Source organism: Curtobacterium sp. MCLR17_055, assembly GCF_003234305.1.
Classification (GTDB): Bacteria; Actinomycetota; Actinomycetes; order Actinomycetales; family Microbacteriaceae; genus Curtobacterium; species Curtobacterium flaccumfaciens.
Window position 1 is genome coordinate 1 of record NZ_QKSX01000007.1, and the last position, 190,121, is coordinate 190,121.

Consider the following 190,121-nt stretch of genomic DNA (forward strand, 5'->3'; position numbering starts at 1 on the left):
CCGTAGGTCGGCAGGCTCACGTACGCGGGGGTGTCGAGCGCCATCAGGGCGAACCCGCTGACGACGACCACGACGGCGCGGATCGCGAGCCGTCGTGGTCGTCGTCATCGGGTTCGCCCTGATGGCGCTCGACACCCCCGTGTACGTGATCCTGCCGACCTACGGGGTGCTGTTCCTGCTCGTGGTCCCGGTGCTCCGCGTCCGCCCGGCGGCGCTGCTCGGCATCGCCGCGCTCTGCGCGGTGCTGTCGCCGCTCGCCGCGCTGACGATCGCGCCGGCCTACGCGGACGCCGGCATGATCGGCGTCCAGCTCGGCCTGGTCTACCCCGTGGTCACCTTCCTGGCGTACGTCCTGGTGGGGCTCGCGGTCGCCCGGGCCGGCCTGGAGGACCGTGGCCGGCAGATCCTGGTCCTGGCGTCCGGCACACTGGTCGCCGCCACCGCGTACGTCGCCGGGTCGGTCCTCGCCCCGCTGCCCGACGATGCGGCCCTGGCGTTCCCCGGGGTCCCGTACGCGGGCGAGGCCTCGACCCCCGGCCAGGCCTTCGCGCAGCTGTTCCTGTCCCCGCGCGACCACTCGTCGTCGGTCGTCGACGTGGTGGGGACGGCCGGGGTGGCGGTCGCGGTGATCGCCCTCTGCCTGCTCGTGTTCGACGACCGCGGGCGCGTCGCCGAGCGGATCGCGTTCCCTCTGGCGGCCGTGGGGTCGATGCCGCTGACGGTGTACTCGGGGCACCTCGTGGTCATCGCGATGCTGCCGACCTACCCCGAATCGGCCGAGGCCTGGGGCTGGTTCGCCCTCGGCTCGGTGGTGTTCGCGATGCTGTGGCGGCGGTTCCTCGGTCGCGGCCCGCTCGAGCGGGTGGTCGGGGCCCTGGCGTCCCTCGTCCCGATGCGCTGAGCGCACCTGGCGGACCCGCACCGGGCCTCCAGGCGGCTACTGCAGCGCCGCCGTGAGCCGCGGAACGCTCACCGCACGGTGCAGGGTTGTCGGTTCGCCGCGGGCTTGCTCGCCGGGTGCCCCGCTGTCGCGACGCACGGTGCGGCCAAGGTCGCACCGGATGGAGGACGACGCACCGTGCGCGACGGTGCGACGGTGCGACGGCGCGACGGCGCGACGGTGCGACGGTGCGACAGCGACGGCTACTGCAGCGCCGCCGTGAGCCGCGCGACGTTGTCGAGCACCTTGGAACGTCGCGGACGGTCGACCCACGCGTCGAGCGTGAGCTCGAAGCTGTGCTCCTTGTAGGAGTCCTGCACCTCGCGCAGGGCGTCGACGAAGCGGTGACCGCGCACCATCACGGAGACCTCGAGGTTCAGGCTGAACGAGCGCATGTCCATGTTGCTCGACCCGATCACCGACACCTCGTCGTCGATCGTGAAGTGCTTGGCGTGCAGGATCGTCGGCGCGCGGTACAGCCAGATCCGCACGCCGGCTCGCAGGAGTTCCTCGTAGTAGGAGCGCTGCGCGTGCCAGGTCATGGCGTGGTCGCCCATCTCGCCGACGAACAGCTCGACGTCGACCCCGCGTTGGGCGGTCGTGGTGATGGCGTAGAGCATCGAGTCGTCCGGCACGAAGTACGGCGACGTGATCGACACCTTCTGCTGCGCCGAGTAGAGCAGCGCGTTGAACAGGCGCAGGTTGTTCTCGCCGTCGAAGCCCGGGCCGGACGGCACCACCTGGCAGTCGAGCGCGTCGCCGCGGTCGGCCCGCTGGACGGGGTCGCTCTCACGCAGCAGCAGCTCGTCGGTCTCGCTGTACCAGTCGGTGACGAACAGGGCGTTGAGCCCGGCGACGACCGGTCCCTCGAACCGGGCGAACAGGTCCTTGTAGACCATGCCCTTCTCGATGTGGGACTTGATGTCGTACGACGCGTCGATCAGGTTCTGCGAGCCGGTGAACGCGACCGAGCCGTCGATCACCATGATCTTCCGGTGGTTGCGGAGGTCGGGGCGCTGGAACTTGCCCTGCAACGGCAGGAGGGGCAGCATCAGGTGCCACTCGATGCCCGCCTGGTCCATGAACGCCAGGGTGTCCTTGTAGCCCGGGTAGCCGCGGCTCGCCCAGTGGTCGAGCAGGAACCGCACGGTGACGCCACGTGCCTGCGCCCGCGCGAGCGCCTCGAAGAACGGGCGCGTGGTGTCGTCGAGCGTCGCGATGTAGAACTCGACGTGCACGAACCGGCGGGACTGGTCGATCGCCCGGGTCATCTCGGCGATGGACTCCTCGGAGTCGGGGTAGAGCTCCGCGGAGTTGCCACCGACCAACGGCATCGCACCGAGTTCGCGGTTCAGCCGCGTGACGCTCTCGAGCCACGCGGGCCAAGGGTGGTCACGGCGGACCCGCTCGATGCCCTCGGTCTGCTCGAGGATGTACGCGTTGATCTCGGTCTGCTTCTCGCGACGGGCGCGGGGGAGCTTCGTCGACCCGATGACCAGGAAGACGATGAAGCCGATGTAGGGGATGAGGAAGATCGCGAGCAGCCACGCCGTCGCGGTCTGCGGCTTCCGGTTGATCGGGACGTAGATGATCGAGAAGACGCGGATCGCCAGGTCCAGCAGGACGAGCAGGACGGTGATGACGACGCTGAGCCAGTGCTCCACGGGGTGCCGGTGTCGGGTGTCGTTCGCAGGGGCCGCTGGTCAGCGGAAGTTGATGAACTGCAACGGGACGTCGAACTCTTCACCCTTGAGGAGCTGGATCGTGTTCTGCAGGTCGTCACGGCTCTTCGACGAGACGCGGAGTTCGTCGCCCTGGATCTGGCTCTTCACCGTCTTCGGGGCGTTGGCCCGCAGGAACGCGCCGATCTTCTTCGCCACGTCCTGCTCGATGCCGTTCTTGAACTTCACCTCGATGCGGTACTCCTTGCCCGAGGGGTACGGGTCGCCGGCGTCGAGGCTCTTCAGGCTGATGTTCCGCTTGATCGCCTTGCTCTGCAGCACGTCGAGGACGGCCTTGGCGCGCTCTTCCGAGTTCGCCTTGATGAGGACGTCCTCGCCGCTGAACGCGACCGAGGCGTCGGCGCCCTTGAAGTCGTAGCGCTGCTCGATCTCCTTGGCCGCCTGGTTGAGGGCGTTCTCCGCCTCCATCTTGTCGACCTTGCTGACCACGTCGAAGGAACTGTCTGCCATACGGAACAGCCTAACGGCGGACGGGAGGCCCGGTTCCGGTCGCGCGGATCGGCTCCCGGTGGTCACGACCACCGTCAGCCATCCGCTATGCTTTTGTGCGCGCCTTCGGTTGGTGATCACACCGGCTGGGTGCGCATGGCAAGTTACCCAAGCGGCCAAAGGGATCTGACTGTAAATCAGCCGGCGTAGCCTTCGGGGGTTCGAATCCCTCACTTGCCACCATCTGATCGGCCCCGTCCACTGCGGACGGGGCCGATGGTGTTTCCGGGAGGATGGGTGCATGGCATCCGACCTCACCCCGTCCCAGTTCGCCGACCTCGCCGAGTCGATCGCCCGTGACGCAGCGGCGCTGGCCGCACGGCGCCGCGCCGAGGGGGTCGAGGTCGCGGACCGGAAGTCGAGCATCGTCGACGTGGTCACGGCCGCCGACCGTGAGGTCGAGGCACGCATCCGCGCCCGCATCGCCGAGGCCCGACCGGACGACGCCTTCCACGGCGAGGAGTCCGGGTCGGCCTCCGGCGCCTCGGGCATCACGTGGGTGGTGGACCCGATCGACGGCACGGTCAACTACCTGTACGGCAGCGCCGACTACGGCGTGAGCATCGGCGTCGTGCGCGGAGCACCCGACCCGATGACCTGGGAGCCGATCGCGGGCGTCGTCGTGGCGCCGGCGACGGGCACCGTCTTCCGGGCGGCGGTCGGCCAGGGTGCGACCCGTGACGGGGAACCGTTGTCCGTCGCCGCGCCCGGTTCGCTCGCCGAGACGCTCGTCGCCACCGGGTTCGGGTACACGGCCGACCGTCGCCGCGAGCAGGTCGCGGTGCTCGCCGGACTCATCGGCGAGGTGCGGGACATCCGCCGCGGGGGAGCGGCGTCGCTCGACTGCTGCGCCGTCGGGGCGGGCGTGGTGGACGCGTACTACGAGCGCGGGATCAACCCGTGGGACATGGCCGGTGGCGCCCTCGTCGCCCAGGAGGCCGGCGCGGCGATCCGCATCTGGGAGGCCGGGGGGACCCGCTCCTTCCTGTTCGCGAGCCCCGCCGTCGCCGACGAGCTCGAGGCCCTGGTGCGTGGGCTCGAGGCCGGTGCACTCGGAGCCGTGCGGGCCTGAGGACGCGCCGAACCCCAGGTCTGGGGGTGCCGTGAGGACATCACCACGACTGGCGACCTGCGACGTCTCCTGCTAGCGTGCTCAGGTCCCGTTACCTGCTCGTTACCAACGAGTGAGCCCTTCTCCGATCAGGATCGCCACCGCACGCATGCCCCGTACTCCTCTGTCGTCCGCTCCCACCGACGGTTCCGTCGACGCCGCCACCCCGGTCGTCCATCAGACCCGACGCGCTCGGATCGAGGCGGAACGAGCAGCGGCGAAGGGCACGGTCGTGGTGCAGGAGGCGCAGGGCTCGGCGGGTCCGAGCTTCGACGACGTGATCGGTGCGGTCACGCCGGGAACCCCCGCGGCCCCCGTGTCGCCGATCGACCTCGCACCGGCGTCACCCGTGCGTCCGGCCTCCCGCATCGTGACGCCGCCGGCCCCCACTTCGCCCGTCGTGCCCGCGCAGCCTGCTGCTCCCGCTCCTTCGGTGTCGCAGCCGCGTCGGGTCGCCGGGCAGATCCCCGCGTCGCGTCGTCGCACCAGCCGTCCGGCGCCGAAGGCCCCGGTCGACCGCGCGACCCGCCACATCCGGTCGAGCACCCCAGCCAGCGCACCGGCCCCGAAGCGTGGTGCGTCGTTCCGCCGGTCGGCCTCTCGTGTGACCGCGGTCGGCGCCCTGCTCTTCGCGGCCGGCCTGGTCGTGTCGACCTCGCTGCCGGCCCAGGCGCTCTGGGTGCCCGAGTCCGGCTCGACCGCGGCCCGTGCCAGCTCGGGTGCCACCCAGTCGATGCAGGTCGGTGCCGCTGCTGACGGGTCGACCGCCCGTGACCAGTTCACGGTCTCGGACGCCACGCAGTACGCGAACGTCGACTCCTCCAGCTTCACGAACGACCCGACCGGCACGATCCAGTGGCCGTTCCTGACCGGTGTCCCGATCACCTCGGGCTTCGGCGGACGCCAGGTCGCCGGGTGCTCGTTCTGCTCGACGAACCACATGGGCGTCGACTTCGCCCCGGGCGAGGGCACCCCGATCGGCGTCATCGCGGCCGGGACCGTCATCAAGGTGCAGGCGAACGACGGCGGCTTCGGCAACGACGTCTGGGTCGAGCACGACGTCGACGGCAAGCAGTTCGTCAGCGTCTACGGCCACATGGAGGACAACTCCTTCAAGGTGGTCACCGGCCAGCACGTCGAGGTCGGCGACATCCTCGGCCTCGTCGGCAGCACGGGCAACTCCACGGGCCCGCACCTGCACCTCGAGGTGCACGTCGACGGGGTCCCGGTGGACCCGCTGGCGTGGCTCAAGACCAACGCGAACTAGCGGCCCACGACGCGGCACGCCCGGGCGTCTCGCCCGGTTCCGGAGCAGCGTCGGAGGTCTGCTATCCTCGTGTGGTGCCGCTCGCGGTACATCGCCCCGATAGCTCAGTGGTAGAGCACCTCCATGGTAAGGAGGGGGTCGTCAGTTCAATCCTGACTCGGGGCTCCGACCCGGTGCGCGTGCCGCTCCGGATCTCTGGCGGGGTAGCTCAGTTGGTTAGAGCACACGACTCATAATCGTGGGGTCGCGGGTTCAAGTCCCGCCCTCGCTACACGCAAGGCCCTCTCGTCCAGGATGCCCTGGGTCAGGGGGCCTTCTCTGTTGCCGGCCCCACTTCGATTACTGGGGCCCACCCACCGCGCGTTCAGTCCGCCGCCGGCACGTCGGCCGCGACGTTCTCCTGCGCGGCGAACTGGGTGCGGTGCAGCTCCTCGTACCGGCCACCCGCGGCCAGCAGTTCGTCGTGCGTGCCCCGCTCCACGATCGAGCCGTCCTCGACGACCAGGATCACGTCCGCGCTGCGGATCGTGGAGAGCCGGTGCGCGATCACCATCGCCGTCCGTCCCTCGAGCGCCTCGCCGAGTGCTGCCTGCACCGCTGCCTCGGACGTCGAGTCGAGCGCCGCCGTCGCCTCGTCGAGGATGACGACGCGCGGCTGGGCGAGCAGGAGCCGGGCGATCGTCATCCGCTGGCGCTCGCCCCCGGAGAGCCGGTAGCCGCGTTCACCCACCATGGTGTCCAGCTGGTCGGGGAGGGACCGGATCAGCGGCTCGAGCCGTGCGCGGCGGACCGCGTCCCACACCTCGTCGTCGGACGCCTCGGGCCGGGCGAACCGCAGGTTGGAGCGGATGGTCTCGTGGAACAGGTGGCCGTCCTGCGTCACCATGCCGAGGGTGTGCCGCATCGAGGCGAACGTGACGTCGCGGACGTCCGTCCCGGCCAGACGCACGGCGCCGCTGTCGACGTCGTACAGGCGCGAGAGCAGCTGCGCGACCGTGGACTTGCCGGCTCCGGACGAGCCGACCAGGGCGACGGTCTGCCCCGGTTCGATCCGGAAGGACAGCCCGTGCAGCACCTCCTCGCCGCCGCGGGTGTCGAGCGTCGCGACCTCCTCGAGCGAGGCGAGGGACACCTTGTCGGCGGACGGGTAGGCGAACCGGACGTCGTCGAACTCGACGGAGACGGGGCCGTCGGCGATGGTGACCGCGTCCGGCTGCTCCTGGATGAGTGGTTCGAGGTCGAGCACCTCGAAGACGCGCTCGAAGCTGACCACGGCGCTCATGATCTCGACCCGGGCGTTCGCCAGGCTCGTCAGCGGGGCGTAGAGCCGGGTGAGCAGGAGCGCCAGGGTGACGACCTCGCCGGTGTCCAGCCGGCCGGCGAGCGCGAGGAAGCCGCCGAGCCCGTAGACCAGCGCGAGGGCGAGCGCGGAGACGAGCATGAGCGCGGTGAAGAAGACGAACTGGAGCATCGCGGTCCGGACACCGATGTCACGGACCCGGGCGGCGCGCACGCGGAACTCCTCGGCCTCTTCGTCGGGTCGGCCGAACAGCTTGACGAGGGTGGCGCCGGGTGCCGAGAAGCGCTCGGTCATCTGGGTGCTCATCGCGGAGTTGTGGTCGGCGGCCTCGCGACGCAGTGCGGCGAGGCGGCTGCCCATCCGGCGCGCGGGGACCAGGAACACCGGGAGCATGACGACGGCGAGCACCGTCACGAGCCACGAGGTGCTGAGCATGACGATCAGGGTGAGGACCAGCGCCACGAGGTTCGTGACCACGCCGGACAGCGTGCCGCTGAAGGCCTGCTGGGCGCCGATCACGTCGTTGTTGAGGCGGCTCACGAGCGCACCGGTCCGGGTGCGGGTGAAGAACGCGATGGGCATCTTCTGCACGTGGTCGAAGACGGCCGTCCGGAGGTCCAGGATCACGCCCTCGCCGATCCGCGCCGAGTACCACCGCGTCGTCAGCGACACGGCGGCGTCGGCCACGGCCACCAGGGCGATGACCACGGCCAACCGGACGATCGTCGCGACCTCACCGCGGGCGACGATGACGTCGACCACCTGACCGGCGAGGACCGGCGTCGCGACCGCGAGGAAGGCGCCGACGACGGACAGGCCGATGAAGACCAGCAGCTTCGCCCGGTACGGCACCGCGAACGTCAGGATCCGCCGGACGGACGCACGGGAGAACCCGTGCTTGCCGCCCTGCGCGGACGAGATCTTGTACAGCGAGCTCCAGGCTGCGCTCTCCATGCTCATGGCGGTTCCTTTCCGGGGCCCCGGGCCCAACCTAGATGGCTGGCCGGGTCCCCGGTGACCGCTCCCGTGGCGGTGCGCCGCGCGGCCACCCGCCGTAGGCCGTCCGGCGGCCTACTGCGTGCGGTGGGAGCCGGTGTCCGTCCGCGTCGCGAGCACCCCGGCCGCACGGAACGCGTCCTCGACCGCGGCGGTGACCTGCTGCCAGGCGGCCCGTCGCCGGTTCGCCCCGATGCTGCCGCCCGACACGGCCGTGCCGTGCCCGGCCCGGCGCAGGGTGATCGTGGTGGTGGCACCGTCCACGACGGTCGACAGCTCGTACCGGCGGTACTCCCGGGCTGGCTGCACGAGCGCACCGAGCAGGATCGTGAGCGTCCGGCTGCCCGCCGTCGCGGTCATCGTGCCACCCGTCGACTCGACGTGGTGGCCCGTGCGGCGCAGCGCAGCGGCCGCGACCTCCATGGCGGTGCACCGGTCTCCCGTGTGCACGGCGAACTCCGTCGTGGTGTCCATCGGCCCTCCCCGTCCCGAACGAACCCGTGCCGCACGGCACGCCCCGATTCCCCCGAATCGGTCTCAGACAGTCTAGCTGATGCGTTCTCATGGATCACAGGCCCCCGGACGGGCCTCGGTAGACTGCCGTGGTGTCAGTGAACCCCGAGCTCGTCGGCAGGACGTTCCCGCCGGCCCAGCCCTACCTGGTCGGCCGCGAGAAGGTGCGCGAGTTCTCGCATGCGGTCTTCGCGACCAACCCCGTCCACCACGATCCGGACGCCGCACGTGCCGCCGGGTACGCCGACGTGGTCGCACCCCCGACGTTCGCCGTCGTCGTGCAGGAGGCCACGCTCGCGCAGCTCCTGAACGAGCCCGACGCCGGCATCGACTTCTCCCGCGTCGTCCACGGCGAGCAGTCCTTCACCTACGACCGGCCGATCGTCGCCGGTGACGAGCTCACCGCCACCCTGACGGTCACCAGCGTGAAGACCCTCGGCGGCAACGCGATGGTCACCGCCCAGAGCACCATGAACGACGCCGAGGGGGAGCACGTCGTCACGGCGACCTCCACCCTCGTGGTCCGAGGAGACGACGCATGACCGCCGCACCCGCCACCGCGCTCGAGGTCGGCACCGTCGTCGCCGAGCGCGACGTGCACATCACGCGCGACTCGCTCGTCCGGTACGCCGGCGCCTCGGGCGACTTCAACCCGATCCACTACCGCGACGACGTCGCCGCCTCGGTCGGCCTGCCCGGTGTCCTCGCCCACGGCATGCTCACGATGGGCATCGCCGTGCAGCCGGTCGCCGAGTGGCTCGGCGACAGCGGCTGGGTCGCGGGCTACGGCGTCCGCTTCACGCGCCCCGTCGTCGTCGACCCGGAGCAGGGTGCCACCGTCGGCATCGTCGCGAAGGTCGGCACCGTCGACGAGGACGGCCGGCCGAAGCGCATCGACCTCACCGTGACCGCCGCCGGGCAGACCGTGCTCGGCAAGGCGCAGGTCACGGTGGTGTTCCGCTGACCGTGTCCGAGCCGGTGCTGGCCGACCTGACGACGCTCCGCGTCGGCGGGGCCGCCACCCGGCTGCTCACGGCCGAGACGACCGACGAGCTCGTCGCCCACGCACTCGACGCCTTCGACGACCACGAGTGGCTCGTCCTCGGCGGCGGCAGCAACCTGCTGGTCGCCGACCAGGGCTTCGACGGCACCGTCGTGCTGGTCCGGACGACGGGCGTCGACGCCGACCGCGACGCCGACGGCGTCACCGTCCGCGTCGCCGCGGGGGAACCGTGGGACCCGTTCGTCGCCACGACCGTCGCGAACGGCTGGACCGGCCTGGAGGCCCTCAGCGGCATCCCGGGCACCGTCGGTGCGTCCCCGGTGCAGAACATCGGCGCCTACGGGGTCGAACTCGCCGACGTGCTCACCCGCGTCGAGTTCCTCGATGCAGCCACGGGGGAGCGCGCGTGGCTCCCGGCAGCCGAGCTGGCGCTCGGCTACCGCACGTCGACCCTCAAGCACGGTCGGCGCGGTGTCGTGCTGACGGTCGAGTTCCGACTCGGGCTCGCGGGGGAGCGCGGTGTGCCCGTGCAGTACGCGCAGCTCGCCGGTTCCCTGGGGGTCGAGCTCGGTGCGCTCGTGCCGCCCACGACCGTCCGCGACGAGGTCCTGCGGTTGCGTGGCTCGAAGGGCATGGTGCTCGACGGGGACGACCACGACACCTGGAGCGCCGGGTCGTTCTTCACGAACCCCATCGTCTCGCCGGCGTTCGCCGAGACCCTGCCGGCGGACGCGCCCCGGTGGCCCGCGGGCGACGACGTCAAGCTCAGTGCGGCGTGGCTCATCGAGCACGCCGGCGTGCACCGCGGGTACGCGGTGCCGGGCTCCCGCGCGGCGATCTCGTCCAAGCACACCCTCGCGCTCACGAACCGCGGCGGTGCCACTGCGGCGCAGGTGGCCGAGCTCGCACGGTTCGTGCAGGTGACCGTCCTGAACCGCTTCGGTGTCTCGCTCGTCCCGGAACCCGTCGTGGTGGGGGACCTGCTCGGCTGATCGTCCGCACGACGGGACGGACGAGCACGACGCACCACGGGCCTCCCGGCACGCAGAACGGGCCACCTCGACGAGGCGGCCCGTTCTGCGTTCCGCGGGGTGTGGTGGGCGCAGCGTCTACGCGAAGAACTTCGCCAGTCGGGCGACGCCCTCGGCGATGTCGTCGTCGCCCAGCGCGTACGACAGGCGCAGGTAGCCGGAGGGGCCGAAGGCCTCACCCGGCACGACCGCGACCTCGGCGTGCTCGAGGATCAGGTCTGCCAGCTCGAGCGTGGTCGTCGGGGTGGTGCCGGCCCACTCGCGACCGAGCAGTGCGGTGACGTCCGGGTAGACGTAGAAGGCGCCCTGCGGGGTCGGCGTGCGGAAGCCCGGGATCGCGTTGAGGCCGTCGACGATGGCCTTCCGCCGGCGGTCGAAGGCCTCGCGCATGGCGGCGACGGGCTCCTGCGGACCGGTGAGGGCGGCGATCGCGGCGCGCTGCGACACGTTCGAGACGTTCGACGACAGGTGCGACTGCAGGTTCGACGCGGCCTTGACGGCGTCGGCCGGGCCGATGAACCACCCGACGCGCCAGCCGGTCATCGCGTAGGTCTTCGCGACGCCGTTCACCAGGATCGTGGTGTCGGCGAGGGCAGGGACCTCGGCCAGGATGCCGGCGAACCGGACGCCGTCGTAGACCAGGTCCTGGTAGATCTCGTCGCTGATCACCCAGATGCCGTGCTCGAGCGCCCACTCGCCGATGGCCCGGGTCTGCGCGGCGGAGTAGACGGCGCCCGTGGGGTTCGACGGCGAGCAGAACAGCAGCGCCTTGGTCGCCGGGGTGCGGGCGGCCTCGAGCTGCTCGACCGTCACCAGGTAGTCCTGGTCGCTGCCGGCGAAGACCTCGACGGGCTCGCCGCCGGCCAACCGGATGGCCTCGGGGTAGGTGGTCCAGTACGGCGCGGGCAACAGGACCTCGTCACCGGCGTCGACGATGGTCTGGAACGCCTGGTAGACCGCCTGCTTGCCACCGTTCGTGACGATGACCTGCGACGGCTCGACGGTGACGCCGGACACCCGGGCGGTCTTGTCGGCGATCGCCTGCTTGAGTTCGGGCAGGCCGGTCGCGGGCGTGTAGCGGTGGTTCTTCGGGTCCTGCGCGGCAGCGACGGCCGCGTCGACCACGTGCTGCGGGGTCGCGAAGTCGGGCTCGCCGGCGGCGAACGAGATCACCGGACGGCCGGTGGCCTTGAGTGCCTTGGCCTTCGCGTCGACCTTGAGCGTCGCGGACTCGGCGATGGCCGCGATGCGGGACGCGATGCGCGGACGATCGGCCGGCGCGGTGGCGAGGGTGTCGACGGACACGTGGGCGGTGGACTCGGGGCCTGGGGCTGCGGTGCTCACGGGCCCAGCCTACCGGCGCGGCACGCCGTGGAAGGGGCCAAGTGGACACCGTGTGACGGACTCCCGTAGACTCGTCCACCGGAACGCGGATCGGTGACGAACCGTGTCCGAAGGGCGGTGGCTCAATTGGTAGAGCAGCGGTCTCCAAAACCGCAGGTTGCAGGTTCGAGTCCTGTCCGCCCTGCAACTCTGGAAGGGTAGAAGTTGGCGAGCAAAGACATGGAGACGACGGCGGACGACGTCGTCGCCAAGGCGAAGCAGGACCGGGCCGAGCGCCGCGGGCCCATCGCTGCCATCGTGCTCTTCATCCGCCAGGTGATCGGCGAACTGCGCAAGGTCGTGACGCCGACCCGCAAGGAACTCTTCAGCTACACGGGCGTCGTGCTCGTGTTCGTCGTCGTCATGATGATCCTGGTGTCGATCCTCGACTTCGTGTTCGGTCTCGGCGTCGGGTACGTCTTCGGCAACGGGCCCACGGCCTGACCCCGACGTCGACTGCCGTGTGCGGTCGTTCCGAGGAGTACGGTCGCCCGAGACGGCGTCGATCGTGACGGCGTCGCTCGTGACCATGAACGAACGCCACCCCGACCCGAACCACCGAACGGAAAGAATCGACTGTGTCTGACAACTCCCGCGATGACATCGACCTCGCGACGGCTGCCGAGCAGTCCTCCGAGGTCGAGGAGAACCAGGAAGGCGACGTCGAGACCGGCGAAGGACGCTCCGTCGAGTCCGCTGAAGAGCGTGCGATCTCGATCGAGGGCGACGACGACGAGTCCCTCGGCCTCAGCTCCGAGCCCGACGACGGCACCGTCGACGCCGGCCTCGACGAAGCACTGACGGCCCTGCAGGAAGCCCGCGACCCCGAGGCTGACGCCGTCGTGGACGACGCCCTCGAGATCGACTCCACCGACGAGGCCGAGGCCGCCGTCGAGGCAGTCGAGGACGAGGAAGAAGTCGAACTCGAGTCCGAGACCGCCGCCGAGGCGAACGAGACGCTCGCAGCGGACGAGGCACTCGACGCCGAGGACGAGGACGAGGAGCCCGCCGAGGTCGACCCGTACGAGGCCTTCAAAGCCGAGCTGCGGATGAAGCCGGGCAAGTGGTACGTCATCCACTCCTACGCGGGCTTCGAGCGCCGCGTGAAGTCGAACATCGAGAACCGCATGGTCTCGATGTCGATGGAGGACTACATCTACCAGGTCGAGGTCCCGATGGAGGACGTCGTCGAGATCAAGAACGGGCAGCGCAAGCTGGTCACCCGCGTCCGGATCCCCTCGTACGTGCTCGTCCGCATGGACCTCAACGAGGACTCGTGGTCCGTCGTCCGGCACACCCCGGGCGTCACCGGCTTCGTCGGCAACGCGCACAACCCGACGCCGCTCCGTTTCGACGAGGCGTTCGGCATGCTCAAGTCCCTGGTCCAGGTCGCCGAGGCCGCCCCGACCAAGGGCGGCGCGAAGGGCAGCGGCCTGCAGGCACAGCCCGCAGCCGAGGTCGACTTCGAGATCGGCGAGACGATCACCATCAAGGAAGGCTCGTTCGCGGGCCTGCCGGGTTCGATCTCCGAGATCAAGCCGGAGAGCGGCAAGCTCACCGTCCTCGTCTCGCTGTTCGAGCGCGAGACCCCGGTCGAGCTCAGCTTCGACCAGGTCACCAAGCTCTAACGACCACCCAGCTGTAGCGATCACCGAGATCGACTACACTGAACGGGTTTGGGCCCGCGCGCCTCGTGCGAGCGGGCCTTCACCGCTGTCCGGAACGGCCGGACCAGCGGGAGAGTGCACGGATCCCCGTGTGTTCGATTCCAGGAGGAAGACAAGTCATGGCACCGAAGAAGAAGGTCACGGGCCTGATCAAGCTGCAGATCAACGCGGGAGCCGCCAACCCGGCCCCCCCGATCGGTCCGGCGCTCGGTCAGCACGGCGTCAACATCATGGAGTTCTGCAAGGCGTACAACGCGGCGACCGAGTCGCAGCGTGGCAACGTCGTGCCGGTCGAGATCACCGTCTACGAGGACCGTTCGTTCACGTTCGTCCTGAAGACCCCGCCGGCCGCTGAGCTCATCAAGAAGGCTGCTGGTGTGCAGAAGGGGTCCTCGACCCCGCACACGGTCAAGGTCGCGAAGATCTCGATGGACCAGGTCCGTCAGATCGCCGAGACCAAGCAGGCCGACCTGAACGCCAACGACATCGAGCAGGCCGCGAAGATCATCGCCGGCACCGCACGCTCGATGGGCATCACGGTCGAGGCCTAAGCACCGATCGGGCTCCGGCCCACCACCAGACACCTTTCCGTGGGAGAGCCTCGCCGGCTCGCCAACCACGTATCTCGCAAGGAGACCACCATGGCGAAGAAGTCCAAGGCCTACCAGGCCGCGGCCGCGAAGATCGAGGCCGACAAGTTCTACACCCCGACCGAGGCCGTCGCCCTGGCCAAGGAGACCGGTTCCTCGAAGACCGACTCCACGGTCGAGGTCGCGCTGAAGCTCGGCGTGGACCCCCGCAAGGCCGACCAGATGGTCCGCGGCACGGTCATCCTGCCGCACGGCACGGGCAAGACCGCCCGCGTCATCGTGTTCGCGACGGGTGCGGCTGCTGAGGCCGCCATCGCCGCCGGTGCCGACGAGGTCGGTGGCGACGAGCTCATCGCGAAGGTCGCCGAGGGCTACACCTCGTTCGACTCCGCCGTCTCGACCCCGGAGCTCATGGGCAAGGTCGGTCGTCTCGGTAAGGTGCTCGGCCCGCGTGGCCTCATGCCGAACCCGAAGACCGGCACCGTGACCCCGAACGTGGCGCAGGCCGTCAACGACATCAAGGGCGGCAAGATCGAATTCCGCGTCGACAAGCACGCCAACGTGCACTTCGTCGTCGGCAAGGCCTCGTTCACGCCGGAGCAGCTCGACGAGAACATCTCGACCGCGCTCGAGGAGATCAACCGCCTCAAGCCGTCGTCCTCGAAGGGCCGTTACGTCATGAAGGGCGCCGTCTCGACGACCTTCGGACCCGGCATCCCGCTGGACGTCAACAGCATCTGAGTCCACTGACTCGTGGAAGGACCCGCACCGGCAACGGTGCGGGTCCTTTCCGCATGTGGGGCGCGTGTCCCGATAACGTGGTGGGGTGCGCACCCTCGTGAACTCGCTCCGACTGATCGCCGTCATCGCCATCGTCGTCGCGGTCGTGGCGCAGTGGCTCGAGAGCTCGCAGACCCCGACCTACTCGTTCTGGAACTTCTTCGGCTACTTCACCATCCAGTCGAACCTGATCATCGCCGTGGCCCTCGCGGTGACGCTCGTCGCCGCGGCTCGTCGCAAGCGGGCGGACCTCGCCGTCTCGGTGCTCCGTGGCGCCGCGACGGTGTACATCGCGACGACGGGCATCGTCTACAACACGCTGCTCACGGGCGCGAACGTGTCGGCCTCGGTGCCGTGGTCGAACGACATCGTGCACAAGATCATCCCGGTGTACGCGGTGCTCGACTGGCTGCTGTTCTCGGACCGCGCACGGCTGCTGCTCCGCCACGTGTGGTGGTTCCTGCTCTACCCGGCGGTCTGGACCACCGTGGTGCTCGTCCGCGGCGCGACCGACGGGTGGGTGCCGTACCCGTTCCTCGATCCGGCGCAGGGCTACGGCGTCGTCGCGATCTACGTGGTCGGGATCGCGGTCTCGATCACGCTGCTCGGCATCCTCGTCGTCGGGATGAGCAGGCTGCGGCTGGTGAAGGTCTAGGAGCGGAAACCGCGGAGCTTGTCGAGCACCAGGTCGGCGAGCTGCACCAGCCCGCGGATCTGGTCGTCGTCGCGGTCGACCCAGCGGCACTCGGGTTCGTCGGCGACCGGCACGAACCCGTCGTGGCGTTCCCAGACGAACAGGGTGCGGTCGGCACCGAGCACGTACTGCTGCCACCAGATCTGCCGGAGGTAGTGCCGGGGGATGCTCCGCCAGGCCTTGCCGGTGGTCTTGATCTCGGCGAGCACCACGCGGGACGACTCGTCGACCCCGACGCCGTCCGGGGTGGCGAGGTGGGCGCGGTTCGCGGCGGCGTGGAACAGGTGCGCCGAGGGCTGGATGCCGTGGGTGGCGGCCACCCAGGCGGCGATGACCGGTTCGCGGTCCTTGCCGTGCTCGGTGAACGCGTTGCCGGAGAACCGGGAGCCGTAGCGCTTCTCGGTGACGACGGCCTCGACGGCGCGCAGTGAGGCGAGCCGGGCGACGTCGGTGGCGGTGATGCCCATGGCGCGGGCGCGGAGCCAGGCGACGCGGTCCGAGGAGTGCGCGACGATGCGCTCGGTGTGGCCGCGCAGGGCGGTGAACGCATCACGCGCAGCCGGGACCGGCGTACCGGGGGCGGGATCCGCCTCCAGACCGGGGTCCAGGTCGCCCCACAGGGTGGGCTGCACGATCGTCACCCGAAGATTGTCCCCCCGACCACCGGCAAGACCGAAACCGACGCGCTCACGCGACCGCGGGTGTGCGTCAGGAGACCAGTTCGCGGCCCTCGGCGAAGGCGACCAGTTCGTCGACCCCGGCGGGGGAGAGGGCGTAGCCGATGGCGAGGGCCGCGGCGCCCTGTAGCGCGGCGAGGGACCCGGCGCGGGACTGCACGATGACGAGGTGCTCACTGGCCAGGGGCATCGAGCGGGAGTAGACGACCTCGCGGACTCCGGCGAGCAGGTGCTCACCGGCCTGTGTGATCGATCCGCCGAGTGCGATGACGGACGGGTTGATGAGCGAGATGCACGTCGCCAGGACCTCGCCGATGTCCCGACCGGCCTGTCGCACGGCGTAGATCGCGTCGAGGTCGGACCGGTTCACCAGGTCGATCACGTCCGCACCCGTGTGCACGTCGTGCCCCTTCGCGCGGAGGGCGCGGGCGATCGCCGGACCGGAGGCCACGGCCTCCAGGCAGCCGGTGTTGCCGCAGTGGCAGGGGACGTCGCCGGCGCGGGAGACCCGCACGTGGCCGATGTCACCCGCGGTGCCCTGGGCGCCGCGCTGCAGCCGGCCCTCGGAGACGATGCCGGACCCGATGCCGGTGGCGACCTTCACGAACAGCAGGTGGTCGACGTCCGGCCAGCCGTGCTCCCGCTCGCCGAGGGCCGCGATGTTGACGTCGTTGTCGAGCAGGACGTGGGCGGCGATGTGCTGACGGAGCCACGAGGGCACGTCGAAGCCGTCCCAACCGGGCATGATCGGCGGGTTGGCCGGGCGGCCGGTGGAGAACTCGACCGGTCCGGGGACGCCGATGCCGATCGCGATGACGTCCTGCCGACTGCGCCCGACCTCGGCGAGCAGGTCGTCGATCGTCTCGACGAGCCAGGACAGCGTCGGTACCGGACCGGCGGCGATGTCGATCCGGGCCTCGCGGGTGGCGAGTGGTGCCGCGACCAGGTCGGTCACGGCGACGCGACCGTGCGAGGCGCCGAGGTCGGCGGCGATCACGAGGCGGGCGCGGGGCTTCAGCGCCACCTGGGCGGGCGGACGGCCGCCGGTGGAGACGGCGGTGTCCACCGCGCCGACCAGCCCGATGTCGATCAGGGAGTCGAGGCGCACGCCGATGGTGGAGCGTGCGAGTCCTGTCAGGGCGGCGAGCTCGGCCCTGGTGCGCGGCACGCCGTCGCGGAGGATCTGGAAGAGCTCGCTCGTCCCGACCGGAGGCGACGCTGCCGTCCGGTTCAAGTCGACCATGTGGGGAGTGAAGCACACATCGTTCGCGCCACGCAATGAAGTCCGTCGACATTCCTCGGACTTCTGCTTGACCGCCGACAAAAGTGCTCGTAGTGTGACGATCGGTCAGTGACGACCGCACCATCTCGACGAGGAGAACCCCTGGTGACCCAACCGCTCTCGGTCCAGCTCTACACGGTCCGCGATGCCCTCAGTGCCGATCTGCCCGGCACCCTGCAGCGCATCGCAGACATCGGCTACACGAACGTCGAGGCCTTCGGCTTCGTCGACAACGCCGACGAACTCGCCGCCGCCCTCCGCGACGCCGGCCTCGCCGCCCCGAGCGGCCACGCCCGTCTGCTGGACGCCGGCGAGCAGGACCTCGAGCGCATCTTCCACGCCTCCACCACCCTCGGCTTCGGGACCCTCATCGACCCGCACATCGACGAGTCCCGCTGGACCACCCGCGAGGACGTCGAGGCGATCGCCCGCGAACTCAGCGCCCTCGCCCCGCGCGCCGCCGACCACGGTCTGGTGCTCGGCTACCACAACCACGCGTTCGAGTTCTCGAACCGCATCGACGGCGTCAGCGCCTACGAGGTCTTCGCCGACGCCCTGTCCGACGACGTCGTGCTCGAGCTCGACACCTACTGGGTGCAGGTCGGCGGGGACGACCCGGTCGCGGTCATCGGCAAGTACGGCGACAAGGTCCAGTTCCTGCACGTCAAGGACGGCGACGGCTCGCACGACGACAAGCAGCAGGTCGCCGTCGGCAACGGCATCATGCCGATCCGCGACATCATCGCCGCGGCGCCCGACGCACTGCACGTCGTCGAGCTCGACGACCACGAGGGTGACGTCTTCCAGGCCGTCGCCGACTCCTACACGTTCCTCGAGGGGGCCCGCGCATGACCGACACCACGACCGCCGCTGCACCGGCCACCGACAGCACCACCCGCACCGGCCCGGTCGGCGTCGGCGTCATCGGCGCCGGGGTCATCTCGGACCAGTACCTGTCGAACCTCACCGTCTTCCCCGACGTGACCGTCCGCTTCATCGCCGACATCGACCTGCCGCGCGCCGCCGCCCAGGCCGAGAAGTGGGGCGTCCCCGGATCGGGCACCGTCGAGGAGCTCCTGGCCGACGACGACATCGAGATCGTCGTGAACCTGACGATCCCGGCCGCCCACGTCGAGGTCGCGCTGCAGGCCCTGGCCGCCGGCAAGCACGTCTGGGGCGAGAAGCCCTACGCCCTCGACCGTGCCAGCGCCGCGGAGCTCCGCGACGCCGCGGCCGCCGCGGGCAAGACCGTCAGCGTCGCCCCGGACACGTTCCTCGGCGCCGGCCTGCAGACTGCGCTCCGCACCATCCGCGACGGCCGCATCGGGACGCCCCTGAACGGCCTGACGCTCTTCCAGAGCCCCGGACCCGAGTCGTGGCACCCGAGCCCCGAGTTCCTCTTCGCGTACGGTGCCGGTCCGCTGTTCGACATCGGCCCGTACTACATCACCACCCTCGTCCAGACGTTCGGACCGGTGAAGAAGGTCACGGCGACGGCGTCGAAGTCCCGCGCCACGCGCACCATCGGCTCCGGGCCGAAGGCCGGCACCGAGTTCCCGGTGGACGTCCCGACGAACCACTCCGCGCTGATCGAGTTCGAGAACGGCGGGAGCGCGCAGAGCGTCTTCTCGTTCGAGTCCGACCGCGGCCGCACCGGCTTCGTGGAGATCGCTGGGGAGACCGGCACCGTCGTGTTCCCGGACCCGAACAACTTCGACGGCGACACCGAGCTGTACGCCCTCGGTTCCGAGGAGCCCGAGACGATCCCCGCGGTCGGCTCCACCTACTCGCGTGGCACCGGCGTGGTCGACCTGGCCCGCTCGCTGCGGGCCGGCGACGAGAACCGCGTCCCCGGTGCGCTCGCCTTCCACGTCCTCGACGTGATGGTCTCCATCGCCGAGGCGGCAGAACGTGGCGAGGCGGTGCTCGTCGAGAGCACCGTGTCGCCCTCCCCGACCCTCCCCGAGGGCTGGGACCCCGCGGAACGCACCCTGGCCTGACCGCCGGGGCGCTGCCCGCAACCCACAGCAGCACCCGACCAGCACCATCCGCAGCACCAGCTCCACCTCTGCACCATCCCCTGCACCATCTCAACGACGAGAAAGTAGAGAGTCATGCGCACTGCCATCCGCGCACTGGCCATCACCGCGGCCGCCGCACTCACCGTGTCCGGCCTCGCAGCCTGCTCCTCCGGATCGTCCGGCGACTCCGGCGACTCCAAGACGCTCACCTACTGGGCGTCCAACCAGGGCACGTCCCTGCAGAACGACAAGGAGGTGCTGACCCCCGTCCTCAAGAAGTTCACCAAGGAGACCGGGATCAAGGTCGACCTCCAGGTCATCGGCTGGAACGACCTGCAGAACAAGATCCAGACCGCCGTCACCTCGGGCCAGGGCCCGGACGTCGTCAACATCGGCAACACCTGGGCGACCTCGCTCCAGGCCACCGGCGCCTTCCAGGAGTTCGGTGACGCCGAGATGAAGGCGATCGGCGGCGAGGACAAGTTCGGCAAGGTCGCCCTGTCCACCGGTGGCGCGCCCGACAAGACGGTCACGAGCGTCCCGCTCTACGGCCTCGCGTACGGCCTGTACTACAACAAGAAGATGCTGTCGGACGCCGGCATCACCCCGCCCACCACGTGGGAGGAGATGGTCTCGGCCGCCGAGAAGCTGACCAAGGGTGACACCTACGGCTTCAGCCTCGCGGGCGGTTCGTACACCGAGAACTCGCACTTCGCGTTCATCAACTCGGCGCAGAACGGTGGCGAGTGGTTCGACAAGGACGGCAAGCCGACCTTCACCTCGAAGGCCAACGTCGACGGCATCAAGCGCTACCTCGACCTCATGCAGGACGCGAAGGTCGCCAACCCGTCGAACGCGCAGTACGACAACGCGACGCAGTCGACCACGGACTTCGCGAAGAAGAAGGCCGCGTTCATCCTCAACCAGAACAACGCGAACGCGACCATCGAATCGCTCGGCATGAAGTCGTCCGAGTACGGCGTCGTGGCGCTGCCCGCCCCGAGCGGTGGCGAGCAGATCGCGTCGTTCCCGGCCGGCATCAACCTGTCGGTGTTCAAGAACACGAAGAACAAGGACGGCGCGCTCAAGTTCGTCAAGTACATGACGAGCATGGACACGCAGACGACGCTGGACAAGCCGTACTCGGCCCTGCCGGTGCTCGCCGAGGCTGCTGACTCCGTCACGGACGAGCAGACGAAGACGTTCCTCGACATCTACAACAACAAGGCGAAGCCGCTCCCGCTGGTGCCCGCCGAGGACCAGTTCGAGTCCACGGTCGGCAAGGCGATGAACGACATGTTCGCCAAGATCGCGACCGGTTCCAAGGTCTCCGAGGCCGACATCAAGTCGGCCCTGCAGACCGCCCAGGACCAGGTGTCCCAGGCCGCCGGTTGATCCACCCTGGAGGCCCGGGTCGCGTCCGACGGACGCGCCCGGGCCTCCGCCCCTGACGTTCCAGGGCCGACCACCCGTCGGCCGTGAGGCACACGCCCCGGAGCCGACCACGCGTCGGCCGTGAGGCACACGCCCCACGCACCCCGCGCCTCCCGGCCGCTGCCACGGCCGCGCGGACCGCACCTGCACGCCCCTCCTGCCGAAAGGCCCCACCAGATGTCCACGACGGTCCTGCCCGACTCGGAGCGCATCGACCTGACGCACACGAAGGCCCCGACGATGTCGGGCCGTCCGCCAGGTCGCAAGCGCAAGACCCACTGGCTGCCCTACGCGCTCGTCGCGCCGGCCATCCTGTTCGAGCTGCTCATCCACATCGTCCCGATGCTCACCGGCATCTGGATCTCGTTCATCCAGCTCACCAAGTACTTCATCGCGAACTGGGGTGCCGCGCCCTTCGCCGGGTTCCGGAACTACCAGGTCGTCGTCGACTTCGACCAGGCGATCGGCCGCGGGGTCCTCAACTCGTTCCTCATCACGTGCGCCTTCACGGTCCTCGTGGTCGGGCTCTCCTGGACCTTCGGCATGGCCGCAGCCGTCGCGCTGCAGAAGCCGTTCGCCGGACGCGGGCTCTTCCGCACCCTGTTCCTCGTGCCCTACGCGCTGCCGATGTACGCCGGCGTCATCACCTGGAAGTTCATGTTCCAGCGGGACTCGGGGGCCCTGAACCACCTGCTCGTCGACCAACTCGGGCTGTTCGGCGGCAACGCCCCGTTCTGGCTCATCGGCAACAACGCCTTCGTGGCCGTCGTCGTCGTGGCGATCTGGAAGACCTGGCCGTTCGCGTTCCTGATGCTCATGGCCGGCCTGCAGTCGGTGCCGAACGACGTGTACGAGGCCGCCTCGGTCGACGGCGCCAAGCCGTTCCGCCAGTGGCGCTCGATCACCCTGCCGATGGTCCGCCCCGTCAACGTGACGCTCGTGCTCGTGATGTTCCTGTGGACGTTCAACGACTTCAACACGCCGTTCGTGCTGTTCGGCTCGACCGCGCAGCCACCCGCCGCGGACCTGCTGAGCTTCCACATCTACAACGCGTCGTTCATCACCTGGAACTTCGGTTCCGGTGCCGCGATGAGCGTCCTGCTCCTGCTCTTCCTGCTCGTCGTCACCGGCATCTACCTCGCCGTGACCAACCGGAGGTCCGTCCGTGCGTGAGACAACTGGCGCCAAGTCCTTCAAGATCATCACCCTGGTCGTCCTGACGCTGTTCACGGTCGTGCCGCTCTACGTGATGATCACCACGGCCATCAAGCCCCTCGGCGACGTGCAGGACAACTTCACGTGGATCCCGTCGCGGATCACCTTCCAGCCGTTCATCGACATGTGGTCGACGGTGCCGCTCGGTCGGTACTTCATCAACTCGCTCGTGGTCTGCACGGTGGCGACGGTGTTCTCGCTGATCATCGCGACGTTCGCCGCCTACGGTGTCTCGCGCTGGAACTTCAAGGGCAAGAGCACCTTCACCACCGCGGTGCTCTCCACGCAGATGTTCCCCGGCGTGCTGTTCCTGCTGCCGCTGTTCCTGATCTTCACGAACCTCGGCAACACCCTGGGCATCCAGCTCGTCGGGTCGTGGCTCGGTCTGATCATCACGTACCTGACGTTCACGCTCCCGTTCTCGATCTGGATGCTGGCCGGGTACTTCGAGACCATCCCGCGCGAACTCGACGAGGCCGCGATGGTCGACGGTTCGGGCCCGATGGGCGCGCTGTTCCGGGTCATCCTGCCGTCGGCCCGTCCGGGTCTGGTGGCGGTCGGGATCTACTCGTTCATGACGGCCTGGGGTGAGGTCCTCTTCGCCTCGGTCATGACGAACGGCCTCGGCTCGACCCTGGCGGTCGGTCTGCAGCAGTACTCGACGCAGACGAACGTGTACTGGAACCAGGTCATGGCGGCGTCCCTCGTCGTGTCGATCCCGGTCGTGGCCGCGTTCCTCGTGGTCCAGCGCCAGTTCGTCGCCGGCCTGACCGCGGGTGCCGTGAAGTAGGCGGAGGCCCCCTTCCGCAAGACCCCTTCCGCAAGACACCGGTGTTCACGCTCGACGCCCCCGCATGACGGGGTGTGCAGCGCGAACACCGGTGTTTTGCCGTTCCCCACCCGACGACCTACCGACCCGACCACCCGACCACCCGACGACCGACAGGATGGAACCATGAGCGACGAGACCCGCGGGCGGCAGCTGCTGCCCGGACAGACCAGCCGCGTGCACGTGTACGACGTCGAGTCCCGCACCTCGCGGCTCGTGTTCGAGTCGGCCACGGTGCTCGTCGAGGCGCCGAACGTCCTGGACGCCGAGACCCTGGTGCTCAACGGCGACGGCGACCTGTGGCTGCTGCGACTGCCGTCGGCCGACAGTGGCACCGGCACCGTGCTCGACGAGACGGCGCTCGTGCCGGTGCCGATGGACGGCGTCGACGAGATCAACAACGACCACGTGCTCGACCCGTCCGGCAGCTCCATCGTGGTGAGCGCCCGCGACGGCGAGCTCTACCGCGTCCCGCTGCCCGAGGGCGGCCCCGCGACCCGGATCACCGACGTCGCAGCGGCCCTGCCCACCAAGCGCAAGTTCTACCTGCACGGCATCGCCCCCGACGGCAGCGCGCTCGCCGCCATCGTGGGGGAACTGTCCGAGGACAGCGTCTGGACGACCGACGTCGCGATGGTCGACCCGGAGACCGGCGAGCCGACGTTCGTCACCCGGGACGAGCACCCCGACGACGGCTGCACCATCAGTCCGGCCGGCGGGATCCTGCTCTGGAACACCGAGCGGTTCACCCCCGGCACCGCGCAGCTGGCCGTGCGCTGGCCCGGGCACGACAGCCCCGTCCGCCTGACGAACGACGACCGGGTGAACTGGTTCCCGCACCTGTCCCCGGACGCCGCACACCTGCTCTACCTGTCGTACGAACCTGGCGTGCAGGGCCACCCGGCCGACCACCGCGTCGAGCTCCGGCTGCTGCCGGGGTCGCTCGTCCGCGGCGCTAGGATCGCGGTCCAGCCGGAGACCCTGGTGGCACTCGACGGCGGCCAGGGGACGGTCAACGTGCCGCCGTGGGCCCCGGACTCGACGTGGTTCGCGTACTGCGACTACCCGGTGGCGGGGTAGCGGGAGCGGCACCGGTCGCGGGGCCCGGCGGCGTCTTCACGCGCTGAGCGACAGTCCACGCTCCGCCGGAGGCGTGGACTGTCGCTCAGCGCGAAACGCGATCGGACGCCCCGCGCCTGCCCGCGCGCCTGCGCCTGCGCCCGCCCCGCTAGACCTCGCGGACCTGCCCCTGCTTGATGTGCAGGCGCCGCTCGGCACGCTTCGCGACCCACGAGTCGTGCGTGACGATGACGACGGTCAGGCCGCGCTCCCGCCACTGCTTCTCGATGAGCGCCATGATCTCGTCGCGGGTCGACTCGTCGAGCGCACCCGTCGGCTCGTCGGCGAGCAGCACGCTCGGGTTCTTCACCAGCGCCCGGGCGATCGCCACGCGCTGCTGCTGACCGCCGGACAGCTCGGCCGGCAGGTGCTCCATCCGCTCACCCAGACCGACCTCGCGGAGCGCGGCGACCGCACGCTCGCGGACCTCGCTCCGCGACCGGTTCGCGAGCGACCCCGCGAACGCCGTCTCGACGTTCTCGAGCGCCGTCAGCGTCGGGATCAGGTTGAAGCTCTGGAACACGAAGCCGATCTCGGTCGCCCGCAGGTCGGTCAGCGCGCCGTCGCCGAGCTTCGCCACGTCGCGGTCGCCACCGAGGTGGATCGACCCGGCACTCGGCCGGTCGAGCGCTCCGAGCATCTGCAGCAGGGTCGACTTCCCGCCGCCGGTCGGCCCCTGGACGGCCACGAGTTGCCCCTGCGGGATCGTCAGGTGGACGTTCGTCAGGGCGGTGACGGTCCGGTTCTTCTGCTTGTAGGTCTTGCTGACGTTCGTCAGCCGGTACATCGGACTGGAGGCACGGCTCGCCTCCGCCTCGCCGGTCGCGGTGTCGGTGCTGGTCACGGTTGCTCCTGTCGTCGGTTCGGTCGTGTCGGTGCGGCCGGGCATCAGGCCACGCTCCGGAGCGCCTCGGCCGGACGGAGCCGGCTCGCACGCCAGCCGCCGAGCGCGCCGGCGATGAGGCCGCCGAGGATCGCGAGGCCGATCGCCAGCAGGATGATCTCGACGGTCACCGGGGCGTGCAGGACCACGTCGGTCGTCGACGCGGTGCTCGCGCCGCCGCCGAAGCCCCTGGCCGGCGCACCGCCCGTCGTGCCGCTGCCCGCGGCCGCGGTCGCTGCGCCGCCGGGCATGCCACCACCGCCACCGGCACCCCCGCCGGTCGTGCTCGAGGCGCTCGCTGAGATCGTCGGACTGATGACGTTCACGACGAGGATGCCGATCAGGCCGGCCGCGGCGCCGAGCACGCCGCCGATCAGGCCCTGCACCAGGGACTCACCGGCCACCTGTCGGGTGATGCGGCCGTTCGACCAGCCGATCGCCTTGAGGGTCCCGAACTCGCGGGTGCGGCGGGTCACGCCGGAGATCGTGAAGAGGATCGCGATGAGGAACGCCGCGGCGAGCACCACGATCGACAGCCACTTGCCGAGGTTCGAGACCAGGCTCGACGCGGTGCTGAGCGACCCGGACACGCTCGAGGCCAGGTCGGCCTCGGTGGAGACGGTGGCGCTCGTCAGCTTCGCCTGCAGAGCGGACTTGATCGTGCTGACGTCGGACGAGGACTCGGCGGAGACGTAGATCGAGGTGACCTTGCCGTCGAGGTCGGCCAGCGCTTGCGCGGTGTCGAGCGGGATGTAGGTGTTCGAGCCCGTGGTCGAGGCCGAGCCGGTGGAGCTGACGATGCCGATGACGGTGAAGTCGGTGCCGCCGATGTCGACGGTGTCGCCGACCGCCTTGGACTCGCTCTTCGCGTACGACGCATCGAGCACGACGACGTCCTTGCCCGCGTCCTTCGCGGCGAAGGTGCGCCCCTTCGTGAGCTCGGTGCTCGTGAGCGGACCGACCGTCGCGCCGGACACCGGGATGCCGGTCACCGTGAACGAGTCGACGCTGAACGACCCACCGCCGAACCCGCCGCCACCGCCGGTGTCCCCGCTCGGCGGGCCCTGCTGGGTGGTGCTGTCGCTGCTGGAGTCGCTGCTGCTGTCCGTGCTGCTGTTGTCGGTCGACTGCTGCTGGACCTGGCCGGAGAACGTGCTGTTCTCGAGGGTCAGGACACCCGTAGCGGCCTTGACGCCGTCGGTGCTCGTGATCGTGGACAGGTTCGCGGCGTTCAGGGTGCTCGTGCCGCGCGCGACCGCGAGCCGCGACTGCGCCAGGTCGGTCGAACCGCTCTCGTCGTCGCTGTCGCCTTGGCTGCCGAAGTCGAAGCTCGGACGCCCGCCGTTCGTCGACGCCGTCGCGGTCTTGGTGACGGTGATGTCGGTGCCGACGCCGTACACGGACTGCAGGACGCTCGACTGCGCTGCCTGCACGCCAGCCGAGATCGACGACACGATCACCACGAGGGCGATGGCCAGGGCCATCCCGATCGCGATGATGACCGTCTGCTTCTTGCGGTTCGTGAGTTCGCGCCTGAGGTAGGTCAGGAACATGGTTCTCCTCGGTGGTGGCCGGCTGGGGTCACCGGCCGCGCAGAGCACGCGGCGGGGCCGACGGAGGAGAAGCTAGGCAGCGTTGTTGTGGCGAGCACTGTTGCTTCCGATGAACCGTGTAAGCGAATCGATGTCGTTTGCCGACACGTGATATTCTGCATATGTGACGATGGTTCGGAGTGGGGTGTTCAGCATCGCCGGAACCACGTTCCGGGCTTCCGTGCAGATCGTCTCGAACGTGGTCGTGGCCCGCGTGTTGGGGCCGGACGCCTACGGTCTCGCCGCAGCGGTCCTCGCGCTCGGTGTCGTCCTCGAGCTGGTACGGAACAGTGGGTTCGCCGCGGTCGTCCTCCGCTCCGGTGTCCATCCGGCGGACGTCCACGTCGCGCTCCACCGCGCCAGTGCCGCGACGGGGCTCCTGCTGGGGGGTCTCGTCGCCGTCGCTGGACTCCTGGTCCGCGGGGCGTTGCCGTCCTCGCCCTCCGGTGGGCTGCTCCTCGCGGTCGCGGTGGCCTTCCCACTCGCCGGCTTCGTCGCCGTCCCGATCGCTGCGATGGTGCGCGACCACGAGATGGGGCGGGTCGCACTCGTCGAGTCGATCGCCGTGGTGCTCGGTTCCGTCGTGTCGATCGGTCTCGCACTCGCCGGCGCCGGGCCCGTCGCGATGGTGGCGCAGGTGGTGGCCGTGTGGGCCGTCATCACGGTCGGCGTCGTCGTCCTGCGTCGGGTTCCCCGCGGCGTTGCGGCATCGTGGCGATCGGTCCGGACCATGGCCGCGCTCGCGCGGGACGTGTCGTTGGTCCAGGTGGTCTCGCTCGTCGCGCGGGCGGGTGACCGCGTGCTGGTGGCCGTGCTCTTCGGTCCGGCGGCATCCGGCCTGTACGTCCAGGCCATGCAGCTGATGACCCTGCCACTGGACCAGATCGGGGCGGCTGTCCAGCGCATCGCGATCCCGGCGATGGTCGGCGTCGACGCCGTCGTGCTCCGCAACCGGTTCCGACGACTCGTCGGCACGGTGACGCTCCTGGCCTGGCCGGTCCTCGCCGTACTCGGAGTGCTCGCCGACCCGATCGTCCGCCTGCTGTTCGGGGTCGAGTGGCTCGGCTCGGCCGCGCTCTTGCCGTTCCTCGTCGTCGCGGGCGGAGCGCAGGCGCTCGGGTTCGCTGCCGTCTGGTACTTCATCGCCAGCGGCCGTTCAGGGCGACAGGTCCGCTGGGCACTGGTCACCCAGCCGGCCGTCGTCGGTGCCCTCGTGCTCGGCACCGTCTGGGGGCCGACGGGCATGGCCGCGGCGTACGCGATCGCCTGTACCTGTCTCGTGGTGCCGGCCTTCCTGGTGGCGACGCGGGGCTCCGGACTGCGGGTGCGCGACCTCGGCCTCCCCGTCCTCCCCGCAGCTGCGGCCACGAGCGCCGCGGTCCTCGTCTCGGCCACGGGCCGGGGCAGCGTCGGTGCTGATCCCATCGGCTCCGTGCTCCTGCCCGGCCTCCTCGGAGCGCTGGCGGCGCTGCTCGTCGCCCTCGTGTTCCCCGACGTCCGGTCGGCCCTGCCCCGTCGGCGCCGTCGACCTCCCCGTTCCCGTCCCAGGAAGGCGCTCGCTCGTGGCCCAGTTCCCTGATCCCGTCACCCCGGTCCCACCCGTACGGACGGCCGTCATCCCCGCTGCCGGCCGGGGCGCCCGACTCGGTCGCCTGACGCGTGCGATCCCGAAGGAGCTGCTGCCACTCGGCGACCGGCCGACGCTGGACATCGTGGTCGACGAACTGATCGGCGCCGGGATCGACCGCATCGTCCTCGTCACGCGGCCGGACAAGACGGGGCTGAACGACTACGTCACGGACGTCCTCCGGCCGGAAGCCCGAGCTCGTGGCATCGAGCTGGAGACCTGTCTCCAGACCGCCGGGCCGGGCAACGGGGGAGCGATCCTGTCGGCTGCGACACGGGTGCACGACGAGTCCTTCCTCGTGCTCTGGGGTGACGAGGTCGTCTTCGGCGAGAACCGCAGCGCCGTCGTCCTCGACCGTCACCGCAGCACCGGACTCCCCGTCATCGCAGTCGTGCGGGCGCCTCGTGCGGCGCTCCGGCGCTGCGGTGTCGCCCGCGTGGACCCCGGCGGGAGGGTCGTGGAACTCGTCGAGAAGCCGGTCGACCCACCCGTCGACGGGCTCGCTTCGGTCGGCGGGTACGTGGTCACGCCCGCGGTGCTCGGTGCGCTCCGCGACGTCGCCCCCGCGGCCGACGGGGAGCTCTACCTCAGTGCTGCGCTCGGGGCGCTCGCACTCGGCGGCGGCGTGCGGGCCGCGGAGATCCACGGCGACTGGCACGAGACCGGGTCGATCGACGGCTACACGGCCGCGTTCGCCGCAGCGGTTGCCATCACACGTTGATATTTTGCATGTGCAATAGGTATGCTGGCTGTCGTCATCGAACGAAGGACAGCCATGCTCACCACCACAGCCCCTGACCTGCGGGCCGCCGCGCAGATCGTCGAGGCGTACTCCGTCCAGATCGACCGGTTCGCCCGTCGGTTCCCCGTCGACGAGATCGCGCGCATCGCGGCCGTGCTCGTCAACGCGCACCGCGACGGACGCTCGGTCTACGTCTTCGGCAACGGGGCCTGCGCGGCGTTGGCGAGCCACATGGCGGCCGACCTCGCGAAGAGCCTGGCTCCGACCCGGCAGGCCGACCCGCTCGCTCCGGTCGCCGAGCGGCTCCGGATCCTCGCACTGACCGACAACGCAGCCATGATGACCGCCGTCGGCAACGACTTCGACTACGACGACGTCTTCCTCGAGCAGCTGCGGGTCCTCATGCGCACCGGGGACGTCGTGTTCGGCCTCAGCGCCTCCGGGGGGTCCACCAACGTGCTGCGCGCGCTCGACTTCGCCCGCGACCGCGGTGCCGTCACACTCGCCTTCACCGGGGCGATGCAGGCACTCCCACCGATCCTCGACGTCGTCGACGTGGCCGCCGTGGTGCCGTCCTGCGACATCGACGTCATCGAGGACTTCCACGTCGCGTACCACCACGCGCTCACCAGGGCCTTCGTCGCCGGCGTCCAGGTCGCTCGCTCGTGATCATCGCTCGTTCACCGCTCCGCGTCTCCTTCTTCGGTGGGGGCAGCGACCTCCCCGCGTACTTCTCCGAGCAGCCCGGGTGTGTGGTCAGCACCACGATCGACCTCGCCGTCGAGACCGTCATCCGGCCCCGTGCACGTGGCGGGATCCGCGTCGCGACCGACGGTGTGCAGACGGTGGACACCCCGGCAGCCATCGAGCACGACTTCGTGCGCGAAGCCCTGCTGCACGACACCCCGGCGGTCCCGGTCGACGTCTCGATCCACTCCGACGTCCGGAGCTCCGGTACCGGCCTCGGGACATCGGGCGCGGTCGTCACCAGCCTGGTCGCGGGGCTGGCGGCACTCCGCGGTGTCGACCTCGAGCCGAGCGCGCTCGCCGCCACGGCCAGTGAGATCGAGATGATCCGGTGCGCGCGTCCGGTGGGGCTGCAGGACCAGACCGCGTCCGCCCACGGGGGACTCCGTCGGTACGACTTCGACACCGACGGTTCGACGATCGCGACGTCGATCGACATGCCGGCCAAGGCCCGACACGAACTCGAGTCGTCGCTCGTGCTGGTCGACACCCTCATCGGGCGGGATGCCGGGAAGCAACTCGGCCGCCAGGCCCGCACGATGTCGCAGCCGGGCGGAACGCGGGACCGCGTGACGCGGATGGTGGAGCTCGCCCGGGTGATGGGCGACGAGCTCGCCACCGGCCGCACGGACTCCTTCGGCCCCGCACTGCACGAGGCATGGATGCTCAAGGCCGAGGTGCTCGGAACGACAGCGAGCCCCGTCACCGACCTGTACGAGCACGGTCGCACGCTCGGGGCCACCGGCGGGAAGCTGCTCGGTGCCGGCGGTGGCGGACACATGCTGTTCGTCGTGCCCCCGTCCGAGCGTGCTGCGTTCGTCCGTGCCCTCGGTCCCGAACGGGTCGTCCCCTTCGCCTTCTCGGAGACCGGGACCCGTGTCCGTCTCGCGTGACCGCCACCGGTCGCTGGAACGGCACTCCGAACGGCCGCTCGACGGCGTCGACGCACTCTTCCTCGACCGGGACGGCGTGCTCGTCGTCGACCACGGGCACGTCGGGTCGCTCGATCGCACCGAGCTCGTCCCCGATGCGATCGAAGCGGCCGCGAGCGCCTGGCGCGACGGTGTCCCGGTGGTCGTCGTGACGAACCAGAGCGGCATCGCCCGAGGCTGGTACGACTGGTCCGGTTTCGACACCGTGAACGGGCACATCCGCCGAGCCATGCAGTCCCACGGCGCGGACGTCGACGTGATCGTCGGGAGTGCTCGGCTGCCCGGCGACCCGGACCCCTGGCGGAAGCCCGGACCCGGGATGGTCCTGGCAGCAGCAGCAGCGTTCGGCATCCGGCTCGCCGGATCGTGGATCGTCGGCGACCGGCCGTCCGACCTCGCCTGCGGTCGGGCCGCCGGGCTCGCCGGCGGTGTCCTCGTCGGTGACCTCCACGCCACGGGCGTGACCCCTGCCGCCGGGATCACCACGGCGGCCACGATGATCGGCGCGACGGCCGGTCGACGGGACCCCGCACGATGAGCGGCGTCGCACCGCAGCCCACGGTCGGCGTCGTCATCCCGGTCGGGCAGCGCACCACCGTCGAGCTCGGCCCGCAGTTCACGGCACTCGCCCGGCAGACGTGGACCGGACCCGTCGAGATCGTGGTCAGCTGCAACGGTGAACCCCGTCACCTGGTCGACGCGCGCATCGCGGCCGTGACGTGGCCGAGCGGCTGGACGGTCCGTTCCATCGACTCGTCCGCGATCCGAGGCGCTGCCCCGGCACGGAACGCCGGCTGGCGGTCGCTCCGTGCCGACCTCGTGCTGTTCTGCGACGCTGACGACGTCGTCGCTGACTCCTGGATCGAGGGGATGGTCCGGGGGTTGGCTGACGCCGGTGTCTGCACGGGGCCGCTGCTGCACGACGCACTGAACGATCCGTGGATGTGGGAAGCGCCCGAGCAGGCATGGCCGATCGTGCGGTTCGGGCACCTCCCGCACACGTCCGCTGCCAACCTCGGCATGCGGCGCACCGTCCTCGAGGCCACCGGTGGGTTCGACACGTCGCTCGGTGCCGCCGAGGACATCGACCTGGCATGGCGTGCGACGTACCTCGGGTTCCCGACGCACTTCGAGCCGTCCGCGTCGGTGCAGTACCGGCTCCGCCGAGGCACGCGGGAGCTGTTCCGGAACAACCGGCACTACGCGCGCTGGGACCGCGTCCTCGTCGACAAGCACCGAGCGCACGGTGCCGCCTGGCGCCCGCGCGAGGTCCTCCGTCACCTCCTCGCCACCGGGTGGGCGCTCGTCCGGGCTCCGTTCGGCCGGCGGCGACGACGTGCTGCGGCGATCCGCCTCGGGACGGTCGCCGGCTGGGTGGAGCGTTGGACCGGTCGGCGACCGACCTCCACCTAGGGCGGTCAGCCGACGTCGCCGTACCGCTGGCGCAGGTGCTCCGCGTAGCCGCCGGGCGTCCGGCCGGCGAAGCGCCCGCTCGTCACCACGGGCAGGTCGACGGTGGCGTCCACCCGGAAGCCGAGCGCCCGCGCCCGGGCCACCAGCCGCGCGTCCTCGTGCTCGGGCACGGGGTCGAACCCGCCGAGGCTGACGTACGCCGCGGCGAGCACGCCGAGGTTCGCGCCGTGCACGTGCCCGAGGGCAGCGCCGGGCGGGTGCGCCCGCGTCCAGCGGTCGAGCACCGCGGGCGCCAGGTCGTCCGGGTCGGGGACGACGGCACCGACGAGCACCTGCGCACCACCGGCGAGGGCGTCGGACTGCTGGACGAGCCACCGTTCGTGCACGCGCGAATCGGCGTCGGTGTGGGCGAGCCACCGGGCAGCCGGATCGCCGTCGTGGGCACGGAGCGCGTGCGTCGCCCCGATGGTCCGTGCCCGACCGACCCCGACACGCTCCGTGGTCAGGACGTCGACCGCGTACCGATCGACCACCGAAGCGGTGCCGTCCGTGCAGCCGTCGAGGACCACCGTGACGGCGGCTTCGACTCCGGGTCGCTCCGCGGCGAGCCGGTCGACGGCCACCAGGAGCGCGTCGAGGCACGCGGCGATCCGGTCCGCCTCGTCGTGCGCGGGGACGACGACGTCGATGCGTGCACGCGGTTCCGGTCCGGTCACCGGATGATCCCCTCGGCCCGGGCCACCGAGGTGACCGCCGGGCCGGGTAGGACGCTCAGGACGAAGTCCTCCTCCACGTGTCGGAGCAGAGCGGGACGCGGCCACCGTGCGGTCAGCCGCGCGTCCACCGCGTCACCGCTCGACACGGCCTCGTCGTCGGGGTGCCGCCAGTGGCAGGCCACGAGCACGCCGTCGTCGTCGAGCGACCCGAGCACACGATCGATCGTCGCGTCGAGGTCCGCTGGTGACAGGTAGTACCCGACCTCGGACATCACCACCAGGTCCCACCGCCCGTCCGGCCACTCCGCCGGCAGGGCAGCCTGCACGAACCGAGCGGTCGGGGCGCGGCGGGCAGCGCGCTCCAGCGGCGCCGCCGAGATGTCGGTGCCGAGGACGTCGTCCGCGCGGTCGGCGAGGGCAGCGGTCAGGACCCCGGTCGCGCAGCCGAGCTCGAGCGCCGACCGGTAGCGCGGGCGGGGGAGCGCCGCCAGCGTCACGGCCCGCTTGCGCTGCTCGTACCAGGACCCGTCGAAGTCCCACCCCTCGGGCTTCCGGTCGTAGTGGGCGTCGAACGACTCGCGCGACCGCGACGCGGCGGACCCCGGCGCGAAGAACCACTCCGTCGTCCGCAGGTGGTGGGCGGCGTGCCGGTCGTCGACGATCGCCTCGTCTCCCGGTGCGTCCGACAGGGGCCGGGTCTGCGACGGGTAGGCGTCGAGAGCGGCACGCTTCCGGGCGACGAGGTCGTCGGGCAGCGCGAGGGCCCGGACGTCGTCCCACGGGGCGAGGGAGTGGTCCGGGTCGTCCCAGTGCCAGGCCCAGATCGGGTACGCGAGCAGGTCGACGTCGGGGGCGCTCGCCGCAGTGGCCTGGGCGACCTCGCCCGCGATGCGGTGGTCGCGGTGCCCGTCCCCACGCCACGGCGCGACGAGCAGCACGGGGCGGGCGGCATCGGCGAGCACGGTGTCCAGGCTCTCGACGACACGGTCTCGGTGTTCACGGGTCGCGCCGTCCGGGATCCCCACCGAGGTCGACGTCACGTCGGGGTGCAGGGTGCGCAGGGCCGCCACGAACTCCGCGTCACGGGCGGTGGCGAGTGCCTCCGGGGTCGTCGTGGGGGAGTCCGGGTGGGAGCGCTCGCCGCGGGTGAGGAGCAGCACGTGCACGGGGACGCCGACCGCTGCAGCGGCCGCGATCAGCCCACCGGCGCCGAGGGTCTCGTCGTCGGGGTGGGGCGCGACGACCACCACCGACCCGGTACCGGCCAGGTCGATCGCCGGTGCGTCCAGGCCGTCGAGGAATCCCGTCCACGCCGCCGGGTCGGTGCCCGGCTCGCGGTGGTCGAAGCTCACCACGCGACACCGCCCCGCTCGAGCACCATCCGGCCGATGCGGGCGAGGTCCCGCGCGCCGTGGTCCTGCAGGACGTAGAGCTCGAGGTCGGCGACCCGCGCGGCGACTGCGGGGTCGGCGGTCAGTGGAGCCGGGCCGATCGTCGAGACCACCCGCTCGCGCACGGCGTCGACCGAACGGCGCACCCGCGACCGGACGGTCTGGGCGAGCAACCGCCAGTCGGTGTCGTCGGAGGCCGGGTCGGAGTCGTCGATCCGGGCGGCGGCGTCGGCGAGGGCGTCCTCCGCGTCGGCGAGGTCGGCCACGGTGGCGCCGAGGGCGGCCTGCAGCAGCTCGGACTCCGGGTGCGCCGACGCGGTGTCACGGAGCACCCGGGCGAGCCCGACTGCACCGCCCCACCAGCAGGCCGCGACGCCGATGCCGCCCCAGGCGAAGCCCGTGCGTCGCAGGTACCAGCCGGGCGCGCCGACGGGTCGTGCCCGGACGCCGTCGAAGTCGACCGGTCCGCTCGGCACGTCCGGCATCCCGCGTGCGACCCAGGAGTCGTCGTGCACGGTGACGCCGGGCTGTCGCAGGTCCACGGCGACGAGGACCCGCGCGTCACTCAGGTGCGCGGTGACCAGGGCGTGCGAGAGCGTCGAGGCGAGCGAGCACCACGGCTTCGTGCCGTGCAGCAGGACCGTGCCGTCCTGCTGTGGTGCGGCGTCGAGCCGGAGGCCCGGCCCCTCGGCCGCGAAGACGCCCCAGGTCGAGCCGTCCGGGGCGTCGACCCCGGCCTGCGTGAGGATCCCGAGCGCGTCCAGGTGCGGCTCGACGGTGCGGGCGGTGGCGACGTCCGCCGCGGCGACCGCGGCGAGCGTGCCGAAGAACCCGCCGGCCGTACCGGCGGACAGGGGTGGGGTGGTGGCGGCGACCGCCCGCGCGACCGTCAGGCGGTCCGTCGGTGGCGAGCCGGGCCTCCCGGTCGTCCGTTCGATCCGCGCGGTGTCCAGGTGCCGGGCCGACGGGGGCCAGGCTGCAGATCGCAACATGCTCCCAACGTACGGAGCGGCAGACGTGGACGTGTCCTCGATCCACAGAACGCACTGGGCCGCGCCACAGACGACTCATAGGAACTTCTCGATACTCGAAGACGTGACCATCTCCCAGCCCGCAGCAGCCCCGCGCCTCACGCGTGCCGACGGAACCCCGTTGCGCATCCTGGTCGTCGACGACGAAGCCAGCCTCACCGACCTGTTGTCCATGGCGCTCCGCTACGAGGGCTGGGACGTCAAGAGCGCGAACGGCGGGCAGGACGCCCTGACGACCGCGCGGGAGTTCAAGCCCGACGCGATGGTGCTCGACGTGATGATGCCGGACCTCGACGGGTTGCAGGTGCTGAGCCGGCTGCGGCAGAACAACGACGACACCCCGGTGCTGTTCCTCACCGCGAAGGACTCGGTCGAGGACCGCGTGACCGGGCTCACCGCGGGCGGCGACGACTACGTCACCAAGCCGTTCTCCCTCGAGGAGGTCGTGGCGCGGCTGCGTGGGCTCATCCGCCGCTCGCAGATCTCGATCTCCGAGGCCGGGGACTCCCGCATCGTCGTCGGCGACCTGGTGCTCGACGAGGAGTCGTACGAGGTGCACCGCGCCGGCCGCCCGATCGAACTGACCGCCACCGAGTTCGAGCTGCTCCGCTTCCTGATGCGGAACCCCCGTCGCGTGCTCTCGAAGGCGCAGATCCTGGACCGGGTGTGGTCGTACGACTTCGGCGGCAAGTCGTCGGTCGTCGAGATCTACATCTCCTACCTGCGCAAGAAGATCGACGCCGGTGAGACCCCGATGATCCACACGGTGCGCGGCGTCGGGTACGTCATCAAGCCGACCTCGTGACCCTGCGGCGCCGGCTCGTCCTGAGCATCGTCGCCCTTGTCGTCGCCGTCAGCGCGGTGATCGGCGGGGCGAGCCTCATCGCGCTCTTCTCGATCCAGACCAGCGCGATCGACAAGCAGATCACGAGCGCCACCCACCGGGCGCAGCGGTACCTGCAGCAGAACCAGTCGGGGCAGCCGAGCATCGACCTGTCCCGGCCGTCCGGGCAGGCCGCCGGCACCCTGACGGCGTACTTCGTCGACGGGCAGGTCGTCATCGCGAACGTGCTCGACGACTACGGCCGTCCGAGCGGGATCCCGCAGGCCAGCGCCGAGGCACTGGGGTCCGTCCGCGTGGACGCCGACCCGGAGACGATCGACCTCGGCTCGGACGTCGGGCGGTACCGCCTCGCCGCCGTCAACGTCGGCCCGGCCGTCCTGGTCGTGGGGCTCCCGATGGCCCCCGTCTACGACAGCGTCTGGAAGCTGTTCGCCGGGGTCCTCTCCGTCCTGGCAGCCGCACTGGTCGCCGGTTCGATCGTCGCGGCGTTCGTGGTCCGGCAGTCGCTCCGGCCGCTCGAGCGCGTCGCCGAGACCGCGTCCACCGTCGCGCGCATGCCCCTCGACCGCAGTGACGCCCTCGACGGTGTCCGCGTGCCCGACACCGACCCCCGCACCGAGGTCGGCCGGGTCGGCAGCGCGTTCAACCGCATGCTCGGGCACATCGGCAGTGCGATGCAGGCGCGGGAACGCTCGGAGCAGAAGGTGCGGCAATTCGTCGCCGACGCCTCGCACGAGCTCCGGACCCCGCTCGCCTCGGTGCGCGGGTACGCCGAACTCACCCGGCGCATGGGCGGCGACCTGCCGAAGGACGTCGTCTACGCCATGAGCCGCATCGAGTCCGAGTCCATCCGCATGACCTCGATGGTGGAGGACCTGCTGCTCCTCGCCCGGCTCGACGAAGGCCGCGAGATCCAGTTCGCCGAGGTCGACCTGACCGGACTGGTGCTCGACGCCGTGAACGACGCCCACGCCGCCTCGCCCGAACACCCCATCGAGGTCGACGTCCCGCCGGAGCCGGTCACCATCACGGGCGACGCCGCACGCCTGCACCAGGTCATCGTCAACCTCGTCACGAACGCCCGGACCCACACACCCGAGGGCACCCGCATCACGGTGGGCCTCGCCCCGGTCGACGGCGGCGTTGACCTGACCGTGCGCGACACCGGCCAGGGCATCGACCCGGAGTTCCTGCCGAAGCTGTTCGAGCGCTTCGCCCGGGCGGACAGTTCGCGGTCCCGCACGGTCGGGTCGACCGGCCTGGGGCTCGCCATCGTGGACGCGGTCGTGCAGGCGCACGGCGGCCGGGTCGAGGTCACGAGCGACCCGGGGGACACCGTGTTCACGGTGCACCTGCCCCGCGAGCCGGCTGCGGCTGCCGCCGGGGCCGGGGCCGGGGCCGGGGCCGTGGCTGTCGCGTCGTCGTCAGCTGACCCTGCCGGGTCCGCGGACTGGTCGGCGACACCCGCTGCGGTGGACCGGACCCACTGACGGTCGGGAGGCGCGGTGCGGGCCCGCCCCGCGCCTCCCGGCCGCTGTTTGGTGACGCCCATGGCGTCTGGTACAGTTCTCGAAGCCAAAGACCGCCGGATGTCGTGCTGCTCGCAACGTGTTTGTGAACATCGTGACCGAAGGTCCTCACTCGTGAGGCATCCCGCGCAGGTGTTCCGAACCACTCCCACCATCTGGTGAGAGCAGCTCCGAGCCTCTGCGCCGGAGCTTTTTTCGTTCGTGGACCTGGGGCTGCCGGCAAGACCCCCAAGGAGAACCATGGCGAACAAGGAAGCTGCGGTCGCCGAGCTCACGGAGTCCTTCCGTAGCTCGAACGCCGTTCTGCTCACCGAGTACCGCGGTCTCACGGTCGCGCAGCTCAAGGAGCTCCGCAACTCGATCCGTGAGCACGCCACGTACGCCGTGGTGAAGAACACGCTGACCAAGATCGCGGCGAACAACGCCGGCATCTCGTCGTTCGACGACGAACTCGCCGGTCCGTCCGCTCTCGCCTTCGTCCACGGTGACACCGTCGCCGTCGCGAAGTCGCTGCGTGCATTCGCCAAGGCGAACCCCGAGCTCGTGGTGAAGGGCGGTTACTTCGACGGTAACCCGCTCACCGCGACCGAGGTGGACAAGCTCGCCGACCTCGAGTCCCGTGAAGTGCTGCTCGGCAAGCTCGCCGGCGCACTCAAGGCCTCGCTGTTCGGTGCTGCGTACCTGTTCCAGGCACCCCTCTCGCAGGCCGTCCGCACCGTGGACGCCCTTCGCGAGAAGCAGGAGTCCGCGGCCTGATCAGGCTCGCGTTCATCAACCACACGTACTAGCTAGTAGTAGGAGAAAATCATGGCGAAGCTTTCGCAGGACGAGCTCATCGAGGCCTTCAAGGAGCTCACGCTCATCGAGCTCTCGGACTTCGTGAAGAAGTTCGAAGAGGTCTTCGAGGTCACCGCGGCCGCCCCGGTCGCCGCTGCCGCCCCCGCCGGCGCAGCTGCTCCGGCCGAGGCCGCTGAGGAGAAGACCGAGTTCGACGTCATCCTCAAGTCCGCTGGTGACAAGAAGATCCAGGTCATCAAGGAGGTCCGTGGCCTGACGTCGCTCGGCCTCGGTGAGGCCAAGGCGCTCGTCGAGACCGCCGACGCCAAGATCCTCGAGGGTGCGAACAAGGAGACCGCCGACAAGGCGAAGGCGACCCTCGAGGCCGCTGGCGCCACGATCGAGCTCGCGTAGTCTCGACCGTTCCGGTCACGAAGGCCGCTGCCCCTCGGGGTGGCGGCCTTCGTCGTGTGCGCGGCGCTGGTGGCGGCGGCTTGCGGCGACGTTTCGCGCTGACCGACACTTCACGCGCGCACCAGTCCGTGAAGTGTCGGCCAGCGCGTGAGCTCGTGCAGCTCAGAGGAAGACGCCATGCGAACGGAAGAGCGCAACGAGGCGGTCGGGCTCGACGAGGTGCCACCAGGTCACGCGGATGACGGCCCTGACTGCGGGGAGCGCACGAAGCCGGTCCTCACGACGTTTCTCGGCCCAGAGGACGTCCGCGGGATCGCGCCCCTGCAGCATCGACGGGTCGACGTACTTCTGCCGGCCGTCGAACTCGACGACGACGCCGAGCGACGGGAACCAGAAGTCGACGCGGTCGACGGTGCCGTCGCGGTGACGGAACTCGACCTGCGGCTCACACGAAGGGAGCCCGACCTGCACGAACCGGATCGCAGCGAACGATTCGCCGACGGACTCGTGCCGTGCATCGAGCGCCGAGAGGACCGTCTCTGCGTGCACGGAGCCGCGTGCAGGACGGACGGGGACCACGCCGCGGAGGTCGTCCAAGGTGAGCACCCCCAGACGGAGGCCGGCATCGACGGCCACGGCGGCGACGTGGCGCGACCCTGTCGTGATGAGCGCCGTCGCGGTGTCCAGGGCCGCCGTGACCGGTACGCCATCGAACGCCGTGGCAGCGGTCCGCGGCGTCGGACCGCTCGGATGACGGACGAGACCGGCTCGGTGCTGGATGACCGAGACTGCCGGGTCGACCACGTGGACCCGATCCGGTGCGTCCCCGACCAGTGGCCAGCCGTGGATCAGCGCGGCGGTGACGTGGGAGAACACCGAGCCAGGACGCAGCCGTGGCGCGATCGCCCGTGCTCGGGCGAGGTGCTGGCCGACGGAGCTCAGCGCGTTCCACTCGTCGGTCGCGATGTACACGCCCGCGAGGAGGCGGACCAGCGACCCCGAGGTGTGCCGGCGTTGCAGGAGTCTCGCGTTGGTCGGGTCCTGTGCCGTGGCACGGAGCAGGTGCGGGCGGTGGGTGCTCTCGTTCATGCCGTGATGTTCGTCGTCGTCCGCAGCCGACGGTGTCGCGACGGGACATCTGTGGACGACGCGGTCTCGACGTGGCAGCTGTGGACGAGGAACCGCGTCGCGAGTTCACGCGCTCAGCGACAACTCACGGGGGATGGCGCGCGTGAAGTGTCGGTGAGCGCGTGAGGTCGGGACGGGCGGCGCGGCGCGGCGCGCGCGTCAGCGCAGGGTGCTGTGGCGGCGTCCGTAGGCCAGGTAGAGCAGGGCGCCGGCGACCATCCAGATGCCGAAGGCGATCCAGGTGGTGGCGCCGAGGAACACCGCGAGCAGCACGCAGCTCAGGGTGCCGAGGATCGGCACGACGGGGAACAGCGGCACCCGGTACGACCGCTCCAGGTCGGGCTGCGAGCGGCGGAGCACGATGACGGACACGTTCACCAGGGCGAAGGCGACGAGGGTGCCGATGCTCGTGGCGTCGGCGAGTTCCCCGAGGGGCACGAGCGCGGCGACGATCGTCACGGCGATCCCGATGATGAGCGTGTTCGCGATCGGGGTGCCGGTGCGACGGGAGACCCGGCCGAAGACCTTCGGTACCAGGCCGTCGCGGGACATCGTGAGCAGGATGCGGGTCTGCCCGTACAGGACGGTGAGCACGACGCTGGCGATGGCGACGACCGCCCCGATCGAGAACACCAGGGCGACGAGCGGCTGCCCCGTGACGTCGACGACGATGCGGACGAGCGACGCTTCGGACGACGAGAACGCGGTCCACGAGCGGGCCCCGACGGCGGCGATCGCGACGAGGATGTACAGCGCGGTGATGAGCGCGATCGAGCCGATGATCGCCCGGGGCAGGTCGCGGCGGGGGTTCTTCGCCTCTTCACCGGCGGTCGATGCGGCGTCGAAGCCGATGTACGAGAAGAAGAGCCGCGACGCGGCGGCGGTGACCCCGGCGGCACCCATCGGGGCGAGCGGCTCGAAGTTCTGCGCCCGGAACGCCGTGAACGCCACGACGACGAAGAAGACCAGCAGGGCGATCTTCACGATCACCATGACCGTGTTCACCCAGGCGCTCTCGCGGGCACCGGGCAGCAGTACAGCGGTGGCGAGCAGGACCAGGACCGCCGCGGGCAGGTTGACCACGCCGCCGTCGACCGGGGGAGCGGCGAGTGCGGTGGGCAGGTGCAGTCCGAACACGCGCAGGGTCTCGTCGACGTACTCGCTGGCACCCACGGCGACCGCGGCCACCGAGACGGCGTACTCGAGCACGAGGCACCAGCCGCAGATCCAGGCGATGCCCTCGCCCATCGTGGCGTAGGTGTAGGAGTAGCTGGACCCCGAGGTCGGGACGGCGCCCGCCATCTCGGCGTACGACAGCGCAGACAGCAGCGCGGCGATCCCCGCGACGACGAACGAGATCCAGACGGCGGGACCGGCGAGCGGGACCGCGGTGCCGAGGACGACCAGGATGCCGGTGCCGAGCGTGGCCCCGACGCTGATCATCGTGAGCTGCCAGACCCCGAGCGAGCGACGGAGCGGTTCCCCGTTCACACCGCGGGAGGCTTCGGCCTGCAGCTGCTCGATCGGCTTGCGGCGGGCGAGCTGCGCCCCCAGGGACGTGGGACGTGACGGCGCGGACGACATGGGACCTCGGTGGTGCGGGGACGGGGACGGCACATGCTCGCACGCCCCCTGAACGGGGTCAAATACTGCGGTGCTGTGGACAGGGCGGTCGATGTCCGAGCGCGGGGCTACGGTGGCTCCATGAGCATGGGACACGGCGGGCGAGGCGGCGGTCCGCGCGGGGGCGGGCGCATCTCGAGCGGCGACTTCCGCGCGCAGAAGGCCGCCAACGCCGAGGCGCCGAGGATCCCGCACCTGGTCCGGCGCATCGCCGCGCTGTTCGAGCCGCACCGCCGGGCGATCATGCTCACGGTCGTCCTCGTGCTGATCGGTGCGGCCATCTCGGTCGTGCCGCCGCTGCTCACCCAGCAGGCGTTCGACCGCGGGCTGTTCCCGCCGTCGGGTCGCCCGGACGTGCCTGTGCTGATCGAGCTCGTGTCCGCGATGGTCCTGCTCTGGATCGCGAGCGCCGGGGTCGGCGTCTGGCAGACCTACCTGACCGCGACGGTCGGCAACAAGGTCATGGGTGCGATGCGGATGCGCCTGTTCGCGCACCTGCAGCGGATGGAGCTCGCGTTCTTCACCCGCACCAAGACCGGCGTCATCCAGTCGCGCCTGCAGAACGACGTCGGTGGCGTGGCGAGCGTGCTGAACAACACGATCTCGTCGGTGCTCGGCAACACCGTGACCGTGATCGCCGCCGTGGTCGCGATGCTCCTGCTGAGCTGGCAGATGACACTGGTCGCCGTGGTCCTGCTGCCGCTCCTCGTGATCGCGCAGCGCCGCGTCGGCCAGGTCCGGGCCCGCATCGCCGCGCAGACGCAGGAGTCGCTGTCCGACATGACGGCCATCACGCAAGAGGCGCTGAGCGTCTCGGGCATCCTGCTGGCGAAGAGCTTCAACCAGCAGGCCAGTGAGACCCGCCGCTACGGGGACGAGAACCGCAACCAGATCACCCTGCAGGTGCGCCAGCAGATGTCCGGGCAGTGGTTCTTCGCGATCGTGCAGATCTTCCTGTCGATCATCCCGGCGATCATCTACGTCGTCGCCGCGTACCTGATCATCGGGGACGTCCCGATCACGGCCGGCACGATCGTCGCGTTCACGACGGTGCAGTCCCGGCTGCTGTTCCCGACGGTCGGGCTGCTGCGCGTGGTCCTCGACCTGCAGACCTCCGGTGCGCTCTTCGCCCGCATCTTCGAGTACTTCGACCTCAAGCCGGCCATCACGGACTCGCCGACCGCCCGGCCCGTGGACGAGTCGAAGGTCGGCCACGTCGCCTTCGACGACGTCGTCTTCACCTACCCCGACGGCGAAGCCGACAAGCCGACCCTGCGCGGGGTGTCGTTCGAGCTGCGCCCCGGGCAGTTCGCGGCCTTCGTCGGCCCCTCCGGCGCGGGCAAGACGACGGTGTCCTACCTGGTGCCCCGGCTGTACGAGGCGACCGAGGGATCGGTGCGGTTCGCCGGGCAGGACGTCCGCGACCTGGTGCACGAGGACCTGATGCGGCACGTCGGCATCGTCAGCCAGGAGACGTACCTGTTCCACGCCACGATCGGCGAGAACCTGCGGTACGCCAAGCCCGACGCCACTGACGACGAGCTCGAGCGTGCGGCCCGTGCGGCGAACATCCACGACACGATCGCGTCGTTCCCGGACGGCTACGACACGGTCGTGGGGGAGCGCGGCTACCGCCTGTCCGGTGGCGAGAAGCAGCGCATCGCCATCGCGCGGGTCATGCTGAAGGACCCGCCGGTGCTCGTCCTCGACGAGGCCACCAGCGCACTCGACTCCATCTCGGAGCACGTCGTGCAGACGGCGCTCGACACGGCGGCGGCCGGCCGGACCACCATCTCGATCGCGCACCGGCTGTCGACGATCCGCGACGCCGACGTCATCTTCGTCCTGGACCACGGGCAGATCGTCGAGCAGGGCACGCACGACGAACTCCTCGCCCTCGACGGCACGTACGCCCAGCTGCACCGGCAGCAGAACACGTCGGCGGACGTCGTCCGGCCCTGACCGGTCGTGGTCGCGACCGAGCGCCGGACAGGAGGCCCGTGGTGGCGTCCGCACGGGCCTCCCGTCCGGCGCGCAGCGCGACCAGGGCACGTCGCCCGCCGCGGGATCACGGTGCGTTGTCCGCGCACGACACATCCCAGCGGGACGCGGGGACCGCGTCCTAGACTCGACGCCGTGCGTTACGCGAACTCCGTCGTCGACCTCGTCGGCGACACCCCGCTCGTCAAGCTCAACCGGGTGACCGAGGGGGTGCGGGCGACCATCCTCGTGAAGGTCGAGTACCTGAACCCCGGTGGGTCGTCCAAGGACCGCATCGCCACCCGGATCATCGACGCGGCCGAGGCCTCCGGTGACCTGCGCCCCGGCGGCACCATCGTCGAACCGACTTCTGGCAACACAGGCGTCGGTCTGGCCCTGGTCGCACAGCAGCGGGGCTACCGGTGCGTCTTCGTGCTGCCCGACAAGGTCGGCGAGGACAAGCGCAACGTGCTGACGGCGTACGGCGCCGAGATCGTCGTCACCCCGACCGCGGTCGCGCCGGAGCACCCCGAGTCCTACTACTCGGTGTCGGACCGGCTCGTGCAGGAGATCCCCGGCGCCTACAAGCCGAACCAGTACGCGAACCCGAACGGTCCCCGCAGCCACTACGAGACCACCGGTCCGGAGATCTGGCGCGACACCGAGGGGCAGATCACCCACTTCGTCGCGGGCGTCGGCACCGGCGGCACGATCTCGGGCACCGGACGGTACCTGAAGGAGGCGTCCGACGGCGGCGTCCGCATCGTCGGGGCCGACCCCGAGGGCTCCGTGTACTCCGGCGGCACCGGTCGCCCGTACCTGGTCGAGGGCGTCGGCGAGGACTTCTGGCCGAGCGCGTACGACGCCGGCGTGCCGGACGAGATCATCGCGGTGTCGGACGCCGACTCCTTCGCGATGACCCGGCGCCTGGCGCGCGAAGAGGGACTGCTCGTCGGCGGATCGAGCGGCATGGCCGTCGTCGCGGCGCTCCGCGCGGCCCGTGACCTGACCGAGGACGACGTCGTCGTCGTGCTGCTGCCGGACGGCGGCCGCGGGTACCTCGGCAAGATCTTCAACGACCGGTGGATGCGCTCCTACGGCTTCGCCGAGACCGACGACGAGCGCACCGTCGGCTCGCTCATCGCCGGCAAGGACGGCCGCCTGCCCGACCTCGTGCACGCGCACCCGGCGGACACCGTGCGCGACGTCGTCGACATCATGACCAAGTACGGCGTCTCGCAGATGCCCGTGCTCAGCGCGGAGCCGCCCGTCGTCATCGGCGAGGTCGTCGGCGCCGTCGAGGAGAAGGCGCTGCTCGAGCAGGTCTTCACCGGCACCGCGAAGATGTCGGACGCGCTCACCGGCTTCGTCGGCGACCCGCTGCCCCTCATCGGGGTCGGCGAGTCGGTCTCCGCGGCGCGTCGTGCGCTCGAGTCGGCCGACGCGCTCCTCGTCGTCGCGGACGGCAAGCCCGTCACCGTGCTGACCCGGCATGACCTCCTCACCTACCTCTCCGAGTAAGGAACCACCGAGCATGACCGAGTTCAGCACCCGGGCCGTCCACGCCGGCCAGGAGCCCGACGAGACCACCGGTGCCGTCATCCCGCCGATCCACCTGACGTCGACGTACGTGCAGGACGGCGTCGGCGGCATGCGCAACGGCTACGAGTACTCGCGCGCCGGCAACCCGACGCGTGACTCGCTGCAGGTGCTCCTGGCCGACCTCGACGGCGGCGTCGCGGCGTCGTCGTTCGCGTCCGGGCTCGCCGCCGAGGACGCCCTGCTCCGCGCTGCGCTGGTCCCCGGTGGCCGCGTCGTGATGGGCAACGACGTGTACGGCGGCACCCACCGCCTGGTGAGCCGGCTGCACGTGCCGTGGGGCGTCGAGCTCGTCGTCGTCGACATGAGCGACCTCGACCAGGTCCGTGCAGCCCTGCAGGGCGCACCGGCCACCACCGTGCTGTGGGTCGAGACGCCGACGAACCCGCTCATGAAGATCGCGGACATCGCCGCGCTCGCGACCCTCGGGCACGAGTCGGGCGCCCTGGTGGTCGTCGACAACACGTTCGCGTCGCCGTACCTGCAGCAGCCGCTGTCGCTCGGCGCCGACGTCGTCGTGTACTCGACCACGAAGTACCTCGGCGGACACTCCGACGTCGTCGGCGGAGCCGTCGTGCTGGCGGACGAGGAGCTCGCGGCGAAGGTGCAGTTCCTGCAGTTCGGCGCGGGCGCGATCTCGTCGCCGTTCGACGCCTACCTGACCACCCGTGGCATCAAGACGCTCGCGGTGCGCATGGAGCGGCACTCGCGGAACGCGCAGGCCGTCGCCGAGGCGCTCGTCGTCGCGCCCGGCGTCGAGCGCGTCTACTACCCGGGCCTGCCCGACCACCCGGGGCACGACGTCGCCGCACGCCAGATGCGCGGCTTCGGCGGGATGCTCTCGGTCGCGCTGTCCGGCGGCGCCGAGGCAGCGAAGCGCTTCGCGGAGTCGACGGAGCTGTTCGCCCTGGCCGAGTCGCTCGGTGGTGTGGAGTCGCTCATCGGGTACCCGAGCGAGATGACCCACGCGTCCGTGAAGGGCACCGAGCTGGCCGTGCCGGAGAACGTCGTGCGGCTGTCGGTGGGCATCGAGGACGCCGGCGACCTGGTGGCGGACCTGGAGCAGGCGCTGGCGCGCTGAAGCGGGCCCTGCTGCCGCGGTGACGCGGGCCCTGCTGACGCGGGACTCGGGACATGGGACGCGGGACGCGGGACGCGGGACGCGGGACGCGCCACCGTGTCGTCGGCGCCCGCCCCTACGATGATCGGGTGAGCACAACGGCGTCGCGGACCAGCCTGCTGAGCGGGCCGTACGCCCTCGCGACGATCGGCATGGTCGCGATCGTCGGCGTCGCGGCGTTCCAGAACCTGGCGATGACGACGATCATGCCGGTGATCAGCCGCGACCTCGACGGCGAGACCCTGTACGCGCTCGCCTTCGCCGCGCCACTCGCCGCCGGGGTGCCCGGCATGGTCCTCGCCGGCAACTGGGCAGACCGCGCTGGCGGACGGATCGTGGCCTGGGTGTCGGCGGTGTTCTTCGCCGTGGGGACCGCCGTGGTGATGCTCGCGCCGACCATGGAGGTGTTCCTGGCCGGGCGGCTCATCGAGGGGTTCGGCGCCGGGGCGATCGACGTGGTGCTGTACGTGCTCGTCGCCCGGATCTTCCCCGCCGAGCTGCACGGACCGGTGTTCGCCGGGTTCGCCGCAGCCTGGGTCGTCCCCGCGCTGATCGGGCCCGCGCTGGCCGGCATCGTCACCGACACCTGGAACTGGCACTGGGTCTTCGCCGGGGCCCTGGTGATCGCGCTGGCCGCGTTCGTCCTGCTCGTGCCGACCCTCGGCCGGTTGCACGCCCCGGCCGCGTCGCTCCGCCCGCCGTGGCAGCGGGTCCGGATCGGGTGGTCGGTGGCGGCGGCCGTGTCGATCCTGCTGCTCAACGTCGCGCCCGACCTGACCCCGTGGGGCATGGTCGCGGCCGTCGTCATCGGGCTGGTGGGCACCTGGTTCGCCCTGCGGCCGCTGCTGCCCACCGGGACGTTCCGTGCTGCGGCCGGGCTGCCGTCGGTCGTGCTGCTGCGCGGGCTCGTCGCCGCGTCGTTCTTCGGGAGCGAGGCGTACGTGCCGTTCCTGCTGCAGGCCGAACACGGGTTGTCGCCGTCGGCCGCCGGGCTCGCCCTGACGGTGGCGGCACTCAGCTGGGCCGCGTCGAGCTGGGCACACGGCCGCCTGGGGGAGCGGCGGCTCACTGCCCGGCGCACCTTCGGGGTGGGGCTCACGCTGGTGCTCGTCAGCCTGGTGACCGCGCTCGCGGTCGCGACGTTCGACCTGTCGTGGTGGGTGCTGGTCGCCGGCTGGTTCGTCGGCGGTGCGGGCATGGGCGCGATCTACCCGCGCGCCTCGATGCTGACGCTGCGGTTCTCCGGCGAGGGCGACGACGGGTTCGCGAGCTCGGCCCTGACGATCGCTGATGCCGCGGGCAGCGTGATCGGTCTGGCGGTGACCGGCCTGCTCTTCACCGCGACCGGTGGCGCCGACGGCACGGTGTCGTTCCCCCTGGTGTTCGCGGCGATGATCGGGTTCGCCGCACTGGCGATCGCTGCCGTCCGACGGCTCGGCCCCGTGCCCGCGCCTGCGACGACGGTGTCGGCAGGCCCGGGCGGAACAGTCCCGTCGCGGACTCCGTCGTCGCACGGCCCGACCGCCGGGTAGCGTGGCAGACCGGACCGAAGAGGAGACCACCGTGCTGCGCATCGTCGCCGTGACCGTCGCCCTGGCGGCGGCCCTGACCCTGGCCGGGTGCCAGGGCACGACGTCGGCCGCCCCCACACCCGTGCAGAGCACCGACCTGACGAGCTCCGACGGGGGTTTCGACCAGCAGGCCGTGATCGGTGTCGTCCTGGTCCACGACGACGCCGCCCTCGCCGACCGGCTCCGCACCGACCTGACGGACGCCGGGTTCCGGCCGGACGTCCGGGTCGCTCCGGCATCGGGTGCAGCGGCGTCCCAGCGCACCGCGGTCGCCCAGCTCGTGCGGAAGGGCGCCAAGGCCCTGCTCGTGCACGCCGCCCGACCGTCCGCACTGACCGGCGTGATCCAGACCGCCCACGACGCCGGGGTCGTCGTGGTGTCCCTCGGTGATCCGCTGCCCGCGACCGGCACCGGTGGCGACGGAGTGTCCGCCGACTACCGCGTGCCGTCGGAGGGCGACGACGCCGACACCGCGGCGACGGCGGTCGACGTCGTGCAGTCCCTGCAGCGTGGCGAGAAGCCGGAGGCCGACCCGACGGACGGCGACACGACCGACGCCGAGTAGAGCGGTCCTCTCAGCTCCACCACGCCGGGAACGACAGCGTGATCGTCTCGACCAGCGCCTTCCGCGACCGACGGGGCCCGGCGAGCCAGGCCTCGATCGCCCCGACGAAGCCCTGCGCCACGAACCCCGCGGCGACGTCGTCGAGCAGGTCGGGCCGGTGTGCGGGGTCGAGCTCCCGGATGTGCAGGGCGCTCGACACCGTGAAGTGCTCGACGAGCAGCCGGTGCAGCGAGGCGTCGTTCGGGTCCGGCAGCGCCTTGCCGTAGATGTCGCGATGCGTCGTCACGTGCTCGACGACGGCGTTGATGCCGTGCCGGGTGATGGCCACGAGCTCATCGGCTCCGGCGCCCCGGTCGGCGGCGGCCCGGCGCTCGTCGGCGTCGTCCTGCCGGATGCGGTCGAGTTCCGGCGTCAGGACGTCGGCGAGCAGCGACCCGGGGGAGACGGCGTGCGAGTAGAACGTGGCCCGGTTGATGCCGGCGGCACGCGTGACGTCGGCGACGGTGATCTCCGAGACCGGTCGGTCCGCGGCGAGTCGCAGGATCGCCTCGCGCAGCGCTGCAGTGGTGTGCAGGATCCGGGCATCCACCATGACGCCCACCCCCTTCTGATCCGCTTCACCCGGAAGGCCCCCGAGCAACCCGACGCTACCGCATGGTCCGCGCCGGGCCGAGGGGCAGCACCAGCCGCTTCACGCGGGCGGCCCGCACCGGCGGCGCCGAGCACGCACCGGCGACCGTAGGATGGTTCCGCGGACGAATCGATTCGATCGACCCGCGATCACCCCCCGCCCCCTCATCGTCGAAGGACTCCTGTCTCGTGACCGCGCCCGCCACCACCGGTTCGCTCCGGGTCGTCCTGCACCCGGGAGACTCGCTCTCCCGCGGGCAGCGGCTCGTCTACGTCTTCGTCCTGGGCGCCCTCACGGCGCTCGGTCCGTTCACGATCGACCTGTACCTGCCGGCGTTCCCGGCGATCAAGGACCAGTTCAGCGTCACCGACGGCGCGGTCCAGCTGACGCTCACCGCGACGACGCTCGGCTTCGCCATCGGGCAGCTCCTGGTCGGCCCGTGGAGCGACAAGGTGGGCCGTCGACTGCCGCTGATCATCGCGACGACGGTGCACATCGCCGCGTCGATCGGCGCCGCGAGCGCGCCGGACATCGAGCTGCTCGCGGTGTTCCGCGTGCTGCAGGGCATGGGCGCCGCCGCCGGCGGTGTCGTCGCGATGGCGACGGTGCGTGACCTGTTCGGCGGCAAGCCGCTGGTGCGCATGTTGTCCCGCCTGGCGATGGTGAACGGCCTCGCGCCGATCCTCGCGCCGCTCATCGGTTCGCAGATGCTGCAGTTCACCAGCTGGCGCGGCATCTTCGTCTTCCTCGCCTGCTACGGCCTGGCGGTGGTGATCGCGTCGATCCTGCTCATCGTCGAGACCCTGCCCCCGGCCCGTCGGCACGAGGCCGGGCACTCCACCATCGGCCAGCGTTACAAGGCGCTGTTCTCCGACCGGATCTTCGTCGGCGTCGCGCTCATCGGCGCCATGGTGTTCAGCGGACTGTTCTCGTACCTCAGCGCGTCACCGTTCCTGTTCCAGCAGGTCTACGGGCTCGACGCGCAGCAGTACGGGCTGCTCTTCGCCGTCAACTCGGTCGGGGTCGTCCTCGGCGTGCAGATCTCGTCGCGGCTCGCCCAGCGGGTCGGTCCGCAGTGGATCCTGGCGTGCTCGACCGCGACCCTGCTGCTGGCGTCGCTCGCGATCATCGTCCTCGACCAGCTCGGGGCCGGTCTGGTCGGCGTGCTCGTCCCGCTGTGGTTCTTCATCGCCGCGTGCGGGTTCTCGTTCCCGCTCGTGCAGGTCATCGGTCTCGCCGCCCACGGGAAAGAGGCGGGGACCGCCGCCTCGGTGCTCGGCGCCCTGAACTTCGGCGTCGCCGGGCTCATCTCGCCGGTGGTCGGCTGGCTCGGCATCACGACGGCCACCCCGATGGCGATGGTGATGGCGTCGACCGCCGCCGTCGCGATCCTGATGCTCTGGTTCGTGGTCCGCCCGCGGACGGTCCCCGCGCTGACGCACTGACGACCCGGGCCGCCGCGGGCTCCGGTCCCTAGGCTGTGCCCATGAGCGACGCGACGGAGCGGGCACGGGCGGCTGCCGAGGCAGCGAGACAGGCCGCCGACGAGGCACGTCGGCTTGCCGACGAAGCGGCGCGGCGAGCCGAGGAGCTCGCCGCCGCACTGGCGGCGGAGGAGCAGACGGGCCTCACCGCCGACGCGGAACCCGCGGTCGTCGGGTCCCCGCCACCCACCGGCCTGGAGGCGCGGCTCACGCCCGACGCGGAGCCCTCCCCTGCAGCCGCACCGGCTCCCACCACCCCTGCCGCGGCGGTCGACGCGACCGTCCCGGATCCGGTGGCGACGGCGGCGACCGGCACCGTGCCTCCCGTCCGTGCCGAAGCCGGCCCGCTCGGACCGGACGCGGTCGCAGCGATCCGTGACGGCTACGCCGTCGGCGGCGGCGCGATCGAACTCGGTGCCCTCGTCAACGGCGCAGCGGTGCCCGACGTGCAGGTCCGGATCCCGCTCGCGATGCTGAACCGGCACGGACTGGTGGCCGGGGCGACCGGCACCGGCAAGACCCGCACGCTGCAGGTGCTCGCCGAGCAGATCGCGGCGAACGGGGTGCCGGTGTTCGCCGCCGACATCAAGGGCGACCTGTCGGGTCTGGCCGTCGCGGGGCAGGCGAACGACAAGCTGCTCGACCGCACCGCGGGCATCGGCCAGCAGTGGCAGGGTGTCGCGAGCCAGGCCGAGCTGTTCTCGCTGGGCGGGCAGGGCACCGGCGTGCCGATCCGCGCCACCGTCTCCGGGTTCGGGCCGCTGCTGCTGTCGAAGGTGCTCGGCCTGAACGACACGCAGGAGTCCTCGCTCGGTCTGGTGTTCCACTACGCCACGCAGCAGGGCCTGGCGCTGGTGGACCTCGACGACCTGCGGAGCGTGCTGACGTTCCTGGTGAGCGAGCAGGGCAAGGGCGAACTCGCCGAGCTCGGGGGCCTGTCGAAGCAGACCGCCGGGGTGATCCTGCGGGAGCTCGTCACCTTCGCCGACCAGGGTGCCGACCAGTTCTTCGGCGAGCCCGAGATCGACACGCAGGTGTTCCTGCGGACGGCGGCGGACGGGCGCGGGATCGTCAGCCTGCTCGAGGTGCCCGGTGTGCAGGACCGGCCGGAGGTCTTCTCGACGTTCCTGATGTGGCTGCTGGCGGACCTGTTCAACGAGCTGCCGGAGGTCGGCGACCAGGACGAGCCCAAGCTCGTGTTCTTCCTGGACGAGGCGCACCTGCTGTTCACCGGGGCGTCGAAGGACTTCACCGAGCAGATCGTGCGGACCGTGCGGCTCATCCGGTCGAAGGGCGTCGGGGTCTTCTTCGTGACGCAGACCCCGAAGGACGTGCCGAACGACGTGCTGGCGCAGCTCGGGTCGCGCATCCAGCACCAGCTCCGCGCCCACACCCCGGACGACGCGAAGGCGCTCCGGGCGACGGTGTCGACCTACCCGACGAGCGACTACGACCTGGGCGAGGTGCTCACGTCGCTCGCGACCGGCGAGGCGATCGTCACGGTGATGAACGAGCGGGGCGCGCCGACCCCCGTCGCGTGGACCCGGCTGCGCGCACCCCAGGGGTCGATGGACCCGATGCCGGCCGACGAGATGGCCGCACGGGTGCAGGCCTCACCGCTCCTGTCGAGCTACGGCACCCGCGTCGACCCGGACTCGGCGCGCGAGGTGCTCGCGCGCCGGATGGAGGCGGCGGCCGCTGCGGCCGACGCCGCCGCTGCAGCCGACGAGGCCGCCGCTGCCGCGGCGGACGCGTCGGCGGATGCCCAGCGGGAGTACGAGCGGCAGCAGCGGGAGTTCGAGCGGGCCGAGCGAGCGTCGGAGGCGCGGCGTTCCGGTCGGTCCGGCGGCTCCGGTCGGTCGGGCGGGACGCAGCGGTCCGGGACGCAGCGGTCCGGGACACGGCGAACCGCGGGGGACCCGCTGTCGGACCTGCTCGGCTCCGGGCTGGGCGGGACCATCGCGAAGGAAGTGGTGCGCGGGATCTTCTCGACGCTGCGGCGTCGGCGCTGACCGGTGCCGCGTCGACGGGTGCCGTGCTGACGGGTGCCGTGCGGTGGCCGCTGACCGGTCCGCCGGTGGGTCAGCGGGCGTTGAGACCGGCGAACTCGACGGCGAGCAGCCCGCCGACGACCAGCACGACGAGGCCGCCGACGAGCAGGAATGCCGACCGCTGCTCGTACCAGGCGCGGCTCGTCGGGTAGCGCTTCGCGAAGGTGCGGGCGGAGACCGGTCGAGCATCCTCGACGACCTGCACGCCGAGCGCGTCGACGACCCGGTCGAGCCCGTCGTCGCCCCACACATCGGCGCGGAGCCGGAAGAGGTGGGTGCCGGTCCGGTCGAAGGCGACGAGTTCCCGGTCGGTCCGGTCCACCGACGAGCCGAAGGTCGTGGCGAGCACCAGGCTGTGCACGCGCTCGCGGGGGATCCGCCGGTGCGCCGTGAGGACCCCGCGGATCGTCAGGCCGTCGTCGTCGATCCCGATGAACGCGGTGTGCAGTCGGACGAACACGATGCCGACGGCCGCGGCCATCGCGACGACGATCCCGGCGAACACGGCCCACGTGCGGAACGGGAACGAGACCCAGACCAGGGCGACGGCGAGCGGCACTGCCGAGAAGGCGATGCTCAGCGCGGTGGAGCGGACGAGGGACCGGCGCGGACGGAGGACCGTGTCGAAGACGGCGGGCCGCACGGGTACTGCGGGCACGGTGGTGTCCCCCATGGCGCGTCTCCTCGTCCCCTCGGGTGTTCCGGGCACGCTGATCAGCACGCCCTCCGAGCGACGCCCCTGCCGCTCGATGCACCGCGGTCGGCTCGTCCCGGAGCCGTTCGCTCGGCCAGCATAGGCGACCGACGGGTACCGGGGACAGCCCGTTCCACCCCTGGTCAGCGTTTCCCGGCCAACCGAGGGGGAACAGGGCACGCGCTCGTCCGCAGGGTGGGGGACCACTGCGCCTTCATGAGCACGACGACGAAGGACCCACACCGATCGGTGCGGGTCCTTCGTGGGTGGTTCTGTGTTGCTCGCTGCGGAGAATGGGGGATTCGAACCCCCGAGGGCTTGCACCCAACACGCTTTCCAAGCGTGCGCCATAGGCCACTAGGCGAATTCTCCTGACACCGTCTCGCGACGGCGACACCCAATGGTACAGGTTCTGCGCGGTGCTCACGACCGCGTGTCGTCGGCGCCGGTGCTCCCAGATGTCGTGACATGTCGGGCGACTACCCTGGGCCTCGTGTCGACCCGCATCTACATCACGTCAGCAGAAGGGCACACGGGCAAGAGCACGGTCGCCCTCGGTGTCCTCGAGACCCTCGCCCGGTCCGTCGGCCGCGTCGGCGTGTTCCGGCCAGTCGCCAGATCGGTCGTCGAACCCGACTACGTGCTCGAGCTGCTGCTGCAGCACACGGCCGTCGGCATCTCTTACGACGACGCGGTCGGGGTCACCTACGACGACGTGCACGCCGACCCCGAGGCGGCCCTCGGCACCATCGTCACCCGGTTCGCCCAGGTCGAGCGGCAGTGCGACGCCGTCGTGGTGCTCGGGTCCGACTACACCGACGTGGGCAGCCCCACCGAGCTGTCCTTCAACGCGAAGGTCGCCGCGAACCTCGGTGCTCCGGTGCTCCTCGTGCTCGGTGGCCGCGACGCCGCCGAACGTGCGGCCCGCACCCCCGAAGGCATGGCGCAGGTGGCGGACGTCACGACCAGCGAGCTGCGGGCGGCACACGCGCAGCTGTTCGGCGTCGTGGTGAACCGTGCCGACCCGGACGCCCTCGCCGCCATCGTGACGAGCGTCGAGCAGGCTGTGCACGACGACCACCCCGACGTGCCGGTGTGGGCGATCCCCGAGGACCGCGTGCTCGTCGCCCCGACCGTCCGCGCCCTGCTGCAGGCCACCGGCGCCACCCTCGTCCGCGGTGACGACGCCCTGCTCGACCGCGAGGCCCTCGGCACCGTCGTCGCGGGCATGAGCATGGAGAACGTGCTGCCCCGGCTGATCGAGGGCGGCATCGTCGTCGTCCCCGGTGACCGGAGCGACGTCCTCATCGCCACGCTGCTCGCCAACCAGTCCGAGACGTTCCCGAGCCTGGCCGGCGTCATCCTGAACGGCGGGTTCGAGATCGCCCCGCAGGTGTCGCGGCTGCTCGAGGGCCTGTCGAGCTCGCTGCCGATCGCGCAGAACGACCTCGGCACGTACGACACCGCCCTCCGGATCACCCAGACCCGTGGCCGCCTGGCCGCCGACTCACCCCGGAAGGCCGACCTCGCGCTCGCCCTGTTCGAGCAGCACGTCGACGCCGAGGCCCTGCGCGACCGCCTGCAGCTCGCCCCGTCCGGGGTCGTCACCCCGCTCATGTTCGAGCACGGCCTGCTCGACCGGGCGCGCAGCTACGGCAAGCGCATCGTCCTGCCCGAGGGCGAGGACGACCGCATCCTCCGTGCCGCCTCCACCCTGCTGCAGCGCCAGGTCTGCGAGCTCACGATCCTCGGCGACCCCGCCGCCATCCGCACGCGGGCGACCGAGCTCGGCCTCGACCTCGAGGCCGCGCAGCTCGTCTCGCCGTTCGACCCCGAGCTGCGTGAGCGCTTCGCCGAGGAGTACACCCGGCTCCGCGCCCACAAGGGGATGTCGATCGAGCTCGCCCGCGACACCGTCACCGACGTCTCGTACTTCGGCACGATGATGGTGCAGCTCGGGCTCGCCGACGGCATGGTCTCCGGCGCGAAGCACACCACGGCCCACACCATCCGGCCGTCGTTCGAGATCATCAAGACCCGTCCGGACACCTCGATCGTGTCGAGCGTGTTCCTGATGGCGCTCGCCGACCGCGTGCTCGTCTACGGCGACTGCGCGGTGATCCCGGACCCGACGAGCGAGCAGCTCGCCGACATCGCGATCTCGTCCGCCGAGACCGCGACCCAGTTCGGCATCGACCCCCGCGTCGCGATGCTCAGCTACTCCACCGGCGACAGCGGCTCCGGCGCCGACGTCGACAAGGTGCGCGCCGGCACCGCGTTCGTGCGGGAACGCCGGCCCGACCTGCTCGTCGAGGGCCCGATCCAGTACGACGCCGCAGCCGACCCCACGGTCGCGTCGACGAAGATGCCGGACTCCCCGGTCGCGGGTCGGGCGACGGTGTTCATCTTCCCGGACCTCAACACCGGCAACAACACGTACAAGGCCGTGCAGCGCTCGGCCGGCGCCGTGGCGATCGGCCCGGTGCTGCAGGGCCTGCGCAAGCCGATCAACGACCTGTCGCGGGGCGCCCTGGTGGGCGACATCGTGAACACTGTCGCGATCACCGCGATCCAGGCCGGCACCGCGACCGACGCGGCCTGACCGCCCGACCCGCACCGCGCCTCCAGGCCCGACAGAAAGTGACCACCCCGTGACCGCAGCCCTCGTCGTCAACTCCGGCTCGAGTTCGTTCAAGTACCAGCTCATCGAGCTCGAGGACGAGCGCACGCTCGCCTCCGGGCTCGTGGAGCGCATCGGCGAGTCCGCCGGGGCCTGGAAGCACACCAACGCGCTGACGGGGGAGTCGTCGTCCAACGACGCCGCGTCGGTGCCCGACCACGCGGCCGGGTTCCAGGCGATGATCGACGCGTTCGCGAAGGTCGGGCCGTCGTTCGACGAGCACCCGCCCGCCGTCGTCGGCCACCGCGTCGTGCACGGCGGCACCACCTTCGACCGTGCAACGGTCGTCACGGACCAGGTCGAGCAGCAGATCGAGGACCTCAACAGCCTCGCGCCGCTGCACAACCCCGCGAACCTCGAGGGGATCCGCGCCGCGAAGCAGGTCTTCTCGGACGTCCCCCACGTCGCCGTGTTCGACACCGCGTTCCACCAGACGATGCCGCCGCACGCGTACACGTACGCGATCCCCGCCGACCTGGCCGCCGAGTACGGGATCCGCCGCTACGGCATGCACGGCACCAGCCACAAGTACGTCTCCGAGCAGGCCGCGGAGTTCCTCGACCGGCCACTCGCCGAGCTCAAGACGATCGTGCTGCACCTGGGCAACGGCGCCTCGGTCGCGGCGATCGACGGCGGGAAGTCCATCGAGACCTCGATGGGGCTCACCCCGCTCGAGGGGCTCGTCATGGGCACCCGCTCCGGCGACCTCGACCCCGCGGTGCTCATCCACCTGCACCGCGAGGCCGGGATGACCTTCGACGAGCTCGACACCATGCTCAACAAGCGGTCCGGCCTGCTCGGCCTGACCGGCAACGGTGACATGCGCGACGTGCAGGACGCCGCCACCAAGGGCGACGAGCAGGCGGAGGCGGCGCTCGCCGTGTACCGCCACCGCATCCGTCGCTACGTGGGCGCCTACACGGCGCAGCTCGGTGGGCTCGACGCGGTCGTGTTCACCGCGGGGGTCGGCGAGAACAACGCGCTGCTGCGGCGGCGTGTGCTCGCGGGGCTCGAGCACCTGGGCATCGAGATCGATCCGGACCGGAACGAGCTGGCGTCGCGGGACGCCCGCCGCATCTCCACCGACGGCTCACGGGTCGCGGTGCTCGTGATCCCGACGAACGAGGAGCTCGAGATCGCCCGGCAGTCTGCTGCGGTCGCGCTCTGACGCGTGGCGCGTGGCGGCGGCACGGTGCGGTGTTCGTGGGCTGGTGCGAGGTTGCCGGTTGGGTGCCCGCTTGTGGCGCGGCACGGGGCGCGGAAGTCCGCACGGGGTGCGCAGGTGCGCACGGTGCGGACGGGAGGCGCGGGGCGGGCTGGCGCTGCGCCTCCCGTCCGCCGGTGGGTCGCGTCCGGTGCACGGTGCGGTGTTCGTCGGCTGGCGCGGGGCTGACTGCTGGGTGCGCGCTTGCAGCGCGGCACGGGGCGTGGAAGTCCGCACGGGGTGCGCAGGTGCGCACGGTGCGGACGGGAGGCGCGGGGCGGGCTGGCTCCGTGCCTCCCGTCCGACCGTAGGTCGCGTCCGGTGCACGGTGCGGGGCTGCCTGTTGGGTGCGCGCTTGCAGCGCGGCACGGGGCGTGGAAGTCCGCACGGGGTGAGCAGGTGCGCACGGTGCGGACGGGAGGCGCGGGGCGGGCTGGTTCCGTGCCTGCCGTCCGTCCGTCGGCTGGCGCGGGGTTGCCTGGTGGGTGCGCGCTTGCGGCGCGGCACGGGGCGTGGAAGTGCGCACGGGGTGCGCAGGTGCGCACGGTGCGGACTGGAGGCGCGGGGCGGGCTGGTTCCGTGCATCCCGTCCGTCCGTGGTTCACGTCCGGTGCACGGTGCAGCATTCCTCAGTGGGTGCGGGGTTGCCTGGTGGGTGCGCGCTTGTGGCGCGGCACGGGGTGCGGAAGCTCGCACGGGGTGAGCAGGTGCGCACGGTGCGGACGGGAGGCGCGGGGCGGGCTGGTTCCGTGCCTCCCGTCCGTCCGTGGGTCACGTCCGGTGCACGGTGCAGCATTCGTCGGTTGGTGCGGGGTTGCCTGGTGGGTGCGCGCTTGCAGCGCGGCACGGGGCGCGGAAGTCCGCACGGGGTGCGCAGGTGCGCACGGTGCACGGCCCGGCACCTTCGGCGAGGAGCCCGCACGGGGTGGCGAAGCGCGCACGGTGCGGGCGGCACCGACCGGTCAGGTGAGCGCGTTCAGCGCCGCGGGGATCGGGGTGTCGCCGCTGGTGACCTCGAACTGCACGCCGACCGCGGCGTCGTCGAGCAGGGCGTGCAGGACGACGGTCGCGACGTCTGCCCGGGGGATCGAGCCGCGCGGGACCGTCCGGCCGACGTGGACGGTGCCCTGCGGCGGCGTGTCGAGCAGGCCGCCGGGGCGCACGATCGTCCAGCGGAGGCGTCGGGCCCGCAGGTTCGCGTCCGCCTCGGCCTTCGCCCGTAGGTAGACCTGGAACACCGCGGCGTCGTCCTGTGCGGGCACGACGGCGAGCTCGGGGTCGTAGGTGTCGGCCGCCATCGCGGAGATCATCACGTACCGCTCGATGCCGGCACGCTCGGCGGCGTCGGCGAGCAGGATCGCACCGTCGCGATCGACGGTGAGCTTCCGTTCGGCGCCGCTGTTCGGCCCGGCACCGGCGGCGAAGACCACGGCATCGACACCGCGCAGGCGGAGCGCCAGGTCGTCGTCGCCGAGCTGCTCCAGGTCGGCGACGATCGCACGCGCGCCCTGTTGCTCGACGTCGGCCACGTGCGCGGGGTTGCGGACGATCGCGACGGCATCGTGGCCGGCGTCGGTGATCTGGCGGGCGAGGAGCAGGGCGATCTGGCCGTGTCCTCCGGCGATGGCGATCTTCATGTGTTCGAGTCTGCCCGTTGCGTCCGGTAGACTTCTCGGCGGCTCCTCACGTGACGCCATCCAGGCCAACTCCCCCAGGGCGGAAACGCAGCAAGGGTAACCAGGCTCTGGCGGGTGCGTGAGGAGTCTTCTTCGTTCCGGGTCGAGTCGGCTCCCCGGTGTCCGCCCCCCGTTCGGGAGGTCTCGCGTCCTTTTTCGTCGATGCTTGCTGACAGCTTCCTGATCATGTGTAAAGATCTGCCTCAGGAATCCCCAACCAGGGTTCCGACACTCCACCGCCTCACCAGCGGAGGAGCCTCCGCCGCCTCACCAGCGGTGGATTCCGAGGATCAGGTGGCGGGCGCGCCCGCCAGGAAAAGAGACACGCATGCGCAGGCACGCGTCGCTGCCCGGTACCCCCGTACCCTCCGCAGCGGACGAACGGACACGACGGATCACCCGCGCCGACGGCCGAGCTCGAGGACGAGCGACGGACGGTCGGCGGTTCCTCCTGCGCGGCGGCGTCGTCGCCACGGTGACGGCGCTCATCGCCGCCACCGTGGCGATCCAACCCGCTGCGGCCGCCCAGAACGACGTCGCCGAGGCCGAGGGGCTGCTGCTCAGCGGCTCCGGCATCGTCGACGCCGACGCGGTCGCCCAGCTCGGCGGCGCGTACTCCGCGCGGGGTGCGACCTCGGGCGGCGGCACCACGAACCAGCCGCTCAACCTGACGGCGCTCAACGCCATCGGGGTGGACCTCGGCAACGACATCAACTTGCTCGGCCCGAACGGCATCCTGACCCTCGGCGTCGACGGCCAGTACGCCACGACCTCGGCCACGGGCGCGACGGCGTCGTCGGGGCTCCTGACGAACGACGGCGGCATCGGGGTCGGCACGGGGTCGGGCACCGGCGCCGCGACGGTCGACCTCAACCCGCTGTTCTCGCGCGTCGGCGCCGACACCACGGTGCTGTCGGACGCGCAGCTGGAGATCGGTGCCCTGGCCTCCCGGATCCAGGCGACGCGCGGCACCGCGGTCGAGACGACGACCGACTACCGCATCGCCGGTGCGGAGCTGGACCTGACGAGCCCGGCGGTCGCCGGACTCAGCACCGCGCTCCGGAACGACCTGCGCACCTTCTCGGGAACGGTGAACTCCGCGGTCGGCGCGGACGGGGCCCTCTCCGGCACCACGACCGCCCTGACCGCCGACATCCAGCGGCTGCTCCGTGGCACGAGCCTCGGCCTGGTGAACGTCAACGGCACGAACGTCACCGCGGCCGTGGACCTGAACCTCGACGACACCCTGACCCGGGTCCTGCAGGAACCCCTGACCGACGGCGCCGTGACGATCACACCGGCGACGGGCGCGATCACGGTCGACCTCGACCAGCTGACCACGCTGAACGGCCAGCCGGCGAACACGTCGGTGCTGACCGAGGCGGCGGTGAGCTCGATCAACCGGAGCATCACGACGATCCTCGGCACCCAGCTGCCGACCGCACTGCAGACGGCGGTCGTCAACACGATCAACTCGACCGCGGTCCGGGTGAACGTCACCGCGAACGTCAACCTCGCGGGCATCCCGCTCACCGCACTGGCCCTCCGCGCGGACACCACGCTCGGCGCCCTCGCCGGCACGTCTCCGGCCACCGCCACGGTGACGGCGACCGGTGGCCCCCTGGGGCTGAACGTGCTCGGCACCCTGCTCGCCCCGGCGGTCAACACCGTCGTCATCCCGGCACTGCAGACCATCGTGCGTCCCCTGGTGACGGGCACGGCCCTGACGAACCTCGGCACGACGCTCACGGCCACGACCTCGGCCGTCTCCACCCTGCTGAGCCCCGTCGTGCTGCTGCTCCGTCAGGTCGTCGACCTCACCGTGAACGCGCAGGACACCACCGGCTTCCGCGACCCCCGCGGGTACGACACCGGATCGCGAAGCGTGCACGCCCTGCGGCTCTCCGTGCTCCCCGGGGTGAACGTCGCCACCGTGGACCTCGCCACCTCGACCGTGCGCGCCACGGCGTTCGCGGCTCCGAGCATCACGGCGCCCACGGCCGGACAGCAGTTCACCGTGCCGTCGGCGAACTCGACCCGCAGCGTCGTCGTGAGCGGGGCCGGCGAGCCCGGCGCCGCCGTGGCCGTCAGCCTCGGCGGAGACCTGACCGGCACCGCGACCGTCGCTGCCGACGGGACCTGGACGACGACCATCGCCGACGTCCCCACCGGTGCGTACACCGCGACCGCGACCCAGACGGTCGGCGGCACCGCAGCAGGCACCGCGACGCAGGAGTTCTCCGTCGTCGCCCAGCGTGCACTGACGATCAGCACCCCCACGGCCGGTCAGGCCTTCACCACCACGGGGGAGACCGCCCCGGTCACCCTGACGGGCACCGCGACGGCGAATGCGCGCATCGACGTCGACCTCGGCGGCGGCGTGACCGCGACGGGCACGGCGGACGACGCCGGCGCCTGGAGCGTCACCGTCCCCGAGGTCCCGGTCGGCGAGCAGACGGCGAGCGTCACGCAGACCGTCGGCGACACGACCTCGGCACCCGTGACCCGGTCCTTCCGGGTCGTGGCCGCAGCCGGCCTGACCGTCGACACCCCCACGGCGGACCAGGACTTCCCGCTCGCCGGCGACACCCGGTCCGTCCCGTTCTCCGGCAGCGCACAGGCCGGTGCCCGCGTCGACGTCGACCTCGGTGACGGCCTGACCGCCACCACCCGCGCGAACGCCGACGGCACCTGGTCGACGAGCGTCACGGACGTCCCGGCCGGGGAGTACTCGGCCGAGGTCACCCAGACCGTCGGCGGCACCACGAGCGCCGCGGTCACCCGGGACTTCACCGTGACGGCGGCCCCCGCGCTCACCATCGACGAGCCGGCCGACGGCAGCACCATCACCGTCGCCGACGACAGCTCGACCACCCCGGTGACGGTGTCCGGCTCGGCCGCTCCGAACGCCCGGGTCACCGTCGGCATCGGTGGTTCCTTCACCGCCGCGGTCACCGCGGACGAGGACGGCGCCTGGACGACGACCTTCGCCGACGTCCCGGTCGGGGAGCGCACCGTCACGGCGCGTCAGAGCGTCGACGGCACCACGTCCGGCCCGGTGGAGACCACCTTCACCGTCGAGGCGGGCGACCCGCTCGCGATCACCGCGCCCGCGGACGGCGACGTGGTCACGGTCCTCGACGCCGACACCACCACCGACCTCGACCTGGCCGGCACGGCCGAGGCCGGCGCCGAGGTGCGGGTCTCGCTCGGCGACGGACTGACCGCCACCACGACGGCCGACGACGACGGCACCTGGACGCTGACCGTCACCGACGTCCCGGTCGGTCGGTACACGATCTCGGCGACGCAGACCGTCGGCGGGACCACCTCGCCGGCCGTCCGCCAGGTCGTCACGGTGCAGGCGGGCGCCCCGCTCGCCGTCACCGCTCCGGCGCAGGACGCCACCGTCACGGTCGCGACCGACGACTCCGTCGTCGACGTCACCGTGCGGGGCACCGCGCAGCCCGGTGCCCGCATCGAGGTCGTCCTGGACGACGGCGACGCGGTGTCCACCACCGCGAACCCGCAGGGCGCCTGGTCGGTGGTCCTCACCGACGTCGGCACCGGCGACCACACCGCGACGGTCACCCAGACCGTCGACGGCGCGACCTCGGCACCGGTCGACCGTGACTTCGCGGTCGAGGCCGGCGACGAGCTCGTCATCGTGGCACCGGGTGACGCCCAGCAGGTGCCCGCCGGCACCGGTGGGCAGGCCAACGTGGTCGTCCGCGGCACCGCGGAGCCCGGCGCGACCGTCGCCGTCACGATCGACGAGGGCGACCCCGTCGAGGTCGTCACGGACACGGCCGGCAACTGGGAGCTCCCGACCACGCAGCTCGGCATCGGTGAGCACACCGTCGAGGCCGTGCAGACCGTGAACGGCACCGACGGCCCGGTGGTCACGCGTGACTTCACCGTGGTCCCCGGCAACGCCATCGTCATCGACACCCCGGCGAGCGGCGCACGCTTCGTCGTGGTCGACGCCGACGCCACCGCGACCGTCCGGATCACCGGCACGGCCGAGCCCGGCGCCGCGGTGACCGTCTCGGTCGGCCCCGGCACCCGGTTCACCACCACGGCTGACGACGACGGACGCTGGGCGGTCGACGCCACCGGTCTCGCCCCGACCGGCGTGTACACGGCGTCCGCCAGCCAGGAGGTCGAGGACGTCGTGACGAGCGCCGTCCCGATCACCTTCGAGGTCGTCACGGCCAACGCGCTGACGATCACCGGTCCGGACACGGACCCGATCACGGTCGCCGGACCGGACGTCGTGCGCGACGTCACGGTCACCGGCACCGGCCAGCCCGGCGCCGCCGTCACGGCGACCCTCGCCGGCTCCGAGGACCAGGAGACGACGGTCGGTGCCGACGGCACGTGGTCGGTCACGTTCCCCGACCTCGGCGTCGACGAGCACCAGGTCGCGGTCACCCAGACCCTGCCCGGCACGGTCTCCGACCCGCGCACCTCCGACCCGGTCGAGCGCACGGTGACGATCGAGGCCGCCGACGCCGTCACGATCACCGCGCCGGGGACCGACGTGGTCCTCCTCGTGCCGGACGCCGATGCGACGCGCGACGTCGTCGTCACGGGTTCGGCGGAGCCGGGCGCGCCGGTGGCGGTGCGACTCGGCGACGACGAGGCGACCACCACCGCGGACGCGGACGGCGACTGGACGGTCACGTTCGGTGGGGTCGGTGTCGGCACGCCGACGCTCACCGCCAGCCAGACGGTCGGCGGGACCACCGCCTCCAGTCCGGACCAGACCGTCACGGTGCGGGCCGGAACCGCGCTCACCATCGTGACCCCGGAGGACGGCGACGTCCTGACGGTCGCCGACACCTCCGGCACCGCCGACGTCGAGGTCACCGGTCGGGCGCAGCCCGACGCCGAGGTGACGGTCCGCCTCTCGACCGGCGAGACCGAGACGGTGACCGCGGACGAGGACGGCCGGTGGGAGACCACCTTCCAGGACGTCCCGGTCGGTGACCACCGCGTCACCGCGACGCAGGTCGTCGGCGGGCAGACCTCGACGCCGGTGACTGCGGCGGTGTCGGTCCGTGCCGGAGCCCCGCTCGTCGTGTCCACCCCGCGCGGTGCCACCACCGTCACGGTGGCGGACGACGACGCCACCACCGGGGTCGACTTCGCGGGCACCGGTGAGCCGGGCGCGACCGTCACGGTCGACCTCGGCGACGGCGGGACCGCCACGGCGACCGTGGACGAGGACGGCCGCTGGACGACCACGGTCGAGGACGTGCCGACCGGTTCGTTCACGGCCTCGGTCACGCAGGCCCTGAACGGCACCACGAGCGCGGCGGTCGAACGACCGGTGTCCGTGGTCGCCGCCGCGGACCTCACCATCCGTGAGCCCGGCGACGACCCGATCACGGTGGCCGACGGCGACGCGACGACGACCGTGACGGTCGCCGGTGACGCCCAGCCCGGCGCCACGGTGACGGTCACCGTCGACGACCGCGACCCCGTCGAGGTCACCGCCGGTGACGACGGCTCGTGGAGCGTCGACGTGCCGGACCTCGGTGTCGGCGAGCACACCGTCGAGGTGACGCAGACCGTGGACGGCTCGACCTCGACCACCCCGGTCGGGACGACCTTCGAGATCGAGGCGGGCGCGCCCGTCGTCATCACCGAGCCGACGGCCGACCAGGAGTACACGGTCGCCGACGGGGACGGCACGACGACGGTCGACGTCGCCGGCACCGCCGAGCCGGGCGCGACCATCGTGGTCGACCTGGGCGACGGTCGCACCGAGTCGACCACCGCGGACGACGACGGTGCGTGGAGCGTCTCGGTCCCCGGTGTGCCGGCCGGCACGACGACCGTGAGCGTCACGCAGCGCATCGACGGCACCGAGTCCGCGCCGGTGACGGTGGACGTCCGCGTCCGCGTCCTCGTCGCCGACCCGATCACGATCGCCACCCCGGCGGACGGCACCACGATCCGGGTCGCCCAGCGTGACTCCGTCGCGACCCTCATCGCCGCGGGGGCTGCCGAGCCCGGTGCCGAGGTCCGTGTCACGATCGACGGCGGCGACGCCCGGACCGTGACCGCGACCGACGCCGGTACCTGGAGCGTCGACCTGCCGGACACCACCGTCGGCGAGCACACGATCCGGGCGACCCAGACGGTCGACGGCTCGACGTCCGCGGCGGTGCGCAGCACCTTCACCGTGGCACCCGGTGCCGCGCTGACGGTCACCGCACCGGCCGACGACACCAGGTTCACCGTGCCGAGCACCGACCCCACCGCGACCGTCCCGGTCGGCGGCGAGGGCCAGCCCGGCGCGTCGGTCCGCGTCGTCCTCGACGACGCCGACCCGGTCGTGGTCCGTGTCGGCACCGACGGACGGTGGGAGACCACGCTGGCCGACGTGCCGGCGGGGGACCACACGCTCGTCGTCACCCAGGTCGTGAACGGCACGACGTCCGATGCGATCGAGCGCGACGTGACCGTCGTGGTCGCCGCCGCGGACGCGATCGTCGTGACCAGCCCGGCCGACGGCACCGACCACCGGGTGCTCGGCGGTTCGACCGACGTGCGGGTGACCGGTACCTCCGCACCGAACGCCGCCGTCTCGGTCCGCATCGACGACGGCACCGCGGTCGCCACGACCGCGGACGACGACGGTACGTGGTCCGTGACGGTGCGGGACGTCGCCGAGGGATCCCACACGGTCGCCGCCAGCCAGACGGTCGACGGTGCCACCACCGACGCTCCGCAGGTCGGCTTCACCGTGACGGCCGCGACGCCGGTCGTCATCTCGAGCCCGACCGACGGCCAGGCGTTCCCGACCACGGGGTCGACGACCTCCGTCCCGGTGAGCGGCACCGCCGAGCCCGGCGCGACCGTCACGGTCGACGTGGACGGCCGGACCGCCACGACGACCGCCGGCGACGACGGTTCGTGGACGGTCACGATCGGTGGCGTCCCCCTCGGGGACCACACGGTGTCGGTGACGCAGACGGTCGGCGGTCGGACCTCCGACCCGGTGACCGCCGACGTCACGGTCGTGGCCGCGCAGGAGACGGGCATCGTCATCACGAGCCCCGACCCCGGGCAGCTGATCCCGGCGGACGGCTTCGGTGACACCGGCTCGTTCACGGTGACCGGTCAGGCCACCCCCGGCGCCGCGGTGACGGCGACCCTGTCCACCGGGCAGGTCCGCACCACCACCGCCGACGACGAGGGGGCGTGGAGCGTCGTGTTCGAGCGCGTCCCCGAGGGTGAGTGGACGATCAGCGCCACGCAGTCGGTGAACGGCACGACCTCGGCGGCGCCGCAGGTGCCGATCGTGGTCGACACCCTGGAGCCGCTCGCGGTCACCTCGCCGACACCGGGTTCGCAGTACATGGCCGACGAGGACGGTGACCACGACCTGATGGTCACGGGCACCGCCGAGCCCGGCGCGACCGTCACCGTGCAGCCGATGGGCCGTGATGCGGTCGCCACGACGGCTGACGAGGACGGCGAGTGGTGGGTCATGGTGGGGCTGCCGGTCGGCGGCCACATGCTGCGCGTCACCCAGTCGGTCGGCGGGTTCACCTCGCAGGCGCAGATGCTCCGCGTCATGGTCATGGACGATGCCGTCGACCCGGAGGAGCCGGGCACGCCGGGGACGCCGGGGACGCCCGGAACGCCCGGCACGCCGGGTGCACCCGGTCTGCCCGGGACGCCGGGGACCGGCAACGGCTCCGGCATCGGCGGTGGCTCCGGGAACGGCTCCGGCGCCGGGATCGGTGGCTCCGGCAACGGCAACGGCAACGGCACCGGTGCCCTCGCCTGGACCGGCGCGGACGTCGTCCCGATCGCCGGCGCCGCGGCGGGCCTGGTGGCCCTCGGGTTCCTGCTGCTGGGGCTGTCCCGCCTCGCCGGCAGGCTCCGTCGCCGCACCCGCGGCTGAGTCCGCACCAGCGTCACACACCGCGCCTCCCGCCCGTCGACCAGACGGACGGGAGGCGCGGTGCCGTCCGGGCGCTCGGCCCACCGCCGAAGGGTGGTCCGGCCCGGCAGGACGACCTGTGGGCGGGCACGCGGGTTGTCGGTCGTGACGGCTACCCTTGTCGCGTGGTCACCGCCCTGTATCGCCGTTACCGGCCCGAGAACTTCGCCGAGCTGATCGGGCAGTCGCAGGTCACCGACCCGCTCCGCACGGCGCTCCGCACGAACCGCGTCAACCACGCCTACCTGTTCAGCGGGCCCCGTGGCTGCGGCAAGACGACATCGGCCCGCATCCTGGCGCGCTGCCTGAACTGCGCCGAGGGCCCGACCGACACCCCGTGCGGCGTCTGCCCGAGCTGCGTGGAACTCGCCCGCGACGGCAGCGGTTCGCTCGACGTCATCGAGATCGACGCCGCGAGCCACAACGGTGTCGACGACGCGCGTGACCTGCGCGATCGTGCCGTGTTCGCGCCGGCTCGCGACCGCTACAAGATCTTCATCCTCGACGAAGCACACATGGTGACGCCGCAGGGCTTCAACGCGCTGCTCAAGCTGGTCGAGGAACCGCCGGAGCACGTCAAGTTCATCTTCGCGACGACCGAGCCCGAGAAGGTCATCGGCACCATCCGGTCGCGCACCCACCACTACCCGTTCCGGCTCGTCCCGCCCGCGGTGATGCTCGAGTACATCGAGCAGCTCTGCACGCAGGAGTCCGTGTCGGTGGCCCCCGGCGTCCTGCCCCTGGTGGTGCGTGCCGGCGGTGGATCCGTCCGTGACACCCTGTCGCTGCTCGACCAGCTGATGGCCGGCAGCGAAGACGGTGCGATCGCCTACGAGCGTGCCGTGGCCCTGCTCGGCTACACCGACGCCGCCCTGCTCGACGACGTCGTCGACGCCCTGGCCGTCGCCGACCCGGCGTCCGCGTTCGCCGCGATCGACCGCGTCGTGCAGACCGGACAGGACCCCCGCCGTTTCGTCGAGGACCTGCTCGAGCGCCTGCGTGACCTGATCGTCGTCGCGGCGACGAACGAGAGCGCCGCCGCCGTCCTGCGCGGGGTCTCACCGGAAGAACTCGACACCATGAGCCGCCAGGCCGGGGTCTTCGGCGCGACCGGGCTCTCCCGCTCCGCCGACATCGCGAACCGTGCCCTCACCGAGATGACCGGCGCGACCTCGCCCCGGTTGCACCTCGAACTCATGACGGCCCGCATGCTCGTGCCCGAGGCCGACGACACCCAGCGCGGAGCCCTCGCCCGGGTGGAGCGCCTGGAACGTCGCGTCGGGGTGGGTGACGTCGGTGGACACGACGCCGGTGGACACCAGGCCGGTGCCGGCGAGCAGTCCGCTCCCGCCGTCGCCGCTGCACCGCGTCGTGAGCAGCCGGCAGCCGCGGCTCCCGCAGCGCCTGCTCCCTCCCTCGCCCCGACGCCCGCTCCGGCAGCGGCTCGTGCGACGCCCGAGCGTCCCGTCGAGCAGCCCGCCGCGCCGCAGGCCGACTCCGGAGCCGTGGCCCGTGACGCCGCAGCGTCGTGGGCAGCGGTCGCTCCGAGCACTCCTGGAGCACCCGCGCAGACCTCGGCCGAGCCCGCGAAGTCCGAGCCCTCGAAGCCGGAGCCCTCGAAGCCCGCGGCCGAGCCGGTCAGCCCGTCGTCCACCGGTCAGGGCACGACGATCGGGGACGAGCCCGCCGTCCGGACCGTCGGTGCCGTCGGCTTCCAGCAGATGCGCGACTCCTGGCCGCAGATCGTCGAGCACGTGCAGCACGCCAAGCGTTCGGCGTGGTCGGTGGTCGTCACGGCGCAGGTCACCGCGCTCCGCGACGACGTGCTGACGCTGACGTTCCCGAGCCAGCAGGACGTCGCCTCGTTCAAGGAGATGTCCGACCCCTCGGCGAGCGTCAGCGAACTGCTCCGCGCCGCCATCGTGGACGTCCTCGGTCTGCGCGTGAAGTTCGTCGCCCGCGGGCCCGGACAGCAGCAGCGTCCCCAGCAGCAGCAGCAGCAGCAGCAGCAGTCGGCTCCGGCACAGCAGGCCGCACCGGCCCAGCGTCCGGCGCCCGCTGCCCAGGCGCCCGCCGCCGCGGCCCCGGCGCCGGCGCCCGCAGTACCGGAGTCCCCGGCGCCGGCTTCCGCTGGTGAGCCCACGTCGACGGCTGCCCCTGCCGCCGAGCCGAAGGCCGCGTCGGCAGCACCCGAGTCGACGGCACCTCCTGCGCCGACGGCAGCGCCCGCGCCGAAGTCCGCGGCGGCGCCGAAGTCCGCGCCGGAGCCGAAGGCAGCGCCGACCGCGTCCGCCCCGCAGCGCGACCAGGCACCGGCCGAACCGGCCCCCGCTCCATCCGGTGCGCCGGTGACGGACTGGGCGGTCGCGACGATCCCCGCCAGCGACCCCACCGCCGACGCCGTCCCGGAGTCCGTCGAGCCCAGCTGGGCAGCACCCTTCGGCACCGTGCCGGCGTCCGCGCCGGTCGCCCCCGCCGAGACGAGCACGCCCCAGCCGGCCGAGCCGACACCGTCGGCCGCACCCGCGCGACCGGGCGCTGCCACGGCCGGGCAGCCCGACGGCCCGACCACCCCGGGTCCGCAGGCGGCGTCCGGAGCGGGAGCCGTGCCTCCCGGCGGTCCCGTCGTGCCGGGCGTCCCGGTCGACGACTACCCGCTCGACGACGAACCGTACGACGACGGTGCCCCGTTCCCCGACCCGGGGATCGGACGCGGCGCAGCGCCCGCAGCCGCCGCGCCGGCAGCCCCGACGCAGCAGGCCGCCCCGCAGCGTGCGGCCCAGCCCGCCGCCGCTCCCGCCCGCACCGCACCGCCCGCACGCCGGGCGCCGGTCGCCGGTCGGTACGGCGAGGCCGTCGTGCGTGAGATCCTCAACGCCCAGTTCATCGAGGAGACCGCTCTCCACCAGGACGGTGCCTGATGTACGACGGGATCGTCCAGGACCTCATCGACGAGTTCGGCCGCCTGCCCGGCATCGGCCCGAAGTCGGCGCAGCGCATCGCCTTCCACATCCTGCAGACCGAGTCGTTCGACCCGAGTCGTCTGTCCGAGCTGCTGGCCGACGTCAAGGAGCGGGTCCGCTTCTGCGAGATCTGCGGCAACGTCACCGAGAACGTCCAGTGCAGCATCTGCCGCGACCCGCGCCGCTCGCCGGCGACGATCTGCGTGGTGGAAGAGGCGAAGGACGTCGCGGCGATCGAGCGCACACGAGAGTTCCGCGGGCTGTACCACGTGCTCGGCGGGGCGATCAGCCCGATCGACGGCATCGGACCGGACGACCTCCGCATCCAGCAGCTCATGACGCGTCTGGCCGACGGCACCGTGGCCGAGGTCATCATCGCGACCGACCCCAACCTCGAGGGCGAGGCGACGGCGACGTACCTCAGTCGGCTGCTCGTCCCGATGGGCATCCGCACCACCCGGCTCGCGTCGGGGCTGCCGGTCGGCGGCGACCTGGAGTACGCCGACGAGGTCACGCTCGGTCGTGCCTTCGAAGGGCGCCGCGTCGTCGGCGGCTGACCGCCACGCAGGATCCTTGCGTCGGGGCCCGCTCGCACGCAACATCCCCGAAACACCGACTACCATTGTGAGACCGCGAGACCTCGCGGTGTCGCCGTCTCCGGGAGTACCAGCCAGTGGCCTTGATCGTGCAGAAGTTCGGTGGTTCATCCGTCGCGGACGCCGAGAGCATCAAGCGCGTGGCGAAGCGGATCGTCGAGACGAAGAAGGCCGGCAACGACGTGGTCGTGGCGGTGTCGGCGATGGGCGACACCACCGACGAACTCGTCGACCTGGCGCACTCCGTCACGCCGATCCCCGCCGGCCGTGAGCTCGACATGCTCCTGACCGCGGGGGAGCGCATCTCGATGGCGCTGCTCGCGATGGCGATCAAGAGCCTCGGGGTCGAAGCGTCCTCCTACACCGGCAGCCAGGCCGGCATGCTCACCGACGCCCAGCACGGCAAGGCCCGCATCGTCGACGTCACCCCGAAGCGCGTGCGCGAGGCGCTCGACTCCGGTCACGTCGCGATCGTCGCCGGGTTCCAGGGCTTCAACCGCACCACGGGCGAGATCACCACGCTCGGCCGTGGCGGCTCGGACACCACGGCCGTCGCCCTCGCCGCAGCACTCGACGCCGACGTCTGCGAGATCTACACCGACGTCGACGGCATCTTCACCGCCGACCCCCGCGTCGTGCCGAAGGCCCGCAAGGTCGACCGCGTCACCAGCGAGGAGATGCTCGAGCTCGCAGCCTCGGGTGCCAAGGTCCTGTACATCCGCGCCGTCGAGTACGCCCGGCGGCACGGCGTCACCCTGCACGTCCGGTCCTCGTTCAACAACAACGAGGGCACCATCGTCTACAACCCTGCCGAGGGGGAAACCGTGGAAGAACCGATCATCACCGGGATCGCCGGAGACCTCTCCGAGGGCAAGATCACCGTCGTGGGGGTCCCGGACCAGCCGGGCAAGGCCGCCGAGATCTTCACCAACGTGGCACGCGCCGGGGCGAACATCGACATGATCGTCCAGAACGTGTCGGCAGCGTCGACCGGGCGGACGGACATCTCGTTCACCCTGCCGAAGGACCAGGGCCAGACCGTGCTGACGGCGCTCGAGGTCGCGAAGGCCGACATCGGCTACGAGAGCATCCAGTACGACGACCAGATCGGCAAGCTCGCCCTGGTCGGCGCCGGCATGCGCACGAACGCCGGCGTCTCGGCGCAGCTCTTCCGCGCCCTGCACGACGCGTCGATCAACATCGAGATGATCTCCACGTCCGAGATCCGCATCTCGGTCGTCACCCGCGCCGACACCCTGAACGAGGCGATGCGCGTCGTGCACAGCGCGTTCGGCCTCGACGCCGACGCCGAGGCCGTCGTCTACGCCGGCACCGGCCGCTGACGCCCGCCGACCCGTCGATCCGCTGAACCACCAGGAGCACCGCATGAGCACCCTCACCGTCGCCGTCGTCGGCGCCACCGGCCAGGTCGGCGCCGTGATGCGTCGCCTGCTCGAAGAGCGCGCGTTCCCGGCCGACCGGGTCCGCTTCTTCGCGAGCGCCCGTTCCGCCGGCACGACGCTGCCGTTCCGGGGCGAGCAGATCGTGGTCGAGGACTCCGAGCTCGCCGACCCGTCCGGCATCGACATCGCGCTGTTCTCCGCCGGGGCCACCGCCTCGCGGGCGCTCGCGCCGAAGTTCGCCGCCGCCGGGGCACTCGTCGTCGACAACTCGAGCGCCTGGCGCATGGACCCCGACGTCCCGCTCGTCGTGAGCGAGGTGAACCCGCACGCCATCGACCAGGCGCCGAAGGGGATCATCGCGAACCCGAACTGCACGACCATGGCGATCATGCCGGTGCTCAAGGTGCTCGACACCGAGTCCGGGCTCCGCCGACTCGTCGCCACGACCTACCAGGCGGTCTCGGGTTCCGGGCTCGCCGGGGTCGAGGAACTCCTGGGCCAGGCGAAGGCCGCGCTCGAGCAGGACACCGCTGCGCTGACGCACGACGGGTCCGCCGTGACGTTCCCCGAGCCCGTCAAGTACGTCCGCCCGATCGCCTTCGACGTCGTGCCGCTCGCCGGCAGCATCGTCGAGGACGGCCTGGGCGAGACCGACGAGGAGAAGAAGCTCCGGAACGAGAGTCGGAAGATCCTCGAGCTGCCCGACCTGCTCGTCGCCGGCACTTGCGTGCGCGTCCCCGTGTTCACCGGGCACTCCATCTCGGTGCACGCCGAGTTCGAGCGTCCGCTGTCGCCCGAACGTGCGACCGAGATCCTGTCGAGCGCACCCGGGGTCGAACTCTCCGACGTCCCGACCCCGCTGCAGGCCGCCGGCCAGGACCCGGCGTTCGTCGGCCGCATCCGCGCGGACCAGTCCGCGCCCGAGGGCCGCGGCCTCGTGCTGTTCGTCAGCAACGACAACCTGCGGAAGGGTGCCGCGCTCAACGCGGTGCAGATCGCCGAGACGATCGTCGCGCGCCGCTCCGTCGACGCGTAGTGCGCCCCGAGCGCGACCAGCAGACGGACAGGAGGCCCGTGGCGACACCGCCACGGGCCTCCTGTCCGTCTGTCGGATGCCGCCGGTAGGATCGACGGGTGGCAGAGCAGCAGGTGGACCCCATCGACGTCGTCCTGATCGGCGGAGGCATCATGAGTGCCACGCTCGGGGCCATCATCCACAAGCTCGAGCCGAGCTGGAAGATCCGCGTGTACGAGCGGCTCGGCACGGTGGCGCAGGAGTCCTCGAACCCGTGGAACAACGCGGGCACCGGCCACTCGGCACTGTGCGAGCTGAACTACACGCCGGAACTGCCGGACGGCCGCGTCGACATCGCGAAGGCCGTCACGGTCAACGAGCAGTTCCAGGTCTCGCGGCAGTTCTGGGCGCACCTGGTCGAGACCGGCGTGCTGCCGGAGCCCACGAACTTCATCAACCCCACGCCGCACATCTCCTTCGTGTGGGGCGAGGCCAACGTCGCCTACATGCGCGCCCGGTACGAGGCCATGCGGGACCACCCGCTCTTCGCGGGCATCGAGTTCTCGGACGACCCGGCGCAGATCCGGAAGTGGGCACCGGCGCTCATCCCCGGCCGCAAGAAGGACCAGCCGATCGCGGCGACCTACTCGGCAGCCGGCTCGGACGTCGACTTCGGGTCGCTCACCCGCCAGCTCTTCGACCAGCTCGAGATCGACGGTGTCGAGTTCGAACCCTCGCACCAGGTCACCAACCTGACCCGCTCGAAGGTGTCCGAGGGCTGGGTGCTCAACGTCCGCAACGAGATCGGCCGGTCGACGCAGCGCATCGCCGCGAAGTTCGTCTTCGTCGGTGCCGGCGGCGGAGCCCTGCACCTGCTGCAGAAGTCCGGCATCCCGGAGATCCGGGGCTACGGCGGCTTCCCGGTGTCGGGCGAGTTCCTGCGCACCGACGACCCCGAGGTGGTGCAGAAGCACTCCGCCAAGGTCTACGGCAAGGCCAGTGTCGGTGCCCCGCCGATGTCGGTGCCGCACCTCGACACCCGTATCGTCGACGGTGGGTCGTCGCTGATGTTCGGGCCGTACGCGGGGTTCAGCCCGAAGTTCCTGAAGCAGGGCTCGGTCCTCGACCTGTTCCGCTCGATCCGACCGCACAACCTCCGCCCGATGCTGAGCGTCGCGTTCTCGAACTTCGACCTGGTCCGCTACCTGGTCGGCCAGCTCCTCGCGTCGAAGCACACCAAGTTCGAGGCGCTCCGCGACTTCATGCCGAGCGCCGAGCCCGAGAACTGGCACCGCATCACCGCGGGGCAGCGTGTCCAGGTGATCAAGCCCGACAAGGACAAGGGCGGTGTGCTGCAGTTCGGCACCGAGGTCATCACCGCCGCCGACGGCTCGATCGCCGGCCTGCTCGGGGCGTCGCCGGGTGCCTCGACCGCCGTGCCGATCATGCTCACGATGCTGCGCCGGTGCTTCCCGGACCGGTGGGACGGCTGGCAGGACGACGTCCGCGCGATGGTGCCGACCTACGGGCAGGACCTGGGGGACGACCCGGCTCTGGCCGACGCCACGCTCGAGCGCACGGCGAAGGTGCTCGGCCTGCACCACTGAGACCTGTCGTGGTCCGCTCGGGTTTGCGGTCTGTTCGAACGTGTGTTCGAATGACGGCATGCGGTGGAGTGGACAGGCGATCGACGCCGAGCAGAGCGACGCGCTGCCCGGGATGGAATCGAACAGCGGGTTCGTCCGGAGTGTGACGACGCCCGAGTTCGCCGGGGTGACCTTCCACGAGGTCCTGGCGAAGAGCGCCCTGAACCGGGTGCCGAGCGCGGACGGGTCGGGGACCTACGGCTGGACGATCAACCCGTACCGCGGGTGCAGCCACGCCTGCGTGTACTGCTTCGCCCGCCCGACCCACACCTACTTGGAGTTCGACGGCGGCGCCGACTTCGACCAGCAGATCGTGGTGAAGACGAACGTCGCCGACGTGCTGCGTCGTGAGCTCGGCAAGCCCTCGTGGGACCGTCACCCGGTGGCGCTCGGCACGAACACCGACCCGTACCAGCGGGCCGAGGGGCGGTACCGGCTGATGCCCGGCGTGATCGAGGCGCTGGCGGAGTCGCGCACCCCGTTCAGCATCCTCACGAAGGGCACGCTGCTGCGCCGCGACCTGCCGTTGCTGGCCGAGGCGGCGAAGGTGGTGCCGGTCGACCTCGCGATGTCGATCGCCGTGTACGACGACTCGCTGCAGCAGTCCGTCGAGTCCGGCACCCCGACGACGTCGGCCCGGCTGGCGACCGTGCGGGCCATCCGCGACGCGGGGCTCGACTGCGCGGTGTTCCTGATGCCGGTGCTGCCGTACATCACCGACACCCGGGCGCACCTCGACGACGCCATCGGTCGGGCGACCGCGGCCGGCGCGACGAGCATCATGTACTCGGCGCTGCACCTGCGGCCGGGCGTCAAGCCGTGGTGGTTCGAGTGGCTCGGCCGCGAGCGACCCGACCTGGTGCAGCGGTACCGCGCGATGTACCTCGACAACACCTACGCGCCGAAGGACTACCGACGGTGGCTGTCGGAGCGCATCCGCCCGATCCTGGCGGCGCACGGGGTCGGACTGGGGCGAGTGGACCCGGCGACGGGGTCGATGGGCTTCTCGGAACCGCGGACGCTGCAGCCGGGGACGCCGCAGGGGCTGGGCCCGGGCGTGCCACAGGCGCTGCCGCAGGAGCAGTCGGTGCCGACGGTGTCACCGCTGAAGCGCGCCGACCCCGGGTTCGACCAGCGGCTGCTCCGGCCGGCTGCGGCGCAGACGCTGTTCTGAGGGGCGTCCGTCCGGGTCGTGTCCGGTCCACGTTCGGGGGACAGCAAGACCCCGGTCCGGGCCGCTATCATCGTGCGGGTCGCCGCACGGCCCCGGATTCGGGGTACACGGCCGCTGCTCCGGTGGTTGGATCGTGGACGGCGCCCTCGCCACCCGGAAGGATCCACCTCGTGCTCGGCATCCCCACGCACCTCGCACCGCGAGTGAACGCGTGGTCGACCGTGCGCGCATTCCACGCCGGCGCCATCGGCTCGCTGTTGGCCGCGGCCATCACGCTCGTGCTCTACGGCCTGTCCGAGCCCGGGGTGCAGGTCGTCGGCACGGCGCTGGCGGTCGTCCCGATGCTCGCCATGATCGGCGTGCACGTGCAGTTCGGCAACCGCGTCTCGGCGATCGCCTTCCTGGCCGTCGGCGGTGTCTGCGCCTGGTGGTTCGCCGTCGGGGTCCAGCAGCAGGTGCCGACCGGTTGGGTGACCTCGTACCTGATGTCCCTCGTCGTGATCCCGCTCATCCTGGTCGGGGGAGCAGGCGCCGTGCCGAGCCGCGTCGTGCTGTGGTCCTTCGTCGGCTTCCTGACCGGACGACTCGCCACGTGGATCGCCATCGTGCATGCCGATCAGTCGCCCCGTCCGCTCATCCTCGCCTGGGTCACGCTGGGCTTCGTGGTCGCGCTCGTGCTCTTCACGACCCGCAGCACCGGGCGGAGCGAACGGGTGCAGCCCGAGCTCCTGCGTTCTGCCCGTGAAGAACACGTGTCCGCGTACCGCGCGGGGGTCGAGGCCGAGGCGTCCGCGATCCTGCACGACACCGTGCTCAACCACCTCGGCGCGATCGCCCTCGCGCCGGACGGCCCGATGGACCCGCACCTCGCCGAGACGGTCGACGCCGACGTCGCGGTGCTCACCGGCAAGGGGTGGCTCGCGCCGGCCGCCCGCCCGCGTCCCGGGGCCGCGGCCGAGGCGTTCGGCACCATGGTCGACGAGCACCGGACGCTCGGGCTCGACGTGACCGTCTCGGGTGACACCTCCGCGCTCGAGCGCCTGGACCAGCGTGCGCTGTCGGCGGTGGTCCGGGCCGTCGGCCAGTGCCTGGCCAACGTGCGGAAGCACGCGGGGACCGACGCCGCAGAGGTCAGCGTGTTCGACGACAGCGCGTCCTGCACCGTCATGGTGGTCGACGACGGTCGTGGGTTCGACGAGGACGCCACCGGAGCCGACCGGATGGGCCTCCGCGGTTCGGTGCGTGAGCGGATCGGCCGGGTCGGCGGTGACGTCCAGATCTGGTCGTCGCCCGGTTCCGGCACGAGCGTGATGATGACCGTGCCGTACGGACCGGTCACCGGCGCGGTCACCGTGCCGGCGGTCAGCGACGACCGGGGGATCGAGCGATGACGGCGGCTCGGCAGCGCGGGTCCCGCCGCACCGCCCAGCAGTACGACCCGCTCGGCGCGATGGGGTCGCGGCCACTGGCCGTCGTGCTCGGTGCCGGCAGCGTCGTCTGGGCACTGCTCGTGTCGATCTTCGACCGCGACGTCGTGGGCAGCCCCACCCTCAGTGCCCTCACCGTGCTGCTCGTCGCGGCCTCGGCGGTGGTGGTGCTCGCTGCCTCGAGCCCGTTCCGTGCGCCGTTCCCACGGTCGGCGTTCGTCGCGCACGTCGGGTTGCTCGGCCTGGCGTCGGTCACGAGCGTCGCGGCGCAGTGGGGGCCGGACCGCAGTGCCCTGAACGACTTCATGTCCCTGATCACCGCGACCGGCATCGTCATGGTCGCGCCGTACCGCCCGTGGACCGACCTGACGATCGGCGGGTTCGTGCTGGCCGCGGTGAACGCCGTGACCTGGGGCGCGGGCGCCGCGGAGTTCCCGCACGAGGTGCCGGTCGCCGTCGCGGCGTTCCTGGCCGCGGCCCCGACGCTCGTGCTGACCGCCGCGTCCGCGGTGTTCGCCTGGACCTTCGCGGGGCTCGCCGAACGGGTGCAGATCCGTGCCGGGTCGTACTCCGTCGCACGCGCCGAGCGGGACGGCATCGCGGCGAGCGTGCAGCAGGACCGCTCGACGATCCTGTCCCGCGACGTCGCCCCGTTCTTCGCCGAGCTCCGCACGCGCGTGGTCATCACCGACGCCGACCGTGCCCGGGCCCGTGCGATCGCCGACGGCATCCGGGCGTCCATGGTCGCCGACGCCGACCGCACCTGGTTCGAGCACGCCGTCCGGGTCGACGGCGGTCAGGCGCCGGTGGTCGACGACCCCGACGGCCTGATCGCGACGCTCGACACCGACCAGCGGGCGGTCGTCCGCACCTTCGTCCGTGCGGCCCTCCGTGCCTCGACCGTCGACCCGGCCGGCTTCCGCGCGACGGTGCGACGAGCGGACACTCTGGCGGACCCGGCACCCCGGGCCCGCCCGGCGGACCACGCGGCCCCGGCGGACCACGCGGCCCCCGCGGCCCGGGCAGCCCTGGCGGCCCGACCCGCGCAGGCACCCGCACCCGGCCGTGTGTCCGTCGACGTGGAGCTCGCCGTCGCGGACTCCGACATCGGCATCCACCGCACCTTCGACCCCTACTTCGCCGTCCTCCGCGTGACGTTCCCCGACCTCGACGTCGCGGTCCGCCCTTCCGCCCTCGCACTAAGGTTCTCCTATGACCAGCACTGACCCGAACAGGCTCTCGGAGGGGTCGCCGTCCCTCCCGAACCCGGGAGCACGACGTGTGCGGCTGGCCATCCTCGACGACCACGAGGTGCTGCTGGACAGCCTGTCGAGCTGGATCGCGGTGAACGCGTTCGACTTCGACCTGGCCCTGACCGCGCACACCTGGCTCGAGATGGTCCACAGCGACAGCTTCCCGACCGACCTGGTGTTCCTCGACTTCCAGCTCAAGGAACCGGTCTCCATCGAGGCCCGCGTCCGCACCTGCCGTGCCGCCGGCGCGAAGGTGATCGTGCTCTCGAGCGTCGACAGCCGTGAGTCCCGCGACCGTGCCCTGGCCGCCGGCGCCGCGGCGTTCCTGTCGAAGTCGTTGCCGATGCGCGAGGTCATGGACGTCGCCCGCGAGATCATGGGCGTCGCCCGCGAGACCCCGCAGCCCCGGGAGTGGCGTCCGTTGCCGACGGGTGCCGCCGCGCACCAGCGGCCGAAGCTCAGCGCCGGTGAGGAAGAGGCGCTGCGGCTCTACGTGTCCGGCTACTCGACGAACGAGGTCGCCGCGCAGATGAACGTGCAGTACGAGACCGCCAAGACCTACCTGCGTCGCGTACGCGAGAAGTACAGCAAGGTGGGCCGCCCCGCCTCGAAGAAGTCCGACCTCATCCGTCGGGCCGCCGAGGACGGGTTCCTCGCGTAGTGGCGAAGCTCTACTTCCGCTACGGCGCGATGAACAGCGGCAAGAGCACGGGCTTGCTGCAGGCGGCCTACAACTACGAGGAGCGCGGGCACCGGGTTCTGCTCGCCAAGCCCGCGGTGGACACCAAGGGCGACCGTGAGATCGTCTCCCGCCTCGGCGTCACCCGGACCGTCGACATCGTGTTCTCCCCGGACGCCGACGTGCGGCAGGCGGTGACCGCCGCCGGTGCGGTCGACCCCGAGTCGGACCGGCTGGACGGGATGGTGCGGCCCGTCAGTTGCGTGCTCGTCGACGAGGCGCAGTTCCTCACCCCGCAGCAGGTCGACGACCTGCTGCGCATCGCGGTGCTCGACGAGATCCCGGTCATCACCTACGGCATCCGCACGGACTTCCGCACCGAGGCGTTCCCCGGAAGCGCCCGCCTGCTCGAGGTCGCGCACTCCCTCGAAGAGCTGAAGACCATCTGCCGCTGCGGCCGCAAGGCGGTCTTCAACGCCCGGACGGTCGACGGCCGGTTCGTCTTCGACGGCTCCCAGGTCGCGATCGACGGCGTCGACGTCGCCTACGAGTCGCTCTGCGCCAACTGCTACCTGACGGAGTCCGGCGGCCGCCTCGACGGCGCCTGACCGCTCGTGCCGGCGTGCGTCCGGTCCGCACCCAGCAGACGGACTGGAGGCCCGTGGCGGCGCCGCCACGGGCCTCCAGTCCGTCGCGTGCACAGGAATGCCCGTGCGCCGGCGTGTGTTGGTGACCACATGACCGACGACACCCTGCACCTGTCCGTCCTCGACCTGGCCACCCGCGAGTACGGCCAGTCCAACACCGAGGCCCTGCAGGGGTCCATCGACATGGCCGTGCGCGCCGAGCAGCTCGGGTACGAGCGGTTCTGGGTCGCCGAACACCACGGGATGCCGGGCATCACGTCCTCGGCCCCGGCGGTGCTGCTGAGCGCCGTGGGCGCGGCCACCTCGACCATCCGCATCGGGTCCGGTGGCGTCATGCTGCCGAACCACGCGCCCCTCGTCGTCGCCGAGCAGTTCGGCACCCTCCGTGCCCTGTACGGCGACCGGGTCGACCTCGGGCTGGGGCGCGCTCCCGGCACCGACGGCGCGACGGCGATGGCCCTCCGCCGCACCGACCGACTCGACGTCGACGACTTCCCGGACCGCCTGGCCGACCTGATCGGGTTCTTCACCGGCATGGGCGCGGAGAACCCGCTGGCGGGCATCCGCGCCGTGCCGGGCTACGGCGACGTGCCGGAGTTCTGGCTGCTCGGGTCCTCCGGCTACAGCGCCCAGGTCGCCGGTGCGCTCGGCATCTCGTTCGCCTTCGCCCACCACTTCGCGTCCGACAACACCGAGGCGGCACTCGCCCTGTACCGCGACTCGTTCCGTCCGTCGCGCTTCCGCCAGACGCCGAACGCGCTGATCGGTGTGCAGGTCGTCACCGACGAGGACCCCGCCGTCATCGACGAGCAGAGCGCCCCGGGCATGATCTCCTTCATCCGGATGCGCTCCGGCCGGAAGCCCGAACCGGTCTCGATGGACGAGGCGCGTGCGTACGAGTTCAACGACCTCGAGCGTCGCTTCATCGCGGCCCGCACCGAGCGTCAGGCCTACGGCAACGCCGAGCAGGTCGCGGAGAAGATCAACGCGCTCGTGGCGTCGACCGGGGCGAACGGCGTGATCGTGTCGCCCGGTGCTGCGCAGGCGCGGTACCGGCACCAGGCGCTCGACGTCGTGGCCGGGCTGCACGCGGCCGGCAAGCTCGTGCCCGCGGGTGCGTCGGTCTCCGTCTAGGTCGCTTCGTGAGCAGGAATGGTCGGGTGTCCGCTGGGCACCCGACCATTGCTGCTCACGAAGTTCCGTGGCGCCTCAGGTGAGCAGGCCCAGGCGCGTGGCTGCGGCGACCGCCCCGACGCGGGAACCGACGTCGAGCTTGCGGAAGACGTTGTAGACGTGCCGCTTGACGGTGCCGATCGCGAGCTGCAGGTCGGCGGCGATCTCGGCGTTGGTGCGCGCGGCGGCGAGGAGTCGCAGGACCTCGAGCTCGCGGTCGCTCAACGGTGAGCCGGCTCGGGCCTCGGTCACCAGGTCGACGGGGAACGTGACGGGTGCCGCGTCGGCATGTGCGGCCCGCGCGATCCGGTCGACGAGTTCGCGGCTCGGGGTGTCCTTCGTGACGAAGTCGACCGCGCCGGCATCGAGCAGGGTGCGGCGGAGGACGGCATCCCGGTGCATCGTGAGCACCACCACCCGGATGTCCGGGCGGGTGCGGCGAACCGTGGCGATCGTCGTCCGTGCCGGCGGGCCGTCCAGCTCGACGTCGAGCAGCAGGACGTCGATCGCGGCGGCCTCGGGGGAGTCGAGCACCTCGGCCGGTCGCTCGCCGTGCGCCACGACGCGGATCGTGGGGACCGCGGCCAGGATCGTGGCGAGTCCTTCGCGGAAGAGCCGGTGGTCGTCGACGATGGCGACGTGGGTGACGGTCACAGGGTGCCCCTCGGGATGGTCAGTCGGACGGTGGTGCCGTGGTCTCGGCTGCCGCGGACGCTCTCGACGTCGAGCCGGGCGCCGATCACCGCCGCACGCTCGCGCATGGTCTGCTGGCCGAGGCGGCCGTCGGCGTCGCTCTCCACGTCGAAGCCCGGTCCGTCATCGGCGACCGTCACCACCAGCGCTGCGGGTGACCAGAGGAAGCGCACCGAAGCCGTCGATCCACGCGCGTGCTTGCTGCGGTTCGTGAGCGCCTCGAGCAGGATCGTCAGCGCTTCCTCGGCCTGCCAGTTCGGCAGGGGACCGGCGACACCGGTCGACTCGATGGACAGGAGGTCGTCGTCGGGGAACAGATCGCGCACGTGCCGTCGGAGCGCGTCGTCGAGCAGGGCATCCCCGACCCGGGCGTGCAGGCTCACTGCGAGGTCCTGGACGTCGCCGAGTGCGCTCCGGAGCAACCGCGCTGCGTCGTCGAGCTGATCGGCTCGTTCGTCCGCCGGTGGATCCGTCAGCAGGACGAGGTCGAGGCGCTGCAGCCCGGCGAGGATGCCGTGGGCGACGCGGTCGTGCAGGTCACGCGCGATCTGCGTCCGGGAGTCCAGGTGCGCCGTGGTGAGGCGTTGGCGTAGTGCCTCCGTGTACGCGACCGCCCCGGCCGGGAACCGGCTCCAGATGCCGGCGTGCAGGGCCCTGGTGGCGCGCAGGACCTCGGCGGTGGAGGCCGCGCCGACCTCGTCGACGAAGACCGGCAGGTAGGCGTCGAACAGCATCTCCGCCGCGAGCATGGCGCCGGCCGGGTGCTGGGCGTGCTCGGCGTGCAGACTGCCGGTCGCCAGGTGCTCGGGGTCGAGGAACGCGTGGCTCACGACGCTGCCGTCGGTCCCTGCGGCGTAGCGCTCGTGGGCCTCGCTGATCATCGAGGCGACGTTGCTCTCGAGACTCTTCGCCATGATGGGATCGGCGCCGAGTTCCGGGAAACGAGCTTGGATCTGCTGGGCTATCGCAGCGAGGTGAGCGCTCGGATACTGCATGACACGCTCAGGTTACCGCAGCGTCTCACTCGCTCTCGCCGGTCAGGGCACTAGCAACACCCTCGCGATCGCGAGGAGGACCGGCACAGCGGAAATCACGACGAGGCCACTGCAACGCGCCCAACACGGCATCTGCGGGCCGAGAGCTGTCGCGTACACGAGCACCGTTGCAGCCGCGATGGCGGGGCTGGACGCAGATACGACCGAGCCCGCCGGGTGCGTGTCCGTAGCCGTTCCGAGCACCGCGAAGAGCGTCAGGAAACCGAACAGCGCGGCAACCGGGATGACCGCGCAGAGCGACCCGATCGTGGCCCACCGTCGCTGCTCGATGGCCGACGGGCTGGTCATCACAAGGCCGTAGATCAGCGACAGGACGGAACAGAGGACCACCGGCAGGAACAGGTGCGGTAGCAATCCTGTCCGGCCCGAAGAGTGCGCGATGAACTGCGCAGCGTTGTGCGCATGCAACGCACTCAGCACGAGTGCGGTGAGGAACGCCAGGACGGAGGCCCATGATCTTGTCGTCACGACAACGCCTCGAAGAGGCTGTACAACGCGATCGTCAACCCGGGCAGGACCGAGAGCACGACCACCGCGGTCGTGTTCCTCGCGTGGCGAGTCCGGCCTCGTCCGGCCAACCGGACCAACTTCGACGTGCAGGCTTCCAGCAAGTCGCGAGCTCGGTACCGGTCGGCGATTGGCATCGCTGTCGAGGCTATCTGCGTCACCGCGGCTGGCGAAGCGGCTGCTGCCTCGTGTGTCGGGAGGTGTAGTCCCGAGTGCCCGACCAGGGGAAAGCAGAAGGCCCTGGTTCCGCAGAACCAGGGCCTTCTTCGTACTGTCTCAACACAGTGTCGGGGTGACAGGATTTGAACCTGCGACCTCCTCGTCCCGAACGAGGCGCGCTACCAAGCTGCGCCACACCCCGCGGTGTGATCACTCCGTACCGGAGCAACCAGACAATACTATCCGATGATCGGGGATGCTCACGACCATCCGGTGAACTCCCGGGCGCGTCGGCTCAGGAAGCTCGTGCGGTCAGGGTGACCACGACGGCCTCGGGCCGGCAGGCGAACCGGACGGGCGCGTAGATCGAGGTGCCGAGACCGGCCGAGACCTCGAGCCACGACCAGTGGTTGCGGTGCTCCCACTTGTGCAACCCGCTGGCGTACCGGCGGGGGAGGTCGCTGTTCGTGACGAGCGCGCCGACCCCGGGGACCGCCACCTGACCGCCGTGGGTGTGCCCGGCGAAGATGATGTCGGCACCCTGGGTCACGAAGGCATCGAGCACGCGACGGTACGGCGCGTGCGTGACACCGATCGCGATGGGAGCGGGGCCGTCCTCGTCCTCGGACCACGGCACGTCGCTGCGCATCTCGTCGACGTTGGTGGGGAGCAGGTCGAGGCGGTCCCAGTCGCGGTGCGCGTCCGAGGTGCCGAACAGCTCGAACCGGGAGCCGCGGAGTTCGATCGCGTGCGCCTGGTCGTTCAGGTCGAGCCAGCCGAGCGACTCGAAGAACGCCGTCTGCCGGTCGATGTCGAGACCGACGGGCTCCGCAGCCTTGTGCATCCGGCTCGGCCCCGAGAAGTACTTGAGCGGGTTGCGCGGGGAGGGCCCGAAGAAGTCGTTCGACCCGTAGGCGAACACACCGGGTACCCCGCGGAACGGCTCGAGCGCGTACTCAACAGCAGCGTTCGCGGTCGCGTGGCCGAGGTTGTCCCCGGTGTTCACGATGAAGTCCGGTTCGACCAGGCTCAGGTCGCGCAGCCACTGCTGCTTGTCGGCCTGCCACGGCGCCATGTGGATGTCGGAGAGGTGCAGGACAGTGACGTCACGGGAACCCGGCGGGAGCACCGGGACAGTCTCCCACCGGATCCCGAAGCGACGCCGCTCGACGAGCGAGCCCCACGCCGCCGAAGCAGCTCCGACGGCCGCGCCGGCAGCGAGGACGCCGAGTGCGGTGCGACCGCGGGTCACTTGCAGTCCTTGGGCGCCTTGCCGTTCTTGTCGCCGTAGAGCTGGATCGTCACGTTGTCGTTCTTGTTCGCCGTGGCGTTGATCGCCGGCTCGACCGCGGCGACCTTGCAGGTCTTGCCACCGCCGCCCTTGGCGTAGCTGTCGGCGAGGGTGACGCTCGTGAACCCGGCATCGTTCAGGGCCGAGCGGGCGTCCCCGAGGGAGTCGCCGCCGATCTCCGGAACGGTCGCCTGGGTGCCGTCGGACGTGTAGACGGTGACGCTCGAACCCGAGGACAGGAGCGCACCCGCCGCCGGGGACGTCGAGGTCACGGAACCGGGGTTCCCCGGGCCGGGACGCGCACCGCCGTCGACGTAGGTGAACCCGGCGCCCGAGATCGCCGCGCGGGCCTCGTCCGCCGTCTTGCCCTGCAGGTTGGGCAGTGCCTTGGCGTTGCCTCGGATCGCGTTCTGCTGCGGGTCCGTGAACGGGCCAGCGGGGTAGATCGCGTTGATCGGGGTCATCGCCTCCCGCCAGACCTTGGCGCGGTCTCCGGCGTACGTTCCGCCGACACCGTTGCTGAAGTGACGGAGGTTGATCTTGCGACCGTCGGTGTTGCCCTGCCAGTAGGCGGTGGCCACGCGCGAACTCGCACCAACGAGCCAGATCTGGTCAGCCTCGTCGGTGGTACCCGTCTTGCCGAACAGCTGGGTGCCGTCAGGCGTCTGCGCGCCCACTGCCGTTCCGCTCCTGATCGTGCCCTTCATTGCATAGATCGCTGCCTGGGCGAAGGCCGGATCGACGGCCTGCTGGCAGTCCTTGGTCTGGCCGCCGAGCTTCTTGCCGGACGGCGACGTGATCTCGTCGATCGCGATCGGCTTGCAGTAGATGCCGTTGTTCGCAACGGCCGCGTACGCCGCAGCCATCGTCATCGGGGCGATCTCGTTCGTGCCCAGGATCGCGGAAGGGTTCTGGTACTGCAGCTCTGCGCCGTCCGCACGGTGGACACCGAGCGACTGCGCGATGTCGCGGATGTCGCAGAGGTCGAGCTTCTGCGCCATCGAGGCGAACGCACCGTTGATCGAGCCGGCGGTGGCGCCCAGCACACTCCAGTTGCCGCCTTCACCGGGAGCGTCGTTCGAGACGTCGAACTTCGTGTAGTCGGTCTGACCGCAGATCGTCCACGGCGTGACCACTCGTTCAGCACCGCTGACGGTCTCGTTCAACCCGTGTCCGGCCTTCACCCAGTCCAGCAGCGTGAACAACTTGTAGGTCGAGCCGGTCTGGAAGCCCTTCGAGCTGCCGTACTTCTCGTCGACGCTGTAGTTCAGCGAGGTCGATGTCGGCGCCGACTTCAAGGACTCGTCGAAGTCCTTGTTCTGTGCCATCGTGATGATTCGGCCGGAGCCAGCCTCGATCGAGTTGAGCGTCGAACCCAGGGCCAGGTTCGTCTCGGCCTTGTTGTCGTAGGTGTTCAGCAGACGCTTCTGCTCGGCGTTCAGGTCGATGTTCAGCGTCGTCTGGATCTTGTAGCCGCCGTTCCGCCACGCGGTGTCGCGAGCCTTCTGCGACGAGCCGAGCTGCGACATCTCGAGCACGACCTTCTTGGCGTAGTCGCAGAAGAACTGCGACCCGTCGCCGACCGAGGCACGGCAGCCCTGCGACGGCTGCGTCAGGTGCACGTAGTCCGCCGGCTTCGACTGGCGGGCCGTGCGGTACTCGGCCTCGGTGAGGTTCTTCTGGGCGTACATCGAACGGAGCACGACGTTGCGTCGGGCGACGTTGGCGTCGTACTTCTTCGGGCTCGACAGGTTGCGCGCCTCGGGGTACTGCACGATCGCGATGAGCGACGCGGCCTCGGCCGGGGTCAGGTCGGTCGCGCTCTTGTTGTAGTAGTGCTGCGCCGCGGCCTGCACGCCGTAGGTCTGGTCGCCGAAGTAGGCGATGTTCAGGTAGGCGGTGAGGATCTCCTTCTTGGAGTACTTCTTCGCCAGCCCGATCGCGAGCTTCATCTCCTCCAGCTTGCGGGGGATGGTCTGCTCGACGGCCTCGTTGTAGGCCTTCTCCTGCTCCTTCTTGGTGGGGAGGTTCAGGGCTTCGTTCATCTTGATGTTGCGGACGAGCTGCATGGTCAGCGTCGACCCACCGCCCGAGTCGCCGAGGCCGCCCGCGATGCTGCCCACACCGGCGCGGATGAGCGACGTCATGTCGACGCCGCCGTGGTCGTAGAAGCGCTTGTCCTCGCCGTCGATCGCCGCGTTCTTCAGCTGGTCGCTGATCTGGTCGAACTTCAGCTCCTGGCGGTTCTGGTCGTACAGGGTGGCGAAGTGCACCGACTTGCCGCCCGAGTACGCGTACAGCTCGTTGCGCTGCGGCAGGTCACCGATCTCGATGTACTCCGGCAGGGACTCGAACACACCGATCGTGGACGTCGTCGTGACACCGGCGACGGCGATGGCCGGGGTGACCCCGATCGTGACGAGCAGGCCGGCGAGGGCACTGAACCCGACGAATCCGATGAAGGCGCCGACTGCTGAGACGGGCTTGGTCCGCGATGCAGACGTCTTCTGGGCAGACATAGGATGCAGCCTAAACGACACCCCCGACTGAAAGGCTGGCAAGGAACCGCATGACTCGCTGGGAGTACTTCACCACGCCGCTGATGATCCACAACACCACCGCGATCCTCAACAACTACGGGGACGAGGACTGGGAGCTGGTCCAGATCGTCACCGGGCCCGAGGGCGGTCTCGTCGCCTACCTGAAGCGCCCCAAGGCCGACGCATGAGCGTCTCCGACCGGCTCGCCGAACTCGGCCTGACGATCCCCGCGGTCGCCGCGCCCGTCGCCGCCTACGTGCCCGCCGTCGTGACGGGCCAGTACGTCTACACGGCGGGCCAGCTGCCCTTCGTCGACGGCGCCCTGCCCGTGACCGGCAAGGTCGGTACCGACGTCGACGCCGAGACCGCTGCCGCGCAGGCTCGCGTGGCCGCGCTGAACGCCCTGGCCGCCGTGCAGTCGGTCGCCGGTTCGCTCGACCGCGTGGCCCGTGTCGTCAAGGTCACGGTCTTCGTCGCGTCGGACCCGTCGTTCACCGGCCAGCCCGGTGTCGCGAACGGCGCGTCGACCCTGGTCGGCGAGGTCTTCGGCGACGCCGGCGTCCACGCGCGGAGCGCGGTGGGCGTCGCGGTGCTCCCGCTGGACGCGCCGGTCGAGGTCGAGCTGGTGGTGGAGCTCACCGCCTGACGGCAGCGACCGACGGAACGAACGTGAGCAGGGCCTCCAGTCTGTATCTGACTGGAGGCCCTGCTTCCGTCTGGCGGGACTACATGAGTTCCGCGATGGTCGCCATGATCGTCGGGTCGGCGAGCGTCGTCGTGTCGCCGATGCGGCGGCCCTCGGCCGCGTCGCGGAGCAGGCGCCGCATGATCTTGCCGGAGCGCGTCTTCGGCAGCTCCGGCACGATGACGACCTGGCGCGGCTTCGCGATCGCGCCGATCCGCTTGCCGACCCAGTTGCGGAGCTCCGCGGAGGCGGTCTCGCGGTCGACGTCTACGGCGGCCTCGGCCGTCAGGATGACGAAGGCGACGACGGCCTGCCCGGTGGTCTCGTCGGCGGCCCCGACCACGGCAGCCTCGGCGACGCCCTCGTGGCCGACCAGGGCGGACTCGATCTCAGCCGTCGACAGGCGGTGTCCCGAGACGTTCATGACGTCGTCGACGCGCCCCTGCACCCAGATGTCGCCCTGCCCGTCGAGCCGCGCGCCGTCGCCGGCGAAGTAGCGGCCGGGGAACCGCGACCAGTACGTCTCGACGAACCGGTCCGGGTCGTTCCAGATCCCGCGGGCCATCGATGGCCACGGCTCGGTGATCGTGAGGTAGCCGCTCTCGCCGGGATCGGCACGGTTGCCGTCGTCGTCGACGATCTCGGCGACGATGCCCGGCAGGGGCGTCTGCGCGGCGCCGGGCTTGAGCTTCGTGACGCCGGGCAGCGCGGAGATCATGATGGCGCCGGTCTCGGTCTGCCACCACGTGTCGACGATCGGCGTGCGGTCGTGGCCGATGACCTGGCGGTACCACTGCCACGCCTCGGGGTTGATCGGTTCGCCGACGCTGCCGAGCAGGCGGAGGGTCTCGAGGCTGCGGGCCTCCGGGATCTCGCGGCCGGCCTTCATCGCTGCGCGGACCGCCGTGGGTGCCGTGTAGAGGACGGTGACGCCGTACGCGTCGACGAGGTCCCACCAGCGGCCGGGCTTCGGCTCGTCGGGGGTGCCCTCGTAGAGCACCTGCGTGACGCCGTTGGCGAGCGGGCCGTAGACGACGTAGGAGTGGCCGGTGATCCAGCCGATGTCGGCGGTGCACCAGTAGACGTCCTTCTCCGGGTGCATGTCGAAGACGTTCTTGTGCGTGTACGCCGCCTGGGTCAGGTAGCCGCCGGAGGTGTGCACGATGCCCTTCGGCTTCCCGGTCGTGCCCGAGGTGTACAGGATGAACAGCGGGGTCTCGGCGGGGAACGCCTGGGCCTCGTGGGTCGGCGCCGCCTTCGCCAGCTCGTCGTGCCACCAGACGTCGCGGTCGTTCCAGGCGATGTCGTTGCCGCCGCGCTTGACGACCAGGACGTGCTCGACCGTGTCCGTGCCCTCGCCGGTCAGCGCCTCGTCGACTGCGGGCTTGAGCGGTGAGACGGCACCGCGCCGCCACCCGCCGTCCGCGGTGACGACGAGCTTCGCGCCGGCGTCCTCGATGCGGGCACGGAGGCTCTCCGCGCTGAACCCGCCGAAGACGACCGAGTGCACGGCACCGATACGGGCGACAGCGAGCATCGTCACGACGGCCTCGGGGATGAGTGGCAGGTACACGACCACCCGGTCGCCCTGGCCCACGCCGAGGTCGGTGAGCATGTTCGCGGCGCGCTGCACCTCGGCGGTCAGCTCGGCGTAGGTGATCCGACGCGTGTCGCCGGGAGCGCCCTCGAAGTGGATCGCCACCCGGTCGCCGTTGCCGGCGCGGACGTGTCGGTCGAGGCAGTTCTCGGCGACGTTGAGCGTGCCGTCGGCGAACCACTTCGCGAACGGGGCGCCTGACCAGTCCAGGGTCTGCGTGAACGGGGTGCGCCAGTCGAGCAGGGAGCGGGACTGCTCGGCCCAGAACGCCTCGCGGTCGGCTGCTGCCGCGTGGTGGAGGTCCTCGCCGGCGACCGCGTCGGCCACGAACTCGGGCGGCGGTGCGAAGGTCGCTCCGTCGTCGCCTCGGGGGTCGGACTGGGTCGGAGTGGACATCGATGTCCTTTCGCGTCGTTGCGGCCTCTGGTGGCATCCGTCGTGGATGCATGCGTGCGTCCGCCGTGGATGCGTGCGTGCATCCGCGGCGGGTGCGTGCGAGCATCCGTCGCCGGTGCCTGCGTGCATCCGGAGACTACCCCTCGGCCGGGTCGGGGCGCGGCACGCCCGGAGGTCGTGTCCGGGGTTGCCCTGGAGGGCCGATCGTGGGGTACAGTAGATCCCGCTGGACTCGTTTCCGGCGGCATCGAATCGGATTCCCCCCAATCCCTCGATGTCAAGGCGGCACCTGTTCCCCCCAACCGGTGCCGCCTCTTCTGTTTCCCGGGGTCCGACTCGAGCGATGGTGGCTCGTCGGGCTCCGCCGTGTGCCCCGATCCGCGCAGGCACGCCGGTCGCGTGGACAGACCGGTCCATGCTCGTGCATGCATTCTGCATGTTCTTGCGTAGCAGGTGCTACGCACAGTCCGGCCGGGCGAAGCGGGGGTGGTGGGTAGCCCTGAGCGCGTCGGTGTCGCATCATCGACCGGGGTACGGCTTTCCGTTTCGGGGGACAAACCGGTCCGTTGGTGGGGCACTCCGACGTTGTCCACAGAAGTGGGGACCGTCCCGGCTGAGGGCTGACGTGCTCCCTACCGTCGGCGGCATGCCCCTGCACCGTGCTCCACTGCTTCCCCGCGCGTCGGCGCCGTCCGCGTCGACATCGCCTGCGTTCTCGGTGCCGGCACCGGCGCGGGCGCATGTTCCGTCGGCGCCGTTCCTGCCCGGAGCAGCGCCGCCGGCTCGTCGCCGGGCGTCCGTGGTCGTCGAGTTCGAGGAACTCGCCGCCCTGGTGGCCGATGCCACCGTGACGGACGTCCTGGTGGTCGGTGGCGTGGGCACGTGGGTCGACCGCGGCACCGGCCTCGAAGCCGTCCAGCCGCGACTGACCGAGGCGCGTGCCCGCGAACTCGCGACCCGACTCGTCGCGCTCGGCGGGCGCCACGTCGACGAGACCACCCCGTGCGCGGACGTCCGGCACGGGGACGGCGTCCGGGTCCACGTCGTCCTCGCCCCGGTGTCCGTCGGGGGCACCGCCGTGTCGATCCGACTGCCACAGGTCCATCGACCCTCCCTCGCCACCCTCGAACGCGGCGGGACCTTCGCGTTCGTCCCGCGGTCGGTCGTCGAGGACGCCGTCGCTGCGCGCCGGAACGTCCTGGTCACCGGCGCGACCGGCAGCGGCAAGACCACCCTGCTCGCGGCGATGCTCGGGAACGTCCCCGTCGACGAGCGGATCGTGACGGTGGAGGACGTCGCGGAGCTCCGGATCGCCCATCCGCACGTCGTCGCGCTCGAGGCGCGGCAGGCGAACGCCGAGGGGGTCGGCGCACTCGGACTCGACCGGCTCGTGCGCGAGGCGCTGCGGATGCGCCCCGACCGGATCGTCGTGGGGGAGTGCCGCGGCGCCGAGGTCCGTGAACTCCTCTCCGCCCTGAACACCGGGCACGACGGGGGAGCCGGCACCGTGCACGCCAACGGCATCGCCGACGTGGCCGCGCGCCTCGAAGCACTCGGGGCACTCGCCGGCCTCGGTGCCGAGGCGCTCGCCCGGCAGGCCGTCAGCGCGTTCGACCTGGTCCTGCACGTGGAGCGACGCGCAGGCCAGCGGCGGCTCGGTGGCGTGGGCACGTTGTGCGTCGGCCCGGACGGGAGGCTCGAGGTGCGCCCGGTGGACGGGCTGCGGTGAGACGACCCACACCCGACGGCCCGGCGCGGGTGGCCGGGGTGCTCGACCGGGTGGCGACGCTGGTCGCGGCAGGCGTCCCGCCGCCGCGAGCCTGGCGGCTCGTCGGCGGGCTGCCCGGGGTCGGAGGACCCGCCCAGCAGGACATCCTCGTCGTCCTCCGCGTCGCGGACCGGACGGGAGCGCCCGTCGCGGAGACCCTCCGCGGGCTCGCCGGCGCGCTCCGACGAGCCGCGGCATCGGACCGGGCGATCCGGGTCGCCCTGGCGGGCCCGCGGACGAGCGCCCGGGTCGTGCTCGCGCTGCCGCTCTTCGGGTTGGGGCTCGGTGCGGCCTGGGGTGCCGGTGCCGTCGAGGTCCTGGTCGGTTCACCGGCCGGTTGGGCGTGCTCGTGCACCGCGGCCGCCCTCGTCCTGGCAGGGCGACGGTGGACCGCCCGGCTGGTCCGTTCCGCGACCCCCGACGGCCGAGTCCCCGGGGTACTCCTCGACGCCTGGGCCGTGGCGGTCGCCGGAGGCGGGTCGTGGACCACCGCCGGGCAGGCAGTCGCCGAGGCGTCCGCGGGAGCCGCTCCGCCCGCCGGGGACGTGCACCGGCTGCGGGAAGTCCTCGACCTCGCCCGGCGTGCGGGGGTGCCCGCCGCGGGGTTGCTCCGCCGCGCCGCCGAGGACGTGCGTGACGAGGCCGCTGCCGACGGGCTCGTGGCGGCGGAACGACTGGCCGTCCGACTGGTGCTGCCACTCGGGGTCTGCATCCTGCCGGCGTTCGTGCTCGTGGGGGTGGTGCCCGTCGTGGTCGGGGTCCTCTCCTCCACGGTGGGCGGGGCCGCGTGACCTGTCCACAGATGGCGCCGAGGCCTCCTCGTCGACACCCCAGCCAGGACACGCTGGTCCCACCGAACAGAAAGGACGGACTCCATGAGCACCACGCCATCCCCCGACCGCCGCACCCGTCGGGCCATCCGCCACCACCGTCGCCCGCGTCCCCTCGTCGCCCGGTGGTCGTCCCGGCTGCGGGACGACCGGGGATCGGCCACCGCCGAGTACGCGGTCGTCATCCTCGCCGCCGTGGCCTTCGCGGGTGTGCTCGTCGCGGTCATGCGCTCCGGCGAGGTCCAGACCATCCTCACCGACCTCGTCCGTGGCGCGCTCTCGCTGTGAGCGCGGCTCGGTGACCGTCGAGTTCGCGGTGGCGCTCCCCGTGGTGGCGATCGTGTTGACCGCCCTCGTCGCGGCCGTCCTCGTCGTCGACGCGCAGGGCCGTCTGCAACTCGCCGCAGCCACCGCCGCCCGGGCGATCGGGCGTGACGACGAGCACCAGGGCCGGTCCGCGGCCGACCGGATCGCTCCGGGGGTCTCGGTCGTCGTCCGGTCGGACGGTGACCTGGTCTGCGTCGACGCCACGCGCGGCGGGACCGGTCCCTTCGCGGCGCTCCCGCTGACCGCGACGGGGTGTGCCGCGGCCCGAGGGGGCTGACGTGACGATCCCCGACGGCCAACGCGGCTCGGCGACCGTGCTGCTCGTGGCGGTCCTCGGCGTGGGGGTCCTCGTCGGGTCGACGGCGCTCGCCGCCGCCGGTCACCGCACGCAGGCCCTCCGCGCCCAGGGCGCCGCCGACGCCGCCGCCGTGGGCACCGCGGCGGCCGCCACCGGGCTGGTACCGGGGGAGCCGTGTGCGGTCGCGACCCGGATCGCCACGGCGAACGGGGCCGCCCTCGACGCCTGCGAACTCGTCGCCACCACGGCCCGCGTCCGCGTGGTCGTGGGCACCGGACCGTTCGTCGTCGGCGCACTCGCGGTGGCCGGTCCGGCAGGCGACCCGCCCGAACACTATGTGTATGGTGTGCCTGTCGGCCCGCGGTCACCGATGTCCCGGTCGACCCGGACACGCTCGTGGCCAGGGCCGATCAGCACCATCGATCAAGGAGACACGTGCCAGGCACGAAGAAGCTCGTGATCGTCGAGAGCCCTGCGAAGGCGAAGACGATCGCGCAATACCTCGGTGACGGATACGAAGTCCAGGCCTCGGTCGGACACATCCGCGACCTCGTCGAGCCGAAGAACCTGCCGCCCGAGCTCAAGAAGGGCTCCCTCGGCAAGTTCTCGGTGGACGTCGACAACGGCTTCGAGCCGTACTACGTCGTGTCCGACGCCAAGAAGAAGACCGTCTCCGAGCTGAAACGCGCCCTCAAGGACGCCGACGAGCTCTACCTCGCAACAGATGAAGACCGCGAGGGTGAAGCGATCGCGTGGCACCTGCTGCAGGTCCTGAAGCCGAAGGTCCCCGTCAAGCGGATGGTCTTCCACGAGATCACGAAGGAGGCGATCCAGCGCGCGCAGGAAGCCACCCGTGAGCTCGACACCGCCCTCGTCGACGCGCAGGAGACCCGCCGCATCCTCGACCGTCTGTACGGGTACGAGGTCTCCCCGGTCCTGTGGCGCAAGGTCGCCCCCGGTCTGTCCGCCGGCCGTGTGCAGTCCGCCGCCACCCGTCTCGTCGTCGACCGCGAGCGCGAGCGCCTGGCCTTCGTGTCCGCCAACTACTGGGACCTCTCCGCCCGGTTCGAGAAGGCCGGCGAGTCCTCCTTCTCGGCGCGACTCGCCCGGATCCACGGCACCCGCGTCGCCTCCGGCCGTGACTTCGACGACCGCGGCACGCTCAGCGGTGACGTCGTCCGGCTCGACGAGGCCGCTGCCGCGTCGCTGACGACGGTCCTCGAGCGCGCCGGTGACGCCACCGTCCGCAGCGTCGACTCGAAGCCGTACACGCGACGCCCGGCCGCGCCGTTCACCACGTCGACGCTCCAGCAGGAAGCCGCGCGCAAGCTCCGTCTGTCCCCGCGACAGACGGCTCGCGCTGCGCAAACCCTGTACGAGAACGGCTACATCACCTACATCCGTACCGACTCGGTCTCGCTCTCGAAGCAGGCCATCGACGCGGCCCGCAAGCAGGCAGCGGACCTGTACGGCTCGGCCACCGTGCCCGACAAGCCCCGCCTGTACGCGAGCAAGAGCAAGAACGCGCAAGAGGCGCACGAGGCGATCCGTCCCGCCGGCGACTCCTTCCGCACCCCGCAGGACCTGCAGGGCACCCTGACCGGTGTCGAGTGGCGCCTCTACGACCTCATCTGGAAGCGCACCATCGCGTCCCAGATGGCGGACGCCAAGGGTTCGACCGCGTCGATCGTGCTCGGCATCTCCTCCACCGAGTCGGTCGAGGGCATCGCGTCGACCGCGAACGGCACGGACGCCGAGTTCACCGCATCCGGCACCGTCATCACGTTCCGCGGCTTCCTCAGCGCCTATGAAGAAGGCCGTGACGAGGACCGCCACGAGTCGTCCGAGCGTGCGGGCCAGGACGTCGCCCTGCCGAACGTGGCCCAGGGCGAACACCTCGCGGTCACCGACGTTGAGGCGAAGGGGCACGACACCACCCCGCCGCCGCGCTTCACCGAGGCGAGCCTCATCAAGACGCTGGAAGAGCTGGGGATCGGGCGTCCGTCGACCTACCCCACGATCAGCCCGACGATCATCGACCGCGGCTACGTCTCGCTCCGCGGCACGCAGCTGGTGCCGAACTGGATCGCGTTCAGCGTCGTGCGCCTGCTCGAGGAGTACTTCGGCGAGCTCGTGGAGTACGACTTCACCGCCGAGATGGAAGAAGACCTCGACCGCATCGCCCGCGGCGACGCCGACCGGGTGGACTGGCTCAAGGGCTTCTACTTCGGTGGCGGCGAGGACGACCAGCGGGGCCTCCGGACGGTCATCGACAACCTCGGTGAGATCGACGCCCGCGAGATCAACTCGGTCGAGCTCGCTCCGGGCCTCACACTCCGGATCGGTCGGTACGGCCCCTACATCGAGGTGCCGAGCGACGACCCCGAGAAGCCGCGGCGCGTGAACGTGCCCGAGGACCTCGCTCCCGACGAACTGACCGTCGAGAAGGCGAAGGAACTCGTCGACGCCCCGGTGATCGGCGACCGCGTCGTCGGGATCAACCCGGAGACCGGAAAAGAGGTCCTGGCGAAGGACGGCCGCTTCGGCCCCTACGTCACCGAGCGCACCCCGGAGCCCGAGCCCACCGTGGACCCGAAGACCGGCGAGGTCGTCGAGGCGCCCGCAGCGGCAGAGGCCCCCGTGGCCGACGCGGCTGCTGCGACCGCGACGAGCGAGACGGCGTCGGCGACGGCGAAGAAGGCCCCCGCCAAGAAGGCGCCTGCGAAGAAGACGACGAAGAAGGCCGCGGCGCCGAAGGAACGCACCGCTTCGCTCTTCAAGTCGATGGACCCGCAGACCGTCGACCTCGAGACCGCGCTGAAGCTCCTCGACCTCCCTCGCGTGGTGGGCCAGGACCCGGAGACGGGCAACGACATCACGGCGCAGAACGGCCGGTACGGGCCGTACCTGAAGAAGGGGACCGACACCCGGACCCTGCCCGGCGAGGACGCGATCTTCGACATCGACCTGCCCGGTGCACTCGAGCTGTTCGCGCAGCCGAAGTACGGCGGCAACCGCACCGCGAGCGCCGCGCTCAAGGAGTTCGACGCCGACCCGGTGTCCGGCAAGCCGATCAAGATGAAGGACGGCCGGTTCGGCCCGTACGTCACCGACGGCGAGACGAACGCGACCATCCCGAAGGGCGAGGACGTCGAGGCCGTCGACCACGCCCGCGCGGTCCAGCTCATCGCCGACAAGCGTGCCAAGGGGCCGGTCAAGAAGAAGACCCCGGCTCGTCGGACGGCGGCCAAGAAGAAGTGACCGGTCGCTTCATCACGCTCGAGGGCGGCGACGGCGCGGGCAAGACGACCCAGGCGGAGCTGCTCTCGGCGTGGCTCGGTGCGCACGGTCGGACCGTGGTCCGCACCCGCGAGCCCGGCGGCACCGACCTCGGCGTCCAGATCCGGCAGATGGTCCTGCACGAGCGGGGCCACGTCGCGCCCCGGGCCGAGGCGCTGCTGTACGCGGCCGACCGAGCCCAGCACGTCGAGACGGTCGTCCGTCCGGCGATCGCACGCGGCGAGGTCGTCCTGCAGGACCGCTACATCGACTCGTCCGTCGCCTACCAGGGCGTCGCGCGCGGGCTCGGCGCCGAGCAGGTCCGGTCCGTCTCAGAGTGGGCGGCGGACGGCCTGGCACCGGACCTCACGATCCTGCTCGACCTCGACGTCACCGTCGGACGCGCCCGGGTGGCCGCGGCGCGGGGCGACACGTTCGACCGCCTCGAGTCCGAGGCTGCGGCGTTTCACGAGTCCGTCCGTCAGGCCTTCCTCGCGATGGCCGAGGCCGAGCCGGCGCGCTTCCTGGTGGTCGACGCCTCGGCCCCGACCGACACCGTGCAGGACGCGGTCCGTCGAGCGGTCGCCCCGCTCGTCGGGATCGACCCGGCATGACGGTGGTCACTGACAGGATGGTCCCGTGAGCGTGTGGGACGGCCTGACCGGGCAGGAAGAAGCGGTCGCGTCGCTGCGCAACGCGGCCGAGTCCACCGACGGCACCGGTGGCATGACGCACTCGTGGCTCATCACCGGCCCGCCCGGGTCGGGGCGTTCGAACGTGGCGACCGCCTTCGCCGCGGCGCTCGTGGGCAACGGCCCCGACGACGACCACACCCTGCGGCAGATCACCGCGAAGACCCACCCCGACGTCTCGGTGCTCACGACCCAGCGCGTGATCATCACGATCGACGAGATCCGGCAGCTCGTCACCTCGTCGTACTACTCGCCGTCGGTCGGCCGCTACCGCGTCGTCATCATCGAAGACGCCGACCGCATGACCGAGCGCACCTCGAACCTGCTACTCAAGGCGCTCGAGGAACCCCCGGAGCGCACGGTGTGGATCCTCTGTGCCCCGAGTGAGGCCGACCTGCTGCCGACGATCCGGTCGCGCGTCCGCTCGGTCCGCCTGCGCGTGCCCGGCATCGAGTCCGTCGCCGACCTGCTCGTCGCCCGCACCGGTGTCGACCGTGCCCTCGCGATGGATGCTGCTCGTCAGGCGCAGAGCCACATCGGCATGGCGCAGCGTCTCGCCACGAGCGAGCCGGCCCGTGACCGTCGCCGCCGGACCCTGACGACCGTGCTCGGTGTGCGGAGCGTTGGTGACGCCGTCATGGCGGCCGCCGAACTCCTCGCCGTCGCCGACGAAGACGCGAAGTCCATCACCGAGCAGCGCGACTCCGAAGAGCGCGACGCGGCCCTGCGCTCGCTCGGGGTCGAACCCGGCGGGACGATCCCGCCGGCGCTCCGGTCGCAGCTCCGCGCCCTCGAGGACGACCAGAAGCGCCGGGCGACCCGGAGCCTGCGCGACGGGCTCGACCGGATCCTGGTCGACGTCTCGTCCCTGTACCGCGACCTGCTCCTGCTGGGGCTCGGAGCCCCCGCTGAACCGGTCAACCTGGCCATGCAGGACCAGCTCGAACACGCGCTGCCGACGACACCGCCCGCTGCCGCGCTCGAGGTCCTCGACGCCGTGGCCCTGGCGCGCCAGCGCATCGCGGCGAACGTGGCGGCACTCCTGGCGCTCGAAGCACTGCTCGTCACCATCGCCCGCGCCCGCCGCTGAGGCACGGCGTGCGACAATCACGGCATGCCCGACGCTGAACCCGGCCTGCGCGAACGGAAGCGCCGCGCCACCCGGCGCGCCATCCAGCAGGCTGCGCTCCGGATCGCCATCGAGGACGGCCTCGGCGCGGTGACGGTGGACGAGATCTCCCGGCGGGCCGACGTCTCGCCCCGGACGTTCTTCAACTACTTCCCGAGCAAGGAGCAGGCGATCCTCGGGGACGACCCGCAGCTGCCCGACGACGCGGCGTTGCAGGCGTTCGTCGACGGTGGTCCGAGCGGTGACCTGCTCGCCGACATCGGCACGCTGCTCGTGCACTCCACGCGCGAACTGATCGAGGAGCGCGGGCTCATCGAGGAGCGGCAGCAGGTCCTCCGCGCGAACCCGGAGCTGTTCAGCCGTCGCATGGCGTCCATGAAGGAGTTCCAGGCGGAGCTGCAGGCGGCCGTCGCGCGCCGGCTCGAACACGCCGACCCGGAGCTCGCCGCCGACGCCGAGGCACTCCGCCGCCGCGCGGGTCTCGCGGCCATCGTCGCCCTCGCCGCCCTGCGCCACGCGTGGTGGGAGTGGTCGGGTTCCGAGGCCGGAACACACCTGGTCGACGAGCTCGAACGGTCCTTCTCCGAGCTCGGCGTGCTGGTTTCGCGTTCACTCGTCTGAACCTGTATAGTCATTGCTCGTGCCACTCCGGACATGGAGTGTGCGCCGCCTTAGCTCAGTCGGTAGAGCGATTCACTCGTAATGAATAGGTCGTCGGTTCGATTCCGACAGGCGGCTCCGTGAACACCCCGGTCAGACCCACTCGAAGTGGCTCTGACCGGGGTTTTCGTATTCCGGACGAAACCCGTGTCCCTCGCCCGAGGGACAGACGTCGGGCGCGTTCGCGGGCTACCCTTGTCCGCGAAACGGGGGACACGATGACCGACCACCAGCCCAGCGCTCCACCGGCGGTGCCGCCGTGCTGAAGCGTGTCCTGGTCATCGTCGTGGTCGCTGCCACCGCCGGAGCCCTCGCGGTCACCGCGGCAGCCGTGCCCGAGTCCCGTGCCACGTCCGCATCGACCTCGTCGCCGAGCACCGGTCCGTCCGCGACCCCGACGGCGTCCGCGACCGGTCCCGCGTACCTCGCGGACCGCGAGCCGACCTTCTCCGAGGACTTCGACACCCCCGCCGCAGCGGGCGGCCCCTTCGCCGAGACGTACCGGAACTCGTGGCAGCCGTACCCCGACGGTACGGGCGGCAAGTACTACTCGGACAAGCTCATCAGCGCCCACGACGGCTACCTGGACGTCGCGATGGACGGGGAGCACGGCGCTGCCGGAACGTTCGGCACGCCCACCGGCGCCTGGTCACACGTCGGCGGCACCTTCAGCATCCGTGCGCGGGCGACCGGTGGCGACGGCAACGGGATCGCGGTCATGCTCTGGCCGACGTCGAACGCCTGGGCGGACGGCGAGCTGAACTACCCGGAGGGGCAGTTCAACGGCTCACCGCGCGTCTTCCACCACTCGATGCTCCAGGGGCTCGAGAAGCGGACCGAGCACTACAACACCCGGGTGTCCTGGAACGACTGGCACACCTACACGACCGAGTGGGTGCCGGGGAAGATCATCCGGTACTACCTCGACGGCAAGCTGGTGTTCACGGTGCCGCGCAACGTGCCCACCACGCCGCACCGCTACATGTTCCAGATCGGCAACTGGGGCGACCCGGGGCACGTGCAGATCGACTGGGTCCGCACCTACGACACGGAGTGACCAAACCCCCCGGACGGGGGCTCCGAATCAGTCCGGTCGTACGACCCGACACCCGTGTGCTCGCGTCGATGACCCGAACCTCGACGCGGGTGCGCGGGCGGGAACGATCCCCGTTCTGGGGATTCCCTTGCCGGGCCACTCGGATAACGATGGGACACGAACCCGTTCCGTCGTCACCGAGAGGTCGTCATGCTGCTGTCCCTGGTCTACATGAGCGCAGCGAACGAGGTGTTCGACCAGGAGCGGCTCGACGCACTGCTCGAGCACGCACGGGTCCGCAACACCGCGTCCGGCCTGTCCGGCCTGCTCGTCTACAAGGACGGCCGGTTCATGCAGCTGCTCGAGGGCCCGGAGTCAGCCGTGCTCGAGACGTACCAGCGCATCATCGACGACCCGCGGCACACCGACGTCGGCCTGCTCGTCGAGGAGCGCATCCACACCCGGCGTTTCGGCGAGTGGAAGATGGCGTTCCACCGCGAACCGGACGCCGACCTGCCCGACGGCTTCGACTCGTTCCTCGCCGAGGGCGATGCGAGCGCCGACACGAGCCGTGCCCGTGAGCTCCTGCGCTGGTTCCGGAACCACCCGATGGCCGCCCCGGACGCCGCGCTCGGCAAGCACCGCCGCTGACGACCCGAGGCGGGGCCCGCCGCAGCCCACCCCGCGCTGGTAGACAGGACCCATGACGGTTCGCTGGGGAGTCATCGGCACAGGCGGCATCGCACGGTCCTTCGTGGGTGACTGCACCGCGGCCGGCATCGTGTTCACGGCCGTGGGCAGCCGCACCCGGGAACACGCCGAGGCCTTCGCCGCCGAGTTCGGCATCGAGCGGGCCCACGGTTCCTACGAGGACCTGGTGGCGGACGACGACGTCGACGCGGTCTACGTCGCGACCCCGCACGTCCGGCACGCCGAGGACGCCCTGCTCGCGATCCGGGCGGGCAAGCACGTCCTGGTCGAGAAGGCCTTCACGATGACCGCGGACGAGGCCCGGACGGTCGTCGACGCCGCGAGGCAAGCCGGTGTCGCGGTGATGGAGGCGATGTGGACCCGCTTCCTGCCGCAGATGGCGATGATCCGCGAGGTCGTCGCCGAGGGACGGATCGGCCGTCCGGTGGTGGTCGAGGCGACCCACCACCAGGCCCTCCCGACGGACCCCGGCCACCGGTTGCGCGACCCGGCACTCGGCGGGGGCGCGATGCTCGACCTCGGGATCTACCCGGTGTCCTTCGCGGTGGACGTGCTCGGGGTGCCGACCGCGCTGGTCGCAGCCGGGACGCTGAGCGAGCAGGGCGTCGACGAGCAGATGGGCCTGGTCATGACGCACGAGGGCGGTGCGCAGTCGATGATCCACTTCGGGATGGACCTGCGGAGCCCGAACACCGCGTCGATCATCGGCGAGACCGGCCGCATCGACCTCGACTCCACCTGGTACACGCCGACCACCTGGCGGATCCGCGATCGCGACGGAGCCGTCGTCGAGGAGTTCGACGGTCGCGAGGAACTCGCCGGCTACGAGCACGAGGCCCGCGCCTTCGAGACGATGATCACGTCGGGCCGCCACGACGGCGGCCCGATGGACCCGGACGAGACCGTCGCGATCATGGCGGTGCTGGACGAGGCACGACGCCAGGTCGGGGTCCGGTACCCGGCCGACGGTCCCGGCACGGCTCCCTGATCCGGCTCCCGTCCGCCACGGATCCCGGATCCGGCCTGGAGGCTCCTGCCGCAGTTCCGTAGGATCGGTCGCGATGTCCGAGCAGCAGCCCACCCCGCGTTCCGTCCCGGAGCGGTTCCGCGCCGCCGTCACCGCGGTGCGCGCCTCCGCCGCGCGGCGCCCGGTCCCCTGGATCGCCGGTGGTCTCGCGGCGCTGCTCGTGGTCGGTTCCGGTGGGGCCGTCGCCGTCGCGGCGGCCACGACCCCGGACTCCCGGACCGCTGCGGCGCCGAGCCCGACCCGGACCGCGTCCTCGGCTCCGGACCGGACGACCACCACGAAGCGCCCGACCACGAAGCCGTCCCCCACCCCGACCCCCGAAGCCCGCGCGCTGCCGGACGACCTCGCGGGTCCGTCCGCGCTCCGGACCTGCTCGATCGCGACCGCGGCGTCGGCGAGTGGCCTCGGCGACTTCGAGGGGTACGTGATGGACGCGAAGACGGGCAAGGTCCTGTTCTCCAAGCACGGCGAGCGGGCCGCCCAGACCGGCAGCGTCATGAAGACCCTGACCTCGGCGACCGCGCTCTCGGTGCTCGGGGGCGACCACCGCATCCCGACGACCGTCGCGCGGGAGTCCGCGAACGCCGTCGCCCTGGTCGGCCACGGCGACGCGACGCTGTCCGCCGGTGGCGGCACGGTGTACCCGGGCGCCCCGACCCTCGCCCAGCTCGCGCAGCAGGTGAAGGCGAAGGTCGGCGACACCCCGGTCACCACGATCGTCACCGACGACTCGTACTGGAGCGACGCTGACGCCTGGGACCCCACGTGGCCGGTGTCCGAGCGCACCATCGGGTACCAGCCGAAGGTCACGGCGCTCATGGTCGACGGTGACCGGGCGAACCCCGCAGCGGCGACCTCGCCCCGGTCGGAGGACCCGGTCGGACGCGCCGGCATCGCCTTCCGGACGGCACTGGCGAACGCTGGTGTCGCTGGCGCCTCGTCCGCGCAGATCGTCAAGCGGGCGACCACCGGCACCGAGACGATCGCCACGGTGTCGTCGCAGCCGGTGTCGACGCTCATCGGGCAGATGATCCCGAACTCGGACAACACCCTGGCCGAGATGCTCGCCCGGGTGTCCTCGAAGGAGTCAGGCTCGAACGGTTCGGCGGCGTCGCTGTCGTCCGTGTACCAGTCGGCACTGCGCTCCTACGGCCTCGACCCGGCCGGCATCGTGATCAAGGACGGTTCGGGCGAGAGTGCCTCGAACGCCGTGTCGCCGGAGTTCGTCGCACACCTCATGGTGCAGGTCGCCTCCGGCGCGAAGGGCCTCGGCACGCTCGCGAACGCCCTGCCGGTGTCCGGCCAGTCCGGCACCCTGGCCAGCCGGTTCACCGGCGCGAACGCGGTCGCCCGCGGCAAGGTGCATGCGAAGACTGGCTGGATCGACAGCGCGAACACCCTCGGCGGCTACATCGACGCCGCCGACGGGTCGCGGCTGACCTTCGCCTTCTACGCCATCGGTTCGCCGCGTGCAGCGGCACTGCCGGCACTCGACGCGGTGACCGCCGCGACCTACTCGTGCGGGAGCAAGCTCACCGGCTCCTGAGCCGACGGGTGTTGGATGGACCCATGGCAAGAGCACTGCTCGTCGTGGACGTCCAGAACGACTTCACCGAGGGCGGTGCGCTCGCGGTCACCGGGGGAGCGGCGCTCGCGAAGCGCATCACCGCGTTCCTCGGTCGGCACGGGGACGAGTACGACCTGATCGTGGCGTCCCGCGACTGGCACCACGGCGACGACGACAACGGCGGACACTTCGCCGGACCCGACGGACCCGACTTCGTCGACACGTGGCCGGTGCACTGCGTCGCCGGCACACCCGGCGCCGATTACCACCCCGATCTCGACACCGCACTGATCGACGTCGACGTCCGCAAGGGGCAGGGCACGCCGGACTACTCGGCGTTCCAGGCCCGGACCGAGGCGGGCGTCCCGCTGGCCGAGGTGCTCGCCGAGCGCCGCGTGCACACGATCGACGTCGTCGGCATCGCCACCGACCACTGCGTCCGTGCCTCGGCGCTCGACGCCCGTGCCGCGGGCCTCGACGTCGCCGTGTACGAGGACCTGGTGGCCGGGGTCGACGTCGAGCGCAGCGCCCGGGCGCTCGACGAGATCCGGGCGGCCGGCGGACACGTCGACCGCAGCGACATGGACGAGGGCCTCGCGAACCCAGGAGGAGCACGACTGTGACCGACACCACCACGAACGAAACCACCACCACCGTCGCCGACGAGCACGTCCGCGTCGAGGGCGTCCCCACCGGACTCTTCATCGGCGGCACCTGGCGCGCCTCGTCGAGCGGGTTCACCTTCGCCGTGCACGACCCGTCGACCGGTGCCGTCCTGGCCGAGGTCGCCGACGCCACCCCCGAGGACGGCATCGCCGCCCTCGACGCAGCCGCCGCGGCGCAGGAGTCGTGGGCGGCGACGGCCCCACGCACGCGCTCGGACATCCTGCGCCGGGCCTTCGACCTGGTGCACGAGCACGCCGACGACCTCGCGGCCCTGATGTCGCTCGAGATGGGCAAGCCCCTGGCCGAGGCCCGCGGTGAGGTCGTCTACGGCGGCGAGTTCCTGCGATGGTTCTCGGAGGAAGCGGTCCGCATCACCGGCGACTACCGCACGAACCCCGAGGGCACCGGCCGCGCGATCGTGCTGAAGCGTCCGGTCGGCCCCGTGTACGCGATCACCCCGTGGAACTTCCCGCTCGCGATGGCGACGCGGAAGATCGGCCCGGCCCTGGCCGCCGGCTGCACGGTGGTCGCGAAGCCGGCCGACCTCACCCCGCTGACGACCCTGTTCCTGGTCGAGCTCTTCCGCCGTGCCGGTTTGCCGGACGGTGTGCTCAACGTGATCCCGTCGAGTGACGCCAAGGGGCTGTCCGAGCCGATCATCGCCGACCCGCGCCTGCGGAAGCTGACGTTCACCGGTTCGACCCCGGTCGGTTCGGCGCTCCTCAAGCAGGCGGCGGACAACGTGCTCAAGACGAGCATGGAGCTCGGCGGCAACGCTCCGCTGCTCGTGTTCGACGACGCCGATCTCGACAAGGCGGTGGACGCGGCGATGCTCGCGAAGTTCCGCAACACGGGCGAGGCCTGCACCGCCGCGAACCGGTTCTTCGTGCAGGACGGCATCGCCGATGCGTTCGTCGCGGCCCTCACCGAGAAGGTGGACGCCCTGCGCGTCGGCCGGGGCACCGAGGACGGCACGACGCTCGGACCGCTCATCGACGACCGCGCCGTGGACAAGGCTGCCTCGCTCGTCGACGACGCCCTCGGTCGCGGTGCCCGGCTCGTCACCGGCGGCAACCGGATCGACCGCCCGGGCACCTTCTACGAGGCGACGGTGATCGACGACGTGCAGCCCGGCTCGGAGATCATGACGACGGAGATCTTCGGACCGGTCGCGTCGGTCACGCGCTTCAGCACCGAGGACGAGGGGATCCGGCTCGCGAACGACACCGAGTACGGGCTCATCGCCTACGCCTTCACGACCGACTTCCGGCGTGGTCAGCGGCTCGCCGAGCGCCTGGAGACGGGCATGCTCGGGCTGAACACGGGCGTCGTCTCGAACGCGGCGTTCCCGTTCGGCGGCGTGAAGTCCTCGGGCCTGGGCCGCGAGGGGTCGCACGAGGGCATCGAGGAGTACCTCGAGACCGTCTACGTGCTGACGCCGGACCCCTTCGCCGCCTGAGCCTGAGCCTGAGCCCGAGCCTGGATCGCCGGTAAGGCCGCGGTACTCGCGGCCGTACCGGCGCTCACACCAGCAGCTGGTGCTTCGCCAGGTCGCGGTAGAGCGGCGTCGACTCCACGAGCTCGGAGTGCGTGCCGCTGCCGACGACGCGGCCGTGCTCGAGCACGACGATCACGTCGGAGTCGACCACCGTCGACAACCGGTGGGCGATCACGAGCAGGGTGCGGTCCTCGGCGACGGCGTCGATCGCGAGCCGCATCTTCTGCTCGTTGACCCCGTCGAGTGACGACGTCGACTCGTCGAGCAGCAGGATCGGGGGAGCGGCGAGCAGCGCGCGGGCGATGGCCAGGCGCTGTCGTTCGCCACCGGAGAGCATCACGCCGTCCTCACCGACCTGCGCGTCGAGACCGCGGGGATCGCGGTGCAGGACCTCGCCGAGGTTGACCGCCTCGAGCACCCGGACGCAGTCGTCCTCGGTGGCGTTCGGCGACCCGAGCAGTAGGTTGGCGCGGATCGTGCCCGCGAGCACGGGGGCATCCTGCTCGACGTAGCCGATCTGGGCGCGGAGCTCGTCGCGGTCCATGCCGCGGACGTCGATGCCACCCAGGCGGATGACGCCGTCGGTGGGGTCGTAGAACCGCTCGATCAGCGCCAGGGTCGTCGACTTGCCGGCACCGGACGGACCCACGAGTGCGACGCGTGAGCCGCGGGGCACCCGGAACGACACGTCGTGGAGCACCACGTCGTCGGCCGGGCGCTCGTCGTCGACGCGATCCGGGCCTCCTGGACGATCCGCGGGGTCGGACGCGACCGCGCCGTCGGCACCCGAGGCGTCCGCCTGGACGCGGTACCGGAACGAGACGTGCTCGAACGCGATGGCGTCGTCGGTGGCGACAGCTGCGGCGGGCCGGACCGACTCGTCGTCCTGCGACTCCGTCGGCAGGTGCAGGATCTCCTCGATCCGGCCGAGCGCGCCGAGCGCCTGGGCGACGGCCACGGCCGCGCCCATCGCCTGGCCGAGCGGCATGATCATCATGAAGAGCAGCAGGATGAACGTGATGAGCGTCGCGATGGTGATGGTGCCGGCCGCGACCTGTGCCCCGCCGACGCCCAGGACGGCGATGAACGCGACCTGCATGACGATGCTCGCGACGGGGACGACGAACGCGGACATCTTGGCGATGTCGAGGCCCCGCTTGTAGGCCTCGGTCGCGTGGCCGTCGACCTCGCGCACCTCGCGTTCGGTGGCGCCGGCCGCGCGGATGGTCCGGACCGCGCCGATCCCGCGTTCGACGGCGGCGGTGAGGTCGCCGACCTTCTCCTGCGCCCGCTTCGAGGCGACCCGGATGCGACGGCTCAGCCCACCGACGACGACGATCGCGATCAGGACGATCACGATCACGATGCCGAGCAGCAGCGGGTCGATGATGGCCATCGCGATGATGGCGCCGATGAACGTGAGCGCGCCGCCGATCGACTCGATCAGCCCCTGGGTCAGGACGGCACGCAGGAGCGTGGTGTCGCTGCCGACGCGGGACACCAGGTCGCCGGTGCGGCGCGTGTCGAACTCCGAGATCGGCAGGTTGAGGATGCGGGCGATGAGCTTGCGGCGGGTGGAGAGCACGACGCCCTCACCCGCGCGTTGCAGCAGGAAGTGCTGGACGCCGTTCAGCACCCCCGCGACGATGACGAGCCCGACCAGCAGCCACACGAGCGTGCTGAGGGTGTTGCCCTGCTGCACCGCGGTGATGACCTGGTTGACCAGGAGTGGCTGCGCGAGCGAGGCCCCCGCACCGAGGACGCTCAGCACGATGATCACGACCATCGCGGGCTTGTTCTCGAACAGGTAGGACAGCAGGCGACCGAACGTGGCGCGGGGGCCGTCGGAGGTCTTCGGGCGTGCGAAGGGGAAGCTCATCGTGTTCCTAGTTTCTGCCGTACTTCTTGTGCACTGCCTGTCGGCTGACACCGAGCAGCGTCGCGATCTCCTGCCACGAGGCGCCAGCGGTGCGGGCACGTCGCGCGGCGAGCTCTTCGGTCCGGTCGAGCTCACGGCGCAGCTCCCGCACGTTGGCGAGGGCGGAGAACGGGTCGTCCCCTGATGCTCCGGCCGCGAGGCTCGTGATGGTCGGTCGGTCCATGGGTGTCAACCTACATTGACGCACCGCCATCCGTCAACCTGCGTTGACGGGTCTCGCCGCGCTGCATCGGGTGCGCAGACGCCGGCGTCTTCGTTCGACGCCGCCACGCGCGCGAGACGCCGCCGGATCCGGCGGCGTCTCGGCGGCCAGGCGGCGTCCCGCTGACACGACGGCGTGTTGCGCGGGGGGCGAGGCGCGCACACGACGGACGGGAGGCCCGGTGCCAGCTGGCACCGGGCCTCCTGTCCCGCGGGTGGTCCCCGATCAGGCGTCGGCGATGTCCTTCGACTTCGTCTCGCGCACGAAGAGCAGCGCGACCAGCGTCACGACCGCGGCGATCGTCAGGTACAGGCCGACCAGGAAGATGTCGCCGTCCGGCTTCCAGAGCGCCAGCGCGATCGTCGGGGCGAGCGACGCACCGAGGATCGACGCGACGTTGTACGCGATGGCCGAGCCGGTGTACCGGACGTTCGTCGGGAACAGCTCGGGCAGCAGCGCACCCATCGGACCGAAGGTCAGCCCCATCAGCGAGAGCCCGACGATGAGGAACGTCACCACCGTGATCGGCCCGCTCGACGCCGCGAACCAGAACTGGAACGTCAGGCCGAACAGCGCGATGCCGATCGTGGTCGGGATGAGGGTCTTGCGGCGGCCGAACTTGTCGGCGAGCAGCCCCGCGATCGGGGTGAAGATGCCGAAGAACACGACGCCGATCATGAGCAGGGTCAGGAACTCGCCACGGGTGTACCCGAGGCCGACCTTCGGGACGAGCGCGCTCGCCTCGGAGCCGGTCGTGCCGTACGACAGGGTGAAGGTCGTCATGAAGTAGAAGAGCACGTACGTGGCGACCATGCCGAACGTACCGACGATGACGGCCCGCCACGAGGTGCGGAACACCCGACCGAGCGGGACCTTCGCGACCGTGCCGGACTCCTGCACGCCCCGGAACACCGGCGACTCGACGAGCTTGAAGCGCACGTACAGACCGATGATGACGAGCACGGCGGAGAGCAGGAACGGGATGCGCCAGCCCCACGCCTGGAAGTCGGCGTTCGGGGTGCCGTCGGCACCGGCGGGCATCGCCGCGTTGATCGCGATGAACAGGCCGTTCGCGAGCAGGAAGCCGATCGGGGCACCGAGCTGCGGCATCGAGCCGAACACGCCGCGCTTGCCCTTCGGCGCGTTCTCGGTCGCGAGCAGGGCCGCACCGGACCACTCGCCGCCGAGCCCGACGCCCTGGGCGAAGCGCATCACGGCGAGCAGGACCGGGGCCCAGACCCCGATGGTGTCGAACGTCGGCAGGCAGCCGATCAGGAACGTGGCGGTGCCCATCACGAGCAGCGACGCGACGAGGGTGGTCTTGCGGCCGATCCGGTCACCGAAGTGCCCGAAGATGATCGACCCGACCGGCCGGGCGAAGAACGCCAGGGCGAAGGTGACGAAGGACGACAGCTGCGAGGCCGTCGGGTCCTCGTTCGGGAAGAACAGCGTCGGGAAGACGAGCACCGCGGCGGTCGCGTAGACGTAGAAGTCGTAGAACTCGATCGACGTGCCGACGAGGCTCGCGATGACGACGCGGGAGCGCGGGTTGCCGGCGGGTGCCGGAGCGGAGGTGGGCGTTGCGGGTGCCGGGGCGGCGGTCATGACAGTGCGGGGTCTTCCGTGCTGCGTGCTCCCGACGGGGAGCACGAGGATCCGAAACGGCGGACACCGATCGGTTCGCGCGGGGTGGCGCGGGCACCGATCGGGTGCGTTCGGCTGAAGGGGGGACCGCTTGTGACGGAAGCCCGATCATACGACAGATGTCGTCTGCCTGCGAATCAGCCCAGAGTCAGCTGGCCGCAGCGTCCGTCGCCCGTTCGTGCTCAGGCGCCCGCGCCGGCACCCGCTTCGAGGTGCTCGGGCAGCTGGTGGCCCATCCGGTCGCGCTTGGTGTCGAGGTACCCGGCGTTCTGCGCCGAGATGCCGACGACGAGCGGCACGAGGGAGTCGACGGTGATGCCGTGCTCCTCGAGCTGGCGGCGCTTCTCGGGGTTGTTCGACAGCAGCCGGACCCGGGTGATGCCGAGGTCGGCGAGGATGCCCGCGGCGCCGCCGTAGGCTCGTGAGTCGGCGGGCAGGCCGAGCGCGAGGTTGGCGTCGAGGGTGTCGAGACCGTCCTCCTGCAGGCGGTAGGCCTTGAGCTTGTTGATGAGGCCGATGCCGCGGCCCTCCTGCCCGCGCAGGTAGATGACCACACCGCCCTCGGCCGCGATCGTGTCGAGCGCGGCGTCGAGCTGGGGGCCGCACTCGCACTTCAGCGAGCCGAAGGCCTCACCGGTCAGGCACTCGGAGTGCACCCGGACGAGCGCGCCGTCGGTGGGCATCGAGCCGTCCGGCAGGGTGCCGATGATCGCGACGTGCTCCGCGCTCGTCACGAGGTCGCGGTAGGCGCGCATCTGGAAGGTGCCGTGGGTGGTCGGCACGTTCGTCGACACCTCGAACTTGACCGGGCTCCCCGGCGTGGGGGAGGTCAGCGCATCGGTCATGGGGTGCTCCGGTCGTTCGTGGGCCCGTCGTTCCCGAGCCCGGGTGTCGCGTCGTGCTGCTGCTGGCGGTCGTGCTGGTGCTGGTTCTGGTGCTGGTTCTGGTGCTGCGGATGCTGCGGTCGGGCTTGGACCAGCAGGTCGGGGCCGAGGCTAGTGGTCGATAGTACGTCCAACCGCCGACGGTCGGAGATGCTTCCCACCCCCAGGTCGTCGAGGGCGACCCGGGGACCGCCGAGCAGCACCGGGGCGATGTACACCAGGTACTCGTCGACGAGTCCGGCGGCGATGAGCGCCGAGGCGACCGTGGGGCCACCCTCGACGAACACCGAGTGCACCCCGTGCCCGCGCAGTGCGCCGAGCGAGGTGGCCAGGTCGTGTCCGGGCAGGGTGACGAACCCGCGCGGGTGCCGACGGACGGCGGCGTCGGCAGGCACCGGGCGGTCACCGAGCACCACGGCGAGGGGCTGGTCGGCGAGCAGTTCGCCGGCGTCCCCGCGCGCGGTCAGGCTCGGGTCGTCGGCCAGGACGGTGCCGGTGCCGACGAGGATCGCGTCGTGGGCTGCGCGCTGTTCGTGCACGTGCTGCCGTGCGGCGGCGCCGGTGATCCACTTGCTCGTGCCGTCGGCAGCGGCGGCGCGCCCGTCCAGGCTGGACGCCCACTTCACGGTGACCCACGGTCGGCCGAGCCGGACCGAGAGCAGCCACCGTTCGAGGAACGCCTCGGCCTGGTCGGCCAGGACCCCGGAGACGACCTGGACCCCGGCGGCACGGAGTCGATCGGCGCCGCCGTGCACGTCGGCGCCGGGGTCGTCGATCGCGTACACGACCCGGGCGATCCCGGCGTCGAGCAGGGCCACGGCGCACGGCCCGGTGCGGCCGACGTGGTTGCAGGGTTCGAGGGTGACGACCGCCGTCGCGCCGCGCAGCAGTGCCGGGTCGACCTTGGCCATCGCGTCGACCTCGGCGTGCGGGGTGCCGGCGCCCTTGTGCCACCCCTCGGCGAGGACCTCGCCGGTGGGGGAGAGGATCACGGCACCGACGCGGGCGTGGTCGCCGACGACGGGCCCGAGGGCCGCGAGTTCGAGCCCGCGGCGCATCGCCCGGACCTCGGTGGGTCGTGCCGTGTCGCTCACGGGCCGAGCCTACCGGCGGCGGTTGGGTGACACGTCACCACGGATGTGAGCGCGTTCAGGCGACGGGCCAGGGGAGCTCGGAGGCTGGGGTGCCGTCGGCGCGTCGCAGTGCGGTCCACGCCGCGGTCGGGCCGCCGTCCCGGTCCGGCACCCGTGCTGCGCCGAGGCCCGTGAACGAGAACCCGGCCGCACGGGCGACCGCTGCCGACGCTGCGTTGCCCTCGTAGCACTCCCAGTAGACGTCCGGCGCACCCTGCTCGAACGCCCAGTCGACCACGAGCCGGACGGCGTCGTGCATGAGTCCGGCACCGCGCGCGGACGGTGCGAGCCAGAACCCGAGATCACGGCCGGCGGTGCGGTAGCTGATGATGCCCGCGAGCCACGTCGAACCGGCCGGTCGGATCGCCCACGTGTACTCGCGGTCCGATGCCCACCCCGGTCCGACCAGGGCGTCGACGAAGGTCCGGGCATCCTGCTCGCGGTACGGCGTCGGCACCGTCGTCCACCGGACGATCTCCGGGTCCTGGCAGGCCTCGGTGATCGCGGCGGTGTCGGCGCGGGTGGGCAGGTCGAGCCGGACCCGCGCCGACTCGAGCGTGACGGGCTGCACGGTCAGCCGCGCGACCGCGGGACGAACCCGATGCGGTCGTAGACGCGGGCCAGGGTCTCCTGGGCGATCGACTCGGCGCGGTCGGCGCCGACGGCGAGCAGCCGGTCGAGCTCCGCCGGGTCGTCGAGCAGTTCGAGCGTGCGGGCGCGGACCGGTTCGAGCTCGGCCACGACGGCGTCGGCGACGTCGCCCTTCAGGTCGCCGTAGCCCTTGCCGGCGAACGACTCCTCGAGCGCGGCGATCGAGGTGCCGGTGAACGCCGACAGGATCGACAGCAGGTTCGTCACACCGGGCTTGGCCTGGCGGTCGGCCCGGATCTCGCGCTCGGCGTCGGTGACGGCCGACTTGATCTTCTTCGCGGTGCGCTTCGGGTCGTCGAGCAGGCGGATGAGGCCGTTGTCCGACGCTGCGGACTTGCTCATCTTGCTGGTCGGGTCCTGCAGGTCGTAGATGCGCGCGGTCTCGGTCAGGATCCGTGCCTCGGGCGTGACGAAGGTGTCACCGAAGCGCGAGTTGAAGCGTCCGGCCAGGTCGCGCGTGAGTTCCACGTGCTGTCGCTGGTCGTCCCCGACCGGCACGACCTTGGTGTCGTAGAGCAGGATGTCCGCGGCCATCAGGATCGGGTAGGTGAAGAGCCCGACCGACGCAGCCTCGGCGCCCTGGCGTGCCGACTTGTCCTTGAACTGGGTCATCCGGCTCGCCTCGCCGAAGCCGGTCAGGGTGTTCAGCACCCAGGCGAGCTCGGCGTGGGCGGGCACGTGCGACTGCACGAACAGCGTCGCCTTGGACGGGTCGATGCCCGACGCGATGTACTGCGCAGCGGTGGCCCGGGTGTTCGCGCGGAGCTCGGCCGGGTCCTGCGGCGAGGTGATGGCGTGCATGTCGACGACGCAGTAGATGGCGTCGTAGTCGTCGAGCAGGGTCCTCCACTGCATGAGCGCCCCGACGTAGTTGCCGAGGTGCAGCGATCCGGCGGACGGCTGGATGCCCGAGAAGATGCGGGTCTTGGTCATGGTGGTGCTCCGGTGCGTCAGGTGAAGCGAGAGAAGAGGGGTCAGAGTTCGTAGTCGACGACCACGGGGGCGTGGTCGGACCATCGCTGGTCGTACGCCGCGGCGCGGTCGACCGTGTACTCCGTGACCTTGGCGGCCAGGTCGGGCGTCGCCATCTGGTAGTCGATGCGCCAGCCGGTGTCGTTGTCGAAGGCCTGCCCGCGCCACGACCACCACGTGAACGGGCCGTCGACGTCGCCGGCCTGGGCGCGGCCCACGTCGACCCAACCGAGCCCGGGACCCGTGGAGCCGTCGGCACCCTCGACCGGTTCGCCGTCGGCGCCGAAGAACCGCGAGAAGTAGGCGCGCTCGCGCGGCAGGAAGCCGGCTCGCTTGACGTTGCCCTTCCAGTTCTTGATGTCGCGCTCGTCGTGCCCGACGTTCAGGTCCCCGACGACGACGGCGAGCGGGTTGTGCTCGCGGAGCGCCGGCAGCCGCTCGGTCATCGCGTCGAGGAACTTCCACTTCTCGTCCTGCTTGGGGGTGTCGACCTCGCCCGAGTGCACGTACGTGGAGACCACCGTGACGGTCGTCCCGCCGATCTCGTAGTCGGCCTCGAGCCAGCGGCCGGCCGAGTCGAAGTCGTCCGGGCCGAGCGCGACGCGGTGGATCTGAGCGGAGTGTCGGGATGCGATCGCGACGCCGGCCCGGCCCTTCGCGGTCGCCGGGTCGTGCACGATGTCCCACTCGTCGCCAAGCAGCGCCGCCAGGTCGTCGCTCGACGCGCGCACTTCCTGCAGGGCCAGCACGTCGACGTCGCGGGTGGCGAGCCAGTCGCCCATGCCCTTGCGGAAGGCGGCGCGGACGCCGTTCACGTTGACGGATGCGAGGCGCAGGCGTGTCATGCAGAACACCTTATCGGCGGGTGCCGACAGCCCTCGGTCGTACGATCTGCCCATGACCGTCGTGATGACCGTCGGCGAGCTGCTCGCCGCGTTCCGACCCGTGGCAGCGCAGATGCTCCGTCCGGACGAGTTCCGCTCCGCCCGCTTCTGGGTGAGCCCGCACGGGGACTGGGAACTCGACCACGAGGAGGACGAACTCATCGACGGCTCGATGAGCGTCGTCTGGGAGATCGGGGGCGAGACCCAGGGGACGAGGAGCCTCGTCGAGGACGTCGACGACCTGCCCGGACTCCTCCACGACCTCGCCGACGACCTGCAGGACTTCATCGCCGAGAGCTCCTTCGCCTGGGGCGAGCTGCGCGCGATCCCGCCCATCGCGCCGTAGCGGCGACCGGACGACGGACGGGAGGCCCGTGGCTGCGCAGCCACGGGCCTCCCGTCCGTCTGGTGGGCGCGTACAGGACGCGACCTGCGCGATCAGGCCGCGTCGTGGTCCGTCTTCAGGAACTCGACCAGGCTGTCCGCGGTGGTCTCGGCGTCGTCGCCCGAGACGGTGAGGGTGACCTCGTCGCCGTTCTCGATGCCGAGCCCGAGCAGGGCGAGGATGCTGCCGGCGTTCCCGGACTTGTCGCCCTTGGCGATCGTGACCTGGTGCCCCGACGCCGTCACGGTCTGGACGAAGAGGGATGCGGGGCGAGCGTGCAGGCCGGATGCGCTGGCGACGGTCACGGTGCGGGTGGCTTCGGACATCGATGTACTCCTGTCGATGGGTGGTTGGCTCATGCTAGCGAGCACTGGGTGGGCGGGGACGGGGCACGGTCAGGGTCGGCCGGGCCAGAAGACCTCGGTGCCGGCGGCCTCGACCTCGCGGACCAGGTCGAGGTTGACGGCGGGGTCGGTGATGATCGTGTCGATCGCGGCGAGCGGGGCGACGCGACCGAACTCCTCGCGGCCGAACTTGGTGTGGTCGGCGAGCAGGATGCTCCGTCGTGCGGACTTGATCATCGCGCTCTTCACGGCGGCCTCGGCCATGTTGTGGGTCGTCAGGCCGCGCTCCGGCGTGATGCCGTTGATGCTGATGAAGGCGACGTCGACGCTGACCATGCCGATGAGCTGGTGCGTCCAGGTGCCGACACCGGCCAGGGAGTCGCTGCGGATGTTGCCGCCGAGCAGGTGCAGGTCGATGCCCGGGCGGTTCGCGACGGCGGTGGCGACGGGGAGCGAGTGCGTGACGACGGTCAGCCCGCGGTCGGTCGGCAGCAGCTCGGCCAGGCAGATGGTCGAGGTGCCGGCGTCGATCATGATCGAGCCGTTCTCGGGCAGTTCCGCCAGGGCGGCCTCGGCGATGACCATCTTCTCGGTCTGGTTGATGCCGCCACGGTCGCCGACGCCGGGGTGCAGGGTGATCCGCTCGACGGGGATCGCACCGCCGTGCGCACGACGGACGAGGCCGCGGCGTTCCAAGCTCGTCAGGTCGCGGCGGATGGTCTCGGGCGTGACGGCGAGCGACTCGGCCAGGTCCTTGACGTCCACCCGGCCCTGCGCGCGCGCCTGCTCGACGATGCGCTGGTGGCGTTCTGGTGCGTACATCGGACCTCGTCGTCTCGGGTCGGAACGGAACGGACATGCTCGGGCACGACATCCGGGATGTCGTCCCCTGCGTTCGATCCGCCAGACGCAAACGGGCATCTGTTTCTGTATTTTTATCCCCGGATGTGTTTGTTTGTCAACGCGAAGCGGGGTAGTGTGCTGATCAGCCGCACGGGCGTGGTCTGTTCCCGTGTCGTGTGCACCGAACGATCCACCCCACCGCAAGCGCGTGTGAGATGAAGGAGTCTCGAATGTCCGAACTGCTCGGCACCGGCGTCGGCCGTGGCGTTGCCCACGGCCCCGTGCTCCGGATGGCTGACCCGCTCGGCGAACCGTCGAAGGACGCCCTGGTGGGCTCGGCTGACGACGCGAAGCAGGCCGTGCACGACGCACTGGCCGCCGTGGCGGACGATCTCAACAAGCGCGGACAGCTCGCCGGTGGCGACGCCCAGGCCGTGCTCGAGGCCCAGGCGCTCATGGCGCAGGACCCGACGCTCCTCGACGACGTGCACACCCGCATCGACGGTGGCACCAACGCCGAGCGTGCCGTGTACGAGGCGTTCGCCCAGTTCCGCGACCTGCTCGTCGGCATGGGCGGCTACATGGGGGAGCGCGCGGCCGACCTCGACGACGTCGCCCAGCGCATCATCGCGAAGCTCCGCGGCGTGCACGCCCCCGGCGTCCCCGAGTCGGACACCCCCTTCGTCCTCGTCGCCCGCGACCTCGCCCCGGCGGACACCGCGCTGCTCGACCTCGAGAAGGTCCTGGCACTCGTCACCCGTGACGGCGGCCCGACCTCGCACACCGCGATCCTCGCCCGCGCCAAGGGCATCACCGCCATCGTCGGCGTGACCGGTGCCGACGACCTGACCGACGGTCAGTCCGTCGTCGTGGACGCCATCGCCGGCACGGTCGTCACCGACCCCGACGCCGCACTGGTCGCGGACGTCGAGCGCCGCATCACCGACCGTCTCGCCGCCGCAGCGGCACCGCTCACCGCCGGTGCCCTCGCCGACGGTCACGTCGTGCCCCTGCTCGCGAACCTCGGCAGCCCCGCCGACGCCGCCGGCGCCGTTGCTCTCGGTGCGGAGGGCGTGGGGCTCTTCCGCACCGAGTTCCTCTTCCTCGACTCTCCGAAGGCCCCCACGGTCGACGAGCAGACCGAGTCGTACCGCCAGCTCCTCGCGGCGTTCCCCGGCAAGAAGGTCGTCGTGCGCGCGCTCGACGCCGGCGCCGACAAGCCACTGCCGTTCCTCACCGACAAGGACGAGGAGAACCCGGCCCTCGGACGCCGCGGCCTGCGTGCCCTGCGGAACCACCCCGAGGTCCTGCGCGACCAGCTCACCGCGCTCGCCCAGGCCGACGCCGCGACCGAGGCCGACCTGTGGGTCATGGCCCCGATGGTCGCCGACGCCGAGGAGACCGAGTACTTCGTCACCCTGGCCCGCGAGCTCGGCATCCGCACCGCGGGTGTCATGGCCGAGGTGCCGTCGCTCGCGCTGATGGCCGAGCAGGTGTTCCAGAACGCCGACTTCGTGTCGATCGGCACGAACGACCTGACCCAGTACACGATGGCCGCCGACCGCATGCTCGGCACCGTCGCGTCGTACCAGGACCCGTGGCACCCCGCCGTCCTGCGCCTCGTCGCGCAGCTCGGTTCCGCGGGCGCCACCGCCGGCAAGGCCGTCGGGATCTGCGGTGAGGCAGCAGCCGACCCGCTGCTCGCCGTCGTCCTCGTCGGTCTCGGGGCCACGACCCTCTCCATGACCCCCGCGGCCCTGGCCGACGTGCGCGCCGAACTCGGTCGCTACACGCTCGAACAGGCCCGCGAGATGGCGACGGCGGCACTCGCCGCGAGCACGGCGGCGGCCGCGAAGTCCGCTGCCGCGTCCGCGGTGCACGCCGCCTGACCCACCACCCCCAGCACCACCCCTCCGAGCACCACGCAGCAGCTCCACCACACAGAAAGTCACCGCACATGACAACGTCGTCCGTTGCAGCGCCCGACGCACCCGCGAAGTCGCGGGGCGGCGCACGCGTCGCCGTTCAGAAGTTCGGCACGTTCCTCTCCGGCATGGTCATGCCCAACATCGCGATCTTCATCGCGTGGGGCATCATCACGGCCTTCTTCATCCCGGACGGCTGGACGCCCGTCGCGGCGCTCGGCGGTTCCCGCGACGGGAGCGTCGTCGGTGTCGTCGGCCCGATCCTGACGTACCTCATCCCGCTCGCGATCGCGATCCAGGGTGGCCGCATGGTCTACGAGACCCGCGGTGCCGTCGTCGGTTCGATCTTCGCGATGGGTGTCATCCTCGGCTCCGGCACGACGATGATCCTCGGCGCGATGATCTGTGGCCCGCTCGGCGCCTACCTGGTCAAGCAGATGGACCGTCTGTGGGACGGCAAGATCAAGCCGGGCTTCGAGATGCTGGTCAACAACTACTCCGCGGGCATCCTCGGGTTCGGGTTGTTCCTGGCCGGGTTCTTCTGGCTGTCGAAGGTCTTCACCGGTATCGCCGACGCTCTCGGTGTCGCGGTGGAGTTCCTCATCACGCACTCCCTCCTGCCCCTGGCCAGCGTCTTCATCGAGCCGGCCAAGGTGTTCTTCCTGAACAACGCCATCAACCACGGTGTGCTCGACCAGCTCGGCGTCGACCAGGTCAAGGAGTCGGGCAAGTCGATCCTCTTCCTGCTCGAGGCGAACCCCGGCCCGGGCCTCGGCATCCTGCTCGCCTTCTCCTTCTTCGGCATGGGCATCGCCCGTTCGACCGCTCCCGGCGCGATCATCATCCAGTTCTTCGGTGGCATCCACGAGATCTACTTCCCGTACGTGCTGCAGAAGCCGGTCCTGTTCATCGCCGTCATCCTCGGTGGTGGCACCGGCGTGCTGACGAACGTCATCTTCAACTCGGGCCTGACCGCTCCGGCGTCTCCTGGCTCGATCATCGCGGTGCTCGGCAACACGCCCCGTGACAGCTTCGTCGGCGTCATCCTGTCGGTCGTGTTCTCGGCGGCGGTGACGTTCGCGGTCGCGTCGTTCTTCCTCCTCGCCACCCGCAAGCGCGACCGCGCCGCAGGCAACGACGGAGACATGAGCGCCGCCATGGCGAAGCTCCAGGCCAACAAGGGCCGCGACGTCAACTCGGCGACCGCCGGCCTGCTCGGCAACAACTCCCCGGCCAACGAGGAAGAGGCCGAGGCCTCCCTCGGCGGCGTCGGCTCGGCGAGCACGGCGACGGCGACGAAGGTCCAGAACCTGGTCTTCGCCTGCGACGCCGGCATGGGCTCGAGTGCGATGGGCGCCAGCGTCCTGCGCAACAAGATCAAGAAGGCGGGCATCGAAGGGGTCACGGTCTCCAACAAGGCGATCGCGAACCTGTCCGGTGACGAGGACCTGATCATCACGCAGGAAGAACTGACGGACCGCGCGAAGCAGAAGAACCCGAACGCACAGCACGTGTCGGTCGGCAACTTCATGAACGCTCCGCAGTACGACCAGGTCGTCGAGCAGCTGAAGAACCAGTAACGCCACAACCAGTAACGAAGTGCAGTATCGGAGGGGACGGGGCTGACCCGTCCCCTCCATCTCGTCCTCAACACAAGGAGAACCCCCGATGCCCGTCCTGCAGGAGAGCCAGATCCGCATCCACACCGAGGACACCGCGCCGACCAAGTCGGAAGCGATGAAGGAGGCGGCCGAGATCCTCGAGGCTGCGGGCGCGGTCACGGCCGACTACTACCCGGCCATGCTCGAGCGTGAGAAGAGCGTGTCCACCTACATGGGCAACTTCCTCGCCATCCCGCACGGCACCAACGACGCGAAGGACGCCATCAAGTCGTCCGCCCTGTCGTTCATCCGCTACGCCAGCCCGATCGACTGGGACGGCAACCCCGTGCGCTTCGTCGTCGGCATCGCCGGCGTGAACAACGAGCACCTCGACATCCTGTCGAAGATCGCGATCGTGTTCTCCGACGAGGACGAGGTCCAGAAGCTCACCGACGCCGCCGACACCGCCGCGATCCTGTCGATCCTCGGCGAGGTCAACGAGTGAGCACCAGCACCGCCGTCCACTTCGGCGCCGGCAACATCGGCCGCGGCTTCGTCGGGCTCCTGCTCCACGAGGCCGGGTACGAGGTCGTCTTCGCCGACGTCGCCGCCCCGCTCATCGACGCCCTGGCCGCAGCCGACTCGTACACCGTGCACGAGGTCGGGGCCGGCGCCCAGGACCACGAGGTCACGAACTTCCGCGCGCTGAACAGCGCCCAGGACGAGGACGGCGTGGTCGCCGAGATCGCGAAGGCCGCGATCGTCACGTGCGCCGTCGGCCCGAACGTCCTGAAGTTCATCGCCCCGGTCATCGCCCGCGCGCTCGTCGCCCGCGACGCGGACGCCGCACCGATCGCCGTCATGGCGTGCGAGAACGCCCTCAACGCCACGGACCGCCTGCGCGAGTTCATCGTCGCCGCCCTGCCCGAGGACGGCCGCGACGCCGCCCTGGCCAAGGCCGTCTTCGCGAACACCGCCGTCGACCGCATCGTGCCCGCGCAGCCCGAGGGTGGCGGACTCGACGTGACCGTGGAGACCTACTTCGAGTGGGCCATCGACCGCACGCCGTTCGGAGGGAACGAGCCGGAGATCCCCGGCGCGCACTACGTCGACGGCCTCGCCGCCTCGATCGAGCGCAAGCTCTTCACCGTCAACACCGGGCACGCCACCGTCGCGTACCACGGCTTCGTCGCCGGGGCCGACAAGATCTCCGACGCCATCGCGATCCCCGCCGTGCGCTCCGAGCTCGAGTCCGTGCTCGCCGAGACGAGCGACCTGCTCATCCGCCGGCACGAGCTCGACCCCGAGGTGCACCGCGCGTACGTGCAGGCGATCATCGGACGGTTCGAGAACCCGCACCTGCCCGACACGGTGACCCGCGTCGGCCGTCAGCCGCTCCGCAAGCTGTCGCGCGACGAGCGGTTCGTCTCGCCCGCCGCCGCGCTGGCCGAGGACGGCACCGAGCCGACCGCGCTTCTCGACGCGATGGCCGCGGCGCTCCGCTTCGACGTCGCGGACGACGAGCAGAGCGTCGAGCTGCAGGCGCTGTTGGCGTCGGGCGCGTCCAACGCGGAAGTCGCCACGCAGATCACCGGTCTCACCGCGGAGCACCCGCTGCACGCCGCGTTCACCGAGCGGATCCGGTCCGCGCGCGCCTGATGACGTCCGCAAGGGCGGCTTGACGACGTCCGCACGGACGGACGGGAGGCCCGTCACCAGCTGGTGACGGGCCTCCCGTCCGTTCCGGGGTCGCGACGCGTACCGTCGCCCGCATGACGAAGCACTGGGTGGCCCCACGGTTCGGCGGCAGCGAAGTCCTGGAGTCCGTCGACACCGAGGTGCCGGCACCCGGCACCGGCGAGGTCACGATCGCCGTCCGCGCCGCCGGCATGAACCCCGCAGACACCAAGCACACCCGCCAGGGCGACCCCGCGGACCTGCCGATCGCCGTCGGGTACGAGGTCGCCGGCGTCCTGTCCGCCGTCGGCCCCGACACCGAGATCGCGTCCGGTGGGGGAGCGGTCGGCGACGAGGTCCTCGCCTTCCGCGTCAGCGGCGGCTGGGCCGAGTCGGTCACGGTGCCCGCGGCCGACGTCTTCGGGAAGCCCGCTTCGCTCGGCTTCCCGGAGGCCGCCAACCTGCTCCTCGCCGGCTCGACCGCCGCCGACATGCTCCGCGTCACCCGCGCCGAGGGGCGCGACACCGTCCTGGTGCACGGCGCCTCGGGCGCGGTCGGCGTCAGCCTGCTCCAGCAGCTGCGGCTGCTCGGCACCCGCGTCATCGGCACCGCGTCGGAGCGTGGTGCGGACGTCGTGCGACGCTTCGGTGGCGAGTGGGTCGCGTACGGCGACGGCCTGGAGGCTCGTGTCCGTGATCTCGCACCCTCCGGCATCGACGTGGCACTGGACTGCGTCGGAAGCGACGAGGCCGTCGACGTCTCGCTCGCGTTGGTCGCGGACCGGTCACGGATCGTGACGATCGCCGCGCAGGCGCGGGCCGCATCGGACGGGATCGCCGCGGTGGGCGGCGCGCAGCCGGCCAGCAAGGCGTTCCGGGACTCGGTGCGGCAGCGGCTCATCGACCTGGCTGGTGCCGGACAGCTCGAGGTGCCGGTGGCGCGGACCTTCCCGCTGGCGGAGGCGAAGGCGGCGGCGGAGCTGCTGGAGTCCGGGCACCCCGGGGGCAAGCTCGCGCTCCTGCCCTGACAGCATCGTCGGACAGGAGTCGTTCCCGCGGATGACGCTCGCCGGCTCGGGGGAGTGCCACACTCTGTGTGGACCGACAGCCGCGCCGGAAGGAACCGACCGATGAGCGACCAGTACCCACCGCGGGACCCATACGGGCAACAGCAGGGCCCGTACGGCCAGCAGCCGTGGGGGCAGCAGCCTCCGGGGCAGTACGGGCAGCCCGGTCCGGGTCGGCCGAGTGGTGGGAGGTCCGAGCCGCCGCTCTGGGCACCCTGGTACGGCATCCCCTTCCCCCAGGCGTTCCTGCGGTTCTGGAAGAAGTACGTGCGCTTCGACGGTCGGGCCAGCCAGTCGGAGTACTGGTTCTGGGCGCTCTGGTACCTCATCGGTTCGGCTGCCGCCGGCATCATCGGGAGCGGGTTCGACGTGCTGCCGTTCGTCGACGACGGCTCAGACGGACTCGGCAGTCTCTGGAGCCTGGCCTGCGCACTCGGGTTCATCGCGTTGACCGTGCGACGGCTGCACGACGTCAACCTCAGCGGCCTGCTCGCCCTGTTGTTCATCATCCCGCCGATCGGCATCCTGTTCTCGTTGATCATCGGCCTGATGTCGTCGAACCCGCAGGGGCAGCAGTACGACCGTCCGCTGCAGGGGTGACGCGCGGTACCGGTTCTGACCGCCGCTCAGGAGTTCTGGTTGACTCGACCGTGAACATCAGCCAACACTCGAGGGGGACCACGTGAGCGACCAGTACCCGCAGGATCCGAACAACCAGCCGAACGCCCAGTTCGGTGGCGCACCGCAGTACGGCCAGCAGCCGCCAACCGGACCGAACGGCGAACCACCGCTCTGGGCACCGTGGTACGGGATCTCGTTCGGCAAGGCCGTCGGCCGCTTCTTCAAGAAGTACGCCACGTTCAGCGGTCGTGCCAGCCGGAGCGAGTTCTGGTGGTGGTACCTCGCCAACGCGATCGTCGGCATCGTCCTCGGCATCCTGTACGCCATCGGTTTCGCGACCTCCGAGCGCTCGACCGTGTCGATGTCGTCCTCGACGTCGACCAGCGTCCAGTCCACCGTCACCGAGCCGTCCGCGCTCTTCGTCATCTCGGGCATCCTGTTCCTGCTCTGGGGACTCGCGATCATCATCCCGACGCTCGCCCTCGGCTGGCGCCGACTGCACGACGCGAACCTCCCCGGTGCGCTGTGGATCATCGCGATCTTCGTCGGCATCGTCGGCATCGTCTTCGGCCTGCTGCCCTCGAACCCGCAGGGCGCGCGCTTCGACCGTCCGCAGGGCGCCCGATGACCGAGAGCACGCAGCAGTGGGCGCCCCCGCAGCAGCCCGGTCAGCAGACCGACGCCGCGGGGACGCAGCCGCGATGGGCCCCGTGGTACGGGATCTCGTTCCCGAAGGCAGTTGCGCGCTTCTTCGCGAAGTACGCCACGTTCAGCGGCCGTGCGAGCCGGAGTGAGTTCTGGTGGTGGTTCCTGGCGAACGCGATCGTCACCGGGGCACTCGTCACCATCGGGACGGTCATCCGCCTCACCACGCTCAACAGCCGGACCGTCGACTACTACGGCAACGAGATCACCGTCGTCGACCCGGTCCCGCCGGTCTTCTGGGTCGTGCTCGTCCTGCTGGGTCTCTGGGGTGTTGCGACCCTCGTGCCGTCGCTCGCCCTCGGCTGGCGGCGCCTGCACGACGCGAACCTCTCCGGGGCACTCTGGATCATCGCGCTGTTCATCGGCGTCGCCGGCATCGTCTTCGGGCTGCTGCCGTCGAACCCGCAGGGCGCGCGGTACGACCGGCCCGGGGTCGGTCGATGAGCAACGACGGGACGCCGCAGTGGGGTCAGCCGGGTGGCGGTCAGCCTCAGGGGCAGCCGGGCTCCGGCGACCAGCCTGCTCACGGGCAGCCGGGCTCCGTCGGGCAGCCCGGGTACGGGCAGCAGTCGGGTTACGGGCAGCAGTCGGGTTACGGGCAGCAGTCGGGTTACGGGCAGCAGCCTGGTTACGGGCAGCAGCCTGGCTACGGGCAGCAGCCTGGCTACGGGCAGCAGCCCGGCTACGGACAGCAGCCGTACCAGCAGTACGCCCAGCCGTACGTTGGTGGGTACCCGCAGCTGGCGGAGCCGATACCGGTCGGCCCGGATGGCGTTCCGCCGCTGTGGGCCCCTTGGTACGGCATCGGGTTCCTCGACGCCTTCCTCCGGTTCTTCAAGAAGTACGCCCGCTTCGACGGCCGTGCCGGTCGCAGTGAGTACTGGTACTGGTTCCTGGCCAACGCCATCGTCACGATCGTGCTCTACGGGGGCTTCATCGCCCTGCTGATCGCCACCAGCCCGTCCACCACCGTCGTGGACGACTACGGGTACTCGCGCGACGTGTCGGGGGCGCCTTCGCCGTTCGCCTTCGTGCTGCTCGGGCTCTTCGGGCTGTGGTGGCTCGCCACCCTCGTGCCGAACCTGGCACTCGCGTGGCGCCGCCTCCACGACGCGAACCTGCCGGGCCCGCTCTGGCTCGTGTCGCTCATCGCGAGCCCCGCAGCCATCGTGTTCGGCTGCCTGCCGTCGAACCCGGCCGGTGCGCGGTACGACCGCCCCGACCTGCGGTAGCTCCACGAACGAGAACAGCCCGCCCCACGCATCGTGCGCGGGGCGGGCTGTTCGTGTATCGGTGGGCTCAGACGACCCGGAGGCGGACGAGCGCGCCGTCGACCACCAGGTCACGCACGGTGGCCGACGGGTCGGCGATCTGGAAGCGCAGGGCGCCGCCCGGCTGCTCGAACCAGGGCTGGACGAAGCGGACGTTCACCAGGAACGGCCGGTCGACGACGTACCGGTGGGTCTCCGGCGAGGAGGTCACGTGCGGGGGCAGTGACCGGCTGGGCAGCGGGGTGTCGAGCGGGTGCAGCAGGTAGCCGTCCGGGCCACCGATGCGGTCGACGGGGACACCGGCCGGGATCTGGATGGTCAGCCCCTGCTCGCCGGCCTGCGCGACCTGCTGCGCGAGCTGCGGGTAGGTCGACGCCGCACGGTCGCGGAGCCCCTCGAGCTCATGACGGGGGATGTCGCGCGGCTCCGGGAACGGACGGTTCAGGAAGCGGCGCAGCATCTCGACCGCGTCGTCCTCGCCCGTGGCCTGCGCGAGACGACGAGCCGTGCCGTAGTCGACCACCTCGAGTGCGTAGCCGGAGGCGTCGGTCTGGACGATGCGGAGCGCCCCCTCGACCGGCGGTTCGTGCAGGGTCTCGCCGGGGAGCTGCACGTACCGGGTCGTGTAGCCGAGCTGGTCGAGGATGGGGCGGGTGTCCGCGAACGTCATGGTCGGGAGCCTATCGGTCGACGTGGTGCTGGGCCTTGGACGGAGCCGGGACTACGCGCGGCCGCGCATGATCGCCTGCTTGACCTCGGAGATCGCCTTCGTCACCTGGATGCCACGGGGGCACGCGTCGGTGCAGTTGAAGGTCGTGCGGCAGCGCCAGACGCCTTCCTTGTCGTTGAGGATGTCGAGACGGACGTTCGCGGCGTCGTCGCGGGAGTCGAAGATGAACCGGTGTGCGTTCACGATCGCGGCGGGGCCGAAGTACTGCCCGTCGGTCCAGAACACCGGGCAGGACGACGTGCACGCGGCGCAGAGGATGCACTTCGTGGTGTCGTCGAAGCGGGCGCGGTCGGCGACGGACTGCACACGCTCCTTGCCGGGCGTCGGGGCTGACGAGGACTGCAGGAACGGCTGCACCTCGCGGTAGCTCTGGAAGAAGGGCTCCATGTCGACGACGAGGTCCTTCTCGAGCGGCAGGCCCTTGATCGCCTCGACGTAGATCGGCTTCGAGACGTCGAGGTCCTTGATCAGGGTCTTGCACGCCAGGCGGTTGCGACCGTTGATGCGCATCGCGTCGGAACCACACACGCCGTGCGCGCACGAGCGGCGGAAGGTCAGGGACCCGTCCTGCTCCCACTTGATCTTGTGCAGGGCGTCGAGGATGCGGTCGGTCGGCAGCATCATGACGTCGAAGTCCTGCCAGCGCGGCTCGTCGTCGACGTCGGGGTCGAAGCGACGGACGATGACCGTGACGGAGAAGGATCCGGGAGGGGCGTCCTGCACGGTGTCGGTGCGGGGTGCTTCGGAGACCAGGGTGTCGGTCATCTCAGTACTTCCTCTCCATCGGCTGGTACCGCGTGATGACGACGGGCTTCCAGTCGAGTGTGATGTGGTCGTCGGCGAGTGACGAGTGCGGGTCGCCCGTCAGGTACGCCATGGTGTGCTGCATGTAGTTCTCGTCGTCGCGCTTCGGGTAGTCGTCGCGCATGTGGCCGCCGCGGCTCTCCTTGCGGTTGCGCGCGGAGTAGACGACGACCTCGGCCAGGTCGAGCAGGAACCCGAGCTCGACGGCCTCGAGCAGGTCGGTGTTGAACCGCTTGCCCTTGTCCTGCACGGAGACCTGCATGAAGCGGTTGCGGAGCGTGTGCAGCGTCTCGGTGACGCGGGCGAGCGACTCGTCCGTGCGGAACACCTGGGCGTTCTTGTCCATCTCCTCCTGCAGTTCCTTGCGGAGGGCGGAGACGCGCTCGGTGCCGGTCGAGGCACGGAGCTGGTCGAGCATGCCGCGGACGCCGGCCGCCGGGTCTTCCGGCAGGGGGAGGAACTCGGCGGTCTGGACCCACTCGGCGGCGTTGTTGCCCGAGCGCTTGCCGAAGACGTTGATGTCGAGCAGCGAGTTGGTGCCGAGGCGGTTGGAGCCGTGCACGGAGACGCAGGCGCACTCGCCGGCGGCGTACAGGCCGGGGACGACGGTGGTGTTGTCGTACAGGACCTCGGCCTTGACGTTCGTCGGGATCCCGCCCATCGCGTAGTGCGCGGTCGGCATGACGGGCACCGGCTCGACGACCGGGTCGACGCCGAGGTACGTGCGGGCGAACTCGGTGATGTCCGGCAGCTTCGTCTCGAGGACCTCGGCTCCCAGGTGCGTGCAGTCGAGCAGCACGTAGTCCTTGTTCGGTCCGGCGCCGCGACCTTCGGCCACTTCCTGCACCATGCAGCGCGCGACGATGTCACGCGGTGCGAGGTCCTTGATGGTGGGGGCGTACCGCTCCATGAAGCGCTCACCCGAGGCGTTCCGGAGGATCGCGCCCTCGCCGCGGGCGCCCTCGGTCAGCAGGATGCCGAGCCCGGCGAGTCCGGTCGGGTGGAACTGGAAGAACTCCATGTCCTCGAGCGGCAGGCCCTTGCGCCACACGATGCCGACGCCGTCGCCGGTCAGGGTGTGCGCGTTCGAGGTGGTCTTGTACATCTTGCCGAAGCCGCCGGTCGCGAAGATCATCGCCTTGGCGTGGAAGACGTGCAGCTCACCGGTCGCGAGCTCGAACGCGACGACGCCGGCCGGCTGCTGGCGGGTGACACCGTCGTCACCGACGACGTCGACCATGATGAGGTCGAGCGCGTAGAACTCGTTGTAGAACTCGACGCCGAGCTTCACGCAGTTCTGGAACAGCGTCTGCAGGATCATGTGCCCGGTGCGGTCTGCTGCGTAGCAGGCCCGGCGGACCGGGGACTTGCCGTGGTCGCGGGTGTGCCCACCGAAACGGCGCTGGTCGATCTTGCCCTCGGGCGTGCGGTTGAACGGCAGGCCCATGTTCTCGAGGTCGATGACGGCGTCGATCGCCTCTTTCGCGAGGATCTCGGCGGCGTCCTGGTCGACCAGGTAGTCGCCGCCCTTGATCGTGTCGAAGGTGTGCCACTCCCACGAGTCCTCTTCGACGTTCGCGAGGGCCGCGGCCATCCCGCCCTGCGCCGCACCGGTGTGCGACCGGGTGGGGTAGAGCTTCGAGATGACGGCCGTCTTCGCCTTCGGGCCGGCTTCGATCGCGGCTCGCATGCCCGCGCCTCCGGCGCCGATGATGACGATGTCGAACTGGTGGTGGTGGACGGTGGTCTCGGTCACAGGGGTCTTTCCGTAGACGGTGGGAACGCGGGCAGCAACGGTGGTGGTGCTACTGCGCCGGGCAGAAGGACGGCAGGTCGGCGGCAGCGGCGCCGGCGGGGCACGGGTCGAAGGTCCAGCAGACGAGGAGCCCGAGGACGATCAGCACGACGCAGGCGGCCAGGATCGCGACGAGGAGCGTCTTGCGGATGCCCGGCTTCGACACGTAGTCGTTGACGATCGTGCGCATGCCGTTCGAGCCGTGGATGAGCGCGAGGACCAGCATGAGCGAGTCCCAGACCTTCCAGAAGGGGTTGGCCCACTTGCCGGCGACGAAGGCGAAGTCGATCTGCTTGACGCCCTCGCCGGCCACCATGTTGACGAAGAGGTGGCCGAAGATCAGCACGACGAGCAGCACGCCCGAGGCGCGCATGTAGATCCAGCCCCACTTCTCCCAGTTGGTGGTGCTGCGGGCGGCCGCGGCCGAGCGGGGAGGTTCGACGATCTGCGTGGTCATCTTCGTGCCCCTCAGTTGAAGTCCGCGACGAGGTTCATGAGCTGGCGGGGCAGGAAGCCCGCGATCGCCACCGCCCACAGGACCATGACGATCCAGAACATGGCCCGCTGGTACTTCGGGCCCTTCGACCAGAAGTCGATCAGGATGATCCGCAGGCCGTTGAAGGCGTGGAACACGATGGCCATGACGAGCGCGATCTCGCCGAGGTTCATGATCGGGGTCTTGTACGTGCCGATGACCGCGTTGTACGCCTCGGGTGAGAGCCGCACGAGCGCCGTGTCGAGGATGTGCACGAGCAGGAAGAAGTAGATCGCGACACCGGTGATGCGGTGGAGGACCCACGACCACATCCCGATCGAACCGCGGTAGAGCGTGCCCTGTGGCGTCCGAGAAGCCCGTGGGGCTTCAATCGAGACGTCGGGCACCGCGGTCGCCGTACCCCCGCCGGTGTGCTCAGCCATGAGCTCGTCCTTCCATAGGACGGGCTCGCCCGATCGGCGAGCCCTTGCCGTTCGTGTTCGTGTGGAACACGACCCATCCTATGCGCGGGCGCTGACCTTCTCGTCCCGACCTGCCCGGAGGCCCCGTCCGACGGGCGGCGCGCCGATGGTGCGGGCCGTGTCGTGGTGGTCGAGGAGCTGGTCGCCGACGGCCTCCCAGGTGGTGCCCTCGACCCGGAGCCGACCGGCGGAACCCATCCGCTCCGCCAGCGCGCGGTCGTGGTGCAGTCGCAGGACCGCGTGCCGCAGGGCCTGCGGCGCACCGGCGTCGTAGAGCTCGCCGTCGAGCCCCGGGGCGACCAGGTCGAGCGGGCCGCCGGACGCCGGTGCGATCACGGGCAGGCCGGAGGCGTGGGCCTCCTGCAGGGTCTGCCCGAATGTCTCGGCCGGACCGGTGTGCACGAACAGGTCGAGCGACGCGTACGCGTCGGCGAGTGCGTCGCCGCGCAGGGGGCCGGTGAAGGTGACGTCGAGGTGCCGGAGCCGCCGTTCGAGCATCGCCCGCGACGGACCCCCTCCGGCCACGACGACCCGGATGCCGGGGACGCCGCCGAGTTCGGCGAGCCGCTCGACCTCCTTCTCCGGGGCCAGGCGTCCGACGTACCCGACGATGGTCTCGCCGTTCGGGGCCAGGCGGCGTCGGAGTGCCCGCACGTGCCCGGTCGACCGGCGTGCGGGGTGGAACAGCTCGGTGTCGACGCCGCGACCCCAGCGGGCGACGCGGGGCACGCCCTCCTCGGCGAGCATCGCGGCCGTCGCGCTCGACGGGGCGAGCGTCAGCGAGGCGCCGGCGTGGATGCGTCCGAGGATCTTCCGGACCAACGGGACGGTCGCGGTCAGGCCGTTGCGGCGGGCGAACCCGGCCACGTCGGTCTGGAAGACGGCGACGGAGGGGATGCCGAGCCTCCCGGCTGCCGTGATCGCGCGCCCACCCAGCAGGAACGGACTGGCGGCGTGGAGCACGTCGGCGCCGGAGGCGGCGAGGATCGTGTCGAGCACCGGGTGGGGGAGTGCCACCGGGAACTGGCGGTAGGCGACGGCGGGGATGCGGTGGACGTCGAAGGAGCGGTAGCGCTCGACGGCGCTGCGCGACCGGAACTGCGCCAGGCCGGGGGTGTCCGGGGCGATCACGACCGCGCGGTGACCCCGTCGTTCCAGGTGGTCGAGGACCGCCAGGACACTGGTGGTCACGCCGTTGAGGGTGGGCAGGAAGCTCTCGGTCACGACGGCGACGGTCCGGGGGGACGTGCCGCGCTCCACGCTGCGTGCGCTCATGGTGCTGCCCATGCTCCGGGCGTGACGTGACCCGGCGGGGCCGACGACGTGAACGGGACGCGCGCGCCGGGTGAACAACGCTGCGGGAGCCCGCATGCGGGAATCGTGCGGAGACCACCCAGGATCCGCCCGGTGGGACCGGTACGGTGAGCGCGTGGCTGACGCTCTCGAAGACTTCTACGCGATCATCCCCGCAGGGGGCATCGGATCGCGCCTGTGGCCGCTGTCGCGCGCGGACGCACCCAAGTTCCTGCACGACCTGACGGGATCCGGCACCTCGCTGCTGCGGCAGACCTGGGACCGCCTGGCGCCGCTCGCCGGCGACCAGCGGATCATGGTCGTCACCGGCCGTGCGCACCGGGTCGCGGTGGAGTCGCAGCTGCCCGGCGTCGAGGACCACAACGTGGTGCTCGAGAGCGAACCGAAGGACTCCACGGCGGCCATCGGCCTGGCCGCGGCGATCCTGGTGCGCCGCGAGCCCGACGTCGTCATCGGCTCGTTCGCCGCCGACCACGTCATCGGTGACGCCCGCGGGTTCCGTCGTTCGGTGCGCGAAGCCGTCGCCGTCGCCCGCGCCGGCTACGTCACCACCATCGGCATCACCCCGACGGAACCCGCGATCGGCTTCGGCTACATCAACGCCGACACCGCCGCGCTCGACATCGAGGGTGCCCCGACCGCACACGCGGTGAAGTCCTTCGTCGAGAAGCCGGACCTCGACACCGCCCGCTCGTACGTCGAGCAGGGCAACTACCTCTGGAACGCCGGCATGTTCATCGCGCGCGCCGACGTGCTGCTCGCCGAGATCGGCCGGACGAAGCCCGAGCTGCTCGCGGGCATCAACGAACTCGCCGACGCGTGGGACACCTCGGCCCGCGGCGCCGTCGTCGATGCCGTCTGGCCGATGCTCGAGAAGATCGCGATCGACTACACGGTCGCCGAGCCCGCCGCCGCTGCCGGACGCATGGCGGTCGTCCCCGGTGACTTCGACTGGGACGACGTGGGCGACTTCGCCTCCCTCGCCAAGCTGCAGTCCGGCGGCCGGCCGAACAACCTCGCGGTGCTCGGGGACGGTGCCCGCATCCTGGCGGACTCGTCGAGCGGCATCGTGATCTCGCACAGCCAGCGGCTCATCTCGCTCATCGGCGTCGAGGACATCGTCGTCGTGGACACCCCGGACGCGCTGCTCGTCACCACCAGTGCGAACGCGCAGCGGGTCAAGGGCGTCGTGGATGCCCTGAAGATCAGCGGCCGCGGCGACGTCCTGTAGCGCTCCATCGACAAACCCCTCGAACTGGGGGTGAATGAATGGCCCCGCGTTACGGGCGCGTTTCGGCGGGGTCGCGATCCCGTAACCGATCCGCAGGACCCCCGCAACGGGTCCTGTACCGACCCGACGGTCGTGTACTGTCGCCACGATCGCCCGGAACGCACGTGGTCCGGGCACGCTCCCCGGAGGAACCAACCCGTGACATCTCGTACCCGACAGGTCGTCCTCAGCGGCCTCGCGCTCGCCGGCACCGTCGCCGTCCTGGCCGGCTGCGCCTCGGCGCCGTCCACCACCGACTCGGCGAAGAAGACCGACTTCCGCCCCTGCATGGTCTCCGACGCCGGTGGGTTCGACGACAAGTCGTTCAACCAGCTCGGCTACGAGGGCATGAAGGACGCCGCCAAGGACCTCGGTGCCACCTACAAGGAGGCCGAGTCGAAGGACGCCACCGTCTACGACTCGAACATCGAGCAGCTCATCGGCCAGAACTGCAACCTCGTCGTGACCGTCGGCTTCAACCTGGCCGACGCCACGAAGAAGCAGGCCGCTGCGAACCCCGACACCGACTTCGCGATCATCGACGACAACTCGATCGACGCGAAGAACGTCAAGCCGATCACGTTCGACACCTCGCAGGCGGCGTTCCTCGCCGGCTACGCGGCGGCGTCCTACTCGAAGACCGGCGTCGTCGGCACCTTCGGTGGCATGCAGATCCCGACCGTCACCATCTTCATGGACGGCTTCGCGGACGGCGTGAAGTACTACAACGAGCAGAAGGACAAGGACGTCAAGGTCGTCGGCTGGAACGTCGACACCGGCAAGGGCTCCTTCACCGGTGGCTTCGAGGCCGGCACGCAGGCCAAGTCGGTCGCGCAGACGCTCCTCGACCAGGACGCCGACGTGATCCTCCCCGTCGGTGGCCCGATCTACCAGTCCGCTGCCGAGGCCATCAAGGACGCCGACAACGGCTCCGTCCTGATCGGTGCGGACAGCGACCTCTACGAGGCCGACCCCCGCTACAAGGACATCGCCTTCACCTCGGTCGAGAAGGGCATGCGCCCGGCCGTGAAGGACGTCGTCGAGCAGGCGGCTGACGACAAGTTCTCGAAGGACCCGTACGTGGGCACCCTCGAGAACGACGGCGTCGGCATCGCGCCGTTCCACGACTTCGAGTCCAAGGTCGACAAGGGCCTGCAGGGCGAGCTCGACGACGTGAAGGCCGGCATCATCGACGGCTCGATCAAGGTCAAGACCCAGTCCTGACCCGATGAACGCGGGCGGGGGAGCATCCCTCGCCCGCGTTCTCGTGCGCCCGGGTGGCGCACACCACATCGTGCGCCCGGCGGCGCACACCACATCGTGCATCCGCGGGCTGCACGCGACACCGTGCGCCCGCGTGGCGCGCGCGAGACAGAAATAGACTCCCGAACATGAAGCTCGAACTCCGCGGCATCACCAAGCGGTTCGGCGCCCTGGTCGCCAACGACCACATCTCGCTCACCGTCGAGCCGGGTGAGGTCCACTGCCTCCTGGGTGAGAACGGCGCCGGCAAGTCCACCCTGATGAACGTCCTGTACGGCCTGTACGACGCCGACGAGGGCGAGATCCTGCTCGACGACGTGGTGCAGGACTTCGACGGCCCCGGTGACGCCATGCGCGCCGGCATCGGCATGGTGCACCAGCACTTCATGCTCGTGCCCGTGTTCACCGTCGCCGAGAACGTCATGCTGGGGCAGGAGCAGACCACCTTCGGCGGGCGGCTCGACCTGGCCGGTGCCCGCAAGCGCGTGCAGGAGATCTCCGACCGCTTCGGGTTCGACGTCGACCCCGACGCCAAGGTCGAGGACCTGCCCGTCGGTGTGCAGCAGCGCGTCGAGATCATCAAGGCGCTGTCCCGCGACGCCTCCGTGCTGGTGTTCGACGAGCCGACGGCCGTCCTCACCCCGCAGGAGACCGACGAGCTGATGGGCATCATGCGCCAGCTCCGCGAAGCCGGCACCGCGATCGTCTTCATCACCCACAAGCTCCGCGAGGTGCGCGAGGTCGCCGACCGCATCACGGTGATCCGCCTCGGCAAGGTCGTCGGCGAGGCATCGCCGACCGCCACGAACAACGAGTTGGCCGCGCTGATGGTCGGCCGTGCCGTCTCGCTCGTGGTCGACAAGGCTCCCGCGACCGGTGGCGCGGACGCCCTGGTCGTCGAGAACCTGACCGTGACCGACCCGTCCGGCATCGTGCTCGTCGACGACGTCTCCTTCACGGTGCGCCGCGGCGAGGTCCTGGCGATCGCCGGGGTGCAGGGCAACGGGCAGACCGAGCTCACCGAGGCGATCATCGGCCTCGAGCCCGCCCACGCCGGCCGCATCACCCTCGACGGCAAGGAACTCACCGGGCGGAGCGTCAAGCAGGTGCTCGACGCGGGCGTCGGCTTCGTCCCCGAGGACCGCAAGGAGGACGGCCTGGTCGGTGAGTTCACGATCGCCGAGAACCTGATGCTGGACCGGGCCGACCACGCCGAGTTCGTCCGCGCCGGCACGATCCGCTCGGCCGAGCGTGACGCCTTCGCCGACGAGAAGATCGCCGAGTTCGACATCCGGACGCCGGGTCGCACCACCGCGGCCGGTCGGCTGTCCGGTGGCAACCAGCAGAAGATCGTCCTGGCGCGCGAACTGAGCCGCGAGCTGCGGCTGTTCGTCGCCGCGCAGCCCACCCGCGGCATCGACGTCGGCTCGATCGAGTTCGTCCACAAGCGCATCGTCGCCACCCGCGACACCGGTGTGCCGGTCATCGTCGTCTCCACCGAGCTCGACGAGGTCGTGGCCCTGGCCGACCGGATCGCCGTGATGTACCGCGGCGGCATCGTCGGCATCGTCCCCGCGACCACCCCCCGCGACGTCCTCGGCCTCATGATGGCCGGGGAACTCCCCGAAGGAACGGAGCTGGCCGCGTGACCGCGCAGGAACCAGACAACACGCAGCAGCCGACCCCGGCTGCGCACGGCACCGCGGACGCCCCGCTCACCGACGACCGTCTGCAGGAGGTCGAGTCGACCCCGCACCTGATGACGGACTCGGCGGAGGACACCGAGCGCCGCAACGGTGCCGGTGGCGACCGCTGGCACGCCGCCCTGCAGGGGATCCTGAACGGCTCCGTGCTCGTCACGGTGCTCGCCGTCGTCCTCGCGCTGGTCGCGTGCGGCATCCTCATCGCGGTGACGGACGAGAACGTCCGTGCCACGGCCGGCTACTTCTTCGCCCGCCCCACCGACATGCTCCAGGCGATCGGCACCGCGGTCGGCGGCGCCTACGCCTCGCTGTTCCAGGGCTCGGTGTTCAACTTCGGCGCGGACTCCTTCCAGCAGGCGATCGGGCCGCTCACGCGCTCCGTCGACTACTCGGTGCCGCTCATCGCCGCCGGGCTCGGGATCGCGCTGTCCTTCCGCGCCGGACTGTTCAACATCGGCGGCCAGGGCCAGATCCTGATGGGGGCCGCTGCCGCCGGGTGGGTCGGGTTCTCGTTCGACGGGCCCGCCGCGATCCACATCCCGCTCACGATCCTCGCCGGCATCGTCGGCGGCGCGGTCTGGGGCGGCATCGTCGGGGTGCTCAAGGCCCGGACGGGTGCGAACGAGGTGGTCGTCACGATCATGCTCAACTACGTCGCGCTCTACCTGGTCAGCTACCTGCTCCGCACCCCGGGCCTGCTGCAGGCCCCGGGCAGCAGCAACCCGATCTCGCCCGCCACGAAGGACAGCGCGCTCCTGCCGCAGCTCTTCGGTGTGCGGTACGGCGTGGACCTCGGGTTCATCGTCGCGATCATCGCGGTCGTCGTCGTCTGGTGGCTCGTCAACAAGTCGTCGCTCGGCTTCCGGTTCCGCACCATCGGTGAGAACCCCCGTGCCGCCCGTGTGGCCGGCATGAGCGTCCCGTCGCTGACCATCTGGGTCATGGTCATCTCCGGTGCACTGGTCGGCATCGCCGGTGCCTACCAGGTGCAGGGCGCCGTCACCACGGGCTTCACCTCGGGCATCGACGCCGGCATCGGCTTCGACGCCATCACCGTGGCCCTGCTCGGCCGTTCGAAGCCGTGGGGCGTGTTCTGGGCGGCGATCCTGTTCGGCGTCCTGAAGAACGGTGGCTACGCCATGCAGGCCGCCAACGGCATCCCGATCGACATCGTCGGCGTCATCCAGGCACTCATCGTCCTCTTCATCGCGGCGCCGCCGCTCGTCCGCGCGATCTTCCGGATCCCGCAGCCGGGTGCACGCAAGCGCACGAAGACGAGCAAGAACAGCAAGAAGGCGGTCGCCGCATGAGCACCCTCAGCCCCACCGCGGCCGCGCCGCGCATGCCCCTGGACGACCGCCCGGTCGAGACGACCCGCAGCTGGAAGCTCCCGATCGGGTACGGCGTGTTCACGCTGCTCGCGCTCGTGCTGTTCGGCTTCGGACACCGTCCCGGAACGGCGACGCTCCGCCTGGCCTCGAAGGGCGACTTCTTCGCGCTGCCGAACCTCCCGCTGCCGGCGACGGCCACCGGGATCGTCGTCACCGTGCTGCTCGCGCTCGCCACGGTGTACGCGATCGTCGAGACCCGTGCCTCCCGTCGTGTGCCGCTCTGGGTGACATCGGTGTTCGCGATCGTCTTCGTGGTCGGTTTCCTCGCATGGGCGGTCGCCGGCGACTCGATCACCATCCCCGGCATGCTCTTCGGTGCGCTCGGCCTCGCGGTCCCGCTCGTCTTCGGTGCACTCGGCGGCGTCATCTCCGAGCGGGTCGGCGTGGTGAACATCGCGATCGAGGGTCAGTTCCTCGCCGGTGCGTTCACCTCGGCGCTCATCGCCTCGCTCACCGGGTCGCCCTGGGTCGGCCTCGTCGGTGCCCTCGTCGCGGGTGTGCTCGTGTCGTTCGTCCTCGCGGCGTTCAGCATCAAGTACCTGGTCGACCAGGTCATCGTCGGTGTCGTCATCAACGCCTTCATCTCGGGCCTGACCGGCTTCCTGTACTCGCAGGTGCTGTCCCCGAACCAGCAGACGCTCAACATCGGCATCCGGTTCCCGAAGTTCGAGGTCCCGGTGCTCCACCAGATCCCGATCATCGGACCGATCTTCTTCGAGCAGTCGGTCGTCGTCTACCTGGCCTACGTCGCCGTCGCGGTCGTCACCTTCGGCCTGTTCAAGACCCGTTGGGGTCTGCGACTCCGCGCCGTCGGCGAGCACCCGCAGGCCGCCGACACGGTGGGCATCAACGTCACGAGCACCCGGTTCTGGAACGTCTCCCTCGCCGGTGCGATCGCGGGCCTCGGCGGTGCGTACTTCACGCTCGACGCCACCGGCGGGTTCACGAAGGACATGACCGCGGGCGCGGGCTACATCGCCCTGGCCGCCGTCATCTTCGGCCGCTGGGACCCGATCAAGGCCACGCTCGCCGCCCTGCTGTTCGGCTTCGCGTCGAACCTGCAGAACACGCTCAGCGCGGTCGGCTCGCCCGTGCCGAGCGAGTTCCTGCTGATGCTGCCGTACGTGGTGACGATCTTCGCCGTGGCCGGCCTGGTCGGGCAGTCGCGCGGCCCCGCCGCGTCCGGCAAGCCCTACATCAAGAGCTGACGGCCTGGAGGCACGACACATGACCGACGCACACGCTGCAGGTGACCAGGCGGTCACCGCCACCGACCCGACGGACGCCGCCACGGGCCTCCCGGCCGACGACGTGGACTGGGGCGTCCTGCGGGACGCCGCCACGGCCGCGATGCGGCGCGCCTACGCGCCGTACTCGTCGTTCCCGGTGGGCGCCGCGGCGCTCACCGACGACGGCCGGATCGTCTCCGGCTGCAACATCGAGAACGCGAGCTACGGGGTGACGCTCTGCGCGGAGTGCTCCCTCGTGTCGCAGCTGCACATGACCGGCGGCGGCAAGCTCGTCGCGTTCACGTGCGTCGACGGCGACGGGGCGACCCTGATGCCGTGCGGCCGCTGCCGCCAGCTGCTGTTCGAGCACTCGACCGAGGGCATGCTCCTCGAGACGCTCTCCGGCATCCGCACCATCGACGAGGTCCTGCCGGACGCCTTCGGGCCGCGGACCCTCGCCACCTACCAGCAGGAGCACTGATCCACATGGCCGTCGAGCCGTTCGACACCGTCGACCTCATCCGTACGAAGCGCTCCGGCGGGGCCCTCAGCACCGCCGAGGTGGACTGGCTCGTCGACGCGTACACCCGCGGCTACGTCGAGGACCCGCAGATGGCCGCGATGGCGATGGCGATCTTCCTGAACGGGATGGAGCGGCGTGAGATCAAGGACCTCACGCTCGCGATGATCGCGTCGGGGGAGCGGATGTCGTTCTCGTCGCTCGGCAAGACGACGGTCGACAAGCACTCCACCGGTGGCGTCGGCGACAAGATCACGCTGCCGCTCGCACCCCTGGTGGCGTCGTTCGGCGTCGCCGTGCCGCAGCTGTCCGGTCGCGGACTCGGGCACACCGGCGGCACGCTCGACAAGCTCGAGTCGATCCCCGGGTGGCAGGCGTCCATCTCGAACGACCGCATGATGCAGGTGCTGCAGGACGTCGGCGCGGTCATCTGCGCCGCCGGGTCCGGCCTGGCACCCGCGGACAAGAAGCTCTACGCGCTCCGCGACATCACCGGCACGGTCGAGTGCATCCCGCTCATCGCGTCGAGCATCATGTCGAAGAAGATCGCCGAAGGCACCGGGGCGCTCGTGCTCGACGTCAAGTTCGGGTCCGGCGCGTTCATGCCGACGTACGAGGCGTCCCGGGAGCTCGCGCAGACCATGGTCGACCTCGGCAACGACGCCGGGGTCGCGACCTCGGCGCTGCTGACCGACATGGAGGTCCCGCTGGGGCTGACGATCGGCAACGCGCTCGAGGTGCGGGAGTCGGTCGAGGTGCTCGCCGGCGGCGGTCCCGCCGACGTCGTCGAGCTGACCGTGGCGCTCGCGACCGAGATGCTCACGCTGGCCGGACTGCCCGATGCCGACCCGGCCGCGGCGCTCGCGGACGGCCGCGCCATGGACACCTGGCGTCGGATGATCGAGGCGCAGGGCGGGGACCCGTCCGCCGCGCTGCCCGTCGCCCGCGAACAGCACGTCGTCACCGCTCCGACGTCGGGGGTCCTCACCCAGCAGGACGCGCTGCCGTTCGGCGTCTCGGCCTGGCGGCTCGGGGCCGGTCGTGCCCGCGCGCAGGACCCGGTGCAGGCCGGTGCGGGCATCGAGCTCCACGTCAAGCCGGGGGACACCGTGACCGAGGGCCAGCCGCTCTGGACGCTGCACTCCGACGACGCGTCGCGGATCCCGCGTGCGCTGGAGTCGCTCGAGGGCGCGTGGACCATCGGCCCGGAGGGCTCCGCTGCCGCGGCACGCGGGCCGATCGTGCGCGAGCGCATCGGGTCCTGAACCGGGCCACCCGACCGACCGGAGGCTCCCTGCACACCTGTGGGGAGCCTCCAGTGTCTTCCGTCGTGGGTTGTGCACAGGTGCCTGCGCGGCGGCGGTGACCACCGATAGCCTGGGGGCATGAGCGCCGACGCCCCGACCTACCGCCTGCCCGACGCCGGGGCGGTCATCAACGACCTGCCGAAGGTCTCGCTGCACGACCACCTCGACGGCGGCCTGCGTCCCGCGACCATCATCGAGCTCGCGGCCTCGGCGGGTGTGTCGCTCCCCACCACCGACCCGGCCGAGCTCGGGCAGTGGTTCGCCGACCAGTCGAACTCCGGCTCCCTGGTCGAGTACCTGAAGACGTTCGACGTCACCACGTCGGTGATGCAGACCGCGCCGCAGCTCACCCGGATCGCCCGCGAGTTCGTCGAGGACCTGGTCGCCGACGGCGTCGTCTACGGCGAGGTCCGCTGGGCGCCGGAGCAGCACCTGCAGGGCGGGCTGACCCTCGACCAGACGGTGGAGGCCATGCAGGCCGGCATCGAGGAAGCCGTCGACGCCGCCGGTGGGCGCATCCGCGTCGGCCAGCTCGTCACTGCGATGCGGCACGCCGACCGGTCGCTCGAGATCGCGGAGCTCGCCGTCCGCCACCGTGACGCCGGGGTCGTCGGCTTCGACATCGCCGGTGCCGAAGCCGGGTTCCCCGCCTCGAACCACCGCGCCGCCTTCGACTACCTGGCGTCCGAACTGTTCCCCGTCACCGTGCACGCGGGCGAGGCCGACGGGCTCGCCTCCATCCGGTCCGCGCTGGTCGACGGCCGGGCGCTCCGCCTCGGGCACGGCGTCCGCATCTTCGAGGACGTCGCCCTGTCCGACGCCGGGGACGGCTCGACGCTGGCCTCCCTGGGCGAGGTCGCCTCGTGGGTCCGTGACCGCGAGATCCCGCTCGAGGTCTCGCCGTCGTCCAACCTGCAGACCGGGGCGATCGCCGCGTGGGGCGACGACCTCGCCGACCACCCGTTCGACGTGCTCTACCAGCTCGGCTTCCGGGTCACGGTGAACACCGACAACCGCCTGATGAGCGGGACCTCGCTGTCGAAGGAGCTCGCACTGCTCGCCGGCACGTTCGGGTACGACCTCGACGACCTGGCGGCGTTCCAGATCAACGCCGCGCTCGGGTCGTTCCTGCCGCTCGAGGACCGCGAGGAGATCATCGCCACCATCACGGCCGGGTACCAGGAGGCCTGACGCATGGGACTGCCACCGCTGCCGGACACCGCCGTCCTCCTCGGTGCGGACGCGCCCGCGTGGCGTGACGCGATGCGCCTGGTCGGCGGTGCGCTGGTCGCCTCGGGCGCCACCACCGACGAGTACACCGACGCCATGATCGGCATGGTCGAGGAGCACGGGCCGTACATCGTCATCTCGCCGGGGCTCGCATTCGCGCACGCCCGGCCGGGTGGCGCCGTCGTGCGGGACGCACTCGCGATCGTGACGCTCGCGACGCCGGTGGCGTTCGGCCACCCGCACAACGACCCCGTCCGTGTGGTGCTCGGGCTCGCGGTGGCCGAGGTGGGCACCCACCTGGAGTCGATCGGCGAGATCGCGAACCTGTTCAACGACGCCACCGTCACCGGACGGATCGCGGCGGCGACCACCGCGGACGAGGTCCGCGCGATCATGGGGGTCTCCGCGTGAAGATCGTGACCATCTGCGGCGCCGGCATCGGCTCGAGCGGCATCCTCAAGGTGAACGCCGAGAAGGCGCTCGACGCCCTCGGGCTGTCGGCGTCGGTCGTCGCGGCGGACGTCGCCTCGGTGCGCGACGTCTCCGACGACGCCAACGTGATCCTGACGAGTCAGGAGTTCGTCGAGGCGATCGGTGACACCTACGCCGAGGTCATCGTCATCGCGAACCACTTCGACCAGGGTGAGATCACGGCGGCTGTGGACCGGGCGCTCGGAGAGCACTGAGGCGGGTGCGGTGGCGGCCGCTGCGGCGGCTGCTGCGGCGGCTGCTGCGGCGGGCGCTGCGGCGGGCGTCCGCCCTTTAGAGTTGGGGCATGAGCACCGAGAACCCGCTGAACGACCCCGCTGCCGACCCGTTCGAGGTCGCGCGGGCCGCCGCCGCCGTCATCGCCGAACAGTCCGGCATCGAGCGGCACGACATCGCCCTGACCCTCGGGTCGGGCTGGGGCAAGGCCGCCGACATCATCGGTGAGACCGTGTCCGAGATCCCGGCCGAGCAGGTCCCCGGGTTCAGCGCCTCGGCCGTCCCCGGCCACTCCGGCACCATCCGGTCGATCCGGCTCGCCGACGGCCGCCACGCGCTCGTCATCGGTGCCCGCACCCACTACTACGAGGGCCACGGAGTCCGTCGGGTCGTGCACAGCGTCCGCACGGCCGCTGCGACCGGTGCCTCGATCATGGTGCTGACCAACGGCGCCGGTGGCATCAAGGAGCACTGGACCCCGGGCACACCGGTGCTCATCAGCGACCACATCAACCTGACCGCGGACAGCCCGCTCGAGGGCGCGACGTTCATCGACCTGACCGACCTGTACTCGGCGCGGCTGCGCGAGCTGGCCCGGACGGTCGACCCGTCGCTCGACGAGGGCGTGTACACGCAGTTCCGCGGCCCGCACTACGAGACCCCGGCCGAGGTCCAGATGGCGAAGACCATCGGCGGGCACATCGTCGGCATGTCCACGGCGCTCGAGGCCATCGCGGCCCGTCAGGCCGGCATGGAGGTCCTCGGGTTCTCGCTCATCACGAACCTCGCCGCGGGCATCCAGAAGACCCCGCTGTCGCACACCGAGGTGCTCGAGGCCGGCAAGCAGGCCGAGCCGGTGATCGCCGACCTGCTCGCACGCGTGGTCGCCGCACTCGGGCAGCCGGCGTCGTGAAGCTCGACCTCGACCAGGTGCTCGGCACCGCGCGGGCGTGGCTGGCGCAGGACCCCGACCCGGAGACCCGTGACGAGCTGGCCGCGGCGATCGACGCGGCGGCCGAGGGTGACGGTCCCGCTGTCCGGGCGCTCGCCGAGCGGTTCGACGGCCGGCTGCAGTTCGGCACCGCCGGACTCCGCGCGGAGCTCGGCTGGGGCCCGCTGCGCATGAACCGGGTCGTCGTGACCCAGGCCGCTGCGGGGCTCGTACGGTTCCTCATCGACACCGGGCGCTCGCGCAGCGTCGTGATCGGGTACGACGGCCGGGTGAACTCGGACGTCTTCGCACGTGACTCGGCCGAGGTCATGCGCGGCCTCGGGCTCGAGGTCACCCTGCTGCCCTCGGCCCTGCCGACGCCGGTGCTCGCGTTCGCCGTCCGGCACCTGGACGTCGGTGCCGGCGTCATGGTCACCGCGAGCCACAACCCGCCGCGGGACAACGGGTACAAGGTCTACCTCGGTCAGGACGACGACGGCTCGCAGATCGTGCCGCCCGTCGACGGTGAGATCGCGGCCGCCATCGACGCCGTGGCCGCGGGCTCAGTCACCGACCTGCCGCGCGGCACGGACTACACCGTCGCGACGTCGGCCCTGGTCGACGCCTACGTGGCCGCCACGGCCGCGATCGTGCCCGCTCCGGCACTCGGGGTCGACGAGCAGCCGAAGGTCGTCTACACGGCCATGCACGGCGTCGGGTGGGAGACCGCTCGCGCGGTGTTCGCCGCGGCCGGGTTCGCCGAGCCGGCGGTCGTGCCGGAGCAGATCGATCCGGACGGTGCGTTCCCGACGGTGTCGTTCCCGAACCCCGAGGAGCCGGGTGCGATGGACCTGGCGATCGCCCGTGGTCTCGCCGTCGGCGCCGATCTGGTGATCGCGAACGACCCCGACGCCGACCGGCTCGCACTCGCGATCCCGACGGCCTCGGACGCCGGTGCGCCGTCGTACCGTCGGCTGTCAGGCAACGAGGTCGGCTGGCTGCTCGGGTGGCGTGCCGCTGCACGGGCGTCCGAGTCGGGCGCGACCGGCACGCTCGCCGCGTCGATCGTCTCGTCGCCGGCGTTGGCCCGGGTGGCTGCGCGCCACGGGCTGGAGTACCGCGACACCCTGACCGGCTTCAAGTGGGTCTCGCGGGTGCCCGAGCTGCTGTTCGGCTACGAAGAGGCCCTGGGCTACCTGGTCGACCCGTCGGTCGTGCGCGACAAGGACGGCATCTCGGCTGCGCTCGAACTGCTGTCCCTCGCCGACGAGCTCGCCGCATCGGGCTCGACCATCGCCGACCACCTCGAGGCCTTCGCCGCCGAGTTCGGCGCGTTCGCATCGGGGCAGGTCGCGACCCGCGTCGACGACCTGTCGCGCATCGGCGAGATCATGGCGTCGCTCCGGTCCACGCCGCCGTCGACGCTCGGCGGGCTCGACGTGCACACGGTGACGGACTACGCCGACGGGGTGGCGGGCTTCCCGCCCTCGGACATCCTGCGCTACGACCTGTCCGGCGACGCCCGGGTGATCGTCCGCCCGAGCGGGACCGAGCCCAAGGTGAAGGTCTACATCGACACCGTCGCGGACACCGCCGCCGAGGCCCAGCGCCTGGTCGACGCCCTCGCCGAGTCGGTGCGCCCCCTGGTGTCGTAGGGCGCGGTCCGCCCGAACCAGGTTCCGGACACAGCACCGCGCATCTTCGCGGTGCTGTGTCCATTCCGCAGTGTCGCGTAAGCCCGGTACCGCTCCACAATGGCAACGGGTCGGCTGGTTCTCCACAGCGACCGGCTCATCGTGCCGTGAGCGGCCGCCGGGACGCCACGCTGTCCCGATGGAACGCCTCACGCTCATGACGACTCCGGTGGACAGCGCAACGGCTCGCAGCATGCGGCGCAGAACGGAGCGGGGCGAGTTCCTCCGCATCGGCCACGGCGTTTCGACCCCCGCCCAGGCGTTCCGGGATGCGTCGGAAGCGGCTCGTCACCGTGCTCGGATCGATGCCGTCCTCGCTGCCTCCCGTCCGGGGCTGATCGTGTCGCACGCGTCGGCCGTCGTGATGCACGAGCTGCCCTGGTTCGGGCCACTCCCGGATCGCGTGGCCCTCACCGACCCCACGCGCGACCGCGCGCAGCGCCTGCGGTTCAGCGACAAGGTGCCGGCACGTGGTCGAGACGTGGCAACCGTGCTCATCGACGGGGTCGAGACGACGGACCTGGTGACCACGGCCATCGACGTTGCGCTCCGATCCGACCGGGGCCATGCCCTGGTCATCCTCGACGCGGTGCTCCGACGAGGGGGCGACCGTCACGACCTGCTGGCCGAACTCGAGTCGCGACCGACACGCCGCGGTGTCCAGCGGGTCCGAGCGCTCCTCGAGCTCGCGGACGGTCGGATCGAGTCCGCCGGAGAGAGCCTCGCGCTGTTGGTGATGCACGATCTCGGGTTGCCACGGCCGGAGCTGCAACACGAGTTCTCCGTCGACGGCCGATGCATCGCACGGGTCGACTTCTGGTTTCCGGAGCAGGGGGTGGTCGTGGAGTTCGACGGACTCGTCAAGTACCGGGCCGGCGAGGTTCGGGGCGCGCGGACGGCAGAAGAAGTGGTGATTGCGGAGAAGTTCCGAGAAGACGCGGTGCGTGCAGTCCCGGGGGTCCGCGGTGTCGCGAGGCTGATCTGGCGCGAGGTTCTGCCCGGCGGGGATGCTCCGTTCACGCTCCGGAGGTCCGGACTCCCGGTCCCACTGGCGAGCCGCACGACACCGACGTGGTGACGCACCGGGGAACGGACACAGCACCGTGTAGATGCACGGTGCTGTGTCCGGAACCTGGTTCCGGGGGAGAGCAAGAACCCCCGCGCTACGCGAGCTCGAGCAGCACGTGACCGGACGAGACCGTCTGGCCGACCGGGGCGTTCAGCCCGGTGACGACGCCGTCCTTGTGGGCCTGCACGGGCTGCTCCATCTTCATGGCCTCGAGCACGACGAGCAGGTCGCCCTTCACCACGGTGTCACCCTCGGCGACCGCGAGCTTCACCACGGTGGCCTGCATCGGCGACGCGACGGACGACCCGGACTTCGCCAGGCCCCCGCGGACGGCCGACGAGCGGCGCTTCGGGGGAGCGGTGGGGCCGGCCGGACGACGACCGGCGACACCGCCGGCAGCACCGCCACCGACGATCGACGGCATGGTGACCTCGATGCGTTTGCCCTGCACCTCGACCACGACGCTGTCGCGCGCAGCCGGGGCCGGCAGTTCCTCGGGGGAGCCGCTCCACGCCGGGATGTCGTTCACGAAGTCGGTCTCGATCCACTGCGTGTAGATGCTGAACGGCGAGGAGTCGTCCGTCGCGAACGCCGGGTCCGACACCACGGCACGGTGGAAGGGGAGCACGGTCGGCAGGCCGGTGACCTCGAACTCGGCGAGTGCACGACGCGAACGCTCCAGCGCCTCGGCACGGGTGGCGCCGGTGACGATCAGCTTCGCGAGCATCGAGTCGAACGACCCGGACACGACGTCACCGGAGACGACACCCGAGTCGACACGGACGCCGGGGCCGGACGGTGCGTTGAACGCGTGCACGGGGCCGGGCGCGGGGAAGAAGTTGCGACCCGGGTCCTCGCCGTTGATGCGGAACTCGAACGAGTGTCCCCGCGGCGTGGGGTCCGAGTAGTCGAGCACGCCACCCTCGGCGATGCGGAACTGCTCGCGCACCAGGTCGATGCCGGTGACCTCCTCGGAGACGCAGTGCTCGACCTGCAGGCGGGTGTTCACCTCGAGGAACGACACCGTGCCGTCGGCACCGATGAGGAACTCGCAGGTGCCGGCACCGACGTAGCCGACCTCGCGCAGGATCGCCTTCGACGACTCGTACAGGGCGGTCTGCTGCTCGGACGTCAGGTAGGGCGCAGGGGCTTCCTCGACGAGCTTCTGGTGGCGACGCTGCAGCGAGCAGTCGCGGGTGGAGACCACGACGACGTTGCCGTGCTCGTCCGCCAGGCACTGGGTCTCGACGTGGCGCGGCTTGTCCAGGTACTTCTCGACGAAGCACTCGCCCCGACCGAACGCGGCGATCGCCTCACGCGTGGCGGACTCGAAGAGCTCCTCGACCGAGGCGCGGTCGCGGACGACCTTCAGACCACGACCGCCACCGCCGAACGCCGCCTTGATCGCGACGGGCAGACCGACCTGGTCGACGAAGTCGAAGACCTCGGAGACGTCCTGCACGGGCTCGATGGTGCCGGGGGCGAGCGGTGCGCCGACCTTCTCGGCGACGTGGCGCGCGGAGACCTTGTCGCCGAGGCGCTCGATCGACTCCGGCGACGGGCCGATCCAGACGAGCCCGGCGTCGATGACGGCGCGGGCGAAGTCGGCGTTCTCGGCGAGGAACCCGTAGCCCGGGTGCACGGCGTCCGCACCGGAGCGGCGGGCGACCGAGATGATCTTGTCGATGACGAGGTACGTGTCGGCGCTCGTGGTGCCGTTCAGCGCGTAGGCCTCGTCGGCGAGGCGGGCGTGCAGGGCATCGCGGTCCTGGTCGGCGTAGACAGCGACCGATGCCTTGCCCGCGTCGCGGGCCGCGCGGATGATGCGGACGGCGATCTCGCCGCGGTTCGCGATGAGGACCTTGCTGATACGGGGCATGACACAGCAGCGTATTCGTGCGGCGGGAGTGCGTTTTGACTGGCACCCACAAAGAACCACCCGGAAGAGGTGCGAATGTCTACAGTGCCCACAGGTCGTGCCAGGCGATGCCGAAGCCCCGGAGGAGCATCGACCGCAGCACCGGCAGCGACATCCCGATCACGGCGGACGGTGCCCCGTCGATCCGCGTGATGTACGCCGCGGCCCGACCGTCGATGGTGAACGCACCCGCCACCTCGAGCGGCTCGCCCGTCGCGACGTACGCGTCGATCTCGTCGACGGACACGTCGTCGGCGAAGGTCAGCACGGCGCTGTCGACCGCGACCACGCGGTCGCCGGCGGCGGCCAGCGCCGACCCGCCGGGCGCGACGGCACCCAGCTGCGGGACGCCGGCGGTGGACGTGACCAGGGACCGGACGGGAGGCACGGTGCGGGCCGGTGCCGCGCCTCCAGGCCGTCCCGTGGCCGGTTCCGGGTCCCGGTGCCGGTCGTCGCGTCGTCGATCGATCACGCAGTGTCCGCTCCACAGGGTCCCGCCGCCGGCGGCGAGCATCTGCCGCCAGCGCTCCCGGGCGACCGCGGGGTCGTGCGGCTTGCCGTACAGCTGCCCGTCGACCTCGAACGCGGAGTCGCCGCCGAACACCACGCCGTCGACCGGTGACCCGGCGACCGCGGAGTCGGCGACCGCGGACGCCTTCGCGACGGCGAGGAGCGAGACGAGCTCCGGACCGGTCAGGTCACGGCCGAGCGATGCCGCGGCTGCGGCACCGACGGCGTCCTCGTCGACCCCGGGGGACACGAGCACGGGTTCGATCCCGGACTGGGCGAGGAGTGCTCGGCGGGCGGGGGATGTACTCGCGAGGTACAGACGCATGGGACCATCTCATCATGGGTGAATCCGTCGGCACGCTGCTCGAACTCGACGTCACCGGGATCGCCCACGGCGGCATCTCGGTGGCACGGCACGAAGGACGGGTGGTCTTCGTCTCGGACGCGATCCCCGGGGAGCGCGTCGTCGCCCGGGTGACCGAGGACCGCAAGAAGTCGTTCTGGCGCGCCGACACGGTCAGCGTCATCACGCCGAGCGAGCACCGCGTCGACCACGTCTGGCCCGAGGCCGCGCTCGAGCGTGACCCCGAGACGCGCCCGGGTGGTGCCGAGTTCGGGCACATCGCCCTCGCACACCAGCGCACGCTGAAGCACGACGTCCTCGTCGACTCGTTCGCGCGGTTCGCGCGGATGGACCTCGCCGAGGTGCTCGGCCACGACGTCGTCGTCGAGGCCGCGCCCGGCGACGACGCGGCGAACGGCCTCGGCTGGCGCACGCGCGTCCGGCTGCACGTCGACGAGCAGGGCACCGCCGGCCCGTTCGCGGCCCGCTCCCACTCCGTCATCCAGGTGACCGGCCTGCCGCTCGCGACCGCCGTCGTGCAGCAGAGCGCCCCGCTCGGCCGTGGTGCGCTGCCGGGGTCCTCGGTCATCGACGTCCTCGCACCGAGCGGCTCCGAGGGCGCGCGGCTCGTCATCGACGACCAGAAGCCCACCGTGGTGACCGAGGTCGTGGGGGAGCGCACGTTCCAGGTCGACGACAACGGGTTCTGGCAGGTGCACCGTGCCGCGGCGACCGTGCTCACCGAGGCCGTGCAGGACCTGGTCGACCGCGATCGCCTCGACCCCGAGGGCACCCACCTGGACCTGTACGGCGGTGTCGGCCTGCTCGCCGCCGCCCTCGGTGACCTGGTCGGCCCGAAGGCGCGCATCACGAGCGTCGAGAGCGCCGCCCGTGCCACCGAGCACGCGCAGGAGAACCTGTCGGAGTGGCTCGGCGCCCGCGCCGAGACCGGCCGCGTCGACCGCTGGCTGACGAACACCGTGGCGAACGCCTCGCGCGCCGAGAAGGACCGCTTCCGCGCCGGCACGATCGTGCTCGACCCGCCCCGCGCCGGTGCCGGTCGTGACGTGGTCGTGCAGATCGCCGCGCTCCAGCCGGAGCAGGTCGTCTACGTGGCGTGCGACCCGGTGGCGCTGGCCCGCGACGTCGCGACGTTCGCCGACCTCGGCTACCGGCTCGAAGCACTGCGGGCCTTCGACCTGTTCCCGCACACGCACCACCTGGAAGCCGTCGCACGCCTGGTCCCCACGCGCTGAGGTCCGGCGGTCGCTCGACCGCTGGTCCTTGCGTGTCGGGGTGTCCACCAATCGGCGGACCGGCCAGCGTGGCGCAGCGGAGAAGCCCCGCACCTGAGTCCGGGCTGGGTATCCTGGGTCGTTGATGGCACTCCGGTTTCAGGGGCCGGCGTCGCGCATCGGAACGAGAGGCCACTGTGGCAGCAGGAACGACAACCACCAGCACCGAGACGTCAGGGGCGGCCACCAGGCCGGTCCGGGTCGCGATCGTCGACGACCACGAGTCCGTCCGACTCGGGATCCAGGCGGCGTGCCAGAACGAGGGGTTCGAGGTGGTGCTCACCGCCGCCAGCGTCCCCGAGTACGTCCAGAACCTCGACGGGCGAGAGGTCGACGTCGTCGTCCTCGACCTGTCCCTCGGTGACGGCTCGACCGTGACCGAGAACGTCAAGGGCGTGCAGGGGACGGGATCGGCGGTGCTCGTGCACTCCATCGCGGACCGTGTCGCCAACGTGCGTGAGGCGCTCGCAGCAGGGGCTGCCGGCGTCATCCCGAAGTCCTCGGCCACCAAGACGGTGATGGCCGCGGTCGCCACCGTCGCACGCGGTGACGTGCTCAACAACCTCGAGTGGGCGAGCGCCATCGACGCCGACCGCGACTTCGCGAAGGCGCAGCTCGGCCGCCGCGAGCGCGAGATCCTGCACCTCTACGCCTCGGGTCTCCCGCTCAAGCTCGCCGCCCAGCAGCTCGGCATCGGCTACTCGACGGCCCGTGAGTACCTCGACCGGATCCGTGTGAAGTACGTCGAGGTCGGTCGCCCGGCCCCGACGAAGGTCGACCTGCTGCGTCGAGCCGTCGAGGACGGGATCCTCCCCGGGCTCGACTCGGGCATCGACCCCGACGGCGACGGTCGCTGACACGGATGGCGACCGCGGCTGAGTCGGCGCGGACGGTCGTCGAACCGGCGCCCTTCGGCGCCGATCCGGCGCGCAGTGTCCGCGCCTCGATCACGCAGGCGTCGGTGGAGCGCGCGTTCGCGATCCTCCTCGCGATGGCGGCGATCGGCCTCGGCATCGTCGACGCGCCCGCGGTCCTGCAGCAGCTGCCGTACCTCGACCCGTTCTGGGGTCCGACGCTGATGCTCGCCCTCGCGGCGTCGTTCGTGTTCATCGGGGTCTCGGCCTTCGTGCAGCGGGTCGCGCAGCTGGCGCAGATCGTCTGCGCGCTGCTGTTCCTCGTCGTGCTCGTGACGTGGACGGCGACCGTGCAGGAGCCCATCCCGTCGGCGCAGCAGCCGTGGCCGTGGTGGTTCTGCACGGTCGGCTGCACGGCGGCGGCGATGGGCTTCGCCACGTGGCGTGCGACGGTCTACACCGCGCTCGTGCCGGCGGTGTACGTCGTCATCCGGCTCAGCCCGCTCGGCGGCGACGTCGGGGTCCTCGCCGTCCTGCTCGACGGCGTGTACACGGCGCTGCTCAGCGGTGCGGTGCTCGTCATCGCCGTGGTGCTGCGGCGTGCGGCCACGTCGGTCGACACGGCGCAGTCCACGGCCGTGCGGCGGTACTCGCTCGCCATCCGGGAACACGCGACCGAGGTCGAGCGGGTCCAGGTGGACGCCATCGTGCACGACAGCGTGCTCACGACGCTGCTCTCCGCCGCACGGGCCGACACGCTCGAGGCCAAGACCCTCGCCGCGCGGATGGCCCGGAACGCGATCGACCACCTCGAGGCCGCCGCCACCGACGGTCCCGGTGACGTCGCGCCGGTCGCCCTCGGGGAACTCCGGGCGCGCATCCGCGAGGGGGTCGGTGCGTTGCCCGCTCCGGTCCGCCTCGTCCCGACGCCGACCGGGTCGGTCCGCCTGCCCGCGTCGGTCGCCGACGCGCTGGCCTCGGCGGCGCTGCAGGCAGCGGTGAACAGCGTGCAGCACGCCGGCGACGCTGACGTCTCCCGCTGGGTCCGCGTCGAGCAGCAGGGCCAGGGGGTGCTCGTCGAGGTCGGTGACGAGGGCCGCGGATTCGACGTCGCGGCCATCCCCGCCGAACGGCTCGGTGTCCGCCGCTCCATCGTGGAGCGGGTCGCGACCGTCGACGGTCGCGCCGAGGTGCACACCGTCCCGGGCGAGGGCACCCGCATCGTGCTGACGTGGTCGCCGGCCGCGAGGACGACCGCATGAAGGTCTCCCTGCCAGCGAGCATCGCCCTCGGACTCGCGTCGCTGTTCTCCCTCTACCACCTGGTCCTCGCCGCGGCCACGCTGCCGCGCGTCGACCAGGTCGCCCCGATCGTCGCCTGCATGGTCCTGTACGCCGCGGCAACCGGCCTCGCACTGTTCGTCCCCGGCAGGGTCCTGCCGGTCTGGACGGCCTGCTTCTCCCTCGCCACCGCGATCGTGATGCCGGTGATCGCCGCCCCCGTCCTCGTCGATGGTCGTGGTCCCGGCTCCGCCACCTGGTGGATCGCGGCCATCGGCACGCTCATGGTGGTGCTCGTCGTGCGCGGTCGGGGCCCCTTCGCGTGGGCCGGCGTGTTGTTCCTGACCGTGTACACCGTCGCCTGGGCCGGTCTCGGCTCGCTCGGTGGGCTCGGCGTGGTCGGCAGCGTCGCCTGGGTCGCGATCGCCACGGTCTTCGCCGCCGCGATGAGCCGCGCGATCCGGAACACCCGTGAGCTCGTCCTCGCCGAGCAGGAGACCGCCGACTGGCAGGCCGCGCAGGACGCCCACGTGTTCGAGCGGCAGTTCCGGCTGAGCCAGACCACCCGGATGGCCCTGCCGATGCTGCAGCGCATCATCGACTCCTGCGGCGACCTCGACGACGCCGACCGCGCCGAGTGCCTGCACCTCGAGCAGGCCATCCGCGACGAGATCCGCGGCCGGTCCCTGTTGTCCGACGACGTCCGCGACGAGGTGATGCGCCTGCGCCGCCGCGGAGCGACCGTCCAGCTGCACGACGACGGCGGGCTCGACGACCTGGACGCCCCGGACATCCGGCGCATCCACGCCCGTGTCGCCGAGGCGCTCCGGCAGGCCCGCGATGCCGACAACGTCATCGTCCGGACCGTGGGCGAAGGCTCCGACTCCGCGGTGACCGTCGTCGGACTCCGCCTCGATGGCGCGGCCAGTGAGTCCGCGGCGCTCGGAGCGGGGATGGACGACGACGACGGGGACGAGGACGACTCCGTCGCACTCTGGCTCGAGATCCCGCGGCACGAGCCCGCGTAGCGCGCGGCGCGCTCGGTACAGCGCGCGGCAGCGTGTGCGCGCGTGTTGCGACGATGCGCCACGTGATCGACGCGTGGATCGTCGCGGACGTGGTGCGGACGGCGCTGCGGACGCGCGTGGTGCGCCGGGCGTGCGGGCGGCGGTGGACGCGATGGGGGACAGCCGGGAGGCCCGTGGCGGCGCCGCCACGGGCCTCCAGGCTGCCGCGTGGGTGCGTCGGGCGGGCGCGCGCACGGAAGCGACCATGTCGTTGTCGTACGACGTCGACGGTGTCGTTCCGGATCGGCCTCGCCAGCCGCCCCGCCAACCGCACCGACGCCCGCCCGCACGCGCCACACGCCCCGGAAACGGGGAACGGGCCGGTCGGATACCGACCGGCCCGTTCACGACCCGAGGCTGAGCGACAACCCGAATGTCGCCCTGCCTCGCAGCGGGCGGTGGCTTCGTACCCTAGTCGGCCACCGTCCTGCGATGTCTTTCGTTGAAGGACACCGAACACCAACTACTATGCCCACGCACGAGCCGCATGTCAGTCGTCATTATGGGGGACAATTCCGGCATTTCCGGTCCGTATCCGCTGAACGTGTCCCCCGAGTGAGGGGATACCGACCGGGAAGTGCGCCCTGCAACCGTTCCGGTCGCCCGCGCACCAGGGGTACATCAGCGGAGCGATCGGCCCCAGGCGCCCGGTCCGTGGTCGAGCGGGCGGCGGAGTCCGCGGGCCGCGGCGTCCCACCCGGTGCGGGGTTCGACGACCACGGCGGCGCGCCCGGCGGCAGCGGCTTCATCGGCCTGGCGCTGCAGGACGGCCACGACGGCGGCGAGTTCCTCGGGGGTGGGGTCGCCGGCGACCACCCGGACGTCCGCCACTGAAGCGGGCTCGTCCGAGGGCACGGCTGCTGCGTGGCGACCCATCAGAGGGGGATGTTCCCGTGCTTCTTCGGGGGCAGCGTGGCGCGCTTGCCCCGCAGCGACCGGAGGGCCTTGATGACCGACACGCGCGTGGCGTGCGGCTGGATGATGCCGTCGAGCTCACCGCGCTCGGCCGCCAGGTACGGCGACGCGACGTTGTACGTGTACTCGTTCGCGAGCTTCGTGCGGACCGCGGCGACGTCCTCGCCGGACTCCTCGGCGCGCTTGATCTCGGCGCGGTACAGGATGTTCACGGCGCCCTGGCCGCCCATGACGGCGATCTCGGCGGTCGGCCACGCCAGGTTGATGTCGGCGCCGAGCTGCTTCGAGCCCATCACGATGTACGCGCCGCCGTAGGCCTTGCGGGTGATGACGGTGACGAGCGGGACGGTGGCCTCGGCGTAGGCGTACAGCAGCTTCGCGCCGCGGCGGATGACGCCGGTCCACTCCTGGTCGGTGCCGGGCAGGTAGCCGGGCACGTCCACCAGGGTCAGGATCGGGATGCCGAACGCGTCGCAGAACCGCACGAAGCGGGCTGCCTTCTCGCCGGCGTCGATGTTCAGCGTGCCGGCCATCGCCTGCGGCTGGTTCGCGATGATGCCGACCGTGCGGCCCTCGACCCGGCCGAAGCCGATCAGGATGTTCGGCGCGAAGAGCGGCTGGACCTCGAGGAACTCACCGTCGTCGACGATGTGCTCGATGATCGTGGTGACGTCGTACGGCTGGTTCGTCGAGTCCGGGATCACGAGGTCGAGCTCGTGGTCGGCGTCGGTGGTCTCGAGCTCCGGGGCGACGTCGTAGGCCGGCGGGTCGGAAAGGTTGTTGTCCGGCAGGAACCCGATGAGCGAGCGCGCGTAGTCGAGCGCGTCGGTCTCGTCCTCGGCCAGGTAGTGGGCCACGCCGGAGACCGCGTTGTGCGTCTGGGCGCCGCCGAGCTCCTCGAAGCCGACGTCCTCGCCCGTGACGGTCTTGATGACGTCGGGGCCGGTGACGAACATGTGGCTGGTCTTGTCGACCATGATGACGAAGTCGGTGAGGGCGGGGGAGTACACCGCACCGCCGGCCGCCGGACCCATCACGATGGACAGCTGCGGGATGACGCCCGAGGCCTGGGTGTTCAGGCGGAAGATCTCGCCGTACTTGCCGAGCGCGACGACGCCTTCCTGGATGCGGGCGCCGCCGGAGTCGAGGATGCCGATGATCGGCACGCCCGTCTTCAGCGCGTGCTGCATGACCTTGATGATCTTCTCGCCGGCGACCTCGCCGAGCGACCCGCCGAAGACCGTGAAGTCCTGCGCGTAGACGGCGACGTTGCGGCCGTGGATCGTGCCGACGCCGGTGACGACCGCGTCACCGTAGGGGCGCTTGGCGTCCATGCCGAACGACGTGGTGCGGTGTCGCACGAACTCGTCGAACTCCACGAAGGAGTTCTCGTCGAGCAGCTGCTCGATGCGTTCGCGCGCGGTGCCCTTGCCCTTCGCGTGCTGCTTGGCGATGGCGGATTCGCCCGCGGCGGTCACGGCCTCGTGGTACCGGTCGCGGAGGTCGGCCAGTCGGCCGGCCGTCGTCGACAGATCGGGGGTGTCTCCTGAAGTCACCCGCTCACCCTACCGGCGGGTGCCACGCTGCCGGTTGGAGGACCCCCACGGTTCCTGCCCGTAGATTTGCGTGCATGTCCACATCCCCGTCGCCGTCGTTCCCCGCCACCAGCGCGGCTGTCCGGTCGGCGGGCGCGACGATCACCGTCCCCGCCGAGACCGGGTCCACCAACGCGGACCTGCTCGCCGCCGCCCCCGAGCAGCAGCACGGCAGCGTCCTCGCGACCCTGCACCAGACCGCGGGTCGGGGCCGGCTCGACCGCACCTGGACCGCTCCGGCCGGTGAGACGCTCGCCGCCAGCGTGCTCGTCCGTGCGGACCTGGACGACCACGACCGCGGCTGGTTGCCGCTGGTCGCCGGGGCGGCGATGCGCGACGCGATCGCGTCGGTGCTCCCCGCCGGCGCCGACGTCGTCGTGAAGTGGCCGAACGACGTGCAGGTCGCCGGGGACAAGGTGTGCGGGATCCTCTGCCAGGTCGCCGCCGACGGCAGCGTCGTGGTCGGGGTCGGCGTGAACCTGACGATCCCGGCGGACCGGCTGCCCACCCCGACGTCCACCTCGCTCCTGCTCGCCGGCGCGGTCGACGACGCACCCGCCCTGGCCGACGCGGTCCTGTCCGCCTTCCTGCGGTCCGTCCTGGAGGCTGTGGCCGGCCTGGTCACCGGGGGTCCCGCCGCAGAGACGGTCCGGTCCCACGTCCGCGCCGCGTGCGGCACCATCGGTCGCCGCATCCGCCTCGAGCTGCCGGACGGCACCGTCGAGGAGGCCGACGCCACCGGCATCGACGACGCCGGTCGCATCACGATCCGGGACCAGGCAGGCGGCACCAGGGGCGTCGCGGTGGGGGACGTCACCCACCTGCGGTATGCATGACGGCATGACCGCCGAGCCCCCGCCCGAACGTGTCGTCGCACGCCTGCGACCACACGCCCGTCGGCTGGTGCGCCCGGCGGTGTTCGTCGTGCTCGTCACCGCGGCCGGCGGGTTCGGCTTCGGCGTGTTCCAGGCGCAGCTGGCGTGGCTGAACGCCGTCGTCGCGCTCGTCGTCGTGGTGCTCGTCGTGTTCGGCGGCGCCGTCCCGCTGTTCCGCTGGATGTCGGAGCGGTACGTCGTCACCACGCGTCGCCTGGTCGTGGTCAACGGACTCGGCACGCGGACCCGACGGGAGCTCCTGCACTCCCGCGGCTACGACGTGACCGTGCGGCGCCGCGGGCTGCAGGGGCTGTTCCGCTCCGGCGACGTGCTCGTGTTCCCCGGGGACGACCCCGCCGTGGTCCTCGCCGACGTGCCGCACGCCGACCTCGTCGTCGCCGTCCTGCACGACCTGGTGGAGGCGTACGAGGCCAGGCGTCGGCACCGTGAGCCGGACTGGGACGAGATCGTCGGCGGTCCGGACCGTCCGCCGTGGGGCGACGTGCGGGCCTGACGCGGCCGCTGCGAGCCTCGTCGCGGGCGTCGTGATGAGACTTCGGCGAGAAACCGGTACCTTCTTCGACGTGCGTATCTCTGTGATCGGCTGCGGCTACCTCGGTGCCGTGCACGCCGCCTCCATGGCCAAACTCGGACACGAGGTCGTCGCCGTGGACGTCGACCCCACCAAGATCGAGCGGCTCGCCGCGGGCGAGGCCCCCTTCTTCGAGCCCGGCCTGCCCGAGATCCTGACCGAGGCCCTCGAGTCCGGTCGGATCCGCTTCACCACCGACATGGCCGAGGTCGCCGGTGCCCGCGTGCACTTCCTCGCCGTCGGCACCCCGCAGGGCCCCACCGGTGCCGCGGACCTGACCTACGTGAACGCCGCCGTCGCCGCGCTCACCCCGCACCTGTCCGCCGGCGAGTTCGTCGTCGGCAAGTCGACCGTTCCCGTCGGCACCGCCGCACGTCTGGCCGCCGAGGTCAGCGAGGCCGTCCCCGGTGCCACGCTCGTCTGGAACCCCGAGTTCCTGCGTGAGGGCTTCGCCGTGCAGGACACCATCGCGCCGGACCGCTTCGTCTACGGCGTGCCGGACGGCGAGGCCGGCGAGCAGGCCGTTGCCGCCCTCGACGAGGTCTACGCCGAGGCGCTGTCCACCGGCACGCCCCGACTCGTCGTCAACCTGCCCACCGCCGAGCTCGTGAAGATCAGCGCCAACGCGTTCCTCGCCACGAAGATCTCGTTCATCAACTCGATGGCCGAGATCGCCGAGGTCGCCGGTGCCGACGTGACGGCGCTCGCCGACGCGATCGGCCACGACGCCCGCATCGGCCGGAAGTTCCTGAACGCCGGCCTCGGCTTCGGTGGCGGTTGCCTGCCGAAGGACATCCGTGCGTTCCAGGCGCGGGCGAACGAGCTGGGCGTCGGGGAGTCCCTGGCGTTCCTGGCCGACGTCGACGCCACGAACCTGCGTCGTCGCGCCCACGTCGTCGAGCTGGCGCAGGAGCTGCTCGGCGGGGTCGTCAGCGGCAAGCGCGTCGCGGTGCTCGGCCTGGCCTTCAAGCCGAACTCCGACGACGTGCGCGACTCGCCGGCCCTGGACATCGCAGCCCGCCTGCAGGAACTCGGCGCCGTCGTCTCGGCGTACGACCCCGAGGCCGTCGTCACCGCCCGCCGCGTGCACCCCGAGCTCGACTACGTCGAGAGCGCGGCCGAGGCGCTGGGCGGGGCGGAGCTCGTGCTCGTGCTCACCGAGTGGACCGAGTTCCGGGAGCTCGACGCCACCGCCGCCGCCGCACTCGTGGCGTCGCCCGTCGTCATCGACGGCCGCAACTGCCTCGATCGTGACGCGTGGACCGCCGCCGGCTTCACGTACCGCGGCATGGGGCGCTAGCCGCGACCGACAGGAGGCCCGGTGCCGGTCCGTGGGACCGGCACCGGGCCTCCTGTGTGTCTGCCGCGTCGTCAGCCGATGGCCGCGCGCAGCACCGCCCGGTAGCGCTCGCCGATCCGTTCGGTGGAGAACTCCGCTGCTGAGACGACGGCCTGCTCCTGGTAGCGCGAGCGTGCTGCGTCGTCGGTGAGCACGCGCTGCAGTGCTGCGCGGAGCGCCGGGACGTCGCCCGGGGGCACGAGCACGCCGGACACGTCGTCCTGCACGACGTCCCGGATGCCCGGCAGGTCGCTCGCCACGATCGCGGCCCCGACCGCCGCGGCCTCGAGCAGGGTGACCGGCAGTCCCTCCTGGTCGCCGTTCGCCGCGGGGATCGACGGCACCGCGACGACGGTGGCCGACGCGAGGGTCTCGAGCACCTCGGTGCGGCCCCGCTGGCCCAGGAACGTCACCGGCAGACCAGCCGCCTGCTGCTCGAGCTGGGCGCGGTACGGGCCGTCGCCGACCACGGTGAGCCGCCAGGGCACGTCATCGCCCAGGCCGCGGAGTGCCTCGATCAGGTTGCCGAAGCCCTTCTTCTCGACCAGACGACCGACCGCGACCACGTGGTGCTCCTGCGGCGCGACGCGGGCACGGGTGTCGCGGGCAGGGCCGAGGTCGACACCCATCGGGATCACGGTCGAGCGCGACTCGGGGACGCCCCACTCGGTCAGGCGCTCGCGCATCTCGGAGTTCACGGTGGTGACGTGCGCCGACCGTCCGAAGATCCAGCGCTTGAGCCGGACGAGGGGAGCCGCGCGGAGCGCGTAGATGTCCCCGCCGTGGGTCGTGACGACGACGGGCACACCCGGTGCGGCCAGCGTCGCGACGAGGGCCTGCGGGATGGCCCAGTGCGCGTGGATGACGTCGGGCCTCGCGGAGCGCACCACGCGCCGCAGGGCCAGGTACTGCGCCAGCACCAGCGCGGGCACCTGCACGATGCGGGAGCGCCGCTCCTTGAGGTTGTCGAGGATCGCGCCGTCGGCCAGGTCCTCGAAGCGACGCGGGAAGTACGGGTAGCGGCGCACCGCGACCTCGCCGATGCGCTCCTTCGCGGCACCACCCGGCACGCGGGGGGTGAGCACGAGGGTGTCGAACTCGGTGGCCTCCTGGTGAGCGAGGTCGAGCACGAACGCCGGCACGCCGTCGTCCGGACGGGCCGGGAACGTCGAGCCCAGGACGAGCAGGCGGGGGCGGTCCTGGCGGGAGCGGGCGGAGCGAGTGGTGCGGGACATCGTGCCTTTCCGGGGCTGGCGGGGGACGGTCCGGTAGGCTCTCACCCCGTGCGCGTACTGATCCACAATAGCGATTCGCCCCACAACCGCGGGGACCGGGCGATCCTCGCCGGCAACGTCGAGCTCGTCCGTCGCCGGTGGCCGGACGCCGAGATCGTGTCCCTGTCCCAGTACCCCGAGCGGGACGCCGCGTGGTTCGGGATCCGGTTCCTGCCGGTCTCCCCGTACAGCACCGGCATCGGCGACCTGTTCGCGCTGCTCCGTGCCGCCCGCGGCGCCGACGTGGTGCTCTGGGGCGGCGGCGAGATCCTGAAGGACTACACGAACAAGCTCGGCCTCGTGTACTGGTTCGGCAAGATGCTGCTCGTCCGTGCGGTCAACAAGAACCTCGTCGGGGCGTTCCAGGGCATCGGCCCGACCACCGCCGGGGTCAGCAAGCGCCTGATCCGTGCCACCGTCGACCTCTGCAGCGCCTTCGCCGTGCGCGACGACGAGTCCCGCGAGAAGCTCCTGTCCTGGGGCGTGAAGACGCCGATCGTGTCGTCCTTCGACCCCGCGGTCGTCGGGACGGTCACCCCGCCCGACGCCGAGGTGCTCGAGCGGCTCGAGCGCACCACCGGCCTGACCGCCGAGCAGCTCGAGGGCTCGATCGGCTTCGGCGTCCGTCGCTGGTTCCACTACAAGCGCAGCGGCTGGATCCCGTTCCGCTTCCTGCCGAAGCGCTTCCGCCAGACCGGTGTCGACAGCGACAAGCTCGTGACCTACCGGCAGGCCGTCGCCGATCTCGCCGACCGTGTGATCGACCGCTGGGACGCCGACGTGGTGTTCTACCCGATGCACATGGAGGCGTCCGAGGGTGACGCCGCCTTCGCCCGCGAGGTCATCGCGCTGATGCGGCACGCCGACCGCACTCACGTCGTCGAGGCCGACGAGTTCTCGCCGTCCGAGTACGCCGGACTGATGTCGCGCAGCCGCCTGTTCCTGGCGAGCCGCCTGCACTCGGCGATCGTCGCGACCATCGCCGGGGTCCCCGCCGCGGTGCTCTACTACGTCGACAAGGGCCGGCTGTTCTTCGAGCAGATGGGCCAGCAGGCCTACTCGAAGCCGATCGAGGCCGCACTCGAGCCCACGTTCGTCGACGACGTCACGGCGCAGCTCGAGGCGCTCGACGCGGACCGCGACGCGGTCCGCGCGCAGCTCGCGCAGGGCGTTGCCCGGATGGCGACCGCCCTCGACGCCGACTTCGCCGAGGCGACGCGCGACGTCCGCTGACACCGTGCGCTGACACGGCGGGCGCGAACGCGCGCCCGTGACGGACAGGAGGCCCGTGGCGACACCGCCACGGGCCTCCTGTCCGTTCGTGGTGGCCGAGCGCCGGGGGCGCGCGCCCCTAGGCTGACGACATGACCGAGCGTCGATCCCTCACCGTCGCCGGCGGCGTCACCGCCGCCATCGGCGGAGCCGTCTCCGGAACCGGGGCGCTGATCCTCACCGTGTACGCCGCGACCGGCGGGAGCTTCCCGTTCGGTGCGGCGTTCCTCGTCTTCGCGGGTGGGCCGTTCCTGCTCGTCGGCGCGGTGCTGTTCGCCGTCGGCTGGTGGCAGGGCCGTCGATCGCAGCGACGTCCCTGACGGGCGTCAGCTCGTCCGGGACGCGAAGCGCTTCAGGTACGTGATGTCGTTGCGGTAGACGTCCTGGTCGCCGGGGAGCGTGCCGCTGGCCGCCCACTGCCAGAAGGTCCACTTCGACCAGCTGCGTCCGAGGGTGCCGGGGGTGGTGAAGTTCTTCACCGGGTAGATCGCGACGAACAGCGGGTTCTTCGAGAACTGGTTGCTGTTGTTCGTGCAGCGCTTCCACCAGTCGGTCGTGGTGTAGATCGCGGGGTACCGACCCGTCTTGGCGACGACGGTCCGGTTGAAGTCCTTGATCCAGGTGCGCATCGCGCCCCACGACTTGCCGTAGCAGGTGCCCTGGGCGGCGCTGCCGTACTCGATGTCGAGCAGCGGCGGCAGGGTCTTGCCGTCCTTGCTCCACTGGCCGCCGTGGGCGAAGAAGTAGTTCGCGGTCGCGGCGCCGCTCGCCTGGCTCGGCTGGGCGTAGACGTAGCCGCCGCGGTACAGGTTGCGCTGCTTGGCGGTGGCGTACTGCTGCTTGTAGGTGGAGCTGACGTACGAGGTGCCCTCGGTCGCCTTGACGTACACGAACCGGGCGCCGTTGCGGTAGGCCTGCAGGAAGTTGACGCTCGGCTGCCACGCGCTGATGTCGAAGCCCTGCACCCGGCCGGGGGGCGGCCCGCCGGCGGTGGCGGCAGCGGCCGACGAGCTGAGGGACTGTGCGCTCACGCCGCCGCCCGAGGTCGCGTCGGGGGAGGTCGTCACGTGGGTCTCACCGGCGTGGGCGGCGATGCCGGCACCCATGGTGTGGTTGCCGGTGCGGTCCATCTCGGCGATGGAGAGCTGCTGACCGGTGTCGGTGCCTGCGGCGGCGGTGGCGGTCGCGCCGACCGCCGGGCCGCTGCCGAAGGTGATGACCCCGGCGACGGCGGCAGCGGTGCCGAGCCCGAGGATCCTGCTGATGGGTGCGCGCATGTGGTCTCGTCTTCCCTGTCGAGATGCCGTGGGCCTGATCTCCCACGCCGCGGTCCGAGCGATGCTACCCGGACTCTGCGACACCTGTCCGTGAGACGCACCCGTGCGGCGTCCGCTGCGGTGTCCGCTGTCGGGGCTAGCGGGCGGTGCGGGTGCCCTCGTCGTCCGTCTCGACCTCGGGCAGGCGCCCGCGCGAGGAGACCTCGCGGGTGGCGTGCTTCTGCCGGCGGTTCAGGAAGTTGCGCTCCACGAGCCACCACATCCCGACGCAGATCGCCAGGGTGATCGGGATCACCACGAAGACCATCATCAGGAACTGCCACTTCGGGTACAGGCCCATCGGCAGGAGCAGCAGGTTGCCGAGTCCGAGCAACGGGCTGTGGAAGAGGTAGATCGTGTACGACACGAGGCCGGCGAGCACGAACGGCTTCCACGCGAAGAAGCGTGCGAGCCAGGTGTGCTCCCCGGTGACCGCCTTGCGGCCCATCCAGGTCAGCAGGATGCCCGCGAAGATGCCGAGGACGACCTCGGACGGCCAGGTCTGGTGCTGCCAGTAGTCGCGGTTGCGGAAGAAGACGAGGAGCATGCCGACGAACATCGCGGCCACGAACACGCCGCTCTGCCACCGCGGACCGCCGAGCTTCGAGGCGTTCAGCTTGCCGGTCAGGTGCTCGTCACGGGCCTTGACGGTGAGCTCGGCGGCGAGCATGCCGACCGCGAAGAGGCCGACGAACCACGGGTGCATCCACGAGTAGCGGCTCTCGGAGCCCATCCACATGCCGATGAGGACGAGCGAGGACGCGGTCGCCCACCCGCCGAAGACCTTCCAGAGCGGCAGGATCAGCAGCGGCATGAGGAAGTAGATCTGCCACTCGACGGCGACCGTCCACATCGGGCCGTTGATCTTGCCGATGTACTGCGGGAAGAAGTCGTGCACCAGGAAGAAGTGCGTGAGGAACGTGCCCCAGCCCATCGGCAGCTTCGTGTCCCACTGGGTGCCGCCGGGCTGCCCCATCACCGGGACGAACAGGATGATGAGCGCGAAGACGACGAGCGACGCCCAGTACGGCGGGATGATCCGTCGGGCGCGGCGCCAGATGAACTTCCAGAAGCCACCGGGCAACCGGTAGCGGTCGAACCGGGTGACCACGGGCAGCATCAGGACGTAGCCGGACAGGACGATGAACAGCGGGACGCCGAGGTAGCCCCAGCCGATGAACGGTCGGAGCCACGGCAGTTCGGTCGGCCCGGTGCCGGTCGTCCCGGTGAAGAGGTACGCGTGGTAGAACACCACGGCCAGGGCGGCGAGACCGCGGAGCCCGTCCAGGTACGGGAACTCGAGCCGGCCCCCTGCGCGGGGAGCGGCCGCCGTCGGTTCGGCTGCGGATTCGGCTGCGCGGGTTTCGGTGGCCAACGAACGTCCTCGAGGTGGTCGGAGCGGGGTCCCCGGCAGTCTCCCACACGCCGAGCGGGGCCCGCGATCCGCCTCGGTGCGGTCCGGCAAGCGAACGGATGTCATGATGAAGCACGTGACCGTGACGACGACCGCAGCACCGCAGAGCACCCACGAGCCCGCACGACGGCGTTCGGGGGCGGGTGCGCGACGGTACCGGCACGTCGTCGCACCCCTGATCCTGGGCGTCCTCGTGGTGATCGGGGTCGCCCTGAGCGCCGCCGTGGCGTACCACAACCGCCTCGGGGTGACGAACGTCGACGGCATCTCCTACATGGGCATCGCGCGCGAGTACGCGAACGGCTGGCTGCCCGACGCGATCAACGCGTACTGGTCGCCGCTGGTCTCGTGGATGATGGCGCCGTTCATCGCCCTCGGGCTCGGCATGCAGACGGCCTTCGCGATCGTGAACTGCTTCGCCGTGGCCGTCGTGCTGGGCATCGGCGGGTGGCTGGTCTGGTCGCAGAACCACCGCATCGTCCCGGCCGTGCTCTTCATGGTCACCGCGATCCCCGCCCTGATGAGCGCCGTGTCGGTGCAGACCCCGGACCTGCTCGTCGTCGCGTGGATCGTCGGGTTCCTCTGGGCGCTCCGGTGGGCCGACCAGGCGCTGCACGGTTCGACGCGTGCGCGGGTCGCCTCCGGCGCGGTGCTCGGCGTCGTGGCCGCGCTCGGGTACTTCACCAAGCTCTTCCTGCTGCCCGTGGCCGTCGGTGCCGTGATCCTCTGGCTGCTGCTGCGCGTCTGGTCCGCCCGTCGCCGCCGTGAGCCCGTCCGGCACTGGTGGACGGCCCCGGTCGCCACGATCGTCGTGTTCGCCGTCGTCATCGCCCCGTGGGTCGGCGCACTGACCCTCAAGTACGGCACGGTGACGCTCGGGTCGTCGCTCTCGGTCAACATCGGTTCGAAGTTCGACGACGGCGGCCGTGCCACGGACTGGCCGTTCCTGCCGGTCCCGCCCAACGACCACGCCTTCTCGCCCAACGAGGACTTCACCCCGTCGGTCTACAAGCAGGGCCCGATGGACAACCCGGACCCCGCCGTGGTTCCGCCGCCCACGCAGTCGACCACCGAGGACACCGCGCCGAAGGTCACGAAGGAGTCCGGCATCGCGGCCCGCGCCGGGTACTACCTGCACGAGCGCATGCTCGCCCTGCCGTACTACCTGCAGAAGATCAGCACCTTCGCCCCGTTCGCGGCGCCGATCGCCCTGCTCTTCGCGGCGGCACTCGTCATCGGTGTCGTGCGGTTCCGCCGCTACGCGTTCACCTGCATCGTCGCGGCGACGACCCTGGTGTACTTCGTCGGCTACGGCATGATCACCTCGTCGTCGAGCGGCGGCGGCAACGCCCGGTACTACTGGCCGCTGTTCTACCTGACGGCGATGATCGGCGCGCTCATGCTGCCGGCCGTCTGGCGGCTGGTGCGCCGTCGGGGTGTGGTCCGGACGATCGTGGCGTGCGTCGCGATCGCCGTCGTGCCGGTCGCCTCGTACACGCAGAACTGGTTCGGGTCTCCGGCGCCGTTCTACCCGTCGGTCAACCGCACCGAGGCGCTGCGCGTGTTCGGGCCGACGGACGTGCCGGAGATCGTCCGGCTCGCCGACCAGATCCGGGCGAGCGGCGCGCTGCCCGAGGACGCCACCGTCATCGGCTCGAACTACCGCTCGCTCTCCTCGCTCGCGTTCCTGACCGACACGCGTGTGTACGGTCGCTCAGGTCAGGGCTACACGTACCACTCGGACGCGATGCGCAACCTGTTCATCGACGAGGGCGTGCAGTACTTCGTGCAGTTCGACCCGGCGACCGCCCCGGCCCGCGACTACTCGGTGGCCGGCAAGCTGGTCGGCACGTACAACGCGACGATCTCGTGCAGCGCCGACCGCTCCACCGACCCGGAGATCCCCTGCCGCGTGCAGATCGTCAAGCTCGCCCGGTGACGCTCGATCGTTGACGTCCCCGGTACCCGCTCCCTGCGGCAGCACCGCAGGGAGCGGCCCGACCCAGCGTCTACCATGACCTGAGCCCGTGACCTGAGCAGGAGACCCGTTTGTCCGCAAGCACCAGCGACACCCCCGCGCCCGAGGGGAAGCGTCCGTCGAAGCGACGACGGTTCCTCGGCAAGGCGATCCCCATCGCCTTCTACGTCCTGCTCGCGGTGTTCCTCGTGCTGTACGTCCGGAGCGTCGACTGGGGACAGCTCGCCGGGCTCGACTGGCAGTGGTCGTGGGTGATCCTCGCGACGGTGATCAGCCTCGGCTTCCGGTACTGGGGCGTCGGCATCTGGTTCTACCTGCTGCGACGGCTCGGTGCGACCGGGCTCAAGGGCAGCGGCGTCACCCTGACCTACGTGTACGCGAAGTCCTGGATGGGCCGCTACATCCCCGGTGCCGCGACCTGGATCATCGGCAAGGTCTACTTCGCCTCGAAGCACGGCGTCTCGAAGGCCCGCCTCGGCGTGAGCGGGCTGCTCGAGGGCGCCCTGCAGATCGCCGCCACCCTGGCCCTGGCGCTCGTGCTGCTGCTCATCGACCCGCGGACGCACAACCTCGACCCGTGGCTGATCGTCCTGATGATCGCGGCGTTCGTGGGCTGCGTCGTCTGCCTGATCCCGCGCGTGTTCGTGTTCCTGATCGGGATCGCGCTGAAGATCCTGCGTCGCAAGCCGCTCGAGGCCGACGTCCGTCCGAACCTCGGCACCGTCCTCGGCGGAGCCGGGCTCTACGTCGCCGGCGCGGTCCTGTCCGGCACGGCGTACTACTTCATCACCCTCGGCGTGTACCCGTCGCTGAAGCTCACCGACGCGGCGTTCGTGATCGGCGCCGCGAGCATGGCCTCGGCGATCAGCATGCTGGCCGTCTTCGCCCCCGGCGGACTCGGCGTCCGGGAGGGCGTGCAAGCCCTCCTGCTCGCGCTCGTCATGCCGGCGCCCATCGCACTGGTCGTGGTCGTCGTCACCCGTGTCTGGAGCCTCGCGGTCGACGGACTCTTCCTGCTCTGCGCCGCGGCCCCGACGTGGTTCCGGCGCAACCGCCCGACCGACGACCCCTCCGCGGTCGAGGGCGGCGTCCCCGCCGCCTGACGCGCGTCGCGCGCAGCGCTTCGTGAGCAGCAATGGTCGGGTCCGGATGACGGACCCGACCATTCCTGCTCACGGAGTGGGGCGCCGGTCGCGCGTGACGACGGACGGGAGGCCCGTGCCAGCTGGCACCGGGCCTCCCGTCCGTCTGTGGGTGCGCCCACCGCACGCCGCGCGCCGTCCGCCGAGGGGTCACGAAGTGTCGTCTGCGGCCTCGCCTGCCGACAGTTCGCGACCCCTCGGCGCCGGGCCTGCGGCACGTCGTGCCACCTCGGCGCTCCGCGGCCGGGCGTGTCAGCGGACGGGAACCGTCGTCGCCAGGGTCCGACGGTCGGCGCGCGCGACCTGCACGACCGACGCGACGAGCCCCACCGCGACCAGGGCCACGACGACGACGAGCACCGCGGGTGGCACCGGCCCGATCTCGGAGTACCGCAGCAGCCCGCGGCCCGTCACCGGGAACATCGCCGCGTTCCAGAACCAGGCCGACGCCACCGCGAAGCCGTACACGCCCACCGCGGGCAGCACGACGGCCAGCGCGACCGCGGCCCAGGATCGTGCCCGGCCGGCCGGCACCAGTCGTCGCCACGCGAGCGCGCTCAGCACGATCAGGCAGACGATCGCGGGGAAGTAGTACCGGCCCTGGGTGGCGGCGACCTCGGTGGTGGTGAGGTACGAGTGCGCGCTCGTGCGGTTCTGGATGCCGATCAGGAGCGCCGGGAACACCGCGAGGCACAGGGCCACCCGCAGGTCCGGGCCCCGGCGGAACGCCCAGCCGACCAGCACCACGAGAGCGACGAGGGTCAGGACGGCGGTGAGCAGGTCGCCGATGGTCACCTGGGCGCGACCGCCGAAGCTGCCCCAGAACGTGCGCGACAGGGTGCCCCAGCTGACGTCGAGGAAGTGTCCGAGCGTGGGGCTCTCGCCCGGTGGGAAGTCCTTCGGGGGCCGCATCGCCGTGTAGCCGTTCGGCTGGATCCGGCCGTACGACACGAGGTTGTGCAGCCACCACCAGGCACCGATGCCGCCGGAGACCGCCATCGTGACGACCGTGCGGACGATCCGTTGCCGCAGGGAGAGCACCCCGGCGCCGGCGAACAGCACCACCACCGCGACGAACGGCACCGCCGGCAACCCGGTGCCCTTGATCCAGACCAGGGCCCCGAGGGCCACCGCCAGTGCGATCGTGGTGCGCCAGCGGGTGTCACCGGTGAGCAGACGGGTGGCGAGCCAGACGACGATCCCGGCGACCAGCAGCACCGGGGCGTCGTTCGAGAACGACGAGCCGATGGACGCGAGCTCGGGCGTCGCGAACACGGCGAGGGCCCCGATCAACGCGGCGCGTGGGCTGCGGGTCACCCGGCGCACCGATGCCCAGGCGAGCAGGGGGAGCGCGGTGACGGCCAGCACGTCGGCCAGGCGGAGGGCGATGAACGCGTGGTCCCAGCGGAGCTCGCCGAAGTCGACGGCCCGGAGCACGGCGGCGCCGGCCAGGTAGGCGGTCGGCGGGTGCTGGGTCATCTGGTTGACCGTCGCCGAGGGCCCGGGTGCGTTCTGCAGCAGCTCGCTCACCGTCGACCACTCGTCGGACGGCTTCGTCGCCTGTTCGACCTTCGCGGCCTGCACGGCGTTGGTGACGTGCAGCTCGCCGGGGGCCGCCCAGGCGTCACCGAGGGCGACGTGCACGGCGGCGTCGATGTGCGCGGTCTCGTCGGGGGCCTCGAACACCGGGACGAGCAACGCCCACGCCACCAGCCAGAGCCCGAAGGTCGCCGTGATCACCGCGATCGCGACACGTTCCCAGCGCGCGGTGCGGGGTGGGGCGGGGGTGGTGGTCGTCTCGGCCGTCACCCCACCGATCCTAGGTCAGACGTCGTGGGGGACCCGCGGGCCGTCGGACACCGACTCGTCCGCGGCGGCCGGCTGCGTGGCCGTGCGCTCGGGGTGGTAGACCCAGACCTTGTAGAGCCAGAACCGGAAGACCGTGCCGAGCACGAGCCCGATGATGTTCGCGACGTTGTCGGCGAGCACCGAGGTGAGCCCCATCGCGTAGTGCGACACCCCGAGGCAGGCGAGCGCGATGACCATGCCGCCGAGCGACACGACGACGAACTCGATGCCCTCGCGGGTGGCCACGGCGCGACGCTGCTCGCGGAACGTCCAGTACCGGTTGCCCATCCAGTTCACGAAGATCGCCACGACGGTGGAGATGACCTTCGCCCAGAACGGCCCCGAGTGGACGTCCTCGGGGTTCAGGACGGTGATGCGCAGCACGTTGAACACCGTGGTGTCCACGACGAAGCCGACGGCACCGACGACGCCGAAGCGTGCCAGCTGGGCGATGAGGCGCCGCACGAGCCCTCCAGGATCCGTAGAGTTGTGACCGGTCGTGCAGAGCGCGACCCGAACAGCGATTGTAGACAACGCGTTCCCACCGCACGGTGGGAGCGCCGGAAGGATCACACAGCATGGCGTTGCGCGTCGGGGTCATCGGTGGGGGACAGCTGGCACGGATGATGGTGCCGGCCGCGGTCGAACTGGGGATCGACATCCGGGTGCTCGCCGAGGGGCCGGGCATGTCCGCCGCGATCGCCGCCACCGCCGAGGGTGACTACCACGACGCCGCCACGGTGCTCGAGTTCGCCCGACAGGTCGACGTCGTGACCTTCGACCACGAGCACGTGCCGCAGGACGTCCTGCGCAGCCTGGTCGACGCGGGCGTGTCGGTCCACCCCGGACCGGACGCGCTGGCCGTCGCCCAGGACAAGATCACCATGCGTCGCCGGCTGAGCGAACTCGGACTGCCGGTGCCCGACTGGGCCGCCGTGCAGGGACCCGACGACCTCCGAGCGTTCCTGGCGGACCACGGTGGCCGTGCCGTCGTCAAGACGCCGCGGGGCGGGTACGACGGCAAGGGCGTCCGGGTCGTCTCCGACGCGTCCGACGTCGACGACTGGTTCATCGCCGTGGCCGAGGCCGGCGGCGACCAGGCCCTCCTGGTCGAGGAGCTCGTCCCCTTCACCCGCGAGCTCGCGCAGTCCGTGGCACGCCGTCCCTCCGGGCAGGTCGTCGCCTGGCCGCTCGTCGAGACCGTGCAGCGCGACGGGGTCTGCGCCGAGGTCATCGCACCGGCCCCGGACAGCGCCGGCCGGATCGCCGACCTGACCGAGTCGATCGCCGTCCGCATCGCGGAGGAACTCGGTGTGACCGGCGTGCTGGCGGTCGAGCTGTTCCAGACCGACGACGAGCGCATCCTCATCAACGAGCTCGCGATGCGTCCGCACAACACCGGGCACTGGACCATCGACGGCGCCACCACGAGCCAGTTCGAACAGCACCTGCGCGCTGTCCTCGACCTGCCGCTCGGGGCCACCGGCTCGTTCGCCCCCGCGTCCGTCATGGTCAACGTGCTCGGCGGGCCCGCGGACGGCGACCTCGCCGCCCGGTACCCCGCAGCGCTCGACGCCTTCCCCGAGGCGAAGTACCACTTCTACGGCAAGGCGCCCCGGCCCGGCCGGAAGATCGGGCACGTCACGGTGCTCGGCGACGACGTCGACGACGTCGTCTACCGCGCCCGCGCGGCCGCGGCGCACTTCGACGACTGAGCCGGTGTCCGCGACACCGGGTGGCGTCCTCGACGTGACCGGATGACGGACGGGAGGCCCGTGGCGACGCCGTCACGGGCCTCCCGTCCGTCGCAGGTGCGGGACACACTTGTCGGCCGCTCTGCGGACACCCCCTCGGGTGGCACCCGCTCGGGAGGCTGGCGGGAGCCGGGAGCGCGTGTTCCCCTGGTACAGTCCGCGCCCACCGTCCAGGGAGTCCCATGCGCCGCCGTCCGCGTCGTGCCGCCGTCTGCGGTGCAGCCATCGCCCTCGTCGCAGCCGTCGCCGGCCTGCTGCCGACCGCGACCGCGTCCGCAGCGACCTCGGCCTCGACCATCCGCTCGGCCACGTCCGCGTCGCTCTACGGCGCCGGGCCGTACCGGTCGCCGACGAGCGAGGCCGCGAAGGCGCAGGCCGCCCTGGCCGCCACCGACCCGGCCGGGGCCGCGGCGGCGAAGACCATCGCCGGGTACCCCGTCGCGACCTGGCTCGGCGACTGGAGCCAGGGGACGCAGCTGACCAAGACCATCAGCACCGCCCTCACCGGTGCCGAACAGTCCGGCACCATCCCCGTGTTCGTGCTCTACGCGATCCCCGACCGTGACTGCGGCGGGTACTCCGCCGGCGGCTTCGACGAGGGGTCCTACGACGCCTGGGTCGACCAGGTCACCGCGGCGCTGGCGGGCCACCGCGCAGCCGTCATCGTCGAACCGGACTCGCTCGCGATGCTCAGCAACGCCAAGTGCAGCACCGCGCTCGACGAGCAGCGCTACCGGATCCTGTCCCGCACCGTCGCCGGGCTGACCGCCGCCGGGGTCCCCGCCTACCTGGACGCCGGCAACTCGAACTGGGTGCAGCCCGCGCTGATGGCGTCGCGGCTGAACAGCGCGGGCGTCCAGCAGGCCCGCGGGTTCTTCACCAACGTCGCGAACTACTACCCGACCGCCCAGGAGCAGGCGTACGCACAGAAGGTGTCCGTCGCCACCGGGGGCTCGCACTACGTGATCGACACCTCGCGCAACGGGCAGGGCTGGCGCGGCACCTGGTGCAACGGACCGGGGGCCGGGCTCGGCACCTCGCCCCGGGTGGTGTCCGACGGCACGGCGCTCGACGCCCTGCTGTGGGTCAAGACCCCCGGCGCGAGCGACGGCACCTGCAACGGGGCGCCGGCCGCCGGCAAGTGGTTCTCGACCTACGCACAGGCCCTCGTCGCGAACGCACGCCTGGGTGTGCCCGCCGCCGACCTGACCCCCCGTGGCACGCTCGAGGCCGTCGCCGGCACCGGCGGCGGCGTCCGCGTGTCCGGGTGGGCCTACGACGAGGACGACCCCACGCAGCCCGTGCGGGTCCGTGCCACCGTCGACGGTGTCCCCGCCGGCGTCACCACCGCCGGGCTCGACCGGCCGGACGTCGACGCACGCTCCGGGGTCGGCGCGACCCACGGCTTCGACGTCGTGGTGCCCACCGCGGCAGGCGCTCGCCGCGTCTGCGTCACCGCGGTGAACATCGGCGCGGGGTCGGACACGCCGCTCGGTTGCTCGACCGTCCGCGCCTACCGGCACGACCCGTACGCCGAACTGGAGTCCGCGAAGGCCGTGACCCGGGGCATCGCGGTGCGCGGCTGGGCGTTCGACGGCGACGCGGTGGCCTCGGCGAGCCGGGTGGCGATCACCGTCGACGGCAAGCGGGTGACGTCGCTGGACGCCGGTCGGAAGCGCGCCGACGTGGACGCGACCTGGGGCTCCGGTGGGTCGCACGGCTTCGCGGGCACCGTCCGGGCGGCGGTCGGCAAGCACACCGTCTGCGCGATCGTCCACAACACCGGGAGCGGCGCGGACCGCAGGGCGTCGCCGTGCCGGACGGTGACGGTGCGCTGAGGGGGCGTCCACCGTGCGGCGTCCGCCGTGCGGCGTTCGCCGTGCGGTGCGAGGTGCCAGGTGCGAGAGGATGGGCGCATGCCGCGTGATCTCGTCCGCCGGGCCGCCGGACGCCTGCGCCGCGCCGTCGCAGGTGCCCCGCCACAGCCGGCGCCCCTGCCCGTCCTCGGGTACGTCGTCGCGGGCGGTGGCGGCGCCCACCCGGCCTCGGCACACGTCCGTGTCGTCCGCCGCACCGAGCACCTGGCTGCGAGCGGCACCGCCGAGGTACGCCAGGTGGACCCGGCGGCGTTCGTCGACGGCTCCGACCAGGCGCCCTACGCCGCACTCCTGGTGCAGCGGGACATCCTTCCCCGTGCCGACGTGCAGCCCTTCCTGGCAGCAGCCGCCTCCCGGGGCATCCGCGTCGTGGCCGAGGTCGACGACGACTTCTTCACCGAGTCCGGACGCGCCCGCTTGGCCCGCGCCGAGTACGACCCCGACCGGCTCGCCTCGATCGACGCCCTGGTGCGCGGTGCCGACACCGTCGTCGTGAGCACGCCCGAACTCGCCGACGTGGTCCGTCCGGTGGCGCGGGACGTCGTCGTCGTGCCGAACGCCCTCGACCCGACGATCTGGACTGCCGGCCCCACCGCGGACGACGACGAGCGGCCCGCGGGGGAGCACCGGGTGCTGTACATGGGCACGCTCACCCACGCCGCCGACCTCGAGCTCCTGCGTGACGTCTTCGCCGACCTCACCACCGCCGACGGCACCCCGATCCGGCTCGAGGTCATCGGGGTGACCGACGAGGGCGGTGCCGACTGGTTCCGCCGGGTCGAGGTGCCCGACGGGCACTACCCGGCGTTCTCCCGATGGCTCGTGGCGCACCGGGAGCGCTGGCGGGCGGGCGTCGCACCGCTCCGTGACGAGGAGTTCAACCGCGCGAAGAGCGACCTGAAGTTCCTCGAGTACACCGCGCTCGGGCTGCCCGCCGTGGTGTCCGACCGTCCGTCCTACGCCGTCGCACGGGCCCACGGGGCCGTGGCCGTGCCGGACGACGTGTCGGCGTGGCGGGACGCCGTCCGGACCGCCGTCGAACGTGGCCGGGTGGACGAGGGGGCGGCCCGCTGGGTCGCCGAGGACCGCACGATCGGCCGAGACGGCGACACCTGGCGACGCGTGCTGCTCGGCTAGGCTCGTCGCGTGACCGACACCGCCGCACCCGCACAGCCGCTCGTCTCGATCATCATGGGGTCGGACTCCGACTGGCCGACCATGCGGGCCGCGGCGGACATCCTCACCGAACTCGGCATCCCGTTCGAGGCGGACGTCGTGTCGGCGCACCGCACCCCGGACAAGATGACCCGCTTCGCCCGCGGCGCCGCCGACCGTGGCATCCGGGTCGTCATCGCCGGGGCCGGTGGCGCGGCACACCTGCCGGGCATGGTCGCCTCGATGACGACGCTCCCGGTGATCGGCGTCCCGGTGCAGCTCGCGCGTCTCGACGGCCTCGACTCGCTGCTCTCCATCGTGCAGATGCCGGCGGGGATCCCGGTCGCGACGATGGCGATCAACGGTGCCGCCAACGCCGGTCTGCTGGCCGCGCGCATCATCGGTTCCTCGGAGCCGGCCGTCGCCGCTCGCCTGACCGAGTACGCCGACGGGCTCGAGCGCCTGGTCGAGGAGAAGGCGGCGCGCCTCCGCGACTCGCTCTGAGGCCGCCGCTGCGGGGTCCGAGCCGCGCTACGGTAGCGGGATGCGCCGCGCCGTCCCCGTCCTCGTCCTCTCCGCGGTCGCCGTGGTCGCCGCGGTGGTCTGCGTGGTCGCTGCGGGCGCGGCCGGTCCGGTGAACCCCGTGGCGGGGTGGTTCCGCGGCGCGGGCCCGGACGTCGTGGCGACGAAGTCGCAGTTCGACTCGTGGTTCGCGGCGCTCCACGTCGCCGAGGCCGCAGCGGTCGTCGCTGTCCTCGCCGTGGTGGCCGCCGTCGTGGTCGCCGTGGTCGCTCGACGCCGTCGCGCACGGCCCTGACCCCACCACCCGACGTCGGCGCTCGGCTGATCCGACCGATGCCGACGCCACGCCACGCGCACTGACCAGGACTTCTTGCCCGACGGCTGATCCTCGCGCAAGCCCCGTTTACTGGGGGTGCGCTGAAGTGTCAACCCCCAGGCGCAGATTGTGGACAGCAACTACCGTGAACGCCGGGTAGCCGAGATCCGGCCGCCCGGCACCCACGGGAACGGGTGCGAACAGTCACGTCAGGGAGTGACCGACCTCATGCAGAAGCGCACCACCAGGAGGGCCGCACTCGCCGTCGTGCTCCTCGGAGCAGCACTCGTCGCCGGACCGCTCGGTCAGGGGACCGCAGCGACCGCCAGCTCGGCGCCGCTCGGCGACGTCGGGAACTTCAAGCAGACCTTCCGCGAGCAGTTCAGCACCGCGGCCAGTGCGAAGGGCGCCTTCGCCAAGAAGTACGCCAACTCGTGGCAGCCGTACCCGGACGGGACCGGCGGCATGTACTACTCGGGTTCGCAGATCAGCTCGCACAACGGGTACATGGACGTCAAGCTCGACGGCAAGCACGGCGCCGCCGGCACCTTCGGCACGCCGACGGGAGCCTGGGGCCACAAGGGCGGCAAGTTCATCGTCCGCGCCAAGGCCACGGGCGGTGCCGGCAACGGCGCAGCATTCATGCTCTGGCCGTCGTCCGACCGCTGGGCCGACGGGGAGATCGACTACCCCGAGGCCAACTTCGACCAGCAGCCGATGCTGCACCACCACTCGATGATCGCGGGCCAGGAGGCCAACGCGACGAGCCTGAGCACCGGCGTCTCGTGGCGTTCGTGGCACACGTACTCGATCGAGTGGATCCCCGGGAAGTCCGTGCGCTACCGCCTCGACGGCAAGGTGATCAAGACGATCACCTACGACGTGCCGAAGACCGCACACCGCTACATGTTCCAGGTGGGCGACTGGGGCGACGCGGGGCACCTGTACATCGACTGGGTCAGCACCTACACGTACAAGGGCTGACGCGCTCCGGCCGTCAGAGGTCGGCGTGCAGCTGCCAGGTCTCCGCGGCGGAGTCGGACCAGTCGTACATGCGTGCACGGTCCGGCCCTGCCACGGCCAGCCGGCTGGACAGTTGCGGGTCGTTCACGACCTGGTAGACGGCCTGTGCAAGCCGTGCGGAGTAGGACTCCCGCGGTGACCGCGCGACGGTGACGCCGGCGTCCGACGCGACCTCTGCCACGGCGGGGTCGTCGGAGTGGATCACCGGGGTGCCGAAGCTCATCGCCTCGATCACGGGCAGGCCGAAGCCCTCGGCGAGGCTGGGGAACACGAACACCGTCGCACGGTCGTAGACGACCGCGAGGTCCGCGTCGTCGATGCGGCCGAGGACCTTCACCCGGTCGCGCGACAGGCCCGCGCGCTCCGCGGTGCCGTACACGTCGACGTCGCCCCAGCCGTCCGGGCCGGAGATGACGAGGGGCACGTCGCTGGGGGCGTCCGGGTGGGCCATCGCCTCGATCAGGGACGCGAGAGCCTTGCGCGGCTCGAGCGTGCCGACCGCGAGCACGTAGCGGTCGGGCAAGCCGAGGCGCTCGGCGCGCAGGTCGGCGTCGACGGGCAGGCGGAGGCGTCCGCTCGGGGCGCCGCCGATCACGCGGAGCCGGTCGTCGAACCGGTGGATCTCGTTCAGCGCCCCCGCCACGGCATGGGTCGGCACCACGACGGCGTCGGCGTGCTTCCACGCCCGCTTCACCATCGCCTTGTGGAAGTGGACGCCGCGCGGTGTGAGGGTCTCGGGGTTGGTCCACGGCACCACGTCGTGCACGGTCACCACGGTCTGCCGGCCCGGGTCCTGGAAACGGTCGTGCTTGACCAGTGGTGCGAGCACGCTCGGCGCGTGCACCATGCCCTTCGCGATGCCGCCCACGAACCCGCCCTGCCAGGCGAGCGACAGCTCACGACGTGGCAGCGGCAGTCGCTGCAGGTCGGACAGTCCGGGCAGGAGCGTGCGCAGGTGCGCCATCTCGTCGGACCCGACGGCGGAGACCACACCCGCGACCTCGCAGCCGCTCGGCGAGTGCTCGACGAGGTGTCGCGCGAGCTCCTCGGCGTAGCGCCCGATGCCGCCCGGCACGGGCGCGACGATCTGGTCGACGATGACGTGGAGGGTGGTCATGGTGCTGTGCTCCTCGTCGTGGTTCGTGGACCCGTGGTCAGGGGGCCGAGGGCCGGCCCCGCGCTCGGCTGCCCGACACTACCAGGGTGGTCCCGGCGCCCCCTGGGCGCGGTCGGTGGTCGGACAGGAGGCGCGGGTCGGGTCCGCGGTGTGCGGAACCCGACCCGCGCCTCCCGGTCGAGAGCCGTGCCTACGCGGTCAGCGCACCCGCCGCGACCGCAGCGTGCAACGCGTCGCGCCAGTCGCGCATCGGCGCGAGTCCGGCACGCGACCAGCCGTCGTGGCCGAGCACGCTGTACGCCGGGCGCGGCGCCGGCCGGACGAAGGCGGCGCTGTCGGTGGGCAGCACGCGCTCCGGGTCGAGCCCGAGTTCGCGGTAGATGGCCTGCGTGAAGTCGAACCAGGAACCCTGGCCGGCGTTCGTCCCGTGGTAGATGCCCGCGGGGGCGTCCCCGTCGACGAGCTCGACGATCCGCGCGGCGAGGTCGCCCGTCCACGTCGGCTGGCCGACCTGGTCGGTGACGACGCTGACGGTGTCGTGCGATCCCGCGAGCCGGAGCATCGTCGCGGCGAAGTTCGGCCCGTGCGCGCCGTAGATCCACGCGGTGCGGACGACGTACGAGGTGTCCGGGGCGATCGCGCGCACGAACGCCTCGCCGGCGGCCTTGGTGCGGCCGTAGGCGTTGATCGGGTCGGTCGGGGCGTCCTCGGCGTAGGGCGCGGTGCCGTTGCCGTCGAAGACGTAGTCGGTCGACACGGTGACGAGCTTCGCGCCGTGGCGGACCGCGGCCTCGGCCAGGAGCTTCGGCCCCGTCGCGTTGACCGCGTGGGCGTCGTCCTCGTGGTCTTCCGCGTCGTCGACCTTCGTGTAGGCGGCGGAGTTGATCACGACGTCGTGCCCGGCGACGGCGGCGTCCACCGCGGCCGGGTCGGTGATGTCGAGGTCCGCCCGCGACAGCGCGGTGACGTCGCGGCCGGCGAGTGCGGCCTGGAGGTCCTGGCCGAGCATGCCGGCGGCGCCGGTGATGAGGTACCTGGTCACGGTGTGCCGGTTCAGCTCAGGGCCGCACGCTGCTTGAGCGGCTCCCACCAGGCGCGGTTGTCGCGGTACCACTGCACGACGTCGGCCAGGCCCTGCTCGAACGGCACGAGCGGCTCGTAGCCGAGCTCGGCCTGGATCTTCGAGATGTCGACCGAGTAGCGCAGGTCGTGGCCGAGACGGTCGGCGACGCGGTCGACGTACGACCAGTCCTTGCCGGTCGCGTCGAGCAGCAGCTGCGTGAGCTCCTTGTTGGTCAGCTCGGTGCCGCCGCCGATGTTGTAGATCTCGCCGGCGCGGCCACGGGTCAGGACCATCGCGATGCCACGGGTGTGGTCGTCGACGTGCAGCCAGTCGCGGATGTTGTTGCCCTCGCCGTACAGCGGCACGTGCACGTCGTCGATGAGGTTGGTGACGAAGAGCGGGATGACCTTCTCGGGGAAGTGGTACGGCCCGTAGTTGTTCGAGCAGCGCGTGATCGAGAGGTCCAGCCCGTGCGTGCGGTGGTAGCTGCGAGCGAGCAGGTCGCTGCCGGCCTTCGACGCCGAGTACGGCGAGTTCGGCTCGAGCGGGCGCTCCTCGTCCCACGAGCCCTCGCTGATGGAGCCGTAGACCTCGTCGGTGGAGACGTGCACGAACCGCTCGGTGCCGTGGCGGAGCGCGGCGTCGAGCAGGCGCTGGGTGCCCACGACGTTGGTCTCGACGAAGATGCCGGAGTCGCGGACCGAGCGGTCGACGTGGGACTCGGCGGCGAAGTGCACGATGGCGTCGACGGTCGGGACGACCTCGTCGAGCTTCGCGGCGTCGCGGATGTCGCCGTGCACGAAGGTGTAGCGGGGGGAGTCGGCGACCGGGGCGAGGTTCGCTTCGTTGCCGGAGTAGGTCAGTGCGTCGTAGACGACGACCTCGGCGCCCTCGAGGCCGGGGTACGCGTCCTCCAGCGTGCGGCGGACGAAGTTCGAGCCGATGAAGCCGGCTCCTCCGGTGACGAGGATCTTCACGAGTTCTCTTTCCTGACGGTCGGTTCGTGGGTCGGCGGCGATTCTAGCGGGCCGCTGGTGGGGTCGGCGGAGGTGCGCCACACCAGGACGACGGTCGCGACTGCGGCGGCCGCGAACACGATGGCGACCAGCAGGATCGCGAACGGTCCGGCGAGTGCGCCGCCGGCCATCGCGGAGATCCCGCCGGGCGTGATGCGGAACTGCGTGTTCTCCCACCCGCCGCGGTAGGTCAGGCCGATGCCGTACGCGCCGATCGCGAGCGAACCGACGACCGCCAACCGGGCGAGGCGTCGGCGGAGCTCCGGACGGACGACGAGGGCGTGCCACGCGACCGCCTGTGCGAGCACGAGCGCGACGACCGCGACGAACAGGAACCGGCCCTGCAGCCCGTTGCCCTGGTGCGTGCCGAGGTAGTTCCGCCAGTTGTAGGCGAGGGTGGCGACGAGGACGACCGTCGGCCAGACGAGCAGGATCGTGGTCACCCGGCGACCCGGAGCCCGGCGGGCGTACGACCACGCGATGACGGCCAGTCCGACGACCGCGAGCGTGTCGATGACCATCGCCGGCAACGGCCACTGGTTCGCACCGAGTGCGCCGAAGAACGAGGCGGTCAGGCCGTCCCACTGGCGCCCGGCGAACGCCCCGGGGTTCGCACCGCCCGCCGGGTACGGCTGTACGGTCGTGACGGCGCGCAGGGCGTCGGGCAGGAGCGTCCCGCTCACGAGCAGCGTCCGCACCCACCACCAGCCGGACACGGCGACGGCAGCGAGGACGACCACGCCGGCGTGCAGGCCCCGGCGGCCCCACGTCCGGCCCGGTGCCAGGGCGGACACGAGGACGACGAACGGGATCGCCAGGAGCCCCAGCGCGTTCAGGGCCGCCAGTCCGGTGACGGCGACGGCGAGCCCGGCGGTGGTCCACCACGAACGGTCGCCGGTCAGCACGCGTGCGCTCAGCCAGACGAGCACGGCGCCGAGCAGGACGACCGGTGCCCACACCGTGACGCCGGAGGTGACCTGCGCCAGCTGCGGGACGGCGAAGAGCAGGACCGGGGCGACGAGTGCGGTGCGGGGCGAGCGGGTCACCCGACGGACCGTCGCCCAGACCAGGACCGGCAGCGCGGTGACGAGCAGCACGTCGAACACGCGGAGCACGAGCACCGAGGTCGCCCAGTCGTGCGAGCCGAACCGGATGACGCGCAGGATCCCGGCGGCCACCAACCAGTACGTCGGCGGGTTCTGGGACATCGGGTCGATCGCGGGGGAGTCCCCGGGCACGGCCGCCAGCAGCGCGTCGACCGTGGGGCGGTCGACGGCCGGTGCCGGGTGCTCGACGATCTGGCGCACGGCGGCGAGGTAGTGCATCTCGCCGCCGTGCGGCCAGCCGAGTCCGAGTGCCAGGCGGAACGCGGCGTCGACGTGTGCGGGCTCGTCGGGTGCCCCGAAGGCCGGGGTGACGAGGGCGAAGGTCAGCAGGAAGGCGAGCCAGGCCAGCGTCACGGTGCCGAGCAGGACCCACTCGTGCCGGCCGACGAGCGGTCGCGGGGCGCTCACGCGGGGACCTCTGGACGGCGCATGAACCGGACGAGCAGCACGGCGGTGACGGTCAGTGCGACCGCGGCGACGGCGACGAGGGTGAAGTTCGTGCCGGCGGGGACCATGCCGTAGCGGTCGAACCGGCCGACCGCGAACTCGTCGACCCAGAAGGCGGCGTCGCGCCCGAAGGCCCGCAGCGCGTAGACGACGCCGTACAGCGCGATGGCCATCGCCGCGATCGACATCCCGACGGCGAGTCGGGTGGTGCCGGCTGCCGTCACGGTGACCCGGCGCCAGGCGAGGGCGCTCAGGGCGATGAGGGCGATGAGCGTGGGGTAGTAGTAGCGCCCCTGGGTGCCGGCGACGATGGTGCTCCGGACGTACCCGCCCCACCCGCTCTGCAGGTGCAGGGCGATGAGGATGACGGGGAACGACGCCAGCACGATCGCCGGGCGGAGCGACGGGCCGCGGCGGAAGCCCCAGACGACGATGCCGACGATCGACGCGATGGTCAGCCCGTCGATCAGGACCTGGGCGAGCTGGAACTGGGTGAGACCGCCGACGCTGCCCCAGAAGGTGCGCGTGACGCCGTTCCAGTAGTCGCGGAGGAACACCTCGGGGCTGGCGGCGGTGCCGGCCGGGAACGGCATCGGCGGACGTGCGCCGGCCATGCCGTCCGGCTGGATGTCGCGGTACACGAGGATGTTGCGCAGCCACCACCAGCCACCGACGACGGCGGCGAGCCCCAGGGTCCACAGCGTCCGGAGCGCGTTCCGCCAGACGGTCGCCCGGGTGCAGCCGGCGGCCATCACGGCGATGCCCACGAACGGGATCGCGGGCAGCGCGGTGCCCTTGACGAGCAGCGTCGCGCCGAGCAGCAGCCCGATCCAGATGGTCGTGCGCACCCGCAGGTCGCCGGTGAGCAGCCGCACCACGAAGTACACGAGCGCCCCGGCCAGCGGCAGCATGAGCGCGTCGTTCGTGACCGAGGTGCCGATCGAGGCGACCTCGGGCAGGGCGAACACCGCGGCACCGCCGACCAGGGCGGCCCGTGGTGACCGCGTCAGCCGACGCACGGTCGCCCACGCCAGGAACGGCAGCGGCAGGACGAGCAGGGCGTCGAACAGTCGCAGCACCATGACGGCGAGGTCCCAGCGGAGGTCCTCGAAGTGCACCAGCTGCAGGACCCCGGCGGCCAGGGCGTAGTACGTGGCGGGATGCTGCGACATCTGGTCGATGCTCGTCGGGTGCACGCCCGGGAACTCGCGGAGCAGCTCGCCCCACGTCTGGTTCACGTCGGTCGACTGCCGCATGTTGCTGATCTGGGTGTCGTGCACCGCGTTGAGGTAGTGCATCGCGCCGGGCGCCGGCCAGCCGTCACCGATCGCCAGGTGCAGCACGGCGTCGACGTGGGTCGGCTCGTCCGGGGCCTTGTACGTCGTGGTGACGACGGCCCAGACCGCGAGGACGGCGGCGAAGGCCACCGTCAACGCGATCACGAGGATGCGCTCGCGCCGCCCGACCGCGGGTCGGACGTCGGAGCGCGACACGGCCGGGGCCGTGTCAGTCGCCATACCGCTGCAGTTTCTGCAGGTCGAGCTGCTCCTCGGCCAGCGTGCGGTTGAGGCGGGTGAGGTCGGCCACGACGCCGATGACTATGGAGAGGAGCGCCGTGATGAGCAGGACGACACCGAGGATGATCGACTGCAGGTGGTTGCCGCCGGTCTGCATCGCCAGGAGCACCAGGTAGCGGATGAGCGGCCAGAGCCCGAGCGCACCGAGCACCGCGGCGACCCAGAGGAACAGGGCCATCGGCCGGTACATCAGGTAGACGCGGGCGATCGCCGAGCCGGACTCGAACATGTGCTGGAAGATGTTGTTGAAGAGCCGCGACTCGCGGGTCTTCGGGTTCGTCGTGATCGGCACCGACGCGATCGCCAGGCGCTTGTAGCCGGCCTGCACGATGGTCTCCATGCAGTAGCTGAAGCGCGTCACGATGTTCAGGCGGATGAGCGAGTACTTCGAGTACGCGCGGAACCCGCTCGCCGCGTCGGGCAGGTCGAGCCCGGCAGCGCGGCTGGCGACCCACGAGCCGAAGCGCTGCATGATCTTCTTGAAGCCGGAGAAGTGCTCGATGGTGCGCGTCTGCCGGTCGCCGATGACGATCTCGGCTTCCTTCCGGAGGATCGGCTGCACGAGCTCGGCGATCTGCGCCTGCGGGTACTGGTTGTCCCCGTCGGTGTTCACGACGATGTCCGCACCGTGCAGCAGCGCGTAGTCGACGCCGTCACGGAACGAACGGGCGAGACCCATGTTCGTGGTGTGGTGGACGAAGTGCTTGACGCCGTGCTCCTTGGCGACCTCGACGGTGCGGTCGGTGCTGCCGTCGTTGATCACCAGGATCTCGATCTCGTCGATGCCGTCGATCTCCCGCGGGATGGAGTCGATGACGCTGGCGAGGGTGTTCTCCTCGTTGAGGCAGGGGATCTGGACGAATAGCTTCACGGGCTCGCTTGGTCTCGTTTCGGGAGTCGCAGCGCGCGGGGCGCGGGGCACAGAACCAGGACAGCCTATGCGAACTCACGGCTTGCTAGGCTTCCCCGGTGCAGATCCGCGAACTGAAGATCCCTGGCGCGTGGGAGTTCACGCCCGTCCAGCACGGCGACGCACGAGGAGCATTCCTCGAGGCGTACCGCGCCGACGTGCTCGAGGAGACCGTCGGTCACCCGCTCGACCTCCGCCAGGTGAACATGTCGATCTCCGCGGCCGGTGTCGCCCGCGGGATCCACTACGCCCTCGTGGCACCGAGCCAGGCGAAGTACGTCACCGCCGTGCGTGGGGCGTTCATCGACTACATCGTCGACATCCGCGTCGGGTCCCCGACGTTCGGCCAGTGGGACTCCGTCCGGATCGACGACGTCGACCGCAAGGCCGTCTACCTGTCGGAGGGGCTCGGCCACGCGATCGTCGCGCTCGAGGACCAGTCGACCGTGAACTACCTGGTCAGCGCGCACTACAACCCCGAGCGTGAGAAGGGGATCACGATCCTCGACCCGACGGTCGGGCTCGACCTGCCCGAGGGCCTCGGCGAGCTGGTGCTGTCCGAGAAGGACACCAGCGCCCCCACCCTCGAGGAAGCCGCGGCACAGGGCCTGCTGCCGACGTACGAGGAGTGCGTCGCGTACACCGAGTCGCTCCGGACGAAGAAGTAAGGGACGGGACACCGATGAAGGGCATCATCCTCGCCGGCGGTTCCGGCACGCGCCTCTGGCCGATCACCAAGGGCATCAGCAAGCAGCTCATGCCGATCTACGACAAGCCGATGGTCTACTACCCCCTGTCGACCCTGATGATGGCGGGCGTCCGAGAGGTGTTGGTCATCACGACGCCGGAGTACAACGACCAGTTCCGGGCCCTGCTCGGCGACGGCTCGGCGCTCGGCATGGAGATCGAGTACGCCGTGCAGCCGTCCCCGGACGGTCTGGCGCAGGCCTTCGTCATCGGTGAGGAGTTCATCGGCGACGACAGCGTCGCCCTCGTCCTCGGTGACAACATCTTCCACGGCACCGGCCTCGGCACGAACCTCCGGAAGAACACCGACGTCCAGGGTGCGACGATCTTCGCGTACCACGTGGCCGACCCGAAGGCGTACGGCGTCGTGGAGTTCGACGACGACTTCACCGCCGTCTCCATCGAGGAGAAGCCGGCCGAGCCGAAGTCGAACTACGCCGTCCCCGGCCTGTACTTCTACGACAACAAGGTCATCGAGATCGCGAAGACGATCGAGCCGAGCGCCCGCGGCGAGCTCGAGATCTCCACGGTCAACGAGCGCTACCTCGAGGCCGGCGAGCTCGGCGTCCAGGTCCTCGACCGCGGCACCGCGTGGCTCGACACCGGCACGTTCGAGTCGATGATGCAGGCGTCGGAGTACGTGAAGGTCATCGAGGACCGTCAGGGCTTCAAGATCGGCTGCATCGAGGAGATCGCCTGGCGGAACGGCTGGATCGACGACGCGCAGCTCGCCGAGCTCGCCGCGCCGCTGGTCAAGGGCGGCTACGGCGTCTACCTGCAGCGACTCCTCGGCGTCTAGCTCCGCACGTGACCCCCGCCCCTGGTTGGTTCGGTCGACGCCGCCGTCCGGATGCGACGGTCTCCGGCCACCCCGGCCACCCCGGCCACCCCGGCCAGGAGGCCCGTCCCGCGTCCGCGACGGCGGCGTCCGTCGTTCCCGTGACCGGGTTCCCGGACCCGCTGCCGCGGCTCGACCAGGACGTCACGGTGCTCGTCACGACCCGTTCGGACCGGCACGCCGAGGTCGCCCGGCTCGTGTCGGTCGCCCGTGATGCCTTCGGTCGTGGGGTCGACGTCCGCGCCGTGAGCTACGTCGCGGACGCCTCGCCGGTCGACCCGTTCGGCCGTCGCCTGCCGTGGGTCCGACCGGAACCCGTCGACGGCCTCGGCTCGGCGATCAACACCGGGGTCGCAGCCGGTGCGGGCCGGACGCTCGTGGTGGTCGACACCTCGGTGTCGGTCGACGTGCCGGCGCTGCACGCCCTCGCTGCGGCGGGCTCGGTCGCGCAGGCCCGGGTCCGGTTGCCGGACGGCACGCTCCGCTCCGGTGCCCGGCTGCTGCGCCCCGGTGCCCTGCCGTGGTCGGACGACCGCGCCGACACCGTGACCGACGTCGACACCGTCTTCGCGGCGGACCAGCCGGTGCTCTCGGTGCCGGGGGCGGCGCTGGTGCCGGCACCGTGCCTCCCGGACGAACGCATGACCCTGACGGCCTGGAGCCGCGCGGTCGCCGATGCCCACGGCGGAGCGGTGCGCGTCGTCGGCGAGGCGACCCGCTCGGTCGAGGCCGGCCGCACCGTCGACGCCGCCACCGTCGACGCGTTCGCCACCTGGCGCGACCGCGCGTCCGAGGGCGACGGTGTCGTCGCCGGACCGCCGCTGCCGCCCTGGGGTGCCCGGCCGGTGGCCCCGGCCGCGCGCGTGACCGGCGGTGACGCCGAACAGCTCACCTGGTCGCTCAAGATCGCTGCGCCCGCCGGGCCAGAGGGTGACGGCTGGGGCGACGTGCACTTCGCCGCCGAGCTCGCCGGGGCACTCGAGCGGCTGGGGCAGCGCGTCCGGATCGACCGACGCGACGCCCACGTGCGGGCCGACGACGCTTCGGACGACGTCACGCTGGTGATCCGGGGCCTCGACCGGGTGCCGCCGAACCCGGCGTCGGTGAACCTGCTCTGGGTGATCAGCCACCCCGACGACGTCGCCGACACGGAACTGCGGTCGTTCGACGCGGCCTTCGCGGCCGGGCCGGTGTGGGCAGCCGCAGCCGCTGCGCGTGCGGGCGTGCCGGTCCGGACCCTGCTGCAGGCGACCGAGCCGGCCGTGTTCCACCCTGGCGCGCGCACGGCGACGAGCCCCGATGCCGACCGCGTGGTGTTCGTCGGCTCGACCCGCGGTGCCGCGCGACCCATCGTGTCCGACGCGGTCGCGCTCGGTGCCGATCTGCGCGTGCACGGTCCGGGCTGGGGAGAGGTCGTCCCCGCGGAGTCGCTCGGCGAACCGTCGCTGACCCGGGCCGAGGTCGCGGCGGCCTACGCCTCAGCGCGTGTGGTGCTCAACGACCACTGGCCCGACATGGCCGCCGGGGGCTTCGTGTCGAACCGGGTGTTCGACGTGCTGGCGTCCGGGGGAGTCGTCGTGACCGACCCGGTGGCCGGGCTGTCCGACGTGCTGGACGTCCCGACGCTCGCGGTCGCGGGCTCCCGGGACGAGCTGGCCGACCTGCTCGAACCGGCGCGCGCGTGGCCGTCGGCTGCCGACCGGGCCGCCGTGGCCGAGCGCATCGCCGCCGAGCACTCCTTCGACGCCCGCGCCGCGGTGCTGCTGGCGGCGGCCCGCGCCGAGCGAACCCGCCTGCACCCACGCCGCCCCTGACGCCGCCGGGTGCGAACGGGCCCGCAAGACACCGGTGTTCGCACTCGGAACACCCGCAGACCGCGGTGCAACGCGCGAACACCGGTGTCTTGCGAACGGGACAGCCCGCGAACGGGACAGCCCGACCGAGCGGGAACTACTTGCGCGTGACCCAGCGGGCGCGGAGCGACAGGCCCGCGTGCAGCACGACGCGCAGGGGCCAGAGCCACCACGCCCGGTACTTCCGCGACAGGAACCGGTAGGCGCTCCGGTGGTGCTCGATCTCCATGCGGCGCCGGTTGGACGACGTCGAGTGGGCTCCGGTGTGGGTGACGACCGCCGAGGGCACGTACACGTTCGCTCGGCCCGACCGACCGACGCGCTGCCCGAGGTCGACGTCCTCGAAGTACATGAAGTACGACTCGTCGAACCCGTCGAGCTCGCGGAAGAGCGACGTCCGGATGAGGAAGCACGCGCCGGAGAGCCATCCGGCCTCGCGCTCGACGACCTTCGTGGTGGACCAGTACCGCTGGCTCCACGGGTTCGCCGGCCAGAACCGCGAGAACGCCGCGTGGCCGAGGCCGGTCCGTAGCGAGGGGAGCTGCCGGGCGGACGGATAGGTCTCGCCCTGGTCGTCGAGGATCCGGGGCCCGAACGACCCACCGGACGGCAACCGGTCGGCGGCGGCCACGAGTTCGTCGATCGAGCCCTCGCCGAGCACGACGTCGGGGTTCGTGACGAGCAAGAACTCCGGGCGGACGTCCGGCAGCACGTCGTCGAGGGCGCTCAGGGCCGCGTCGATCCCACCGCCGTAGCCGCGGTTGCCGCCGGAGGACACCACGACGGCGCCGTAGGACTCACCGATCGCCCGGAGTGCGTCGATGTCGGCCGAGCCGTTGTCCGCGATGACGACGGCGACCGGGTCCTTCGAGGCGCCGGCGACGCTCGCCAGGAACGGCCGGATGGTCTCGCCGGTGTTGTAGGTGACCGTCAGCACCGCGACCCGGATCACCGCGCACCTCCGGCGACGGATTCGTAGGCCTCGACGTGCACGGCTGCCGTGGCGTCCCAGGTGAACGAGGAGGCCCGCGTCAGGGCCGCCGCACGGTGCGACGCCACGAGCGCGGGATCGTCCAGCAGCGCCGTCATCGCGGACGCCAGCGCGGTCGCGTCGGGCTCGCTGTAGACGGCCGCGTCACCGCCGACCTCGGGCAGGGACAGCCGCCGGGTGGTCAGGACGCACGCGCCGGAGGCCATGGCCTCGACCACGGGCAGCCCGAAGCCCTCGCCGAGGGACGGGTAGACGACGAACTCGGCACCGCCGAGGAACCCGGCGAGGTCCTCGAGTGGCAGGTAGCCGGCCTCGATGACGTGGTCGGTGGGCTGCAGGGCGTCGAGCCGCGCGATGGCCGACTCGTCCCAGCCGCGGGCCCCGGACAGCACGAGCCACGGGACGTCGGCGCCACCAGCCGAGCCGCCGTCCGCCCCGGCGGTGACCGCCCGCGCGGCGCGCACCGAGGCGTAGGCGTCGAGCAGCGCGGTGACGTTCTTCCGCGGCTCGATGGTGCCGAGGAACGCGATCCACGGGGCACCCTCGGGCAGGGTGGCGGCGATCCGGGCGTCCTCGACCGCGGCGACGTCGGGCTCGTGGAACACCGTGCGGTCGACGCCGAGCGGTGCGACCCGGACGTCAGCGCGGATGCCGGTCACGACCCGGGCGGCCTCGGTCGCGGTCGCGGCGCTCGGCACGATGACGACGGGTCGGGTGCGCAGGGACCGGCGGCTCCACCAGGTGAAGAAGGTGCGCTTCAGGCGCGAGTGCCACTCGGGGTTGGAGAAGAACGTGGCGTCGTGCAGCGTGACGACGGACCCGCCGCGCCAGCCGAACGGGAACGTGTAGTGCGGCGAGTGCAGCACCTGCGCCCCGAGCCGACGGCCGAGCGCCGGCAGCCCGGTCTGCTCCCACAGGAACCGCAGCGGCACCGAGTCGGTCCAGCCCGGCGCCGTGTGCACGGTCGCGTGCGGCGCGACGGCGGCGAAGTGCGGAGCGTGCACGGGGCGGACGACCAGGTGGACGTCGAGCGACGGGTCGGTCAGGTGGGACACGACCCCCTCGACGTAGCGTCCGACGCCGCCGAGCGCCTGCGGTACCGCGGTCCCGTCGACGAGGACGGTGAGCTGCGGCACGCGTGGATCCTTCCGGGCGGGGACGTCGTGGCCGGGGCCGTCGACGGGGGAGTGTCCAGGATAGCCCGCTGCACTCATGCGCCCGGGTCCACGCTGCGGCGCGGGACGGACGCGCGCCGGGTCTCGCGCAGCCGGCGCGCGAGGTGGACCGGCAGGGTCCCCACGACGTCCGCGAACGCCGTCAGGACGAGCCGCGCCTCCCGGCGGGTGCGACCGGAGGCCAGCCCGCGCAGGCCGCGCACCAGGGTGCGGACGCTCGCCCGCACGACGGTCGGCCACGGGGCGTGCCAGAGCGCGACGACGATGCGGTTGCGGGCGTTCCGGAAGACGAACAGGTCGCTCTGCACGCCGGACGACGCCGAGTGGTCGTGCTCGACGACCGCGTCGGCCGCGTGCTCGACGCGCCATCCGCGGCGGCGCAGCCGCCAGGCGAGCTCGGTGTCCTCGTAGTACATGAAGAGGGACTCGTCGAGCAGGCCGACGTCGTCCAGCGCCGTTCGGCGGAGCGCGGACGCGCCGCCGGAGAACCCGAAGACGTCGACGTCGGCGACCCGGTCGACGGGCGCGAACCAGTCGCGGTCCATCCCGTTGCCGTCGCGGTCGACACGGACGCCGGTCGAGTTGAGCCGGACCTCGCCGTCCGCCGACGGCGTCCAGCGACGGCCGTCGTGGTCGCGCAGCACGCGCTGGCCGGGGGCGGGCTCCACCCCGGCCGGGAGGCCCGTCCAGCGTCCGGCGAGCACGATGCGGCCCGTCACGGCGGCGACCTCGGGCCCGGCGTGCGCCAGGTGGTCGCGGAGCGCCGCGACGAAGCCCGGTGCGGGCACGGCGTCGTTGTTCAGGAGCACGACGACGTCGGCGTCCGTGTGCCGGATGCCGGTGTTGGCCCCGGCCGCGAAGCCGCCGTTGTCGCCGCGTGCGATGACGGTGGCGTCCGGCAGGGCACGGCGGAGCACCGCGACGGAATCGTCGGACGACCCGTTGTCGACGACGATGACGTCGTCGGCCGTGCCCTCGTCGAGAACTGCGCGGACGGCCGCGGTGGTCAGGTCGGCGCGGTTCCAGTTGACGACGACGACCGCGGTGCGGAGCGTGCCGTCGGTCCGGGGCGCGGAGTCGGCACGGGGCGTGCCGTCGGCGCTGGTCCCGGTTTCGCCGTCGTCCGGGGTCAGTCGAGCTCCTCGATCGAGGGTTCGGCGTAGACCGTGCCCACGGCGTGCTCGAACCCGGGGACCTCGAACGAGTCGCACTCCGGCATGTCGTGCAGGTGGCGCCCGGCCGAGTCCATCATCGACACGTTGATGAAGTACTTGCCGGTGCCGAACGCGGTGTCGGCGATCCGCAGGCGGAGCTTCCGGCGACCGTGCAGCGGCTGCAGTTCGAGGCCCATGATGCCGGTGGTGGTGCCGTAGACGACCTGGCCACCGGCGTTGTTGATCTGGACCGCGGCCTCCCAGTCGGCGATGCCGTCCAGGTGCTCGAACTCCATGTCCACGACGAGGTCGTCGCCCGGCATGACCTCGGCGCGGGGCTCCTTGCCGTCGACGCGCACGCTCGCGCCGATGACCTTGCCCCGGCCGACGGCGACGTCGGTGCTGAGCTCGCCCTGACGGCGTTCCTCGAGCACCTCGCGGAACATGCTCACGGCCTGGACGGGGTCACCGTCGTGCAGCACCTTGCCCTTGTTGAGCAGGACGACGCGGTCGCACATCTCCTGCACCTGGCTGAGGGAGTGCGTGACGATGATGATCGTCTTGCCGGCCTCCTGGAAGGTGCGGATGCGGTCGAGGCACTTGCGCTGGAAGGCCTCGTCACCGACGGCCAGGACCTCGTCGACGAGCAGGACGTCGGGGTCGGTGTGCACGGCGACGGCGAACGCGAGCCGCACGTACATGCCCGATGAGTAGAACTTCACCTGGGTGTCGATGAAGTCCCCGATGCCCGAGAACGCCAGGATGTCGTCGAACTTCTCGTCGGTCTGCTTGCGGCTGAGGCCGAGCAGGCTCGCGTTGAGGTAGACGTTCTCGCGACCCGACAGGTCGGGGTGGAACCCCGCGCCGAGCTCGAGCAGGGCGGCGAGGCGACCGCGGCGGGACACCGTGCCGGAGGTCGGCTGGATGATGCCGCCGATGGCCTTGAGCAGGGTCGACTTGCCGGAGCCGTTCTGGCCGATGAGCCCGACGGTCGAGCCGGCCTGGATCGACACCGTGACGTCGTCGAGGGCCCAGAAGTCCTGGCGGTGCTTCCGCCCGGCGCGGCCGAGCGTGACGATGCGCTCGCGCAGGGTGTTGTCCTTGCGGACCGTGAAGCGCTTGCGGACGTGGTCGATGACGATGACGTCGGGACGCTCGGCGGTCTCGCCGGCGGTCGTCGGGGCGACGGGGGTGCTGATGGCCATGGTCTAGAGCTCCTGCGCGAAGTTGCCCTGCAGGCGGGAGAAGATCCGCTGCGCACCGATGAGGCAGAGGAGACCGATCACGAACGCGATCCCCAGCCGCAGCATCAGGTGGTCCGGGTACGTGACGTCTGCCGGGTCGTGCAGCCAGATCGCGTTCTGCAGGCCGAGCACCGACAGGGTCAGCGGGTTGTTCGTGTAGAGGGTGAGGAGCCAGTCGGCGTTCACGGTGGCGACCACCCGCGAGTACGAGTAGACGATCGGTGAGGCCCAGAGCAGGACCATCAGGCCGACGTCGATGACGAACTGCACGTCGCGCAGGTACACGTTGAGCGCGGACAGCACCAGGCCGATGGCCGCGCCGTAGACCAGGATCACCGCGAGCGAGGGGATCAGGTAGACCAGGCCCTCGTGCCACGGGAAGACGCCGATGACGACCGTCGCTGCCAGCAGGATCGCGAACTGGATGGTGAAGTTCACCAGGGCCGCGCCCACACTGGCGAGCGGGAAGACCTCGCGCGGGACGTAGACCTTCTTGATCAGCCCGGAGTTGCCGACGATCGACCCGGTCGACCCGGCGACGATCTCGCTGAAGAGCGTGTAGGCGGTCAGGCCGGTGAAGACGTAGATCGCGAAGTTGTCGATGCCGTTGGCGGCGCCGAGGACCTTGCCGATGACGAAGTAGTAGATGAGCAGTTGGGTCAGCGGGCGCACGAGCGTCCACACGAACCCGAGTGCCGAGTCCTTGTAGCGGGCCTTCAGGTCACGTCGGACGAGCATGCCGAGCATCTCGCGCTGCCGGAAGACGTCGCGCAGCTCACGGAAGGTCCCGCGGAAGGCGCTCGTCGGAGCGCCGATCACGACGAGGGGTTCCTTCGCGAGCGCGGTCATGCGGGCTTGGTCGACCATACGTCTCTTCGTTCGTGGGGGCAGGACCGGAACAGCATACTCACCGGGCCCGCGGGACGGGGTTGGGCGACGGTCGTCGTGCACCCCGAGTGGGGGTGATTCCGGCCGATCCAACCCTCAACCTTCACTTTCGAGTTACCGTTGTTGCAACCCGGACCCTTGTCAACATCCACAGGACGGCCCGTCAGCATGCTCCTCGCATCCAGGCCGATCGCTGCGTTCGCGGTGGTCGGTGCCCTCAGTCTCCTCTTGGCCGGTTGTTCCGGTGGTGGCGACGACGCCACCCCGTCGCCGTCCGCGTCCGTCTCGCGCACCCCGACGGACGACGACTCGGCGACCGCGGCTCCCACCAGTACGGCCTCGACGCCGACCGACGGTGGGTCCGACGACGGTGACGGCGACGATGCCGGCGCCTCCGACGACGACACCCCCGGTGCGTTCCCGGGCAGCGGCGCGACGAACCAGCCGGACACCGACCCGTCGGAGTACCCGGCCACGTCCGTCGTCACGTTCGCCGGCTGGGACACCGGATCGAAGACCCTCCAGGCCGGTGGCCTGGTCTCCGGCACGACCGACACGAGCGGGAAGTGCACCTTCACCGCGACGAAGGACGGCGTCACGCGCACCGCCACGAGCACCGCACAGGCGAGTGCCTCGTCGGTGAACTGCGCGCAGGTGTCGTTCCCCGCGGCGAAGGTGTCGAGCGGCACCTGGTCCGTCACCCTGACCTACGCCGTCGGCTCCGCGTCGACGACGTCCGACCCCCTGACCGCCGAGGTCCCGTGATGCGCAACCCCCGCACCCC

At 71.3% G+C, this 190,121-nt stretch carries 167 protein-coding genes, 7 tRNA genes, 1 other RNA gene and 1 pseudogene; 115 read left to right on the top strand and 61 right to left on the bottom strand.

Going from position 1 to position 190,121, the window contains the following annotated elements; genetic code table 11:
- Positions 1-94 precede the first annotated feature (94 nt).
- Entirely contained in the window at positions 95-901 is an 807-nt protein-coding gene (locus DEJ09_RS07525; protein WP_111088100.1) for a DUF418 domain-containing protein, read from the top strand.
- A gap of 242 nt (positions 902-1,143) precedes the next feature.
- On the opposite strand, the gene cls is transcribed toward DEJ09_RS07525, so the two are convergent.
- Positions 1,144-2,604: a cardiolipin synthase gene (gene cls / locus DEJ09_RS07530; protein ID WP_071406312.1), complete on the bottom strand. Its 1,461-nt coding sequence runs from the start codon at positions 2,602-2,604 to the stop codon at positions 1,144-1,146.
- Between the two features lie 39 nt (positions 2,605-2,643).
- Positions 2,644-3,132, bottom strand: coding sequence for a YajQ family cyclic di-GMP-binding protein (locus DEJ09_RS07535; protein ID WP_017888627.1), 489 nt, complete (start codon positions 3,130-3,132; stop codon positions 2,644-2,646).
- Between the two features lie 137 nt (positions 3,133-3,269).
- Here DEJ09_RS07535 and DEJ09_RS07540 point away from each other — a divergent pair.
- From DEJ09_RS07540 to DEJ09_RS07560, 5 genes are all read left to right on the top strand, one after another.
- Positions 3,270-3,354 (top strand) — tRNA-Tyr (locus DEJ09_RS07540).
- 58 nt (positions 3,355-3,412) lie between these two features.
- Positions 3,413-4,243, top strand: coding sequence for an inositol monophosphatase family protein (locus DEJ09_RS07545; protein ID WP_111088101.1), 831 nt, complete (start codon positions 3,413-3,415; stop codon positions 4,241-4,243).
- Between the two features lie 148 nt (positions 4,244-4,391).
- Positions 4,392-5,549: a M23 family metallopeptidase gene (locus DEJ09_RS07550; RefSeq protein WP_111088102.1), complete on the top strand. Its 1,158-nt coding sequence runs from the start codon at positions 4,392-4,394 to the stop codon at positions 5,547-5,549.
- A gap of 93 nt (positions 5,550-5,642) precedes the next feature.
- Positions 5,643-5,714 (top strand) — tRNA-Thr (locus DEJ09_RS07555).
- Between the two features lie 32 nt (positions 5,715-5,746).
- Positions 5,747-5,820, top strand: a tRNA-Met gene (locus DEJ09_RS07560).
- 93 nt (positions 5,821-5,913) lie between these two features.
- Here DEJ09_RS07560 and DEJ09_RS07565 read toward each other — a convergent pair.
- The gene (locus tag DEJ09_RS07565; RefSeq protein ID WP_111088103.1) at positions 5,914-7,809 is read right to left on the bottom strand and encodes an ABC transporter ATP-binding protein; all 1,896 of its coding nucleotides are present in this window, start codon (positions 7,807-7,809) and stop codon (positions 5,914-5,916) included.
- Between the two features lie 111 nt (positions 7,810-7,920).
- Entirely contained in the window at positions 7,921-8,319 is a 399-nt protein-coding gene (locus tag DEJ09_RS07570; protein WP_071406316.1) for a hypothetical protein, read from the bottom strand.
- Positions 8,320-8,450: 131 nt separating this feature from the next.
- On the opposite strand from DEJ09_RS07570, the gene DEJ09_RS07575 reads away from it, so the two are divergent.
- Genes DEJ09_RS07575 through DEJ09_RS07585 form a run of 3 tightly spaced genes read left to right on the top strand, consistent with a single transcriptional unit; the run spans position 8,451 to position 10,353 of the window.
- Positions 8,451-8,900 carry a MaoC family dehydratase N-terminal domain-containing protein gene (locus DEJ09_RS07575; RefSeq protein ID WP_111088177.1) on the top strand — a complete coding sequence of 150 codons (450 nt, stop codon included), beginning with the start codon at positions 8,451-8,453 and terminating at the stop codon, positions 8,898-8,900.
- Positions 8,897-9,322: a MaoC/PaaZ C-terminal domain-containing protein gene (locus DEJ09_RS07580; RefSeq protein ID WP_027466539.1), complete on the top strand. Its 426-nt coding sequence runs from the start codon at positions 8,897-8,899 to the stop codon at positions 9,320-9,322. The genes DEJ09_RS07575 and DEJ09_RS07580 overlap by 4 nt, the downstream gene beginning before the upstream one ends.
- Positions 9,323-9,324: 2 nt before the next feature.
- Positions 9,325-10,353, top strand: coding sequence for a UDP-N-acetylmuramate dehydrogenase (locus tag DEJ09_RS07585; protein WP_111088104.1), 1,029 nt, complete (start codon positions 9,325-9,327; stop codon positions 10,351-10,353).
- A gap of 117 nt (positions 10,354-10,470) precedes the next feature.
- On the opposite strand, the gene DEJ09_RS07590 is transcribed toward DEJ09_RS07585, so the two are convergent.
- Positions 10,471-11,697 (bottom strand): pyridoxal phosphate-dependent aminotransferase, encoded by a 1,227-nt coding sequence (locus tag DEJ09_RS07590; protein ID WP_111088105.1) that lies wholly within the window; start codon positions 11,695-11,697, stop codon positions 10,471-10,473.
- 150 nt (positions 11,698-11,847) lie between these two features.
- Between DEJ09_RS07590 and DEJ09_RS07595 the strand changes: the two genes are divergently transcribed.
- The 6 genes from DEJ09_RS07595 (at position 11,848) to DEJ09_RS07620 (ending at position 15,467) form a co-directional block, all read left to right on the top strand.
- A tRNA-Trp gene (locus tag DEJ09_RS07595) sits at positions 11,848-11,920 on the top strand.
- A 35-nt stretch (positions 11,921-11,955) separates the two neighbouring features.
- Positions 11,956-12,219 carry a preprotein translocase subunit SecE gene (secE, locus tag DEJ09_RS07600; RefSeq protein WP_371830607.1) on the top strand — a complete coding sequence of 88 codons (264 nt, stop codon included), beginning with the start codon at positions 11,956-11,958 and terminating at the stop codon, positions 12,217-12,219.
- A 134-nt stretch (positions 12,220-12,353) separates the two neighbouring features.
- Positions 12,354-13,403, top strand: a complete 1,050-nt coding sequence (nusG, locus tag DEJ09_RS07605) for a transcription termination/antitermination protein NusG (protein WP_111088106.1) — start codon at positions 12,354-12,356, stop codon at positions 13,401-13,403.
- 158 nt (positions 13,404-13,561) lie between these two features.
- Complete coding sequence (rplK, locus tag DEJ09_RS07610) at positions 13,562-13,993, top strand: 50S ribosomal protein L11 (RefSeq protein ID WP_017888638.1); 432 nt, start codon at positions 13,562-13,564, stop codon at positions 13,991-13,993.
- Positions 13,994-14,083: 90 nt separating this feature from the next.
- A complete protein-coding gene (rplA, locus tag DEJ09_RS07615) occupies positions 14,084-14,773 on the top strand; it encodes a 50S ribosomal protein L1 (protein ID WP_017888639.1) in 690 nt (229 codons plus the stop codon).
- An 85-nt stretch (positions 14,774-14,858) separates the two neighbouring features.
- Entirely contained in the window at positions 14,859-15,467 is a 609-nt protein-coding gene (locus DEJ09_RS07620) for a Pr6Pr family membrane protein (protein ID WP_071406320.1), read from the top strand.
- On the opposite strand, the gene DEJ09_RS07625 is transcribed toward DEJ09_RS07620, so the two are convergent.
- Together DEJ09_RS07625 and DEJ09_RS07630 are read right to left on the bottom strand one after the other, a co-directional pair.
- A complete protein-coding gene (locus DEJ09_RS07625) occupies positions 15,464-16,147 on the bottom strand; it encodes a YqaJ viral recombinase family protein (protein WP_111088107.1) in 684 nt (227 codons plus the stop codon). The genes DEJ09_RS07620 and DEJ09_RS07625 overlap by 4 nt on opposite strands.
- Positions 16,148-16,214: 67 nt before the next feature.
- Entirely contained in the window at positions 16,215-17,426 is a 1,212-nt protein-coding gene (locus tag DEJ09_RS07630; RefSeq protein WP_110863395.1) for an ROK family transcriptional regulator, read from the bottom strand.
- A 144-nt stretch (positions 17,427-17,570) separates the two neighbouring features.
- On the opposite strand from DEJ09_RS07630, the gene DEJ09_RS07635 reads away from it, so the two are divergent.
- The 6 genes from DEJ09_RS07635 (at position 17,571) to DEJ09_RS07660 (ending at position 24,044) form a co-directional block, all read left to right on the top strand.
- The gene (locus tag DEJ09_RS07635; RefSeq protein WP_071406322.1) at positions 17,571-18,317 is read left to right on the top strand and encodes a sugar phosphate isomerase/epimerase; all 747 of its coding nucleotides are present in this window, start codon (positions 17,571-17,573) and stop codon (positions 18,315-18,317) included.
- A complete protein-coding gene (locus DEJ09_RS07640; RefSeq protein WP_111038093.1) occupies positions 18,314-19,465 on the top strand; it encodes a Gfo/Idh/MocA family protein in 1,152 nt (383 codons plus the stop codon). Before DEJ09_RS07635 ends, DEJ09_RS07640 begins: the two co-directional genes overlap by 4 nt.
- 114 nt (positions 19,466-19,579) lie before the next feature.
- Positions 19,580-20,881 (top strand): sugar ABC transporter substrate-binding protein, encoded by a 1,302-nt coding sequence (locus DEJ09_RS07645; RefSeq protein WP_111038092.1) that lies wholly within the window; start codon positions 19,580-19,582, stop codon positions 20,879-20,881.
- A 216-nt stretch (positions 20,882-21,097) separates the two neighbouring features.
- Positions 21,098-22,093: a carbohydrate ABC transporter permease gene (locus tag DEJ09_RS07650; RefSeq protein ID WP_017888646.1), complete on the top strand. Its 996-nt coding sequence runs from the start codon at positions 21,098-21,100 to the stop codon at positions 22,091-22,093.
- Entirely contained in the window at positions 22,086-22,925 is an 840-nt protein-coding gene (locus DEJ09_RS07655; protein WP_017888647.1) for a carbohydrate ABC transporter permease, read from the top strand. The genes DEJ09_RS07650 and DEJ09_RS07655 overlap by 8 nt, the downstream gene beginning before the upstream one ends.
- Positions 22,926-23,090: 165 nt before the next feature.
- Positions 23,091-24,044 (top strand): biopolymer transporter Tol, encoded by a 954-nt coding sequence (locus tag DEJ09_RS07660; RefSeq protein WP_111088108.1) that lies wholly within the window; start codon positions 23,091-23,093, stop codon positions 24,042-24,044.
- 148 nt (positions 24,045-24,192) lie between these two features.
- Here DEJ09_RS07660 and DEJ09_RS07665 read toward each other — a convergent pair whose 3' ends face one another.
- Positions 24,193-24,870 (bottom strand): ABC transporter ATP-binding protein, encoded by a 678-nt coding sequence (locus DEJ09_RS07665; RefSeq protein WP_027466375.1) that lies wholly within the window; start codon positions 24,868-24,870, stop codon positions 24,193-24,195.
- A gap of 101 nt (positions 24,871-24,971) precedes the next feature.
- Positions 24,972-26,519: an ABC transporter permease gene (locus tag DEJ09_RS07670; protein WP_111088109.1), complete on the bottom strand. Its 1,548-nt coding sequence runs from the start codon at positions 26,517-26,519 to the stop codon at positions 24,972-24,974.
- Positions 26,520-26,688: 169 nt separating this feature from the next.
- Between DEJ09_RS07670 and DEJ09_RS07675 the strand changes: the two genes are divergently transcribed.
- From DEJ09_RS07675 to DEJ09_RS07700, 6 genes are read left to right on the top strand one after another with little or no spacing between them, the layout of a single operon-like run.
- Positions 26,689-28,137, top strand: coding sequence for an oligosaccharide flippase family protein (locus DEJ09_RS07675; protein ID WP_258373832.1), 1,449 nt, complete (start codon positions 26,689-26,691; stop codon positions 28,135-28,137).
- Positions 28,121-28,906: a sugar phosphate nucleotidyltransferase gene (locus DEJ09_RS18080; protein ID WP_181433300.1), complete on the top strand. Its 786-nt coding sequence runs from the start codon at positions 28,121-28,123 to the stop codon at positions 28,904-28,906. The genes DEJ09_RS07675 and DEJ09_RS18080 overlap by 17 nt, the downstream gene beginning before the upstream one ends.
- 54 nt (positions 28,907-28,960) lie before the next feature.
- A complete protein-coding gene (locus DEJ09_RS07685) occupies positions 28,961-29,596 on the top strand; it encodes an SIS domain-containing protein (RefSeq protein WP_181433301.1) in 636 nt (211 codons plus the stop codon).
- Positions 29,593-30,567, top strand: a complete 975-nt coding sequence (locus DEJ09_RS07690) for a hypothetical protein (protein ID WP_181433302.1) — start codon at positions 29,593-29,595, stop codon at positions 30,565-30,567. Before DEJ09_RS07685 ends, DEJ09_RS07690 begins: the two co-directional genes overlap by 4 nt.
- Positions 30,551-31,144 (top strand): HAD-IIIA family hydrolase, encoded by a 594-nt coding sequence (locus DEJ09_RS07695; RefSeq protein WP_181433303.1) that lies wholly within the window; start codon positions 30,551-30,553, stop codon positions 31,142-31,144. The genes DEJ09_RS07690 and DEJ09_RS07695 overlap by 17 nt, the downstream gene beginning before the upstream one ends.
- Positions 31,141-32,019, top strand: a complete 879-nt coding sequence (locus DEJ09_RS07700; protein ID WP_111088114.1) for a glycosyltransferase family 2 protein — start codon at positions 31,141-31,143, stop codon at positions 32,017-32,019. The genes DEJ09_RS07695 and DEJ09_RS07700 overlap by 4 nt, the downstream gene beginning before the upstream one ends.
- A 5-nt stretch (positions 32,020-32,024) precedes the next feature.
- Here DEJ09_RS07700 and DEJ09_RS07705 read toward each other — a convergent pair whose 3' ends face one another.
- The 3 genes from DEJ09_RS07705 to DEJ09_RS07715 are packed head-to-tail and all read right to left on the bottom strand — an operon-like array spanning position 32,025 to position 35,118.
- Positions 32,025-32,735, bottom strand: a complete 711-nt coding sequence (locus DEJ09_RS07705) for a glycosyltransferase family 2 protein (protein ID WP_181433304.1) — start codon at positions 32,733-32,735, stop codon at positions 32,025-32,027.
- Positions 32,732-34,087: a bifunctional PIG-L family deacetylase/class I SAM-dependent methyltransferase gene (locus DEJ09_RS07710; protein WP_258373827.1), complete on the bottom strand. Its 1,356-nt coding sequence runs from the start codon at positions 34,085-34,087 to the stop codon at positions 32,732-32,734. Before DEJ09_RS07710 ends, DEJ09_RS07705 begins: the two co-directional genes overlap by 4 nt.
- Positions 34,084-35,118: an acyl-CoA dehydrogenase family protein gene (locus DEJ09_RS07715; protein WP_111088117.1), complete on the bottom strand. Its 1,035-nt coding sequence runs from the start codon at positions 35,116-35,118 to the stop codon at positions 34,084-34,086. The genes DEJ09_RS07710 and DEJ09_RS07715 overlap by 4 nt, the downstream gene beginning before the upstream one ends.
- A gap of 103 nt (positions 35,119-35,221) precedes the next feature.
- Between DEJ09_RS07715 and DEJ09_RS07720 the strand changes: the two genes are divergently transcribed.
- The 4 genes from DEJ09_RS07720 to rplL all read left to right on the top strand — a co-directional run bounded on the left by DEJ09_RS07720 (position 35,222) and on the right by rplL (position 38,721).
- A complete protein-coding gene (locus DEJ09_RS07720) occupies positions 35,222-35,962 on the top strand; it encodes a response regulator transcription factor (RefSeq protein WP_017888661.1) in 741 nt (246 codons plus the stop codon).
- Positions 35,959-37,491, top strand: coding sequence for a cell wall metabolism sensor histidine kinase WalK (locus tag DEJ09_RS07725; protein WP_111088118.1), 1,533 nt, complete (start codon positions 35,959-35,961; stop codon positions 37,489-37,491). The genes DEJ09_RS07720 and DEJ09_RS07725 overlap by 4 nt, the downstream gene beginning before the upstream one ends.
- Positions 37,492-37,770: 279 nt before the next feature.
- Positions 37,771-38,286 carry a 50S ribosomal protein L10 gene (rplJ, locus tag DEJ09_RS07730; RefSeq protein ID WP_017888663.1) on the top strand — a complete coding sequence of 172 codons (516 nt, stop codon included), beginning with the start codon at positions 37,771-37,773 and terminating at the stop codon, positions 38,284-38,286.
- 51 nt (positions 38,287-38,337) lie between these two features.
- Positions 38,338-38,721: a 50S ribosomal protein L7/L12 gene (rplL, locus tag DEJ09_RS07735; RefSeq protein WP_027466380.1), complete on the top strand. Its 384-nt coding sequence runs from the start codon at positions 38,338-38,340 to the stop codon at positions 38,719-38,721.
- 162 nt (positions 38,722-38,883) lie between these two features.
- On the opposite strand, the gene DEJ09_RS07740 is transcribed toward rplL, so the two are convergent.
- On the bottom strand, positions 38,884-39,810 hold the full coding sequence (locus DEJ09_RS07740) for a hypothetical protein (RefSeq protein ID WP_111088119.1): 927 nt from the start codon (positions 39,808-39,810) through the stop codon (positions 38,884-38,886).
- A 198-nt stretch (positions 39,811-40,008) separates the two neighbouring features.
- Positions 40,009-41,433, bottom strand: a complete 1,425-nt coding sequence (locus tag DEJ09_RS07745; RefSeq protein ID WP_111088120.1) for an amino acid permease — start codon at positions 41,431-41,433, stop codon at positions 40,009-40,011.
- Positions 41,434-41,559: 126 nt separating this feature from the next.
- Between DEJ09_RS07745 and DEJ09_RS07750 the strand changes: the two genes are divergently transcribed.
- From DEJ09_RS07750 to DEJ09_RS07770, 5 genes are all read left to right on the top strand, one after another.
- A complete protein-coding gene (locus tag DEJ09_RS07750) occupies positions 41,560-43,434 on the top strand; it encodes an ABC transporter ATP-binding protein (RefSeq protein WP_071405027.1) in 1,875 nt (624 codons plus the stop codon).
- A 174-nt stretch (positions 43,435-43,608) separates the two neighbouring features.
- On the top strand, positions 43,609-44,973 hold the full coding sequence (locus tag DEJ09_RS07755) for a cystathionine beta-synthase (protein ID WP_110863383.1): 1,365 nt from the start codon (positions 43,609-43,611) through the stop codon (positions 44,971-44,973).
- Positions 44,974-44,986: 13 nt separating this feature from the next.
- A complete protein-coding gene (locus DEJ09_RS07760; protein WP_056070707.1) occupies positions 44,987-46,132 on the top strand; it encodes a cystathionine gamma-synthase in 1,146 nt (381 codons plus the stop codon).
- Positions 46,133-46,260: 128 nt separating this feature from the next.
- Positions 46,261-47,703, top strand: coding sequence for an MFS transporter (locus tag DEJ09_RS07765; protein ID WP_181433305.1), 1,443 nt, complete (start codon positions 46,261-46,263; stop codon positions 47,701-47,703).
- Position 47,704: 1 nt separating this feature from the next.
- On the top strand, positions 47,705-48,307 hold the full coding sequence (locus DEJ09_RS07770; protein ID WP_111088122.1) for a substrate-binding domain-containing protein: 603 nt from the start codon (positions 47,705-47,707) through the stop codon (positions 48,305-48,307).
- Between the two features lie 10 nt (positions 48,308-48,317).
- Here DEJ09_RS07770 and DEJ09_RS07775 read toward each other — a convergent pair whose 3' ends face one another.
- Positions 48,318-48,899, bottom strand: coding sequence for a TetR/AcrR family transcriptional regulator (locus tag DEJ09_RS07775; RefSeq protein ID WP_146245693.1), 582 nt, complete (start codon positions 48,897-48,899; stop codon positions 48,318-48,320).
- A gap of 227 nt (positions 48,900-49,126) precedes the next feature.
- Between DEJ09_RS07775 and DEJ09_RS07785 the strand changes: the two genes are divergently transcribed.
- Both DEJ09_RS07785 and DEJ09_RS07790 read left to right on the top strand, forming a co-directional pair.
- Positions 49,127-50,383, top strand: coding sequence for a multidrug effflux MFS transporter (locus DEJ09_RS07785; protein ID WP_111088123.1), 1,257 nt, complete (start codon positions 49,127-49,129; stop codon positions 50,381-50,383).
- Between the two features lie 41 nt (positions 50,384-50,424).
- A complete protein-coding gene (locus DEJ09_RS07790; RefSeq protein ID WP_111088124.1) occupies positions 50,425-52,434 on the top strand; it encodes a helicase HerA-like domain-containing protein in 2,010 nt (669 codons plus the stop codon).
- A gap of 70 nt (positions 52,435-52,504) precedes the next feature.
- On the opposite strand, the gene DEJ09_RS07795 is transcribed toward DEJ09_RS07790, so the two are convergent.
- Complete coding sequence (locus tag DEJ09_RS07795; RefSeq protein WP_111088125.1) at positions 52,505-53,146, bottom strand: hypothetical protein; 642 nt, start codon at positions 53,144-53,146, stop codon at positions 52,505-52,507.
- 308 nt (positions 53,147-53,454) lie between these two features.
- A tRNA-Ser gene (locus DEJ09_RS07800) sits at positions 53,455-53,539 on the bottom strand.
- 121 nt (positions 53,540-53,660) lie between these two features.
- Here DEJ09_RS07800 and pta point away from each other — a divergent pair.
- Together pta and DEJ09_RS07810 are read left to right on the top strand one after the other, a co-directional pair.
- Positions 53,661-55,769 carry a phosphate acetyltransferase gene (gene pta, locus DEJ09_RS07805; RefSeq protein WP_071405020.1) on the top strand — a complete coding sequence of 703 codons (2,109 nt, stop codon included), beginning with the start codon at positions 53,661-53,663 and terminating at the stop codon, positions 55,767-55,769.
- Positions 55,770-55,818: 49 nt separating this feature from the next.
- Positions 55,819-57,015, top strand: coding sequence for an acetate/propionate family kinase (locus DEJ09_RS07810; RefSeq protein ID WP_027466390.1), 1,197 nt, complete (start codon positions 55,819-55,821; stop codon positions 57,013-57,015).
- A gap of 998 nt (positions 57,016-58,013) precedes the next feature.
- Here DEJ09_RS07810 and DEJ09_RS07815 read toward each other — a convergent pair.
- Positions 58,014-58,688, bottom strand: coding sequence for an SDR family oxidoreductase (locus DEJ09_RS07815; protein ID WP_071405018.1), 675 nt, complete (start codon positions 58,686-58,688; stop codon positions 58,014-58,016).
- 37 nt (positions 58,689-58,725) lie between these two features.
- Here DEJ09_RS07815 and ffs point away from each other — a divergent pair.
- The 13 genes from ffs to DEJ09_RS07880 all read left to right on the top strand — a co-directional run bounded on the left by ffs (position 58,726) and on the right by DEJ09_RS07880 (position 80,627).
- Positions 58,726-58,822: signal recognition particle sRNA small type (ffs, locus tag DEJ09_RS07820), an RNA gene on the top strand.
- A 233-nt stretch (positions 58,823-59,055) separates the two neighbouring features.
- Positions 59,056-66,651, top strand: a complete 7,596-nt coding sequence (locus tag DEJ09_RS07825; protein ID WP_111088126.1) for a choice-of-anchor G family protein — start codon at positions 59,056-59,058, stop codon at positions 66,649-66,651.
- A 164-nt stretch (positions 66,652-66,815) separates the two neighbouring features.
- Positions 66,816-69,611 carry a DNA polymerase III subunit gamma and tau gene (locus tag DEJ09_RS07830; protein WP_111088127.1) on the top strand — a complete coding sequence of 932 codons (2,796 nt, stop codon included), beginning with the start codon at positions 66,816-66,818 and terminating at the stop codon, positions 69,609-69,611.
- On the top strand, positions 69,611-70,210 hold the full coding sequence (recR, locus tag DEJ09_RS07835; protein WP_017888680.1) for a recombination mediator RecR: 600 nt from the start codon (positions 69,611-69,613) through the stop codon (positions 70,208-70,210). The genes DEJ09_RS07830 and recR overlap by 1 nt, the downstream gene beginning before the upstream one ends.
- A 116-nt stretch (positions 70,211-70,326) precedes the next feature.
- Positions 70,327-71,592 carry an aspartate kinase gene (locus DEJ09_RS07840; RefSeq protein ID WP_017888681.1) on the top strand — a complete coding sequence of 422 codons (1,266 nt, stop codon included), beginning with the start codon at positions 70,327-70,329 and terminating at the stop codon, positions 71,590-71,592.
- Between the two features lie 43 nt (positions 71,593-71,635).
- Entirely contained in the window at positions 71,636-72,688 is a 1,053-nt protein-coding gene (locus tag DEJ09_RS07845; RefSeq protein WP_071405015.1) for an aspartate-semialdehyde dehydrogenase, read from the top strand.
- Positions 72,689-72,786: 98 nt separating this feature from the next.
- Positions 72,787-74,274 carry a malate:quinone oxidoreductase gene (locus DEJ09_RS07850; protein WP_111029411.1) on the top strand — a complete coding sequence of 496 codons (1,488 nt, stop codon included), beginning with the start codon at positions 72,787-72,789 and terminating at the stop codon, positions 74,272-74,274.
- 58 nt (positions 74,275-74,332) lie between these two features.
- Positions 74,333-75,487 carry an Rv2578c family radical SAM protein gene (locus tag DEJ09_RS07855; RefSeq protein WP_111088128.1) on the top strand — a complete coding sequence of 385 codons (1,155 nt, stop codon included), beginning with the start codon at positions 74,333-74,335 and terminating at the stop codon, positions 75,485-75,487.
- Positions 75,488-75,657: 170 nt separating this feature from the next.
- Positions 75,658-76,878, top strand: a complete 1,221-nt coding sequence (locus tag DEJ09_RS07860) for a sensor histidine kinase (protein WP_111088129.1) — start codon at positions 75,658-75,660, stop codon at positions 76,876-76,878.
- Positions 76,875-78,140, top strand: a complete 1,266-nt coding sequence (locus tag DEJ09_RS07865; protein WP_111088130.1) for a hypothetical protein — start codon at positions 76,875-76,877, stop codon at positions 78,138-78,140. Before DEJ09_RS07860 ends, DEJ09_RS07865 begins: the two co-directional genes overlap by 4 nt.
- Positions 78,127-78,828: a response regulator transcription factor gene (locus DEJ09_RS07870; protein WP_035808846.1), complete on the top strand. Its 702-nt coding sequence runs from the start codon at positions 78,127-78,129 to the stop codon at positions 78,826-78,828. The genes DEJ09_RS07865 and DEJ09_RS07870 overlap by 14 nt, the downstream gene beginning before the upstream one ends.
- A complete protein-coding gene (locus tag DEJ09_RS07875) occupies positions 78,828-79,454 on the top strand; it encodes a thymidine kinase (protein WP_111054437.1) in 627 nt (208 codons plus the stop codon). Before DEJ09_RS07870 ends, DEJ09_RS07875 begins: the two co-directional genes overlap by 1 nt.
- Before the next feature lie 129 nt (positions 79,455-79,583).
- Complete coding sequence (locus DEJ09_RS07880; protein WP_111029414.1) at positions 79,584-80,627, top strand: LLM class flavin-dependent oxidoreductase; 1,044 nt, start codon at positions 79,584-79,586, stop codon at positions 80,625-80,627.
- A 75-nt stretch (positions 80,628-80,702) separates the two neighbouring features.
- On the opposite strand, the gene DEJ09_RS07885 is transcribed toward DEJ09_RS07880, so the two are convergent.
- From DEJ09_RS07885 to DEJ09_RS07915, 6 genes are all read right to left on the bottom strand, one after another.
- Positions 80,703-81,320: a response regulator gene (locus DEJ09_RS07885; protein WP_111038066.1), complete on the bottom strand. Its 618-nt coding sequence runs from the start codon at positions 81,318-81,320 to the stop codon at positions 80,703-80,705.
- Positions 81,317-82,273: a sensor histidine kinase gene (locus DEJ09_RS07890; protein ID WP_111088131.1), complete on the bottom strand. Its 957-nt coding sequence runs from the start codon at positions 82,271-82,273 to the stop codon at positions 81,317-81,319. Before DEJ09_RS07890 ends, DEJ09_RS07885 begins: the two co-directional genes overlap by 4 nt.
- A gap of 123 nt (positions 82,274-82,396) precedes the next feature.
- Complete coding sequence (locus DEJ09_RS07895) at positions 82,397-82,882, bottom strand: hypothetical protein (RefSeq protein WP_111088132.1); 486 nt, start codon at positions 82,880-82,882, stop codon at positions 82,397-82,399.
- A 326-nt stretch (positions 82,883-83,208) separates the two neighbouring features.
- Positions 83,209-83,282: transfer RNA gene (locus tag DEJ09_RS07905), tRNA-Pro, on the bottom strand.
- Between the two features lie 93 nt (positions 83,283-83,375).
- A complete protein-coding gene (locus DEJ09_RS07910; RefSeq protein WP_111088134.1) occupies positions 83,376-84,332 on the bottom strand; it encodes a metallophosphoesterase in 957 nt (318 codons plus the stop codon).
- Positions 84,329-86,890, bottom strand: coding sequence for a transglycosylase domain-containing protein (locus DEJ09_RS07915; RefSeq protein WP_111088135.1), 2,562 nt, complete (start codon positions 86,888-86,890; stop codon positions 84,329-84,331). Before DEJ09_RS07915 ends, DEJ09_RS07910 begins: the two co-directional genes overlap by 4 nt.
- Before the next feature lie 50 nt (positions 86,891-86,940).
- Between DEJ09_RS07915 and DEJ09_RS18085 the strand changes: the two genes are divergently transcribed.
- Together DEJ09_RS18085 and DEJ09_RS07920 are read left to right on the top strand one after the other, a co-directional pair.
- Positions 86,941-87,099 carry a hypothetical protein gene (locus DEJ09_RS18085; RefSeq protein WP_181433306.1) on the top strand — a complete coding sequence of 53 codons (159 nt, stop codon included), beginning with the start codon at positions 86,941-86,943 and terminating at the stop codon, positions 87,097-87,099.
- The gene (locus DEJ09_RS07920; RefSeq protein ID WP_071405006.1) at positions 87,096-87,557 is read left to right on the top strand and encodes a RidA family protein; all 462 of its coding nucleotides are present in this window, start codon (positions 87,096-87,098) and stop codon (positions 87,555-87,557) included. Before DEJ09_RS18085 ends, DEJ09_RS07920 begins: the two co-directional genes overlap by 4 nt.
- 79 nt (positions 87,558-87,636) lie before the next feature.
- Here the strand turns inward: DEJ09_RS07920 and acs are convergent, their stop codons facing one another.
- Positions 87,637-89,589 carry an acetate--CoA ligase gene (gene acs / locus DEJ09_RS07925; protein ID WP_111088136.1) on the bottom strand — a complete coding sequence of 651 codons (1,953 nt, stop codon included), beginning with the start codon at positions 89,587-89,589 and terminating at the stop codon, positions 87,637-87,639.
- A gap of 799 nt (positions 89,590-90,388) precedes the next feature.
- Here acs and DEJ09_RS07930 point away from each other — a divergent pair.
- The 16 genes from DEJ09_RS07930 (at position 90,389) to DEJ09_RS08005 (ending at position 105,038) form a co-directional block, all read left to right on the top strand.
- Positions 90,389-91,318, top strand: a complete 930-nt coding sequence (locus tag DEJ09_RS07930) for a CpaF family protein (protein ID WP_110863365.1) — start codon at positions 90,389-90,391, stop codon at positions 91,316-91,318.
- The gene (locus tag DEJ09_RS07935; RefSeq protein WP_181433307.1) at positions 91,315-92,148 is read left to right on the top strand and encodes a type II secretion system F family protein; all 834 of its coding nucleotides are present in this window, start codon (positions 91,315-91,317) and stop codon (positions 92,146-92,148) included. The genes DEJ09_RS07930 and DEJ09_RS07935 overlap by 4 nt, the downstream gene beginning before the upstream one ends.
- A gap of 84 nt (positions 92,149-92,232) precedes the next feature.
- Positions 92,233-92,475 (top strand): DUF4244 domain-containing protein, encoded by a 243-nt coding sequence (locus tag DEJ09_RS07940; RefSeq protein WP_084740880.1) that lies wholly within the window; start codon positions 92,233-92,235, stop codon positions 92,473-92,475.
- A gap of 10 nt (positions 92,476-92,485) precedes the next feature.
- Positions 92,486-92,791 (top strand): TadE family type IV pilus minor pilin, encoded by a 306-nt coding sequence (locus DEJ09_RS07945; protein WP_181431568.1) that lies wholly within the window; start codon positions 92,486-92,488, stop codon positions 92,789-92,791.
- A 1-nt stretch (position 92,792) separates the two neighbouring features.
- The gene (locus DEJ09_RS07950; RefSeq protein ID WP_110863361.1) at positions 92,793-93,272 is read left to right on the top strand and encodes a hypothetical protein; all 480 of its coding nucleotides are present in this window, start codon (positions 92,793-92,795) and stop codon (positions 93,270-93,272) included.
- Positions 93,248-96,073 (top strand): type I DNA topoisomerase, encoded by a 2,826-nt coding sequence (topA, locus tag DEJ09_RS07955; protein ID WP_111038057.1) that lies wholly within the window; start codon positions 93,248-93,250, stop codon positions 96,071-96,073. Before DEJ09_RS07950 ends, topA begins: the two co-directional genes overlap by 25 nt.
- The gene (gene tmk / locus DEJ09_RS07960; protein WP_111022285.1) at positions 96,070-96,705 is read left to right on the top strand and encodes a dTMP kinase; all 636 of its coding nucleotides are present in this window, start codon (positions 96,070-96,072) and stop codon (positions 96,703-96,705) included. The genes topA and tmk overlap by 4 nt, the downstream gene beginning before the upstream one ends.
- Before the next feature lie 25 nt (positions 96,706-96,730).
- Positions 96,731-97,873 (top strand): DNA polymerase III subunit delta', encoded by a 1,143-nt coding sequence (locus DEJ09_RS07965; RefSeq protein WP_071404998.1) that lies wholly within the window; start codon positions 96,731-96,733, stop codon positions 97,871-97,873.
- A 24-nt stretch (positions 97,874-97,897) separates the two neighbouring features.
- Entirely contained in the window at positions 97,898-98,533 is a 636-nt protein-coding gene (locus tag DEJ09_RS07970) for a TetR/AcrR family transcriptional regulator (protein WP_111038055.1), read from the top strand.
- Positions 98,534-98,577: 44 nt separating this feature from the next.
- Positions 98,578-98,650, top strand: a tRNA-Thr gene (locus DEJ09_RS07975).
- Between the two features lie 181 nt (positions 98,651-98,831).
- A complete protein-coding gene (locus tag DEJ09_RS07980) occupies positions 98,832-99,629 on the top strand; it encodes a glycoside hydrolase family 16 protein (protein ID WP_071404996.1) in 798 nt (265 codons plus the stop codon).
- Between the two features lie 189 nt (positions 99,630-99,818).
- Positions 99,819-100,259 (top strand): BLUF domain-containing protein, encoded by a 441-nt coding sequence (locus DEJ09_RS07985; RefSeq protein ID WP_111038053.1) that lies wholly within the window; start codon positions 99,819-99,821, stop codon positions 100,257-100,259.
- Between the two features lie 52 nt (positions 100,260-100,311).
- Complete coding sequence (locus DEJ09_RS07990; RefSeq protein WP_111088138.1) at positions 100,312-101,307, top strand: Gfo/Idh/MocA family protein; 996 nt, start codon at positions 100,312-100,314, stop codon at positions 101,305-101,307.
- A 73-nt stretch (positions 101,308-101,380) separates the two neighbouring features.
- Complete coding sequence (dacB, locus tag DEJ09_RS07995; protein WP_111088139.1) at positions 101,381-102,892, top strand: D-alanyl-D-alanine carboxypeptidase/D-alanyl-D-alanine-endopeptidase; 1,512 nt, start codon at positions 101,381-101,383, stop codon at positions 102,890-102,892.
- Between the two features lie 23 nt (positions 102,893-102,915).
- A complete protein-coding gene (locus DEJ09_RS08000; RefSeq protein ID WP_071404992.1) occupies positions 102,916-103,536 on the top strand; it encodes an isochorismatase family protein in 621 nt (206 codons plus the stop codon).
- Positions 103,533-105,038 carry an NAD-dependent succinate-semialdehyde dehydrogenase gene (locus DEJ09_RS08005; RefSeq protein WP_111088140.1) on the top strand — a complete coding sequence of 502 codons (1,506 nt, stop codon included), beginning with the start codon at positions 103,533-103,535 and terminating at the stop codon, positions 105,036-105,038. Before DEJ09_RS08000 ends, DEJ09_RS08005 begins: the two co-directional genes overlap by 4 nt.
- A 64-nt stretch (positions 105,039-105,102) precedes the next feature.
- On the opposite strand, the gene DEJ09_RS08010 is transcribed toward DEJ09_RS08005, so the two are convergent.
- The 8 genes and pseudogenes from DEJ09_RS08010 to DEJ09_RS08045 form a co-directional block, all read right to left on the bottom strand.
- A complete protein-coding gene (locus DEJ09_RS08010) occupies positions 105,103-106,956 on the bottom strand; it encodes an ABC transporter ATP-binding protein (protein WP_111088141.1) in 1,854 nt (617 codons plus the stop codon).
- Positions 106,957-106,963: 7 nt separating this feature from the next.
- Positions 106,964-107,179: a hypothetical protein gene (locus tag DEJ09_RS08015; RefSeq protein WP_027466417.1), complete on the bottom strand. Its 216-nt coding sequence runs from the start codon at positions 107,177-107,179 to the stop codon at positions 106,964-106,966.
- Positions 107,180-107,443: 264 nt separating this feature from the next.
- Positions 107,444-108,823: an MFS transporter gene (locus tag DEJ09_RS08020; protein WP_110863353.1), complete on the bottom strand. Its 1,380-nt coding sequence runs from the start codon at positions 108,821-108,823 to the stop codon at positions 107,444-107,446.
- A 221-nt stretch (positions 108,824-109,044) separates the two neighbouring features.
- Positions 109,045-109,674, bottom strand: a pseudogene (gene ribA / locus DEJ09_RS08025) (GTP cyclohydrolase II); the annotation flags it as partial.
- A gap of 29 nt (positions 109,675-109,703) precedes the next feature.
- On the bottom strand, positions 109,704-110,804 hold the full coding sequence (ribD, locus tag DEJ09_RS08030; RefSeq protein ID WP_258373833.1) for a bifunctional diaminohydroxyphosphoribosylaminopyrimidine deaminase/5-amino-6-(5-phosphoribosylamino)uracil reductase RibD: 1,101 nt from the start codon (positions 110,802-110,804) through the stop codon (positions 109,704-109,706).
- A 91-nt stretch (positions 110,805-110,895) separates the two neighbouring features.
- Positions 110,896-111,450: a GNAT family N-acetyltransferase gene (locus DEJ09_RS08035; RefSeq protein WP_071406390.1), complete on the bottom strand. Its 555-nt coding sequence runs from the start codon at positions 111,448-111,450 to the stop codon at positions 110,896-110,898.
- Positions 111,451-111,452: 2 nt separating this feature from the next.
- The gene (trpS, locus tag DEJ09_RS08040; RefSeq protein ID WP_111054455.1) at positions 111,453-112,463 is read right to left on the bottom strand and encodes a tryptophan--tRNA ligase; all 1,011 of its coding nucleotides are present in this window, start codon (positions 112,461-112,463) and stop codon (positions 111,453-111,455) included.
- Between the two features lie 41 nt (positions 112,464-112,504).
- The gene (locus DEJ09_RS08045) at positions 112,505-113,347 is read right to left on the bottom strand and encodes an exodeoxyribonuclease III (RefSeq protein ID WP_071244335.1); all 843 of its coding nucleotides are present in this window, start codon (positions 113,345-113,347) and stop codon (positions 112,505-112,507) included.
- 52 nt (positions 113,348-113,399) lie between these two features.
- On the opposite strand from DEJ09_RS08045, the gene DEJ09_RS08050 reads away from it, so the two are divergent.
- Positions 113,400-113,732, top strand: coding sequence for a hypothetical protein (locus tag DEJ09_RS08050; protein ID WP_111088143.1), 333 nt, complete (start codon positions 113,400-113,402; stop codon positions 113,730-113,732).
- Positions 113,733-113,824: 92 nt separating this feature from the next.
- On the opposite strand, the gene DEJ09_RS08055 is transcribed toward DEJ09_RS08050, so the two are convergent.
- The gene (locus tag DEJ09_RS08055) at positions 113,825-114,097 is read right to left on the bottom strand and encodes an HPr family phosphocarrier protein (protein WP_022905912.1); all 273 of its coding nucleotides are present in this window, start codon (positions 114,095-114,097) and stop codon (positions 113,825-113,827) included.
- 69 nt (positions 114,098-114,166) lie between these two features.
- Positions 114,167-114,937, bottom strand: coding sequence for a DeoR/GlpR family DNA-binding transcription regulator (locus DEJ09_RS08060; RefSeq protein ID WP_071406394.1), 771 nt, complete (start codon positions 114,935-114,937; stop codon positions 114,167-114,169).
- Positions 114,938-115,188: 251 nt separating this feature from the next.
- On the opposite strand from DEJ09_RS08060, the gene ptsP reads away from it, so the two are divergent.
- The 9 genes from ptsP (at position 115,189) to DEJ09_RS18470 (ending at position 123,786) form a co-directional block, all read left to right on the top strand.
- The gene (gene ptsP / locus DEJ09_RS08065) at positions 115,189-116,847 is read left to right on the top strand and encodes a phosphoenolpyruvate--protein phosphotransferase (RefSeq protein WP_111088144.1); all 1,659 of its coding nucleotides are present in this window, start codon (positions 115,189-115,191) and stop codon (positions 116,845-116,847) included.
- A gap of 68 nt (positions 116,848-116,915) precedes the next feature.
- Positions 116,916-118,463, top strand: coding sequence for a PTS mannitol transporter subunit IICB (locus tag DEJ09_RS08070; RefSeq protein WP_111088145.1), 1,548 nt, complete (start codon positions 116,916-116,918; stop codon positions 118,461-118,463).
- An 88-nt stretch (positions 118,464-118,551) separates the two neighbouring features.
- Entirely contained in the window at positions 118,552-118,989 is a 438-nt protein-coding gene (locus DEJ09_RS08075) for a PTS sugar transporter subunit IIA (protein ID WP_071244331.1), read from the top strand.
- Complete coding sequence (locus DEJ09_RS08080) at positions 118,986-120,143, top strand: mannitol-1-phosphate 5-dehydrogenase (protein WP_111088146.1); 1,158 nt, start codon at positions 118,986-118,988, stop codon at positions 120,141-120,143. The genes DEJ09_RS08075 and DEJ09_RS08080 overlap by 4 nt, the downstream gene beginning before the upstream one ends.
- 113 nt (positions 120,144-120,256) lie before the next feature.
- Positions 120,257-121,189, top strand: a complete 933-nt coding sequence (locus tag DEJ09_RS08085; protein WP_111088147.1) for an NADP-dependent oxidoreductase — start codon at positions 120,257-120,259, stop codon at positions 121,187-121,189.
- A 102-nt stretch (positions 121,190-121,291) separates the two neighbouring features.
- A complete protein-coding gene (locus DEJ09_RS08090; RefSeq protein ID WP_111088148.1) occupies positions 121,292-121,828 on the top strand; it encodes a DUF805 domain-containing protein in 537 nt (178 codons plus the stop codon).
- An 82-nt stretch (positions 121,829-121,910) separates the two neighbouring features.
- Positions 121,911-122,477: a DUF805 domain-containing protein gene (locus DEJ09_RS08095; protein WP_111088149.1), complete on the top strand. Its 567-nt coding sequence runs from the start codon at positions 121,911-121,913 to the stop codon at positions 122,475-122,477.
- A complete protein-coding gene (locus tag DEJ09_RS08100) occupies positions 122,474-122,998 on the top strand; it encodes a DUF805 domain-containing protein (protein WP_111088150.1) in 525 nt (174 codons plus the stop codon). Before DEJ09_RS08095 ends, DEJ09_RS08100 begins: the two co-directional genes overlap by 4 nt.
- Positions 122,995-123,786: a DUF805 domain-containing protein gene (locus DEJ09_RS18470; protein WP_111088151.1), complete on the top strand. Its 792-nt coding sequence runs from the start codon at positions 122,995-122,997 to the stop codon at positions 123,784-123,786. Before DEJ09_RS08100 ends, DEJ09_RS18470 begins: the two co-directional genes overlap by 4 nt.
- A gap of 67 nt (positions 123,787-123,853) precedes the next feature.
- On the opposite strand, the gene DEJ09_RS08110 is transcribed toward DEJ09_RS18470, so the two are convergent.
- The 6 genes from DEJ09_RS08110 to DEJ09_RS08135 all read right to left on the bottom strand — a co-directional run bounded on the left by DEJ09_RS08110 (position 123,854) and on the right by DEJ09_RS08135 (position 129,386).
- Positions 123,854-124,495 (bottom strand): TNT domain-containing protein, encoded by a 642-nt coding sequence (locus tag DEJ09_RS08110; protein WP_071244287.1) that lies wholly within the window; start codon positions 124,493-124,495, stop codon positions 123,854-123,856.
- Between the two features lie 51 nt (positions 124,496-124,546).
- Entirely contained in the window at positions 124,547-125,320 is a 774-nt protein-coding gene (locus DEJ09_RS08115; protein ID WP_017888736.1) for a succinate dehydrogenase iron-sulfur subunit, read from the bottom strand.
- 1 nt (position 125,321) lies between these two features.
- The gene (sdhA, locus tag DEJ09_RS08120; protein ID WP_027466445.1) at positions 125,322-127,115 is read right to left on the bottom strand and encodes a succinate dehydrogenase flavoprotein subunit; all 1,794 of its coding nucleotides are present in this window, start codon (positions 127,113-127,115) and stop codon (positions 125,322-125,324) included.
- A 49-nt stretch (positions 127,116-127,164) separates the two neighbouring features.
- The gene (gene sdhD, locus DEJ09_RS08125; protein WP_071406401.1) at positions 127,165-127,611 is read right to left on the bottom strand and encodes a succinate dehydrogenase, hydrophobic membrane anchor protein; all 447 of its coding nucleotides are present in this window, start codon (positions 127,609-127,611) and stop codon (positions 127,165-127,167) included.
- Positions 127,612-127,622: 11 nt separating this feature from the next.
- A complete protein-coding gene (gene sdhC / locus DEJ09_RS08130) occupies positions 127,623-128,072 on the bottom strand; it encodes a succinate dehydrogenase, cytochrome b556 subunit (RefSeq protein ID WP_017888739.1) in 450 nt (149 codons plus the stop codon).
- 78 nt (positions 128,073-128,150) lie between these two features.
- Complete coding sequence (locus tag DEJ09_RS08135; protein ID WP_253183795.1) at positions 128,151-129,386, bottom strand: glycosyltransferase family 1 protein; 1,236 nt, start codon at positions 129,384-129,386, stop codon at positions 128,151-128,153.
- A 154-nt stretch (positions 129,387-129,540) separates the two neighbouring features.
- On the opposite strand from DEJ09_RS08135, the gene DEJ09_RS08140 reads away from it, so the two are divergent.
- From DEJ09_RS08140 to DEJ09_RS08200, 13 genes are all read left to right on the top strand, one after another.
- Positions 129,541-130,656, top strand: coding sequence for a mannose-1-phosphate guanylyltransferase (locus tag DEJ09_RS08140; RefSeq protein WP_071244281.1), 1,116 nt, complete (start codon positions 129,541-129,543; stop codon positions 130,654-130,656).
- A gap of 198 nt (positions 130,657-130,854) precedes the next feature.
- Entirely contained in the window at positions 130,855-131,919 is a 1,065-nt protein-coding gene (locus tag DEJ09_RS08145; protein ID WP_027466452.1) for a BMP family protein, read from the top strand.
- Positions 131,920-132,086: 167 nt separating this feature from the next.
- Positions 132,087-133,607, top strand: a complete 1,521-nt coding sequence (locus DEJ09_RS08150) for an ABC transporter ATP-binding protein (RefSeq protein WP_111046840.1) — start codon at positions 132,087-132,089, stop codon at positions 133,605-133,607.
- Positions 133,604-134,971, top strand: coding sequence for an ABC transporter permease (locus DEJ09_RS08155; protein WP_181433308.1), 1,368 nt, complete (start codon positions 133,604-133,606; stop codon positions 134,969-134,971). The genes DEJ09_RS08150 and DEJ09_RS08155 overlap by 4 nt, the downstream gene beginning before the upstream one ends.
- Positions 134,968-136,260: an ABC transporter permease gene (locus tag DEJ09_RS08160; RefSeq protein ID WP_084741425.1), complete on the top strand. Its 1,293-nt coding sequence runs from the start codon at positions 134,968-134,970 to the stop codon at positions 136,258-136,260. The genes DEJ09_RS08155 and DEJ09_RS08160 overlap by 4 nt, the downstream gene beginning before the upstream one ends.
- Positions 136,261-136,279: 19 nt before the next feature.
- On the top strand, positions 136,280-136,762 hold the full coding sequence (locus tag DEJ09_RS08165; protein ID WP_111088152.1) for a cytidine deaminase: 483 nt from the start codon (positions 136,280-136,282) through the stop codon (positions 136,760-136,762).
- 5 nt (positions 136,763-136,767) lie between these two features.
- Positions 136,768-138,066, top strand: coding sequence for a thymidine phosphorylase (locus DEJ09_RS08170; protein ID WP_111088153.1), 1,299 nt, complete (start codon positions 136,768-136,770; stop codon positions 138,064-138,066).
- Positions 138,067-138,186: 120 nt separating this feature from the next.
- The gene (locus DEJ09_RS08175) at positions 138,187-139,299 is read left to right on the top strand and encodes an adenosine deaminase (protein ID WP_111088154.1); all 1,113 of its coding nucleotides are present in this window, start codon (positions 138,187-138,189) and stop codon (positions 139,297-139,299) included.
- A gap of 3 nt (positions 139,300-139,302) precedes the next feature.
- On the top strand, positions 139,303-139,749 hold the full coding sequence (locus tag DEJ09_RS08180; protein WP_111088155.1) for a PTS sugar transporter subunit IIA: 447 nt from the start codon (positions 139,303-139,305) through the stop codon (positions 139,747-139,749).
- Entirely contained in the window at positions 139,746-140,024 is a 279-nt protein-coding gene (locus DEJ09_RS08185) for a PTS sugar transporter subunit IIB (protein ID WP_027466460.1), read from the top strand. The genes DEJ09_RS08180 and DEJ09_RS08185 overlap by 4 nt, the downstream gene beginning before the upstream one ends.
- Before the next feature lie 89 nt (positions 140,025-140,113).
- Positions 140,114-140,956, top strand: coding sequence for a purine-nucleoside phosphorylase (locus DEJ09_RS08190; RefSeq protein ID WP_111031934.1), 843 nt, complete (start codon positions 140,114-140,116; stop codon positions 140,954-140,956).
- Positions 140,953-142,629: a phospho-sugar mutase gene (locus tag DEJ09_RS08195; protein WP_111088156.1), complete on the top strand. Its 1,677-nt coding sequence runs from the start codon at positions 140,953-140,955 to the stop codon at positions 142,627-142,629. Before DEJ09_RS08190 ends, DEJ09_RS08195 begins: the two co-directional genes overlap by 4 nt.
- A gap of 442 nt (positions 142,630-143,071) precedes the next feature.
- Positions 143,072-143,746, top strand: a complete 675-nt coding sequence (locus DEJ09_RS08200) for a hypothetical protein (protein ID WP_146245694.1) — start codon at positions 143,072-143,074, stop codon at positions 143,744-143,746.
- Between the two features lie 85 nt (positions 143,747-143,831).
- On the opposite strand, the gene DEJ09_RS08205 is transcribed toward DEJ09_RS08200, so the two are convergent.
- Both DEJ09_RS08205 and DEJ09_RS08210 read right to left on the bottom strand, forming a co-directional pair.
- Positions 143,832-145,616 carry a biotin carboxylase N-terminal domain-containing protein gene (locus DEJ09_RS08205; protein ID WP_111088158.1) on the bottom strand — a complete coding sequence of 595 codons (1,785 nt, stop codon included), beginning with the start codon at positions 145,614-145,616 and terminating at the stop codon, positions 143,832-143,834.
- Positions 145,617-145,695: 79 nt separating this feature from the next.
- The gene (locus DEJ09_RS08210; protein WP_111088159.1) at positions 145,696-146,490 is read right to left on the bottom strand and encodes a nucleoside triphosphate pyrophosphatase; all 795 of its coding nucleotides are present in this window, start codon (positions 146,488-146,490) and stop codon (positions 145,696-145,698) included.
- A gap of 14 nt (positions 146,491-146,504) precedes the next feature.
- On the opposite strand from DEJ09_RS08210, the gene DEJ09_RS08215 reads away from it, so the two are divergent.
- The 4 genes from DEJ09_RS08215 to DEJ09_RS08230 all read left to right on the top strand — a co-directional run bounded on the left by DEJ09_RS08215 (position 146,505) and on the right by DEJ09_RS08230 (position 150,965).
- Positions 146,505-147,764 carry a class I SAM-dependent RNA methyltransferase gene (locus DEJ09_RS08215; RefSeq protein WP_111088160.1) on the top strand — a complete coding sequence of 420 codons (1,260 nt, stop codon included), beginning with the start codon at positions 146,505-146,507 and terminating at the stop codon, positions 147,762-147,764.
- A gap of 176 nt (positions 147,765-147,940) precedes the next feature.
- On the top strand, positions 147,941-148,660 hold the full coding sequence (locus tag DEJ09_RS08220) for a response regulator transcription factor (protein ID WP_017888757.1): 720 nt from the start codon (positions 147,941-147,943) through the stop codon (positions 148,658-148,660).
- 5 nt (positions 148,661-148,665) lie between these two features.
- Positions 148,666-149,919: a sensor histidine kinase gene (locus DEJ09_RS08225; RefSeq protein WP_111088161.1), complete on the top strand. Its 1,254-nt coding sequence runs from the start codon at positions 148,666-148,668 to the stop codon at positions 149,917-149,919.
- Positions 149,916-150,965, top strand: coding sequence for a hypothetical protein (locus tag DEJ09_RS08230; RefSeq protein ID WP_111022366.1), 1,050 nt, complete (start codon positions 149,916-149,918; stop codon positions 150,963-150,965). The genes DEJ09_RS08225 and DEJ09_RS08230 overlap by 4 nt, the downstream gene beginning before the upstream one ends.
- Positions 150,966-151,625: 660 nt before the next feature.
- Here the strand turns inward: DEJ09_RS08230 and DEJ09_RS08235 are convergent.
- Both DEJ09_RS08235 and DEJ09_RS08240 read right to left on the bottom strand, forming a co-directional pair.
- Positions 151,626-151,880 carry an acyl-CoA carboxylase subunit epsilon gene (locus DEJ09_RS08235; RefSeq protein ID WP_111038025.1) on the bottom strand — a complete coding sequence of 85 codons (255 nt, stop codon included), beginning with the start codon at positions 151,878-151,880 and terminating at the stop codon, positions 151,626-151,628.
- Positions 151,880-153,475, bottom strand: a complete 1,596-nt coding sequence (locus DEJ09_RS08240; protein ID WP_071406413.1) for an acyl-CoA carboxylase subunit beta — start codon at positions 153,473-153,475, stop codon at positions 151,880-151,882. The genes DEJ09_RS08235 and DEJ09_RS08240 overlap by 1 nt, the downstream gene beginning before the upstream one ends.
- A gap of 74 nt (positions 153,476-153,549) precedes the next feature.
- Here DEJ09_RS08240 and DEJ09_RS08245 point away from each other — a divergent pair, with 74 nt between their 5' ends.
- From DEJ09_RS08245 to DEJ09_RS08255, 3 genes are all read left to right on the top strand, one after another.
- A complete protein-coding gene (locus tag DEJ09_RS08245) occupies positions 153,550-154,350 on the top strand; it encodes a biotin--[acetyl-CoA-carboxylase] ligase (protein WP_111088162.1) in 801 nt (266 codons plus the stop codon).
- Between the two features lie 4 nt (positions 154,351-154,354).
- Complete coding sequence (locus DEJ09_RS08250; protein ID WP_071244247.1) at positions 154,355-154,903, top strand: PH domain-containing protein; 549 nt, start codon at positions 154,355-154,357, stop codon at positions 154,901-154,903.
- 70 nt (positions 154,904-154,973) lie between these two features.
- Positions 154,974-156,281, top strand: a complete 1,308-nt coding sequence (locus tag DEJ09_RS08255; RefSeq protein ID WP_071406414.1) for a UDP-glucose/GDP-mannose dehydrogenase family protein — start codon at positions 154,974-154,976, stop codon at positions 156,279-156,281.
- 71 nt (positions 156,282-156,352) lie between these two features.
- On the opposite strand, the gene DEJ09_RS17935 is transcribed toward DEJ09_RS08255, so the two are convergent.
- Complete coding sequence (locus tag DEJ09_RS17935) at positions 156,353-157,555, bottom strand: glycosyltransferase (protein WP_146245695.1); 1,203 nt, start codon at positions 157,553-157,555, stop codon at positions 156,353-156,355.
- Between the two features lie 48 nt (positions 157,556-157,603).
- Between DEJ09_RS17935 and DEJ09_RS08265 the strand changes: the two genes are divergently transcribed.
- Together DEJ09_RS08265 and DEJ09_RS08270 are read left to right on the top strand one after the other, a co-directional pair.
- A complete protein-coding gene (locus tag DEJ09_RS08265; protein WP_181433309.1) occupies positions 157,604-158,827 on the top strand; it encodes a polysaccharide pyruvyl transferase family protein in 1,224 nt (407 codons plus the stop codon).
- Positions 158,828-158,958: 131 nt separating this feature from the next.
- Entirely contained in the window at positions 158,959-159,186 is a 228-nt protein-coding gene (locus tag DEJ09_RS08270; RefSeq protein ID WP_111029457.1) for a hypothetical protein, read from the top strand.
- Between the two features lie 6 nt (positions 159,187-159,192).
- Here DEJ09_RS08270 and DEJ09_RS08275 read toward each other — a convergent pair whose 3' ends face one another.
- Both DEJ09_RS08275 and DEJ09_RS08280 read right to left on the bottom strand, forming a co-directional pair.
- Positions 159,193-160,143 carry a GH25 family lysozyme gene (locus DEJ09_RS08275; RefSeq protein WP_111031922.1) on the bottom strand — a complete coding sequence of 317 codons (951 nt, stop codon included), beginning with the start codon at positions 160,141-160,143 and terminating at the stop codon, positions 159,193-159,195.
- 136 nt (positions 160,144-160,279) lie between these two features.
- Positions 160,280-161,557, bottom strand: coding sequence for an acyltransferase (locus DEJ09_RS08280; protein WP_181433031.1), 1,278 nt, complete (start codon positions 161,555-161,557; stop codon positions 160,280-160,282).
- Between the two features lie 106 nt (positions 161,558-161,663).
- Between DEJ09_RS08280 and DEJ09_RS08285 the strand changes: the two genes are divergently transcribed.
- Entirely contained in the window at positions 161,664-163,535 is a 1,872-nt protein-coding gene (locus DEJ09_RS08285) for a glycosyltransferase family 39 protein (RefSeq protein ID WP_181433310.1), read from the top strand.
- A 110-nt stretch (positions 163,536-163,645) separates the two neighbouring features.
- Positions 163,646-164,677 (top strand): lysylphosphatidylglycerol synthase domain-containing protein, encoded by a 1,032-nt coding sequence (locus DEJ09_RS08290; protein WP_111029461.1) that lies wholly within the window; start codon positions 163,646-163,648, stop codon positions 164,675-164,677.
- 291 nt (positions 164,678-164,968) lie between these two features.
- Here DEJ09_RS08290 and DEJ09_RS08295 read toward each other — a convergent pair whose 3' ends face one another.
- The gene (locus DEJ09_RS08295; RefSeq protein WP_111088165.1) at positions 164,969-166,525 is read right to left on the bottom strand and encodes a DUF2142 domain-containing protein; all 1,557 of its coding nucleotides are present in this window, start codon (positions 166,523-166,525) and stop codon (positions 164,969-164,971) included.
- Positions 166,526-166,540: 15 nt separating this feature from the next.
- Positions 166,541-167,029, bottom strand: coding sequence for a GtrA family protein (locus DEJ09_RS08300; RefSeq protein ID WP_071406423.1), 489 nt, complete (start codon positions 167,027-167,029; stop codon positions 166,541-166,543).
- A 113-nt stretch (positions 167,030-167,142) separates the two neighbouring features.
- Between DEJ09_RS08300 and DEJ09_RS08305 the strand changes: the two genes are divergently transcribed.
- The 6 genes from DEJ09_RS08305 (at position 167,143) to DEJ09_RS08330 (ending at position 173,172) form a co-directional block, all read left to right on the top strand.
- On the top strand, positions 167,143-168,279 hold the full coding sequence (locus DEJ09_RS08305) for a 5-(carboxyamino)imidazole ribonucleotide synthase (protein ID WP_111031918.1): 1,137 nt from the start codon (positions 167,143-167,145) through the stop codon (positions 168,277-168,279).
- A 221-nt stretch (positions 168,280-168,500) separates the two neighbouring features.
- Positions 168,501-170,156 (top strand): glycoside hydrolase family 6 protein, encoded by a 1,656-nt coding sequence (locus DEJ09_RS18090; RefSeq protein ID WP_111088166.1) that lies wholly within the window; start codon positions 168,501-168,503, stop codon positions 170,154-170,156.
- Between the two features lie 78 nt (positions 170,157-170,234).
- Positions 170,235-171,332 (top strand): glycosyltransferase, encoded by a 1,098-nt coding sequence (locus tag DEJ09_RS08315; RefSeq protein WP_111088167.1) that lies wholly within the window; start codon positions 170,235-170,237, stop codon positions 171,330-171,332.
- Between the two features lie 54 nt (positions 171,333-171,386).
- Positions 171,387-171,854, top strand: a complete 468-nt coding sequence (gene purE, locus DEJ09_RS08320) for a 5-(carboxyamino)imidazole ribonucleotide mutase (protein WP_111088180.1) — start codon at positions 171,387-171,389, stop codon at positions 171,852-171,854.
- A 40-nt stretch (positions 171,855-171,894) separates the two neighbouring features.
- Positions 171,895-172,167, top strand: coding sequence for a hypothetical protein (locus tag DEJ09_RS08325; RefSeq protein ID WP_111046855.1), 273 nt, complete (start codon positions 171,895-171,897; stop codon positions 172,165-172,167).
- Between the two features lie 237 nt (positions 172,168-172,404).
- Positions 172,405-173,172 (top strand): family 16 glycosylhydrolase, encoded by a 768-nt coding sequence (locus DEJ09_RS08330; protein WP_111029466.1) that lies wholly within the window; start codon positions 172,405-172,407, stop codon positions 173,170-173,172.
- A gap of 13 nt (positions 173,173-173,185) precedes the next feature.
- Here the strand turns inward: DEJ09_RS08330 and DEJ09_RS08335 are convergent, their stop codons facing one another.
- From DEJ09_RS08335 to DEJ09_RS08360, 6 genes are all read right to left on the bottom strand, one after another.
- Entirely contained in the window at positions 173,186-174,328 is a 1,143-nt protein-coding gene (locus DEJ09_RS08335; RefSeq protein ID WP_111088168.1) for a glycosyltransferase family 1 protein, read from the bottom strand.
- Between the two features lie 190 nt (positions 174,329-174,518).
- Positions 174,519-175,370, bottom strand: coding sequence for a dTDP-4-dehydrorhamnose reductase (gene rfbD / locus DEJ09_RS08340; protein WP_111088169.1), 852 nt, complete (start codon positions 175,368-175,370; stop codon positions 174,519-174,521).
- 11 nt (positions 175,371-175,381) lie between these two features.
- Positions 175,382-176,368: a dTDP-glucose 4,6-dehydratase gene (rfbB, locus tag DEJ09_RS08345; RefSeq protein WP_111088170.1), complete on the bottom strand. Its 987-nt coding sequence runs from the start codon at positions 176,366-176,368 to the stop codon at positions 175,382-175,384.
- On the bottom strand, positions 176,365-177,921 hold the full coding sequence (locus tag DEJ09_RS08350; protein ID WP_111088171.1) for a glycosyltransferase family 39 protein: 1,557 nt from the start codon (positions 177,919-177,921) through the stop codon (positions 176,365-176,367). Before DEJ09_RS08350 ends, rfbB begins: the two co-directional genes overlap by 4 nt.
- Positions 177,918-179,477, bottom strand: a complete 1,560-nt coding sequence (locus tag DEJ09_RS08355) for a glycosyltransferase family 39 protein (RefSeq protein ID WP_111088172.1) — start codon at positions 179,475-179,477, stop codon at positions 177,918-177,920. Before DEJ09_RS08355 ends, DEJ09_RS08350 begins: the two co-directional genes overlap by 4 nt.
- Positions 179,467-180,408, bottom strand: coding sequence for a glycosyltransferase family 2 protein (locus DEJ09_RS08360; RefSeq protein WP_111029469.1), 942 nt, complete (start codon positions 180,406-180,408; stop codon positions 179,467-179,469). Before DEJ09_RS08360 ends, DEJ09_RS08355 begins: the two co-directional genes overlap by 11 nt.
- Before the next feature lie 98 nt (positions 180,409-180,506).
- Between DEJ09_RS08360 and DEJ09_RS08365 the strand changes: the two genes are divergently transcribed.
- From DEJ09_RS08365 to DEJ09_RS08375, 3 genes are all read left to right on the top strand, one after another.
- Positions 180,507-181,115 (top strand): dTDP-4-dehydrorhamnose 3,5-epimerase family protein, encoded by a 609-nt coding sequence (locus DEJ09_RS08365; protein ID WP_071406436.1) that lies wholly within the window; start codon positions 180,507-180,509, stop codon positions 181,113-181,115.
- 14 nt (positions 181,116-181,129) lie between these two features.
- Positions 181,130-181,993, top strand: a complete 864-nt coding sequence (gene rfbA, locus DEJ09_RS08370) for a glucose-1-phosphate thymidylyltransferase RfbA (RefSeq protein WP_111088173.1) — start codon at positions 181,130-181,132, stop codon at positions 181,991-181,993.
- 140 nt (positions 181,994-182,133) lie between these two features.
- The gene (locus tag DEJ09_RS08375) at positions 182,134-183,846 is read left to right on the top strand and encodes a glycosyltransferase (protein WP_111088174.1); all 1,713 of its coding nucleotides are present in this window, start codon (positions 182,134-182,136) and stop codon (positions 183,844-183,846) included.
- A gap of 136 nt (positions 183,847-183,982) precedes the next feature.
- On the opposite strand, the gene DEJ09_RS08380 is transcribed toward DEJ09_RS08375, so the two are convergent.
- The 5 genes from DEJ09_RS08380 to DEJ09_RS08400 form a co-directional block, all read right to left on the bottom strand.
- Complete coding sequence (locus DEJ09_RS08380; RefSeq protein ID WP_071406439.1) at positions 183,983-184,837, bottom strand: glycosyltransferase family 2 protein; 855 nt, start codon at positions 184,835-184,837, stop codon at positions 183,983-183,985.
- On the bottom strand, positions 184,834-186,012 hold the full coding sequence (locus tag DEJ09_RS08385; protein ID WP_258373831.1) for a glycosyltransferase family 1 protein: 1,179 nt from the start codon (positions 186,010-186,012) through the stop codon (positions 184,834-184,836). The genes DEJ09_RS08380 and DEJ09_RS08385 overlap by 4 nt, the downstream gene beginning before the upstream one ends.
- Before the next feature lie 74 nt (positions 186,013-186,086).
- Positions 186,087-187,262 carry a glycosyltransferase family 2 protein gene (locus tag DEJ09_RS08390; RefSeq protein ID WP_220034920.1) on the bottom strand — a complete coding sequence of 392 codons (1,176 nt, stop codon included), beginning with the start codon at positions 187,260-187,262 and terminating at the stop codon, positions 186,087-186,089.
- Entirely contained in the window at positions 187,181-188,410 is a 1,230-nt protein-coding gene (locus tag DEJ09_RS08395) for an ABC transporter ATP-binding protein (RefSeq protein ID WP_111022340.1), read from the bottom strand. Before DEJ09_RS08395 ends, DEJ09_RS08390 begins: the two co-directional genes overlap by 82 nt.
- 3 nt (positions 188,411-188,413) lie before the next feature.
- Complete coding sequence (locus DEJ09_RS08400) at positions 188,414-189,316, bottom strand: ABC transporter permease (RefSeq protein ID WP_111022341.1); 903 nt, start codon at positions 189,314-189,316, stop codon at positions 188,414-188,416.
- A 189-nt stretch (positions 189,317-189,505) separates the two neighbouring features.
- Between DEJ09_RS08400 and DEJ09_RS08405 the strand changes: the two genes are divergently transcribed.
- Positions 189,506-190,102 carry a hypothetical protein gene (locus DEJ09_RS08405; RefSeq protein WP_111088176.1) on the top strand — a complete coding sequence of 199 codons (597 nt, stop codon included), beginning with the start codon at positions 189,506-189,508 and terminating at the stop codon, positions 190,100-190,102.
- The last annotated feature ends 19 nt before the right edge of the window (positions 190,103-190,121 follow it).

What these genes read in the sequence shown, in the direction of transcription:
- DEJ09_RS08270 (WP_111029457.1), top strand. Translation starts at nt 158,959, where the DNA reads ATGACCGAGCGTCGATCCCTCACCGTCGCCGGCGGCGTCACCGCCGCC.
- DEJ09_RS07650 (WP_017888646.1), top strand. Translation starts at nt 21,098, where the DNA reads ATGTCCACGACGGTCCTGCCCGACTCGGAGCGCATCGACCTGACGCAC.
- DEJ09_RS08060 (WP_071406394.1), bottom strand. Translation starts at nt 114,937, where the DNA reads ATGTACGCACCAGAACGCCACCAGCGCATCGTCGAGCAGGCGCGCGCG.
- DEJ09_RS07630 (WP_110863395.1), bottom strand. Translation starts at nt 17,426, where the DNA reads ATGGTCGACTTGAACCGGACGGCAGCGTCGCCTCCGGTCGGGACGAGC.
- DEJ09_RS08285 (WP_181433310.1), top strand. Translation starts at nt 161,664, where the DNA reads ATGAAGCACGTGACCGTGACGACGACCGCAGCACCGCAGAGCACCCAC.
- DEJ09_RS07920 (WP_071405006.1), top strand. Translation starts at nt 87,096, where the DNA reads ATGAGCGTCTCCGACCGGCTCGCCGAACTCGGCCTGACGATCCCCGCG.
- DEJ09_RS08170 (WP_111088153.1), top strand. Translation starts at nt 136,768, where the DNA reads ATGGCCGTCGAGCCGTTCGACACCGTCGACCTCATCCGTACGAAGCGC.
- DEJ09_RS08190 (WP_111031934.1), top strand. Translation starts at nt 140,114, where the DNA reads ATGAGCACCGAGAACCCGCTGAACGACCCCGCTGCCGACCCGTTCGAG.
- DEJ09_RS08075 (WP_071244331.1), top strand. Translation starts at nt 118,552, where the DNA reads ATGCCCGTCCTGCAGGAGAGCCAGATCCGCATCCACACCGAGGACACC.
- DEJ09_RS08110 (WP_071244287.1), bottom strand. Translation starts at nt 124,495, where the DNA reads ATGACGTTCGCGGACACCCGCCCCATCCTCGACCAGCTCGGCTACACG.
- DEJ09_RS07675 (WP_258373832.1), top strand. Translation starts at nt 26,689, where the DNA reads ATGGTTCGGAGTGGGGTGTTCAGCATCGCCGGAACCACGTTCCGGGCT.
- acs (WP_111088136.1), bottom strand. Translation starts at nt 89,589, where the DNA reads ATGTCCACTCCGACCCAGTCCGACCCCCGAGGCGACGACGGAGCGACC.
- DEJ09_RS07700 (WP_111088114.1), top strand. Translation starts at nt 31,141, where the DNA reads ATGAGCGGCGTCGCACCGCAGCCCACGGTCGGCGTCGTCATCCCGGTC.
- DEJ09_RS07775 (WP_146245693.1), bottom strand. Translation starts at nt 48,899, where the DNA reads ATGGTGGATGCCCGGATCCTGCACACCACTGCAGCGCTGCGCGAGGCG.
- DEJ09_RS08355 (WP_111088172.1), bottom strand. Translation starts at nt 179,477, where the DNA reads ATGGCGACTGACACGGCCCCGGCCGTGTCGCGCTCCGACGTCCGACCC.
- DEJ09_RS07855 (WP_111088128.1), top strand. Translation starts at nt 74,333, where the DNA reads ATGCGGTGGAGTGGACAGGCGATCGACGCCGAGCAGAGCGACGCGCTG.
- DEJ09_RS08230 (WP_111022366.1), top strand. Translation starts at nt 149,916, where the DNA reads ATGAAGGTCTCCCTGCCAGCGAGCATCGCCCTCGGACTCGCGTCGCTG.
- DEJ09_RS07640 (WP_111038093.1), top strand. Translation starts at nt 18,314, where the DNA reads ATGACCGACACCACGACCGCCGCTGCACCGGCCACCGACAGCACCACC.
- DEJ09_RS07745 (WP_111088120.1), bottom strand. Translation starts at nt 41,433, where the DNA reads ATGTCGTCCGCGCCGTCACGTCCCACGTCCCTGGGGGCGCAGCTCGCC.
- DEJ09_RS08000 (WP_071404992.1), top strand. Translation starts at nt 102,916, where the DNA reads ATGGCAAGAGCACTGCTCGTCGTGGACGTCCAGAACGACTTCACCGAG.
- DEJ09_RS07535 (WP_017888627.1), bottom strand. Translation starts at nt 3,132, where the DNA reads ATGGCAGACAGTTCCTTCGACGTGGTCAGCAAGGTCGACAAGATGGAG.
- DEJ09_RS08015 (WP_027466417.1), bottom strand. Translation starts at nt 107,179, where the DNA reads ATGGACCGACCGACCATCACGAGCCTCGCGGCCGGAGCATCAGGGGAC.
- DEJ09_RS07890 (WP_111088131.1), bottom strand. Translation starts at nt 82,273, where the DNA reads ATGGCGAAGAGTCTCGAGAGCAACGTCGCCTCGATGATCAGCGAGGCC.
- DEJ09_RS07865 (WP_111088130.1), top strand. Translation starts at nt 76,875, where the DNA reads ATGACGGCGGCTCGGCAGCGCGGGTCCCGCCGCACCGCCCAGCAGTAC.
- DEJ09_RS08250 (WP_071244247.1), top strand. Translation starts at nt 154,355, where the DNA reads ATGACCGCCGAGCCCCCGCCCGAACGTGTCGTCGCACGCCTGCGACCA.
- rplL (WP_027466380.1), top strand. Translation starts at nt 38,338, where the DNA reads ATGGCGAAGCTTTCGCAGGACGAGCTCATCGAGGCCTTCAAGGAGCTC.
- DEJ09_RS08150 (WP_111046840.1), top strand. Translation starts at nt 132,087, where the DNA reads ATGAAGCTCGAACTCCGCGGCATCACCAAGCGGTTCGGCGCCCTGGTC.
- DEJ09_RS08395 (WP_111022340.1), bottom strand. Translation starts at nt 188,410, where the DNA reads ATGGCCATCAGCACCCCCGTCGCCCCGACGACCGCCGGCGAGACCGCC.
- DEJ09_RS08215 (WP_111088160.1), top strand. Translation starts at nt 146,505, where the DNA reads ATGGGTGAATCCGTCGGCACGCTGCTCGAACTCGACGTCACCGGGATC.
- DEJ09_RS07790 (WP_111088124.1), top strand. Translation starts at nt 50,425, where the DNA reads ATGAGCGACGCGACGGAGCGGGCACGGGCGGCTGCCGAGGCAGCGAGA.
- DEJ09_RS08225 (WP_111088161.1), top strand. Translation starts at nt 148,666, where the DNA reads ATGGCGACCGCGGCTGAGTCGGCGCGGACGGTCGTCGAACCGGCGCCC.
- DEJ09_RS08210 (WP_111088159.1), bottom strand. Translation starts at nt 146,490, where the DNA reads ATGCGTCTGTACCTCGCGAGTACATCCCCCGCCCGCCGAGCACTCCTC.
- purE (WP_111088180.1), top strand. Translation starts at nt 171,387, where the DNA reads ATGGGGTCGGACTCCGACTGGCCGACCATGCGGGCCGCGGCGGACATC.
- DEJ09_RS07815 (WP_071405018.1), bottom strand. Translation starts at nt 58,688, where the DNA reads ATGAAGATCGCCATCGCCGGAGGACACGGCCAGATCGCCCTGCTCCTC.
- DEJ09_RS08020 (WP_110863353.1), bottom strand. Translation starts at nt 108,823, where the DNA reads ATGACCGCCGCCCCGGCACCCGCAACGCCCACCTCCGCTCCGGCACCC.
- DEJ09_RS18470 (WP_111088151.1), top strand. Translation starts at nt 122,995, where the DNA reads ATGAGCAACGACGGGACGCCGCAGTGGGGTCAGCCGGGTGGCGGTCAG.
- DEJ09_RS08165 (WP_111088152.1), top strand. Translation starts at nt 136,280, where the DNA reads ATGACCGACGCACACGCTGCAGGTGACCAGGCGGTCACCGCCACCGAC.
- DEJ09_RS07990 (WP_111088138.1), top strand. Translation starts at nt 100,312, where the DNA reads ATGACGGTTCGCTGGGGAGTCATCGGCACAGGCGGCATCGCACGGTCC.
- sdhC (WP_017888739.1), bottom strand. Translation starts at nt 128,072, where the DNA reads ATGGCTGAGCACACCGGCGGGGGTACGGCGACCGCGGTGCCCGACGTC.
- DEJ09_RS18090 (WP_111088166.1), top strand. Translation starts at nt 168,501, where the DNA reads ATGCGCCGCCGTCCGCGTCGTGCCGCCGTCTGCGGTGCAGCCATCGCC.
- sdhD (WP_071406401.1), bottom strand. Translation starts at nt 127,611, where the DNA reads ATGACCACGCAGATCGTCGAACCTCCCCGCTCGGCCGCGGCCGCCCGC.
- recR (WP_017888680.1), top strand. Translation starts at nt 69,611, where the DNA reads ATGTACGACGGGATCGTCCAGGACCTCATCGACGAGTTCGGCCGCCTG.
- DEJ09_RS07915 (WP_111088135.1), bottom strand. Translation starts at nt 86,890, where the DNA reads ATGTCTGCCCAGAAGACGTCTGCATCGCGGACCAAGCCCGTCTCAGCA.
- rplA (WP_017888639.1), top strand. Translation starts at nt 14,084, where the DNA reads ATGGCGAAGAAGTCCAAGGCCTACCAGGCCGCGGCCGCGAAGATCGAG.
- trpS (WP_111054455.1), bottom strand. Translation starts at nt 112,463, where the DNA reads ATGACCAAGACCCGCATCTTCTCGGGCATCCAGCCGTCCGCCGGATCG.
- DEJ09_RS07760 (WP_056070707.1), top strand. Translation starts at nt 44,987, where the DNA reads ATGACCGAGTTCAGCACCCGGGCCGTCCACGCCGGCCAGGAGCCCGAC.
- DEJ09_RS07715 (WP_111088117.1), bottom strand. Translation starts at nt 35,118, where the DNA reads ATGTTGCGATCTGCAGCCTGGCCCCCGTCGGCCCGGCACCTGGACACC.
- DEJ09_RS18085 (WP_181433306.1), top strand. Translation starts at nt 86,941, where the DNA reads ATGACTCGCTGGGAGTACTTCACCACGCCGCTGATGATCCACAACACC.
- DEJ09_RS08245 (WP_111088162.1), top strand. Translation starts at nt 153,550, where the DNA reads ATGTCCACATCCCCGTCGCCGTCGTTCCCCGCCACCAGCGCGGCTGTC.
- rplK (WP_017888638.1), top strand. Translation starts at nt 13,562, where the DNA reads ATGGCACCGAAGAAGAAGGTCACGGGCCTGATCAAGCTGCAGATCAAC.
- DEJ09_RS07985 (WP_111038053.1), top strand. Translation starts at nt 99,819, where the DNA reads ATGCTGCTGTCCCTGGTCTACATGAGCGCAGCGAACGAGGTGTTCGAC.
- DEJ09_RS08205 (WP_111088158.1), bottom strand. Translation starts at nt 145,616, where the DNA reads ATGCCCCGTATCAGCAAGGTCCTCATCGCGAACCGCGGCGAGATCGCC.
- DEJ09_RS07685 (WP_181433301.1), top strand. Translation starts at nt 28,961, where the DNA reads ATGCTCACCACCACAGCCCCTGACCTGCGGGCCGCCGCGCAGATCGTC.
- DEJ09_RS07645 (WP_111038092.1), top strand. Translation starts at nt 19,580, where the DNA reads ATGCGCACTGCCATCCGCGCACTGGCCATCACCGCGGCCGCCGCACTC.
- DEJ09_RS08085 (WP_111088147.1), top strand. Translation starts at nt 120,257, where the DNA reads ATGACGAAGCACTGGGTGGCCCCACGGTTCGGCGGCAGCGAAGTCCTG.
- DEJ09_RS08055 (WP_022905912.1), bottom strand. Translation starts at nt 114,097, where the DNA reads ATGTCCGAAGCCACCCGCACCGTGACCGTCGCCAGCGCATCCGGCCTG.
- DEJ09_RS08050 (WP_111088143.1), top strand. Translation starts at nt 113,400, where the DNA reads ATGACCGTCGTGATGACCGTCGGCGAGCTGCTCGCCGCGTTCCGACCC.
- DEJ09_RS08315 (WP_111088167.1), top strand. Translation starts at nt 170,235, where the DNA reads ATGCCGCGTGATCTCGTCCGCCGGGCCGCCGGACGCCTGCGCCGCGCC.
- DEJ09_RS17935 (WP_146245695.1), bottom strand. Translation starts at nt 157,555, where the DNA reads ATGTCCCGCACCACTCGCTCCGCCCGCTCCCGCCAGGACCGCCCCCGC.
- rfbA (WP_111088173.1), top strand. Translation starts at nt 181,130, where the DNA reads ATGAAGGGCATCATCCTCGCCGGCGGTTCCGGCACGCGCCTCTGGCCG.
- DEJ09_RS08100 (WP_111088150.1), top strand. Translation starts at nt 122,474, where the DNA reads ATGACCGAGAGCACGCAGCAGTGGGCGCCCCCGCAGCAGCCCGGTCAG.
- DEJ09_RS08045 (WP_071244335.1), bottom strand. Translation starts at nt 113,347, where the DNA reads ATGACACGCCTGCGCCTCGCATCCGTCAACGTGAACGGCGTCCGCGCC.
- DEJ09_RS07660 (WP_111088108.1), top strand. Translation starts at nt 23,091, where the DNA reads ATGAGCGACGAGACCCGCGGGCGGCAGCTGCTGCCCGGACAGACCAGC.
- DEJ09_RS07670 (WP_111088109.1), bottom strand. Translation starts at nt 26,519, where the DNA reads ATGTTCCTGACCTACCTCAGGCGCGAACTCACGAACCGCAAGAAGCAG.
- DEJ09_RS08160 (WP_084741425.1), top strand. Translation starts at nt 134,968, where the DNA reads ATGAGCACCCTCAGCCCCACCGCGGCCGCGCCGCGCATGCCCCTGGAC.
- DEJ09_RS08175 (WP_111088154.1), top strand. Translation starts at nt 138,187, where the DNA reads ATGAGCGCCGACGCCCCGACCTACCGCCTGCCCGACGCCGGGGCGGTC.
- DEJ09_RS07940 (WP_084740880.1), top strand. Translation starts at nt 92,233, where the DNA reads ATGAGCACCACGCCATCCCCCGACCGCCGCACCCGTCGGGCCATCCGC.
- DEJ09_RS07845 (WP_071405015.1), top strand. Translation starts at nt 71,636, where the DNA reads ATGAGCACCCTCACCGTCGCCGTCGTCGGCGCCACCGGCCAGGTCGGC.
- DEJ09_RS08305 (WP_111031918.1), top strand. Translation starts at nt 167,143, where the DNA reads ATGGCGTTGCGCGTCGGGGTCATCGGTGGGGGACAGCTGGCACGGATG.
- DEJ09_RS08235 (WP_111038025.1), bottom strand. Translation starts at nt 151,880, where the DNA reads ATGGGTCGCCACGCAGCAGCCGTGCCCTCGGACGAGCCCGCTTCAGTG.
- DEJ09_RS08405 (WP_111088176.1), top strand. Translation starts at nt 189,506, where the DNA reads ATGCTCCTCGCATCCAGGCCGATCGCTGCGTTCGCGGTGGTCGGTGCC.
- DEJ09_RS07665 (WP_027466375.1), bottom strand. Translation starts at nt 24,870, where the DNA reads ATGTACCGGCTGACGAACGTCAGCAAGACCTACAAGCAGAAGAACCGG.
- DEJ09_RS08115 (WP_017888736.1), bottom strand. Translation starts at nt 125,320, where the DNA reads ATGACCGACACCCTGGTCTCCGAAGCACCCCGCACCGACACCGTGCAG.
- DEJ09_RS08335 (WP_111088168.1), bottom strand. Translation starts at nt 174,328, where the DNA reads ATGACCACCCTCCACGTCATCGTCGACCAGATCGTCGCGCCCGTGCCG.
- secE (WP_371830607.1), top strand. Translation starts at nt 11,956, where the DNA reads ATGGAGACGACGGCGGACGACGTCGTCGCCAAGGCGAAGCAGGACCGG.
- DEJ09_RS07880 (WP_111029414.1), top strand. Translation starts at nt 79,584, where the DNA reads ATGACCGACGACACCCTGCACCTGTCCGTCCTCGACCTGGCCACCCGC.
- DEJ09_RS08010 (WP_111088141.1), bottom strand. Translation starts at nt 106,956, where the DNA reads ATGAGCTTCCCCTTCGCACGCCCGAAGACCTCCGACGGCCCCCGCGCC.
- ribD (WP_258373833.1), bottom strand. Translation starts at nt 110,804, where the DNA reads ATGCGCCGCGGGCTCGAACTCGCGGCCCTCGGGCCCGTCGTCGGCGAC.
- DEJ09_RS08070 (WP_111088145.1), top strand. Translation starts at nt 116,916, where the DNA reads ATGACAACGTCGTCCGTTGCAGCGCCCGACGCACCCGCGAAGTCGCGG.
- DEJ09_RS07580 (WP_027466539.1), top strand. Translation starts at nt 8,897, where the DNA reads ATGACCGCCGCACCCGCCACCGCGCTCGAGGTCGGCACCGTCGTCGCC.
- DEJ09_RS07795 (WP_111088125.1), bottom strand. Translation starts at nt 53,146, where the DNA reads ATGGGGGACACCACCGTGCCCGCAGTACCCGTGCGGCCCGCCGTCTTC.
- DEJ09_RS08275 (WP_111031922.1), bottom strand. Translation starts at nt 160,143, where the DNA reads ATGCGCGCACCCATCAGCAGGATCCTCGGGCTCGGCACCGCTGCCGCC.
- DEJ09_RS08090 (WP_111088148.1), top strand. Translation starts at nt 121,292, where the DNA reads ATGAGCGACCAGTACCCACCGCGGGACCCATACGGGCAACAGCAGGGC.
- DEJ09_RS07825 (WP_111088126.1), top strand. Translation starts at nt 59,056, where the DNA reads ATGCGCAGGCACGCGTCGCTGCCCGGTACCCCCGTACCCTCCGCAGCG.
- DEJ09_RS08400 (WP_111022341.1), bottom strand. Translation starts at nt 189,316, where the DNA reads ATGGTCGACCAAGCCCGCATGACCGCGCTCGCGAAGGAACCCCTCGTC.
- DEJ09_RS07545 (WP_111088101.1), top strand. Translation starts at nt 3,413, where the DNA reads ATGGCATCCGACCTCACCCCGTCCCAGTTCGCCGACCTCGCCGAGTCG.
- DEJ09_RS07565 (WP_111088103.1), bottom strand. Translation starts at nt 7,809, where the DNA reads ATGAGCATGGAGAGCGCAGCCTGGAGCTCGCTGTACAAGATCTCGTCC.
- DEJ09_RS07550 (WP_111088102.1), top strand. Translation starts at nt 4,392, where the DNA reads ATGCCCCGTACTCCTCTGTCGTCCGCTCCCACCGACGGTTCCGTCGAC.
- DEJ09_RS07750 (WP_071405027.1), top strand. Translation starts at nt 41,560, where the DNA reads ATGGGACACGGCGGGCGAGGCGGCGGTCCGCGCGGGGGCGGGCGCATC.
- rplJ (WP_017888663.1), top strand. Translation starts at nt 37,771, where the DNA reads ATGGCGAACAAGGAAGCTGCGGTCGCCGAGCTCACGGAGTCCTTCCGT.
- DEJ09_RS08135 (WP_253183795.1), bottom strand. Translation starts at nt 129,386, where the DNA reads ATGAGCGCACGCAGCGTGGAGCGCGGCACGTCCCCCCGGACCGTCGCC.
- DEJ09_RS07570 (WP_071406316.1), bottom strand. Translation starts at nt 8,319, where the DNA reads ATGGACACCACGACGGAGTTCGCCGTGCACACGGGAGACCGGTGCACC.
- ptsP (WP_111088144.1), top strand. Translation starts at nt 115,189, where the DNA reads ATGTCCGAACTGCTCGGCACCGGCGTCGGCCGTGGCGTTGCCCACGGC.
- DEJ09_RS08180 (WP_111088155.1), top strand. Translation starts at nt 139,303, where the DNA reads ATGGGACTGCCACCGCTGCCGGACACCGCCGTCCTCCTCGGTGCGGAC.
- DEJ09_RS08325 (WP_111046855.1), top strand. Translation starts at nt 171,895, where the DNA reads ATGCGCCGCGCCGTCCCCGTCCTCGTCCTCTCCGCGGTCGCCGTGGTC.
- DEJ09_RS07740 (WP_111088119.1), bottom strand. Translation starts at nt 39,810, where the DNA reads ATGAACGAGAGCACCCACCGCCCGCACCTGCTCCGTGCCACGGCACAG.
- dacB (WP_111088139.1), top strand. Translation starts at nt 101,381, where the DNA reads ATGTCCGAGCAGCAGCCCACCCCGCGTTCCGTCCCGGAGCGGTTCCGC.
- DEJ09_RS07870 (WP_035808846.1), top strand. Translation starts at nt 78,127, where the DNA reads ATGACCAGCACTGACCCGAACAGGCTCTCGGAGGGGTCGCCGTCCCTC.
- DEJ09_RS07970 (WP_111038055.1), top strand. Translation starts at nt 97,898, where the DNA reads ATGCCCGACGCTGAACCCGGCCTGCGCGAACGGAAGCGCCGCGCCACC.